Source organism: Paenibacillus sp. R14(2021), from assembly GCF_019431355.1.
Classification (GTDB): Bacteria; Bacillota; Bacilli; order Paenibacillales; family Paenibacillaceae; genus Paenibacillus_Z.
Genome location: NZ_CP080269.1, coordinates 919,156 through 1,149,841, shown reverse-complemented (window position 1 = coordinate 1,149,841; position 230,686 = coordinate 919,156). Strand labels below are relative to the sequence as shown.

Sequence of the window (230,686 nt, the reverse complement as noted above, 5' to 3'; positions counted from 1 at the left end):
CGGGATCCGGCTCCGAGGTTAGGAATTGAACGAGCGGAAGCAAGCGGTTGAACAGCTCGTTCGCCTGCTCGATCTGGCCGGCTTGATACAGCTCATAGACAGTCACAAACTGATCACTGTCCAGATTCGCGCTTGTCACAATGCCGCCTTTGGCCCCGCAGCAGAGCGAGGCGAAGAACAGCTCGTCGTCGCCGCAAAGAACCGGTTTCTTCATCGTTCGGGCAAGCTTGAAGTTCCGTTTATAATCAGCAGTTCTCTCGTTCATGCCGACCATATGAGGCCGTTCCATAATGGCCTGTATCGTTTCCAAGGTCAGTGAGGCATGTGAGCTGCGGTAACGATCATCGAGAATGACGGGCAGCCTTGCTTGCGACAGCGCATCATAATGTTCAATAATGGCTAGCTGCGAATGGAGGCCGTCAACAGGAGGAGCAGCCAGAACGGCGTCCACTCCAAGCGACTTAGCCCATACGATTTGATTCACTGCATCCTCGGCACTGCTGCTCGAACCTGTATTGACAATCAGCGGAACACTGCCTAATGCGCTGCGCGCCGACTTCACAAGTAATTCCAACTCGCCGATTTCAACGAATGGCGACTCTGCGGGCGTGCCGTTCACGACTACCCCGCGGATGCCCTTGTCCACTAATCGGGAGACCATTTCCTCGAAAGATAGCAAATCCAGATGTCCGCTGTAATCAAACGGCGTGACAATCGGAACGATCACACCGCGCAGGTTCTGCTCTGTAAACATGACATTCTCCTCCAATTTCCCAAAATTAGCTCTGTTGTACGTTGATATTGATTGATATGGCCTGAATATAGTCCGTTTCGGAGCAAATGTAACCACCCATTTGGCGATGCGTTTGAGCAAGCCGATTTGCTCGAGGCGGGCAGTTGATGCGTAATCGCTATAACGCAAGTTCAACGAAGAAATTGTGACCAAACCGTGTTCAATTTCTTTCAAAAGTTTGAATTTGGATGGTGGAACTACGTATCCAAGCGGCTGGTGACACAGCTGGCTTGCTCTTTTAAAGTGGAAGCTGACATAAGCAAGCTACAAGGAGTTGAGAAAGATGAACGTACCCAAAGCGCTGCGAACGACTGCAGTCTTGGCGATGGCAGTCATGGTGATGCTGATCGCTGCTGGATGCTCGAACGAAGTCAGCGTGCTTAACCCGAAAGGGCCGATCGCGGAGCAGCAGCGGGATTTGATGTTTCTGTCCACCTGGCTTTGCTCGATCGTCATTGTGCCGGTTCTAATTCTATCGGCCATCATTATTTGGCGCTATCGGGACAAGAAGGACAGGAAGGCGGCCTATGAGCCGAATTGGTCACACAGCACCAAGCTGGAAGTGATCTGGTGGGGAATTCCGGTTATTGTGATTCTCGCAATCGCGGTTATCACCGTACGATCCACTTACGCGTTGGAGCCATCCAGGCCGCTGCAATCCGAGGTCAAACCGTTGACGATTCAGGTCACTTCCCTGAACTGGAAGTGGCTGTTCCAATATCCCGAACAGGATATTGCTTCCGTCAACATGCTGAAGATCCCGAAGGACGTTCCGGTTCGCTTCGAGATTACGGCCGATTCTCCGATGAATTCGTTCTGGATCCCGCAGCTTGGCGGTCAAATGTATGCCATGTCCGGCATGGCTATGACGCTGTATTTGCAGGGCGACGAGCTGGGCAAAACCTGGGGCTCTGGCGCTAATTTCACAGGCACCGACTTCGCGAAAATGTACTTTGACGTGGACACCGTAACCCAGGCGCAATTCGACCAATGGGTGAGCGGGGTCAAATCGAGTTCTCCCGCGCTTACGGAGGACGGCTACAAGCAATTGGCCGAGCCATCCGCATCAAAGGTGCTGACTTACTCGTCCTTCCCGAAAGGGCTGTTCGAACGAACAGTAACCAAATATGCGTCTGCTCATCATCATGGGGTATCTGGAAATGAGACGGACGGCAAGCCGGAGCATGAGATGGACGGCAAGTCGGAGCATGAGATGGACGGCAAGTCGGAGCATGAGATGGACGGTATGTCCATGAACCACTAGAGAAGACAGGAAGGGAGAAATGAAATCATGCTGGAGCGTATACAAAACTTCGCCTCCAACTTTTTTGTAACAGGCGATCCGTTGATTTACGGTGCGGACGTGAGTATTGTGCTGACGCTGCTAGCCGTCGTCGGAACGCTGACCTATTTCAAGAAATGGGGGTGGCTGTGGCGGGAATGGCTGACAACGGTCGATCATAAGCGGATCGGCATTCTATATATTCTTGCGGCGTTTCTTATGCTGTTCCGCGGCGGGGTGGACGCCCTGCTCATGCGGGCGCAGCTGGCTATGCCGGACTTACATTTCCTGCAGCCCGATCATTACAACGGGATCTTCACGACGCACGGCGTCATCATGATTCTGTTCATGGCCATGCCGTTTATGTTCGGTTTGTTTAACGTCGTCGTGCCGCTTCAGATCGGCGCACGGGACGTGGCCTATCCGTTCCTGAATTCACTCAGCTTCTGGCTGTTCTTCGCAGGCGCGATGCTGTTTAATCTGTCCTTCGTCATCGGCGGCTCGCCGGATGCGGGCTGGCTCGCCTATCCGCCTTATTCGGAGCTGATGTACAACCCCGGCGTCGGGCAAGACTTCTATATCTGGGGCATTCAAATCTCCGGGATCGGCAGCTTGATGACCGGGATCAATTTCATCGTTACGATTCTGAAAATGCGCGCACCGGGCATGAAGCTTATGAAAATGCCGATGTTTACATGGTCGGTGTTGTCAAGCTGCATCGCGGTCATCTTTGCCTTTCCCATCTTGGCGGCAACGCTTGCGCTGTTGTTCTTGGACCGTTACGCCGGTGCGCATTTCTTCACGCTGGACGGCGGCGGGAACCCGATGATGTACATCAATCTCATCTGGATGTGGGGGCACCCCGAGGTGTATATTATCGTACTGCCAGCCTTCGGGATCTTCTCCGAGGTCGTGGCGACGTTCTCCAAGAAGAAGCTGTTCGGTTATAAATCAATGGTGTATGCCATGATGATCATCAGCATCTTGTCGTTTCTCGTATGGGCGCATCACTTCTTTACGATGGGCTCTGGCGCCGACGTCAACGCCTTCTTCGCTTTGACGACAATGCTTATCGCAATTCCGACGGGCGTCAAAATATTTAACTGGCTCTTCACCATGTTTAGAGGCAAGATCACGTTCGAGACGCCGATGCTGTGGACGATGGGATTTATTCCATGCTTCGTCATCGGCGGCATGACCGGCGTGCTTCTGTCGGTAGCCCCGGCGGATTTTCAATACCATAACAGCTTCTTCCTGATCGCGCATTTCCATCAGGTCATTATCGGCGGCGTCGTATTCGGCTATTTTGCCGGGCTGTATTACTGGTGGCCGAAGCTGTTCGGCTTTAAGCTGAACGAGCGGATCGGCAAGTGGGCATTTTGGATTTGGAATATCGGGTTCTATGTCTGTTTCATGCCGCAGTATGCACTTGGATTAATGGGCATGACGCGCCGCGTCGTCACCTATAGCTGGGATAAAGGCTGGTGGGGACTCAATTTCGTGTCTACCATCGGCGCGGTCCTGATGGGAATCGCATTCTTGTTCCAGGTGTGGCAGATCGTTCACGGCGTTAAGCATTACCGCAGAAATCTCGATACCACTGGAGATCCGTGGAACGGCCGAACGCTGGAGTGGTCGATTCCATCGCCCGCACCAGCTTACAACTTTGCCGTCATTCCGCATGCTGCGGAGCTTGATGATTGGTGGGAAGAGAAGCTGCGCAAGGAGCAAGGGAATGCGGGTTCGCAGGTCAAGATGATGCTGGAACCCATTCATATGCCTAAAAATTCTGGCATCCCGATCGTAATGGCAGGCTTCTGGTTTATGGCAGGGTTCGGATTCGTATTCCACTGGCTGTGGCTTGCGATTCCGGGACTTGCCGGCGTTGCGATCAGCATGCTTGTTCATTCCTTTAATTATGATACCGACTATTACATTCCGGTCGAAGATATCGAGCGAACGGAAGCAGAAATAAGGCAGGTGACCCACGTATGAATGCAGCGCCTATAAGGGAAGAATCGACTGCCGGGCATCATAATCATCCGGATTTGGAAGAGATGCGCACGTTCGGATTTTGGATTTACCTCATGACGGATATCATGATTTTCGGTACGTTTTTTGCCACGTATCTCGTTCTAAAAAATAATACCAACGGAGGCCCGGGGCCAGCGGATTTGTTTGAATTAAGCGGCGTGATCGCAAGCACGTTCATTCTCCTCACGAGCAGCTACACGTGCGGGCTCGCGGTGCTTGCAATGAATCGCGGGAAGCTGCGGGCACTAATCGGATGGCTCGCGATTACAGCCTTGCTTGGTCTTGCTTTTATCGGACTGGAAGTGAAGGAGTTTGCTCATTTCGTAAGCGAAGGCGCAACGATGAGCACCAGCGCATTCTTATCGGCTTTCTTTACGCTCGTCGGCACGCATGGCCTGCATGTGACGGTTGGCCTCGTATGGATGGCTGGATTGATGATACAGCTTTCCCGCAAGGGAATAACGCCCGTCACGAAGCGGAAAGTGCAAATTGTCAGTTTGTTTTGGCATTTCCTTGATGTGGTGTGGATATTCGTATTCACCGTTGTTTATTTAATGGGGGTGAACTAAGATGGCGCATGTTGGCTCGGTTCATTCCGAAGAATCGCATGGATCTATTCGCTCCTATACGATCGGTTTTCTATGCTCCCTCGTTCTGACCGTCATATCGGTGGCTATTGCGGTGGGGGGTTGGCTGGAGGGCAGTGCGAAAGCGATCGTGCTCATGGCGGCCGGCGTATTGCAATTGGCTGTTCAGCTGTTCTTCTTCATGCATCTGCGCGAGGAGAAGAAGCCGCGTTATAACTTGATTTCCCTGATACTCGGGCTCGTGATCCTCGTGATTATCGTTGGCGGGTCGCTCTGGATCATGCTCTACAATACCGTTGCAGGCTGAATGCAGCGGATGGAGAGCGTTCGCTGCTCTGCGGTTATTAGGGTTAGATCGGCTCGTCGTGGTCAAGCGAAAGCAAGAGCTCGCATAATATGAGCGGAATAGCTCAAAATAAGACGACTTCGCCTTGCCATTGGCAAGGAATGGAGTCGTCTATTTGCGTTTATTCCAATTACCTGTTTCCGGAGGTGTCGCGTGCTGCACACGACAAAGCCATCGCATTTGTCCCAAATTGGCTTATTTGCATCGCTCCCACCTGAAATATTAAACCATATTGAGCTGTGCGAGCCGATCGCCGAATTTCAAACGGTGGCTAAGAATACGATCGTTCAAACGCCAGAGGAGGACAAGCATGGCTTGTTCTTCGTTATCGAGGGCGTACTTCGCCTGTTCAAAACGAACGCAGCCGGGAAGCAGTACACAATAGGCATGTTGAGCTCGGGCAGCATTTATGGCGAAATCGATGTGTTCTCGATGGGGACGAATGGTTATTATATGGAAACGTTGGAGGATACGGTGATCGGCATGATTTCCAAGGAGCAGGCCGAGCAAATATTGCGGACGTATCCAGAGGTCTCTCTTCGATTCTTAAGTGAATTGAGCTGCCGACTGCACGAGCGGAACGAAGTGCTGGAGAAGCTGACCATGAATGATCTCCGAGGTAAAGTGATCTTCTTCCTCCACAAGCTATCCAAGCGGTTCGGCGTCAAAGAAAATAACCGGCATTACATCAATTTGCCTTTTACCCATCAGGAATTGGCGAATATGATCGGGGGAACAAGAGAATCGGTTACCCTCATCTTACAAGAGCTTGCCAAGGAGGGCGCCGTGATCACCGCGAGGAAAAACATCATGGTGCGAGTCAAGAAGCTAAACGAACTGCTTGAAAATAAATAATCGATCCGTCCGGCTGTAACCATAATTTGAGACGTAGTCATTCGCGCTTATAAGGTGAGGATCGCCGCAATTATTACTTTTAGGTGACTATATCACTAAAAAGTAAGTACTTTTATCTTTAGAACATTTGAAACATAATAGTCCTGTACAGTGCATTGAAAATGTTGATGAATACAGCTCGAGCTGCTGTATAAATTAGAATATGGAGTGTGAACCATGGGAAAGTTTGATGGAAAAGTAGCTGTAATAACAGGTGGTACGAGCGGTATTGGTCTTGCAACAGCGCAGCAGTTTGTTCATGAAGGTGCGCATGTTTTTATTACGGGACGCAGACAAAGCGAATTGGATGCGGCGGAGAAGCTGATCGGGAAGAATGTTACTGGCGTTCAAGGCGATATTTCCAAATTGGAAGATTTGGATAGACTATACGAAGTAGTCAAGCAAGAGAAGGGGAAACTAGATATTCTCTTCGCAAATGCCGGCGTTGGATCTATGCTTCCACTGGGCGAAATTACGGAGGAGCATTATTATAAAACATTCGATGTTAATGTGAAAGGCACGATATTCACGGTTCAAAAGGCATTGCCCTTGTTTCCGGACAAAGCAGGATCCATCATCCTGACGGGGTCCACGGCCGGTTCCATTGGAGACCCCGCATTCAGTGTCTATGGTGCAACGAAGGCTGCAATAAGGCAGCTGGCACGCAACTGGATCCTCGATCTAAAAGGCACTGGCATGCGTCTAAACGTCATAAGTCCTGGATTCGTTCATACGCCTGCTTATGATGATTTGTTCGGAGCTGGAATCGATCAAGTCCTTGAGCATGCCAAGACCGTAACTCCACTCGGCAGAGTGGGAACCGTTGAAGAAATCGCAAATGCCGTGTTGTTCCTTGCCTCTAACGAAAGCAGCTATGTAAATGGTATTGAATTATTCGTGGATGGTGGAACTGCGCAAATTTAATTCGGAGATATTTCACCGATAGTCATTATGATCTTCAAATGATGGAGGAAATAAATTGTCTATTACAAACCAACAAGTCGTATTGAACATTCGATTCAAAACAAAACCCGGTAAAAAAGAGGAATTCCGTGAGCAATTGTCATCGCTTATTCAAGTGATGTCGGCCGAAGAAGCATTCGTAAGCGCAATTCTGTCTGATGACTTGGATCAACCGGATGACTTGATCATCTATGAAATTTGGCAGGGAACAAGGGACAGCTGGTTGCAGGAGGAATTCCCGAGATCGTATCGCAAGGATTACGAAGGAACCTTGGGCCAATTAATTGAAGACCGCAGCGTCACCTGGTTAGAACCGAAAGGAGAATGGGGAAGCCAACTTACCCATGCACAAAGCAAGTAACCTTCAGGAAGCAATAACGAAGTAATTTCTTGATTAAAGGGAAACGTTCACGTACGTTTCCCTTTTTTACATGGAGGGAACTTCTATCTTTTATCCGATGCAGTTAATTGGCTTAGAACAACTCAGTAGAAGAGAGCGAATCACTAATACAGCATCGCTTCACTGAATTGCTCTCGCAAATATTAGATTTATATTAATAGATTTGCCTTAACGCGTAGAAGGCTATTCAAAATTGGAGTTGGTGCATCAAATATGAAAACATATTACTGCGACCTGGAAGTTTCGATGGAGGTTATCGGAGGGAAATGGAAAGGGCTGATATTGTTCTATTTGATAAAAGGCCCGAAACGGACAAGTGAGCTAAAGCGCCTTATGCCGGGTGTCACTCAAAAGATGCTCATTCAAACGCTCAGAGAATTAGAAATCGACGGACTTATTCATAGAAAAATATATAATCAAGTACCTCCGAAAGTCGAATATTCCACTACTGAACTTGGTCAATCGCTTGAACCCATTTTGAGAGGGCTATGCAAATGGGGTGAAAATTATGCGGGTATTTCATTTGATCAGGAAGAGTACCGAATTTTGCATATCGAATAAGAGGAAGATTCAAAGCGCGATCTAGAAAACATCAAGCGGTGTAAAATAGGGGCTGACCAAAGTCACTCGACTTTTTGGTCAGTCCCTATTTTGGCAGATTTCGATTTAGTTAATGGCATTAAATATGTGAGTATTTCGCGAATTGCTTCTGATATTTCTTCTCGAGTCCGACGGATATGAGATGAAATCCGAGGATGAACACGATATAAGCGGAGAGAGGGAAGAATATTACCCATGGATAGATATCCAAATTGCTTCTTGCTTGACCGATCAGACCGCTCCATTCGTTCGTACGGCTCATATATTCAATGGGATCGAAGAGCATCTTAGTGCCGCCGACGAAGATATTAAATATGGCTAATTGTCCGAACAAGCCAAGTGTAAGTACGACTTCCTGCACGAACAATATCGTGAAGTTTTCCTTCAGATGGGGGAAGATGTGCGATCGAATAATCGTCCAATGACTGGCGCCGATCGATTTAGCCGAAAGGACGAATTGCTTCTCCCTAATAAGCGTCGCTTTCTCCTTGATCGAGGCAGCTACCGACGGAATGCCTAGAATGGTCATAATAAGCGTAAGGATGAACGTCATCCATATTGCAGTCGACTTCGGATTCATTGTAAAGCCGATCATAATCATCCATACGATGATAAAGACCGGAATGCCGTTCAATACATTCCAGATCGTAAACCGTCCGCCGCGATTCGTCTGGACCTTGCCGAAGTAGCCGAGAATCAGGCCTAACATTCCACCAATCAGTACTCGCGCAAAAGCAACGCCGACAGCACCCAAAATCGTAAAACGCGCACCGTCCAATAGTTTCGCGAGCAAGTCGTAGCCGTATTTGTCTGTTCCGAACAGGTAGTCTCCGTTTGGCGGCGAAGGCGGTACGACCAACACGCCGTTGGTATAGCTGACTTCCAGATGTTCGTTCAAATCATGCCAGTAGACATATTTTCCGAAGAAAGAAGCCGCAATCATGAGAATCGTAATGAGCAGTCCTGCAAATAACGTTTTATTCATCTTGCAAACACCTTCTCCCAGCCGAATAATAGCCCTCGAAGCAGCGCATAAACGATGGCATAGAGCACCAGCAGCGTCAGTATGCCATTCACGACCAGACTGTATTGGTAGCCTTGGCTTGCAAATGCATTGGAGAACACAAGCAGCGTAACACCGCCGACATTATACAAATACTCAAAGATAAAGAGGTTGCCGAATAGAATCCCCATGAATTTATGCAGATCCGCTTTAACGAAGGGCAGCACATTCGGAAGCGCATGATGGAAGATGATGTACGTTTTGCCAAGTCCACGGGCTTTGGCGAAATTAATATAATCCTCGGTGAACGTGTGACTCATTTGAAGCGCGACATTGCGAACCATATAGTTGGCGGGGATAATGACCGCGGATAGGAGCGGAAGCGCAATTGCCGGTTCATCAACCGATAAGCTTCCAATTTGAAAGAGCACGATGCCCGTTTCGGATGCGATAAACACGATAAGAAATTGCAGCAGGAGCACAATGACGAAATCCGGCAGGACACCTGTCAATTCCAAAATGCGTTTAAGCCAATCCGCACGAGTAACTGCAACATAGATTCCAAGCAGAATACCAACGGTTACGCCGATTACAGCCCCGACCACCATATAGATGAGTGTTACCATGAAGCTGCGGCCAATCTCAGCCCAGAACGATAATTCGGTTTTACCTGCGAGGTAATGAAAAGACGCTCCTGTCCCGATGCCCGACAAGTAAGCTCGAATGCTTTCAAAGCCGCCAGCCCAGTTCACATGCAGAATACCTTCGTACACATCGGAATGAAGCACGGCGGGGAACATGGCGAAGAGGAGGACGAACAATATTATTCCTGGCAAAGCCAGTGTAATTTGGAGCACTTTCGACATGCAGGTACTTCCTTTCAATCAGAGTTTCATAGGTTTATTCTATCAAGTATAGCCGCTGAGTTTAAAAATTTAAATACTTGATGCTATGCCGATTGAAAAGAAGAGTGGGTTGTAAAGCGCCATTCATGCTCCGAATACGTTATATGGGACGCTCGCTTTAATCGAAAATGGACAACAATGACCTGTTCAAGCAGTAATCGATCATGAATAATAAGAGTAAAACTAACAACTGGAAGGACGAGCCGTTATGGATAATGAGAAACTCATCGCTCAGTTTTTAAAGCTTACGCGCAGCACGAAATGGGAGCAAAATGCGAAGATTGATCTGCAATTTAACAATTACCATTCGCAGGGCATGGTCCGAATCGGGGAGTACTTCTATATGTCATCGGTTGAACTGCTTGAAGCACCGGTTCGCTTCGATGAAGAAATGGGTGGCCTAGACCGCTCGCCCGGCCGGGGCATTGGGCATTTGTTCGTCTTCGATGAGCAGGGGAGACTCGTGAATGCCGTGACTTTGGGCGAAGGCAGCATCTATCACCCGGGCGGCATCGATTACGACGGTACTCATATTTGGCTGCCAGTCGCCGAATACCGGCCGCACGCCTCATCGATCCTATATCGTGTGGATCCGAATACATTGGCCGTAGAGGAAGTATTCCGTTTCCATGATCATATCGGCGGTCTAGTCCGCGACGCAGGCAGGGATAGGCTGATCGGGAACAGCTGGGGGTCGCGCACATTCTATGAATGGAATGCGAATGGTGAATTGACACGTTCGAAGCGAAATTCGAGCCATTATGTCGATTATCAAGACGGCCAGTACGTCGGCAATGGCAAAATGATCGTTAGCGGCATCTCTGAGCTGCCCGTACCACAGAACATCATGCCTGGGCCATACGAGCTGGGCGGCGTTGCCCTGATCGACATCGATACCTTCGAGATCATTCATGAAGCACCAATCACGCAGTTCTCATGCCAAGGACACGTGATCACCCGCAACCCGGTCTACATCGAGAGCCGGGGAGAGGAGCTGCGCTTGTATGCCGTACCCGACGACGATACCGGGTCCCTCCTTATCTATGACACATACGATTTGAATGCAGCTCGCTAACAGCGGTCGAATTGGGATTGGATAGCCAAAACGAAAAATCGTCCTGTACGCTGCCCGCGGGGCAGTCATCAGGACGATTTTTTTGGCATATCGACAGGCTAACCAATGACCGGGAACGATCATAGATGCAATCAGTTCTGGAACAGCGGATCAACGAACACATTGAACAGTCTGTGCTTGATTTGATCGGGTGTATAGTTACGATGCTGCCGCATAAACAAGTACACATCGGGACGTACCGTCGCCATGCAGGCATCCGCCGTAAAGATCGGATCAACGATGTTGGAAGGCTGTGCCTCCGCAATTTCTTCCAATAGCTTAACAATAATGGCATGCACCGATTCATAATGCTCGGAATAGAAGGGCATGCTCTGCTGCGCCTCACTCGTATTTGCCTGGATGGCCGCAAGCACGGGGGAGTGGACCTCGAGTGATTCCAAATGGTACATAAGCACCGTTTCAAGTCGTTCCCGCTTGGATTTCTCGGTATTATTGTTCAAATACTGATACATTTTCTCGTTGTTCTGTATACAGCTTTCCCCAATCAGATCCCAGCAAAGCTCGCCTTTATTGGTGTAGCTTCTATACAACGTCCCTTGGCCGACACCGGCTTCGCGTGCGATATGTCGCATGCTGACTTGGTCAACGCCATGCTCGGCGAAGAGCATGGCAGCCTTCTTCAGTATGATTTGTCTGCGCTCTTCGGCATCCTTCCTTAACGTCCGCTCCAACATACGATTCCCCTCGCAATTCGATATCATCATTGACGTATGGACCGAGGTCCCGTCATGTTTTATTTAATCGGACGGCAGTCCACTTACGGGCATGGGTCATTGCTAGTTGCATTTATGGTAACCCATTTAGACTAGGCGGGTCAACAAGATCACAGACAGGAAGCATTAATGTTTAACCATGTTAATTGATAGGCGGAAAGGCGATCCGCGATAATCTGATCGGATATTGTACCAGTCAGCGATCTAATCACGCATGACAAATTTAAGGTGATTGGAACGATGATTAATGCCATAAATGATCGTATATCTAAATCAAATACGCGGAAAGTGGCTTCTTGTGCTGTTGGATCGAAATAGGAGAGCGTATCCAGCCGGCTTAGGGTATAATAACCGAGTACAGCTTGCAGCGGCGACATTCAGAGCTGATTCGTATAGATAAGCGACTCACTCATTCGAACGAGTATATGCCTAAGGCACAAAGGAGCTCCGATGACAACGAACCCCTCTACAAACGTAACAGGATGGAACTTTGACAATAGTTATGCACGTCTGCCGCAAACGGTTTTCACGAAGCAGGACCCGACTCCCGTGCGCAAGCCGAAACTTATCAAGCTTAACACCGCTTACGCCATTTCCCTTGGACTGAACGTCCCGGCGCTGCTGAGCGAGGAAGGAACTGCCGTTCTAGCCGGCAACCGTATCCCTGAAGGCGCATTGCCGCTGGCTCAAGCATATGCCGGTCACCAATTCGGGTATTTCAACATGCTGGGCGACGGACGCGCAATTCTGCTCGGCGAACAGATTACGCCCCAAGGTGAGCGGATTGATATTCAGCTGAAGGGCGCCGGACCAACGCCATACTCCCGCCGCGGTGATGGCCGTGCCGCGCTTGGCCCCATGCTGCGTGAATATATCATCAGCGAAGCCATGCATGCGCTTGGCATTCCTACGACTCGCAGCCTTGCGGTAACGGCGACCGGAGAAACAACCTACCGTGAGACCGCGCTGCCGGGTGCAATTCTGACTCGTGCAGCGGCGAGTCACTTGCGCGTCGGAACGTTTCAATATACGGCCAACTGGGGCACACGGGAAGATCTTCAGGCAATGGCCGATTACGCATTGCAGCGGCATTATCCGCACGCTGCAGTTGATGAGAATCCGTATCTCGCCCTGCTTCGGGAAGTGGTCAAGCGCCAAGCTGCATTGATTGCGAAGTGGCAGCTCGTTGGGTTTATCCACGGCGTCATGAACACCGACAATATGACGATAAGCGGCGAGACGATTGATTACGGTCCATGCGCGTTCATGGATGCGTATGATCCGGCTACCGTATTCAGCTCCATCGATTCGCAAGGCCGCTACGCATACGGCAACCAACCCCAAATCGCTGCTTGGAATCTCGCAAGATTCGCCGAAAGCCTGCTGCCGGTACTGGCTGAAGACGAGGAACAGGCAGTCCGCCTGGCCGAGGATGTGATCGCCGATTATACGGCGTTGTATCATCAGCACTGGCTTTCGGGCATGAGAGCGAAGCTTGGCCTCTTCAACGAAGAAGAGCAGGATGAGAAATTGATTGAGCAGCTGCTCGTTATGATGCAGACGCATCGCGCGGATTATACCAACACCTTCCGTGCCTTGACGGATGGCAAGCAGGAGGATACGGTGTTAGCCGATGATCCGGAATTTACGCTGTGGCTGGAATCATGGCAGGCGAGACTTGGCAGGCAGCCTGAAGCCGCCGCTGCCTCGCGGCAATTGATGCAGAGCAGCAATCCAGCGATTATTCCACGGAACCACCTGGTCGAGGAAGCGCTGGAAGCCGCAGAGAACGAGGAAGACTTCAGCGTGATGGATCAGCTTCTTGAAGCGCTGGCACAGCCTTATTCGCATATGCCGGAGCACGATCGATATTCGGCATTGCCTGAGCAAACAACGCGTCCTTATCGAACCTACTGCGGGACGTAACTTGATCGTCAACTGATCGTTTTAGTAGACGATCGAACCAGTAATGATCCACAGTCGAATGATGGATGTATGAGATACAGAAGTACGGAGAGTGACTTGAATGGCAAAAACGAAGGTCCCGAAAAGGCCGACTCGCGATGAATTTGTATTAGAAGAGCTTGGCAATCAATTGAGTGAGGCCTTCCAAGAGGAGTCCATAATCGTATTATCCATATGGGGGCGGGAAGAAACGGTGAAGGGACAGATCGTCACCATGGATTCCCGGACGGGTAAGGTCCATGTCGAGACCGTGGAAGGATTAGAGAAGGTTCCATTCATGGACATCATGCAAGTCAACTACCCTAGAAACTAATGGCTCAAGAATCTGACATATGCACTACTATGGGGATCCATCGTCTGTGCTGCGTTAATCGCAATCGGATGGCCTGACCTGATGGGCTTGGCGATCAGCACCCGCTTGTATGCGAAACTGCATGCATGCGGGTGCTTTTTTGTCTTCTGTTCTTGAAACCGTTTTATATCGCGGCATCTCTTGCCTGAAATCGAATAGTGTAGTAAGGGGTGTATGAAGTCGGCGCGGGACAACAACTGATGGAAGGGCGGAATGCCTCTTGGATACACATGTTTATCGCCCGAAATGCCATGTGCGCTTCGTGACGGCTGCCGCTTTATTCGACGGCCATGACGCGTCTATCAACATCATGAGACGGATTCTTCAAGCTTCCGGCGTCGAGGTTATCCATCTGGGTCATAACCGTTCTGTTGAAGAAGTGACGAGCGCGGCGATCCAGGAAGACGTGCAAGGCATTGCGATCAGCTCCTATCAGGGCGGGCATGTCGAATATTTGAGCTATATGCTCGATGTGCTGAAGCAGCGCGGGGCCGGGCACATCAAGATATTTGCGGGCGGCGGCGGCGTCATCGTCCCTTCGGAGATCAACCGCTTGCAGCAGTACGGGATCACCAGAATCTTCTCACCGGACGACGGCCGGGAGATGGGGCTCCAAGGCATGATTAATTATATGATCCAAGCCTGCGACCACGAGACGCCAAGACAGATAGAGCAAGACATAGTTTCGCTCAATGGCCGGCAATGGGGACCCGTTGCCAGGCTGATTACTCTTGCGGAAGAGCATGCCGCCATAGCGAATCCGGACGAATCAGTCGCTCAGGTGCTGGAGCAGCTGCATGTCCATGCCCCTCAGGTACCTGTAATTGGCATCACCGGAACGGGCGGAGCCGGCAAGAGCTCGCTTACCGACGAGCTGGTGCGACGGTATTTGGATCACTTCCCTCAGCGCTCCATTGCCGTGATCTCCATCGACCCGACCAAGAAGAAGTCGGGCGGCGCGCTGCTCGGCGATCGCATTCGGATGAATGCAATTGACAATCCGCGCGTATTCATGCGCAGTCTGGCGACAAGGGGTTCCAAGTCTGAAATCAGCGACGCTGCCAAGGATGCGATCGCCATCGTCAAGCATGCCGGCTACGACATGATCGTGATGGAAACAAGCGGGATCGGGCAAGGAGGAGCCGCGATCGTAGACTTATGCGATGTGTCGCTCTATGTCATGACCAGCGAATTCGGCGCGGCAACGCAGCTTGAGAAGATCGACATGATCGATTATGCGGATATTATCGCCATTAACAAATTCGAACGCCGGGGATCGGAGGATGCACTTCGAGACGTGCGCAAGCAATACAAGCGCAGCCGGCAGTGGTTTGATCTACCGGATGAAGAGCTACCCGTGTTCGGGACGATCGCCAGCCAATTCAACGATTACGGCACGACAGTGCTGTTCCATCACCTAATGAAGCTGACGGAGGCGAAAACAGGCGGAAGCTGGCCGGTCCAGCTCGACGATGCATCGCTCGCGAAATCAGGCGGCCAACGCTATCATACGATCATCCCGCCCGACCGGACCGGTTATTTAAGCGATATCGTGCAGACCATACGGCGCTGCCAGGCACTAACGGAATCGCAGACAGCGATTGCCCGGCAGATCGGGCAGCTGAAAGGGACCCGTCAGATTATTGCTTCTGGCAGCGGCAATGTGCTCGCTGGAGCCGAAGCAGTCGCCTTCATTGCAAAGCTTGATGCCATTATTGCCGATTACGAGGCAAGCTTGCATCCCGACTGCCGAATACTGCTGGAACAATGGCCGGCAGTCCAGGATACTTACCGTCAAGACCGGCTGACGCTTCGGTCAGGCGCGCAAGTATCGGTCACCGAATTGACGGTCGAATCGCTGTCAGGCAGCAGAATTCCGCGAGTCAGCCTGCCCAAATTCGAAGAAGCCGGCGATGTGCTGCGCTGGCTGATGAAGGAGAATTTGCCCGGTTATTACCCGTTTACCGCCGGCGTCTTCCCATTCAAGCGGACGCATGAGGAGCCAAAGCGGCAGTTTGCGGGGGAGGGCACGCCGGAGCGAACCAATCGGCGATTTCATTATCTCTGCCGCAGCGATGAGGCCAAGCGCCTATCCACCGCATTCGACAGCGTTACGCTGTATGGGCAGGACCCGGGCGAACGGCCGGACATTTACGGGAAGATCGGCAACAGCGGCGTTAACGTCTGCTCGCTGGACGACATGAAGAAGCTTTACGCCGGATTCGATCTATGCCATCCGTCCGTCAGCGTATCGATGACGATCAACGGCCCGGCGCCGGTGCTGCTGGCGATGTTTATGAATACGGCAATCGATCAGCAGGTCGAACGCTTCGCTGCGGAGAACGGGCGAACGCCGGATAGTGATGAATATGCGGTGATTCATGCGTCGACGCTGCAATCGGTTCGCGGCACCGTGCAGGCCGATATTCTCAAGGAGGACCAAGGGCAGAACACCTGCATTTTCAGCACCGCATTCGCCATGAAAATGATGGGCGACATGCAGCAATATTTTATCGATCATCAGATTCGCCATTACTATTCGGTCAGTATAAGCGGCTATCATATTGCCGAAGCGGGAGCTAACCCCGTTACTCAGCTGGCCTTTACGCTGGCCAATGGGTTCACGTACGTCGAATACTATTTGTCGCGCGGGATGCGGATTGATGATTTCGCGCCGAATTTGTCGTTCTTCTTCAGCAATGGGCTGGATCCAGAGTACAGCGTGATGGGGCGCGTGGCACGACGGATATGGGCGAGGGTCATCAAGCATAAGTACGGGGGGAATGAACGAAGCCAGAAGCTCAAGTATCATATTCAAACCTCCGGCCGTTCGCTGCACGCGCAGGAGATGGATTTCAACGATATACGCACGACGCTGCAGGCGCTGATGGCGATCTATGACAATTGCAATTCCCTGCATACGAATGCGTATGACGAGGCTGTCACGACGCCGACCGAAAGCTCCGTTCGCCGGGCGATGGCGATTCAACTTATTATTAACCGGGAGTTCGGATTGACCAAGAACGAGAATCCGCTGCAAGGCGCGTTCATCGTAGAGGAGCTGACCGATCTCATGGAAGAAGCCGTGTTAAAGGAATTCCAGCGTATTCATGATCGCGGAGGCGTGCTTGGCGCGATGGAAACCCAATACCAGCGGGGCAAAATCCAAGAGGAATCACTCCATTACGAGCATAAGAAGCATGCAGGCGAGCTGCCGATTATCGGCGTGAATATGTTCCTTGATCCGAATCCGAGCGAGCATCGCTACGATATTGAGCTGGCTCGTTCGACGGAAGAAGAGAAGCAGGAACAAATTCGCAATCTGCGCGCATTCCAGCTGAGGCATCAGGACAACTGCGCAGCCGCGCTTCAACGGCTGAAACAGGCAGCCCGCATGAACGGCAATCTGTTCGAAGCGTTGATGGACGTCGTGAAAACAGCTACGCTCGGTCAGATTACGAGCGCGTTATATGAGGTCGGGGGACAATATCGCCGTAATATGTAGGGCCAGCAGAGGAGGGGATTACAATGAAAATCTACACGAAATCAGGAGACAAGGGGCAAACCAGCTTAGTCTATGGGAAACGGGTGTCTAAAAATAACGTACGCGTTCATGCCTACGGGACATGCGACGAAGCGAATTCCATGATTGGTCTGGCACTCGCGGCGCTTGGTAATGGCGAGGAGTGGGCATCGTTCCGGCAGCTGCTGCAGATCGTGCAAACGAAGCTGTTCCATGTAGGTGCGGAACTGTCAACTCCGCCGCTGATTAAGGTCGCGTGGCCGATTACGGACGAGGATGTCCGTTATTTGGAGGAGCAGATCGACGAGATGGACGCAAGCCTTCCTCCATTAACGCAATTTATATTGCCTGGCGGCCATCTGTGCGGCGCTGCGCTTCATGCGGCGAGAACGATCGTTCGCCGTGCGGAACGAGCGGCCGCGCTCGTATGGAAGGAAGAGGAGATCAACCCCATTGTCCTGGCCTATTTGAACCGGCTGTCCGACCTGCTGTTCGTCGCTGCTCGCTTCGTCAATCACCTGGAAGGATGCTCTGAATCGATCCTGCATCAGGCTTATAGCGGTCCGAACAAGCAGGGCGAAGCCAACTAAATCTCGATGATAATCGGAACTATCATAGGGCGCCGTTTGGTATAGGTGTAGAGGCACTTCCCGATGGCGTCTTTAAGCGTGTTCTTATAGCTGCTCCATGTATGCGTATCTGCATCCTGCAGCTGTTTAATACAGCTAACCGCGATCCGTTGCGCTTCTTCCATGAGCCCTTCGGATTCGCGAACATAGACGAAGCCGCGCGAAATAAAATCCGGCCCCGAGACGATTTTACCATCCGACTTGGCGATGGATACGACGACGATTACGATGCCGTCCTCGGACAGCACTTTGCGGTCGCGAAGCACGATATGACCGACATCCCCGATTCCAAGTCCGTCGACAAGGGTGTTCCCGTTCGGGATTTTACGTTCTTGACGCGCCACTGAATCGGTAAGATCAACAACATCGCCGTTATTGACGATTAAGATATGTTCGGCTTCGACGCCGACAGCCTCTGCAATGAGCCGATGCTGATGGAGCATGCGATATTCGCCATGAATGGGGATAAAATATTTGGGCTTCATTAGGGTCAGCATCAGCTTCAACTCTTCTTGGCTCGCATGTCCGGAGACATGCATGCCGGTAACTGTGCCCGAACCGTAGATGACGATTGCTTTGCGTTCAAACAGCTGGTCCACGATCCGGGCGACGTTCCGCTCGTTTCCCGGAATCGGGGAGGAGGCCAGAATAACCGTATCGCCGGGAGCTACGTGGATTTGCCGATGCGCGCCGCTTGCAAGCCGGGATAGTGCGGCCATCGGCTCGCCTTGACTGCCGGTACAGAGAATGACGAGCTTATCCGGTGCATACTGCTTGACGGCATCCGCTTGGATCAGCATACCGTCAGGTACGCGCAGATAACCGAGTGAGGAAGCGATGTCTACCACATTGATCATGCTTCGACCGAGCAGAATCAGCTTGCGGTTCGTCTTCTCCGCGGCGTTGATAACCTGCTGAACCCGGTGAACGTTGGAGGCGAACGTGGACAGAAATATTTTGCCTTCGGCCTTCTTGAACGCTTCTTCGATATGCTCGCCGACGACGCGTTCGGAGGGCGTGAAGCCCGGACGTTCCGCATTCGTGCTCTCGGACAATAACGCCAGGACACCATTCGAGCCGATTTGGGCCATCTTATGAATGTCTGCGTATTGTTCGTTGACAGGCGTGAAGTCGAATTTGAAATCGCCGGTATGAACGACGGTCCCTTGCGGTGTCTCGAAGGTGATGCCAAGACAATCCGGGATGCTGTGATTCGTGCTGAAGAAGCGAACCGCAATATCACCGAGCGTTAGCGCCGAGTTTGAGTCGATGCTATGCAGCTGCGCTGTGCTGAGCAGCCCGTGCTCCTTCAGTTTGGCTTGAATGAGGCCAAGCGTTAAGCGTGTCGCGTAGATGGGTATGTTCAATTGTTTCATTACATAAGGAATGCCGCCGATATGATCCTCGTGTCCATGCGTGACGACCAAGCCCCGGATGAGCTCCCGATTTTCCAGCAAATACGTAATATCCGGAATAATGACATCGATGCCCGGCAGGCTGTCATCGGGAAATTTGGATCCGCAGTCGATGACGATGATGTCATCATTGTATTGAAGGATATACATGTTTTTTCCAATTTCATTCACGCCGCCTAGCGCAGCAATGGACAATTTGTCAACCTTTGGGCTCATACACCTTACGCTCCTCACCTGAGCAATTGACTTTGCTTGAGGCTCCACGCCTTCGATATGCCTATAATGTTCCAACCTGAAGGCCTATTTATCCAAGCAGTCAGCACTCACAAGGGATAAACGGCCTTCCTTTCGAACAATTGCTTTAGCTGCTCTGCCATCGATTGCGGTGAATGCGGCATGTGGTTTACAATCCACCATTCGATCGTTCCAACGAGCGCGGAAGCCATGAACTGCGTCATTACATGCTTATCCATGCCAGGTCCTATGTCTTGTTTATCCAGCTTCTCGATGATATTAGCCGTAACGAACTCCAGCATGCGCTCTCGAAATACAGAGCTCCTCGTTTTCGACAGCATCGAAGAGAAGAAGAGGAAGTGCGCCTCGAAATAATCAAAAACAGGCTTGATCTGGCCAATCATTTCGGTCGGCTCGCTCTGTGTATCGGTATGCTTGCAGGATAGAAACATCCGGCTGAAATGCTCCTCGATACATTTATTAAGCAGATCATATTTGTCCGTGTAATGGAGGTAGACCGTTCCCCGGTTGACATTGGCCCTCTCGGAAATATCGTTGATCGTAATCTGTTCGAACGCTTTGGATACAAACAATTCAAGAAAGGCCTTGTTAATCGCTTCTTTGGTCTTTACAATGCGCCGATCGATCTTGGCTTCAGCAGCCATGGCTGATTCGCCTCCCTCAGTAAATGAACAATACAATTGTTCTTGTTGTTTAGTGAACATTAGCTCCTGTATTAACGATTGTTATCATTCAGCGCCTCTATATAATAATATTCAACAGCAGTCAGATAATCAACGTCTGTTGAATTTAATTGAATTGGAGCGATACGAATGGAAAACATAGCAGCGAAGGTCGTAATCATTACGGGTGCATCCAGCGGGATCGGGGAAGCCTCTGCTAGATTGTTGGCGCAAAACGGTGCAAAGCTGGTATTGGCGGCTAGAAGAACGGATCGTTTGCAAGCGGTCGTTAACGAGATTAATCAAGCTGGCGGCGAAGCCGTTTATAGGCAGACTGACGTAACTTCATCCGAAGACATGCAGAAGCTGGCACATTTTGCATTGGAGCACTATGGACGCATCGATGTTCTTGTAAATAATGCTGGCGTCATGCCCGCTTCCATGCTTCACGATCTGAAGGTTCAAGAGTGGGATCAAATGATCGACGTCAATATCAAAGGGGTATTGTATGGTATTGCGGCGGTGTTGCCGACTATGAGAGCACAGCAATCGGGTCATATCATCAATTTATCCTCCGTTGCGGGCCATCATGTGCATCCGTTGTCGGCTGTATACAGCGGGACGAAGTTTGCGGTAAGGGCGATCTCAGAGGGGCTTCGCATGGAGGAGTCGCCTTCCTCTCGTATTCGATCCACGATCATCTCTCCGGGACTCACTGAATCCGAGTTGACGAATACGATCAGCAGTCCTGAAGTCAGAGCTATGGTTAGTCAGATGACCAGCTTGGCCATTTCTCCTGCCAGCATTGCCAGAGCGATTGCGTTCGCAATTAATGAGCCAAGCGATGTCTCGGTCAACGAAATGATTGTCAGCCCAACATTGCTGCCTTAATCAGGAGCGGCTAAGTAGAGGAGGAATGGGTATGGGCAACGAATGGACAAGCGGCCGAATGCCGGATCAGCACGGTACACGGGTTGTGATTACAGGCGCAAGCAGCGGAATCGGCTACGAAACCGCGCGGGCTTTCGCGGCGAAGGGGGCGGAGGTGATCTTCGCCGTCCGGAATTTGCACAAAGGGGAAGAGGCCGCTAGACACCTGAGGAAGGAACATCCAGGCGCGAAGCTGAAGCTCATGAAGCTGGATCTGAGCGATCTTGCGAGCGTCCGTGAATTTGCCCAAGCGTATCGCGAAAGTTATGATTCCCTTACCTTACTTATCAATAATGCGGGCGTCATGACCCCGCCGTTCGAGAAGACCAAGGACGGGTTTGAACTTCAGTTCGGCAGCAATCATCTCGGACATTTTGCCCTTACCGGCCTTATGCTGCCTATGATGAAGAATGTTCCGTCCTCGCGCGTCGTTACGCTGAGCAGCTCCGTGATCAAAGGCGCTAAGATCGATTTCAATAATTTAGATGGAAGCAGCGGCTATAATCGGGTGAAATTCTACGGACAGAGCAAGCTTGCTAACTTGTTGTTTGCCTATGAGCTGAATGAAAGGTTGAGGGCGAGCGGCGCAGCAACCATCAGCTTGAGCAGTCATCCAGGCAGAGCGAACACGAATTTGTATTCGCTCGGTTCCGGTAAACAGCCCAGTCCGCTCATGAAACTCGTGGTGAAGCTATTGCGCACCCAATCCGCGGAAATGGGTGCATTGCCGACTTTGTTCGCAGCAACAAATCCAGCGCTCAAGGGAGGCGAATACATCGGTCCTGACGGGAAGGGCGGCAACAGAGGCTATCCTGTAATCGATACCTCCGTGCTCTCCAAGTATGACCGGCGCTCGACCAAGCGGCTGTGGGAGATCTCGGAATCGCTGACCGGAATATCGTACTTATCTTAGACACTTAGACAGCTTATCTTAAATATTAAATATCGTTCCTCCAAAAAGCGGTTCACCTTGGATTATTTATATCTATGCAGGCAATAACCCATCCTGATTAGCAATCGTCTACGTATAATGGGGGTGTTGGCAGTCTCTATCTTAACGTATCGAAAAGGGGAATACGATGGCAAAAAATTTATCAACCACTCAGGTATTGCGTCAATTAGATAATGCATTGAAGCGAAAAAGGCCCTTGTCGCTGGTTCGAATCGGCGACGGCGAAAATATCGTATTGGCTCAAAAATCGGTATGGTCGTTTCGTAAAGTGATGAGGGAACCCTGGGCGGCCATGGCGAAAAAAGGAAGGAAAGGCATCCCTTTCCCGAACCTAGAGATCCGAGACGAGATCGTCCGTTCCATCCGTAATGCCACGATCGTCGGCATACTTCCAAAAAATGACCGTATGATTCGAGCGCCGCGATACTTGAAGAGAAATTTAACCAATCAAACATTCCGTTACTTCAATTTAAAGCCGAAACGAACCTGTCATGCCTGCATCAACCGTATTGCCGTGCGGAAGCCTAAGTTCCGAAAAATGCTTAGAGGCAAACGGATACTTGTCATTAATCGAAATCCGTTCCATATTAAATCACTTTTGAAAAAGAAACCCTATCGTCTTCGTGTGACAGCGACCATCCCGTTTTCTAACTACAGCCAAATAAATTCGACCCTAAGACGAGTAAGAAAGTTGAAGCGCAAATTTGACATCGCACTTATTTCTTGCGGCGTAAATGCAGTCATCCTAGCACCGAAGATAGCTGCAGCAACCGGAAAGGTCGCTGTCGATTTTGGCAAAGCCCCTATGAAGATGTAAAAACGATAATGCGTGAATGGAAGCTCCTTCAAGATTAGATTGAAGCGCTATTGCCTAGCTTCACAAGCTTGGCTCCAGCTTTTACACTTGTTATCCTGTTACGCGTATCAAAAATAAACGTGCTGTGCTCCGAAATGAACTCCGCCGGGATGCTGGAATGGTCGACGAGAATAAGAACGCAGTCCGCATTCGCGAGCTCCTCAGCCGTTAAGGCGACACTGCTCCATATTGTTTCGTCATCCAATTGCATGGAATCCATATACGGATCGTGATAGCGGACTCCTATGCCTTGTTTTAGCAATAATCGAATTATAGGGATGGCTGGAGACTCCCTGATATCGACGGTATCCTTTTTGTAGGTTACCCCATAGATAAGGACGGAGGACGCCGAGATCGGTTTACCTGTGGGCAGATGTGCCAGTACCCGTTCAACGATATATTCCGGCATGGATTCATTGATGACATGCGATATTTCGATGAATCGACTAGAGGCACCGACTTGCTTTGCCTTCCATTGCAAATATAAAGGATCGACCGGTATGCAATGTCCGCCGACTCCCGGACCGGGATAAAAAGGACTGAATCCGTATGGTTTCGTGGCGGCAGCATGAATCACTTCCCATACATCAACCTCTAATTTATCGCATAGCTGAGCGAATTCATTGATAAATGATAGATTCACCAGCCGATACGTGTTCTCGAGCAGCTTGGTCGTTTCTGCGACTTCAGTCGAGGACACGGCTACGATTTTATCGAAAATGTGCTCGTAAAGCCTGCTGACTCTTTCCAGACAGCGCTCGGTTATCCCGCTGACCACCTTCGGTATTTCGTGCATTTGAAAGCTGCGGTTTCCGGGATCGACTCTTTCCGGTGAATAAGCCAAGTGCAGATCTTGGCCGATAACGAATCCGCTTTGCTCCAAAATGGGCTGAACAACCTCTTTCGTCGTCCCGGGAAATGTTGAACTTTCGATAACGATAAGGTGGTTCGGCTTTAACACGGGAATTAACCTGCAGCTTACATCAATCAAAAATTTCAGATCTGGGGTGTTTTCAGGAGATAACGGGGTAGGCACGCAAACAACAATGGAATCAGCTGACGACAAAATGGAATAATCCATCGTTGCAAACAATTTGCCTCCGGAAACCGCATGTTCGACTTCATGCTCTGAAACATCCTGGATATAACTCATTCCAGCTTGAATTGTTTTTATTTTCTTTTCATCCAAATCGATCCCGATAACCTCGAATCCTTTGCGTACGAACGCAATCGCAAGCGGTAATCCGACAAATCCGAGACCTATTATGGCGACTTTTCCTCTCCCATTTCCATACCCAATTAAAGTTGAATTCCTCTTTTCCATCGTGGTTGAAAAACACCCCTCTCACCTTGCTGCTTCTCTATTAAAATATTTAAAAGAATGGAAGATGTTGACGACCAATGACGGGTGCCGTTCGTCTAATTGGGGTACTTTCCTTTGAAAAGGAGAAAAATGCATGGGGAAAAACGCTAAGAGAGGCGTAACGATTGTTACATCGACCATCCGATCGAAGCATATCGATAGAATTTTCAAAAATTATACGCGTCAAAAGTGGAAGAAAAAAGAATTGATTATCGTCCTTAATAAGGACAATTTAAATATCAATCATTACAAGAAAAAAGCGCTGCGCTATCGAAACGTACGGATATTTAGACAAAACCAGAATAAATTTTTAGGTGATTGCCTTAATTACGCGACCGCCCGTGCAAGATACCGCTACATCGCGAAATTCGACGACGATGATTACTATGCGCCAAATTATATTCCGGAAGCGATGAAACAGTTTATCCTTTCGAATGCCGATGTCGTCGGCAAACGCTCTTGCTTTTTTTATTTCCCTTATAAATCCATCCTGTTGTATCGCAAGACTTCGGTCCCGCCTTACACCAAATGCAAGAAAATAGCAGGGGCTACGATTATGTATCACAAAAGGGTATTCCGGCATGTCAAATTTGTAAGAGCACGATTGGGGACGGATGTACGTTTCGTATCCGCATGCTTAAGAAACGGATTTAAGGTATATACCACGTCCCGGTTTAACTTCGCGGCCTTTCGAAGGAAGAATCGATATTCTCATACATGGAAGGTATCGGACAAGAAATTATTATCAGATCAGGATGCTCAAATTGTGCGCACGAAAAAATTCAAGAAATACGTTAAACGATCATCCAGGCCTTAAAAAGTTTTTCGCTACCGATTCGGGTCAGCGGTTCAATCGTCTATTGGTAATGGACATTACAAAGATTCATTTCCAGGACCCTCAGTTCGAGGGTTCCTTTTTTATGGTTCACATCCTGGTTGACCACAAGTAACCGAGCCATAGTCTGTTTTGCTTGGAGCATCGAATAGCGTCTTTCGAAGCGCCATACAATGGTAATAAGACGCGGCTGCGACTCTGACAGTTGCGGGCACCTCACGATACTTGTGGGATCGGAAGGAGGTTCGCATGAGAACGATTCGTATCGGCGCGGGTCAGGGCTTCTACGGCGACTCGATCCTGCCTGCCCTTGAAACGGCAGCGAGGGGAAATGTACAGTACCTATGCTTCGACAGCCTCGCCGAGCTCACGCTTGCGATTCTGCAAAAAGACAGGCAGCGCGACCCGTCACTCGGCTATGCAGCCGATATCGGCAGGCAGATGAAGGAGCTGCTGCCGATCGCGAAAGCAAACGGCATTCGCGTCATTACGAATGCCGGCGGCATGAATCCGGCAGGCGCTGCGCGAGAGGTTGCGCGAATCGCGAAAGAGCTTGGGCTCGGCGGATTGAAGCTGGCCGTCGTTGCCGGCGACGACGTGTACGCGGATATCGACGCGCTACGGGAGCAAGGTGCCTCGCTCGCTCATCTGGAGGATGGCCGCGAGATTGCGGACATCAGGGACCGCATCGTGTTTGCTAATGCATACCTGGGCGCGAAGCCGATCGTGGAAGCGCTTCGTGCGGGAGCCGACGTCGTCATTACGGGCCGGACGACCGACTCGGCGCTGTTTCTGGCGCCCTATATCTACGAATTCAGTATCAGGCCGAAAGATTGGCATCGACTTGCCCAAGGGGTGCTGATGGGGCATCTGCTGGAATGCTCCGGGCAGGCGGCGGGCGGCAATTTCAGCGGCAGCTGGCAGGCCGTCGAAGAGCTGGAGCGCATCGGCTTTCCGATCGCCGAGGTCAGCGAAGACGGGGCGTTCATATTGACGAAGACGGAAGGCACCGGCGGGCTCGTATCCGTCGATACCGTGAAGGAGCAGCTGCTCTACGAAATCCATGATCCATTTGCTTATGTCACGCCGGACGTCGTGCTGAACGTGACCGAGGTCCAGTTAGAGGCGGTCGGCGGCAACCGAGTAAGGGTGACCGGCGCGCGCGGGAAGAAACGTCCCGATACGCTCAAAATCGTCATGGGTTACACAGACGGTTGGCTCGGTCAGGCCATCTGGGGCTATTCGTGGCCGGATGCGCTCGCGAAAGCGCAGGCAGCAGGCCGAATCATTCGCAAACAAATCGAGCGGACCGGCCTGATGGCCGATGAAATCCGCACCGACTATATCGGTTATAACTCCCTGCATGGACCGCTTGCCGCGCCTCCCGCGGAGGAGCTGAATGAGGTTTACGTGCGAATCGCTGTGCGCACGAAGAGCAGTGCAGAGGCCGCCAAGCTCGGCAGGCTCGTTCCGCCGCTGATGCTGAGCGGCCCTCCTGCGATGGGCGCCTTTCTCGGCATGATGAAGCCCCGCGAGCTGCTTGGCATGTGGTCCTGCCTCGTTCCCCGCGGTCTAATCGAGGTTAAGGTGCAAGTAACAGTGGTGGAGGTGTAAGCGGTGGCTCTTATGCAGCTTCGGCATATCGTGCAAGCCCGTTCCGGCGATAAAGGTAACACCATCAATATCTCGCTGTTTGCGCCTAGCGATCACCTGTTCGAGGTGCTGGTCAGAGAAGTGACCGTCGAACGTGTGAAGGCGCATTTTACTGGACTTATTTACGGTGAAGTGGTGCGCTATTTGATCCCCCATCTTAGGGCGATGAACTTCGTCTGCAAAGAAGCATTGAGCGGGGGCGGATCCGCAACGCTGCGAATGGATAACTTGGGTAAATGCTACGCATCGAATCTGATGCGGCTCGAAATCGAAATCGGCGACGACAGAGGGTGATCGCGGGTGAATTTCGAATTAACGGCAGAGCAGGCGATGATTAAAGCACTGATTCATGAGTTTGCAGACAGCGAGGTTGCACCGGGGGCGGTCGATCGGGACCGCACTGGCCAATTCCCGAACGACGTGTTCGAGAAACTCGCTAAGCTCGGACTCATGGGTCTGCCTTTCCCGGAAGCGTACGGGGGAGGAGGCGCGGATACGATTAGCTTCGCCATCGCGGTGGAAGAGCTTAGCAGGGTATGCGCCTCGACTGGCATTACGTATTCCGCGCATGTCTCGCTGGGAGGGGCGCCGCTCGCGCTCTTCGGAACGGAGGAGCAGAAGAAGCACTATCTGGCTCCGCTCTGCAGAGGCGATTACTTGGGCGCCTTCGGGCTCACCGAACCGGATGCCGGCTCGGATGCGGGAGGAACCCGGACGGCGGCGGTGCTGGACGGCGATCATTGGATTATAAACGGTTCCAAATGCTTCATTACGAATGCAAGCTACGCCAGGAGACTCACGCTGACGGCCATCACAGACCGATCGAAGGGCACGAAGGGCATCAGCGCCTTTATCGTGCCGACAGATGCGCCCGGCTTCACGGTGCGGCGTCCTTACGAGAAGATGGGACTGCATGCTTCCGATACGACAGAGTTGATTCTGGAGCAAGTGAGCGTGCCGAAGGAGAATCTGCTTGGCGTGGAAGGAAACGGTTACAAGCAGTTTTTGGCCGTTCTTGACGGCGGCCGAATCGGAATTGCTGCGATGGCTGTCGGCATTGCCCAGGGCGCAAGCGACAAGGCGCTTCGTTACGCCAAGCAGCGCAAGCAATTCGGACGTGCGCTGGCATCGTTCCAAGCCATTCAATTCAAGCTCGCGGATATGGCGATGAACATCGAAGTGGCCCGCAACATGGTGTATAAGGCCGCGTGGCTGAAGGATCAGGGCAAACCGTTCAAGAAGGAAGCCGCGATTGCCAAGCTGTTCGCCACTGAGATGTGCATGAAGGTCTGCGACCAGTCGGTGCAAATTCACGGCGGTTACGGCTACATGAAGGAGTACGAGGTTGAGCGGTTCATGCGCGATGCGAAGCTGCTCGAAATCGGGGAAGGCACCTCGGAAATCCAGCGGATGGTCATCGCGGCTCAGATCGGCTGTCATGCCTGACAAAGAGGAGTTCTGTCCGATGGAGAATGAACATCAATCTGGGAATGACCGGCTGAAAGAGGTAATCAAGGAAATCAAAGCGGGTGGCGCCGCCAAATACCATGCGAAGAACGCCGAGCAGGGAAAGCTCTTCGTCCGCGACCGGCTTAAGCTGCTGTTCGATCCGGACTTCGAGATCGAGGACGCCTTGTTTGCCAATTGCATGGAAGACGGTCTGCCCGCGGACGGCGTCGTAACGGCAATCGGGCGGATTCACGGACGGACGGTCTGCGTCGTTGCCAACGATTCCACTGTCAAGGCCGGCTCCTGGGGAGCGCGAACCGTCGAGAAAATCATCCGCATGCAGGAAACCGCCGACAAGCTGCGGGTGCCCTTGCTCTATCTCGTCGATTCGGCAGGGGCGCGGATTACCGACCAGGCGCTCATGTATCCCGGACGGCGCGGTGCGGGGCGGATTTTCTACAATGAGGTGAAGCTGTCGGGCAAGGTACCTCAAATCTGTATCCTGTTCGGGCCGTCGGCGGCAGGAGGCGCTTATATTCCGGCCTTCTGCGATATCGTCATCATGGTGGAGGGAAATGCATCGATGTACCTCGGCTCTCCGCGCATCGTTGAGATCGTGACGGGCGAGAAGGCGACGCTGGAAGCGCTGGGCGGCGCCAGGATGCACTGCGCCGTATCCGGCTGCGGAGACGTGCTGGCGAAGAGCGAGGAGGAAGCGATTGCGCTGTCGCGGACGTATTTGTCCTACTTCCCGCCCAGCTTCGAGGAGAATCCGCCAAACCGTGAGCCGCGGTCTCCAGCGGATGCCGAGCGTCCGCTAAGCGAGATTATTCCGGATGACCAATATACGCCGTTCGATATGTACGCCTTCATTGAGGGACTCATTGACGAAGGGTCCTTCTTCGAAATCAAGCACCTGTTTGCCCGGGAGCTTATCACGGGGTTGGCGCGGCTCGCGGGCAACCCTGTGGGCATCATCGCCAACCAGCCGCGGACCAAGGGCGGCATTCTATTCCACGATTCCGCCGATAAAGCAGCTAAATTTATCAGCCTTTGCGACGCTTTTCATATTCCGCTGCTCTTCCTCACAGACGTTCCGGGCTTCATGGTCGGCACGGCGGTCGAGCAGGCGGGCATCATACGGCACGGCGCCAAGATGATCGCGGCCGCAGCCGAAGCGACGGTGCCCAAGATTTCCGTCATCGTCCGCAAAGCTTACGGTGCCGGACTCTATGCGATGGCCGGCCCCGCGTTCGAGCCGGACTGCTGCCTTGCGCTGCCATCCGCGCAAATCGCCGTAATGGGGCCGGAAGCTGCGGTCAACGCGGTATACGCGAATAAAATCGCCGAGCTGCCGGAAGCAGAACGGGCCGCATTCGTGGCCGGCAAGCGGGAGGAATACCGCCAAGCGATCGATTTGTATCAGCTCGCTTCGGATATGGTCATCGATGGGATCGTCCCGGCCTACGGCTTGCGCAAGGAATTAATCAAGCGCTTCGAAGCTTATTCGTCGAAGCGATTCGTCTTCACGGAGCGAAAGCATCCCGTGTATCCGGTATGAGGAAGGAGCGGGGCGGATGGCAGCGAAAACGGTGCAATGGGAACAGCAGGGCCGCATCGGACGAATCCAGCTGAGCCGGCCGGACAAATTGAATGCGCTGGATGTAGCGATGCTGGAGGAGCTAAATCGCATCGTCGAAGCCGTCTCACGCGACACGCGAGGCGTCCGCGCCGTCGTGATTGAAGGCGAAGGCAGGGCTTTCTGCGCCGGGGCCGACTTGAAGGAACGCCGGGCGCTGCACAATTCGGAGCAAATCCGCGCTGGCGTCGCGCAAATCAAAGCGGTATTCGACGCGCTGGCACGGCTGCCCCAGCCGACGATTGCCGCCATGAACGGACTCGCGCTCGGCGGGGGCCTTGAACTGGCGCTGTCCTGCGACTTTCGGTATGCCGTTCGCGGTGCGATGCTTGGACTGACGGAGGTAAGCCTTGGCATCATCCCCGGAGCGGGCGGCACGCAGCGGCTGCCTCGTTTAATCGGCGCTGCCCGGGCGAAGGAGCTCATCCTGACCGGCCGGCGTATTACAGCGGAACAGGCCTATGATTGGGGAATTGTGAGCGGCTTGGCAGACGACCGGGAGCAGCTGCATGCGATGTGTTTGCAGCTCGCGAACGAGACACTTGCGAATGCACCGCTGGCTGTCTATCAGGCCAAAGCGGCGATTAACCGGGGAGCAGGCACGGATCTGCGTACGGCGCTCGCCATCGAAACCGAAGAATACGAAGCGCTCCTGCCGACGAAGGACAGAGCGGAGGCGCTGGAGGCCTTCCACGAGAAGCGGCCGCCGCGCTTCAGCGGGGAGTAGGGGATGAAGAGATTGACTCCGTGATGGATGCTTACCAACTATGTCCGATTAGCGAGAATAGGCCGCCTGCAGTCATTGGATGACTTGCAGGCGGCCGTTTTGCCGTTATTTCATAATGCGATTACCAAGGAAGCTCGTTATCCTCGAAGAAGAACTTCCCGGACGGACCGTCAGCGGATAGGGTTGCAAGCTTTACGCTTGTTTTGCTGCCTTCGCTGGTATCCAAATCTGCGTGTTTGCCGCCGATTTCGGTTCTTACCCAGCCTGGATGCGCCGAATTGACTTTGATCGAAGTGTCCCGCAGCTCATGCGCGAGATGAATCGTGAATGCATTCACCGCCGTTTTGGATGCATTGTACGCCAGCAGCTTGAGGCCGTAGATCCGAGCTTCCGGATTGGCATGCAGCGTGAGCGACCCAAGGACGCTGGACAGGTTGACGATTCTGCCCGCAGTCGATTTGCGAATAAGCGGCAGCAGCTGCTGTGTTAAGGCAACGAGACTGAAGAAATTGGCATCGAACGTTTCGCGCAGCACTTCCGTCGACAAGGTGCTTGTATTGTTCATCGGCGAGAGATGCTCGACTTCTAACTGCACGCCGGCATTATTGATCAGAATATCGAGCTTGCCGTAACGCTGTGTCAAGAAATCGTATGCGGCTTGATGATCATTCGCATTCGTGACGTCGAATTGGAAGCTTTCCGCTTTAATTCCTTCGGAACGAAGCGTAGCAGCCGCTGCCTCGCCATTCTCCGCGTCGCGTGACGTGATGACGACCGTCGCACCCAGCTTGCCCAGCTCGCGAGCTGTCTCCAAGCCGATGCCCCGATTCCCGCCTGTAATGAATGCAACTTTGTCTTCTAACGTATTTGCGTGGTTAACCATTGTATCCTTCTCCTCTTTATTTGGGTTTTGGTTTTGGGAACATTCATTCTAATTAGCTCAAAAAAATTTGTCAGCTGCTTTTGCATTGCTTCGACAGAACCCATACTAACATATTGAGAACGATCAGTAAAGTAAAAAATTACATAGGGTTCATTCCACAGAAAGGCTTATTTTTCGTCGTATGGATTGCTGCCAAATTACGAAACGCGTATGATAGAAAGATCTGGAAACAAGGGAGATCAGGACTTCGGATGTACACGAATGAACGACATATGAACCGTCAAACCCATAGCGCTTCGTCGCATCCGGTCTCGCAGCCGCACAAGGCCGGCGCCGAGCTTGGCTCGCAAAACCGCTTGCTTGCGCTTCAGCGGATGGTTGGCAATCAAGCCGTCGTGCAAATGATGAAGAAAACTGCAGGCGAACCGATCCAGCGCGTTGGGTCCGGGTTGATGTCGATCGGGGCGATCAGCCTTGATCTCGCTTCAGGCGATCCCGCCAAAGCCGATATTCTGCGCAAGCTAATTGAGAGCTACGGCTTAAACAAGGTGAGAGCCGCCGTCTTAGATGTACCTGGCGCATTTACCGGCGATGAACGGGCGGAGATGACGATGCAGTTTCTCGAGCAGCCCGGCGCAAGCACAGAGATGGCCGTATGGGCCGGACGCGAAGCGGGCGATGGCAACGAGCGTTATCTTCAATTGCTGAAGCTGTATCTACGAGCGCAGGAAGCTGCCGGCTCGGCGGTCATCACGGAAGAACACATGACCGTCATTCGTTCGTGCGCGGAAGAGATTGGCGATAACAAAGGCCATTTGAAATACGTGGTATCCTCCGTACTGAAGGCCGAGAATTTGGCGCTTGCCCGGAAGAAGCTCGATGAAGTCAAGAAGTTCAACTTTAACGAGAAGCTCTTGGAACGCGTCGACGCCGAAGTCGAGAAATATGCGGATTTCGACAAGCAAAGCAAGCTATTCTCGATTGATAAAGAGGAGTCGGATCGGAAAAAACAGGCATTCGACGAACAATACAAACCGGCTTCCGAAGAGCGCAAGGTGAAGAAGGAAAAATCCGATTTCAAACGCAACAAGCTGCTTCTGGCCGAGCAGGAGCGGCTTGCCAAACCGAAGAAGGAAGAGATCGCGCTGGATGCCGTGAATAAGCGGGCGGAAGTCAACGGACCCGGTTACGAGAAGGTCACCGAGGAGCGAAAGGAACAATACGCGGCGTATTACAAGGCGGCGAAGTATCATCCGCAGGCCGACAAGGTTCTCGGGATGACGTCCAATTTGTTCGCCGATGCGCTGCAAATCATGGAAGTCGTCATGCTTGGCAAAGACGGCGAGGCCTTCGCACTGAACGCGAGCTTGTCGATCGACAAGCTGCTGTACCTGTGCGAGCTATTCGCTCCGCCCCAAATCGGGCAGCTGCTGCAGCAGTTGAAGCCGGACGGATTGGCGCCGTACTTGGACAACAAAATCTATATATCTTTCCTGCTTGCCTTGTTTAACGGAGGGGTGCCGGGAGCCGTATTGCTGGACTTGTCCAAGTGCGTCGGCAAGTTCTTCGCCTACTGCACGGATCAGGCGGTCATCGGCCATCTCATCACGCTCGTTCAGACCTACACGGTCAATGAGATCGTGAAGCTGCTGGACGCGGCGCCGCCGTACAAGTCCTCGGATGTCAACAAAATGCAGCTGCTGGTCACGCTGTCGCCCAAAGCGAATACTGCGAAGGATCTGCTCGCGGCGCTCGCTATGTGCGAGAAGGCCGAATGGGACGCGGCCAGGGTGCTTCTGGAGCAGCAGGCATGGGGGAACGGGCTGGACGCGAGCGCGCTCGAGCAGGCGATTCAGGCCAATATGATGAATAACGTCACCAAGGCGGGCAACTTCTCGAAATGGGTTCGTCTGCTGGGCGTGCTCGTCGAGAAAAATTACTATACGATCACATACAGTGACGTTAAGCGGTTGAAAATCAAAATGCCGACCAACGAAGTGGTCTGTACCGTATCGGGCAATGGCATGAACGAAACCTTCTACGTGCATGGACATCCCGGCGCCGAAAAGGCCAAAGTCGGCTCCCCGAACGCGTCGGATATCCATTTGAAGCCGGAGACCGGCCCGGGTATACTCGATCGGCTCAAGCGCGAACAGATTCCATCGGTTATCTGGAACGGGATCGGCGAGAGCAAGCGGAAAGCGCTGACGAAATAATGATTCTTGAGGGGCAGCGGCTTTGGGTTGATCTGAAGACATAATGGTGTTATGATACCCGTAATTTAAGGATTGGGGTTGAGTGCGGTAATGTAGAATTTTCTTGCTGGGAATAAAACGATGAAAACGAAGGTTTTCGCATGTTTTATTTGGCTATGCAAGAAAGTTCCGTTATCGCATCGACTCAAACCGGATATCCCGATCGAACCCCCGTGGAGGGGTTTGATTTGCTGTATATGGATTTGAGCTGCGAGAAGTAACTTTCTTGCGGCTCTTATTTTTTTATAAGCAGGAGGATATTTCATGTCATTAATTAATGTAACGAACCTGACGTTTGCCCATGAAGGCAGCTATGATACCATTTTCGAGAACGTAAGCTTCCAACTGGATACCGACTGGAAACTAGGCTTTACCGGAAGGAACGGAAGAGGCAAGACCACCTTTTTGAATCTGCTGCTTGGGAAATACGCGTACGGCGGAACGATTTCGTCGAAGGTGGGCTTCGATTATTTTCCGTTCGAGGTAGCAAACAAGGCAGATCAAACGCTGGACGTCATCGACGGTATTTTGGCGGATTACGAGCATTGGGAATTGATACGCGAGCTATCGCTGCTGAAGATGCCCGAAGACGTGATGTACCGGCCTTTCGATTCCTTATCGAACGGCGAGCAGACGAAGGTGCTGCTTGCGGCGCTATTCCTGAAGGAAGACCGGTTTCTGTTGATCGACGAGCCGACTAACCATCTCGACATGGAGGGGCGTAAGCTTGTCAGTCAGTATTTGCGGTCGAAGAACGGCTTTATCCTCGTCTCTCATGATCGAGCGTTCCTGGATCGCTGCGTCGACCATATTCTATCCATCAACAAAACTTCGATCGAGATTCGGAAGGGTAATTTCTCCGAGTGGTGGGCGAACAAAGAGCGGGAGGACCAATTCGAGCTGGCCGAGAACGAGAAGCTGCGATCGGACATCAAACGGTTGTCCGAAGCCGCCAAACGCACGAGCGGATGGTCGCACGAGGTCGAGAAAACGAAGAACGGCACGCGAAATTCCGGTTCCAAGATCGATAAAGGCTACGTGGGCCACAAGGCTGCCAAAATGATGAAACGCTCCAAATCCATCGAGCAGCGTCAGCAGTCCGCGATCGAAGACAAGTCGAAGCTGCTTCAAAATATCGAAAGCGCGGACAGCTTGAAAATCTCGCAGCTCGTTTATCATAAGCACCAGCTCACCGAGCTTGACCATGTGTCGATTTATTACGGCGACAAGCACGTATGCGGGGACGTTAATTTTGTAATCGAGCAGGGGGACCGCATCGCGCTCACGGGAAGGAACGGCAGCGGCAAATCCAGCATCATCAAGCTCATCCGCGGCGAGGATATCAGCCATACGGGGACCTTCCGAAGAGGAAGCCAGCTGAAGATTTCGTACGTCTCGCAGGACACGTCGTTTCTGCAAGGAAATCTGACGGATTACGCGAGAAACAGCGGCATTGACGAAAGTCTGTTCAAGTCGATTCTGCGCAAGCTCGATTTCTCCCGCGTCCAATTCGAGAAGGATATGGCCGCGTTCAGCGGCGGTCAGAAGAAGAAGGTGCTCCTTGCCAAAAGCCTCTCCGAGCGCGTCCATTTGCATATTTGGGATGAACCGCTCAATTTCATCGACGTCATCTCCCGCATCCAATTGGAGGAACTGCTGCTCGAATACGAACCGACGATTCTGTTCGTCGAGCACGACAGCGAATTTTGCAAACGAATCGCGACGAAGGTTATTGCGCTCTAACCGGTTTAATGGTGGCAGAACGAATAAGCATAGCTATGTACCTCATGAGCGCCTGTATCAGGCGCTCATTTTCGTATTCACGTTTTCACCTGTGCTCGCTGCTCATGGGGAGCTCCGCAAATAAACCGTACATTTTGCAAAAAGGGGCAATCGGCAGAAGGGGAATCTGCATGATTGCTCTTATTATGGCGTGCCCAGTCACGCTGGCTTGGCTTACAGCAGGCCGGCTACTTCTTTTTCCATCTGCGAAGGCTTCTCGGCAGAGCCGAACCGTTTCCGTACGTTTCCGCTGCGGTCGACGAGAAACTTGGTGAAGTTCCATTTGATTGACTTCGAGCCGAGCACACCGGGGGCGGCTTGTTTCAAGTGTTGAAACAACGGATGGGCGTTGTTCCCATTCACTTCGGTTTTCTCAAAGAGCGGGAAGGAGACACCGAAATTGATTTCGCAATAGCTATGGATGTCTTCATTCGGGCCTTTCTCTCCGCTGCCGAATTGGTTGGTCGGGAAGCCCAGAATTTCAAGGCCTTCGTCCTTGTACTTGGCATAAAGCGCCTGAAGTTCCTTGTATTGAGGCGTAAACATACAATTACTCGCCGTGTTGACGATCAGCAATACTTTGCCCTCGTATTCGTGTAGCGATTTGGATTCGCCTTTGACGGTTCTGACTTTGTAATCGTAAATGGACATGTTCAATCATCCTTTCAGTTATGCTGCCTAAAATTAAGTTGTGCACTTCCTAACTCATGATATGAGTATATCGCCAAATACTATTATGGTCAATTATATTTTGCACAATAAAAAAAGTGAAATAATGGATGTCAAAAACGCGGCGAGGCGTTATAAATTTAAAATCACCAACGCGCAGGAAGTGATTCTACCGAAGTGGGTATCATTTAGTACAGGAGGCCGGAAGCTGCATTCGTTCATGAGGACTACATACAACCCTGAGGAGGAAATCGTGTAGATGAGAACAAACATATTGCATGGCAAATTGGGTTTTTGAACGGCTCCGCTTGGAAATATGTTTCGCGACATTCCGGAAGAAGAGGCGCTGTCAACCGTAGATGCAGCTTGGGATCATGGCATTCGTTATTTTGACAGTGCACCATTCTACGATTGCGGGCTTGGCTGAAATTCGACTTGGCGAAGCGCTGTCAAAGCACAACGCGACGACTATGTGCTTAGTACAGTCGGCCAATTAATTCTGGATGAACTAGAAGACCCCGCGCTTCGATACTTGCGAGAAAAAGGAGGCCTGTTTGAATTCGGACTGGATATTGTTGTCGGAGGCCCGTACAGCTCGGGAATTCTCGCCGGAGGCACCCGCTTCGAGTATCAAGACGCCTCGCCTGAAATTATCGCCAAGGTTGAGCGAATCAAGAGCATCGCGAAGCGGCACGGGGTGAGCGTTAAGGCGGCCGCTCTGCAGTTTTCGCTTGCCAATCCAGCAGTCGCGGCAGTCATCCCAGGGGCGATCCGACCTGAACGGATCGCGGAGGACAAAGCAGCCCTGAATGCCGTTTGCACTTGTTATGAATCCAACAACAGGCTGGAACGAGATTAAGGAAGACTGTTGGACGGATGCAACTGGAGCAGTTCCTTCCCTTTCTTGACGATGTACGTAGCGAGCTCCGAGGCGTTGTCGCTGCCGACGTTCGTTGCCCGATGGACCGCACCCGCTGGGATGAAGATGTTCTGGCCGGCATTGAGCGTCACCGGCGGGCGCCCCTCGAGCTCATACCTAATCGAGCCTTCAAGCACGTAGGCGATCTCCTCTCCTGGATGCGAGTGCGTGGGGGAGATGACTCCCGGGCCGAAGTCGACGCGATCCTGGAGAACCTCCCGTCCGTCGATCGTGAGATCATGCCGCAGGAGAGCGGTGCGCTTGATTTCCTGCTGGGCGGATACTCTCTGAAGCGCATAAGTGACTCCGGCGGCCAACACAATTGCTGCTGCAAGGATTGAAATCTTGTTCAAGATCATGTGAATCTCCTTTCTTGTGGAAAATCATCGTACGAACCAATAGTATCCACTCGCCGCTATGAATTTATTACGAGTTGTCCTTGCTTGCTTATCATTCCGCGCGTTGTTAGAGCCCTGCATGTGCGGGTTTTTTTTGATCTGATTTAAGGCATAGATGACGTCTATATCCAATGTGAAATATATTAATTACTTCAATGGAGTCATTTCGTATTATAGTGTTACTACGAACTTAACAAGCGCCTTGCCGGTCTATTAGGCGAGATGCATTCAAACATATACCATGCATCCAAAATGAAAATACAATTTAGGAGAGATGAAGCATGAGACATTATTACAGTTCAGATAAAGCACATATTTTTTGGGATGAAGTCGTAGAATCGGTCGTCATTCGTTGGAATTCCTTTGCCAAAGGCGATGAGTTCCGCGATCCGTTAGACAAAATGGTTGAGCTGGCCGTCATTATGAAAGCGAAGAAAGCTTTGTTCGACAGCAGCCACATCCTAGTCGTAGCAGAAGACACGAAATGGTTGGAGGAAGAATGGCTTCCGCGCCTCGTGAATGCCGGCATTAAATATACCGCTACCGTCAACCCATCGAAATCAGTCAGCGGAAGCGATGAGGACAGGACTACGAACAGCAAAGAAACCGTGAAGCTGTTCCACCACGAATTCGAAGGGATTCACAACGCAGTCGCATGGTTGTCAGGAATTGCAGCCTAACTTGATCACATAAACAGGACTACGGTACGAAAGGTGGAGGAGACAATGGAACGTGAGTTAGCCCTTGAGCTTGTGCGCGTAACAGAGAAGGCTGCATTGGAATCAGCGCCTTGGATTGGCAGAGGAGATAAGAACAGCGCGGACGAAGCCGCTACTTCAGCGATGCGGGCGATGTTTGACTCCGTATCCATTAAAGGAACAGTCGTCATCGGCGAGGGAGAGATGGATGAGGCGCCGATGCTTTATATCGGCGAGAAGCTGGGCAACCAACAGGGTCTCGAGGTAGACGTAGCCGTTGATCCCTTGGAAGGGACTACGCTTGTATCCAGCGGCTTGAACAATGCCTTGTCCGTCATCGCGATCGCGAAGAAAGGCAATTTGCTCCATGCTCCGGATATGTACATGGAGAAGCTTGCCGTCGGTCCAGCCTTAGCAGGGAAGCTGAACGTCCTTGATCCCGTCGAGGTTACGCTGGCCAAAGCCGCCGAAGTCCTGCAGAAGCAGGTTTCGGAGTTAACCGTCATGCTGCTCGAACGAGAACGTCATCAAACATTGATCCAAACGCTGCGTAAGCTCGGCGTGCGCATCAAGCTTTTGTCGGACGGCGATGTCGCTGGCGCTATTGCACCAGCGATGTCGGAGACGGATATAGATATCTATCTGGGCTCAGGAGGTGCGCCAGAAGGCGTATTGGCCGCAGCAGCCTTGAAATGCTTAGGCGGTGAATTCCAGGGCCGTCTGCTGCCTGAGAATCCAGCCCAGTATGATCGATGCGTCGCGATGGGACTTGCTGACCCGAATAAAGTATTATCCATGGAAGATTTGGTTGGTGATGATGATGTCATCTTCGCAGCAACAGGAGTAACGAACAGCGAGTTTCTCGGCGGCGTCAAATATTTGCCGAACCAACAAGCGGAGACCCATTCCGTGGTCATGCGCGCGCAAACAAGAACAATTCGTTTCATTAAATCGATTCATTATTTGCCGATCAAGCATCAGAAAACAAGCGCATAAAGCAGCAATTGTGTAACCGGCTTTGGCGGAGTTGTGTATTCCTTGCCGTTCCTTAATAAGAGCGGCGGCGAGGGATCGGGTTCCGCCATTAGCGATGGGATTGTAAATCGAATAAAGCTAAGGCGAATAACAGATTTTTCTTGGCTTCCGCAAAGGCTGGATAGGGGGAAAGTCATCTTGACATCGATTGAACCAAATTGTATAGTTAAGTAGTTAATTATTCACTGGTGAACTTAAGGGGGAGTCCATTGAAGGAAGAAAACAACGTATATCGATGGGAAGTACGATGTTCGCAGTAAAAGTACGTATTTCAAAAAGCTATTGTCCATTTGTCATTTAGTTAATCAATTAATTATTAACATCAAAATATTAAACTGTAACGAAGGAGATGTACAGAATGTATAAAGGTAAAGTGGTTATCATCACAGGCGGGGGCGGAGGTATCGGCCTTGCAGCCGCGCGGCAATTTGCTGCGAAAGGAGCCAACGTTCTAATTACAGGACGCCGATTAGAAGCACTGGAAGAAGCCGCTGCCGGCCATCCGAATATCAAACCATTCGTAGCCGATGCCAGCGATCCAGAAGCAGCAAATCTCACTGTAGCGGCAGCGCTTGCGCATTGGGGGCGCATCGACGTCATCGTCAATAATGCTGGCGGAGGCGTTCTTCAGCCGCTTGAACAAGCGAATGCAAAGGCAATGCACGATATCTTTGCCGTGAATGTCGTTGGACCGTCGCTGCTTGCCGCTGCCGCAATTCCGCATCTTGAGAAAACCAAAGGCGCAATCGTCAATATTTCCAGTACGTATGGCAGTAAAGCAGCCGCGGGCTTGTCTCTCTATGGCTCAAGTAAAGCAGCAATCGAGCATCTGACGCGCTGTTGGGCCTTAGAATTCGCTCCCAAGGGGATTCGTGTGAACGCTATCGCGTCCGGTCCTGTGGAGTCGGCATTCCTTAAGGATCGAATGGGTCTTTCAAACGAGCAAATCGAAGCGGTTAAAGAACAAGAACGTCAAATGATCCCACTTGGCCGCCGCGGCGAACCTGACGATGTTGCGACTTGGATCTTGAACGTAGCGGATCCGGAAGTTAGCTGGATTACCGGACAAATTATCGCCGTCGACGGAGGCCTTGTTATCTCTTAAGGCCTCAAGCTGTAACCCCATATGCCGCATGTGACAAATCGTGATATGCTAGAAAGTAGCATAAACAGCTGTTAAGTGTTTCATTCATTACGATCAGCTCTTAATAACGAGTCAGGCACAATAAGAAAGGGGTACTACCGTACCATGAGAACCGAGGATCAAATTAAGGCCAAATTGATTCAACTTCAAGGACTGCTCAAGAACACGGATTCTGAGGTTCTACGCATTCAAATCGAGATGCTTGAATGGGTACTCAATCAGCCAACGGATAAATATCATACTTGAGCATGGAGGAAACCGCGGAAACCGCGGTTTTTTTTATGCATTCAAGAGGCGTGACCGAGGGATAGTGATTCCTTCTACTTCTTATTTCGTATAAATAGTTACTCAGATGGCACAATATAACTGATTCGCAACAATGAGTTCAGGTGTGTGATCCGCATAGATATGTCAGTTGGCAAAATCAGTTTTTTTCAAGTCTGCATGATTTTCATGCTTATGAACGGGCTGTTGAGCCATGTTATCCTCAATCCCATGCTCCTCGATGCAGCGGGAAGAGATGCATGGATTTCGGTTTTGTTGGCGGGACTCTTATTGCTTCCTTGGTGTGCGCTGCTTGTCCTGTTCATGAAGCGGTCCGGTCAGCAGAAGCTGCAGCCGTGGCTGGCAAGCAAGACGAATATCGTTGTCTCTTGGATCATTGTCCTGCCGATTTGTTTGCAGCTCTATCTGATTGGACTGTCGACCGTCGAGCAATCCTCCGTCTGGACCAATATTGACTACTTGCCCGGAACACCTAAGTTTGTCATCATCTTGGTTCTTTGCCTGGCCAGTCATTTCTTCGCTTCGTCCGGCTTACGGATGATCGCGATCAGCGCGGGTATTCTGCTTCCCATTGTGATCGCTCTCGGTTTTTTTGTTGCTTTGTCGAATATGCCGCAGAAAGATATGACGCTCTTAAAGCCGGTGCTGGAGCATGGTTGGCAGCCGGTCTTCCACGGCATGCTGTATGCTGGAGGCGGTTTTATCGAGCTGATGATGTTCGTGGCTGTTCAACATCGTATGAAGCCGGGAACTCGAGTCTGGAAAATCATTGTTTTTGCAGTGATTATGGTCTACATCACGATTGGACCGATATTTGGAGCAATATCCGAATTCGGTATCGCCGAAGCGGCTAAACAGTCCGATCCGCCTTATGAGCAATGGCGGTTGATCAAGCTGGGCAGCAATATCGAGCATGTCGATTTTTTATCCGTATTTCAGTGGCTGACCGGTGCAATGATTCGAATCGGCTTCGCGCAATTTCTATTGGGGGAACTTCTGCCGTTTAGTCGCGCGAGGCAGCGCAGCTGGTATAACCTAATCATTACGGTCAGTTATATAGGGATAGCCATAATTCCCATAGAGAGATATACGATTTATTTATGGATATACCGGTTTTACATCCCGACCTCCTTCACGGTAGCGTTATTCGTATCTCTCGTTTGCATCTCGATCTCGCTATTTTCCAGGAAGTTCAAGGAGGAAACAGCATGAATGGCGCTAAACTTGAGCCCATTACAGGTTGGAACAAGCAGACATTCAAGACCTTGTTCCAGCAGGCTGCGGACGTTGAGCTGCAGGAATATCGACTGGAGGAGGGAGGAAACGGCGAGGTTATTCTCGTATACAGCGGAGGTCTGTGCGATGCCTCTCTGATCGCGAAAGTCATTCTTCCAGAGCTGGTCAGCCTGCATCGGCAGCAAAAGCTGTACGACGTGCTGCAGCTGTCAACCATGTGCATTCCGCTGCCTCTATCGGCGGTCGACGTTCATGCCTCGCAGGAGCAGTTGTCCGAGTGGATCTTCCAAGGTGATATCCTGCTGCTGTTCACGCAGCCAAACCTGCTGTTTCGCATGGATATCGCACGCCGTCCGGATCGGACACCTGAGGAATCCAGCACGGAAATCTCAATAAATGGCCCCAAGGACGGCTTTGTGGAAGATATCGCCGTTAATGCGGCCTTGATTCGAAAACGGATCCGCAGCCAATCCCTCTGCTATGAAACGTTTACGCTGGGAAGAAGAACACGAACGAAGGTAGGCTTGTTTTATTTTTCGGATATCATTGCGCCAAGCGTGCTGAATGAAGTTCGGAAACGACTAAATCGAATCGATGTCGATGGTCTACAGAGCATTAATCACCTAGAGAAGATGATCGCAGATAAACCCTATGCGCTCCTGCCTTTATTCGATTATACCGGCCGGCCGGACAAGGCAGTCACCAGCTTGTTGAACGGGAGGTTTGTCATTATCGTGGACGGCAACCCGATGGTGCTCATCGGCCCGGGCACATTTATGCTCTTACTGAAATCACCGGAGGATATCTATTTCAGTTTTCAATACATTTCGTTTGCTCGTCTGATTCGCGCGTTCAGCTTTTGCTTGTCCGTCTTATTACCCGGCGTCTGGGTCGCGCTCACTTCGTTTCATCCGGATCAGATCCCGTTTCGGTTAATGTCAACCATTGCAACGGCACGCTTCGGCCTGCCGTTCTCCGGGCAAATCGAAATGTTTATTCTGCTGGTGCTGCTGGAGATTTTCAGGGAAGCCGGGCTTCGCCTTCCCAGCTCCATCGGCCAAACACTGACCGTTGTGGGCGGACTAGTGATTGGAGATGCGGCCATTCGAGCCGGATTCGTATCACCGAGCGTCGTCGTGGTTGGCGCAATCGTAGCCGTGTCGGGCGCGACGTTAGTTAGTCAGAATTTGAGCGGCTCCGTCATCGTCATCCGCTTCGTGTTCTTCTTTATCTCCGCCGCCTTCGGCATGTTCGGGTTAATCATCAGCATCGTGGTGCTGATCGGCTATATGTGCAGCTTAAGCTCTTTCGGTGTTCCTTACCTATCGCCGTTATCGCCGCCGAGCTTCAAAGACATGGTCAAAGCCGTTCTTCGGCTGCCCCTAAATCAATATAAGCGGCGCCCCAGTGACCTAAACACCTTAGATTCCGATAAGCAAGGGGAAGAGCCTCATGAGCGCAATCCTTAAATGGTGCAGCGCCGCGGTAGTACTGTTCATGCTAACCGGATGCTGGGATTCCAAAACCATTCAAAACATGGCGTACGTAACGGCACTTGGACTTGATTATCAGAATGGCCGCTATATCGCGTATATCCAAGTCCTTAATTTCACGAACGTAGCCCGAAGCGAGAAGCTCGAGATTGGCAAGAGTACGCCCGTATGGATCGGCAGAGGAGAAGGGAAGACGATGGTGGAAGCACTGACATCGATTTATCAGACTTCGCAGCTGCGCGTCTATTGGGGACATATTAAGGCGGTTATTTGTACGGGAGCGCTGCTAAATAACAAAAATGCGCTTAGACAAGCCTACGACGCGATCAACCGTTACCCTGAGGTTCGCTACAATGTTCTGCTGTATGGCACGAAGGATCGATTTCTTGAGCTTCTTTCGAATAAATCGATATTTAATCTGTCGTCGCTGGACTCGCTTATGGATTCGCCGGAAGAAACGTTTGCCCAGCGTTCCATGATTCAGCCCCAGTACGGGTACAGAAATATTGCCCAATTAAACGAAAAGGGGCGAACGATCATTCTCCCGACGCTTACGATTTCCAATAAGGAATGGCATCAGGACCAGATGAAAAAAGGCATGTATCGAATTGACGGCGCTTTCGCTATGAAAGAGCAGCATCTCTCGGGGTGGTATTCCGAGGATGATCTTAAGGGGTTAAGATGGATCAACAAGATAACCAAACAAGTCTATGTTATGATTCCCGATGCAAAAAAACCGACAGGGGCGTTATTCTTAACCAAACCGCATCATCGAATTCAAATGGTCGCTCAGCAAGGAGAAGCGCGCTTTAACCTCTATATCTCGGTGAAGGGCTCTGTTGAGGAAATGGCGGAAAACGTTTCCGTCTCTACAATGCAAGCTCAAGCTGCGCAGGTAGTCCTGGAAGAAATACGAGCGACATATATGAAGGGGTTTGCTTCGCAGACCGACTTGCTCAATTTGTTTGGCGTTATGTATCGCAATCAGCCCAAGCTGTGGCATCGCTTAAACGACCATCACCAATTGGTTTTGAAAGAAGATACCTTAAAGAAGATTGACGTTCATGTGAAGCTGACCCATACCGGCAAATATAAAGGTAGAGTGCTTCCGGACTAGCAGACCGTGCAGCCCTTAGGCCAATCAGATTGCAATTGCAAAATAATGATGGATACAACCAAAGCCTTGAACCCTTGCAAACAGCTGGGTAAAGGCTTTGGTTTTGTTCGTTATTTGGGCTCTATGGGCGGACTTCTCACTTTTCACCAGCTTTCAAATCGCTTATAATTATTTAATACTAGTAGATAGTTATCAATATATATTGCACGCGAGGTTAGGTTTATTATTGAAACAGAAACGGTGTGACGCCAAAGCAGGAGCGCCTACATCCATTCTGTAAATTTCAGGGTATAAGGATGGTAATCATGAGCAGCAGAGAAACGAAGACAGACGTCATCTTAATTGGCGCGGGAATCATGAGCGCGACACTCGGGACGATCTTGAAGCAATTAGCGCCGGAATGGAACATATCCGTGTTTGAGAAGCTCGAAAACGCAGGCGAGGAAAGCTCTAACGCATGGAATAACGCCGGAACAGGGCATGCAGCACTATGCGAGCTTAACTACACGACCGAGAAATCGGACGGTTCTATAGATATCAGTAAAGCAATTAACATCAATGAACAGTATCAGTTGTCCTTGCAGTTCTGGTCTTACCTCGTAAACAGCGGGCTGATCCGCAAGCCGCAGGACTTTATTACGGCCCTGCCTCATATGAGCTTGGTGCTTGGGGAGAAAGATGTATCGTTCCTGAAGAAACGTTTTGAAGCGATGTCTGCGAATCCGCTCTTTCAAGGCATGGAATTCTCCGAAGATCCGAAGAAGCTGATGGAATGGATACCGCTTATTCTGCAAAACCGTCCAGCGAACGAACCTATAGCGGCAACCAAAATCGACACCGGCACGGATGTCAACTTCGGCGCTTTAACGCGCATGCTATTCGACCATTTGAAGACCAAGAATGTCGATATTAAGTATAAACATAGCGTCGACAACATGGTCCGCAAGAGCGACGGCTCGTGGAAATTGAAAATTCGCAACAGCAGCGGCAGCATCGAACAGCATACGGCCAAATTCGTCTTCATTGGCGGCGGGGGCGGGAGTCTGCATCTGCTGCAAAAGTCCGGAATTCCAGAAGGAAAGCATATCGGCGGATTCCCGGTAAGCGGTATCTTCATGGTGTGCAACAACCCAGAAGTCGTGGCGCAGCATCATGCTAAGGTATATGGCAAAGCCAAGATTGGCTCTCCTCCGATGTCAGTTCCGCATCTGGACACACGGTTTATTGATAACAAAAAATCGCTGCTGTTCGGACCGTTTGCCGGCTTCTCGCCAAAGTTCCTGAAAACCGGCTCCGTGTTCGACCTGATCACGTCCGTCAAACCGAATAACCTCGTAACGATGCTTTCAGCAGGCGCCAAGAACATGGCCTTGACCAAATACTTAATCGAGCAAGTGATGCTTTCCAAAGAAAAACGCATGGAAGAGCTGCGGGAGTTCATTCCGAACGCGAAGAGCGAGGATTGGGAGCTTGTCACTGCCGGCCAGCGCGTGCAGGTTATCAAGGATACCGAAGCCGGCGGCAAAGGCACGCTGCAATTCGGCACGGAAGTCATTACCGCCGCCGATGGCTCGATTGCCGCATTGCTCGGCGCTTCGCCAGGCGCTTCGACGGCCGTTCACGTCATGCTGGATGTCATTAACAAATGCTTCCCGCAGCACATGAAAGCATGGGAGCCGAAACTCAAAGAAATGATTCCTTCTTACGGCATTTCACTTATGAAAAATCCGGAGCTTCTGCAAGAAATTCATGCTTCGACAGCGGAGTCGCTTGGTTTGGCTAAGAAAGAGCTGGCCTACAACTGACTCGCTCGTAATCGAAACGCAAATGATGAGTGACTGCATATGACAGCAAGAACCTTGGATCTTCCTTGATCGAAGGTTCTTTTTTATGTCCATGGGCGGCTGCACATCCGCGCACCGGTAAGAAATTAAGAGAATTTTAAGAGTTGGTTTACTATTCGTTTAGATGCTTTGGTTATGCTGAATAGGGTGCAGGCTTGATCCCGTCAGGTACCTCTTGTTTTTTCCGTTCGGATACCTTATGTTTGAACCCAAGAAGCCAATCAGAGGAGAATTCCAGCATGTCCATTCGGTTAAAGCTGCTGCTGTCCTATGCGGCGATGCTGGTCATCCCGCTTGTTTCGATTCTGCTTCTTTCGCTTCTAATGGTCATATTCTTCAGAGGCGGTCTGCAGAATATACAAGGCATATATAAGATGACCCAAGAGCAGTTCGATAAGGAATCACTGGAGCAAATCGCCAATGAAATCAAACGATCCATCCGACGCCAGCCAGACTTGCTGATGGACCTTAGCTACCTAGACGAGATCGCGAAGGAGCTGCAGCGCAATAATGCAGATATGGCCGTTCGCGTAAACGATTCCGTTGTCTATCATTCGCCCAACATTCCGCTGACGCTGCGGGATTCGCTTGACTTGTCTGCATTTAAGTGGAAAGAAGCCTTCACCCAATACCCCGTCAAGCGGATGGGCAATTCGGATTATTTGTACATGCAGCTTGATTTTAAATACCACAACAACGACAGGGGATCCGTCTTCATCATGACGAAGATCGATCCAATCAGCTATTTCATTCGCCAATTCTTCCCAACCTTGTTCGTCGCCTTGCTGTGTATGCTGGTCGTAACGCATATTCTGCTGACGACGTTCATGTCCAAGAGCATCATTCGCCCGCTGCAGGCGCTCCGGGATGCGGCCCGTGAAATCAAGGAAGGCAATCTGGATTTCCGGCTGCAGGTTAAAGGCCAGGATGAAATTGGCCAGCTAGGCATCGCTTTCGAGGAGATGCGCTCGCGCTTGCTTCAATCCATTCGCGTCCAATTGCAGTACGAAGAGAATCGCAAAGAATTGATTGCGAATATTTCGCATGATCTCCGGACCCCGCTGACAGCTATCAAAGGCTATATCGACGGCATTATGGACGGCATCGCGGATACGCCGGAGAAGAACGTGAAGTATTTGCGAACGATTGCCGTCAAAGCAGACGAGATGGACCATTTAATTCAGGAGCTGTTCTTATACTCGAAGTTGGATTTGAACCGGCAGCCGTTTCAGTTCGAAACGGTAAATGTCGTTCCATTCCTGCGCGATTGGACTGAAGAGCTGCAATTCGAGCTTGAGAAGCGATCGATAGCGTTCCATGCCGACATTCAGCTCGAGCCGCGCACCGCCGTATCTCTTGATCGAGATCATTTCAAGCGGGTCCTGGGCAACATTATCCAAAACAGTGTGAGGTATATGGACAAAGCCGAACCGGAGCTTCGATTAACGGCTTGCCGTGAGGGCGATAAGGCGATCATCATGATCGCGGATAACGGCATCGGGATTGAACCGGAGGCACTGCCGCATATTTTCGAACGGTTCTACCGCGCGGACGAATCGCGCAATACGCATACCGGCGGGAGTGGTCTCGGTCTAGCTATTGCGAAGCAGATCATGGATGCGCATGGCGGCGTTATTGCAGCATCCAGCGAATCAGGCGCCGGAACAAGCATCAAACTGAGTCTCCCCATTATGACAAGGGACGGATGAATCATGAAAACCATTCTTCTCATCGAAGACGATATAACGATCTCGGAGCTTCAACGGGATTACTTGGAAATTAACGGCTTTCGCGTCGACATGGCGCTCGACGGCGAAATCGGCCTGCAGATGGGCTTGGCAGGCATGTATGACTTAATCATTCTCGATCTGATGCTGCCGAAGATGAACGGTTTTGACGTCTGCAGGAAGCTCCGCGAGAAGAAGAACATTCCCATTCTGATGGTCACTTCAAGGCGTGAGGATATTGATGTGATACGGGGGCTCGGCTTAGGCGCTGACGATTACATCACGAAGCCGTTCAAGCCGGCTGAGCTTGTCGCCAGAGTAAAGGCGCATATTGCCAGATACGACCGGCTAGTCGGGGGAGTGGATGCCAAGAATGACATCCATATCCGCGGTCTGCGCATTGATCCCGATACGCGGAAGGTATTCGTGAATGAAGTCGAAGCTGTTCTAACGACCAAAGAGTTCGATCTGCTCTATTTCCTAGCGCAGCACCCGGACCGGGTATTCGGTAAGGACCATCTGTTCGAGCGAATCTGGGGAATCGATGCACTTGGCGATCTACAGACTGTCACGGTGCACATACGGAAGATCCGCGAGAAAATCGAACCGGATTCCGCCGATCCGTCCTACATCGAGACCGTGTGGGGAAGCGGCTACCGCTTCAAAGGATAATGGAAAAGGGATAGCCTGATGTCGAATCGGGCTTTCTTTTTTTTGGCCTGTTAAGCGAAGATAGCACCTTGATAGACACAGTTAAGAAAAAAATAAGGAATGGTTCATACCTGGTTTAGGAATGGGCATTAAAGTTGAATCGTCCAAGCAAAGATGTCTTTAACAAATTCAATTTGAAACGAGGAAAGAAGCTAGCCATGAACAAAATATTATCGGCCATGCAAGGGAATTCAGCTGGCATGCTCGCCAAAGTGCCAGAAATCACGCTTTACTTTTGGTTGACGAAGCTGTTGACGACGGGGATGGGGGAGGTCGCTTCGGATTATTTATTCGAGCGTCTGAACCCGCTCATATCCGCGCCGCTAAGCGTACTTATCTTTGTTGCAGCGATGATCCTGCAATTCAAAGTCCGCCGGTACGTCGCGGGCTTCTATTGGCTTGTCGTTATCATGGTCAGCATTTTCGGTACGACGGCTGCCGATGTTGTTCGCGTAGGTCTCGGCATCCCGTATCTTGCCTCGACGCTCTTCTTTGTTGCAGCGCTGGCGGCTATACTCACCGTATGGTACAGGAAAGAGAAAACACTGTCCGTGCACAGTATTTATACCCGCAGGCGCGAGACCTTCTACTGGCTCACGGTTCTTACGACATTCGCGCTTGGCACGGCGGCCGGAGATATGACCGCGACGAACATGCATCTTGGCTACCTAGCTTCCGGAATCATGTTCACCGCAATTCTAGCCATTCCGGCGATCGGCTTCTGGTTATTCAAGCTGAATGAAATCGGGGCCTTTTGGTTCGCATACATCATGACGCGTCCGGTCGGCGCTTCGTTCGCGGACTGGTTGTCCGCATCTCACAGCAGCGGCGGCATGGAGCTTGGCAAGGGTCCGGTGACATTCGTATTAACGATCTTTATTGTCCTTCTCGTCGTCTTCCGCGGCGGTTCTCCCGCCCAAAGCAAGAAGCTTGACACATCGTGGGCTAAGGAATATTGAGAGGAAGCAGCCTGTTCGGTCATTGACTGGACAGGCTTTTTTTTCATAGATGCTGGATCCGCGGTACAAATAACAGCGTACGATCGGCAGACAAGCTTCACTTTATCTGCAAGAAAGGTAAAACCATTTTGCTGTCTCATTCGTCTAACGGTATAGAAGAAAAGTGGCAGGAGAGGAAGCGCTTGGATAACGATTCACTGGTTAATGCAGCCCAACGCGGCGATGATGCTGCTTTCTATCGTTTCATTACGCTGCACCAGGATAAAATGTACCGGATCGCGTTCACCTATTTGAAGAATGAAAACGATTCGCTGGAAGCTATTCAAGAGGTGACGTGCCGGGCTTATATGCAGCTTCACAAATTGAAGGAACCGCGTTATGCGGGGACCTGGCTGATCCGTATACTCATGAACTATTGCGCGGACGAGATAAACAAGAGGTCTCGCAGGAACGGCAGACTGCAGGCAATGGCAGTCGGCTTAGAGTCGCATCTATCCAGCGGCGAATCCGAATTATTAGAGAAAGTAGTACTAGAATCGGCCATAGAGAAACTGGACGCCAACTATCGGGATGTCATACAGCTGAAGTATTATCATGATCTAACGATTACCGAGATCGCAAGAACGCTGGAGAAGCCGGAAGGCACCATAAAAACTTGGCTGCATAAAGCCCTCGGCGGGCTGCGTAAGCGGCTGGAAAAGGACGGTGAATCCCATGAATGAATATCGCGATCATAAAGAGCAGAAGTGGCCGCAGTTGGATGCGATGAAGTCGCATATTGAGCAAATTGCCGTCCCCTCCGAGATCGAGGAAAGAATTAGGAGCGGCATTCGGATCGGCAGGCAGCGCAGAAGAAGCAGATGGATGGCTAAAATGGCTTCTTACACGGCAGTTCTCCTCTTTCTCGTATCTGTAGCGTCTGTACGATTCTCCCCAGTGGTTGCCGCATATGTTGGTGATATACCCGGCTTGCGCTCGCTTGTCGAGCTTATCAACTATGACAAAGGGCTCCAGCTCGCCTTGGAAAACGACTTTATGCAGCAGGTTGGCCGCTTTGAAGAGCATGACGGCATCAAGCTGACCATAGATGGCATCCTTGCCGATGAATCGCGGGTGGTCGTCTTCTACACGCTTAAGAATATGAACGGTCAACGGGGTATCGTAAATCTCCAAGATGTGAAGCTGATAAATAAGCAGAATACCTCCATCTTATATGGGGCTTCGGATTTCAAGGAGGACTGGATAAGCAAGCAAGGCACAATCGATCTGAATTTCAAAGAGGGCACTGCAGTTCCGGATGTTCTATCGCTGCAAATGAAGGTCGGCAAGGATCACGATACAGCATCTAAGCGTAAGGCATGGTCGTTTGATATTCCCGTCGATAAGACAAAATTCGAAGGGCGGAGAGAAACCTATGCGCTTAACAAGACCGTTACCGTCGAAGGCCAGCGGATCACCTTTGGGCAAATGACCGTCTATCCGACGAGGATCGGAATCGAGGTTGTTTACGATCCAAACAATACGAAGAAATTGTTCTATTTCGACAATCTGCGAATCGAGGATGAACATGGTGAAACCTTCGGTACAATTAGTAACGGCATTTCCGGTTCTATCGTGTCTGAGAACCGTCAGCTGCTATATATCCAAAGCAATTACTTCCGTAAGCCCAGCAAACTCTACCTGCGAGCAAGCAGTATCCGCGCGCTGGACAAAGCGAAACTGGAAGTGAAGGTTGACCTTGCGAACAAGAAGCTGCTCGCCCGACCGGACGACCGGCTAACGCTCCAGGATATCGGCACCAGCGCGGAGAACGGCCAGCGCATTCTCGTCTTCGGACTTAAGAGAGAGGACCCGATGGATAATAAGAATCGACAGTTCAGCATATTCGACAGCACGTACGCGGATGCTTCGGGTCATCGCTTTGAATCCAACAGGACCGGATCGACAGGCGATGAGTACCAATACTTCATTAAGAATACGAGCTATACCAACCCGCTAACGCTCTCGATTACGGACTATCCGTCCCGGATATATGGAGACATCAATGTTAGAGTTAAATAGGGAGCGAGTGGGATCATTGCGACATCGAGTTAACGAACATAAAAGCGTGGCCGATCCTCGGCAGGATTTCATTTCGCTCGAATGGGATGTTTGGTAGTGGGGAGGGATTTCACATGAACATCCAATTGAATCCGGCGCTTGAATCCTATGAAGTGCCGGACCTGCGAGAAGCTGTCGGTTGGGAGAGACGCGATCAGGACTACAATACGTTGTTAGAGAAATGCAATTTCTGGGCGGGTTCACGAAACGAGCAGGGGCTGCTTATCGCATTTGGATACATCGCAGGAACTGGCTTGCAGCATGGGTATTTGGAAGATATCATCGTTCATCCTGCGTATCGTAGACAGGGAATAGGAGAGCGGCTTGTCACGCAGCTCGTGAACGAAGCTGAGCGGCGCGGCATCGAAATCATCACCTTAACCTTTGATGCGAAGCATCTATCGTTCTATGAGAGATGCGGGTTCACACCTTGCGCGGGGGGGCTTTGGCGAAAGCGATGATGGTGTGCGGAACCTCAATTATTCAGGGCGGCTGCGCGTCGCGGCCAGGGTGGTAACTGTTCCACAACGGCGAGCTTGCCGATCTGAACGACTTGGTTCACCTTGTCATTTACGATTGGAGCCTTGATCGTCTCGGTTACGAATTGCATCGGAATGTATACGACGGCGCCAATCGCTTTCGGCGCGGCTGTTAGTATTTACTTCTACAGATGCATTTAAACCGTCATCCCTCGTTTCCATTCAAGAACGATCGTTCAAATTTATTTTGACCGATCGTTCTTGATATGATAAAGTTGCATCTGAAAGGAGGGAACACGGCAATGGCTAGAACCAAGGAATTCGACCAAGATGCCGTTCTGCTCAAGGCAATGCGACTATTCTGGCATCAGGGCTACGAGAAAACATCCATGCAGGAGCTCGTTACACATATGGGTATACACAAGGGCAGCATGTACGATACCTTCGGAGATAAACGCTCCCTGTATATCAAAACGTTAAAACGGTACAGTGAAATGCTCGAGGAATCCCAGCAGCGACGAATGGCGAATACCAAGTCAGCTGCGGAAGCCATTCGGTCGTTATTTGATAACGCGATCCGGCATCGAGATGAGAATCCTGAGGGCTGCTTTATGGTAAATACAGCGGTTGAGCTCGCCAATCATGATGCTGAGGCCAGAGATTGGGTGCAGCATGATTGGGCACGTACAGAGCAGCTCATTCTCGATCTTATTGTGGAAGGTCAGCAATCCGGTGAGATACCGATGACACTGCATGCTGAAAGACTAGCCGCTTTTTTGAATAATGCCTTAATCGGACTGCGCGTTATGGTGAAGACTACAATGGATAAGGCAAAATTAAACCAAATCATCGACATGAATATGTCGGTCTTGAAATGAAAGTCGCATTACAGCTGTTTTATTTCATGAATGTTAAGGTGAAGGAGAGAGAATTAACAATGGGTAAACTCGATGGTAAAGTAGCTTTAATAACGGGCGGCAGCAGCGGAATCGGATTGACAAGCGCAAAAATGTTTGTCGCGGAAGGTGCAAAGGTCGTCATCACCGGACGGAATCAAGATACATTAAACTCGGCGGCTGAGGAGCTGGGCGCTGGCAATGTCATTGCCGTTCAAGCAGATTCAGCTGATCCAGACAGCATGGATCGTGCCGTATCCGAAGCCATAGCAGCATTCGGCCGGCTTGATATTGTATACGCGAATGCTGGCATTGCGGCTCCCACGCCGCTTGGAGGCACCTCAGTCTCCGCATTCCAAGAAGTTCTTAACATTAATGTTACCGGCGTCTTCATCACGGTACAATCCGCGCTGCCGCATCTCAAGGAAGGTGCCTCAGTCATCTTGACAGGGTCGACGCGCTCAACCGACGGTTATCCGGCACGGTCTGCCTATGCAGCGAGCAAAGGAGCGATCAGCAGCATGGCTCGCGTGTTCGTATCCGAATTGTCGCCGAAAGGCATCCGCGTAAACACGGTGGTTCCGGGGGCAACACGAACGCCGATTTGGAAACAGTCGACACCGGAAGCCATTGCCAAGCTGGAGGCTGGCCATGCGCGTTCGATACCGATGGAACGGATGGGTGATCCAGAAGAGGTCGCCAAAGTCGCATTGTTCCTGGCATCCGATGATTCGTCCTATGTGCAAGGAGCTGAAATCGTCGTGGATGGGGGAGCAGCAGCATCCCCGCTCGGAGCGCCAATTTACCGTCAAGGATAAGAATTTTTTTCAGCATAGAAGGGAATGTTTAACCATGTCCAACACCTACGAACCAGCAACAACTGGTCTTCTTCTCGTTGACCCTTACAATGACTTCTTGTCGCCCGAAGGCAAGCTATTTCCGCGTACGAAAGAAGTCGCGGATGCCGTAAACACACTCGAGCACTTGAAGAAAATCGTTGCTGCGGTTCGAAAAGCCGGCATTCAAGTGTTCTTCGTTCCGCATCACCGCTCCGAGCCTGGTGATTTCGACACGTGGAAGCATCCGACGCCTTACCAGCTTAAAGCTAAACAAGGACAAGTGTTTGCGAAAGATTCCTGGGGCGGTGAGTTCCATCCGGATTTTCAACCTCAGCAGGGAGACGTGATTGCCAAAGAACATTGGGCGAGCAGCGGATTCGCGAATACAGATTTGGACCACCAGCTAAAAATGCACGGCGTTCAGAAGATTATCGTTGTCGGCATGCTGGCCAATACGTGCATCGAGGCGACCTCGCGGTTCGGCATGGAGCTTGGTTACCATGTTACCCTTGTAAAAGATGCGACGGCGGCTTTCACTAAAGAAGGGATGCATGCGGCCCATGAAATTAACGGTCCGACCTATGCGCATGCGATCTTGACCACCGAAGAACTGCTTGCAGCGCTTTAATCAAGCAGTGCCATCCAAAACCTAAATCAAAGGAGAGACTTGAACATGATTAAAATCGAAAAACCATTGTACACAGCTACCGTAAACGTTGAAGGTGGAAGAGAAGGCAGGGCGGTTTCCTCGGACAACTACCTGAACGTGAGTATGAGAGTACCTAAAGAATTAGGGGGACCCGGTGGAGAAGGAACCAACCCCGAGCAGTTGTTTGCAGCTGGATTCGCCGCATGCTTCGAAGGCGCGATGGGCGTTGCGCTCCGCAACAAGAAGATCAAAGCGGATAGCATTCAAATCGCTTCCCAAGTGACGCTCGGCAAGGATACCGAAGACAAATTCGTGCTGGCGGTGAAGCTGGACGTTACGGTTAAAGGCGTTGCATCCGACATAGCGAAGCAAGTCATCGAGGAAGCTCACGGCATCTGCCCGTATTACAGAGCTACTGTCGGCAATATCGAAATCCAAACGAATCTTGTCGGTTAACGTTTAGGCTCCATCAGCTCGCGCATTTCATCTGCCTCTTTGTACGACGGCCACCCGAGGGCGATATCGAGGAGCGGTCCCAAGCGAAGAGGCGATGAGGCGCGCGCTACAAAGTACATCGCTGGCTTGCAAAAATGAACTTCTGATTACATCATCTAACTATCAAGGAATAGATAGGCGGCATCAAAATGAACGACAAAATTGTCATGCCGGTTTGGACGTTCGGACTGTTCATCGTCATCATGAATACAACGATGTTCAACGTCTCCTTACCGAGTATCATCCACGACATCGACGTATCTGCGGCACTTGGATCGTGGATTATTTCCAGTTACTCCATTGGCTACGCCTTATCTACGGTGATATACAGCAGGCTCTCCGACGTGCTGCAGATTCGAAGATTGATCGCTGTCGGGCTCATCATCCTCGGCCTCGCTTCCGTCTTCGGCATCTTCGCGTCAACCTTCGAGACGCTGCTGTTTGCTCGGATCGTCCAATCGGCGGGGGCCGGCGCCATGGCAGGCCTCGGGTTAGTACTTGCCAGCCGGTACATTCCGTACGAGAGGCGGGGCAGGGCGATAGCGATGATCTCGTCAGGTTCGGCAATGGCTTTCGGGCTCGGGCCGATCGTCGGCGGGATCATCAGCGAATACTTCGGCTGGAACGGGTTATTTGCCGTCACCTGCCTGGTTCTTCTCCTGCTTCCGATTCTGCTTCGCCTGCTTCCTAAGGAACAGCCGAAGCCGTTTCGGTTCGATGTGATTGGTGCGATCTTGACCGTCGTTAATGCGGTTGCGCTGCTGACGGCCGTGACGCAGCGCTCGGCTCTGTGGCTGGTCATCGGGCTGGTCTCGATAGCGGCGCATGCCTGGCATCTCAAACGGGCGAAAGAATCCTTTATTAACTCGGAGCTGCTCGTAAAGCCGGCTTATCGAAAACTGCTTGTCGTCGGGTTTTGCACATTGATGCTGAATCTCGGCAATTTGTTTTTGATGCCGCTCGCGCTGGCGAACCTGTACGGCCAATCGCCGCTTAAGATCGGATTTATCATTGCGCCTGGCGCTCTATTGTCTGCCTTTCTCGCGCGCTACGTCGGCCGCTGGATCGACCGCTATGGGAATGTGCGGTTTCTCGTTCTAGGGCATATCGTGCTGGCGGTCGTGCTGATTGTCTTCCGGGCGGAACTCAGCGCCTCATGGGCGGTTATTTTGATCGGTTATCTGTGCTTCTCGCCGGCGATGTCTGCAACGATCGCATCGTTAAACAACGAAACCTCGCGCATTTTGCCGACCAAGCTGATCGGCTCGGGCATGGGCTTCATGCAGCTCGTCCAGTTTTTCGGCGGTTCGTTCTCCGTTGCGGTTTGCGGTCTGCTGCTCGAGCTGCAAGCGAAGCACACGCTAGTTCTCGCCTACAAGCATGTGTACGGCGTATTAATCGGGGTATGCATCTGCTCCTTATGCGTGCTGCTGTGGTATGCCGATTCCGCCCGTCGGTTGAGCAGCGCGTCAAGCGCGGCAGAGACGGCGAAATAATCGAACAGCCAATGAGCAAATACCGCGGAAATCGCGGTATTTTTTGTTTTCTGGTAAGCTTCGCCAGTTAAGACGTTTGCTTCATTGCGAGCCGAGGCCGCTGCTTTAACATGACTTTTGGCATAGTGCTTCTCATCGAGCATGACGAAACGGTAAATTGCGTTGATTTTCACCGGCAAAGACATGACTTCTCTCAGATTATCCCACGCCCGCGACTTGTTAAAATGCTAAGTGTAAGGAAAAGGGAGGCGGTCGGCGCGAGACAAGTGATGAACGCGGAAGAAAAGGTCGCAGTCGGAGAACGTATGCGGGAGCAGCAGTTGATTAACGGGGATACATAAACCCCAATTGATTTCACGGAGGTGTAAGGGATTATGAAAAGGAAAAAGGTTAGATTCTATGCGGTATCCATAGCGCTAATAGCCATAATTGGTTATTTCGTCTACGGTACACTCAACAAATCCAGAGTTGCCGAGGCGCAGGACGTGCTGACCACAATTAATGAGAACGCAAATACGTCGACTGATACCGCCATATTCGCGGGCGGCTGCTTCTGGCATATGGAAGAGGCATTCCAAGAGCTTAACGGTGTATTGAGCGTATATACAGGCTATACGGGCGGGCAAAAGGAAAATCCGACGTATGCAGAAGTGGGCTCAGAAACGACAGGTCATCTGGAATCGGTCGAAGTTCACTATAACCCGGATGTCATCTCTTATGACGAGCTGCTGCAAGTATTCTGGCGCAACGTCGATCCTACCGATAAGGAAGGCCAATTCGGCGACCGCGGCAATGAATATCAATCAGCCGTCTTCTATACAAGCGATGAGCAGCAGAAGTCGGTGGAAGCTTCCGTGAAGGAGCTGGAGGCGTCCAAACGGTTCAACAAGCCGATCGTGACGAGGATTGATGCAGCAACGACGTTCTACAAAGCAGAGAATGAGCATCAGGACTACTATATCAATCATTCGCTCAGCTATAAGATGAGCGAAATGTTTTCCGGCCGTGACGGCTTCCTAGACAAGGTTTGGGGTAAGGATCGGGAAGTGAAGTTCAGTGCCGGTCAAAGCTACGACAAAGATTTCAACAAAGAAGAAAAGCTGAAAACACTCACGAAGCTCCAATATAACGTCACGCAGAACGGACAAGATGAAACACCGTTCAACAATGCGTATTGGGATAACAAAGAAGAGGGCATCTACGTCGATATCGTCTCGGGCGAGCCGTTGTTCAGCTCGAAGGATAAGTACGACGCGGGTACCGGCTGGCCTAGCTTTACGAAGCCGCTCGAGCCAGGCAACATCGTACTGAAAGAACATGGCAGCATTTTCTCGGGCGTACAAGTCAGAAGCCGCATCGCCGACTCTTTCCTCGGAGACGTGTTCAAAGACGGCCCTAAACCGACAGGACTGCGCTTCTGCATGAACTCCGCAGCGATGGACTTTATTCCAAAGGCTGATCTCGAGAAAAGAGGCTACGGCGCTTATGCCAAGCTGTTTGCCGAGTAAGTAAGCCTTATCCAATCTGCTTCAACATCATTCATCAAACCTAACTTACTGGAGGAATTATACGATGAGAACGGAATTCGCATGGCATGTCTTCGACAAACACATGGATCAATTGATCGAGGTATTCGAGCAGTCTGTACCTGAGAAACGCAATATCATTCCCGCAGGCTTCAAAAACCATATCCACTGGCATCTCGGCCACGTTCTTGTCGTGACGCAGTTCCATGTGCTCAGTCTGTCGGAGCAGCCGCTCGTTCTTCCTGATTCCTACCAGGCGTTATTCGCTTACGGCACGATACCGACGGCTTGGGAAGAAGAAGCTCCGGCGTGGGATACGCTGATGGCGCAGCTGAAATTGCACCGCGAATATCTCAAGGAAACGTTGAAGGACAGACTGGGCGAACCCGTTAAGGAGAACTTCCTGAAAGCCGAAACGATTGGCGAGCTGATCTATGCAACATCGCTGCATCTGTTCTATCACCAAGGCGTCGTATACGGAATGAATAATGCGTTGAAATGATGATAGTTGCAAGAACAACCAGCAGTTCTGCTTTGAACTGCTGGTTTTTTTCATAATCACTGGAGCTCCCGGTTAAACTGCCTGTAAAGGAGACGTGTCATGAAACTGAGATCGAAGCTTGTAAAACCCGCAGCGGCCGTCCTCGTCATCCTAGGGCTGCTGGCGTTTAATCACTATGTGCTGCATCTGAGTCCGGAAGGGATCCGCACCTGGATATTAACCTTCGGCTGGGCTGCGCCGGCACTGTTCATCCTTCTCTATGCCGTGCGTCCGTTGATCTTGTTTCCGGCGTCCGTTCTTTCTTTGGCTGGCGGACTTGCCTTCGGTCCGCTCTGGGGAACGGTGTATACGATCGTCGGCGCGACGCTAGGGGCAGCGCTCGCTTTCGGATTAGCGAGGTTGCTGGGAGATCGATTTGTTTCGATGAAGGCGAGGACGAAATGGGGCAAGCTTGAAGGGCAGCTGCAGCAGAAGGGTTTCATCTATATTTTGTTTCTCCGGTTCATTCCTATATTCCCGTTCGATCTGATCAGCTATGGGGCAGGTCTGGCCAAAGTACGGTTTACCGCCTTCTTGTTCGGTACGCTGCTCGGCATCCTGCCCGGCACGTTCGCTTACAACTTTCTAGGCTCGAGTTTCCTTGAAGGCAAGAAGTCGTACATCATCCTGGCCGTGATCGTGTTTGCGCTTGTCACCATTATTCCGGTTATCTTGAAAAAACGCGTGGTTCCTAAAGCATAGAGAGGAAGGGCATCTGCGATGAAAAGCTATGATCTCATTGTTATCGGCGGCGGATCCGGCGGATTAACCGTGGCGGCAGGCGCAGTGGGTTTCGGGGTGAAGGTGGCCTTGATTGAGAAAGAGCCTGAACCGGGAGGCGATTGCCTACATACCGGATGCGTGCCTTCCAAGGCGCTGATTGCCGCAGCGAAAGAGCTGCATACAGCCAAGAAAGCCGCGGAAGCCTATGGATTGACCTTGCAGGGCGAAGCCAATTACCTCGAAGCCTACGGAAGGGTGCAGGCGGCCAAAGCGGCCATTCAGCCTCACGACAGCAGAGAAAGGTTCCGCAGCTTGGGCGTGGACGTATACCAAGGCCACGGCCAATTCCGAGACAAGCATCTCATCGAGATTGGCGACGAAGTGCTGTACGGTAAACGAATCGTCATTGCGACGGGCTCTCGCACGGCTATTCCAACGATCGAAGGCTTACGCGATGTCGATTATTTAACCAACGAAAGCGTCTTCGACATGCAGGCGCTGCCCAAGACTATGGTCGTCATCGGTGCCGGTCCGGTCGGTCTGGAATTGTCGCAAGCCTTTGCCCGTCTTGGCACTCAAGTAACGGTGCTCGAACGTGCAGTGCGGCTGCTGGCTAATGAAGACGCGGATCTCGTCCCTTACGTGCAGGCTGCTCTGGACAAAGAGATGACCGTGATGTTTGGCGCAAGTGCGAATAAAGTCGAAGCTTTGCCCGATGGACAGAAACGGGTAACGATTATTCAAAACGGGGAGCAGCTCCACCTCGAGACAGAAGCCCTGTTTATTGCCACTGGCCGCAGGCCGAATATTGACCGCCTTGGCCTTGAGCGAATAGGCGTGCAAATGGATGGCGACCATGTCGCCGTAAAGAAGACGCTTCAGACCAGCATCCCGCACATCTATGCGGTCGGAGATGTAATCAAACCATTTCCGTTCACGCATGCCGCGGGTATGGAAGGAAAGCTTGTCGTCGGTAACGCGGTGTTCGGCCTGAAACGTAAGGTCAGCTACGCGAACGTGCCCTGGGTCGTTTATACGGATCCGGAAATCTTCCATCTGGGCATGACGGAGGAAGAGGCGCGTCAGCATATGGGCAATGATATCCGGGTATATAAAGTAACGCTCGATCATGTGGACCGCTTCATAACCGACCGGAATACGGAAGGCATCGTGAAGGTCATTACGGATCGTAAAGGATTGATACTAGGCGCTCATGCCGCTGGGCACGGAGCAGGGGATTGGATGCAGCAAGCCGTGTTTATGAAACGTTTCGGCCGTAAGCTGCCCGACATTTCGCATGTGGTGCATCCGTACCCGGCCCGCTCCGAAGCCTTCATGAAAACGGCCGATCAATATTGGCGGGATAAGCTGTTTCAAGGCGGAATTGCAGGACGGCTCATGAAGACATACGTGAAATGGTTTCGATAGCGTAATGAGCAGTGCTTGCCGAACAAACGAACGCATAGTTTATACCATAAAGGGCTAAAACTGTAACAAACTAAGTAGTTAGGGTTCATTCATCAACCATAAATGATAAAGACCGGGGTGGTCCTTATGACAATGAAACGATATCTTCTCGCCACTCTTGTCCTATGCATGCTGAGCGTGACCTTAGCTGCGTGTTCCTACAGCCGTACGAGCGATAAAGCCTTGGATGCGGATTCGAATGCGGCGCTGTTATCAGGCAGCTGGGATGATGTGCTGGCTGAAGCCAGAGGGAAAACCGTCAATTGGTACATGTGGGGCGGAAGCGATGCGATCAATGAATTCGTAGACCAGAAGTACGGAACTGAGTTGAAAGAGAAATATAACATTACCCTGCATCGTGTACCGATTGCTGATACCGCGGAAGCGGTGAATAAAGTGCTGAACGAGAAGCAGGCGGGCAAAGCCAAGGACGGCAGCGTAGATTTGATCTGGATAAACGGCGAGAACTTCGCCACCTTGAAGCAGGCAGACGCGTTGTTCGGTCCTTTCGCATCCAAGCTGCCAAATGCGAAATACGTCGACTATTCGAATCCAGCCGTCCAGAAGGACTTCGGCTTGGATACGGAGGGCTACGAATCGGTCTGGGGAAGTGCGCAATTCCAATTCGTGTACGATTCCAATCGAATTAAGCCAGAAGAGCTGCCGCGCAGTTACCAAGACTTGAAGGCATGGATTATCAACCATCCCGGACGGTTTACATACGATGCACCGCCAGACTTTACGGGCACGCGCTTTGTGAAGCAATTATTTTACGAGATGAGCGGCGGCTATCAGAACTGGGCGAAGCCCTTCGAACAACAAGCATTCGATGCCGAAGCCGCGAAAGCTTGGAATTATCTGAACGAAATTAAGCCATCCTTATGGCGTAAAGGGGAAACCTACCCGAAAACAGTCGCCGAGCTTACAACGCTGTTCAATAACAACGAAGTGGACTTTGCGTTCACGCAGGACATTGGCGGAATCGCGACCGACATCGGTAAAGGCAAACTGCCTAAGTCGGCACGACCGTACGTCTTCGATACCGGCACAATCGGCGACTATCATTATGTTGCGATTCCTTACGATGCCGCGCACAAGGCCGCAGCGATGGTCGTAGCCAATCTCATTCTAGAGCCGAAGCTGCAGTTCGAGAAGTCCGATCCGGCAAAGGGCTGGGGAGACGGCATTGGTATCGATCCTTCCAAGCTGGAGGGAGTCGACAAGCAGCTGTACGAAGCGCTTAAGTCCAAAAGCGGCGATGCTTCCGTACCTGCGGATGAGCTGCTGAAGCACAAGCTGCCCGATCTTCAGGCAGCCTATACGCCGGCTCTGGAAGAAGGCTGGAAAACCCATGTATTATTCGGCAAGTAAGCCGGTTAAGCGGATTCTGCTCAGCCTTATGCTCGTTCCCGCGCTGCTACTCGTGGCAGGAACGTTTCTTGCCGGATTGTTCATTACCGGGGAGCAAAGCTTAGACTACTTCCCGCTAATCGGCAAGACGACTTTATCGCTGCATGCTTATTCGGCACTGTTTCATTCCTCCGTCTTCTATCGCTCGCTCTTATTTTCACTGGGAATATCCCTCGCTTCAACGGTAATCGCGGCATTGTTCGCCCTGATTCTGGCGCAAGGGCTTCGAAGATACAGCAGCAAGCAGGGGGGCTGGCTCCATTTCATGCTTCAGTTCAATCTACCGGTTCCGCATGTCGTCGGTGCAATTTCACTCGTGCTGCTCCTCGGACAAAGCGGGTTGATCTCGCGTCTTGCGTATGCGGCCGGCTTGATCCAGCAGCCGTCGCAGTTTCCGATTCTGATTCTCGATCAAGCAGGAATAGGCATCATGCTGGAATATGTATGGAAAGAAGTTCCGTTCATTGCGGTGTCCGTGCTCAGCATTCTAAAGTCCTGGATCGTTCCTTACGAGAAGCAGCTTCAGCTGCTTGGTGCGAATGCCTGGCAGCGATGGAGGCTCGTCACGCTGCCGTTCATGCTGCCTTCTTTGACAGCCTCGTCGATCATCGTGTTCGCCTATACGTTCGGATCGTTCGAAGTTCCATATGTGCTCGGTTCCGTAAGCAAGCCAACGCTGCCGATTCTGGCCTATCAGGCTTATCTGAATCCGGACTTGACGCACAGATCGGAAGCCATGGCTATAAACGGCGTCATCACAATCATCAGTCTATTGCTTATTGTGCTTTATATGAGATGGGGAGAAGGCTATGCGACAAAACAGCATTCGTCATCGTAAAAGCTTCATCGTATGGCATGCCATCCTGATCGTGCTTTTTTTTGTCCCGTTTATTCCGCTCCTTGCGTGGTCATTAGCTAAAGGTTGGCGATTTCCCGATTTATTGCCGACCGTGTCGTGGCGCGCATGGCATTATGTGCTCTCGCCGCATTCGCAAGTGAAGGATGCGATTATACATAGCTTGGGATTGGCTGCAGCGACTAGTTTGCTCGCAGCATTAATCGCGTATCCGGCAGCGCGCGCGCTGGGTCTTTATGTGAAGCGATGGGGAAAAACGATTCGTTTGCTGCTCATCGCGCCCCTGTTGCTTCCCGGCATATCGATTGCGATCGGCGTGCATGTCTTGTTTCTCAAGCTAGGCTTGGCTGACCGGTGGCTTGGTGTGCTGCTGTCGCATTTGATCCAGGCGATCCCGTATGCCGTTTATTTGATGCATGGCTTCTATGCCGGTTACGACATCGGTTACGAGAAGCAGGTTCGCCTATTGGGAGCGAACCGGCTCCAGACGTTTTACTTTGTCGAGCTGCCGCTGCTGCGGCCGGTCTTGTCGCTTAGTCTGTTATTTAGCTTCCTGATCTCGTGGAGCCAATATTTGGTGACGGTCTTCGTCGGCGGCGGTAATTTGGTTACGGTTCCGATGCTGCTGTTCAGTTCGTTAGCGAGCGGCGACAATTCACTCGTTGGCGCATTATGCATGCTGTTCGTCATGCCGGCGCTGCTCATCGTCATATTCAGTGCCATGGCCTTGAAAAAGGATCGCTACGACGGAAGCTACAACGGAACCTGCAACGGAAGCTTCGATGGAAAGGAGGCGGGCGGAGCTGAACCAATTCACTAAGCCTTTTTTACAGATCTCCGGCCTAGCCTATCAATATGAAGCTGCGAAATCGTTTGCCCTAGCCGAGCAGTCGATTTCCCTTGAGAAAGGGGAGCTGCTCGTCATTCTTGGACCGTCTGGCAGCGGCAAATCAACGCTGCTTCAGCTGATCGCCGGCCTATTGCGGCCAAGCCGGGGAAGCATCTTCATGGACGGGAAGGCGATTCACCATCTGCCGCCCGAGAAGCGAAACCTCTCCATGCTGTTCCAGAAGCCGTACTTGCTTCCATTCCTGACGGTCGGCGCGAACGTCGAGATTGGACTTAAGCTGCGAGGGCTACCCGCCCGTGAACGAAGGGCAAGGGCAGAAGACATGCTGAAGCAGGTTGGCATGGCGGATTTCTACCGTCGTCCAATCGCTTCGCTATCCGGCGGCCAAGAGCAGCGAGCGGCTCTCGCTAGATCGCTTGTCATCGAGCCGCAGTTGATGCTGCTGGACGAGCCCTTCAGTCAATTGGATCCGCTGCTTCGCAAACAAATGGGACGCTGGCTCGTCGATATGAAGCGGAAGTGGGACATTCCGATGATCGTGGTTACGCATGACCGGGAAGAAGCCTTGACGCTTGGCGACCGGTTTCTCGTCCTTCGGGATGGTGCTGCGCAGCAGTTAGGATCGCTGAACAGCATTTACTCCGAGCCAGCCAATCGATGGACAGCGAATTTCATGGGCTTCGACAATGCGATTGACGGTAGGAAGCGGGGGGCACGAGTAACGACCGTTCTAGGGGAACTGGAGGTAAATCCGAGCTGTACGAAAGTGCCGGACGGGCCGGTTGATATTGTCATTCGATCAGAATGGCTTCAATTTGATTCATTATCTTCGATTCGAGCAACAATCGAAGACGGCTTCTTTCGCGGGGAGTATACGGAAGTGACATTGCGAGTAAGCGGCGTGAGGATTGTAATCAAGCAGCTTGGTTATTTGAATGCAATACGAGGAGCTGAAACGGGGGTACGCCTGGCTGTCCCAACCGTCTGGTGTCTTCCGAAGGAGATGACGTAACACATGTTGGATTCCTATGCGCGTCAAACCGTGCAGCCGGCCATTGAAAGAGGTGCGAAGCTGCTTCGATCAGCAGGATTATCCGCCAATACGATTACCTGGGCCGCGATGCTGGCGGGCGTCGGAAGCAGTGTCGTCTTCACAGCAGGTTATCCGATCGCAGCCGTTATCGTGCTGTGGCTGTCCGGTTATCTCGATACGGTCGACGGCACGATCGCCAGAATGACCAAGCCGTCCAAATGGGGGACGATTCTGGACATTACATTCGATCGGATCGTCGAATGCTCATCGATCCTAGCGCTGGCGATCGTCCATCCGGACGCCTATTTGCCCCTAGGACTTGATTTGGCTGCAATCTTGATTACGATTACGACGTTTCTCGTTACGGGCAACGTTATCACGAATGCAGGAGCCAAAGGCTTTCATTATAATCCAGGGATTTTGGAGCGAACGGAAGCGTTCGTGTTTTTCTCCTTGATGATGCTGTTTCCAGGCGCGATTCTAGAGCTATCGTGGCTGTTTTTCGCTCTCCTTGTGCTTACAGCCTTCAAGCATCTTCGGGATGTTCACGCATGGCTTAGCAAGAACGAAGCGGAATAGCGTTTGAGCAAGAAGGGACAGGCTGCCGAGTGGTTCGGCGGCCTGTCCCTATAGTGAAGCCAAAAGAGTCAACAACATGATCGGCAGCGGTACTAGGTCGACCCCGCGACAGCGATACCGTTAAATACAGCAGGGCCGGACACGACGAAATCGATAAATCCGTCCGTTGCAATAAAGAGGGAGTAACGGATTTGACCTGTCAAGACGTCTGCCGCAGGCGGGAAATCGGCTGCTGTAATGCTGATCGGGTACAGCGTGCTGAGCAGCCGAACGTCAAACTGTTGAAACAAGATTTGCGTGCCTGTTCCAAGCGTTCCATCGCCGCCGCGCTGCACGAAGAGCGAAACCACGGTTGGATCCAGAAGCTCCGGTTCGCTTTCATACTTCACTCTATGAAAATACGAAGCCAATGGGACTCGTCTAAGGTATAATTAGGCAGGACCAGGATCGAAATAGAGGGGGACGAATACGGATGATCATTATGATTAACGGGGCTTTCGGCGTTGGGAAAACAACCATTGCGAGCTGGCTTCAGGCATCCTTGGCCAACAGCATGATCTACGACCCAGAAGAAGTTGGCTACATGCTTCGCAACCTAATTCCGAGCGAACTCAAAGCGCCTGAAGAGCAAACAGACAATTTTCAAGATATGGAATTATGGAAGATCCTCGTCGTTCAAGTCGCGGAACAGCTGCATAAGAAATACAAGAAAACGATCCTTGTTCCTATGACCATCTGTAATAAGGACTATTTTCATTACATATTTAATGGACTTAAACAAATAGACGCCGAAACCTATCATTTTTGTTTGATCGGCAGCCAGGAAACGATATTCGAGCGGTTAAGAATGCGCGGGGAAGTAGAAGGAAATTGGTGTTTTCAGCAGACCTTGAAATGCGTGGAAGCCTATCAAGATCCATGCTTCCAAACCTACATACCGACGGATGGTCGTGAGATTGACGATATCGTGAATACCATTAAAGCACGGATAGACACGTCGAGTACGGGAGGGACGACAACCTCTCAACCCGGATAATGGCTATTGAACACGAAAACCCTTCTTCCCATGCATAAATGCCGGGAGAAGGGTTTTTCATTGGATGCTATGCATTACGAATCCTTGGTGATGCGGTTGGACACGAGCAGCATGAGGAAGGAGATGACAATCATCGTTCCAGCCCATGCCCATGCCAGCGTCATGCTTCCGCCGTCGGAAGCGACATAGATCGCTGTCGGAATCGTCTGGGTTCGGCCTGGAATGTTCCCGGCAACCATGAGCGTCGCTCCGAATTCGCCAAGACCGCGGCAGAAGCCGAGCAGGTAACCCGAGGTCAACGAGCGGGAAGAGAGCGGCACGGAAATATACCGAAACACCTGCCACTCACTCGCACCCATTGCTCTTGCGGCGTTCTCGAGATCGGGATCGACGCCCTGCAGGCCTGCCTTCATGGAGCGGTACGCAAGCGGAAACGCAACGACCGCTGCCGCAATGACCGCGGATTCCCACGTGAACAGGATCGGCCCGCCGAACAGCGATTCGTAAAATTTGCCGAACCAGCTGCGTCTCCCCAGAATAACGAGCAGCACGAAACCGACGACGGTAGGCGGAAGCACGAGCGGAAGCAGCAGCAGCGTTTCGAGGATGCTTTTGCCGTAGAAGCGCGCCCTGGCCATTCGCCATGCGATAAGCAGTGATACAGCGAATACAAGCACGCTAGCGATCACCGCTATTTGAAGCGAAAGCGCGATGGGCGCTAGAAAGGTTTTCCAGTCCACGGAATCATTCCCGTCGTGAATTAGTTAGCAGCGTAAATCCGTATTTGACAAGTACGGGATCTGCTTCTTTGGATTGCAGGTAGGTGTATAAATCGTTCGCTTTGAAAGCATGCTTCGATTATTTCAAGACGCCGACATAGACAAGCTTATCTTGGAGCGTATCCCAGACGCCGCGCGCAGTCAAGGTTTCTTTGGCATATTGTCCGGCAGGGACGGATTTCGGCTGGGCGACGGCGATTTTCTTGATGCTCTTGATTTCATGTCCGCAATCGTAACATATGAAGTTGATGTTTTGTAGTGTTTAATTATAATTTAGTACTGAAACAGAAGAGCTGAACATAAATAGAATAGAGTTCGCGGCTCTACTGAAGAAGAGTCGTAGGCAGCAGGCATCCGCTTCAGAGCAGACCGCCCGCGTATTTCCTCGCAAAGCTGGACAATCCTACCTGCACAGGCTACTATATACCTTCACAATTTCATAGATAACGGCTAAGGTGCACGCCCGGATGAATGCTCATCCGGCTGCTTAATAGGGAAGTCCGGTGCGAAGCCGGCGCGGTCCCGCCACTGTAAATGCGGAGTGAGTTCTCAGGCAAGCCACTGTTCCGATTCTGGAATGGGGGAGAATGAAGTGTTCGGTGGATTAACGACATTAATTATATATGGAGGCATTATCAACCTCGGTTCGGTCATGATGTTCACCCCAACTTTCACTTGGGGTGCGCTGTTGGCTTCGTATGCTTCAGGCTTCTGGTTTGACCTGGTGCATGCCGTTGCGACCGTGATCTTCTTATGGTACTTATCGCGGCCGATGCTGGAGAAGCTGGACCGAATTAAGCTCAAATACGGCTTGTTGGAGCCTTGATACCGCATATCAGAACAAAAAGCATCCCCGCCGGCATTAACCGGACTGAGGATGCTTTTTGCTTGTTTGGCTATAGGGCTCGATATGAATGTGCACGTGAGAGATCTGATGCGAATCATAGATCTGCTTCTCTACATGCTCAGTAATGTCATGGCTCTCGGTCACCGTAAGCAGGTGGTGGACGCCGATGGTCACATCGACCAGCTTATAGCTGCCGTGCATACGAGCCTTCATATCGATGATCTTCTCCACGCCGGGCACGTCCCGAACCGTGCTGCGGATCGCTTGCAGTTCTTGATCATCGAAGCCATCCGTCAGCGCATGCGCAGCATCCCTGAATATTCCCCATGCTGTCTTGCAGATCATCAGGCCGACCAGTAATGCAGTCAGCGGATCAAGCCACGACAGCCCCAAGCTTGAACCAATGATGCCGACGAAGGCACCGATGCTTACGAGCGCATCCGAGCGGTTGTCCTGTGCGGCAGCCATCAATGCAGCACTTTGGATTCGCTTGGCAAGACGAACATTGTAGAGATAGACCGCGAATATGGCAATCGCCGAGAACAACGCCGTCCATGCAGCGGCACTGCCATGCGAAGCCTCGCTCGGACGTTGAAAAGCAGTAACCGATGTATAAAGCACCTGCAAGCCGACGCCGAACATGATGAACGAAGCAGCAAGCGCCGCGACGGTCTCAGCCCGAAAATGGCCGTACCGGTGGTCCTTGTCAGGCGGTTTGCGGGATAAGCGAAGCCCGATCAGAACGGCCACCGAAGCGATGATATCCGTCGAATTGTTCAGCCCGTCCGCCGTCAACGCTTCGGAATTTGCCGATAATCCAACTGCAAGCTTCAGTGCCGCTAAGCACAGATAGGCCGCTATACTGATCCAGGCGCCTATCTCGCCTTGTTTAATGTCTTCGTATGCGCGTTCCATTCGCAACCTCCGTCTGTTCAACTCTCCGAAGGCAATAATAACGGAGAACCTCCGTGTGGGTCTAGAGAAACAGTGTTGTCGGAAGCCTCAAAAATAAGCAGGGGACAACAAAGTTGCGCATGTCCAAATCGCCAAACTAGCATAGGCGGGGGAACTCCGTGGCCAGATTGCAAAAATATAGCAATCAAATAATTAACATAACTATAGTTATGTAGCCTATTTAAAATGAAATCTTCTGCATCGTTTTTTACAGGGGAGCAGGCCTGCGGCAGCCTGCTTGTGATCGTTGAAGTTACAGGAAGAATGGTTCGAAAACCACATTGTTAATTCGCCATTACCTGCAGTGTCAAAATTGCTCCCTAGGACCACTTTACATAATTATCCAATTACTATAACATGCAAGCTGAGAACAGCAAACGAGATCCGCATGCACAGCAGGAAACGTTCGCTCTTCGGTTGGAATCACCAGTCATGAAAGCGTATTTATTTGCATGCATCTCGTACTTCATTATGAATTCGGGAGGAATCGAAATCATGAAAAATCAAGTTCCTCTGCCAAGAACGACGCCGGAGGCGCAGGGCATATCGTCACAAGCGGTGATCGCATTCCTGGACGCCGTCAGGGAACAAAAGCTGGAGCTTCACAGCTTCATGCTGCTCCGGCGCGGAGAGGTAGCCGCGGAGGGCTGGTGGGCGCCGTATCGGCCCGAATACCCGCATATGCTGTTTTCCCTTAGCAAAAGCTTCGCGTCGACGGCTATCGGCTTTGCCGCAGCGGAAGGGCTGCTGTCGGTGAAGGATCCCGTCATCAGTTTCTTTCCCGAAGAGGTCCCCGACACGATATCGGAGAATCTCGCTGCGATGCAGGTGCGGCATCTGCTGATGATGGGCACCGGGCATGCCGCGGACGTCACCGGAAGCGTTCAGAAGGACGATAATTGGGTGAAAGGCTTCCTGGCGGAGCCTGTCGAATTCGCACCGGGCACGCATTTCGCCTACAACAGCGCAGCCACGTACATGCTGTCCGCCATTCTTCACCGGATTACCGGCCAGTCCCTGCTCGCGTTCCTGGAGCCGCGCCTGTTCGCGCCGCTCGGCTTGTCCGAGGCTACCTGGGAGACTTGTCCGCGCGGCATCGCGACCGGGGGCTGGGGGCTGAACGTAACGACGGAGGACATCGCCAAATTCGGTCAGCTGTACTTGCAGCGCGGCGAATGGGCCGGGCAGCAGATCCTGCCGGCCGCATGGATCGATGAGGCTACCGCCTATCAGATCAATAACGACGACGGGCGCGCGAACGATTGGACGCAGGGCTACGGCTATCAATTCTGGCGCTGCCGCCATGGCGCGTATCGGGGTGACGGGGCGTTCGGCCAGTTTTGCGTCGTCATGCCGGAGCAAGAAGCCGTGCTTGCTATCACATCCAGTGTTGGCGATATGCAAGCCGTGCTGGACGTCGTGTGGGCCGAGCTGCTTCCTGCCCTGTCCGCCGCCGAAGCTGCCGAGCCGAATGAAGCGATTCAAGCGGCGCTCGCCGAGCGGCTGGCATTCCTTCGAATCGACGCGCCGCAGACGGAGCCGTCCTCGCCGAACGAAGCGCAGCTGGAGGGCCGCGTCTTCCGTATGGAGCCGAACGAGCTGCAGCTCGAAACGATTGCCCTCCGCTTCTCGGAGCAGGGCGCCGAGCTCGTGATCGGCAACGAACGCCTCGGTGATCAGACCGTGCAATTGGGCCGAGGCGCGTGGAAAGCGAGCCGGATTCGCATCGAAAGCGTCAAACAGGGCGCCGAGCAGCACGTGGAGGGCAGTTTCTCGTGGAAGGACGGCGATACGATGGACACCCGGCTACTGTTCGCGGAGACGCCGTTCACGTATACGTTGGCGCTCCGTGCGGACGGGGAAGTGCTCGAGCTGCAATTCTCGGCAAACGCCGCCTGGGAGGCGGGACGCATTTTGACGATCCGCGGCCAAGCGGCGGCGCTGGCCTGATCACCGGTAAGAGCAGACAACGGGCTCGATACAAGGGTCATCTGTAGTATTTAACGGGCATTCAAGAGGAGGCATAATTCTAGATATAAGGCCGCCATTTTGGCGGTCTTTATTATGTAAAATAAGTTAAGCTGACACAGCAGCCGATCCATATTATGCAGCTCTATTTGGGACTAGCGCTCGCAGGGGAGTTCGACTATAATATGAACCTGGTAAAGATGACAATTCGTGGGGGTATTCGTATGAAGCAAGGCGTAATTCGTGCAATGATGATCGTTATTCTTAGCTTCGCGCTAGTCTTGCCTCAAGTCCGGGCAGCAGGTCAGGAACAGGTTATCGGCGTTTATTTGGATGGCCGCCAGATCGCGATGGAGAGCACTCCCTATATCAAAGACGGGGTAACGCTGGTACCCTTTCGGCCAATTTTCGAAGCGTTGCGCCTTGCAGTGAGCTGGGACAAGGCCGCGCAATTGGTTACGGGGAAGAATGAATGGTCAATGGTGGCACTTCGCGTTGGAGCTCTTTCCGCCCAAGTGAATGGCAACTCGGCCGATCTGCAGGTGCCGGCCGAGTTGAGGAACGGCGCCGTTTTTGTCCCGCTGCGGTTTGTCGGGGAGGAGACCGGGAACACCGTCCGCTGGAATGCTTCAGCCGGCAGGATCGATATTGAAACAGGCCATTCGCTGAAAGGCCGTCTTGTCACACCTTTGGGGAAGACTCAAGCAAGGGATCTGCAACTGTACCGGATCGTACAGGACGAACTCGTGAAGGTCGCCGCTGCGCGGACCGATTCAAACGGCTGGTATCGTTTCGACGGATTAATTGAGGGCGAACATTACAGCATCCAAGGCGCATGGCCCAATGTTACCGACATCGAGAGCTGCGAATTCCAATTCAGAACCCGAGGGAATTGTTCGCAATTGATCTCGAGCGCACCAAAACAGGCGGGTTTCCGCGCCTTGTCGCCTGGCGGCAATCCGCTTGTCGCCGGCCAATACCAAGTGATGCTCCTGTGGGATAACGCAATCATGATGAACGGGTCCCCCAAGATGGGCGGTCAGTTCTTCGACAACTTAACGGATGGCCGTGCGTACACCGCGACGGTCAAGATTCTGGATGCATCGGGGAACGCCGCTTACAGCGCGCCGGAGCCGTTTACGTTCACTTATCATCGTGGAGATTACGTCACGCATGAGTTTCGGTTATTGAAGACGCAAGAAGCGCAAGCAAGCGGCATTCTCGTTGACGAGACGGGAAAACCGATTCCCAATATGACGTTGTCGCTGAGAAAGAGCGATGGGGCCGGTCAGTTTACGCAAACGAGGACGCGGGATGACGGAAGCTTTTTCTTCGGGGCGCTTGCAATGCGGGAATCCTACTCGTTTACCGTCGATTTGCCGCAGAAAGATATACCGGATATGAGCGATTATGCGGCGATTCCTCCGCAGCCGTTCACCTATACGGGCACGCCCCTTGACCTGGGCAAAATAACGATGGGTCATTTACAGCTAATCGGACAGGTGAAGGACGAGAATGGAAATCCCATTCAAGCTTTAATGTCCCTGCGGATAGGAAAGAATTTTGGGACGCTGATCCCTAGTACGTACAAGAACGGGTATTACGCCATCGGAGGCATGAAGGCGGGTCAAGAGTACTCGTTATCTGCAGGCATCCCTACCTATCGGCCGGCCAACGCGAATGACGCAGAGGGGGATCGGCTGATCTTCACAAGCTCCTCGTCGACGTCTCCCAAACCTGTCACCTTCATCTATCAGCCTGGGATGGCGCCGATTAATTTCAGCGCGTTCTTCGGCAGCCGTACAATGAAAGGCACAGTGAAGTCGGTGAACGGACAGGCAGCGAGCGGAGCTGAGGTCTACGTCGACTTCTTGGACGGCGATACCGTAGCGAGTACGGAGAAGATCACCACGGACATGTCAGGTCGATTTGAACTGAGCTTAGGGATAAAGTACAGAGGTCGCATCCATGCCGCCTCGGCAGATGGAGATCATCTCTCGCACACCTATGAGTTCAATGCGAACGACGCCCGCATTCTTGTGCCATCACTCATCCTGTACTAAAACAATCCCTCGGATTCGCGTCCGAGGGATTGTTTTATCTAGTGAGGTCAAGGTTACACCTCATTCATATCGCTTGCAGATTTCCTCGAGAGCTCACAGGGACTTAAACCGTTACATAACGGGAAAAATGATGCCGGCGGCCAGGTGGAATGCAAACTTGGTTCCTGTACCATGCAAAGGAGATCAAGTGTGTTGAAAAGGTTACTTGTACTAATCGCAGGTGTCTTCATATTGGCTGGGTGTCAGAACGACACCAATTCGTTCAAAGCGGTTAATGGAAGCAAGCCTCCTGCCGCCCATACGGCCGAATCTTCAACGGCTGCAACGAAAGGCGCGACGCAGCGTGATACGCAGGTGGAAAGCAAGGCGTTAGTTGAGGACATTCCGATTCAAACGTTCGACGTTGAACTCGAATCGTGGGGGAAGGTGCGGTTCGTATCTACTAAACGCGTGAATCCAGATGGAGGAAGTGAACTCCTGCTCACTCTCCAGGACGCGAACAAGCGTACCTTGTTTACCTTTCCACAGCCGGAACTTGCAGCTGCCCGAAACTTCGAGTCTCTTGCGGCGGTCTCGTTCAAAGACGTCGACAAAGACGGCAAGAAAGATGTCATCGTACTTGCGGAATAGCGTTCGGAAGAACAGAAGACTGCTGTTAGAGTTGCAACTGTTTTTAGACAGAAGGAACGTGGTTTTCAATCTGATTTCACTCAAGACAGAAAGCTGAATGACTCCGGTAACATATGGACGATCTTCGATGTAACGAATTATTATTATTCGCAAAACATGCAAGCAGACTCGTCGTCAACACAATTCGGTCTAGAAGCCAATCAAGAGAAGGTAAATCGGACACTTTGCGCCAAAGTGCTGTCTACTCCAACTCTGTCCGAAGATGACATTATCAAGATCTATGACGATGAATATGTCAAGCAAGGTTTTGACGGTTCGGAACACGGACAGGACCAGATGTACGTTGAGATTGGCCGGTGTTATCAGGATGAGACTAAACGCGCTACCGAAGGAAATGTCGAACTGGCCCGGCAAGCGGACGCCTTGACGAAAGTGACTGCTTCGATTGTTAGCGGTTTTTCGAACGTCGACTACTCTCGAGGCAACGGGACGTTGGCGGCTCATATCGGTAGGAGGACGCTCGGACTCTACGGGCACCGCATACATGTCTACATCATGATGAAATCGAACGAATCGAAGCCCGACGAGAAAACGTACAAGGAGCTAAGTCGAACACTCGATGAAGATCTGGTGCAAATTAAAGCCCAAGGGGTGACCTGGTTAGGGACATCGAGCATGCAGATCAGCTTCAAGAAGCGCAAAAAGAGTTCGATGCCGCATTCTCCGAGCTTGCAATCGCTGTACGTGCGTTCAAGACACTAACGGCCGATCAGGACCAAGCGGCGGTGTATTTGTTGCGGAACATAGAAAATTATGCCGGGGGTCTAGCTAATGTGGGAAGGTAGACTCTTAAGGTCGGTGGGTACAATTCAACGAAAATGGTTTCTCATAGTGGTATTGCTTTTGATTCTGGGAATCACGGGCTTTGGTAAAGATGTTCTTTATGGAAAAGACATCGTTCACATTGAACTGGAATGTGCGGATTTATGCAAGACAATGAAGACACCGCCATTTAGAGGGAACGATTATACCTTTAGCAAAACAGATGAAGTACGCATATTCCAGCAAGCGATCAGTAAAGCTGTAAAAATGAAAGATGATCTAGATTATGGCGTAATGTTCTTCATGTACCTTGCGTTCGAAGATGGAACCGAAAAGAAATTCATGTTAAACGTTGCTGACGAAGATGAACGTACCGCCTTGCTCGTTGATACAACCGATAGCGGTCAAGGCTACGAAATACCAGCAGTTCAGACAGCCATGCTTAGAAAGATTATTTATCAGACGGAACGGTAACAGCGCGGCAACAGCTGCATTGGTCGACAATAAATGATCAATATTTTCCTCAATAAGGGGTCATATCGTATATGAAGCTCTTTAAACATGTTATCTTTCAGTTGGCGAAGAAAGTCACCCCTCTAGGGATGATTGAGTCGATAAGACAAGCATTTATTAATGCGGATATTAACCCGCATGACATCAAGTTTTTTATGAGCGATTCAAGTCATGGCATATCCGGCATCGATCAACTGTTAAAACAACTTCCTACGCTCTCAGTTTATCGACACCGGGTAAAGACACAAACAGGAAACGAGCAAAGGCTGACTAACCTTCCCTCTCTCTGGGACGGAGCAAATCCGACTCTCGTTACGACCTTGCTTCGAATGGATGAAGTCATTGAAATTCTTGCAGGAATTCCGCGGCGCTATCCGATAAACCATCTGACACTTGTGTTCGATAGCCTATCGATTCTTCGTCGAAATTCCAAAGCATCCAACGAATCACCAGTTCCTTTTGTCGCAAAAGACAATTCTAGCTATTCAAAGCTCTTTACACCTCGTTTAACGGGGTGGAGCGACTATCCTTCTCCATGCATTCGGTTACAAAGTGATTGGTGGATTTCCGGGAGAAGCGAAAAAAATCATTTTTAACGCAGATTTCCTAACAGGCTGCCGAATATAAATGGTGTAGCTCCAAAATACGGTGTTGTTGATGTAACTAACTGAAACGTTTGTTCAGTAAAACAGCAGCAGTCAAGGACCCATTTTCTCGTCCATGCCTGCTGCTGTTTCGTCAATTCAATCAATTTCTTATTATTCTTTCACAGAATACAGCTGACCTTATATCAGACTGCGGAAGCAACCGATTTATTTTCCTGTTTTACGCGCTTGCCGTTTGCGAGCTTCCCTTTGTAGAAGGAAACAATGCCCGATGTTACGACGATGGATACAGCGGAGATCAGTCCGCTGCCGAGGGATAGCGTCGAGAAGCCGGTGAGGAGAACCATGCTATCGAAGGCGAAGATCGTTTTGCCTGGATCGAATTGATATCTCCGCTGCAGATAAATGGCCAGAATGGAGGACCCGCCAAGCGAAGCGCCGTTCTTGAATAGGGAGCAGATGCCAACCCCTACGATCGTACCGCCCACAACGGAGCCGAGTAGCGGAGGGAACGCGAAATCAGCCAGCGCGTTATCAATGCTCGAGAAGGCGGTTAGCAGACTGATCGCCGCAGCCGTACGGAACGTGAAGGATCGGCCGATTTTCATAAAAGAGAAGACGAAGAACGGAAGATTCACAAGGAAGAATAAAGGTTGGAATTTGAACGGCAGCCAGTACGAGAGGCATAGCGAGAGGCCTGCAGTCCCGCCTGTAACAATGTGGGAATGCTTCAATATGATCAGTCCTGCTGCTGTAATCAAGCAGCCCATAATAATTTGAAACCACCTTCTGTAAGAATTCTTAACATTATTGTTCATTTTCCGTCTCACCTGCACCCGTATGTCATGGCATTAACTTCTAATTCCATGATATACTTCAGACGAAAGACGATATATAATAAACTGAATTCATTTCATGTTAGAATAAGTAACATTGAATGAAATTTAGCGTCAAAATCTTCAAATTGAAGGATGGTCATTACTGATGGATAAACTAGACAAGACTCTCCTCGAATTGCTTCAAGAAGATGGGCGCATGACCGTAAGTGAACTGTCCAAACGATTGTCATTAAGCCGACCCAGTATATCGGAGCGAATGCTGCGTCTTCAGGAAAAAGGAGTCATTCTTGGATTTAGCGCAAGGTTATCGCCGGCCGCACTCGGCAGAAGCGTACAGGTCATTATTCAACTCAGGGAAGTGAAAATATCGGCTGCGGAGTTTGAGCAGCGCATCAAGGGCTTCGAGGAAATCATCGAGTGTCACCGTGTAACAGGCGTCATAAGTTACATTATTAAAGCAGCGGTCACCAGTATGGATGAGCTGAGCTTGCTCGTTGAGCGGTTCATGCCTTTCGGGGATGTCATCACCTCGGTTATTTTAGCTTCGCCGATCGTCGATCGGCCGCTTTTGTTTCATGAATAGAACGGGCAGCAACTACGATGAAGGGACCCTAACAGGTCTCTTTTTTTGGCTGTTATCGTTCGTATCGATCGATATTCAGGTCAGCGCAGCTGTATTATTTACGATGCCCGAACCGCTTTCACCTGCTGAACGTTCGCCAATAAAGCGATTTACAGAACAATTATCGTATGACATACTTTTACTTGCCAAACCGGAAGAACATCGAAGTACAAATCTGCGCGTATTTTCGGGCGGGGGAGGAGAAGCTGCATGATTTCCGTTTACTGGAACAGGGTTCGGCTGCTGCAAAAGTTGATTTTGATCGTCATTTTATTTCTGATTATTCCTGTTCTGATCATCGGCTATTATTTATTTTCCACGAGTCTGTCGCTTGCTCAGAAGGAAGCGCGCGAGATGCTGGAGAAGGTTGCCTATCAGCTAAACGATAACATCGAGTACCGGATTATCGGTTATCAGAACATGCTGATGCAGCTCTCACTCGATTCCGGAATTACGACAACGCTTACACAGCCCTATCAATCGCTTGAGGAAGAAGTCATGGGCCTTCAGCAGATTAATTCCACGGTCAGTCGAATCCGTTCCTACTTTCCCATGAAGACCGTTCAGTTTTATAAAAGCAATCCCTCACTGCATGAGGACGGCGGCACCGTCTTGAACCTGGAGAAGGCAGAAGCGGAGCCTTGGTATGCCGATATGAAGGACGAGAATCGTTCGTTCTACTGGTATTTCAATTGGAAGGAGGATCATTCCGAGCCTTCCCTCTATTTAAGCAAATGGCTGGTGGATTATTTGTCGAATGAGAAGTACGGCATTATCCACGTCGAGGTGACGAATAGAGCTTTGTTCGATCAGATCTCCAATCCGCTGGCGTTAAAGAAGGGCGGCTTCATGGTGCTGGATAACGAGGGGAAGGTTTTGGCCGATTATATGGATCATCGGGACGGCGGCGATATTCGGCAGCTTCCTTATTTGAAACAGGTATACGAGGCAAATCATGGCTCCTATACGGCGCAAATCAACGGCTTGCAAAGCCTAGTGGTTTACGAGACAAACCGGCTGGGATGGAAGGTCGTTACGATCGTAAGCCAGCAGGAATTATGGCAGAAGCTACGTCTAGTCAAACAAGCTGCGATATCGGTCAGCGTCCTGTTCGTCGTTCTGACTGTTACCGTTCTCACCGGCTTTGGCTTACAAACGACCAAACGTTTGAATTTCCTCATCCGCAGCATGAGACGGGTGCGCAGCGGGGATATGGGACTCACCATCAAAGTGCACAGTAAAGACGAGCTCGCCGATCTTGAAGAGGAATTCAATAACATGTCCATTCGCCTCGATGAATCGGTGCAGGAGATATCCGAAGCCAGGAGCAGGGCCGAAACAGAGAAGCTGAACCTGCTGCAGGCGCAGATCAATCCTCATTTTCTCTACAATACACTGGCGCTCGTCAAAAGCATGGCCATGGACGTCGGATCGTCCGAAATTAGCAGCACGGTGGACGCATTGGCCAAATTTTTCAGACTAGCCTTGAACCGCGGTGTGGACATCCTCCCCTTCAAAGAAGAATTGGAGCATGTGAAGGCTTATCTCGATATTCACAAATCGCGGTATCCCGGAAGACTGACAGTGGTCTTCGAGGTGGAGGAAGAGACACTGGCATGCGACATTGTCAAAATAACGCTGCAGCCGATTGTAGAAAATGCCTTGCTTCATGCGTTCGTACATACAGGAGGAAGGGGACGCCTTACGATATCCGCTTCCATGCGGCAGGGTAACCTTTGCATCACGATTGCCGATAACGGATCCGGCATGACTCAGGAGCAGCTGCAGCACTTGCTGGAGCATGCGAACGGAACCAGTGACCGCGGGGGCTTCGGCGTATATAACGTGAATGAACGATTGAAGCGCAATTATGGACAATCCTTTCAACTGCTTATCCAAAGCGCGCCAGGAGAAGGAACTTCGGTGCGGCTGTTCATTCCGCAGAAGTAGAAGCCGGCCGCAGCGGCCAATTGAGATGAGGAGGGGTTCATGATGCAGATCAACGTATTCGTAGTGGACGACGAGGAACGCCAGCGCCGCTCCATCGTCAAGCATGTTGCATGGGAGCGATACCAGATGCGTGTTTCCGGTGAATGGGAAGGTGCCGAGGAAGCGATTGAAGGTGCTCGGCATTGCGTTCCCGACCTGCTGATTACGGATATTCGTTTAATGGGAACGGATGGACTTGAGCTCTCATCCCGAATGCGGAAGATCAATCCCCGCATGCGGATCATCATGGTAACAGGGTATGAGGAATTCCATTATGCCAAAACGGCAGTCGATATCGGCGTGGATGCTTTCCTCGTTAAGCCGATTATTTTCGACGAGCTGAATGCGATTCTAGAGCGGATCTCGCAAGAGGAAGAGCAGAATCAGTTGAACAGCAGGGAAGCAATACAGCTGAAGGAGCAGATCGACGCCTTCAAGCCGATTGCGCAGAAACAGCTGATACAAGAGGTGATTCACGGTCTTGTCGTCGGCGAAGACGTTATACGGGCACGCGCGGATGCATTGAACCTGTTTACGGCTGCGGAAGCGCGTCAAGTCCTGACCCTCGTCGTCCATTCGGATCGGTATGCTTCTCTTCCGATGGAGGAGCAGATTCGCCAAGAACGGAGCAGGCTCGAGGAAGCTGCGGAAGCCGTATGCGGTTCGCGGCTGGAGGTGAAGACAACGTCGCAGCGCGGACATCTTGTTCTGATTCTGCGATGCTGTGCGGGTGAAGATATCGAGGCCGAGACCGAAGCGTGCGTTCGGCGTCTCAGCGCGGAGATCGAGAAGATGGAGGCCTGCAATACCCGGATCGGGGTCGGGCCGCCTGTTTCGCTGCTGAGTCAATTAAGCGAGAGCTTTCGGCTGGCGCAGAGAGCGGTCAATCAACGGTTTCTTGGCGGGGAGGAGCGGTCATACAGCTGGAAAATCCTCATGGAGCAAGGTGAAGAAGCCGAGAAGAATCTGGAGGGGTTGACTGCCGATTTCTTCGAGGTACTCGGAGCCGGGGACAGCCAGAACAGCTTGAGTCTGCTGGGGGAGATACTCAGCAATCTCGCGGGGAACCTGCTTATGCGTGGAGCCGAAGCACGAAGTCGATGCATGCATCTGATTAGCGGCGCTTATCGCATGGCGGCGGAGATCGGCGATGTGGCGCGTCAATTCGGCGCGGAACAGAAGCTGTGGGAGCAGCTTCTCGAATGCCGGGAGGAGCCGGAGCTGCTTCAGGAGACCGTCCATATCATTAAAGACTTGAGCGACTTCATCGCGGAACGAAAAAAGAGCCATACCCAAGTCGTGGTTCTTAAAGCGCTTGAGTACATGAATGTACACTACCCGGATAACTTGTCGCTACGCTCGGTTGCGGAGTCCGTATTCTTAAGCCCGAGTTATTTGGGAGCGCTGTTCAGAGTGGAGCTTGGCATCTCCTTTACCGATCAGCTCATACGAATTCGCATTCAGAAGGCGAAGGAAATGCTGCAGCACCCGGAGCTCAAGCTTTACGAGATTGCCGAGAGCGTCGGGTACCAGAACATCGGTTATTTTACCGGCTTATTCAAACGCGTAACTGGCTTTGGCCCGAAGGAGTATCGAGACTTTCACGGGTATGCCAAATCGGATTGAAAGAGGATCAAGAGCGATGCGCACTTCGGCATCGCTCTTTTTATTTACATGAAAGCATGAAAGTGCCAGAGCAGCAGTAATGATGCCATCGGATAATTGTAAACGCTTCAATACTCACTTATATTCAAATAAGTGCTTCAATAGCAAAAAGAAAGGAGAACGAATCATGAACCGCCTATGGATGATTAAACAGAAGGGCTACCTCCCATTGTACGGTTTCATACTGCCGGGCATCGCATTAGTTGTGCTGTTCAACTATATCCCGATGCTGGGACTGCAAATGGCTTTCCGCGATTATAATTTCAGCGACGGTATCTGGAGGAGCCCGTGGATTGGATTGCAAAACTTCAAGGAGTTTGTAGCGAGCAACGATTTTTGGAAAGCAACCGGTAATACGCTGCTGCTTACGTTTCTCCGGCTGTTATTTGTATTTCCGACCACCATTGTCTTCGCGCTGCTCATCAACGAAATTCGTGCTTTCCGCTTCAAGCGCGTCGTGCAGTCTCTGAGTTATCTGCCGCATTTTGTCTCTTGGATCGTGGTTGTCGGATTTCTCGACGCGTTCCTATCGATCGACGGAGGCGGTGCGAACTCGCTGCTTCACAGCTTGGGGATGCAGCCGATTGCTTTCATAGGGTCGGAGACGTGGTTCCGTCCCATATTTATCCTGAGCAGCATGTGGAAGGAAGTGGGCTGGGGCACCATCTTGTACTTAGCCGCCATTTCCGGCATCAATCCGGTGCTCTATGAAGCTGCGGTCATGGACGGAGCAGGGCGTTTCGCGCAGATGCGCTACATCACGCTGCCGAGTATCGTTCCTATTATATCGATCGTTCTGATCCTCACGGTTCCCGGATTGCTCAGCGTCGGGATCGATCAGATTTATGCCATGATTAACCCGGCTAATATGGGTGTGGCAGAGGTCGTCGATACCTATGTGCTGCGGCTCGGAATCGGACAAGCCCAATATTCGCAGACAACCGCCATCGGTCTTGTGATGAGCGTTATCTCCACGGTGCTGCTCGTCGTTTGCAATATGATTTCTAAGCGTATGGGCGGAGACAGCTTATGGTAGAAGGAAGGTGATTGTATGGGACGTCTTACGCTTGGAGAACGGTCATTTTCGATCGGCAACACACTGGTACTGACGATTTTTGCTTTTCTTTGCTTCTATCCCTTCTGGTATATTCTGATTCTCTCCCTTAACGAGGGAAGGGATGCGAGCCTTGGCGGTATTTTCTGGTGGCCGCGCTTACTCACACTGGACAATTACCGCGTCATGCTGTCCGATGATACGATTCTTAATGCGTTCTGGGTGACGGTGAAACGGACCCTCATCGGTACATTCGGTTCCTTGTTCTTCACCTCGCTCGTTGCTTTTGCCCTCTCGCGCAGAGAACTGCCGGGCAGGCAAGCGCTGTTGTTCGTATTTCTGTTCGTGATGCTGTTCAGCGGCGGTCTCATTCCTTATTACATTCAATTGATTCATCTCGGATTAATCAACAACTTCTGGGTGTACGTCTTTCCGTCGCTGTTCAGTGTTTGGAACATGTTTGTCATGAAAACCTCATTCCAGAACACGATTCCGGAAAGCGTCGTTGAATCGGTTAAGCTTGACGGCGGAGGCTATATACGGATATATGCCCACATTGTGCTGCCGTTCTCTATGCCGCTGTTCGCAGCACTCGGCTTGTTCACGGCGGTTGGCCAATGGAACGACTGGTTTACCGGTGCTTTCTTCGTTAACGATATCCAGCTGCAGCCGCTCCCGACGTATTTGCAGCGCATGCTCAGTACGATCGAAGCGAGCCAGATGATCAGCTCCAGCCAGATGACGACGATGAATCAGACCCGCTTGTATAATCCGGATGCCATTACGCCCAAGTCGGTTCGCATGGCAACCATTATGATTACCGTTCTGCCGATTCTGATCGTCTATCCGTTCGTGCAGCGTTTCTTCGTGAAAGGCGTGCTGATCGGTTCCGTCAAAGAGTAGCTTATCAGGCAAGTTATTCCATAAAGGGGGACATTCTTCATGAAGTATGGATGGAAGTACAGCAGTAAGTTGGTGCTAGGCACGACGCTGGTCGGCGTGCTGCTCGCGGGTTGTTCGGGCAAGAACAATGAGAACGGGAAAGCGAATGAAAACGAAAATGTCGGCGGACAAACCAGTCAGAACGAAGGTGCCGCATCTACAGGGGAACAGCTCAGTTATTCGTTATATGCGCCGGCGATGACGACGCCAATCAATCTGGATGGTCCCATTACGCAGGAGGTTATGAAGAAATCCGGTCTGCACTGGGATAAAGTCGAGATCGGCAACGGGGGCGACCTCTCGCAGCAGATCAACCTCAAGCTTGCCGCCGGCAGCTTCCCGGACGCCATAATTCTACCATCGGATAGTCTCGTGTGGTCGCGTCTCATCAACGAGAAGAAGCTGCTTCCGCTGGACGATTACTTTACCAATCCCGATGCCTATCCGAACCTGGCCAAGATCGACAAGCGGATTATCGATTATTGGCGGGCGAGTGACGGACACATCTACTTCGTGCCTTCCGCGTATGAGCCGGTCATCGATAATCCATCCGCCTGGCAGGGCAACGCCCAGGGCTTGTGGGTTCAGAATACGATTCTGAAAAAAGCCGGGATGACAACCGACGATCTGCGGACGATTGATGGATTCGAGAAGTACTTGAGCGCGATCAAAGACTTCAAAGACGACAAGGGACGCAATATCATTCCTCTGTCGCTTGGCGGCGAGAATTTCGCAGGTCTTGAAATCGTCATGTCTATGTTCGGCGTGCGAAGCACGGACAACGGCTATAACGAGCAAGCTGACGGCACAGTCGTTCCGGACTACAAGCTGCCAGGCTTCAAGAGTGCGTTTCAATGGTTGAACCATCTTGATCTGAACGGACTGCTTGATCCAGAGACCTCGTTCCAGAAGAAAGATTTGTTCAAAGAGAAAGTGAACAATTTACGCTACGGTGCGATGCTGTTCGGCGGATGGGACAATCCGAACGTAACGACGCTGAAGAACCATAACATTCCTGAGGCGATCACCTATAATGAGCTTGAGAAGAAAGGGTTCCCTGACGGCTGGTTCTATCCGACGGAGCTTCCGACGATGAAGGACGTGAAATTGGCCCAATATGCAAACTACAATCCGTTCGGGACGAATGGTGCCGGAATCAGCGCGAAAGCGAAAGACCCGGATCAGATCATGAAGGGCTTAGACTGGATGCAGACCAATGAAGCGTTCGTCCTGATGGAATATGGACCTGAGAGCTCGGGTGCCTACAAAATGGAGAATGGTGCAGCCGTCGAGAACTACGATGTATTTCGTGGTCCTAAATTCTGGGGCGGAGACAACGGCGGCATGGCGAGCGTTACGCAATACGGATTCTGGTGGTGGAAGAATTTAGCAAGCGTAGGCAGCTCGCATATTAAGACGATGGAATCGCCTTGGCCGGCTTATAACGCCATGCTCTACAAAGCGGAAGAAATTAACCATAAACAAGGAACGTTCGGTCTGACGCCTAAGGCTGCTCGTATCAAGCCGACGATTGGCGGCGCCGTAGAGAAATACGGACCGGTGCAGAACGACATTCGTATGAAATATTATGCGAAAATGCTGCTCGCGAAGAACGATGCGGACTTCCAAACGGCGTATGATCAATTTCTGAACGAGATGAAGGTTCGCGGCCATGACGAAGAAACCATCACCGAATTCAACAAGGAATATCAGGCTTACAGCGATACGCCTGCAGGCAAAATTACGGTCGATATCAAACAGACGCTTCCCCGCAACGTCTACAGCGACAAACCGGCCATTATCGGGGAATAAACAGGTGGAGTGTGACGACATGAATCAGGCAGCAGCAGCGTGTCCCAATCGGGTTAACATTATTAATTTCATTCGTGGCATCGAGCCGAGAGAGCCAATTGATCTTCTCGAGCCGGTAAAGGAGCAGCTGTCGCTTGTGCAAAAGCATGGATTGCCGGCAACCTGGCTGCTCCAGTACGATGCGCTGATCAACCCGGCGTTTGCGAATCTGCTACTTGAAGAGGCGGATGCTTCGCAGGAGATCGGCGTCTGGCTGGAGGTCGTGCAGCCCTTGGCGGAGAAGGCCGGCATCTCATGGCGAGGACGCTATGCCTGGGATTGGCACGCGCATATCGCTTTCACGGTTGGCTATACGCCGCAGGAGAGGGAGAAGCTCGCAGATGTGCTGATGGAGGATTTCCGAGAGCGATTCGGCTATTATCCCAAATCTGTCGGCTCGTGGTTCCTTGATGCGCATGTGCTCGGTTACTTATCCGATAAGTACGGGATTATCGCTTCTTGCAACTGCAAGGATCAATGGGGAACAGACGGCTATACGCTGTGGGGAGGCTATTACAACCAAGCCTATTATCCGAGCCGTCTCAACGGCTTTATGCCGGCACAGACCGAAGCCAATCAAATCCCGGTACCGGTGTTCCGCATGCTGGGAAGCGACCCGATCTATCAATACGATGCTAGGCTTGGCGGTAACGGCCAAAGCGTGATTACGCTGGAGCCGGTATATTCGGGAGAAGAAGGCGGAGGCGGCATCCCGCAGTGGGTCCGGTGGTTCTACGATGTGAACTTTCGAGCGGAGCAGGTCTCCTTCGGCTATACGCAGGTGGGGCAGGAGAATTCCTTCGGATGGGCGCTCATGAGGGACGGACTCACGGACCAGGTGGAGCTTCTTGCCGCCCGACAGGCGAAAGGAGAGCTGTACGTCGAAACGCTGGAGGCTTCCGGCCGCTGGTTCAAGGGACGGTATCCCGTTACGCCGGCCTCCTCGATATGTGCGCTGACGGATTGGAGGAAGGAAGGCCGTCAATCTGTCTGGTATTATAACCGCTATTATCGGTTAAACTTGCTGAATAATGACGGTGAGCTCTGGATACGCGATATTCATCGATTCGACGAGCTTTACGAGGAGCGGTATTTGCGGGAGACGTGCCCGGATGAGCATAGTCATTATGACACGCTGCCCGTCGTAGACAGCGCCCGTTGGAGTATCGGCGGAGACGCGCCGGCAGGACTGCGGCCAGTCGTGTATGATGCAGAAGGCCGTGCCGTACCGATCAAGGTTATTTCATTGGAAACGGATGAATCCGTACCTGGTGAGCTTCGGATTCTGATTCGTTTGGATGGCGGAGAACATATGCTCGAGATCCGTTGTTCGGAGCAGCGAATCGCGTTCACGGCAAGCCGTTCGGGCTTGGGGCTCCAATTCATTTGGGGCGACGCAGCAGCTGAATTGCCTAAGATCAATTTAGAGCCTGATGCGATCAACTATGTATTCAATGGACATTCGTATCGGGTTCGATTGGTCGGCGCGCAGCCGCCGGCGTTGATCCGGAGCGATGCGCGTGATTCGTCAGAAGCAAGCAGAATAAATGGGATTGAGTGCCGCGCCATGGAGCGCGAAGTTATTTTGCAGTTGGTTTAGGGGTTTAGAAAAAAGCCCACGGAAAAAATAGCCGTAGGCTTTTTTCTAATATACTTTTACACAAAACCCGTATTTTATACATATGTATTGCTCAAAAATCCCTTCCTTGGCCAAAAAAAACTGCAATTCTTCCCTGCAGACTCTGATTTATTATTAACTCTTCATTGGACTTGCACAGCAACTTAAACCTTTCTCTCCCTAACACGTTAAACGCCTGGACAACATCTATTACTGGATCAGATTGCTTAAAACTTACGGTACCAAATTCATTATATGAATCGCTTTTATTAAGAGTCTGTGTTGAATTGAGGCAGATCCAGTTCCATTTATTAAGTAAGACTCTATATTCGCTCTTCTTCGCCTTCCATTGACCGACCAAACTAAGGATATCAAGTTAACTTAATCCTCGCTCGAGTTCTTCCAGGTCTTCTTTCGCGACGCGGTAATAAAGATTCGGTACAAACTTTAATACCAATCTCTGTGGAGCATTTCTCGGTTCAAGGATAAGTTGCTCTTCTGAAGTTAAATCATTCCTACGCAATGAAGTCGTAACGGGTAATAAACCGCGCTCATCCAGAAATTCTTTTAAGCCAAACTCGTTATGTTCGTATTTGCTAAAATTAATAAATTTTCCAACCACAGAGTGTTCAAACCACTCTATCCTCGGTTCTCCAACCATTTCTTGATATTGACGAATTCTTATCTTTAGAATTTCCAAATGCTTTTCCAAAGTAAGTAATCTCTTGTACTTTCCACTAGTTAGAAAAAACATCAGGCTGCTCATAAGGTTCAACTCCTCCATCACAAAGGAATAGCCATATTGTCATAAAATTATTCCACTGATTTGACAATAAAGCGACTACCCGCATAAATAATGATTTCTTTAAATCATTCTTGTTATTTTTATGTGCGCTTTAGGTAATATTTTGATTAGTGATCATATTTAACAACACCCAGAGGAGAAATGGAAATGGGAATTAATCTAGGGGCGGTGCATAAATGAATTTAGTGTTTTATGAAGAATTTGAGTTGTTTCAAATTTGGCTGAAAGAAAATTCTTACTCACCGGAGACTCAAAAAGGTTACCTTCACGATGTAAGAGTCTTCTTACGTGGTGTTTCTAAGAGGCATATCGAAGATATAAAAAAATCCGATGTTATGGCACACCATACAACATTACGAAACTGCGGGGTCGGGGATCTTGCCTGGAACCGATCACTATCATCAATCCGACTCTTCTTTAAGGTAATGATCTTGCATAATCGAGTCTATTCTAATCCGACTAGTGACGTTCTTAAGGCTAAAATCGTCAAGAGGAAAGCTCCTATTTACATCGAACAGGATGATCTCGGAGACTTGCTTCAATGGGTTAATACTCGCTATCAAACTCGAGATATTACTATCGTCACGATGATGGCCTACTGCGGACTCAGCGTAGGAGAAATTCATAGATTGAACATCAGTGACTTTAATGAAAAGGCTGCTCGGCTAACTGTGCTTGGAAAGGGAGACAAATGGCGATATATTCCCCTCCCTCCTGCGGTAATTGAGCTTCTGCAAAAATGTCTTTCTGAACGAGTACAACCAAGGAAAAGCAACGAAACTGCATTGTTCATCTCACGTCTTGGACGAAGAATCTCTATAAGCGCAATTATGGATGTTACAGAAAAAGTGCTTGAGTCGTTCAAACAAGCCCATCTACAATATAAAGGGGTTCCATTATCATCTCATAAATTACGAAACTCATTTGCTGTGAATTTATTGGCTTCCGGTAAAGTCGATCTGAGAACGTTACAAGATCTACTTGGCCATATTGATATTAGTACTACTCAAAAATATACATTTGTAAACGAATGGGCCAAAAGGGAAGCCATGATGACCATTCAACCAATTCGCACCTAGGCTGAAAGAAATTGTGGATGTCGACGGTCCTCACCTCAAAGAAAAAGGCATCTCGAAAGTGAGATGCCAATTCCTGTTCTTGTTATTTGAGTTCATCCAATTGATTTCTCGATTTTACTTGTAAAGCTAGGATCTAAGTACTAAAGTACTGTACGCTTGGTTGTTGCGAAATGTATCATAGCCTAAGCTTGTAGATGTGACCTTGCCCTGAAAAAGTAGACACGTAGAAACCCTCAGTGACACCATTTAGCCTAATCCTTACATCTCTTCCCCGACCAGGAATGGCGGGACATAGTCGTTGGAGGAATGCGTTCTCCGACGGTTGTAAAATAGCTCGATGTATTCAAAAACAGCCTTCTTAGCCTCAGCTCTTGTCTTGAATGTGTAATCATTAAGCCATTCCATCTTTAACTTTCCCCAAAAGGATTCCATCGGTGAATTTTCATAACAATTCCCTTTGCGGCTCATGCTGCAGATAAATTCATGTTTTTTGAGGAGCTTCTGGTAGTCTTTACTGGCGTATTGAACACCACGATCAGAATGTACAATAAGTCCTTTTGATGCACCTGTGCGGCCAATTGCTTGCTTTAGAGCGGCACAGACAAGCTCTGTTTTCATACGACTATCCATCGCCCAGCCAACGAGTCTTCGGCCATGCAAATCTAGCACGCCGGCAAGGTAGAGCCAGCCTTCACCTGTCGTCCGCTGCACCATAGTAAATCCCTCCACGTATATTATAGAGGTTTTCTATGTGTCTATCTATTCGGGGCAGGGTCAATGTACCACCATCACACTGTCCACGAAATGCTTTATAACGTGATGCCGCTGTACCACCTAGACCGATTTTCCTGGGAGCAGAAGAAGTCGAACCCTCAAATAGGAATGAAGTTACTTATCGTTGTAGTGGTTATGATCGCGCAGGCCTGCTGATTAATGTAGCGTTGAGCTGGCGCCCCAACAAGATAAGAGGTTCAATTGCTTCTCTTGGAATGACCGGAGCACTTTGGATAATGATTGAGTAAAAACCTTTATTTCGTTAACCTGTTGATAAAGAACAAATGTTCGCATATACTACCACAGAGGTGATATGTGTGATCTCAACGCCAGAAGAACTTGTGATGATCAAAGAGTGCTGCCTGCTGCCGCTCATGCTGGATATGGTGGAAAAGCAACGAAAGGACATGGAGACTTCGACAACACCTATGAAGTCTCTATACCTGGCAACGCTCCTCAAACTCCAAGACATGATCCATGCCGATCTCGTGTACACGCGGAACCAACTACGAACGGCAGATATTAAGCTGTGGAAAGTCGACGCTTCTGAGGTCCGCGAGAAATCAGCGTTTAAGTACGAGTATGTGAACAAGGGGTACCGTGGGGTATTTGAGATGCTAAGGAGCCTTGTCAAAGCTGAATTAGCGAAGAAGTTCGGTCAGTATATCGCCAAGGTATTCGAAAAATAAAAGGCAGCCCTGGATGGAATGATGGATCATTCTTACAGAGCTGTCTTTCGTTATCCTCAAAGTGCAAATGATGTGTGATGTCAGAATTACTGAGAAACCAGCAGCGGAAAAGCTTGATTTATCAAGGGGCACTTTCAAAATTATTGAGAAACTTGACTGGACAATAGCTCAAAAAGGGCAGCGGATTTCATAATTAATGAGAATTTCCGCAAATGGCTTTCTGTATATTTATGCATAAAATGTATAGAGGAATTTAAGCTTGCACAAAACATAGCAAGATTAATCAAGTTGTGGCAGAGGCATCGGCGCCTTCACCAGCTTTGCGGCTAACGTGATTCCAGGTATTTTTCAAGCGTTTCGCAGCCGCTATCCCGGCGTAGTACTACAACTCTTTGAAGGAAGCTATGCGGAGGTTGAATCTTGGGTCAAGGGAGGAACCGTTGACCACGGGTTTCTTGCCGCTCCATGTGATGGACTTGATATGATCCCGCTCGTTAACGATCCCTATGTTGCGGTCTTGCCGGCGAATCATCAACTCAGGAAGCATGACGTGATCTCGATCGAGTTTGTGCGTATCCCGCACAAGCTCCTGCATCCCCCCGGATACCACGCGGCATCTCGCGACCGTAACACAATTAACGCCCTCGGCCATTCCTACCGGAACGACCAAGGACGTTTAAGTTACTTCTCGTTATCTTGAGATTATCTCTTACTCAATGATTGGGAAGCCAGCCACTCCATAAGAGTGGTCTCTTTCCCGTTGATGGTGTCTTTGACTTCGTTGTTATAGACATAAATCCAGGAATTATGTCCACCGTATTCGTACGGCGTACCGTCGGCTTTCTTGTACAAGCCCGATGTATCGATAACCTTATCGAATAAGGACATGTGGACGTCTTTTGCCCCCGCTAGAGCCAAGCGGTTGAAGGTTGGCACGGCGTATTGATCCGGAGGCACGACATTATCTGTTTTGGCTGCAACAAACCAGATCGGCAGCTCCTTCATGTTTCGGATGTCTTCCTCCGTAACGAGCGTATCCTTTAGAGCCTCGCATGTCGGGAAGGCAGCGGCAAAATAATCCGGATAATCGCGAATCATCAGCATCGTCATATATCCGCCGTTGGAGTCGCCGCCGATGTAGATTCGATTCGGGTCAATGTCTTTGTTATTCGCTGCATAATCTTGAATGAGTGCCATAAGCGAATCCTCGTATTTCGACGTGCCGTCCCCAAACCCGGTTACCCCATCCATCCAAAATGTCGGCGTTTGAGGCGCCAAGACATACACTCCGTCAAAGTAGGATTGGATATGTTCGGAAGCAAAGTTGACAGCCTTATTGGCGGCAATTGGCATCGTCGGGTCCGTACCGCCTTCTCCGAAACCATGCAGCCATATAATCAAGGGGTTCTTATGGTTATCTTTTTTTGGTGCAAAATCAGCATAGGTCAACGTTTGGCCGTTGTATGTCGCTTGGCCGGTCGTAAAATCATCGATCAGCTCCCTGACTCCTCCCGCAAACGTATCCGCAACCAATCCGGTAATCGAACCGGCAGGCGTTTTGATTTCTTTTTGTTGGGTAATGGTATATTGATTGTCACTCCATGCGTTGAATCCCGGCGGATAGGCGAAGTTAAGGGCGGACCCTAATGTTACATCCGGGCCGATTTCAATTTCCAGTACGGCATATTTGCCTGTCTGCACGACCCGATTTCCGTCTTTATCCGAGACGTACGCGTTGATTACCGTTCGATCGCCTTCCTCCAATTTGGGATTGGTTAACCGGCTATCACTTCGTACGACATGGACGTTGAACGTATCCGTCGTAACCGCGCCTTTCGGAACCGGCTTGCCCAAATCGACGATGACCTTGGTGATGACGGCTCCCCAATCTTCCACTTCCGTAACCGTTCGGTACGAGGAAGACGATGGTTTAACGCCTTTGGCCAATACCCCGGTGCTGGAAGAGAGGACTGTGCTGACTGCTAATGTGCACAACGCAGCTGTCTTTACGTGTTTACGGATGATATTTTTCATAACCCATTTTCCTACCTCTCGATTATAGGATCAATTCCTCGAAAATTATGGATACATCGCATGCAAATACACTGTCCAGAGTGCGGCTCTATCATCATTCATCTTTTGAATATGACTGCTTGCGGATATGTCCAAATAGTCATACTTTCCTGAGGCGGGCGTCCAGTTCGGAAGTCCGTCCCCATTCGGGTTGCCGGAACGGGCAAAATGGAGTAAATATTGAGACGTAAGATCGCCGAGGTCAAAATCTTCCTTCGCCCAGTAATTGGCGCGCAAGCCGCTGAAATTATGGAGAAAATACGGAACGTCCGACGTATGGAACGCGCATTAGGTACGTATCTTTCTCGCCGTCGTCCATTCTTACTTGCGCCAACATGTTTTGCAGAGCCATCATATGATCGTTATTCAGAGCTTCAATCGCCCATTCCTTATCACCCCCTTTAAGAACAGATTATCCACCGCTTTTTGGTAGACGGGACTCGCGTTCACGTCTGTTCATATTCTTTTGGCGCATAGAATGTTTTTTTATAGGTATAATTTCCGCCGAGGGTAAAATCCGGTATTGTTCTGATTCTTACTTTCCGGATCTCTTTGCTCCAGAATCATCGCATCATGCCTTTTCATTGAAACCGCAGCATCATTCCCGTTATAAAGGTCACTCGTATTGAGAACCACGCGAACGTCATTCCTTCGTACCTTCCCTACTGATCTTCGACTGTTTGACCGATCAACCGACGATCAAACGAACGGGACCGAGCAAACCGCTCGGTTCATGCTGCGCGATCCGCGACATGAAATCCGGATTTTCCTTCACCAGCGTGTTCGTCACTTCGATCATAAGCGCATTGCTGCCGTTTCGCAGATGTCCGGTCAGGTCAAACCGGTAAGGCGCGGCAATGCGAACACCTGCGGATACGCCGTTGATGAATACTTCCGCCGTCTCGTAGACTTCGCCCAGATCGATCGCCGCTCGGCTGCCTGATTCGTTCTACCAAAACAAATCGGTCTCATACCGGAACGTTCCGGAACTGGAATTCGGCTCGGATACAAACGGTTGCTGCCGCTGCTGTGGCATGAAGGCGGTGAATCCATGCACGGGATCCGCTATGGCTATATGAATCTCGTCAGCCAGCTGTATGCCCGGAATTTCACCGATCAGATCGGCGACTGGTGCAGTGAACGCAGGGTAGAGTTTCGGCATATCCGCGCTCCACGGCAGAGCGACGTTTTTTTTGCCCAGTTTGGAATCGAAATCGAACGTCGTTTTATCGTTGTAAAATCCGGGCTCGTCGGAGAAAAAAACCGCGAACGTCCCCCCGAAATCGTCGCGATAGCGGGCGTAAAACGATTCGTAGACGGTATCGATGAGCACGCGAACGGACTCGGCGGCGAGCGGATTGATATAGTCGTCTTTGGATGGGTCGCCGCCTTTCTCGTTCTCGATGAGGGTAAAGATCCTCCAGTAGCCTGCGGGAACGTCCCAGATCAGCCTGCCGCCCTTCGCTTCGTCCGTCAAATCGATCGCTTCGTCGGTTAACGTACCGGTAACTGGGTCGCGCTTGACGGCAACGACGGCCAAGACGGTCCCGCCGCCTCCTTCGAAAATGCCCGGCACGTGGGGCAGCGGAGCCGTAACGAACGACGAGCCGCATCTGGGCCCGAGTGCGTCGGTGTGCATGGCCGACAGGAAGAGGCGGCGAAGCTCCTTCGGCGCATCCTTCAAGCGGCCGGCCGCATGTCCCGTCGGAAAATGATCGTCGTCCAACACCCAGACCCGCATCCCGCGCGCTTTGGCCTCTTCCATGATGACGTCCATATCGCTCCACCATTTGGGGCCGAGATAGTCCGGATGCGGCCGCGCTTCCACGCAAACCGCCCGGATACCGGATTCGTGAATACGGGCCATCTCTTCCCGAAGCACTTGCTCGTCCTCGCCGTGCTGCCAGAAGAACGGCAAAATATAGTTGTCTTCTCTTCCCGCCAATACTTCATGCAATTTCGAAAGCACCGTTTGCCCACTCTCCTTTCGAATAAGGTTTCTTCAGTCTTTTACACCAGCTTGAACTTCGCTTGCTTCACATCTCTGGAATTCGGACCGATATAGACGTGAAAATCGCCGGCTTCGGCTTTATAAGTTAAATCCGCCCCATAATACATCAAGTCCTGTTCGGAGATGGTGAACCGAATTCCCCGATTCTCGCCGGGCTGCAGCGCGACTTGCTGAAAGCCTTTCAATTCCTTCACCGGCCGAACGGCGGAGCCGTGCAGATCTTGGATATACAATTGCACGATTTCTTCCCCCGCTGCATTTCCCGTATTGCGTACGGTCACTTGAAGGGTAACGGTGTCCGAGCGCTGCATGACCTCCTTATCCAACGTGGGCTCCGAGTACTCGAAAGTCGTATAGCCCAAGCCGTATCCGAACGGGTACAGCGGCTCGTTCGGACCGTCGACATATTTGGAAATGAACTTAGCGTCCTTGTTCTTATCCGTTACCGGTCTTCCTGTCTGGAATCGGTTGTAGTAAACCGGAATCTGTCCTTCCCGATACGGGAAGCTCATCGTCAGCTTGCCGGAAGGATTGTACGCTCCGAACAGAATGTCGGCGATCGCGTAACCCGCTTGGGAACCGAGAAACCAAGTCTCCACGATGGCATTGACTTTGCGGTCGAACCAATCCAATATAAGCGGTCGTCCGTTCGTCAGTACGAGCACCGTCGGTTTGCCGAGCTTGACGATCTCTTCCGCCAGTTGCCGCTGAATGTCCGGAAGCGTAATTTCCATGCGGGACGCCGCTTCGCCGCTCATATGGCTGGACTCGCCCAGTGCCAGCAAGACGACGTCTGCTTCCTGCGCCGCGCGGACTGCCTCTTCGAAGCCGCCTTCGATCGATCCTTCTACAGTGCAGCCGTCAGCGACCAACAGCCGGTCTGCGCCGATCGTTTCACGTAAGCCCTGCTCCAGAGTGACCGTCTCGTTACCGTATCTGGAGAATTGCCACGGACCGAGCAAATCTTTACTCCTCGCGAACGGTCCGACCACGGCGATCTTGCCGTCCGCCGGGGACAGCGGCAGCACCCCGTCATTCTTGAGCAGCACGATCGACTTGCGCGCCAGTTCCCGGCTTTCGCTCAAGTGTTCGGCGGAGAAATGATACTCTTTTTCCTTCTCCGGCCGGATATACCGGAATGGATCGTCCATGATCCCAATCTTGTATTTGTACGTCAGGATTCGGCGAACCGCCGCATCCAATTGTTCTTCCTTCACGACGCCTTCTTCGATTAGCTTCGGAAGGTGGATCGCATAGGTCCTCGTCACCATCTCAATGTCCATCGTCGCTTCGAGCGCCATTCGCGCCGCTTCTTTCCCGTCTTCCGCGCAGCCATGAATATGAATTTCTTCCACGGCGCCGTAGTCGGAAATCAGCATGCCGTCGAAGCCCAACTCGTCCCGAAGCAAATCGTTGAGCAGGAACTTGTTTCCCGCCACCGGCACGCCTTGATAAATGTTGAACGCGTTCATGACCGAACCCGCACCCGCCGCGATGCCCGCTTGGAAAGGAGGCAAGTAGACGTTCCGCAGCGTTCCTTCGGATATGTCCACCGTGTTATAGTCGCGCCCGCCTTCCGCCGCGCCATACGCGATAAAATGCTTCAGGCAGGCGATGATCGTTTCCGGGCTAAACAAGCTGTCGCCCTGGAACCCTTTCACCTGCGCTTCGGCAATCCTGGCTCCCAGATACGGATCTTCGCCGGAGCCTTCGACGACGCGCCCCCACCTCGGATCGCGGCTAACATCGACCATCGGGCCGTGATTGTACGTGATGCCGGAAGCGGACGCTTCCTTCGCCGCGATAGCGCACGCACGGCGGATGCCATCCAAATCCCAGCTGCACGACCACGCTAGAGGTACAGGAAAGATGGTTTGATGTCCGTGGATAATATCCGCGTTGAACAGCAAAGGGATCCCATGCGGCGATTTCTCGGCGGCGATGCGCTGCAATTCGAACACCCGCTCGATATCGAATGCGCCGAGAATCGAACCGGCTTTGCCCTCCTCGACGAGCTTCTCCGGCGGCTCGGAAGCGACGTCTTCGCCGAAGGAGAAATTCGAGGCCATGCATTGGCTCATCTGGCCGACTTTATCGGCTAAGGTCATTTTCCGCAGCAGCTTCTCGACCTCGTCCGCGATTTCCGCGTCCGTCCTTTCCGTTACGCCGAACTTGCGATATTGTGCCAGCTCCTGCAACAATCCTTCGGCCAGACTCGGCCCATCACCCGGAAACCCTTCGAATTTCATCGCGCCGAACGGCGGAAGATCGAGCGTGCCGGCGAAAGTCTTTTCCCCGAAGTTCAATACGAGGGAAACGTCTTCTTCCTGAAGCAGCGTCGCCTTTCCGAACGCTTCCATTCGCGTCCCGTCTACCGACACCCGGTCGAAAGCAATCGCGATCGGAAACGGCTCCGAGCTTACGGCTACAGAATAAAAGCCGTTTAGTTCCCCGATCGAAAATTTCAATTTCATTTTGCTGGCCGGCGTTTTGATCACGGCATACCATTTTCCCAACATCATGTTTACTCCTCTCATGAGCGCATTAAGATGGTAAAGAAAACTCCCGAGACACTCCTGGCAAGCGTCTCGGGAGCCGGACTCCAAATCTGTTATTGCTGCTGCGTTTTCACCCAGGCGTCAAGCTGCTTCTGCTTCTCGGCAATGATCTTGTCGATCCCCGCTTCCTTCAGCTTCGAGATGAACGCCGGAAGGTTCTTCTCCGGATCGAGCGACCCCGTTTCCAAGCCGCGCTTGTACTGATTCTGCACGTTCGTCACGGCCGTGATTTCCGCTTTCACCGGCACCGCGTCGAACGTGAAGCCGAGCGCCTTCGACTTGACGGCTCCTTTGTTAAACTCGTCCATCTTCTTCCAAATATCCGCATCCTCTCCTTTGAACACGTAGGAAAGAAATTGATTGCCCATCAGCCAGTTCAAGTTGAGGGAATACGGATTATTCGACGCATCGATTCCTGGAGCGAATTCGATCATATTGTCCGAGCCGGCAACCTTCACGTAATGTTTGCCTTCGATTCCCCAATCGAGCAAATTCACGATTTGAGGATCGGAGAATATCAGGTTCAGCAGCTGCATGGAGTGTTCCGGACTTTCGGCGTTTCTCGGAATCGCCCACACGATCTTCGTGACGTCGTTCGTCGTGGCTACGGAAGGTTTCAATTCAGCCGTAACGTATTCTCTGCCGGTAGTGCGGCTTTCTTGCTGGGCGAATCCGGGCTTCATATTCGCGGTGTTGGCGAAAAGCTTGCCCGCCTTCATGAGATCGCTTGTCTGGGTTTGGGTCGTAGCGGTGTCCTTCAGCACGTATCCCGCTTGATACCACTTCCGGAAAAGCTTGAGCAATTCCGCGTATTCCGGCATCTCGTACTGGTTGACCACTTTCAGGCCGTTGTCGTAATTCGGGAGAATCCCGAAACCGTCGCCAAGCGGGTCCCCGAGCGGGAATTGATCGATGAATGTCGCGCCTACCGAGCCCGGCGCAATCGGAGCCACTCCGGGCTCGTTCTCTTTGATTTGCTTCAGGATCGGTTCCAAATCGTTCAAAGACTTGATCGCATCGACATTGACGTTATACTTGTCGACCAAATCTTTGCGGAACAGCACCCCGTAATCGACCGCCAAATCGCGGACGCTGGAAACGCCGTAAATTTTTCCGTTGATTTTCCCCGCGTTGACGTAAGAATCTCCGAGCGCGGAGGTGATACCGCTTCCATCCTTCTCAAGCAATTCGGTCATTTCCAGCAGCTGTCCTTTGGCCACTGCGGTGGAATAGCCCAACACGACGGTCAGGTCCAGCTTCTCATTTCCGCTCAGGATGAGGTTCATTTGCTGCGTCCAGTTGCCGATGCTGATCGGCATGAAGGTGACGGTCGCATTGATTTTTTCTTTCGTCAGCTTATTGACCTCATCTTGAACCAGCTTCAAATCTTTCGGCTCGGCTCCGAAGATCGGGAACGCCACCTTCAGCTCGATCGGTTTCTCTTCCTGTTGACCCGTGGCAGAATCGGTCGGCGTCGCCTTTTCTTCGCTCTTCGAAGAGCAAGCCGAGAGCAGAAGCACCGCCACCATCGCCAGGATGAGGGAGAGGCGGGTTGAAGCCTTGATTTTTCGCATACCTTCTAGAACCCCCTATGGATAGAATTGTTTTGCTGTCTATCATGATACCGGGTTCCGTTCGCAGGGACTTACGGTTAGACGACTCGTCACTTGCGCTTTGCCGACTTTATCGCGAAGTGTGCTCGCCGCTTCGGGAAGCATGCGCATCCTGATTCCGATGGCGGTAGTCCATGGGGCTTAAGCCCGCATGTTTTTTGAAGATATTCGTAAAATGCGAAAAGTTGGAATATCCGACGGATTCGGCGACCTGGCTGATCGCCATTTCCGTCTTGGCAAGCAGCTCCTTGGCAATCCGGATCCGTTCCTGAAGCACGTAGTCGGAAATGGAAAACCCGGTTTCCCGCTTGAAGATTCTCGACAAATAATCCGGGTTCAAAAACGTTTGGGCTGCGATGCCGTCACGGGAAAGCTCGTCCTGATCGAGATGGTGCGAGATATACTTTTTGACCTTATCCACGACGCTTTCCGCTTCCGTTTGTTCCAACGCTTTGTACACCGTGTGCTTCATCCAGGCGATCAGATCGAATACGGAACGGGTGGCGTCCGTCGACAGTTCGGCCGAAAGCGGATCACCGAACAACCGGTATGCATGAATTCCTTGCTGATTCAGCAAGGAATAGACCATCTGCTGAAAATCCACGTACAGCTTCTGGAGGAGAGCCGCGTCGACGCAATTCGATTTCACGAGCCGCTCCAAATAATCCGAAGCTTCACGTACGATCGTATCCTTAGCGCCTTTCTTCAACATGACCGCCCATAGTTCCATGTCTGGCAATTTGATCGGCTCCGAGGTGCGGATGTCCCCCTGCAGCAGGAATACTTTGTTATCGAATGCGACGTTGTTGCGTTCGAGCGCGGTCAATCTACCGTACACGCCCGGTAGTTCATGGGCATAGGCCGCCGAGCCAATGTAACAGGAAATATCGCAATAAAAATAGCGGCGGCACGATTCGATGTACGCCTGGCAGCTTGTCCGGAGCGGCTCCGGAATACCGTCTTCCCCCGGTTGGAGCACCAAGACGAGCAGCATTCGGCTCCGTTCGAGCGGCACGATGCTGCCGCTATGCGAGTCGCCGAAAATCAATTCGTCCGCACTGTTCTTTAGCGCATATTCCAATATCTTTCGGTCGCGTACATTCAAGTCTTTTTGCCACCGATGCACGCTTACGAGCACCGGGAGAAATTTCATCCGCTCGGAGTAAGGCAAATTGCGTTCCTTAATGATTGTCCGAATGGCCGAATCTTTCGCCGGGATCGTATGCTGCAGCAAATCCAGCCAAAACCGCTCGACGATCAGCGGGTGATGCTGCGTCCAGAGCTTATGGTACTGGTTGAATTGGCTGGTCTGGCTGATCTTGCTTTTCGCCTTCTCGATCGCTTTCTCCAGTTCCGCCACCGGAACCGGCTTGAGCAGGTAATCCAAACTGCCCAACTCGAGCGCTTCTTTGGCATAATGAAAGTCGGCATGGCTCGTAATCAAGATCGTTTCGGTTGCGGGATAGTTCTCTTTGACCCATGCCAGCAATTCCAAGCCGCTCCCCTGCGGCATCTGGATATCGCAGAGCAGGATGTCGACCGGAAACTTCTCGAATACCTCTTTGGCCATTTTGACCGTGTACGCCGTGAAAACTTCGGAAATGTTCAGCTTCTCCCCATTCAGATCGAAGATCAAGCCCTCTACCACATGAATCTCGTCATCGACGATCAGCAGCCTATACAACGGCTTCACCCCCCTGCCTTCTGTCTGGCTCCATGGGCACTATGATATTCACGACGGCGCCATGCGGAGTCCGGTTGCCGAAACGGATATTCCCGTCCTTCCCGTAGAGCAGGCGAATCCGGCGCTGCACGTTCCAAATGCCGGTATGCTCGCCCTTCTCGTTCACGATCGAATTACCTTTGTTGATCTCCCGAAGCACATGAGACGGATAACCTTTCCCCGTATCTTCGATGTGGATCGCCAGCGACGGCACCGTTTCCGAATCGGCAACGTCGACGCATGCCGTGATCAGGATCGGTTCTTCCAAAGTGACGGCGTGCTTGACCGTATTCTCGATAAACGTTTGGAGAATGAGCGGAGGAACCGGCACCTCCAGCAGAAAATCGGGCACCTGAATCTCGCAAGAGATGCTCCCTGGGAAACGGAGCTCTTGGATCCTCAAATAATTGCGCGCATGCTCGAGCTCATCCTTCAGCAGCACGAAGGTTAAGTTGCTTCTGAACATAAAGCGGAAGTGCTGAATGAGGCAGAGCGTCATTTCCATCATCAAATCCGTCTTGTTGACTTTGGCCAGATGATACAAAACCGAGAGAGAATTCATGAAAAAATGAGGATTCATCTGCAGTTGAAGCCGCAGCAGCTCTTCTTTCTGCTTGCTGATCTGCTCTTCGTACACGTTGATTTTCAGCTCGCGGATTTGATCGACCATTTGATTAAACGTCTCGTTCACGAGTTGAAACTCATTCGTATTCGGAGCCGATTCGATGCGGGTTTCCAGAATTCCGCCGCGGATCCGCTTCATGGCCGCAAGCAAGCGGTTGAGCGGGAGCAAAATCGTTTTTCTCAGGAAAAACAGTCCTACCGGCAGAATCATGCAGGCGATAATCGGAAACAAGGAGACGATCCTCTGCATGACTTGCAAGTTTTGCAAAATTTTATCGTCCGGTATGACGACGACGAGGCTGAACGCGCTTGTTCGCGACGGCTGTCCGACGATCAGGAAACGGTGGTTTTTCCCCGATAAATAATAATCCGACGGTTTCGAACGAAGCTCGATTCCGCTCGTCTCCACGAGCTTGGGGTTCGTCATCGCCGTGCCGTTCGGATCGGTAAACAAAGCTCCGCCCCGATCCCCGGTTTGCAGGAGGCTGAACGGAATCATCAAATCGTTCGCCTTTATCGTGGCCGTAAGATAAAGATTGTCGTACTTCATCGTATGGATCAAAAAATAGTCGCCATCGATCGGTTTCACAACCCAACCGTAGGTGCGGTATTCGCTTTGTAACCGGTTTTGTTCCGCTTGCCCGCGAACGAAATCTTTGATTTGCTCCTGAACGGAATAGCCGCCTCTTCCTTGATTGATCTCCAAATAATCGGACCGTTTCTTATCATATAAAATAAAAGAGTAAGCGGACGGATACATGTTGATATCATTGAACATGCTGTTGTACAGCAAGAGCTTGGACATCACGTACCGATCCTCGGATGAGGTCTGGGCCATCGTGATGAACTCTAGATTCAGCGCCACGATATTGTTCATGTATTTATCGATATCGTCCAATTTGACGTCGATCTGATTCATGTACATTTGCGTCGTGTTCTTATAGGAGTCCGCAACCTGATTGCGGACGACATTGATGGCGTATAAATTGTTATAAATCAGCATGCCGATGGGCGGGAGCGTGAGCAGCAGGACGCCGATTATCAGCTTGGCCCGCATCGCGCGAAACGCGAACTGGCTTGCGATAGATGCCATGATGGATGCCACCACCTATTCCGTGAAATTGTCCGATAACTCATCTATAATAGCAAAAAGCCCATCGGATTGCCTTAAAACAACAATCCAGAATGGACTTGAGCTATTCGTATCGCCGCTTCGGTTATCCTTTGACCGCGCCGATGACGATTCCTTTGACGAAATATTTTTGAAAGAACGGATAGGCGGCCAGGATGGGCAGGACGCCGATGACCGCAATCGCCATCTTGACCGTTTCGATCGGCGCCGCCTGGGTGAGCGTGCTGGCATAGGAACTGAAGCTGCTGCTTGACAAAAACTGCGCGTCCGAAAGAATCCGATTGAGCAAGTTCTGGATTCCGTATAATCTCGCATCCGTCAAATAGATCAACCCGTTATTCCAGTCGTTCCAATAGTAGATCGTTTGGAACAAGCCGATCGTGGCCATGATCGGCATAGACAGCGGCAGGACGATCGAGCCGAATGTTCTCCATTCGCCCGCGCCGTCGATTTTCGCGGATTCGATGACCGGCATCGGAATCGACGTCATGAAGAAAGTCCGCATCAGCATAATGTTAAATCCGTTCATCAGCAATCCGGGAACGATTAGCGCCCATATCGTATTCTTGAGCTCGAACATCTCGGTATAGACCAGATAAGACGGGACGAGTCCTCCATTGAACAGCATGGTGAAAAAGACGGCGAAAGCAAGTACGTTCCGTGCCGGGTAATCGTTTCGGGAAAGCGGATAAGCGAGCAACGATGTGATCGTCAGACTGGATGCCGTGCCGAAAACCGTTACCAATACGGTGATCCCGTATGCGCGGAAAATTTCCGCCCCGCTGTACCAAAGGTACTTATACGCACTTGCGCTATATACGGAAGGGAAAAAGGAATATCCGTTCCGGACGATTTCCTGTTCATCCGTGAATGAGGAGACGATAAGCAGGACAAAAGGTATGATACATGCCGCGCTAAGAAAGGCAAATAGGATATGACCGAACCGATTCCAAGCCCGATTTTCCGTCTTCATCGAAATCCCCCTTAAAACAATGCGTTGTCTTTGTTGATTTTACGGACGAACCAATTGGCCGCAATGACAAGTACGAAGCCAACGACGGATTGATACATGCCGGCCGCAGCCGACATCCCCATATCTCCGAGTCCAAGCAACCCGCGGTAAACATAGGTGTCGATAACGTTCGTCGTATCGTACAGCGGACCGGAATTCATCGGCACTTGATAGAACAAACCGAAATCCGAATAGAAGATTCGTCCGATCGATAGAAGCGTCAGCATAATGATCACTGGCATCAGAAGCGGTACGGTGATCGAGCGGATTTGCCGCCATTTGCCGGCACCGTCCATACGCGCCGCCTCGTAATACTCTTCGTCGATGCCGATGATGGACGCGAAGTAGACGACGACGGAGAAGCCGAGACCTTTCCAAAAATGCACGATCGTCAGAATGAACGGCCAATATTTCGGTTCGAAATACCACGAAATCTCTTCCATGCCAAGCTCCGGCAGCACCGTTTTATTCATGAACCCCGTATCCAGACTCAGCACCGCGTAAACGATGTAGCTGACGATGATGATCGAGATAAGCTGCGGCAGCAGGATTACGCTTTGATAGAAACGGGAGAAAAACTTGCTTCGGATCTCGTTAAGCAGAATCGCCAGAAAAATCGACATCGCCGTGCCCATCGCGATCCATAGGACGTTGTAAACGATCGTGTTTCGCGTAATGACGTACGCGTCGGAAGTCGTGAACAAATATTCGAAATTGCGGAATCCGACCCAGTCGCTCTGGAGAATGCCTTTCGTGAAATTCACGTCTTTAAAGGCGATGACGATTCCGAACATCGGCAAATAGTTGTTGATGAGCAAATAGATCATGCCCGGCAGCACCATGACGGTGAGCGGTAAAAATTTAAAGAACGCATTCGTTTTGGTTTTCCTTACTGCATTCGTTCTTGTTACGGCGGTTATCTGCTGCATGTCCATCCCCTTACCTCTTGTTCTGTCTTGCTTCTATCATAAAGGAATCGGGAAGTCGCAGCTTACGGTTTGCCGACTTCTTGGTATCGGTTAGACGACTTCCGCCAAGACCGCGTGCACGGGTTGTTCATTAACGGGAAAGAGGCCCGCATGGCGACGAGCCTCTGAAAGCTGCGCGCACTCTTTAACCTGCTTGGTTAAGAGCCGCTAATATTCCCTCAAGCGCTTCCTCCGACATGGCGCCGCCGCTGAACGCGGCCAACCCGCGCAGAGGCATGTCTTTCATCATTGCTTCCATCAAGTCCGAAGCTTCTCCGGCATCGACCGAGCCGAACGGACTGCGCTTAGCCAACAAATCGGTTAAGATCGGCCGCGTTGCCGGATCCTGCATCAGATCGCCGATCGTCGAGTTACGGGTATATTTCTTGTTGCGGACAGCCGTAGATTGAACCTGAACGTTGCCGGTCAACACAATGTCGCTTGACGACTTTCCGATCAAAATCTCGAACTCGCCGGTCTCGACACGCCAATCCTTCATCTCCGTATCGTAAAAGGCAAATGAACGCTTATTGAGCGTAAAGGAAACCGTCTTCCGTTCGCCCGGATGAAGCTCCACTTTGGCATAGCCTTTCAGCTCCTTGACCGGACGGATGACCGTGGTTTCCTTATCACGAACATAGAGCTGAACGATCTCTTTTCCGGAGCGGTTCCCCGTGTTCACAACCTTGACGGAGACGGTTACCTTCTCGTCGTCCCGGAATTGAGCGCGATCCAGCGCTAGATCGGAATACATGAACGTCGTATAGCTTAATCCGTAACCGAACGGAAACAACGGCTCGACCTTTTTCGCGTCGTAGTAACGGTACCCGACGAAGATTCCTTCCCGGTACTCAGCCCTGTCTCCTTCGCCAAAGTAAAACAGGTAGGACGGGTTGTCCTCGATACGTTTCGGGAACGTCTCCGCCAGTTTGCCGCACGGATTCGCATCGCCGAATAAGAGGTCTGCGATCGCGCCTCCGAGTGCCTGACCGCCCAGATAGGCTTCCAGCACCGCCTTCGCGCTGCTGATCCAGGGCATTTCCACCGGCGAGCCGTTGCTGAGCACGACGACCAAGTTTGGCTGCTCCGCGGCGAGCGCCCGGATCAGCTCGATCTGGTTCTCCGGCAGGCGCAGGTGCGTCCGATCGTATCCTTCCGATTCGTAGCGGTCCGGCAAGCCGGCAAACAGAACAGCGACGTCGGCTTGCGCTGCGGCGCGGACGGCTTCCGTGGCCAGCTGGATGTCCGTAGCGTCGCTGTCCAACTTGTAGCCCTGCTCATAGGTAACCTGCGCCCTGCTGCCGGCCGACTTCACGATCTCCTCCCGGATTTCCTCCAGCTTCGTCGGCTTGATATGCGAACTGCCGCCGCCCTGATAACGCGCTTTGACCGCAAGCTCGCCGATGACCGCGATCTTGCCTTCCCTGCGAAGCGGCAGGATACCCTCCTCGTTCTTCAGCAGAACCATGCTTTCCCGCGCCACTTCGCGGGCCAGCCGGTGATGCGCTTCGGGATCGTAGCTCGCGTTCGGCTTTTTGTTGTCCACTGCTTTGAAGATGATGCTTAGCAGGCGTTCGACCGCCCGGTCCAGCTTCTCCTCCGGCAACTTGCCGTTGCGGACGGCGTCGACGATTTGCCGGTCGCCTGCCCCGCCGCTCGCAGGCATCTCGAGCTCCAGACCGGCGGCTAATCCGTCCGTGCGCTCGTTGACGGCGCCCCAGTCGGAAACGACGAAGCCTTCGAGCCCCCATTCGTCCTTCAGAATGTCCGTCAGCAAGTACTCGTTCTCCGAGACGAACGTTCCATTCACTTTGTTGTAAGAGCACATGACCGTCCAAGGCTGCGCTTGCTTGACCGCGCCCTCGAAGCTCGCGAGATAAATTTCGCGAAGCGTCCGCTCGTCCACGACGGAATCCGAAGTCATCCGGCGGTGCTCTTGGTTATTAGCTGCGAAATGCTTGAGTGAAGTGCCGACGCCCTGGCTCTGCACGCCCTGAATATGGCTGGCCGCCATTTCGGAGGACAAATACGGATCTTCGGAAAAATATTCGAAATTTCTTCCGCACAAAGGGGACCGCTTGATGTTGGCACCCGGGCCCAGCAAGACCGCCACGTCTTCCGCCTGGCACTCCTCTCCCAGAGCCTCGCCCATGCGCCGGATCAAGTCCCGGTCCCAGGAACTGGCGACACCCGCCGCGGACGGGAAGCAAGTCGCCGGGACGCTGTCGAACAAGCCGACGTGGTCGGTTCCTTCCCTCTGCTTGCGCAGGCCATGAGGCCCGTCTGTCACCATGATAGACGGAATGCCGAGTCGCTCGATCCCTTTTAAGTGCCAAAAGTCGAGTCCGGAGCAGAGCCCCGCTTTTTCCTCCAAGGTCATTTGTTCGATCAGTTGTTTGATATCCCTGTCCATCGATTGCAACCCCTCCATGAAGCGATTTTGATCATATCTTCTTCATTTTAGGAAATCTTCGCTGAGCTTACTATCGGTTTGCAGACTAATGCTTATTACTTTGCCGACTTTTCTGCCCTAGCCATCGATCAACCTTGAAGCCATGCGTAGATCGTTCCAATCATGCAGAGAAAGAGTGAACGCCCCCCAGTGAACAGGGAGTAGAACTCCTCCCTGAATATCTCGATGCGCTTGCACCGTCTCCTCCCGAAGCATATGCACGCCTCTCCATCGCTTGTCATATTGCCCACATTCCATAATGGCCAGCTCGAACGGTCCGTGCTGACGACCTATTCGTTCAAAGTGAGGTCCGTAGCCACCGTCCCCGCTGTAGAAAATACTTCTCTATTCTGTCTTAATAACCCACGAGCACCATAGGGTGGTATCCCGATCGTACAGCCCTCGTCCGGAGAAATGTCTCTCCGGCGTGCAAACGAAGCGGATGCCCTGAACGATTCGCTCTTCCCCCCAGTCCACTTCAATTACCGCATCTGGCGACGCTCCTCGTTTCCAGATTCGCTTGCCGACTCCGAGCGGAACAAGGAAAGTACCCACCTTCGGAATAAGCTTGCTTGCTTGCGAATGGAGGTGCGGCGGCACTTGAGAATATTACTTTGACACGTAGATTCAAATATTGGATGACGCAACTTACTATCCCTTGTATAACACTGAAATTTAACATTGCAAGTTATTACCGGCTCAAGATAGATCCAGTCCTTACTTTCTCCTGTGACGATTTGCTTGGCCACTGCCTTGAACGCATTCAATACGTCGGAAGGTGGTGGAAATTCAATGACTCCCATATGCTTACCATTGTCAGTTAAGCTCCATCCAAACTCTGACTTACGTATGCCAGATATTTTAAACTGACCATACCGGTAGTTCTTCGTTTTAATCCAAACATCCTTCGGTCTTGAATCTAAATAATAATGACTATCTGCATTTTTGGAAACAATACCTTCTAATCCAAGCTGTTTAACCTTTTGAAATAAGCTCTGTCCATCTTCATTCGTTGATGTAACTGATATCACCGGAGATGGTATTACAACTCTCAGGAGTAACTCTAGACGCTCCTGGAGACTTGTCTTTAGTAAGGATCCCCCATTATGGAATATCAAATCAAAAACCGCAAAATGAGCTGGATACTGTTGAGAAAGCTTCTGAACAGCATCAAGCTTCTTTGCGTGGGATCGATTCATAACATCCTCAAAGCAAGGTTTCGCTGCCTGATCCAGGACAATACATTCACCATCCAAAATGGCTTGAGAGCAGTTTAATCGGATTTGTTGAAGTTCAGGGAATCGATCAGTTACTTCGGTTCCATTGCGAGTAAAGGCTCGTATAACTCCGTTGATGTAATGGATCAATATCCGAAATCCATCCCATTTTATCTGATGAATCCATTTCTTATGCGGGACTACTATTGAAAAAGCTTGAAGCAACATTGGCTTGATAATTGTGTTAAGCATATGCAAAGTCCTCCTATAATAAGCTTATCATGGCAGGACCCAACATCTTATATGAGATGACTGGAAATTATCCAGTGCGTGAAGTACTCAAATCAGAGCAGGTTTTATCAGGGATGGTATTTATCTCGCATGAATAATGCTACACAAGGGAGCATAAAAAAACGGTTGCCGAAGCAACCGCCATTCAACTATAGTGCCCGTTAACATTCCTGTAGGTGTTAGTAGATGCGATTTGCAGAAAAATAAACGCCCCGCTAGGATGAGTATGTACTGGGTTGGAGCCCTCAGAACTCACCTTAGGAGGCGTCAGAATGAAGTCTAGACTAATCAAAGCTCAAAATCAACGAGTAGAACGTATTTCCACTTCCACTCTTGTCATTGGCATCGACATTGCCAAAGAGAAACATGCTGCTCAAGCTATTAATTTTCGAGGTATTGTCCTTTCCAATCGCCCAATTACGTTTTCGAACGATCATTTGGGCTACGAGCATTTAATTAGCAGTATTCGTAAATTACAGAATATGCACCACTTGCATGACGTCGTTGTAGGAATGGAGAGTACCGGTCACTACTGGTTCAATATCGCCAATTGGTTGGTGAAACAAGGGGTTTCTGTTGTCCTTGTCAATCCTATGACGACCAAACGCAATAAGGAAAACAGAGACAACTCCCCTTAAAAAGAATGATCCAAAGGACGCTTTGGTCATTGCCGATGCGGTGAGTCGCGGTTCTAAACGCCATTCTCTCCAAAGGAAGAAGCCTTCCGCCGCATGCGGGTTATAGTTACAAACAGAGAGCATTGGGTTGTTAAATCTGGTCGGATTAAGAACAGAATCCACCGCTGGCTGGATATTCGTTTTCCAGAGTACAGGCAAGCGTTCGAAGATATTTTTACTCCTCGTTCATTAGCTACTCTGCGTCGTTTTCCAACCCCATCTGACATCGTGCAGTTGACTCCAGAACAAATGGTACAGATCTGGGGAGCGTACATGGATAGACCTGGCGGAATGCGAGGCAAGAATAAAGCGCTTGAGCTCCAAGCACTCGCAAGACATAGCGTTGGAGACGCTACTGCCCTTGAAGAAGACAAGTGGGAGTTGCGGCACCTTATCGAAGAATTTGAACGAATCTGCCACATCATTGATGAAGCGGACGAGATGATTGAAAAGCTATTGCCCGAAATCCCCGGGTCTGATCTCGTTCGATCCGTCGGTGTTTCCGTTCCTGCTACGGCTGCCATATTCGCATTTGGCGGGGACTTACGTAAGCTGTCACATGGGAATCAGTTATTGCGGAAGGCTGGATTGAACTTAGCAGAACGTAGCTCTGGCAAGTATAAAGGGCACATTAAGCTAACCAAACGAGGAAATTCATTGCTGCGTAAGCATTTGTATTTCTCGGTGTTTCACCTCTTATCTCACAATCGTGCATTTCAAGCCTTACATGCACACAATATTGAAGTAAAACGAATGACGAAAATGCAGTCCATGATGAAGTTGATTGGGAAATTGGCTCGCATACTTGTAGCCATGGCGCGGGATGGACAAGCTTTCTCCGCGAATACAGCTCAACCGTTATTAGCAGCTTAAACAACTAAACTCGCAACCTAGACCAGTGATTTGTCTCATTTGCAGGATTTCACAAAGAAAGCACGGAGTACCGAGATTTTTACGCTTTAGGGCATAGACCCGTTCCGTTAACGTTGATCGGACTCCACACCTTGGATAGATAGGACGAAGGAATGTAAGGGCATAGACCCGTTGAGATTTGGGAGAGTGAATCCCAAGGACCTTGTGGAGAGAGGCGTGCAGCAAGTTATTAAATGGAAGATGTTGTTAATAGACAAACGCCTTCTATTCCCGCATGTTTGCATCTACGCCGATGCTACATAAATATCCAATATCAATGACCTTATTTTTCCCCCGATTAACTGCATCTGAGCGATTCACAATTATTTCGTTGTTTCTAATTGAATCAATCGTATCAACGAAAGACTTTACCTTTTGACCGAAAGAATCTTAAGTTCACGATTGACCATCTCCGCCTCCATTAGGATAAATGTTTTTTTGCTCCTTAACCGTGGCATTCGTGCCCCAAATGCTTAACATTTCGATTAGTTGAGGAAACATTTCCCTATATATGTGAGACGAAATGCTGTCAAAGAAGTTGCGCTAAAAATGCCCGTTACTTTAACAAGAAAAGCGAATCGTTTCATAACATAATATTATTAACAGTCATCTATCTTGCCCTTTTTGTACGTTAAGGGTGTCATTTTCATCGACTTTCGAAATTTATCAATAAAGTAGCTGGTACTATTGAATCCAACTTGATAAGCAACTTCTGTAACATTAGAATCTGCTTCTTGCAGTAGGACTAAGCTTTTTTGAATTCGATAATCAGTTACATAACTCAAGGGAGTTGTGTTTAGAATTCGATTAAAATATCTGCAGCATTCAGATCGACTCAACTGTCCAGCTCTTGCAATATCATCTAATATGATTTTTTCAGCATAATGTAGATGTATCCAATTTAACATTTGCTTCATTCGATGATTCTTTACCATTTCCGTTTGGTCGTATTCTAATTGAAAGCGATTAATGATTAAGTTCTTCCAAATTAGTGTTAGCTGAATGGAGATATCGATTTCAAAGTACGGTGATTTTTGTTGAATCCATTGATTAATTTTTACTATGGCATCTAAAATATTTTTCCCCCAAGGCTCATTTGCATTTACATATAAGTAAGATAAATTTGTCGCTTGAATATAGGGAGTTACATAGGTTGTATAGAGTTCTTGTGATAAAACGAAATGAGGAGAAACGTTCAAACAAATATAAACACAGCCCGATTGATTCTTTTCCTCTGCCATGTGCAAGCAGCCGCTATTTATAAATAGCCCATCGCCTTCTTGAACAGCCAGTCTTTCTTCATTTATTTGGAAGATGGCTTCCCCTTTTGCTATCAAGACAAATTGGATTTCATCATGCCAATGAAGCGGTATAAATCCATGTATATTCTTGTTTATCGTTGTTTCGTAACATGCAATCGGTAACATGACTGTACGATGCTCAGTTAGCTCTTTTAAGTTTTGATCAATCATGAAATTTTTTATTTGCAAATTACCACAACCTCAATATACTTATATTTTTTCATTAAATATGGGTATTATTAATATGATTTCCCACCTATTATAACACTATTATTATATTTAAGGTGGAGAATCATTTATGGAAAGACCTACTAGAAGAACTGGATTATTTCTTGTTATAACAGGAGCGATATTCTGGGGGATTAGTGGCACCGTTGCAAAAAAACTCTTTCAACAATACGCAATCGATGTAAATTGGCTTGTTACGACACGTTTGCTCATAGCTGGTTTTTTACTCTTGACCGTTCAATTTTGTGGAAGAGATCATTCACAAATATTAGGTGTATGGAAAAATAGAAGTACAGCCGTTCAACTGATTGTCTTCGGGTTACTTGGTATGCTTGCGGTTCAATACACGTATATGGCATCGATTAAACATGGTAATGCTGCTGTTGCAACGCTATTACAATATTTAGCCCCTGTAATGATTATCATCTATTTAGTCCTGCGGAAACAAACTTTCTTAACACGACAAGATATGTTAACTGTGTCTCTTGCTTTAGCTGGTTGTTTTTTCTTATTAACAAACGGCTCAATTTCTCAACTATCCGTGTCCACCCCTGCAATCGTTTGGGGTATTTTATCAGGATTAGCCTTAGCATTTTATACCTTATATACAGTTCCTCTTTTGAAGCAATACGATTCCCTTGTCATTGTTGGCTGGGCTATGGTTATCGGCAGCTTTGCATTAAGTTTTATCCATCCACCTTGGCAAATGGACTTTTCAAGCTTGACGATAGCGGCTTATTTATACTTAGTATTCATTATCGTATTCGGTACAATGGTTTCTTTTTGGTTTTATATAGAAAGTTTACAAAGTCTTTCACCAAAAGAAACAAGCCTTCTAAGCAGTTTAGAGCCACTAGTGGCTGTTTTAACAACAGTATTTTGGTTAAAAGAACCTTTTGGTTTTTTTCAATGGATGGGTACTGCTTGTATCATTGGGATGATTTTAATATTGGCATTGAATAAACAGTCTTCTTCAAAGGATAACCAACCCCTATAAAATGAAAAGCCCCTCAGAGTTAGTTAATTTTCTACTGGGGGGCATTACTAAGAATGCACAAATAAACCATCTCATTTTGTAATGGTTGGGTGGTGCCTCCATACCTATTAAGCATTCAAGTTGAGAATTATCCTCAACTGCGGGCAACAAAACATGTTCTTGTCTTAAATCGTCAAACGATATATGCTATTGTCGCCCGACAAGCCCCTTCCCGGATTGTTCAATGACACAAAATAACCCTCAATCAAATGGTTTGATTGGGGGTGTTTTGTTTCAAACTTGCTATAATTTTGTTTCGCAGGACCGTTTAATCAGCCGTTCTTTCGTACTAGTTTGTTCAGTAAATCTGCCCGATCGTTGAACAAGGCTGCCGATCGTCCGCGGCAGCCCTTGGTATAGAATTTATGGAGCTATCGATAGTGCCCGTTAGCGTAACAAGCCACTGAGACTATAAGTGCTCCAGAACATTTTCAAATGTTAATTTCCATTGTCCATTAGAATTCTCCACTTTATGAATGCCTGTATTTGAAGCTGGGAACGAATTATTTTTATTTGTCCATTCTAAACCCTTTAGAATATGGTAAACGACATTAATAACCCCGCCATGAGTAACAATTATTACGTTCTCAAGATGATTCTTAGTTGATTGCTCCTCACATAACCGCTTGAATGTTTCTTCAATTCGTAAATAAAACTCCAATGGACTCTCACCGCCAGGATACCTTTCATCCATTCGTAAACTGGAGAAATATAGCCCAGGGAATCGTTCATTGACGATTTCGTTAGGCATTCCAGCGATTATGCCATTATTTGTTTCTCTCCACTGGTTGCTACTTTCAACGGACAAATTCATTAAATTAGCAATCTCATTCGCTGTATCCAATGCCCGTTGTAAGTCACTGCTCACGATACGATGTATTTGATAAGTGCTCTGTTTATCCTTAAGATAACAACCCAGCTTTTCTGATTGCCTATAGCCTTCAACATTGAGTCCTCTTTGACTCCAGCCCCCACGATATCCTTCATCGTCCACACCATGTCTCACAAAATAAATAGCCATTATTCTTCCCCTAAGTTTAACAGTACCTACTGGTTCAGACATCGATTTTCATACTAATCGCACTCCAATAATATTAACATATATTGGAAGTATCCTGCCCGTTAGTCATAATGAACGAGGCGGCACCAATCGCTTAACGTAGGTTGTATGTGGTTACAATGTGTAGTGGATTCTACTTAAAACCACATGCAGAGCTACATTCGAAGGGAGCCGCTACTATGAAGGATTTCACAAAATTTGTTGGTTTAGACGTATCAAAAGATATCATCTCTGTTGCCGTCGCAGATGCAGGACGTGGTGAACCGCGTTTCCTAGGGAACTTTCCCCACACACCTGAAGCCATGCGTAAGCTCATGAAGAAAATAGGAACACCGGAGCAATTGCACGTTTGCTACGAAGCCGGACCAACTGGATATGGTCTCTTCAGGTTTTTGTTGTCGCTTGGCATTGACTGTGTCGTTGTTGCCCCAACACTCATTCCAAAGCGCGCAGGAGATCGCATCAAAACCGATCGAAGAGATGCTTTACGATTGGCACAACTTCTTCGCGCCGGAGAACTTACATCTGTTTGGACCCCCGATGAAGATCATGAAGCGTTGAGGGATTTGGTTCGCGCTCGTCATGACGCTAAGGAAGACTTGCAACGTGCTCGCCTTCATCTTGTCCAGTTTCTACTTCGCCATGACTTGCGTCCACTAAAAGGCACACGGAATTGGTCCGTCACGCATCGAGAATGGCTGCATAGCCTTCGCTTTGAAAAATCATCGCTGCGAATCGTGTTCCAAGAATATCTTCATGCCATTGATGAAGTGACCGACCGCATGAAACGCATTGAAGCTGAAATCCACGAACAAGCAACAACCAGTATTCACGCCCCTGTTATCCAGGCTCTTCAAACCATGCGTGGCGTTGCGGAGGTAACGGCAACCACGTTAGTAGCGGAAATTGGGCAGTTCTCTCGCTTTTCAAGTCCCCGGCAATTAATGTCGTATGCAGGACTTGTCCCTAAAGAATATTCAAGTGGCGCTAGCCGTTGGCAAGGATCCATCACGAAGGTCGGAAATGCTCACATTCGTCATGTCATCGTAGAATCCGCTTGGTCCTATCGCCACGCTCCTTCTTTGAAAGGACAACTTCGCTCTCGTCAGGAAGGCCAGGATCCGGAAGCTAAACGCATTGCCTGGAAAGCGCAGCACCGATTGCATCAGAAATATGATGGTATCACTTCTCGGGGGAAAGGCGGGAAGCAAGCTGCTGTTGCCGTTGCCAGAGAACTTATCGGATTCGTATGGGCTATTGGTTGTGCGATTGAAATGAAACACTCGGAAATCGAATTAATCGCTTAGTTTTAAACGGTAATAGTCTCGACGGGGATTTGAAATCTTGGCTCGGAGGCAAACACCGGTAAGGAGAACCCTCATGTTACGCTATGCACTAGGAAACTGATTAAAAGCCGAACGTGCGCCGTTAGTCCGAGGCAGCTCCGTGACGAATGGATTGAAATGCGGTAACCAACCCGCGCATATCAGACTGTTAACCACCGTCAACGCGTTGCCTTCGTGCCAAGATTTTAAAGTCAATTCCCCTTAGAAGATGATTTTTAAAAAGAGGTATTGACCGCCTCGTTCATATCAGCGTAACGAAAAAATGGAGCAGTTGCAGCCAGCAAACTGCTCCGTACATACTCCCACTTCTCTGATTCCCAAATTGCCTGGATGCGTTAACTGGACTCCATGAGAACCGGTTAGCTGCAAAAATGGTCTTGAACTTGGAAGTCGCCGAATTCTCCTGCAAGACGACATCGACATTAGGCGTTTCGATTATTTCGGCAGCTGGACGCCGTAAATTCGATTCCCTTTCCAGATTAAGGCGGAGTTGCTATCGTACATAACAGGACCGTAACTCCCATCGGATTTGAGCGATAGCGTTGCCTTTAATTGGCCGGTAATCAGGTCATAGAATTCGACCGTGCCGTTATCTTTTTCCCTGATCACAATTCTATTGGCAGCGACAAGCTTGTCGCTGCCTTGCGACTCATTTCCCCAGCTCATGACTTCACCTGTTTCAATGTTGAGAGCCTTCAAGTCGCCGCCCCGCGCATCCTTCAGAAACAGCATGCCTGCAGCGTAACTTCCCGTCATATAATAATCCGCCGTTAGCGGTATCGTACGCAGCGGCGCTTGTCCTTTCGAGTAAGCGGAGAAATTATAGACGCCAATCACTTTTCCTTGATTGATATATATTCGATCGTAGGCAAGAACCGCATCTGTTTCATATGGCGTTGTTTGCACTTCCGATTGTGGAACGGTCCAATTATAGATGAGGGAGCCCGCAACCTTCCCCGATTGAATATCGATCTTATCGATTGTAACATGGCGCTCTGAAGCATCCAGATCCAGCGGCATATTCTCCGCAAGCGAATATAGATTGGAATTGGTGTTAAGCATCGAAAACTGATGGCCGCTCTGCTCCCAAATATGCTTGCCGGTTCGAATATCATACGCCTCGAGGTTGGCGGAAATGTAAGCGCCGTCCGCTTCGAAGCCTCGAATCATCGTCGTTCCCGACGCCGAGAGCGTCACGCTCGGATCTCCAATTCCTTCTTCCACCGGATGAAAAATCTTGACCAGGCGCTTCCCGCTGTCAGCCTTGTAGATCTCTGTCAAGTGCGACTTCAGAATAAAGACGTAACTACCTGCTGCTTGCACATGTTCGTACTCTTCATAGCCACCGGTTTGCGTTGTCCATATCGTCTTCCCCGACCAGGATACGGCCATCAGTTGCCCTCCCTTGGTCACGGTAAAGATGTAATCGCCTTCTAGATCGCTCCAAGTTGCCAGTGCCGATTCCAGATAGGCTCCGAATTTCCACATTCGCTTCCCCGTTGGCGTGTCGATAGCGAGAAGCTGACCTTCCTTTATCGTGAGCAACGCCGGGCCGCCCCTGATCGATTGATCGCCCTTGTTCTGATATTCGCCAATGTTTTGCGTCCATTCAGGATGCAGTTCCGGCGCACTCGACGAAACGGCACCAACGTTCGAAGCCGTTTGAGCTGCATAAACGGGCAGTCGACCCGGTAGCATGAACTGAGCCAAAACGCAGGCGGTTAACAAGCAGGCCGATAAGCCGCACTTTGCTTTCCTATTCAATTCTTTCTCCTCCCCGTACTCTCATCTTGCCTTCGACGCTTACTTAAGTAAGACGAATGAAGAAGCGACAAGTCATTCACTGATTTGTTTCCCCATGGACCAATGTCATTAATATGATGTATAGGAACACAGCTTTTGCTTTCATAAATGCCTCGCCACTTTACATTTTCCACCAAAATTTTAGACGCTAATTCGTTTCCAAAGTTGCATTAACCTCCCTCTATGGAGAATCACTTTGCTCTTAAATGCTCTCGTTTTCTTAGATTTTGACCAAGTGGACTTCCTCACAGATAACATCTAGATGGAACGAAGTTGTAGATGAAGAAATTTATGGGGCTGGTAAAGGTGCAAAAAAGTCTCCACCTAGACCACTACCTGTAAAAAGTGGTTGCTTCGGTAAAGTATGCTTGCACCTTTGGATCTCCACATAAGCTCATGGCGGTCAACCCTCCCACATCTCGCAGAGTCTACGCTCCCACATTCCTTCAATCAACCTGTCCATGAGGTGGAGGTCAGATATGCTGCCCGACAGGATCTTCGTCCGTATGTTAGTGCCGTTCTGACTCATCCGTGCTTCTTGTTATCTGTTTTTCATTACTAGGTCATTATCAAAGGAAAACTTTCAATTAAGCTGCTTGCGGTAATTCTGCAAATCGAGGGATATCCTGGATCATTTTCTCTTCGCTGAACTCATGTCCCTTCTGCAGTATCCCGAACAGGATCCGTATGAGTTTGTTACACAATGCGATGAGAGATTGCATCTTTTTCAATGGATTTATCGGCCGTTTTGTGTAGTAATCGTGCAAAGCCCGGAAGGCTGCATTCTTAGCGACCAACGGCATCATCACTCTAAAGAGCAAGGCACGAAGACGCTTCCGGCCTCTCTTGGTTATCTTGGTCTGTCCTGTATGTGTGCCAGATGAATTTGTTTTCAAATTCAATCCAGCGAGCTTTGAAATCTGTTTGGGGTGACGGTACTGGCTGATGTCACCTACCTCAGCAAGGAATCCTGCGATGGTATCTCTTCCAATCCCTTTAATGGCCAGCAATTGCTGTACATGAGGAATCTGTATGAGTAATTCATCCAATCTTGCTTCCAACTCTATGAGCTGGTTATGAAGCCAATCGTAATGGGTAAGCAAGAGTTTTAGTTCCATTTTCGCTAACTCTGAGCCCGTTCTTATGCCTACTGAACGGCTCGCTGCTTCCTTTAGAGCAATGATCCGACCTAGACCAAGCCCTCGCTTTGCAACTTCTCTCATGTGCTGCAGCAAGATTTCTTCCGGCACTTGAACAAGCTCGTGCGGCAGTAAATAGAGGTTCAGCATTTGGATGGCAGACTTGCATTCCCAGTCCTTAAATACCGTTAAAAACTCTGGAAAGTAACGATCTAACCAGTTATGGACACGTGCTTGAACCACACAAAGGTCAGTCGTTAGGTGTTCGCGAATCTTCATCGCTTCCCTCAGTTCCGCATAAATGCCCTGAGGGAGGCTTGGTACGGCGTATCTCCCGTCTTTGACCAGCTGTGCAATAACCTTTGCGTCCTTGATGTCATTTTTAGTTGGAGAATTGTCGTCTAACTCTTTGCTCTTCTTCACGTGCAGCGGATTCACAACGCCGTACTTTACTTGCTTTTCTCTCAGAAAATGAGCTAGGTTCAGCCAGTAATGACCGGTAGGCTCCATGCCAACAATAACGTCTTGGAAACCTTGTTCCGTTAAGATTTTCTGATACCAGCTCACAAACAACTCAAATCCTGCCTGGGTATTTTCAAACGTAATTGGCTTCCCGAACTCGACTCCGCGGTTGTCTTGTGCGCGAGCCACATGTTTGAATTTTGCGATGTCTACACCGACAATTAAGGTAGAAGATGTGATTTGATTAATTCGTTCATTTTGACTAGAATTCATCTTGTAGTCTCCTTGGTTTGTTTTTTTGGAATCCGTCAGCCGGCTAGCTTCTTGGACCCATTAACATCATACCAAGGAGTCTTTTTGTTTCTCAAACCTCGTATTTCTTCATAATAGGAATGCTGCCCGTTATTTAATGGACAACGGCAGCCGATCGCGTCGTCGACTGCCGCTGCGTCTCAATTCAACTATAGTCTCCAGATAGCGTAGCGATTTGACGCCCTTTCGATTTTCTTGTCTAAGGTCGACCTTATAGATATTTCGGTTTTAGATAAAAAACCTTTTTGATAAACAGACTCTGTTGATCGATAAGAACATTTGTTCTATAATTAGATTATATCATAGTTCGGCATACTGGAGGTTTTTTACGTGGCAACGATTTCTGATGTCTCTAAAGACTTAGAAAGCATGACGGTGTTTATTTCCGATTTAATCCCTTACTCTGATGATGTCCTTAGCAAACCACTAGTTGGTACATGGTCGATTCAGGACCTTATCAGTCATATTATGGGTTGGGACAAAAACTTCATTAAGACCATTAATCAGATCATAAACAATGAAGAAGTAATACTTGAAGAACATCACGACGTGCAAGCATATAACGAAGCATCCGTTACTTTCGGTAAAAAAATGAAACCTCATGATTTATTGAAGGAAGCAATTTCGCAACGCAAACAATTGATCTTAAGACTCAATTTGGTTCCTGAATCAGCATTCACTAGACAATTCCATAATAGTGCGTATACGTTGGAAACCTTTTTACAAGAAATGTTTATTGGTCATGATAGGCATCACGTAGCACAAATAAAGAACTACCTTGAAATGGTTAGTTAGTATAGTCAAAGAACCGCCAGTGATGGCGGTTCTTTTAATCCTTAATTTACACCTTTTTCTTAAACCAAGCGCCGATAAAATGCCAATTAGCGTAATGATGGCTGCTGAATCGGTAGTTCGCAGCCCTTGTCGCGCTAAACTGCCAGTTAGTTAAATCAATTACAATTTTTCTTTCTCAAAGCTAAGAATGTTAAGTTGTTCATCTGCTTTGTAATTTTTACATTTTGATAATTGAACATCAATAAATTGACTGTCTCTATCGTGAATCCTAATTGCTTCACAGGTATATACTGTCTTTTTCATATTTGTGTTCCAAGCATCTCTAGAATTATCAACACTCCATCTTATTTCCCTTCGACCGGAGTGAACGTCATGGATGATGGGTCCGCTATCTATAGTTGGAGTAATGATCATTAAATTGTCTCCTTTCCCTTCATTAAATCTTTTTACCAGATGGTCAATTCGATCTAAATCAACCTGGTTAAAATGAAAAATAACGGACTCGTTTGCATTCGCTTTGTCTGATTTATTTACGAGTACGAAAATAACACTGATCAGTGCAATAATAATAATAGTCTGAAAAATAATTATTGTTTTTTTACGGTTAATAACCTTACCTCCTTAGCATTTATTTACATACTCCTACGCAATTAATTAGGGTTCGTTGCGTTAAACTGCCAGTTAGTAACGATATTGGCTCCAAGCCTATCATTCATGCTCCCAACTGCGGTGGTTGTGGATCCGGATGCTCAACGTTTCGCGCGCCCCCAGCGCTCCTGGTCTGTTCAATTGTCCCGCTTGCCGGACAAGGTTGAGTACCCATACATGCACGATGAGAGCAGCCTCTCCAACGAATAGCACGCCCCATACAGCATCCGATTTCACGACATTCAACAAGAAAGGCAGGGGGAACAGACTGGTGCTATCGATCACGAGCAGTGTTCTCTACGTCGAACGGGCAGAATGCACAAGTGAATCCGATCCTTTCTTTTTTGCATCGGCCTGTATGCCTGAGCAAAGCCCGAACATCGTGACCATCCTGACCGTGATCGCGACAGAAATGCAGATCAGTTCAGGAACCGTCACATCTTCATTACCGAGCACCGGAAAATCCATGCGCAGTCCCACCATCGCGGCACAGGCAAGAATAACCTGCAATGATGAACCGGCTAGCGCGATCAAATAATAACGTTGGCTGACTCCGAGGCGATAGGTTCCCCGCATCATAAGAAGATAACCGATGAGAGCAAGTTCTATATTTCCGACGTGGATATTGAGCAGATCGAGCGCCACGCCCCACGCGATGAGGGAATAAGGGGAGTTTTTCATTTGCGTTCCTCCCTCTGCGCTCGGACAAAATGCTTCATTTGCGATTCCGTATAGTAGGGCAAATAATTTGCAAAGATCGGATAGCTCGACCGGCTGCCGCCCCCCTCGTCGAACATCTGCATCAGCAGTAAGTTGAATACATCAGCCGCAAGCGGACTGCTGTCGGGAAAATTGAACCAATAGTTCGTTTTGAGGCTGTCACCTTTGGCTAACTTGATTGGGTAGGTCACTTCCGATTCGAGGAGGCCGTTGGAGCTCACGATGCTACTGATCCATTTCTCTTCGAATTGAAAATCCGTACCGAGCAGGCCGAAGTCGTTTCTGTCAATACGGCGGGCCGGTTCGCGCTCACCGTATTAAAGCCTGTATTGTCCGAAGAGCCCCCTCCGGAAGAAAACTCGACCGGCGAAGTCGTGGACGGATACACGTTCCGATAGACGATAATATCGCCGACCTCCATCACACGCGTCTTCCCGTCGTTGTATGTAACAGTAACTGCATGAAGATTCAACGGCGGCAGTGCCGTTTTTCGTTCGGGAGCGCTTCGGTAGAAGCCCGTGAATTTATAAATCGTTTGCCGGTTCAATTCCTGATGCACTTGAACGGGGTAAAAATCCAATGTTGGAAGTTCCGCTACCTTAATGGATTGAATAGTCCGTTTGTCTCCCTTGTTAGCGACGTAGAAGAGATCGAACGCCACGGAAGTCGAGTCCGTCGCTTCAATGTGATGCTGCAGAAACCGCCCCTCCGGCAGACGATAGTATCGGTTGTAGCCGGCGTTGCCGAGCCAGCTCGCTAGAATCAGCGCCGTTGCAACAATGTAGATGGCTGCTCCCTCCCACAATTCACATGTGCGAACTATAAAGGATAATACTTCCAAGTGAATGAAATGTTTCGCCATTGTTTTTCGCGACTTCAGATAATTCAATGCTGCCGGCGATAAGCATCAACGATGAACTGTACGGGAAGCGCCCTGTTTACTTGTAGAAGTATCTTAATGAAAAGATGACTCCCTCCTCTCTTCGGAGAAGAGAGCGGTAATTACATTTTTAGTCATTTTCTTTGTGTCTTGGACGCCGCGGTTGGCACATAGGAACAGATGTTTTTGAAAGTTTCTTAAATTGTCTCATTTTTATACCGTGATACTTGCATTGTTAGTTTGTTGCTAAACTCGGGATTGCTTGTGAGCGATATTGTTAACCTTAATCTTAACGACGTATCTCTTAGTAAAATCAAGTAACAATCATTCGACAGAGGGCGAAGTCAAGGAGGAGTCATATTGTGCATTTCAACAGGACTGCCCAGGCTGATCTAGAGAAATACTTAAACATGCGTGAAGAAGTCTACAAGCTTCAAAAGGAAGAACCTGCATTGTTTTTGTCTTTACCCAATGGGAAAGAATACGGGTCGAGAATGACCAAGCGAGCAATTCAAGCAATGGTAATTAAGTATGGGGTGCATTTTGGGATGCCGAACTTAACTACACGTCAGCTGGCACATCGTTGCGCCGAACGGATGCCTTCAAGCAGCGTTTTCGTATCCGCATCGGCAGCGCCGCTACCGTTCTCACTACCCTACAGCGTCAAGGTTGGCATGGAACCCACCGTCCAATATTGGTTCAGCCTAGTTTGTTGACTTATAGCTCAATCAGCCCCCCTCTAGTGTCATCGTGCACATAAATATAGCCGCGTGCCGGCACGTCGTCTTCTTTCCTTTGTTAATCAGTTGCTCGAACTCACTCTTCGCCAGCCCCTCCACAACGTCCGTGAAGTTATCTATGGTAACGATTATTTCACCAGCATACAGTCCACAGTTAATATCATAGAAGGACTCTGGGGATGGCTTAAGTCCAATGTGCTCAATAATGTGTTCTATTCCACCGTTTCTGAAATGCGTCTGCATATCAGCAAGTTTATGGATGAAATCATGAAGCACCCTCATGCAATCATTGACGCCTATGTGTTGTTTTTCAAATTCGTCATGCCAACCACTACATCGCATTAAACCCCGTTTTTGACTCTCGAGAGTTGAGTAAATAAGCCTTAGAGATTTCGTTAGTCCGTCCTAATCAAAGTATCGCTATTGACAACGATTAAGAATCGAGTTAATGATAGATAATAATAATAGTCCATTAAATAGGTTGGAGGGAGGTATAATTTTGAATGAAGCAAAAGGACCTCGTTTAATACAGTCGGTTAAAAGAGCCGTAGATATCATGAACTGTTTCGATTCTTCCCATATTGAATTATCCTTGAGCGAAATTAGCGAAAAGCTCAACCTTAACGTAAGCACGGTGCACGGAATCATCAATACTTTGTACAACTATTCATATATTGACAAAAATTCAAATAATGGAAAATATAAGTTGGGACTGGAATTTGTGTTGAAAGCGGCGCTGGTTTCAGATAATCTCGATCTCAAAGAAATCGGACATCCGTATCTAACCGCATTGACGCAGAAACATCAAGAGACTTCACATCTTTACATAATGCAGAACCAGCAGTTGTTCTGCATAGATGATGTCGAGACAGAAGGAAGCTATTTTATCTTGAGCTCCAAAGCCGGTGGTAAACTGCCCCTGCACGCCTCAGCATCCGGTAAGGTATTTCTGGCTCATATGGACGAACCCCAGCTTACAAAGTTTTTGCAGAATCATAAATTCACGAAGCTGACCGAGAAAACGATAACGAACAAAAAGCACCTTCTCGATCATCTGCAAGCAACACGGGAGCGTGGCTACGGAATTGAAGATGAAGAAATCGAGAGAGGCGCTTATAGTATAGCTGCTCCTATAAAGGAAGCGAAAGAACGTGTAATCGGTACGATCAGTATCATCGGTTCCATCGACTCTATGAAAGCCAACGAAGAGGGAATTCGGTTGTCTTTGCTGGAAGCCGCTAGCCAGATTTCATCCCGATTCGGTTATGACGGGCTTTAATGCCCGGCTAGTTCCTGAATGGCGTGATAGAACACTTCAGCACCCGCTTTGCAGTCCTCAGGGGAACTCCATTCCAGAGGATTGTGGCTGATTCCTTTATGAGAACGGATAAAGATCATTCCAATCGGGCACACATTTCCAAACTGCATCCCATCATGTCCGGCGCCGCTGACAACCTTCGTATACGGTTGCCCGGCTTTTTGGGATGCTTTTTCAATTACACCCATGATTTCCTCCGAACAGATAGCTGGCTTCACTCGCTGCAAGGTAAGAATTTCTAGCCCAATCCCGGATAGTTTACAAACCTTTTCGGCATGCGATCGTATCTTGTCTTCTAGCTCATTTCGGATATCTATAGCAATATCACGTAAATCCAGCGTGAAGACCACCCGGTTCGCAATTACATTGACGCCTCCGGGCAGAAGCTGCATTTTGCCGGTTGTAGCTACTGCATTCGGATATTTAATCGTTTCATTACGAATATACAGCAGAATCTCGGCCGCGGTCGGAACCGGGTCTTTTCGCATATTCATCGGCGTTGCTCCAGCATGCCCGGCCTCGCCAGATAATGAGAATTGTAGCCAAAGAGGTCCCGCAATGCCTGATACAACGCCTACTGATAGATTTGCACTCTCCAGAACTTTGCCCTGTTCAATATGCAGCTCCAGGTACGCCTTGATATGATCTGCATTTCTTGCTGCTTCCCTGATCTTACTTGGATTATAACCCGTTTCTTGCATAGCTTGTCCGATCGATAGACCGTTCTCGTCAGTTTTAAGCAGATGTTCGGGCAGCAGCGTGCCGGCTAAGGCCCGGCTACCGATCATCCCAAATCCGAATCTAGACCCCTCTTCATCGGTAAAAGCAACAACTTCAATAGGGTGGAGCGTAGTTATACCCTGTTCCTTCATCCGTTGCAGCGCTTCAATAGCCGTAAGTACGCCTAGAGCGCCGTCGAAGCGGCCTCCGTGCGGAACCGTATCGATGTGGGAGCCTGTAAGGACGACAGGAAGAGAGGGATCCTCCCCCTCTCTTCGCCCTATCAGATTTCCGACGGCATCCTCCCGTACGGAGAGACCGGCCTCCTTCATATAGTGCATCACCAGTTCCTTGGCGCGGCGTTCCTCCTCTGTGAAAGAAAATCGGGTAACGCCCTTTCCCTCACCTTGTGCACCGATCTCACCCAATTCCATGATTCGCAGCCACAAGCGGTCCTCGTTCACCAGATTTCCCCCTTTTACTTCTTATCCTTATCGTCCTTCTCCTGTTTGTTATATTCTTCCTGCTTCATCTGAAATCGGAAATGGCAGTTTCCTTCCTTGAGGAGATACTCATCATGAACCACCTCGAAATTAGGATTATATCCTTTAGCAATAGCCGGATCGATCATTTGGCAATATAGAATTCCGTACTCCTGCATGCCGTCTTTCTTCCATTGGTCGCCGAACGCGCATTTTGTGAAGTTTTGTTCGATTTCCAGTGGATGGTACTTGGTTTCGTATTCAAATAAATCGCTGCGGCCCATATCGTAATGAAGCAAGTAATTTTCTATGTCATTAGGCTTGCCCGATACGCCGGCGCGGCGTGCAATGTCCCGTCCCCGCTCTTCTCCGAACGTACGGACGCCCTCGCGAACCGCGTCCTTTCCCGCCTCTCCGAAACGATCTACAACGGCCTTGGATACATGAGCGAACAATTTCGCCATAATCGTATACGGCGAAACCGGTTCTAAGCTCTCATCCTCGTTTACGGTCCGATTTGTTTCCTGCGTGTTATCTTTAGTCATTATTGACACCTCTTCTTTGGTTTATGTTATGGGATTCATTTGACTCTTAATGGATTCCCAAATAGACTCTTCTGATCATATCGTTGTTTTTGAGCTCGTCGGCGGAACCTTCCACCGTAACCTCTCCAGTTTCCATCAAATATCCTCGATCAGCAACAGACAGCGCCATTTGGGTATTTTGTTCCACGAGCAGCACGGACACGCCTTCGTTGTTAATCCTCTTAGTGGCTTTAAAAATCTCTTTAACGATGATCGGCGCCAGGCCCATTGATGGCTCGTCCATCAACAGTAGCTTGGGTTTGGCCATCAGCGCGCGAGCAATGGCGAGCATCTGTTGCTCTCCCCCGCTCATTGTGCCGGCAAGCTGGTTTTTTCTCTCTTCCAGACGAGGGAACAGTTCGAAGAACCCCTTCATATCTTCTTTTATATACTTCGACTCTTTTCGAGTATAAGCACCCACACGGAGATTTTCCGTAACCGTCAAATCAGGAAAGACGCCCCGCCCTTCAGGCACGTGGGAAATACCGAGCTGAACAATTCGGTGAGGCTCCAGCCTGGAAATGTCCCGTCCTTGAAAGATCACCTCGCCATCCGCCGCCCTGACGATGCCCGATATCGTTCGAAGCGTTGTCGTTTTTCCCGAGCCGTTCGTTCCGAACAGGCTGACAATTTCACCTTTCCGAATCGTCAAGTCCAGTGTTTTTACAGCCCGAATGGCACCATAGTTTACGGATAGATTCTTTAGGTTCAAAATCACGTTATCACTGCTCATCCAGATCATCCCCCCCGCCCAAATAGGCTTTGATTACGATCGGGTTGTTTTGAATTTCCTCAGGAGTGCCCTCCGCAATTTTGTACCCGTGATCGAGCACAATAACTCTGTCGGAGATTTCCATGATGAGTCCGATATCATGCTCAATCAAAATGATATTGATGTTGACTTCGCTCGAAAGGTAACCGATCTTCTCGACGAGCTGATTTTTCTCCGACTGGTTCATGCCTGCCGCCGGCTCATCCATTAGTAGCACTTCGCACTTGGTTACTAGTGCCCGCGCGATTTCTAACAGCCGCTGCTCGCCGTAAGGCAGGCTACCAGCCAGTTCCTCCAGCTTATGCGCAAGGCCTACCAGCTTAAGGAGCTCCATACATTCCTGAACTGCGTGCTGTCGAGTTTCGCGCGCCTTTCTAGTGAAGAATATGGAGCTCAGCACTCCCTCTGTGTTGCATTGACGATGTGCAATCAGCAAATTTTCCAGAACCGTCATCGATTTAATCAACCGGGTGTTCTGAAACGTGCGCGCGATCCCAATCTTTACCCGTTCGTTGGGGGGAAGCCTATTAATGCTCTGATTCTTGTAATAAACAGTCCCGGAAGTAGGTTTGTAAATACCTGTAAGCAAGTTGAACAGAGTCGATTTGCCTGCGCCGTTAGGCCCGATCAAAGCCAGAATCTCTCCACGATTCACGCTTAGGTCAATATCGTTTAGCGCCTTCAATCCGCCAAACTTGACATTAACCTTGTCTAGCTTCAGCAGTTGTCTCATGACTTGCGTTCACCTTTCTGTACACGATAAAAATTGATCCTCCGGCGATGTTCGCCCCAGAAGCCGGAAGGTTTAAATATCATCATCAAAACGATCGCTATCCCCAATAGCATTAGCCTGTAGTCCTCTACGTAACGAAGCAGCTCGGGAGATAATACAAGAATGATGGCTCCTAGAATCGAACCCGGAATGCTTGCCGTGCCGCCGAGGATAACCATCGCCAGAATATTGACCGAATCCACATAACGGAAAGAATCCGGGCTGATGAAAGAAATATAAGACGCCCAAAACGAGCCAGCGATGCCTGCAAAAAACGCCCCTAGCGCAAAAGCCAGCAGCTTGTATTTCACCGGGTTGATGCCAATGGACTTCGCTAGCGTCTCGTCCTCCCGGATAGTCAGCAAATTCAATCCGATACCGGAATGAACAATCCTGCTAATGACAAAAACGGTAATAAGGACAAGCGCCAAAATCAAATAATAAAATTCAACCTTATTTGTAAACGTATGCCCAAACAGGCTGGGAGCCGGAATTCCCGGAATTCCCATAGGTCCGCGTGTCACGCCGATCCAATTCACAAATATCAGCCGGATGATCTCTCCAAAGCCAAGCGTGACGATGCCCAAGTAATCGCCTCTAAGACGAATGACGGGACTGCCCAGCAAAAACCCGAACGCCCCTGTGATGATGGCCGTCGCCGGAAGCGCCAGCCAGAACGAAAGATGATATTGCATCATGAGCAGCGCCGTCGAATACGCGCCAATGCCGTAAAAGGCAGCATGTCCGAGTGCAAACTGCCCGGCGTAGCCTACGATGACATTAAGGCTGAGCGAAAGGATAATATAGACACCAACGCTTATCGTAATATGCAGTAAATAATCGTTCACTTGCTGTAATAATAAAGGCAGGAGCATTAGCATAACAGCGACTGCAAGTTTGCTGTAAGTTCTTTTATTCAAACCGTCCACCTACACTTTATTTATTTCTTTTTTGCCGAAAATGCCCGTTGGCTTGATCATGAGAACCAGGATTAGGATTGAAAAAGAAATGACGCTCTGGTATTGGGTCGAAATATAGGCCCCGCCCAAGCTTTCGATCAGACCTAGTAAAATGCCGCCGAGCATAGCTCCCGGAATACTGCCGATCCCGCCCAGAACGGCCGCCGTGAAGGAACTGATTCCGGCCAAATAGCCCATAGTCGGATACACGGCGTTATAATAGATGCCCACCATAATGCCGGCAATGGCCGCCAGGGCGGAACCGATGGCAAAGGCCAGCGATATCATATGATTGGTGTTAATCCCCATCAGCGACGCATTGGTAATACTCATCGAAGTGGCCCTCATGGCCGTGCCCGCCTTGGTTTTAGTGACAAATAACTGCAGTGCCACCATTAGAACAACCGACGACACCAATATGAGAATTTGGATATCGGAAAATGTAATGCTGCCAAACGTAAATGTCCTACTTCCGAATGCGGTCGGAAATGGGTTCATTTGTGTACCCCATACTTTTTGAGCGAAGCTCGACAGAAACGTCGACACACCCAGCGCGCTGATTAAAGGGACGATTCGGTTTGCCGTGCGCAAAGGCCTGTAAGCCACCCTTTCAATAATTATACCGATCACTGCTGTAGCCGCAGCTGCCGTAATAAACGCCAAAAGCAATGACATATGGACCGTTTTGACTAGGAACAGTCCAAAAAAACTGCCAATCATATAAATATCGCCATGTGCGAAGTTTACGATTTTAAGGATTCCGTAGACCATCGTATACCCAAGGGCGATTAATGCATAAATCACACCTATTGTTAAACCGTTGGCCAATTGCTGGAGAAACATAATTACATCCTTTCAACAGCCATAGAGCAGAAATTGCAAATTTCTGCTTTACACTGTTTTCTATTTATTTAAATAGCTGGAATTTACCATCTTTTACAACCAGCCTTTGCGGCACTGTCTGCACATCGCCGTTCTTATCGAAGGTCAACGTACCGGTGGAGCCTTTAAAATCTTTTAGAGTATCCAGATAAGTCTTAATGCCTTGGCGGTCAGCTCCGCCTTTCTTGATTGCTTCCATAATTACGGATGCCGCATCATAGGCATAAGCGGCGTGGTTATCTGGTGTCGTCCCGTATGCAGCTTGATAGGCTTTGGCAAAATGATTCGCCTGCTCGTTAGTTCCTCCCGGGAAGAAGAAGCCGATCATTTTAAAGTTTTCGACCGATTGTTTCCCTAAATCAAGCAAGGCACTTGAGTATAAACTGTCTCCACCGATATAGCTGGTCTTCAGATTCAGCTTCTCAGCTTGCTGGGCGATCAGTGCCGCTTCATTGTAGAAGCCGCCGATAAAAATGGCATCGGGCTGTTGTTCCTTGATTTTCGTCAGAATCGTGCTGAAATCTTTCGTTCCCGGTACATATGCCTCGCTGGCCACCAGATCGAGGTTATTTTGGGCAGCGGCGTTCTTGTAGACATCCAGCAGCCCTAGTCCAAAGTCGGTCTGTTCATAGATCATAGCTACTTTCTTGTAGCCAAGTTCCTTGGACCATTGCGCCAAGTACGATGCTTGAAAAGCATCCGTAGTAATTACCCGATAGGTATAGTCCCCGGCATTCGTTACACCGGGCGCGCTGGAAGAAGGAGAGACTTGCACAATCTTATTCTTATTGTAAATCGGCGCCGCCGCTAGCGTTGCCGAACTGTTAAAATGCCCTATAACAGCCAAAAGGCTGTTATTAGAGGTGAATTTATTCGCCACATTCACCGCTTCGCCCGGCTCTCCCTTATCGTCCTGAATGATAAGTTCAACCTTTTTGCCGTTAATCCCGCCTGCGTCATTTATCTCTTTAACGGCAAGTCCAGCACCGTTCTTATAGGCTTCACCATACTGCGCCTCCGTACCGGATATAGGACCTGACAAACCAATCTGAATTGTATTTGCTGCCGGCTGTTCCGTAGCTTTCGAAGAGCAGCCTGCAAGCAATCCCCCCAATAAAACTACGGCTGATAACAGCAATGAAGATTTTTTCATATATATATCCCCTTCTCATTTATTATCCCCACTGGATTACTATGATTATTATATATCTTCTTTTTTACATAAATCAATAGTTTTATTTTAATATTATCAAACCAAATTTGATAATATCAAATAAACTTAAGCAATATGAATTTGACCAAATAAGCCTTGATGTAGCTGGGCAAGCCGACATCCATTGCTGCAGTTGATGCTGAATCAGAGCCGTAAGCTTTTTGCGTGCAGTCGTAGCGGTTCGTTGACGAGATCAAGCAGTTGTTGTAGGCTAATTTCCCAGTTAAGAATACTATGAAGAGTGATTTAGTACACCTTATAGACGTCGTTAGAAATGCAAACCATTCGTTATTCTTCGTGCGATGACGGACGAACACTGCCTTAACTGGGATTCCTGGAGTGTGCTCGGTACATCGACCGAAGGGCACCTCGTTTCCACCTTCAGGACATATTGCCACGTATCATTCTTGCTTTAAGAATCTAAAATATAACGGCTCAGAACCTGCTTGACGAGATAACCCAGGAATGAAAATATAAAAGCATCTACCATTCCTGCAACAGGGTCGAATGCGATCCGTTGGTCTATTTCTCATCGCTTCCTCAATCCGAATCGCTTTTCGCGAGCGTTTTCACCAACAAGATGACGGAGATGAGCAAGATGACCGGAATGACCGCAAGCGGCAGAAACCAAACATCCAACGCGAGCGTGGAGCAGAGTACAGGACTTAGTACTTTTAACGTATTGGACGTTTCGATCATACCTAGACCGCTGCTTACTTCTTCTTTGCTGTCATACATATCACCGACTAAGGGGATTACAATGGGGAAAGCACCAGCCTCTCCAATGCCCTGAATGAATCTTCCCAGCAAAATAACGATGTAGCCCCGCTTTTTTCTTTGTCTCAAAGCTGTACGTTTGAAGGTTTTGTCCCTTTTTTGCCATAACGAAAAGCACCCCCTATAGTTTTCATCGGTCTAAACACTAGGGTGTTTTTCCAATGTCCACTATAAGGGGTGCAGTTCACCATTCATCAGGGCTTTCAGGGCTTTCATATTTTCTGCATTAACTCGCAACGTGGCGTTCCTTATTAAACGGCTGAATGTCGGCCGCGTACTTCAGTTGCCCTTCAGAACATCCGGGACTGGGCTTGTCGCTCGCTCCATATCCACACTACCCCGCACAGCAGATCGCGCTTCGGGCGTCTAAAAACTACGGCCTCCAGTCTTGTTAAATCACGTCTTTTCATTTGTAAATTGCTCCAGTTTCCATTCTAACAATTTCATATACTCTATTATTTCGTTTCTTGTCTTTTCTGTAATTACTCCTGGATATTCTCTCCGTTCCATAGTCATAACGCTTTGAAAATATTTAGATTTAGAATCATATTGAACATCAGATCTGACTAGTTTATATTTATGTATCAATCTGAGGCAAGTCTCCCACGTCTCTAATGATTTAAGTTCCATACAAACAGTGAAGTAGCGACCATATTGAGATACATATGAGAGATCAAGCCCTTTTTTGTATCGTTTAACATTCTGTGTTTTTATTGAAATGATTGCTTCAACCTCGTCAAGCATTTCCTTCACTTTCGTAACCCCCTTAAGTTATTTACTTCAGACTTACGGCTTCCTGTGTCTAGCTTGTCCTTCAAAGGATATGCTCTCATAGTAATAACTCATTATTGTAACTCCACCACTACTTAACTAATGTCGCGGTGGAGTTGACATATTTATCTAAACAGACCAATGTTATATTAAATCAAATGCATCATTTCTTTGTTTTATAGAACTCATGGTATAGCTTCATCAGTGCCCGCTTCTCGATTCTCGACACATAGCTTCGCGAAATGCCCAGCTCTTTCGCTATTTCCCGCTGCGTCCGCTCTTCTCCGCCTGTGATGAGTCCAAACCTTCCTACAACGACTTCTTTTTCCCGGTCATCTAGAATGTCTAAATTCTTGTAAATCTTGCTTTTCTCGATCTTCAATTGAACCCGATCTGCTACATCGTCAGCCTCCGTGCCGAGAATGTCGATCAATGTAATTTCATTACCTTCTTTGTCCGTACCTATAGGATCGTGTAAGGATACGTCCTTTCGGGTCTTCTTGAGAGAACGGAGATGCATAAGTATTTCGTTTTCGATACAACGGGCCGCGAACGTCGCTAGTTTTGTCCCTTTGCCGGTTTGGAAGCTTTCAATTGCCTTTATTAGACCAATCGTACCGATCGAGATCAAATCTTCGAGGTCTTCTCCTGTATTGTCGAATTTTTTGACATTGTGAACACAACCCGATGCAAGAAAATGAATACGTTTGTATAGGCAAGTCACTCCGGCGAGGTCAATGTCTTGCTGCTGTGATGAGAAATCTATAAATGTAAATCAAAGCGAGGATCGCAGATACGCCCTGCCGAACAGCCATAAGTTGCATTTACTTTAAAGCCTTCACTAGTACAAATACTGAACCAGGCCTTAAAGATTGATGGATTCCTCCTAGAACCTTACGGTGGTTCTCTTCGGATTCATAGCTGCATCCCCTATAATTAATTCAGAATTCATGAAATATCGGTTAAGCACTGCTCCCCGAACTTGATCGACAGTTGCGTCTTCGCAACGTCCCTCGTCATCGAAAAGACACTCCTTCTTCATTATCGTCATCCATCTTTGGACTCCCCCGCTATCCATGATTCGATTTTAAAGTTGACCTTTGGATAACGCAAAGAGCCGCGGTTTACGCGGCATTAATAAAATATTGTTCTTGTCACCCGACACCAAACGAAGCAAAAGCTATCGGAGCAATATAAGAAGGGCGCTTTCATGTTCCATTAAAGCGCTCGTTGATTGAACTAACATAACAACTAGCTTTTATCACACTTCCCAGCCAAAGTGCCGGTCGGTCCAAAAGCCGCTGTTGAGCGACTCTTTCTATAAAATGCTTGATATATTTAATTCTTTCTGGCTTCAATCTGGCTTCAATCTCGTTCGTGAAGTAAATTTATTCTAAATATTTTCTAAAATGAAGATCACTTCTCTTGGATTGTATCTACGTCGTAGTTCTTCTCTTCTTAAAATCCCGCTTTCATAGTCATCTACACGGATTATCTCGATTTCCTCAAAATTTGAACCTTTGACTACCAATTCCGTTGGTTTAAATTTTTTTTAAATAAAAAGCTTCTACTTTTGGATCATCCGCTGAACCTACGCCAATTTTAGAATAGCCTCTTTTCTTCACCGCTGTTTCAAAGAAAAGCTGCATGTTTGTGCCCAGCCCAAGTCTAGAATAGTTCTTTGTTTCATCCAGATTAACCGCGATCCCATTCAAATTAATGTCTGAATCCTTTTTCTTGGACGGACTTCCGTAGCAAACTCCAACCACTTCATTACCATCCACCGTTACGAAGTACAAGTCAGGATCACGCTTCACCCGTCGAATAAAATCCTCAAAGGTCTCTATGTCCAAATATTCGCACTGAAATGTATGCGCTTGTTCATGATCCGTTTCCTCAATTAATCTTATCTCTTTCTCCACCAGGTAATCCTCCGTATTTATAAAACCGGGCCATTGATCGGGCAGTCGACGCAATTTAGCTATAGATGGACGCCCGTATGCTTCGCTCGAGCGGCGAGTAGCCGCCCGATCCTTCTCGCTGCAGCGACAGTCTCTCCTTCAGCGGCGACGTCCGGTTGCACATGAATCGGACCTTCCCGCTGTGGTTCGGCGACGCGGCATGCACGAGGAACGGATGGCACAGAATGACGTCCCCGGCCTCCCCCGTCGTCTCCACGACCTGCAGCCGCGTGCCGTCTTCGTCGATATATGCCTGATCCACGAAATAGCGTTCCGTTCCTCTGCGCTCAGCTGTTCACCGTCCCGTCATCTTGGCGATCATACCGGCTGCCTGCTTAAGAAGTTTTATTGAACTCCCTCGGTACGATCTAGTTTTCTCACGAATGCTCGCTTATTCGCAGGATTTCACCCTTGCTAGAAATACAGAAAGAGAGTTTTAGTGACCTCCCAGCTGACCAGGACATCATGAAGACGTGAGGAAATAAAGGGGGAGGTTGTAACCCCATATCCTTCCATATACTGCACGCTTCTCCACGCCGCCCTTGGAGGTTTTCACTCCCATGTCTCAACGGGTCTTAGCCCTCTCATTCCTTCGTTACGCCTTACCAAGGGGTGGAGGCCGGTCTTGCTATCGTTACGGGTCGGTGCCCTTTGGTTCAATACATCCGGTACCCCGTGCTTTCTTTGAAATCCCGCGAATAAGCCAAAACTCGTTCAATGAAATGGTAAGAATGGTCTATGCTGCGAGCTGGATTGGCATCGTTTTAGGAGGGTTGTAGGCCTCGCCACTGCGGGCCATTCCAACCAGTATTCGAGCCAGCTTGCCACATAGCTTCATGATGGACCTCATTTTCTTCATCTTCTTTACCTGTACATTGTACGCATGCATGGCTTTAAACTCTGGATTGTTTGCTACTAAACTCATCGTCATCATGAAGATAAAACGTCGAAGACGAGAGCGTCCGCGTTTGCTGATCTTCATTTGTCCGGTCCATTTCCCTGAACTTGCTTCTGCAAGGTTGAGGCCAGCATGACGCAGCAGGGCATTTCCGTGTACAAAGCCACTTAAATCGCCTGCCTCACCTAAAATACCAGCTAATGAAATAGCATTAATCCCCTTGACTGCAAGCATCGATTTAGCAAAAGGTATGCGGTCTAATACTGCAATAATCTCTGCCTCTACGACTTGCAGTTGTTGGCAAGCTAGGTCGTATTCAGCGAGAAGCTGCATTAAATGGAGCTTATACGCCTGTGTTGCCTGCTTAGAGCCTACAGATCGACTAGCAAGTGCAATAAGAGTTTGAGCCTTCTTGTCCCCGGGCTGACGTTGCATAATGGATTTCCACCCTCTAGCCACGTCCTGAGGCGTTAACTTTCTCAGTTCTTCAGGCGTTGGGAATAGACGTAGAGTGGCCAATGAGCCTCTGCACATCAGGTTCTTAAATACTTGTCGTAGCTCAGGGAACACTACGTCAACCCAGCGATGAATTTGGTTCTTCGCACTAACGAGTCTCGTGACGACGGAGTCCCGGTTTGAGAGAAAGACTCGAAGCTCTTCAAAGGCTTCAGACGTGTTGCGAATGAACGAATAGTAGCCGTTTTTAACCATGTCTGCGATGACGAGAGCATCCTTTTTATCGCTCTTCGATGGTGTATTGTCTCGGTTTTCTTTATTCTTTTTCACAAGATGAGGATTAACCAGAACAACTTCAAATTGCTTCTCGAACATCCATCTGGAGACGCTTAGCCAGTAATGCCCCGTCGGTTCCATGCCTATAATAACGGAATTAAGGTTATGGGCTGCCTGTAACGATTGGATCCAGCGAAGAAGGATCTGAAAACCTTCTTCGTCATTTGAGAAAGAGAGCGGATTGCCGATTACGATCCCGCGGAAGTTTACTGCACGTGCGACGTGCGTTAGTTGTGCGATGTCGATTCCGACGACGAGATGCTGAGAGGTAATTTTTTCAATGAGTTGATTTTGTTTGTCTTGCGATTTAAACTTCATAGTAGAGCGTCCTCCTGGATGATGGGATTTTAAGGGCTATGACCCGTTGCGTACTCCCATCGTACCGAGGCGCTTTTCTTTTTGCAAAGCTGATAATTAACGCTCTACAGAATGCTATCGTGTCCTGTTAGAATCAACTCCAACCGGACATTCACGCGGATGAATCATTGATAAATCATCCCCGAGTGCCGCCCTGTTATCCGTCGGGACGAGATCAAGTTCTTGTCATAATCGGAAATCGTCTTCAAAGTTATAATGATCCATCAACAGTTGAACCGTGCCATTCCACGATTCCCCATTTGCGGATAATTTCTCGGGCTATTTCGGACGGCGACTTATTTTCCGTGTCTACAACCACATGCTCCAGTTTCTTTACGGCGAGTTCCTCGGCGAGTTGGGTTGAGCGTTGCAGATGCCAATTCAGTGATTCGACTGTCTTTTCCCTGCCACGAATCCGAGCATGGTTGACGTCAAGCGATGCAACTAGACGGACCAAGAATAGATCAGCTCCGGGTACGGATCGTCGAATCTTGTTCAGATCCTCATTGCTTTCCATGACATTAGGAATAATCAGACACTTGGCTTCAAGCGAGCGATAGTTGTTCCAGACGGCAGCTAAATTTTTAAATCCAAGCTCCTTGTTGAAAGGATCGTCTTTGGGAGGAGGGAATCCACGCCTCACATGATCAAGATCGACCACCGCATGCGGAAGAGCATGGTCGTATTCCAGAACTTCTGAAATGGCATTTGCGGTACTCGACTTTCCGATGCCAACAGGTCCAATGATATTTAATACTGGAACTTTCGTGTTCATAATAGTATCCACCCCCGAAATAAACGTTTGTTATTCCCACTGTCACTTTCAATGTGCCTTGTTTGGAGGAATAAGCGCTTCCAGCAATTCCTTCCGATACTGATTAGCCACTGGATCATATACGCCGAAGCCCGAGCAGAATTCCCAATAAGCCCAGCCGAAGCCGCGCTTCTCCGCTTCCTTGCGCACAAAGGCCGTCCAACGTGCTCGCGAAAGCATATCGGCTTTGCTGTACGCGCCGAATTCGCCAAGCCAGATCGGGCGGTGGTGCTCCTTTGCCCAATTGTCCACCTTATCAAAGGCTTCCACAATCGAATTGGGACCTGCCGGATTCGTTTCCTCCGGTTTCGTATTGTAATCACGGAACCAATCGTCCACCCACTTCACCTGCCTGGCGACAGCGATCGGCTCCACCTTCTGTGCCGGAGGACCTGGCCAAACGACGCCGATGGTTCCGATCTCCGGCCCTGCCCATTCTGCCCCCTGGTGGGTGAAGGGAAAAGGATCGTAATAATGGAACGTAACGATGACGTTCTGTTCGTTATCGGGAATGTCGAGCGATACGAGATCAGCGTAATTGCTCCAGTTGACGGAACCGATTATGACCGTATGCCACTGATCCTCGCTCCGAATCGTATCAAGCGCTTTCTTCAGCATTCGATTCCATTTTGACCAGGTCAGAGAACCGTTTGGTTCATTGAGCAGCTCGAAATACACATTGCCGGGAAGCTCCTTGTACCGTGCCGAGATTTGCTTCCATAGCTCCAGAAAACGAGCCTCTTGCTCAACTGGATTCAGATAGATCTCATCGTAATTGTGCATGTCAAGCACTACGTTCAGCCCCTGCTTCAGCGCCTGGTCGACGACCCAATCAATGCGTTCGAAAAACTTGGCGTCAATCGCGTAAGGAGCCTTCGCGTCCGCATGCGCCGACCACTTGATCGGAACGCGGACCGTTTCGAAGCCTGCATCCTGGATCGTCTTGAAGTCGCTTTCTAATAAAACGACTCCCCATTGCCCTTCAATCGGCGCCTCAAGCGCGTTGCCAAGATTGATGCCTCTCCCGAGCTGTTTCGCCTGTTGAACTACGTCAAGCGGCGCCGACTGCGGGTCGCGCTTAGGCAGCTTCGGGTCCGGCGTAGTCGCGGGCAAAGCAGACGAAGTCGGGTCGGGAGACGGTGTATTCATCTCCGCTATGCTCGCCGCCGGCGTGACATTCTCCGTCTTGCTTGATACCTTCTTTTCAAGGTTTTGCGCGGCGCCCTTGCACCCCGTTACCAATACAAGCACGAGCAGCGAGACAGCGAGCGCAATCCTCCATATTTTCAAGGTCACTGACCCCCTCAGCCGACCTGACCGGTCCGCTCACCTTCTTTTCGTAGCGTTGCAGTTTGCTGCCTTCAATCTCGTTAGTTCAATTCATTCCAGATATTTTTCTAATATGAAGATCACTTCTCTTGGATTGTATCTACGTCGTAGTTCTTCTTTTTTTAAAATCCCGCTTTTATAGTCATCCACTCGGATTCTCTCAATTTCCTCCAAATTCGAGCCTATGACGACCAATTCCGTTGGTTTAAATCCATTTTTTAAATAAAAAGCTTCTACTTTCGGATCATCCGCCGAACCTACGCCAATTTTATAATATCTTCTTTTCTTCACCGCTGTTTCGAAGAAAAGCAGCATGTTTGTTCCCAGCCCAATCCTAGCATAGTTCTTTATTTCATCCAGATTAACCGCGATCCCATTCAAATTAATGACGGAATCATGTTTCTTAGACGGACTTCCATAGCAAACACCAACCACTTCACTACCATCCACCGTTACGAAGTACAAGTCAGGATCACTCTTCACCCGGCGCATAAAATCCTCAAAGGTCTCTAAGTCCAAATACTCGCACTGGAATGTATGCGCTTTTACATAATCCGTTTCCTCAATTAATCTTATCTCTTTCTCCACCGGGCAACCCTCCGTATTTATAAATACGATTTCAGACAATCTATACAAGAACCATTAGATTCGCATAAAAAAGTCAAAGGCCCGGAAACCGAGCCTTTGATCGGGCAGTCGACGCATTTCAGCTATAGACGGACGCCCGGATGCTTCGCTCGAGCGGCGAGTAGCCGCCCGATCCTTCTCGCTGCAGCGACAGTCTCTCCTTCAGCGGCGACGTCCGGTTGCACATGAATCGGACCTTCCCGCTGTGGTTCGGCGACGCGGCATGCACGAGGAACGGATGGCACAGAATGACGTCCCCCGCCTCCCCCGTCGTCTCCACGACCTGCAGTCGCGTGCCGTCTTCGTCGATATATGCCTGATCCATGAAATAAGCGTTCCGTTCCTCTGCGCTCAGCTGTTCACCGTCCCGTCCCGTCAGCTTGGCGAAATACGGGTGCTCGGCATGCAGAGCACGAATGCCTTCCCCCAGCTCGACGCCTTCCGGAGACTTGGTCAAGTGACGCGCGACCGTCTTATGCGAGCCTTCGACGACCAACGTGCCGCCTCCGTGTGGCGCGATATCCGAGAAGAGGCACAGGCAGAGCAGCCCTTGCTCCGGCGAATCGACATAATGCCGGAAATGAATGCCGTCCCAATGCCAGCCGTTCGTCGGCACGAACCAAGGCTCGCCTTTGCCGACGAAGAAGTTGACCGGCCACCAGCCCCAGCCCGGCAGCTTGTCGTCGGCCGTCTCGCCGGCGACGAAGCGGTGGATCGTGCGATCCGCGCCCGTCAAATCCTCGACGGCGTCGGCGAACAGCGCCGTATTGCAGACGTCGAAAGCGGCGTGGCGGTAATTTTCGCGGATGTTGACCATCGGCTCCTGCCACGTCGAGGGATCCTCGCGCACGACGTCGGCCTTCTCTTCCAGCTTGCCCCACAGGAACGACTGCGCCTCCAGAGCCGCTTCCCGCGAGAAGGCGCCTTTAATATGCACATAACCTTTGTCGATGAACTGTGCGATTTGTTCTGCCGTCAGCACTCGCAAACTCATGCTTCTATCAGCTCCTATGCTAGAATTGGAATCTCTCATACTAAGAACGTCGGTCTCAGAATGCTCCCTGAAACGTCTTCGGCTTCGCGTACCATTCCTTCACGATCCGTTCGGCCTTCTTACCGTAGATGTCGAAGCCGACGTTCGAGCCGGCCGCTTCCCGCTCGTAGAGCTTCACGCTCCAATCCCACCAGAAGAAGCCGGCAAACCAAGGCTCCTCCCAGAACACCTTCATGACCGAGCTGTAGAAGTTCGCCTGCTCCTCCTCGCTGAAGGGCAGCTCCGTATGCGTGAAATCCCACGGCATCGTCGCGCAGCCGAAGGCGCTGCGGCAGCCGATTTCCATGAAGATGATCGGCTTGTTGAACTTGGCGTGCAGCGCGGCCATCTTCTCCCGAACCGGCAGCCAATTCGCGATCATCGCTTCCTCGCCGTCGCCGGGCTGCTTCGCAACGGGGTAATAGGCGCTCGTGCCGATATAGTCGACGCCGTCAAACCATTTGATCCGCTCTTCCGAGCCGTGATTGGCGTTATAGACGATCGGACCGCCGTAGAGCTCGCGAACGCGATCGATCAAGGCGGTCCAATGGCCGGCCTTGGATTCGGTCTTCACCATTTCGCAGCCAATGCAGAACATGTCGCAGGCCAGCTCTTCGGCGAGCTCCGCGTAATGGGCGAGAAAATTCGTATACGAACGGAACCACGCGTCCCAATATGGCTCGGCTCCCGCTTCCTCCGGAAACCCGATATGCGCCCGCCAGATGCCGTCCGCGGAATTGACGACGGGCTTCAGGCATACTTTCAGCCCAAGCGCCTTTGCTTCCTTCACGGCATGCTCGATGTCTCTGTCCGTCATCGTGTACCCGTAATCGAAAGGGATATCCGTCGCATACACGTTCGCTTGATGCGTGTAGAAGGATAACGCAATCCATTCGCTGCCCGTCTCCTTGAGCTTGCGGAGCGAATTGGTCGCATACGGCTGCCTATAAGCGCCGCGTTTGCTGTTCCAGCCGTACGTCATGCCTTTAACGAACATCATTTTCGGATTCTCCTTTTCGCTGTCTGTTAGGGATGAGACAGGGGGTAATGGACGAGATCGGGCAGCTCGTCGCGCGTCACCGTAAAGGGATGCCGATAAACTTTCTTCAGCATCTCCACTTCGGTGTATTGATCCGAAACGACCGTCTCGCCATCCTCCTGCTTATGCAGAAAATTGCCGTACCACGTACAATTCCACAGCCAAAGCGCGCCGCCCGCGATCATGAGATCGGGATCCGGAAGCGGTCCGTTCTCGGACAGCGCGATGATCTTCGCGGCATCCGTATAGCTCAGCGCCTGCCGGAAGCGGTCGACGTTCGATTGATAATTCCGTGCGGGCGAATACACGTCTTCGCCGATGATGTCCACGTACGCATCGCCCGGATACCAGTCCTTATGCTGCCCGTTCCACACCCAGATCAGATTGTGCAGGCCGTGCAGCCGCGTCATCCGGTCGTATATCAGCTTCCAGAGCCGGATGCACGGCTCCGGTCCCTTGGCGCCCCACCAGAACCAGCCGCCGGATGCTTCGTGGAGCGGGCCGCCACAGGACGGGCACGCCGGCTTCCCGGAGCTGCGCGAGCAAGCCGGAGATAACGTCAATATCGCGAAGCAGCAAGACGTATTCCTCCGACGACGGATCCTCCATCGCTTTGGCAAGATCGAACGTCGTGGCCGTGGTGTAGAAGCCGCGGTGCCAGCCGTTGTCGGGCGGCCGATCGACCAGATCCTTCGGCGCGTTCCAATGCCAGCAGAAGGTGACGATCCCGCCTGCCTGCCACCATTGCAAGGCGAGCGCCGTATCGGTACCGACGGAACCGCGCTCCGTGCGGGACGGAGAATCGTTCATGAAATCGAAGCCGCCGACAGCCGGATAGTGCCCCGTCTCGCGGAAAATCACGTCCATCTCCGGTGTTGCGTGGACGCCGATCTGTTGTCCGGTCAGCATCCGTTTGCCGTACGTATCGCACAGATAAGCCATCAGCCGCCTCGCGCAATCGTCGGCCTGCGGGTTAATCAATTTCGGTTCGACGTTCATCCGCTGCGCCCACTCGTCGTTCATTCTGCTTCATCTCCTTGTCGCCATCGTTATTTCCGCGTAATCGTAAACGATAGATCCGGCTGCTTCGATGCAGGCGCCTCCACGACGAGCGAACCGCCCGACGCTTCCGCGGCCCCTTCGCCGATCGTCGTACCGGTCCACGGATCGTACCAGAAGACGGCGTAGGAACCGTCCGCACAGTTCGTAAGCTTCACCGACCTGCCGCCCGCCCCGCCCTTCTCGGCCAAGAGCCAGCCGAATGACGTTCGCTCGCCCTGCATGACCCAAGCTTGCGTCTTCGAGGCTTGATCAACGCTGACGTTGACGGGAAGGCGAGGTTCGCGGAAATCAATCTAGTTTTCCCGGTCGGCGGTATCGAGCGTGCGATAGGCGTAATCCCAGTAGTCCTGCCGGTTGCCGGCCATCGAGCCCATCGTCGGATGACCGTACGGATCATGCGCCTTGAAGTAATCGTGCACCTTCTTCACCCAGGCGTCCGTCGGATTTTGCACCCAACCGTCCGTGCCATTGATCTCGTCGACCAAGTCCCAGATGCCGAGCGCAAGGCTATACCCCCAGTGCGCGATGATGTACCGGTACAGCCGTTCCTGATAACGCCACATCTTGTCGCTCGCATAGAAATCCTTCGCCGGGCCAAGCGCCGAATAGCCGTACTGCGACCATGTATTGGGCCAGCCCTCCAATAGCTCGGTCAGGGAGTCGTGCGGCCAGATGACGAAGCTCATATGCAGTCCGCGCCGCTCGAACGCCGCGAGCAGATCGTCTACCCGCTGGGCTTTCAGCGGATCGATCCTGTCGACGCCGGCTTCGTACGATTGCAGTTGATTCCTCCCGCAGCCGTTGCCTTCGCCGTCGTAATTGCCGTTCCAGTAGTTGATCAGATTGCCGCCGCTTGCCGCGATTTTGTCCAAGTTCACGTCCGTGATGTTCCACGGATACGCAAGGCCGATGCCGTAGAAGGTCGAGCCGTCGCGGTATTCCATATATCGCTTGTTCGTCTGCGACAGCTGAATCCAGCCCCTGCTTTCGGATGCGACCGCTTTACAAGTCGCCTTCGACCTCGCCGCTCTTGTCGGTGCCGCCATGACCGACGGCGTGGAAATGGTAACGCCACTACCCTTCTCGTCGGGCGCGAATCGAAACTTCCATTTCGATTCCGTCGCATCATAGAAGCCGCTAATGTTCCACGTTTTTCCTGAAGGCGAGGCGAGCGCCATCGCTAAGTCGATCTGGTCGGGATCGTAAGGATTGTCATAATCGCCATCCACGTCGAAAGCAAGCTCAAACTTTTCATAGAGACCGACATCCGCTGTATTTGCTTTCACATTGCGAATGAGAGGCGCTTTTCCTGCTGTTGTTAACATCTCCCCTGCCTGAGCGTCAGGCTCAGACCGGGGAGACGCGTTACGGCCGTTGATAGCCGGGATGGACAGCAGAAGCGCCGCTGCAACTAGAAGGAGTCCGCCAATGGTGACGAAGGCAAGCGTTTGTTCATGCCGCACTCCTTTCCGCTGCCCCGCGCTTAGCCGACGACACCCGAACGCTCGACGCTCTCGACGAAGAAACGCTGCACGAAGAGATACATCGCGATCATCGGGGAAATCGCAAGCAGAATGCCGGTGTCGACGATCAGGGACACTTGGTTCGGATCCACCTTGACGTTCGTTCCAGTGCCGATGCCCATAATACCCGGCAAGTACTGGTTCACGTCGGCAGGCAGCGAGGATACCTTGATCGACATCAGGTCGCTCGAGCTGTTGAACAGCGAGGCATAGAAGATGTCGTTGTACTGCCAGACGAACGCGAACAGGATGACGGTAATGAGCGGCGGAATCGCGTTCGGCAGCATGATCGTGAAGAAGGTGCGGATGCCGCCGGCGCCGTCGATGAGCGCCGCCTCTTCGATTTCGCCTGGCATGCCGCGGAAGAACTGCCGGAAAATATAAATGAACAAGCCGGATTTCAGGCCGTTGGCGAATGCGGCCGTAATCAGCGATGGGCCGTATGTGTTGAGCATGTTGATGCCTTCTTTGCCGGTGACCAGATGGATGGCGCCAAACAGATCGAACGAGCGGAAATGAATGTACATCGGCACCATCAGTGTACTGGACGGAATCAAAATCGTCAGCACGACGAGCGTGAACAAGATGTTTTTTCCGGGGAAATTAAACCGGGCAAAGCCGTAGCCCGCCAGCGAGCATGAAGCGGCTTGGAGAAGCGTCGTAGATGCCGCGAAGATAAGCGTGTTCTTCAGGAGCGGCCAGTAATTCAGCACGGCCATCGCATACCGCACGTTCTCCATCGTGAAATGCACCGGAATCATGTAGATCGTCGGATTGTAGATATCCGTCTTATCCTTAAAGGCGACCGACAGTTGCTGCAGGATCGGATAGAGAATGATGAACGAAATCCCGATGATCAGAATGTAACGGAAAATGAGCCACAGCAGCGATGCCGTCTTGTTGCGCGCCTTTTGCATTTGTATGACGACGGCTTCGTTTTGCAAATCGAGTTTCAATGCCTTCGCCCTCCTATCCCGTCAATTGTAGTAAAACACTCTTCTGGACACGAGAATGCCGACGATGATGAGTATGATGCTGATAACCGCGGTATAAATCCAGGACATCGCGGCGCTGAGCCCGAAGTTTTGCGACTGGAACGCCGTGTTGTAGATCGTCGTCGTTACTTGGCTGTTCGTGAACGAGTCGATGATCGTATAAATGATGTTTGTCAAGATTAACGGGCTGACCATCGGGAACGTAATCTTCCAGAACGTCTCGTACGCCGTAGCGCCTTCCATCTTGGCGACCTCGTACATGGAGACGGGAACCGATTGGAGCGCGGCCAGGAAGATCAAAATCTGGACGCCGGAGCTCTTGATGATCTCGTAAATTCGCTGCACGGCACTGATGATGTAGTCGATAAACCACATCGGGAGTCCCGCATCGGACAACGTGAAGGCGAGCGTCAGCGGATCGAAGCCGTTCTGCTGCTGCCCCAGCTCCTTCGCCATCTCCGAGCTGCCGGTCAATTGAATGAGGCCCGACGTCTGGGCGGCGGCAATGGCGCCGGAAGCCAGAATGACTGGCAGGAAGAAGATCGCGCGCGCGAACGGGCGTCCGACGAACCTGGTGTTCAGCAACGTCGCCGTAAACAAGCTGAAGAACAAGATCATCGGCACGTTCCATGCCATCTCGCTCAAGGACTGCGTCAGAATGCGGTTGAAATTCGGATCGATCGACATCGCGTTCTTGAAGTTATCCCATCCGATGAAATCAAGCGTATATCCGCCTCCAGGGGCGATCTTCATGTTGCTTAAGCTGAAATGAATCGATTGAAACAGCGGCGTCGCGAACAAGAACACGAAGCCGAGCAGCCAAGGCATGATGAACAGGATGCCGAGCAGCGCGCGTTTCTGGGTCAATGTTAATCGTTTTATGTTCACTGTCTGTCACCACCCACGATAAAATTTTTCGCACCGATCTGAACATCTTGAACGGTGACGGGCTGATCCGTATAGTTCACATAAATCGATGTTCCGTTGCTGTAGCTGACCTTGACGACGCCGGGCTTCAACTGCGCATGCTCCGTAATCGTCTCGCTCTGCAGCTTGGCGAGCACTTTGTTCAGCTTGCCGTACAAATCCACTGCATCCCCCAGCCAATCTGAGTAAGACGTCGAGAATAACGATTCGTAAGTCGTCAGCTTCAGCTTGGAAGAAGACTCGTACGACCAGAAGAAATGCGGCGCCGCGCCGTATTCCAGCGAATGGAGCAGATGGTACGATAAGTCCTGCTCGTCGTCCAGATTGATCGGAGCGCCGGCATATTCCTTGTAGCCGTGGACGACCATTTCATAGAACGGAACGACCTCGTCCTCGATGCTGAATGAGCTGGAGGCCATCGGTACGTTCACCAGCTGGTCGGCATATTTCAACGCGTATCGGTTGCCCCCGGTCATCATCACGTTCGGATAGCTCTTCTCGATTTTACCGAGCTGATCGGTCACGATGTTCTTGGCGACGTCCCTGAACACGACGCGGTTGACGCGATAATCGGCCGTCAGCGTATCGCCCATGTCGCGCAGCGCGACCGAATCCATCTTGTACTTCTTGTAGCTGTCGACAAACTGGCTCACGAAGTATGGCAGCTTCGCCGGTGACAATAAGTAGAAGGAGCCCCATTGATTGTTCATCGCGTTCAGCGCGCGGTCGTATGGCTGCAGCAGAGCTTGCTCCCTTGTGACGAAGCGAGTCGCGTCCGAAGCCGGTTTGAAGTCGTGGTTCTCGCGCAGCACATGCTGGAACGCGACGTCCGGATATAAGTTGCCGCCCATGTCCTTCAGCTGAGCCGCCAACTTAGACAAGTCCGTTTTGCTTCCAAGCTGTCTGTCGAGCTTGACGGTTTCCGGAACCTTGTGGTCGATCCCTTCATTGAACCAGCCGACGTAGCGCATTTGCACGTTGGACACGCCTGCAGCCTTGATTTCCTTGGCGATTTGGCTCGCTTGGTTGATCGTCGTCATCGTCATCAGACCTTTATAAGGCACGCCGAGAAACGATTTGCGTTTGTCCACCGCGCCGAGCAGGTCGACGTAGAACGGCAGCTGCGCTTGAGTTTTCAGCGGCTGCAGCAAGCCTTCCTTAACCAGATTGTTCCGGTACAGCGCCGCCATGCCCGAGTACGACGCCTGATCGCCGGAGAGGAAGTTATACCGAAGCTGGATGTCGCCCGCGAAGCGATCGTCTGTTAGCAGCTGGAATTCGTCCACCTTGTTGCCTTTGTACAGCTCCAGCTCGTCTTCGCCGCGAATGGCGAAGCTGGCGTAGGCGCTGTTGTAGGAATTTTTGCGGCCGCTAATGTCCGCGTTAATGCTGGCGATGCCCTCGCCCTTCTCGATCGTGGCGAACCACGCCTCGTCGCCCGCTTTCATCCCGAACACCGGCAGCCGCGCGACTTCGGCTATCTGCCCGCGCCGCTTCGAATTGTCGTTCTGGTCGTCGCCGTACACCCGCTGCACGTAGACCTCTTCGCCCACTTTGCCATTATTCAGGTTGATCAAACTGCCGGAGCCGTCGGGAACGAGCATGTAGCCTTTCTCATCCTGGCTTGCCGCCCCGAAGAAGTCGAGCAGCTCGACGGAACGGATCTGGTAGCCTTCGCTCTCCTGGATGTCCTTCACCGGAACATGCACGATCAGCGAATCGCCGGAGAGCTGGTATTCAATCGGAATCGTGAAGTTCGGCTTCGTCGAAGCGCTGCCGCCTGACATGCCGTTCTCGTCGTTGTCCGCCTTTAAATCCTCAGCTGTGTATCCGGCTTTGGCGAAGGCATCGAGCACCCTTTTCAATACGAGCGCTCTCGACACTTCCGTATCAAGCCGTTCCAGCACGTCCGGATTGCCGTCCAGCGGATAATAGCGGTTCGATACGTAAGCACCCGTCTTCTCGTCCAGCTTGCTCAGCACCTTCTCCTCGAACCTCTTCTTGCTGATCCGCTTCGGCAGCGCATCGATCCCGAGCGACGTATCCCCGATCGTATACGTAATCCGGACGCCGTTCTCGATCCCCTCCGCCTTGAACTGCTTACGCTGAATGCTGTCCGTAAAATTGGTGATCGTGCCAAGCGTCCCGATCGAATCGCGATAATTCAACGCCACCTGCGCAGCCAAGCGGTCCTTCTCGAATGGCGATGCTTTGGCATCCGAGTCGATATCCCCTGGATTGCTGCGCCACACCTTGCCGCTTACCTGGTTAAGGACGGCGACTTCGGTCGTATCCGGATTCATGTAAAGCGCGAGCGCATTCGTCTGCGCCACGAGCTTCATGCCCGGGACTGCGTTGCTGTTGTCCGTCATATATTTCAGTTCGGTCGTACCTGCAGGCTTCATGTCCGATCGTGCGAAAGCAGCTATGTCGGTGGAAGGAGCGCCTTTCATATACAAGCTATAGACGAATGCCCCGACGCCGACAATCCCGATACAGGCAAGCGCCGCAACCCATTTTGTACGTTTTTTCAAGAATGCGGCCTCCTTTAGGTCCGGAATATGATTTCACGGTAAACGTCGAAGATGAACCAGTAGATCTGCGAACCGAGACTGAACGCCAAGGTGGCGATAAAGACGACGAACCCTATGGCGATGACGGTCAGCACCATCGTCAGCACCGTCTTGACCGGCGTATATTGGTGGACAGTCATTATCCCCACGAATAACAGCACGACGAACCATATGCTGGAGATGCTGTTCAGGAGATAATAGAACGCCGTCTCCTCCTGCGTCATGAACCGGCTGATGAACGTCATCGGCAGATTGATGAGCACGATAGGCAGCAGCGCGTACCCGGTCGCCATTACGATCTCTTTGAACTTCCCTTCCCCTTCCATGAGCGTCGTGATCGACCAGTTTGCGATGCAGAACAACAAGAAAGGTAGAATCGTGAACTCCAGATCGTCCAGGCTGTTTAACGAGCGCGGATCGACCCTGTTGACGAGAAAGCCGGCAAATTGCTTCTGCAGAATCGTCGTCAGAATAAGCGCGAGCAAGATCAGCAGCGCAACTTTCAATTTGCCCTTGCCCTCGTACTTCATGTCCCAGAATCCGTCAAAAGGACGCACGATCAGATGGAGCGGAAATTTAAGAAAGTCCTGCTTCATGTTTCACAGCCCTCCTTCTGATGACGAGTCTTGCAACGCGATAAGCGGTAAACGCGATGATGAGGGTAAGGACGACGGTCATGAACGTGCCGAACTGCTCCTTCAGCAGTTCCCGGCGATACCGCTTGTAAGCGACCGAAAAGTTTTTGCGGCTCATGCCCAGCTTGAAATATTCCATCGCCTTCTCGTTGTTCTTCTGCATCAGGAGCGATTTGCCGATGCCGAGGTACGCGATTTCGTAGTTCGTATTCAAGCGAAGCACGTCGCTCCATATCTTGACGGCGACGTCGTCGTTGCCGTTATAGTGCTCCGTTGTCGCCTGCCGGACGAGGGTTCCGAACTTCGTCGGACGGAAGATGACGATGTTCTTCTTGCCGCTGTCCAGCACCGCGAGCTTATCGCCAATCTTCTCGACGGCGACGGGCGTATTGAAGACTCCGAGCTGGTTGCCCCGGCCGCCGAAGGCGTACAGCAAATCGCCTTCATCGTTGTACGTGAACAGCCGCGCGCGGTTGGAGTCGAGCGCGACATACATGCCGCCGCCTAGCACCTTGATGTCGGAGAACTTGGATGGACCCGAATTGTTGCCGAACATCCGGAAGCGGATATCGCCTTTGACATCCCAGTAGCCGAGCCGCTTGAGAACGTCGTCGCCGGACGGATTCAGCCGCCTGATTGGAGTGTTGGACGTGATATCGATCGCGGTCGCATACACGAAGCCTTTGGGGTCGATATCGACATTCGAGAACTCGGTTGGGATGAACAGCTGCATCTGCGCCTTCTGTGCCTTGGTGGACAACGACTTCCAGAGCCGATCCCAGACGGTAGGCGACACGTTGATCGTGCCGACATAACCCATGAAATTGTTCTTGTCGTCGAATTGCATGATGCCTTCGAATATGCCGCGCGCGATGACGAATACGCGATCCGCCGCATCGACGGTGACTTTGAGCGGCACGAACTTGAATCCCGCGGGCAAAATATCCGATTTCGGATTGTCGATAATCCGGATCAGCTCGCCTTTCTCCGACAGCACGACGACGCGCCCGTGATCGGTGTCCGCCACGTATAATTCATTTCTGTCGGAAACGAACAGCCCCTGCGGAGCCGCAAATCCGTCCTCCTTGCCGTTGTTCGTGAACGTCTCGATGATGCGGTTGACGTGCATATCTGGATCCAGCACGATGATCCGCGCGTTGCCGCTATCCAGGATATACGTGGTATTGTCCTTTGCAACGAACATGTCGCTCGGCTCTTTGAAGTCGCCGACCCCCAAGCTCTCGCCCGTAATCGCGGCATCCGGCACGAACGGAGCTGGCAGCGGCGATGAATCGCCGTAGTAATCGTACGTGTAGGCTTCGTATGGGGCAGCTGCCGATGCAGCCGGAATGCCGATCGAAGCGACCAGCGATATAATGGCGACCAGCAGCAAAACTCTCTTCAATTGCACGCTTCCACCTCCCCCTAATCCTTCATGCCGGATGTAGTCATCGTTTCGATAATGCGACTTTGCGAAAAGACGAACAGGGCGATCGGCACGCTCATCAGAATGAGCGCGACGGCCGAACCGACGCCTGCGCGCGCAATGCCGCCGAATATTATCTGATTCGAAGCATAGTGAAGCGTCTTCAGTTGCTCGCTATAGATGAAACCGTTGCCGTCCGTGCCCCAAAGCATCTGGAACAGCAGAATGACCAAGGTCAGCCAAGCCGGCTTCACGTTCGGCATGACGATTTGCCAGAAGATCCGGTATTCGTTGGCACCGTCGATCTTGGCCGATTCTAGCAGCGCATCGGGAATTTGCTCCATGAACTGTTTCATGAGGTACAGTCCCAGCGAGAACGCGAATGCCGGCACGATGACAGCCCAGTATGTATCAATGAGGCCGATCCAGGACATGACCATGTAGTTCGGAATCGCTGTTACTTGAGGCGTGAACATCAGAGAAAGCACGACGACGGTGAAGATGATCTTCGATCCGGGAAACTTGTGTTTCGCGAGCGGATATGCCGCTGCCGAAGCCAGCAGAACGTGACCGACGACGCCCATCCCGGTAATGAAGAAGGTGTTAAAAATGTAACGGGAGAACGGAACCCACGATTGTCCGAGCAACGTCATCAGATCGATGAAGTTGCTCGTCGTCGGATGCCGAACGAAGAGCGTCGGCGGGAACAGGAAGATTTCGTCGAGCGGCTTGAACGCCGCGTTGATTGCATATACGAGCGGCAGCGCCATGAAAGCGGCGACGGCAGCCAGTAACACGAACATCCAGAACGTTCCGGAAAAAGAACGGTTCACTCGTCTTTTGCGAATAGGAAGCGCTAACCTCATCCTCTATTCCCCCACCCTCCTGAGAAGTCGCTGTACGACCAGGTTCGTTCCGACCATTAAGGTGAACAACACGGTCGCGATCGCGGATGCGTAGCCCATCTCGAATCGGATCGTACCGAAGTCGATCAAGTGCGTAACGATGGTTTCAGCCGCGTAGTTGACGCTCGGGAAGCCGGCCAGGTAGATGGAAACGTCCGCGATCGCCAAGGATGAGGTGATCTGGATGACGGCTCCGAACATCAGCTGAGGCTTCATCGAAGGAAGCGTAATGTACCAGAGCTCCTGCCAGCGGTTCTTGATGCCGTCGACCGCACCTGCTTCATACAGCGTTTTGTCAACGGTTTGGAGACCCGCGATGAAAGCGAGGAAACCAGTTCCGAGACTGAGCCAGAGCTGCACGAGGATAATGATCGGCATAATGTACTGCTCCGTCTTCAGCCACTGAATCGGGTCGAGCAGTACGCCCATCTTAATTAGGAATCCGTTCGCAATGCCGTAACGGTCTCCCGAGAAGATCATTTGCCAGAGGAAGTAGACGTTCCCCGAGATGGAAGGCGCATAGAAGATCAGCGTCATGAATGCTCGCAGCTTCGGGCGAAGATCGTTGATGATCCAGGCGAAGACGAAGCACGCCATATAGCTGAGCGGTCCGGTAATGACCGCGAAGAGGATGGTGTTCTTGATTGCAACTAAGAACACATCGTCTTCCAGGAACAGGCGGGAGTAGTTCTGCCACCCGATGAAGCGCGGGAATTCAAGCATGTTGAAGTACGTAAAACTGATGATGACGGACATGATTACAGGCAGCACGGTAAAGACGGCAAACAGCAGCATATAGGGCGACATCAGGATATAGGAATGCTTCCTCGCCTTGATTTCTTTCCATTTGATCGCCCACCAGCTTGTCGTTTCTACGGCTGGCTTCCCGGCGGCTACAGTCACTGAAGGTTGACTCGGTGTACCGATCGTTGACACGTGGATCCCTCCTTATTCCGGCAGGCCAAATTCTTTGCGCTTTGCTTTGATTTCGTCTTGAATGTAATGGGTGTAATCCATAATCGATTCCCGCGCTTCCGTATTCTTCTCGACGACTACTTTCAAGAACGCGTTCTGCAGATGACGTCCGGTGAAGTAGCCGCCCGGCACCTCTGGCACGCCTCTGACATATTCGAACTGCGCTTTGAGGTTATCGTAATCGGCAACCGGCCAAGGCAAGCTGTCGAGCGCTTTGATGTTCGCCGTCGGATAACGCGCGGAAGCTCCCATCAGCGCTTCCATCTCCCGGCCGAAATTCGTTTGGGTCTTCTCGCTGGTCCACCATTTCATGAATTCCCAGGAGGAGTCTTTGTCCTTCGCGCTGCCCATCATCAGCGTTCCATTACCCGCGCTCGGTGTATCTCTGCGGATAGTTCCATCCGACAGCTTCGTGCCCGGAATCGGCGCAAAGCCCCACATGCCGCGGATTTCCGGGGCAAACACGGTGAGCTGATTGTACGTGGTGTAATCCACGATACCGATTGGCATTTCACCTGTGCGGAACCGGTTCGCGAAGTCGAATTCGCGTTCCAGCTTGTAGTCGCTGTACAGGTCTGTCCATGTCTTGAACGTTTCGACGCCGATCTTCGAATCCAGATCGGACTCTTTGCCGCCGCCCCGGTAGAATTGACCGCCGTTCTGCATCAGCAGCGAGCCGTAAATCGAGTTCGGCGGGATATTCTGTCCAGGCACCGGCACCGATGTCTGCGGAACCGTGATCGGCATGCCGAATTGCATTCTGTTCTTGCTTAGGACGGCGAGCAGCTTATACACATCGTCCCAAGTTTGCGGCACCTCTAGCCCCAGCTCTGTTAGCACGTCCTTACGGTAGAAAAGCATGTTGAAGGTTTGCGTCTCCGGCAGCGCGTATACGCCTTTCTCGTACGTGTACGGGACAAGTGCGCTATCGCGGAACCGCTTCGACACTTCCTGATAATCGGTAAATTGCGTCAAGTCGGCAGCCGCATCGCGCATCGCGTAGTTAACTGGAATGTCGTTGCTGATCTGCATCGCGACGTCCGGGCCGCGACCGGCCAAGGTTGCCGGCAGCAAGGTGTTCATTTGCACGAGCTTCAAATTCACGTTAATGCCCGTCTGCGGCGTGAACGTTTCGTCGATCATCGCCTTCAGCGTGTTCGCCTGGTCGCGGCCGCTGCCGATCCAGACGGTTATCGACTTCTGGTTCTTCTTGTCCGAATCGTTGCCGATTTGGTTGTAATCGATCACGAACGAATATGCAAACGTCGCCAGCTCATGCTTCAGCTTGGAGAAAAAGCCCTCTCCGGACGAAGGGAATTTCTTGTCCGGCGAAGCGATGTAAATCGCATCGAGCTGGAGCGGCATCTCGATCGCCTTCTGCAGCCACGTGCCGAGTCCGCCAGCATTGCTCTTGAATGCAGCAAGGCGGCGCGGAATGGTATCGGGATTCTTGATCAATTCCTTCAGCTGCAGCGCCATCGTCTTCAGAAGCGCTTCGGAATCGCTGCTTCCGCCAGACAGCCGTTTCAGTTCGACGCTGATGGCGGTAAGCCGGTCGCTCTCGGATTGGAACGTTTCCAGCATCTTCGGTACTTGCTTATCCAAGCGATAATCTCGGTATTTATCCGGCGATGCGCCGGTAATCATGATGATTTTGCGATACATGGCATTGAGATTGTATAGGCTATCTTTCACTTCACGGATGAGCGGAGCAAATTCGCCGAGCGTATCTTCCATGCGAATGATGTTCTTGCCTTTCTCGAGCTTGAACAGATATGGCTCGTCGCCTCCCATGACGTCGATGCGGTAACCGTTCTTGTAACGGAACGGAATTTGCTCGGCCTCCTTGAACGGAACTTCGCCGTTAATTAGCAGTCGGCGCGTCGAGTACAAACCGCGAACGAATTCCTGCTTGGATTTCATGGCGATTTTATAGAGTCCCGTTTCCGGTACATCGACTTCCCACTCGATCCACTGCCCCGGCAGTCGCCAGTTATAGCCGCCGATCGTATTGACCCGAATGAGCTTCGGACTGTAAGGCGCAACCGAAGAGGTGGAACGTTCTGTTTGCGGATACAACGTCGGAGATGACTTCGCGAGAGCAGCTTCACCTTGAACGGTAATCAGCTGACTGTCCGCCTTCTTCAGTCCGTCTTTCTCGTATTGCTTGAGTGCTGCTTCATAATTGGCGGGCTGTTGCTTCTGATACAGCTTCAGCTGATGAATGACCATCGGCTCACGCTGCGAGACGAACGTAAGCGTATGATGGCCAGCGCTCAAATAAAACTTGAACGGATCGGCGTAATAGCCGTCCGAATCCTCGAGCAGAGCTTCGCGCCAAGACGGCTTCTCGATTTGCTCCGGACGCAGGTCGTTGCCTAAATTATCCTGCTTCACATGCTCCAGCTCGTTGTCCCACACGCGATCGAATTGCAAGTAGGACGCTTCCGTGAACGGAACGACGCCGTCAATTTGCAGTGAACGCTCAATGCTCGAGCTTTTGCCCGCGATCGGGTAATAGGAAAGCGCAATGTTATAGAAACCTTCTTGCGTCACATTAATATCCCAGGATACGTTGCCTTGCTCGCCGGTCTTAAGGGATGTGCCGGATCGTCCTTCATAATCGATCAGCTTCTCGAAGCCGTCGCCTTCCGTCTCGGCGTAGCTTGCGGCATCAAGGACAATCTCTTGATCGGAAAAGCCGGAATTCTCATGCTTCGACAGATATTCCGCGTAATCGCCGCGGCCATCCTGCAGCGTCGACCAGCTGCCTTCGGCAAACGCCGATTGGCTTCCCGCCGCTGCCGTGCCGTCATTGCCCGAACGGGTCCATACGACGAGCAGTGCAAGTGCGATGACAACGCATGCCCCCGTCATTCCCCATTTCTTAAGCCGTTTTGTACCTTTCAATGTCAGCCCTCCTAAGCGACGACTTGATCTGCGGATCACGCATCCCGCTGACGAAAGCGCACTCGCGTACCATCGTCCTACTGGAACATAACAAACCTATATTTATACCAAACACATGATCCTAGTGTTTAATATTTGTTATCCTATTAATTTGCTGATTGTTATGCTTGATTCGCATAGAAAAGGAGGGTCGTACCGGCACATCCGGCCTCCCCTCCCTTCAATACCTGTTCAGTAATTATTTCAATTTGGCTAGAGCAGCTTCAGCAGGCGCGGTGTACTTCTGAACCGTAGCGCTTACGGATTGGTTCTTCTTGATGATGTCGTCCATGATCGAGAACCAAGGATAGTCGGCAACGCCTTCTTCAAGGGAGATACGGCCGGTATTGTTGATGTGCTCCAGCGCCATATCGATGTCCGCTTGGCTTTTGAAGAGCGCTTCCAGACCGTTTTGGCCGAGGTACTCTTCCGTTGAAGGCAGGTCTTGCAGTTCTTCATAGATTTGATAAACCATTTGCGGTTCTTTTACGCCCTTCGGAATGACCCAGCCGTTCTGGGCAGTGTTCGCGTAGGTGTAATTGCCGTCGCCGCTCGGACCTTGCGGGTTCGGTACGACGCCGATTTCGAACGGCAGACCGCCGACGTTCCAGTCGAAGTTCGAGGACATCGCGACGTCGCCGTCTTTGAATGTGGACGTTTCATCCCAGCTGTTTTTATCGCCTTTTTTAACCTTCACGACGTTTTCTTTGTTGTACAGCCGGTTGATGAATTCCAAGGTTTCGATCATCTTCGGATCCGTGAAGCCGACGGTCAGATCGTCGTTGACGAATAGCGCGCCGTTCGTTGCGCCGAAGTCGCGAGCCGCGCCTGGCGCCCAGTCCGAGAAGCCCCATGTATCCGGCTTGCCGTCGTTATTCGTATCTGTCGTCGCTTGCTTCGCGACTTCGAGGAATTTATCCCATGTCCATTGATTGTTGGCGTATAGCTCTTGCGGATCCGGCAAGCCCAGCTTCTTGAAAAGATTGCGGTTGTAGAACATGCCTACGGTCGATACGCCTTTACCGCCGAAGAAGTATTCGTCTCCGATGAGCTGCGGAAGCTTGATTGTGTGTTCTTGTTCGTTGTTGATATCGCTAGTTGCTTGCGTGTATTCGCTAAGAGGAAGGATTAAGCCTTGTTTGATCGGGGCAAGCGCGCGCTTGAATTCAAGAATGGAGATGTCGGCCATAGGTGTTCCGGAGAGCGCGGCCGTCGTGAATTTATCCATGTATTTGTCGAACGGGATGTTGTCGTATTTGATCTTGACGTTGTATTTCTTCTCGACCTCATGCAGCTTATCGAGCGCTTTCTTGGAATCGGCCGTATCGCCCTTCGGCGTTCCGTCCCACCATGCGGAGATATGGATTTCGCGCCCGCCGAGGTCGATTGGAGCGGGGGCGGCATCGTTTGTCGCTGCCGCGTTATTGCCGGAGGCGTCGTTGCCGGACGAAGCATTGTTCGCTGCTGAGTCATTGCCCGTTGCCGTGCCCGTTGGCGCGTCGTTGGCAGGCTGATTGTTGGCGACGTTGCCGCCTGAGTTATTGCTGCCGCCTCCGCACGCCGTTAACGTAAGCATCGTTGCCGCAAGCAAAAATGTAAGTGCTTTCACTTTTTTCATTTGCAAAAAAACCTCCCGCTTTTTAATGAGCAATACCAGTTTGCTCCGGCAAGGTCTACCGGTTTCCGAGATGGTTTATTAGTTCCCTCTTCTTCGTAACCGTTTTCATTCTATTGTTTTAGCGTACCCCCATCACCACCGGTTTGCGAAGTGTTTGATGACTTGCATGTCAATAATAGCACCGTGATCCAAAATTAGTCAATCAATTTTTTTGCAATATTCACAACATTTTGGCAACATTATCGTAAATTTGTTTTCGTTTTGTTATTTTGTTAGGGATATTCGATAGTCCGTATCCGCGCATGAAAAGAGCCCCTACCTCGCATCGCATTCGTTTGTAGCACCTACAAACTAAACTGAGAGGCGGAGACTCCAGAAACAATCCGTGTTGGATCCGATCTCTATCATCGATCAATCTTAGAGCGAGGCTGTCGCGTATTCCTCTAGTTGTGGAGGGCAATGCGTAATGATACGGAGAGACAACGTAGCGTGGATAACGAGCGGCTTATGCAGCAGTATGATGGCCCAATATTGGCCGGGAGAGGGAAAATCAACGTGTTAGACGTATTATTCGGTCATTCGATGCAGCCAAACGAAAACAAATCGGAAGCGACCGCAACAAAATTTAGCAAAAATTTAGGTTGGCGACCGCAAACTATTGCGCTTCCGCGTCCGCTTCTTCTTGCTCGACTTCCCCATTCAACAGGTGGGCGTAGTTCTCCCGCAGAATAACGTCCGCATAAATCAGTTTTTTCTCATGCGCGGTTCCCGGGTTTTGAATGCGCCATAACATCTGATCCACGGCGCGCATGCCGAGCAGCTCCTTGTTCACGTTCACCGTCGCGAGAATCGGATGGGAATCGCAGGTGTTGTCGAAGCCGGTAACCGCGCAGCGCGCAGGCACTTCGATCCCCAGATAGCCCAGCTGCTCGATGAGGAACTTCGCGTTGACATCATGCGCGCATACGTAAACTTCCGGCAGGTCGACCGGCCGATATTGTTTGAACAGGAGAAAGATATCCTGCGCTTCGGGACCGTTCAGCATCGGGTCCTGCTGCAGTGCGATCTGGCAGCTCTCCAGCGTGGAACGGAACGCCAGCCAACGGTCGAAATAGCTTTGCGCATCCTTGATGTTCCCGACAAACTGGAACTTGCGGTAGCCTTTGCTGATCAGCTTCATCATCATCTGCTGCATGCTGTTGAAATTATCCGTGAAGATCGTATCGCAAGCAAAGACGGGATCGCTGTGGTCGACCATGACGACCGGAATGTCCATTTGCTTGATTTTGAGCAAAATTTGCGTCGAGACGGTCCCGATCGTAATAATGCCCTGAATCGCCTCCGGATTCAGCAGCTTGAATACGTTATCGTCTGAAGGCTCCGTTATGGTAATAATGTCAAGCCCGCGCTGGCGAAGGCGCGAGGACACTCCTTCGAATACAGGCCCCCAATAAATGTGTTCCCGGTTCTGATACCGCAAGTTCGGAAACATGACCACGATCGTGCCGTCCCACTTGACCTCTTCGATTTCTTGCAGCTCGCCCGTGAAGCGCTGCTGCTGTTCGTTGTTCTTGAAGTAACCCAACTGGCCGGCGACGCGCAAAATTTTCTCCCGCGTTTGGGCGCTCACGCCACTCTTCCCAGACAATGCGCGAGAAACAGCGAACTTGGATACACCTGCTAAATCAGCGATTTCTTGAATTCTCACTTTTCCTCTCATGATGACCCGCCCGTTTCTCGTTTTATTTTTCTTTTAGTCGTCGTTTCGTTCGATCGCTCAGCCCCCCGTTTTGCCCGCCGGCGCAATTGGCCGCAAAACGATATGATCCTCTTCCAGCCGCAGCAACACCTTGTCCGCGTCTTTGGCGCCTACGGCTTCCAAGTAACGCTCAGGCACTTGAATCCGGCCGGAACGATCCATGACGGCATATTCAATATGGGTATCGAGCTCCGTCTCTTCGCCTGACGCGTCCTCCGCCTCGCGCTCGTCCGTTCGTCGGATCATCTCCGACGACGTCCGGCCGTCCCGGATGAGCACGACCCGCTGCACCTGTTTGGCCAGATCCAAATCATGCGTCACGATGACGATGGTCAAACCCATCTCGGAATTCAGTTTGCGCAGTAAAGCCATGATTTGGTCCGACGTCCGCGTATCCAGCGCGCCCGTCGGCTCATCGGCGAGCAGCAGCTTCGGCCGGTTGGCCAGTGCGATGGCGATGGCCACGCGCTGCTGTTCGCCGCCCGAGAGCTGCTGAAGCTTGTGGCCGGTTCGCGAACCGAGTCCGACCGCTTCGAGCAGCTCGATGGCCCGGAGCCGCTTCTTCTTCCGGTCATGCAGCAGCATCGGAATTTCGACATTCTCTCGCGCCGTCAAGTAGGGTACGAGATTTCGCGCTTTATTTTGCCAAATAAACCCGACGGTTTCGCGTTTGTAGACGTTCTGCTCCTTGTCGGTCAGCTTCAGCATATCCTTGCCGGCGATCGTCAATCGGCCTGCCGAAGGGCGGTCCAGGCCGCCCAGCATATTCAGCAGGGTCGATTTGCCGCTGCCTGAATTGCCGATGACCGCGACCATTTCGCCTTGGTTCACCTGCAAATTCAATCCTTGCAGCGCAACGACTTCGACTTCGGCAGTTTTATAGATTTTAACTAGATTTTCGCATGTAATCAATAGCTAATCCTCCCCGAGCTTGACCACTTGGTGAATTTTCATCCGCTTCAGGAGCCAAGTCAGAATGACAAGCGCGGCGGCAAGCATGAAACAGGTCGAGATGCCGAGCCTGAAGACGTCCGCGTGATCGGAAATGACTTGGAACGGCGGCACGATCCGGCCGGGATCGAAGGAAAGTTGGAACAACGGCACGTAAATTTGCCCAGCGGCGAATCCGGTCGCGATGCCGATGAAGAAGCCGGCCCCCGTCGTCAGCAGCTGCTCCAGCGTCATCATGCCGAGAAGCTGCTTGAAGGAAATCCCCATTGCGCGGTAAATGCCGAACTGCAGCATGCGTCCCTGGAGCGAGAGCAGCCAGAAGAACATGAAGCCGAGGAAGCTGATCGCAAGCGAAATGATGAAGCCCAGCGTCATGACTCCGTTGATCGCCATCCGGAACGGGTCCATGCGGCTCTCGGATATTTTGCCGATCGTATCCTCGAACTTCTCGAGCTTGATCTGCCTCTTGTCCATCTCGTCAAGCAGCGCCTGCCTGTTCGCGCCGGGCTTCAGCTTCAGCCAGACGTCGTACGGCTCCATGCCGAGCTCGTTCTGGATCGTATCCAAGTGGCCGACGATCAGCATCGGATTCTGAGGCTTCCCGTCGCCTTCCTTAGGCCCAGCGACCGGATTCGGGTTGAATGCCGGAAAATACGGTACGATGCCGTATACGACGAGGCGCGTCGGACGAATCCCTTCCCAGCCGACATCCAGCGTATCGCCGACTTTGGCGCCGTAATAATCGGCTGCGGTTTTCGACAGCAGCACCGCATGCGTATCCGAGGCGATCAAATTCAGATATTCATAGAACCGGTACGGCGTAAGGCTGTCCTTCATCCACGCGGCATTGCCGAAGGCGTCCGTATCGATGCCCACCAGCTTGACCTTGCCGCTCTTCGTGCCCAGCCAGGCTTCCCCTTCTTCTCTCGTAAACACCTTCGCGACCGTATCGACGCCCGGCAGCGATTCGATCAATTCGAACGGCGGCTCCAAGTAATGGATGATGTCCGACGGCGGCGCCGACTGCACCGGCTGCGTCGCCTGCGGAACCGGCGAGGCGGCCGGCGGCGCATCGTTTTCCCAGTGCTGGCGAAGCACGATGTCGCTGCCGGCGGCGTACCAGATTTGGTCCTCCATGTTCACGTTCAGCGTGCGTGCCGTATTGGCATTATAGATGCCCGTGCCGACGGTCAGAATCAGAAACAGCATGAGCCCGTGGTAGATGCGGTTCCGGCGAATGACCAGCAGCAGCGTCGTGTAATATTGCGGTGCCCACAGCCTGCGGCCCATCCGGTAGAAGAGCGCCACGAACAGCGGATACAGCCGAATCATCAGAAGGCCGAAGCCGAGAATGAACAGCGTCGGGATCGTATAAAGCAATGGATCTGCGGACAGCGATTTACCGTCAAGCCCCAGCTTGACGAGGTCCGACATCCGTTGGCGGAACACGTAATGGCCGTAAAACGCCACGGAAATCAGCACGATATCGACGCCGAAGAGCTGCCAGATGGGGCGTTTGCCTTCACGCGCCTTCGCCCGCTTCTGGTCGACGATCGAACTTTTCGTTGCGACGAAGACCGGGATCAGGTTGAGCACCCAGGCGGCGAGCACCGCGCCCGCCGCGTATTTCCAGCTCTCGGCATCCATTTCCGCCTTCATCGATCCGCGGTCGACGAAGTTCAGGAACGTGCTCGTCGATCCGAGTACGCGCGTAAAGGCGACGCCGAGCCATGGGCCGATGGCGAAGGCCGCAATGGCGAGCAGCCCGAATTCGGCCGCATACATCAAAACGAGATGGAATCGCGACGCGCCGCGGCTTCGAAGCACGGATATTTCCGACTGCTGGCGCTCGACGAGCATGCTCGTCACCATGTAGAAGTAGAACGTGATGAGAATAAACAGCGGCACGTTAAGCGACCAGAGCAGCGTGCGCAGCGTCTTCTCCCGTCCGCTGTATGCCGTCATCGCCTCGCTGCCCGGCACCGAGACGGAGGAGCTGACCGAATAGTTGTACGCCCCCATCATGTCCGGCGCCAGGTTCGTCTTCAGTTGCAGGACGTAGGCGGCCGTATCGAGGTCGAATTGCGAATAATCCCCGATCGTCGTCCCGCCGAACTTGCCGATGATGATCGGACGCTTCGCGATGAAATCCTGTTCGAACAGCCGATCCGGCAGGAAGAGCGTGTTCTGGTCGTTCTTCAAATCCTGCATGCCCCAGAACGGATCGTTCAGATCCTTCTCCACGATGACGGCGACCGGCTTGATGCGGATCGCTTGATCCTTCACCTTCGAATCCTTGATGTCGTATTCCTGCCCGAGCAGCATGCCGAGCTGTCCGAGCGCGCTGTCCGTGATCATGACCTCGTACACGCCGTTCGCCTTCGCAGCCGAGGGCAGTTTGCCGTCGATCAGCCGGACATGATCTTCGATGCCGGAGCGCATGGCCAGCTTGGCGCTGCGTTTCACGTTCGGATCGACGCGCGTAGGGTCGGCCGGCGTCAGCCCGAACCGAACCGACTCGACCAGCTTCTGATCCTGCGTTACATGGAGCAGCTGGCTGCCGGCGATATGCGAGGACCAATAAGCGTTGAACCGCTTCAGCACGTTCGCCTGCACCTTCGCGTTGTCGGTCTGCATGGTGAACTGAGCGGCGATCATCCCGGGATGATCCCCGGTCTGTTCGTAGCTGCGCTCCAAGTCCTGCACGAGCATATGATGCAGCACGGCGTTTTTATAAATCGGCATGCTTGACGTCAGCGCGATGCATAAGAGCATGCCGCTGAACAAGCAGATGACGAGCCAATAGTTTCTGGCCATCTTTCGCAGAAGCATGATGAGAACGGACATAATTCCCTCGATTCCCCCCGGTGGCTCACGGAAGAATAATCTTCATTCCTTCCTGAACGCCTTTCACGATCTCGTATTCCGTTGCGGTTGTGAGACCGGTCTCGATATCGATCTCCTTGCGCCGCTCTCCTTCCAGCACCTGAACGAACGTACGGCCGAAATACGCGCGGATCGCGCTCTTCGGAAGCACGATGACGTTATCGCGGCGGGCCGCGACGATCGTCGCCTCCGCATGAGCGCCGAATGAGGCGCCTTCGGGAAGTTTGTCCAGCTCGATGTAGACGGTCTTGCCGTACTCGTCGCGCAGCCATTCGTCCGCCGTTACCGGAGCGGAGGCCGGCGTCTGCGTCACCTTGCCTTTGTACGTTTTGTCCTTATAAGTGACGTCAGCTTCCATCCCGAGCTTAATATCGGCAAGCGCCAGATTGGCGACTACCTCGAGGGCCAACCGCATCCCGTTCGGCTTCGCGACCGCCGCCAGCACCCGCTCCGCGTCGAAATGATCGCCGGGCTGCAAATCGGTCGAATAGGAGACGACGCCGTCCGTTTTGGCGCGTATGACGCTGCTGTCGGCCTTCGACTTCGCCTTATTGTACAGCAGCTCGGCAAGCTCGAAATCCAGCTTGGCGATATGCGTGCTCTCCGCGTCTCCGGCTCTGACCGCGTCATTGAGTGCTTGCTTCTTGCGTTCGAATTCGATTTGGCGCTCCAGCAGCTCGATGTCGGACCCGTTGTTCTCGAGGGTAACGAGCACGTCGCCTTTCTTAACGGTGCTGCCGGCCCTGACGTCCACCAAATGAATGACGCCCGCGCCTTGCTGTTGGTAGTATTCGATCTTCGTCGGCACGAAGGTCGCGGAGCCCGCAACCTGCTTCACGATGCTTCCGCTCTTGGCGTCGATCGTTCGAACCTCGGCCTGCGCCGGCTTGACGAGCGGAGGCTTTAACGGCGCTTGCTCATTCGGCAGCAGGCTGCAGCCTGCCGACGCGGAGCTCGCGATGAGTAGTACGCCGAGCGCAAGCGCCCGGGCATTATACACGCTTGATGCTTTCCGAACCAATTCGTCCATCCTCCAGTGCATGAACCTGATCGACAAGATCCATGATGTGCGGGTCGTGGGTTGTGAGCACGACGCTTACGCCTACGGTGCCTACCAGTTCACGGAATACTTCAATGATTTGTTTGCCCATGCGGGAATCCAATTCGGCCGTCGGCTCATCCGCCAAGATCAGCTTCGGCTTGTGGGCGATTGCCCTTGCGATCGCGGTCCGCTGCTGCTCGCCGCCGGACAGCTCCTGCGGGCGGTGGTGCATACGCTGCGCCAGCCCGACGAAGGTAAGCGCTTCCTCCGCCAGCCGTTTGCGGTCGGAAGCCGGCACGCCGGCAATCCGAAGTCCCAGTTCGACGTTCTCGAATGCGCTCAAGTACGGCACCAAAGCAAACGATTGAAAAATCAGCCCGATTTCTTTTTTTCTCATCTCGTTTTTCTGCTGTTCGCTCATTAGGCTTCCGTCTCTGTCGCCGTAGAAGATCGAACCTTCGCTAGGAGCGTCCAGCGCGCCCATAATATTAAGCAAGGTCGTCTTGCCCGAGCCGGACCGCCCCTTTAATGCAATCAAGGAACCCGTGCCGACGCTGAGCGAGGCGCCTCTTAAAGCAAAAACTTTGTTATCCCCTCTTCCGAAAACGCGCGTTACGTTGCGGACATCCAATATCGGATCCCGTGAAGCCTCTAATCCACGCAAAACCAATCTCCCTTCGTCAAGCGGCATCATTTTCGGTAAGCGCTTTCATTTCCACGCTTCTACTATAGCAAACTGTTAGTAATTAGTAAATTATCTGTTTTGCAATTTTTAGTTTTTTGTTATGAATATTTTTAGGGTGATCCTAATATTCCATTAAGCCCTTATACATAAAGCAAAGCCGGCCTTCTGCGCACATGCAAAAAGCCCAGGAACTTCATCCCGGGCTTGCGCTTGACGGATTGGATCTCTTTATGCGGGTTCCTAAACGACTGCCAGCCCGTTCCGAATTACGTTTGCGACCGCTTCCTTCCGGCTCAGCGCGAGCAAAATTCCGCTAAGATTTGCTTTGATGTTATCGACCCTGTTGCGAACAACTAAGACTCTACCGTCTTCTTTCGAAACTACATATCCCTCACTATAATTCCATCTATTGTTGTTATTGGAGCAACCGGTCGTCAGCATCAGCGCAAATACGAGTAAAACAAATACGCTCTTTATGCCAACCGAGGAAAACCCATCGTCGTACAGTTGCAAATTAGATAAATACCAATAAGCCGCTTCCGCTTAAGGAGGCAGCTTTTCGGTATTTAATACTCATCAGTTAGGCTCCCTATATCCAGAGTCTTCCCAACCAAAATAGTGACTCTCATATAGTTTTTTGGGTCTACACTTCGTCTTTCTAAACCAGCTGCGCAGTTTCCAAAATTTATGGTGAAAATCTTCTGTAAGGCAACCACATTGGTGTTCACTTCTTCGCCTTATAAAACTCATGATATAGCTTCATCAAAGCCCTCTTCTCGATGCGCGACACATACGACCGCGAAATACCCAGTTCCTTGGCGATCTCTCGCTGCGTACGCTCTTCTCCGCCCGTAATGAGACCGAACCGTCCAACGACGACTTCTTTCTCCCGGTCATCGAGAATGTCTAAGTTCTTGTAAATCTTGCTTTCCTCGATTTTCAATTGAACCCGATCTGCCACATCGTCAGCTTCCGTACCGAGAATGTCGATCAGCGTAATTTCGTTGCCTTCTTTGTCCGTGCCGATCGGATCGTGCAAGGATACGTCCTTGCGGGTTTTCTTCAGCGACCTGAGATGCATAAGTATTTCATTCTCGATGCAGCGGGCTGCAAACGTTGCCACATATACTGAATTTCATTGTTCGGGTAACTTCTATTATCACAATTGACAATTTCCAGCTGCGTCCGATCATCCCAACATGTTCCGGTCCAAACCGGCCCACTTCAATTTCGCCCTTCTTCGTTTTCTCTTAGCTGCGGAAAATTATTGCAATTAACATTCAATCAGTCTAGCCTATTACGGGATCCGCATAATCCGATGCTTTTCATCATGCTGGATGAATACAATCTATACCTCGTGCTATGAGTAGACTGCCCACTAGAGGCAGTCTCGACAAACTTCACTTCATCGTCTTACGGCTTCATAAACATCCATTTCTCGATCCGACTCACGTAGCTCCTCTAATCCCCAGCTCCTCCGCTGTCAACTGGGTACATTCGTTCGCCACCTATGCTTGCAGCCGAAACGGCTGACAACTATATTATTGTGATAGTAGTGAAGCGTAATGTTTATTGATTAGAGTAATTGTATTTTTGTTATTATAGTATTTTTTCAAATAACTAATTAGAGTTTCTTTTTTATCATAATCCCTTATTGACTCAAATATACCTAAACAAATTGCAGTATAAATAGAAGCTATTATTGTCTTCTCGATATCTACCATAAACTCATTTCTAGATATTTTTGGAGTGACCCCTTCCATATTTATATTGACTTTAAATTTATCAGGTTTAAAATTTCGAATAAAATTGTCCATATTAAAGGCTAATGACTTAACATAAACACCTCTTACATATACGTCCATATCATCAGTTATATCAAATCTACTTTGCATTTTTCTCCCTAACAACAGAAATATTTTCGTTCCAATGCTATTAAAAATTCTATACTTATCTATATCAACTTTCGTAAGTGCGTTAATATCTTGATCAAAATCACATAAATCATCAAATGTAAGGCCGTCCATTATGTCGTCTTTTCTTGAAATAATCTTTTCTTTAGCCGTGTTTATATATTCGCTCTCAGCTAAAATACTAACGTATTTAGGATCTTGCTTATCGATATACATTTCAATGGCCTCATCATCATCGCCTAACACCTCAATCATCTTGTCGAGTATATCAGAATCTTCTATGATGGGAACCTCTATAACCTTTAATTCCTCATTTTCAACTAAACTCAAGATATTTATGTTTGCTTTTTCAAAATCAAGCAATTCTTCACCATTAAAAAAGTATGTGTCTCCTTGGCATGGGATATCAGCTATCGCATTACTAAAAATTACATTGCTTGGATTCTTAATATAAACATGACCTTCGACTTCATTTAAATATTTTGAAAGATCTATTTTAAGAAGGCTAGAATTTCCTGCATCACTTACCTCTCTATCTAGGGGATTTGTTATATTAATTCGTGATCTATGGTACTTATCTATTAATTCAATACTTACAATATCAGAAATAAAGTAACGCTCAAGAAATGATTTTACCTTTGTAATATCATTATCCCAAACACCCATAAATTCATCATATTGCATAATAATTTCTGTCCCTGGATTTGTAACATCTTCATTTTCTTTTATTGAAACATATTCGTCTTCTTTTAATAGTTCAACTTCGTACTTATTAGCTGTCTGGAAGTGTCTAGTTTTTACAATGACTTTGTTAGAGAGCATGAAACATGCCAAGAATCCTATACCATAATTACCAATAGGTTTATGTTTTAAATTCCTAAGTACAAATTCATCAGAAGTATAAAAAGAAGCACCCATATTCAATAAATACTTTTTTAATATCTCGAGAGTCATGCCGGTTCCATTATCGCTAATGATCACTTGATTAGAATTAGCATCAAATATTATTTTTATTACAGGTGTATATTCTTCATCGCCGAATTCCTTTACTTCATCCTCTATTTCTTTTCTGGTTTTACAAGCATCAATTGCATTTTGGACGAGTTCTCGTAACCCCAGTCTTTTGGATCCGTATATTTGTTCGCCCATTAACAACCTGTTTACTTGTTTAAAATTAACGTTAAATCTCAAATCCGCAAAAGTATATCCTTGAGATTTAATCTGATTATTTACTTTTGGACTGATAACGATTTTATACTGATTGCTCATGTTTCGTGTCACACTTGTAATATTATCAATTTCCACATTTATCCAATCAATATATTTCAATACTTTCCTGTGTATCCTTGAATTATCACACATTCCAAATAACTCAATTTCTTTTTGACCACCCTCCTTTAATACTATTTTATTCGAATTATCTACATTAAAATGTTGTTCCCATTCATCTTTGCTAATTCCTTGAGGATCCAGCACATTGTATAAAATAGGAGGTGTTCGTTCACTATCGAAATCCAAAACATCTGCCATTCTCAAGATCATGGCACAAAAAACTGAGTTATACACATAGATTCCTTTTTGTGCATACTCACTTAAGTTCTTATTTATCCAACTTATATCTTCTGTCACTAGCGTTGCATTAAATTTTCGCGAGACATTAGTCAGAAAATTAAGAATACAATTTTATGTGTGAAATGAAAAAAGTCGAGCAGCCACTAGAGGTAGCTCAGTCCATTTGGAATTTTTATGTATTTATGCTCACGAGTGTAAAAAACAGCTGACCGTTCGTGCTTATGAGGATGCTTGTGGTCTTCGTCCTGTAGAAGTTCTGCTTGGTTTTCGTTTCATCCGTGCGAGCCACTGCGCATACGGTTGCCAGAGCAACTTGTGCAGCCAACGTGAAATCTCAAGTATGCTATGTTCGACCTTTGTGTCCAGCTTGACGAGCACATGCAAGCAAAAGGCAATGAGTGCAATCCAGATTTGGTTATGTACAGCTCGCTCACTTGTGCCGTAGAACCGCTTTAACCGAAGATGCTGTTTCATCCATTTGAAGAAGGTCTCAATTGCCCAGCGGTTTCGGTACATTTCACCGATTTCGTCGCCTGTCAGATCAAAGCGATTGGTCACCAAAAAGAGTAGGTTGCCTTCCGAATCCTGTGTTTGAATCATGCGAAGTTCATGTTTAACGCGCTTCTGCGGTGATCCAACTCGCACCTGCTCATCAGCCGAAATCTTGCTGCCTGGCGGAATCGCATTCGACGTTAGCGGTTCGATGACCGCGTTGCTTTTCAGCCGTGTCACAAAGAAAATCCCGTCTTTGCAATACCGATCAAAAGCATCGTAATCCACATAACCGCGGTCAAATATGTACGTTGCACCAGGCTCATCAATGAGCGCATCCATTTGTATCCGATCGTTCTTCTTTGCTTCTGTAATCGTCGCGCTCTCGGGCAGGACCTCGTTTTCACCTACGAAAGCCAGTCGCAAATGCAACTTGATACCAGCCTTCGACTTGCGAACGTAGCTCTGGAATTTGGAACAGATGATTTAGAGGTAAAGACTGAAATTGAAGCGATGTTTAAGGAATCTGAGAATTTATTGGAGGAAGTTATTGTTCGTGGTCAGATACAAAATGAGATTAGTAAGGATTTCCCAGCAAGTATAATAGCGAAGAGTTTAGCAAATACACAACACGGTCTCCGAATATTAGTGAAAGCTGGAGAAGAAAATCAAAAAATCAAAGATCTTCTAGACTATGCTATAAACTCTATTCTCATTGTCTCCCCTAATTGACGTATGAAATGCATAATCAGACTGCTTGAGTATTAATTTAAGGTAAGCGGCCGATCTCGTTAAGATCAGCCGCTTACCTTTTTTATTGCCTCTCGCCTGGCTCCGTTGTCATCAGGCTATACAGTTTGCCCACCTTCATCAGTCCATTCCCAGCGTCAACATTGGTGATATAGGAGAGTTGCAGGTCGTCCGAAATATTGAGCAGCTCGGCAAGCTCCATCCGGTTACCCGGTATTTCTATAAAATCGAGGGTGTTCAACCAAAAACCGATTTCATTCATGAGGCTAATGAGGATTATTATATAAACTTCAATTTATAGAAATGTCTTGGAAACAGTCTATGGAGTGAGCGAAGAAAACATATTGCATATCCATGATTCAACGCTGGAACACGATATTGATCCAGTACTGGGACATGGCAATGCAGAGATTATTAGCAGTATGAAAGAACGTCATCAGGTAGCAGAAAATCGATTCGAAGAAAAAGAAATGAGCATCTGCTACGTCGTGCATGATTATTATGTGCGCACCTTTAAAGAAATCAATGAATATATGCCTAACTTGAGAGTTCTGAAAAATAAAGAAATCGATGGAATTATTGTCATCGGACATTCTCTCGCGGGCGTAGATCTCCCTTATTTCAAAGAAATCGATTCCCAATCGCTACATAAGGCCAAATGGCAAGTGTATTACTTCTACGCAAGTAGCGAAAGCGAACAGAAAAGGAGGTTGGACGCTTTATTTGACTGTGGAATTGAAATCGAACGCATTACGCTGATTCCGTCAAATGGATTCTTTAATCGATAAATATCTGAATCGAAGAGGCTTAATGCGAGGAGATAAAAAAGGAGACCAACGGAATGGTCTCCTAGAAAGACCTCAGTTTGCATGGTTTACGTTTCGGAAGCCACTTTTATTTGTATGCATCGACGCTATGAACGACCACGATCAGCTATTGAAGTGACGGATAACAGCACGGATCTGGCTGGCTGCCTTCAATAGTCAATTTCCTGTCTTTCGTCGGGAATGAGATAAAATTCTTGTCAATTTCGGTAATGGGATCAAGTTCTTGTCATTTGGTTTTGACAAGAACTTGATCCCATAAATGCAAAAAACCGCGATTTTCGCGGTCTTTAATGAGACAATGTTTTAGTCACCTGACACTATCGGACGTCTGGACCGGCAGATGGTGGTTGTCGGACTGTCGTTGCTGCTTATTGTTTCTAATGTACTTTCGATGCTTACAAACCATTTCTTTGTGCTAATCATTGCACGAATCATCCTTGGATTAAGTATTGAATGATTCTGGGCTGTGGCTATGACTGATCAATACAAAAAAATCACCTATCGACCTTTCGGCCGACAGGTGGTTTTGTAACGGCTTGAAACGGCCCGTCGGCCACACTACGGCGTTTGGTAGTCCCAAACATCGGGTGGCAGCTTATCTTTAAGCGATGCATACATGGCGTCGCGGAACAGTTTCACCGCCGGATACGGCCGAAGGGCAATAGTACGCTCCACCATCAGCCCCTGCTCGTTGTCCACGATTACCTCAAAGCTTTCGATCTTATGGCCCTCCATAGTCCCCTCCCAGCGCAAGAAGGTGGTGCGCTCATCGAGCTTAAACTCGGCTGTATAGGTACCGGAACCACGCGTTGAGCTCGACTGAGCGAAAATCGCCGCGATGACTTCACGTCCCTCGATCGGCCGTACAAGGATCGGGCTGTTGAATACGATGTTTTCGGCAAGCAGCGCGCTCACCTGGGCAGGTGTAGCGTGACCGGATTCCCGTAGTTCTCGTAAAGGATGCATTGTTAATACTCCTATGCTTTGTTATTTGCTGTTGAAATTTAAAAAAGGCTTACCCTCGCGTTCCATTGACTCTGCATTTTTAGGAACCAGTCCTCGACCGCAATTCTTTATGAATAACCGGTAGCAGGTAGTGGCATTTCGAAGGCGAATTAGCGGCCGCCGCTTTAAGTATATGAAGGTTTATAGCCCATTATACCGTGCCCCAACATGGTGGCTGACCGCACCTTGAGAACCTTCATGTACATTCAATTCATAATGAGTAAATACGAAAAAAGTGGTTTTCATGGCTTTCGCCCGAATTCGACAAACAAGTTCTTGTTCTCCGACATCACTAGCAAAATAGTCGATCGAAATATTTACTATTTGGGCATTCGTGCCTGCCCACTAGTTGAGCAAAGGCTGCCGTTTGTCTCGGCAGCCTCGTTCTGGTCTATTAATTCCTTAACAATCATCAGAAATCCTACTCCTCATAAAGTACAGCGCACTCAGTCGGGCTATCGCTGCAGACCGCAGGTTCGCGATCAGTTGGTTGCTTCGCCGGCTTGTTCCTGTTCAGGCGCCAGTATCCTCAGCCCGTGCGATGTACACGGGATTGGTCATGCAGGTCACGACGGACTGCTCCAGTCCTTCCAAGGTGCGGCGCGCCTCCAACCGATAGAACAGCCGGTCCCCCGAGCCTTGAAAGCGCAGGCGTACGTGACCGTTCTCCGCCTCCACCATCCGGGGCGCGATAACATCGAATTCGGCGGCAGCCCCGGCCGGAATCACGGGCACGCAGCCCTTATCTTCCGCCGCATCGAAGGCCATGATCGCGGCGATCTCCCGCTGAATGGTCCAGCCGCCGACTTCGGCGGCTTCCGCTTCCCACTCGCCCGCCTCGGCGGCTGACGCCGGAACGGCAATGTCCCAAAGGGCTTCAATGCCGCGGTCGGACCATAGTGCGACGCGGTCACCTTTGGCGCCGCAGATGTCAATGGTCAGCGGAACGCCGCCCCGCTCCTCGACGGCATGCCGAGGAATCGTATCGCCGATGCCATATTCGCCCGAGGCGAGGGCCATACAGGTTTCGTCGGGATCGAACTGCAGCACGACGCGTCCCTGGCGAATGCCCGCCAGCACGCCCTGCGCCGTATCTGCTTCCGTCCAGACGGAAGCCGTCGGACGGCCGTGCTTCACGAACCGGTCATCGCGGTGCGTGTCGCTGCCGCCCAAGGCGATCACCCGGCGGCCCTGCGCGAGCTGTTCCTGCCACCAAGCCAGTGCGCGCTCGTTCAAGGCGCGCCAAGGGCCGTTCCATACTTCGATCGCATCATAAGGCACGTCAAAGCCAAGCTCCCAGGGGCAGGACGGACAGAACGGATGATTCAGCGATACGAAGCCGCCCCGCTCACGCACTTCCTCTAGTACTTCGTCCGCTTGCCCCGAAGTCGTCACTCGGAAATCCCGCAGCGCATCCGGAGCGCCGAGCACGTTGGCATGGCCGAAGTAACTCGTCAGCTCCACGCCGGGAATCAGCAGCAGCTGCTCGTCGGGAGAAAGTGCCGTGAAATTTTGCGAGGACGTGTTGTGATCCGTCAGCGCCATGAATTCCAGCCCGCGGGCCTTGCACGAATCCTTCGCCTGCTCGATCGTATAGCCTCCGTCGCTGTGCACGCTGTGCATATGAAGGTCGCCTTTCATCCAGCGTCCGTGCGGCCGGGCGAGCTCCACCTCGACGATCACCTCCGCGCCGCCTTCGGGGATCTTGTAAGCCCCGAGGAGTACGGCCCATTCGCCCTCGACGATCGGTCCTGCCAGATAGCCCGGGGTCGCCTTCTCCGTTCCGACGAAAAACGCTTCGCGGGCGCCTCCGCTCCAGCCGACGACCCGCTCCGGCGAGCGGAGTCCGATATCAACGACCGTCCCCGCCGCTCCTCCGCGTTCGTAACGGTACGCGATATCGATGCGCTCCACCGGTCCCTCAACCGTAAACGGAACCTCCAAATAAGAACGTTCCTCTTCTTTGCCGATCCATCTGAGCAGCGCGAGCCGCTGTTTGTTCATCTCCATCATGCGTCCTCCTATTCTTTGCTGGCGCCGAGCAGGATGCCTTTCATGAAATACTTCTGCACGAACGGATACACCGCGATCAGCGGGAGGATGCTGATAACGATCCCCGCCATCCGCACGTTCGTGGTCACCATATAGGTGCCGGAATTGCTGCTCGTATCAATAATCATCGCTTTCAACGCCACCTGAAGCGTGTATTTCATGGAATCGTTAATGAACATGACCGGCGCCGTGAACATGTTCCACCGTCCGACGAACTCGAACAGCGTCACAGTCGCGAGGCCCGCGGCCGCGAGCCGCAGGTACATCGTCAGGAAGATGCGGAATTCGCCGGCGCCGTCAATCTTGGCTGATTCCGACATCTCGTACGGCACATTCAGGAAAAAGCTGCGCATGAGCAGGATCGAGAAACCGGACACGAGACCCGACAGCACGAGCGCGCTCAGCGTATTGATGAGATGCAGGTCTTTGTTGACCACGTAGAGCGGAATCATGATCGCTTCCTGCGGTACCATCATCGTGATCAGTACAAACGTCAGCATCACCCTCTTGCCCGGCAGACGGGGATAGATGAACACGTAGCCCGCCAGGCTGGACAGCAGCACGTGCAGCACCGTGCCGACCACGGTCACGATGACGCTGTTGAGCAGCGGACGCCAAATATCGAGGCTTTTCCACACGATCTCGTAGCCTTCCATGCTGAACTGCTTCGGCCACAGCACGATTTCCGGCCGCATGGACGCGATGCCCGAAGAGAAAGAGAGCGCGAGCACGTTAATAAACGGAATAATCATGGTCAGCATCAGCGCGAGCAGAAAAAGGCCGTTTAGCGTATCGAATGCTTTATTCTTCCAGCCGAGCCGTTCGAATCGATCGGACATTGTCGTTACACCTCATCAAATCTTGTCATTCGCCGCACGACGAGCGTCAGCGCGAGCGTCAAAACCAGGACGAAGAAGCTGGCCGCCGCCGCGGGTCCGAGCTTGATTTCGAGAATCCCTTTTTGGAACGTATACATCATAAGCACGTCCACCTTCGAGGCAATCGTGGGATTGCGGAGGATGAACACTTGGTCGAATATCCTTAGAATCCCGAGCGTATTCAGCAGGAAGACGACCTTCATCGTGTTGCTAAGCTGCGGCAGCGTCACGTACGTCAGCTGCTGCCAGCGCGTCGCGCCGTCCATGCGCGCCGCCTCGTAGAGCGACGGATTGATCGACACGATCCCCGCCAGGAACAAAATGCACGTGTAGCCCATCTCCTTCCACGTCGAGAGGAGAATCATGATCCAGCGCGCATAGCCGGAATCCGCCAGAAAATTGATCGGCGCCCGGTGAAACACATGGACTAGGATCATGTTCACGATTCCGCTGTCGGGCGACAGCATGAAAATCCAGATCCCGCCGACCACGACCCAGGAGAGCAGATGCGGCACGTAGAGGATCATTTGCGCCATCTTCTTGAACCAGGTCCGCAGCACTTCGTTCAGCGACAGCGCGATGACGAGCGGCGCGATGAAGCTGAAGAGGAGAATGCCTCCCCCGATGACGAGCGTGTTGACCATCGCTTCCCAGAACAACGAATCGTGCAGCACCGCGTCGTAGTTCGCGAACCCGACGTACGGCCGATCGCCCATCAGCTTGTAATCCTGAAAGCTGGTCTGCAGCCCTTTCACGAGCGGGTAATAGGCGAATACGATAAAATAAGCGATCACTGGCACCATCATGAGGTAAAGCGCGCCGTACTTCTTCAACAATCCCATGCTTGTATCCACGTCCTTATCTAGTAAACGGTACCATTATCGGGCTGAAAAGAAGGCAAGCAGGAGATCCGTGCTCCCCTGCCCGCTTGTTGTTCGACTGCACTCGAAAAACTTCTTACTCGTCGATCAGTTTTTTGCCAAGCAGCTCTTCGTGCATCTTCTTCACGGCTTCCGCGGGGTCCATTTGGCCGGACATCGCTTTGAGCGCGTAATTCTTGACGATCTTCTCCGCGTCGGGCCAGCCCGGCAGCGATAATTCGAGCGTCGCGTTCTTCGTCACGAGATCCTGCGCTTCCTGAACGCCAGGCAGCTTGCCGAACGGATATTTCACGTTCTGGTTGTACCAGAACGGCACCCCGTGATCCATGTTGTGCTCCGTGCCGGTCGGCGTCAGCTTGTACGCGTCGCCTTCTTTGGTATAATCCTCGTTCTCGATGCCGAGGCTTCCGAGCGTAATGCCCGGTTCCGTATGCCAGAACTCCAGGAATTTCTTCGCGGCGTCCGGGTGCTCGGCGTTGGCCGGAATGATCCAGAAATCCGGGTCTCCGCGGCGCATCAGGATCGTGCCGTCCGCGCCCGGAATGCCTTCGAGCGCTTCCGCTTGGAATTTCGTGTTCGGATCCGCTTGTTTACGCGTGTTGTTGAACATGCCGACCCAAGCATCCCAGTACGTGACCATGCCGACGCGGTCGGAGAGGAACAGGTTGCGCATTTTGCCCGTGTCGTTCGTTACGAAGTTCGGATCCATGATGCCTTCCTTCACGAGCTTCGCAAACCATGCGTACATCGGAACGGCCGCTTCCGTCGCATACGGAATCGTGCGTTTGCCGTCCTTCATCACATAATGTGCCTTCACGCCGGCCGCGCTCATGAAGCCCTGAATATCGTAGAGATCGGACGTGCTGAGGCCGTACGTATCGTTCTTGCCGTTGCCGTCGGGATCCTTCTCCTTGAACGCCTTGAGAACGTTGTAGTACTCGTCCAGCGTCTTCGGCTCCTGCAGACCGAGCTTGTCGAGCCAGTCCTTGCGCACGATCGGCATCGTTCCGCCTTGGAATTTGCTGAACACGGCGACGAATTTGCCGTCCTTGTCCTTTAGTTGACCCCATTCGGCCGTCGGGACGACCTTCGGATCGGACAACACCTTGGAGCCGGTGACGAAATCGGTCAGATCCGTGACGACGCCCTGGTCCACGAAGGTGGCCAGCTTGCCCAGGTCGCTGAGCTCGATGAGGTCGTATTTCTCGCCGGAGCCGAGCGCGGTCAGCACCTTCTGGTCGTAGTCGCTCGCCGGCTTCTCGATGGAAGCGTCGATGCCGGTCAGGCGTTTGATTTCCGCTTGGAACTTCGTGTTCTCTTCCGGCGTCTTGCCGCCGACGTTGGCATCGAGGATGCGCAGCTTCATGTCCGCCGCCGGCGTCTCGGCCGGGACGTTGGCACCGGCGGTCGCGTTATTGCCTGCCGGCGCGTTCGTATTGGCCGCGTCATTCGTTCCGTTCTCCGTACCGCAGCCGGACAGCAGCATCGTACTTGCGACGGCGACCGTCGACATCGTCATCCATACTTTTCTCATTCGTTGATAACCTCCTGAATGTTGGTGCGAATTGGGATCCTGATCGGAGCGACTAAGCGATTGTCAACCTATGTGTACGTATTAAAGAGATATGAAAAGGACCGACTGCCTTACGAGCCGCACGGACCCGGGGCCGCACAGGAGCCGCGAATGACGAGCTCCGTCGGAACGAGAACCCGCTTTGCGCTTTTCTGAGGCGCATTCAACTGCTCGAGCAGCAGCTTCAGCGCTTCGACGCCCAGCCGGTCGGCATGAAGCCGAACGCCGGTAAGAGGCGGCGAGAATTCCGGCGAGAGCACGGTGTCGTCGCTGAACGCGAAGACCGACAGCTGTTCCGGAATGCGCCGTCCCAGCTGCTCCGCCGCCTTGTAGACGCCGAGCGCCATCATGTCCGTATCGGCGATAACTGCCGTGATGTCCGGCGATACCGCCAACTTGGCGAGAGCCGAATCGTAGCCGAAAGCAAACGCCGTCTCGCCTTTCAGCGGCTTGTGCATCATCAGATCGGGCTTCGGCTGCAGACCCGCTTGCTTGAACGCTCTTCTGTATCCTTCGCCGCGGTCTGCCGACACGGTTCTCGATGCCGGCGCGTTCAGGAACAGGATTTCCGTATGCCCAAGTCCGATCAAGTAGCAGGTGACTTGATCGGCCATGCCGACATTGTCGTTATCGACGTAGCTGACCTGTGCCTCGTAAGGCTCCGGCGGGCGGCCGATAATGACGATGGGCATGTCGCTTTGAAGCCGGTCCTCGATCCTTGCGTCCGACGCGATGGGATCCAATAGGATTTCGCCATCCACCGGGTCCGAGGAAATGTTCTCGACTTGGCTGAGATAAGCCGGCGACAGCGCATTGACCAGAAGTCGGTAGCCGTTCTCGTAACAGACGCGCAGGACTCCGTTAAGCAAGGAATGATGAAACTGACCGAATTCAAGCGATTCGCCTCGGATATTCAATCCGAGTATGCGGGTGGAGCGGCTCACGAGGCTTCTTGCCCAATAATTCGGTTTGTAGTGCAGCGACTTGGCCGCAGCGAGCACGCGCTCGGTAACTTCTTTGCTAATGGGCCTTTTCTTGCTGAATACGCTCGAAACCGTGCCCTTGGATACGCCGGATGCCTTCGCGACGTCGTCGATTGTAGCCAAGAATCGTTGAACCTCGCTTTCTCCCATGGTGATCCGTTGTGGGAACGTTACCGGACCTGTTTACAAGCTTAAACCGGTTTTGTAAATTCCGTTTAAACCTCATGATTAGTTATTGTAAAAGTCGTTATTTTCTTCGTTATTTTCATTTCTTAGTGGTTTTTTAGTAATAAATTCCCACTATTTAGGAATAAAAGTTCATTAAACCGCTTTAACAAAACTTTATCTTTAACATGAAGCAGGATGTTACAATGGATGCCATCATTGATTCGGAAAGGATGCGCAAAATGATGAGAGGAAGGATTTTCAGCTGCGTGGACGGCATTCCTGCCATGAAATGTTTAACTTGGTCAACTGGTTATGATTTCATGAACTCTAAGGTTCATGCCTATGAAAACCTCCAGGAATTAATTTTTAACTGCTGGGCAAATTAACATTTAGATGGATTTTGGAGAGGAGCATACTAGACATGAAAAAATCGGAACGGTACGCCAATATAATACCAATGGCAGAATTGAACACGAAGGAAAAACGACTTCAACCATTTTCAGTGTTTAACCAACTTCGCCAAACGACGCCTATTCGTTATGATAATAGTAGAAGTTGTTGGGATATATTTCGCTATGAGGACATCCATCGTATTCTGAAAGATCCCGCAACCTTCTCTTCAAGACGCGGATTGGCTATAAAAGACAGAGAGACCATTCTTACAATGAATCCTCCCCGTCATACACAGCTGAGGGGTTTAGTAAACAAGGCGTTTACACCCAAGGTAATCTCAGATTTGGCAACACGAATCTCCGCAATCACCGACGAATTGCTGAATGTTGTGGAAGGAACTATGGACATAGTTTCCTCACTGGCCGTCCCGCTTCCGGTCATCATAATAGCGGAGCTGCTTGGCGTGCCCCCTGAGGATCGCAACTTATTCAAGGAATGGTCGGACATTCTTGTGAAGGGACCTGACCAAAATACTGACGAGGAGTTCAATCAAGTCATCGCGGAGAAAGTACGGGCCAACGACGAGCTGAATGATTATTTCGCTCGGATTGTCGAGCAGCGGCGTATTGAGCCCAAAGAGGATCTGATTTCACTTCTGCTGCAAGCCGAAGTCGAAGGAGAGAGGCTCAGCGACAAAGAGATTCTTGGCTTTTCAATCCTGCTTCTCGCTGCTGGTAATGAAACAACGACCAATTTGATTACAAACGCTGTCCGCCGCGTGACTGAAGACCGAACGCTCCAACAGCAGCTTCGCGGTAACCCAGAGCTTATTCCTGGTTTCATTGAAGAAGTCCTGCGTTTCTATCCCCCCATTCAAGCCGTAGGACGAATAGCGGCGCAGGACGTGGAGATCGGAGACATCATGATAAAAAAAGGTCAGCAAGTCGTCTCTTGGGTGGCATCTGCTAATCGCGATGAGGCTAAATTTGCAAAACCGGATACGTTTATTGTGGACCGCAAACCAAATGCCCACCTTTCGTTTGGATTCGGTATACATTTCTGCCTAGGAGCACCTTTAGCACGGCTTGAAGGGAAAATCGTGATTGAGAGGCTCATGAAACGGTATAGGGATATTCAGTTTGTCACAGATTCGGAGATGACGTATATTCAAAGCCCCTTTGTTTATGGTGTTAAACAGTTTACTGTCAGCATAACGTAAGTTCTGCCTTAAAGTTCAATTAACACGTGTCAGAAATCCCCAAAGCTTACTTTGAGTGCCCACCCACGAATCTTAATCGAAAAAAGCACAGGGCTATCCGTTTAGTCTTTACGACTATTTTGGACAGCCCTTTATACTTTCACCTATATTCTAACCGATAAATGCTTCTTTATTTGCTTGAGCAAAAGTCTCAAAAGAAGTTGCTTTTTGTCCGGTTATTTCTTCTACCGTACTGGAAACTCCTGCTGTGTGTCCTAACTTCATCATTTGATAATGTTCTAATAAGGCTTCGACGATTTCAGCAGGCATGCCTGCTTTTTGCATACCAGCGCTAGCAGCTTCAACCGGTGCATCTATGAATTTAATTGATTTTCCAGTTACTGAAGAAAGAATATCTGCAATTTCGGCGCCGGAAAGAGCTTCTGGCCCCGATAAGTAATAAGCTTTGTTGGCATGGCCTTCTTCCGTTAAGACCCGATAGGCAACCTGGGCTATATCGCTTGCATCAATGTAAGCCGATTTCCCTTCGCCGTACGGCTCATAGAAGGCTCCTTGAGCACGAATGGTACGCGAGTTGAATTTAATAAAGTTTTGCATAAAAGTATTTGACTGCAAGAACGTATAAGCCATTCCGGATTGCTCGATTTCTTTTTCGACTGCCCTATGCCACTTTGCCATTGTATCCATATCAGCCCCGCCGCCCGATAACTTCACAAGATGCTTCACAGCGGCTTTGTTAGCTGCACGAATAATCGAAGAAGATAGTTCCACCATATTCGGAACAAGAGGTGTTGCAAAATATACTTTTTGGATGCCGTTCATGGCTTGTACCAGTGTATCGACATCGTTTAGATCGGCTTGTACCAATTCGACTCCCAATGCTTGCAGTTCGCTTGTGTTGCTTGTCGGACGAACGGTAACACGCGTTTTATGGCCGTTCTTCGCCAGAAGTTTCACCAATTCTTTGCCTGTTGTTCCTGTAGCTCCAATCACTAATATAGCTGCGCTCATATTAATTAAACTCCTCACATTGGATAATTTCATTTTAAATATGATTAAAATTTAGTATCATAATCACTCTTTCCTTATGCTGCCGCCAATTCTTCTTCTTATTTGATGCGAGGCTTACGAAGAATTAAACTTAAAATCGCACCACCCGTAGCAATGCAGGCTATAATTAAGAACGTGTCACCAAAAGCTAAGGCAGAAATCTTTGGAATTTCGGCGTGATTACCAGCTTCCGCCATACGGTCTCTTATTCGTGAAGATAGGTGTCCCGTTAAAGCAGCTATGGCAAATGAATTCACAACCTGTAAAGAAGCTGATGTTAAAGGTGTTACTCGGCTTACCAGTTCACGCGGGGCAGACTTTAAAATATGGGCATTTAAGGGCATCATTGATAAGGCCATCCCACATCCCACCATAAAAAGTGGAATCATTAACGTAATTACTCCGGTATTGAGGTTTACCCCCGAAAGCAAGAATAGAGCAATGGACATCATGCTCAAACCGCTAAACACAAGAGGTCGGGCGCCTATTTTATCGGATAATCTCCCCGAGAATGGCGTAAATAGCAGACCTCCCAAAGAAATGGGGAGGGAGATTGCCGCACTTAAGAGAGGTGTACGACCTAATACTCCTTGCTGAAATAATGGATTCAAAAGAATAGTTCCGATCATGGAGGCTTGCAAAGCCCAGTTTATAATAATACCGAGAGTGAATTCTGATGATTTAAATGCACGCAACTCCAACAATGGTTGCTTATGACGCAGCTCCACAAATATGAATAGGAGAAGTGCGACACCCCCAACAATCAATCCCGTTAATGCGCCAGTGGAATTCCAGCCCCTTCCCCCCTCACTCACACCATAAGTGAGCATGGAAAAGGCGATCGGGGCAATAATTATTCCTAGAATATCGAGGGCAGGTGCCTTACCACGCTGCTGATTGGGCAGAAATTTAAGACCTACAATCACGGCAGCGATTCCAATAGGTAAATTGATTAGGAAAATCCAATGCCAAGATGCTATTCCAATTAACCATCCAGATAATAAAGGACCTGTAGCGGGGGCAATTAGCATAGGCAAACCAAGCATCCCCATAACAGCACCTCTTTTTTCTGGGGGGGCCATCTTAAAAGACATTGCCATACCGATGGGAGCTACCATTCCACCACCAAGGCCTTGTATGATGCGGAATAAAACGAGCTGTTCAGGAGTCTGGGCCAAGGCACAAAGAACTGAACCAATAGTAAACAAGGTAATCGTAATGAGGAATATTCGTTTGGCTCCAAATTTATCTGTCATCCAGCCAGCTAAAGGGATAATCGTAGCTAGCGCAAGAGTATAACCGGTAATGGTCCATTGAATTGTTTTTAATGAACTGTTAAAGTATTTTTGTAAACTTGGGATAGCTACATTCATAATCGTAGTATCTAGAAGAACCATAATCATCCCAATCATAACGGCAAGAAGTGGAGCGATAATGGTTTTAAGCGAAAACTCTGGTGTAGCTGTTAATTTCTCAGCTGATTGTGCAGACATTTGAACGCTCCTCTCTTCTCTGGCTTGATGTTTAAGCATATAACATATACATTTGACCAATAGTTTTCCGGAAAAACTTATCGGTCATGTGCTTTATTTTATCTAACTCTTGAAGAATGTCAATTTTTTTTTGAAAAGAGGAATTAAATTGAGTATAGTCAAACAAAACATCATGGATTCCGCAGAACGTTTATTTTCGGAAAAAGGCTATCTTGCTACATCCATTCAGGATATCGCTGATGATTGCAAAATCGCAAAAGGATCGTTATACAAATTTTTCCCTTCTAAAGAGGATTTATTCGTAGAGGTGCATCACTCAAAGCAGGATAGCCTTTTCGAAAAAATGGAAGAGATAAGATTGGACCCGGCACTTACCTTAAGAGAGATTTTCATTCGTGAAATCGAATGTCAATTTTATTTTTTTATTGAGAATAATTTTATAGTGAAGAATTCTTTTGAAATGCAAGCTAGTGAAGGGAAAATCGCCTCTATTCTGCTTAGTCAACGAGTAAATATTTTCAATATGAACAGAGATGCCTTGACTCGTAGGTTTGGTAAAGAAATAGAACTTAATATATGGGACCTTGTATTGATTTATAATGGGATCGTTAAAGAGTATCTTTTCTTAATCATATTTGATAACAGGCCGTTTAATATAAGAGATGTTTCTGTATTTATTGCAGATCTCTTGGAAGAGGTCGTTGTCGGCGTCCTGAATAAGAAACCAAAAGCAATTTTAGAAAATGCGATGATGGATAATTATGTGGAATCAGCTCGTAAGGGCAACTCTGTTACAGTAGTTGAACAAAGACGTAGGCTGTTCGAACTTCTTTTCTCTACCCTAAAAGAATTGGCTATAACGAATTATCACAAAACAGAACTGCATGAAGCGCTTGTTATACTTCAGGAGGAAGTAGAACGAGACCAGCCTAGATCTGTACTAATCCTTGCCATGCTTCAGTTTTTGAAGAAAGAGCATGAACTTACAAGCATCATTGAACAATTAAGAAAACTCTGCTTCAATATGGGTGAGTAATTTTTCCTTAAGTTGCTAATCATTCGACAGGACAGATGGAACCGATTTATTGGCCATTGCAGAACTATTAGGTTTTGCTTATGTCCCATACTTCCAAAAATAAACGGCATGCTTCTGGAGCAGCCGTTTTTTTGATATCTGGTAGCAAGCCTTAATCCTAAGTAATAGATTTGGCATTTAAACATTTTTAATCGATTTTATGGTTCTTATGAAGCTTGATGGGAATTTTTCTGTCCAGAATGGAGCGGATTGAGTAAATTCATTCACACAGATTAGTTTTTCCTGAATGATTTCCTTCGATTGAATGATACTAAGGAAATGTTGGTTCGAGGTCTTAATCGGTCGAATTTCAGGGAGGCGAATGTATTGAACTGGTTATGGACGGAATGGCGCGCGTTTTTTGGATCGCGGAGAATACTCGTTCCATTAATTGCGTTCTGTTTAATACCCTCGCTCTACAGCGCAACTTATTTATGGACATATTGGGATCCGTACGCGCACTTGGAAAGGCTGCCGGTCGCTGTCGTGAACGAGGACCAGCCGGTTAATTACCAAGGTAAAACGTTTGCGATTGGTAATGATGTTGTAAACGAGCTTAAGAATGACCATTCTCTAGAATGGCGGTTTATCGACGCAGAGGAAGCGGATGCGGGACTTCGGAACCGAACGTATTATTTCGAAATATTCATTCCTTCCGACTTTTCCCTTCGGGCGACGTCCTTGGGGGCGGCAGAGCCAACGCCGCTGGAGTTGACCGTGAAGCTGAACGAAGGCCTAAATTATATCGTGAGCAAAATTGGGAAATCCGCAGTCGAAACGATTAGGCAGCGGCTATCGGAACAGCTTTCGGCAAGCTACTCCAAAGCTATTTACGAACAACTGACCCCGTTGAGCGGGGGCTTCCAGAAGGCGAGCGATGCAGCGTCTCGGCTCGATACCGGCCTTATGCAGTCGGCGGAGGGAACGAAAGCGCTTCTCGACGGTTTGAACCATGGGCATACTTCTGTATCGAAGCTGGACCAAGGTACTTCCGAGCTGAAGTCCGCTTCTGATCGACTCTCCGAAGGCGCCGGTCAGCTAGAGCAAGGCGCCGCTAATCTATTCAGCGGCATAGGGAGTCTTCGAAGCGGGCTTGATCGGCTGAAGGAGGGGAGCACAGACACTGCTCAAGGAACGGACAAGGCGGCGGCGGCAGCTAAGCAACTGAACGATGCATTTTCGAAATGGCTTGCAGCGCACCCCGATGAGGCCAAAAATGCGGATCTGACGCTCATCGAGAAGCAAAGCAAGCAGTTATCTGTCGCGCTCGATCAATTAAACGGCGGTACGAATTCGCTGTCCAAGGGCATTGTGAGCGCCGGCGGCAGCGCGGCACAGCTCGCGAACGGAGCCGGGCTCATCGCGAGCCGGTTGGCAGCGCTTGGTGCCGGCGCTTCGAAGCTTCATGACGGCGTTGCCACCGCCGCGGATGGTATTCATAAAGTGTCCAGCGGCTGGAGCAGTCTTACTTCCAACGTCGTTAAACTGTCTGACGGCCAGCAAGCGCTCGTACAAGGGGCTGCTGAGCTGAGCAAGGGCCTAGCGGAAGGCGCTGAGAAAGCGGCAAGTATTCACGCGTCGAATAATTTATTCGCGATGCTCGCCAATCCCGTCCGTTTGAAGGAGCAAGCTGTTCATCCGCTTCCGAACTACGGAACGGCGATGGCGCCGTTTTTCGTTTCGCTCAGTTTCTACATTGGTGCTCTCTTGTTTGGCAACATATTTTCATTCCGAGCGACGAAGGCGCCGCCTCCGTCCGGATTTCTGTGGTTCGTCTCGAAATTTGGCGTGCTCGCCTTCATATCGCTCGCTCAAACCGCCATCTCCAGCGTAATTCTGATCCCCGGGGTCGGCTTAAGTCCGACTTTTCCATTCGAATTTTTCGCTTTCGCCTTGTTATCCAGTCTTGTATTCATGTCCGTTGTTCAATTTCTGCTTACGGCATTTTCGCATATCGGAAAGCTGCTGGGCATTGTCGTTCTCGTACTGCAACTGACCGCTACGGGAGGGGTATTCCCGGCTGAGTTGACACCGGACCTTATGCAGACTCTTCACGGAGCGATGCCCATGACTTATGCGGTAGAAGGAATCCGCGCGCTGCTATCGACGGGGGATTACGCGCTTGTAAGGCATGATGTGCGAATATTGGTCATTTTTTGGGTGGTTCTATCCGTGTTTACCTGGATCATTCTGTCGTATTTGCGTTTGAAACAGGCAAAGAAAAGTCGACTTGCGAGGGCATAGCATGTCTTGTGGCGGCTGCACCGATTTTAACGCCGACATCTGCTCTTGTAGCGGGCATCAGTACTCAACGGGCGCTTGGTGAGCAGGCAGTTTGGCTGGAAAAATTGGATTGTTGGAATTTTGTTATAGGAGAACATCTCGCAGCCCTTGCTAAGACATTGAATCGGTATAATATTCCACACCCAAGCTCATAATAAGGTGAAGTATTACGGGGAGGTGTGTATCTCAATGCCAGAAAATATATACACGGTATTGAAAAATACCATCAAATCGAATGATTTTATGCAATCCGAGCATACGATTCATGATAAGCGGATCCACTTTTCCTATTGCAAAAACATCGTAGACCAAGAACTTATTCATCACGAATTATTGCACCGGATTCAAATCTCAGAAGAAGAATTCGATCATCTTCTTGCGTTAAAAAGTTTGATTCCGTTTGAAAATATCAAAGTATCTTCAAATGTGGACGAGATCGTACAAAGCTTGATTAAAGGCTTTATTTACGTTCAGCTGGAACATGATTTCAATGAAGGGCTTTTAATCGATGTTGCGGATCTGCAACGCGGTTATCGGAGTAATAATGAGGCGGATAACGAATACAGCGTCATTGGCCCGAAAGCCGGTTTCGTCGAGGATCTCGATACCAACTTGAATTTACTTCGCAAAGAGCTTGTTTCCGAACATTTACGGTTCGAGGAGTACATCAAGGGTTCGCTTTCGCAAACAAGAGTCACGATTGTTTATGTAGAAGGTATTTGCAACCCCCAGCATGTAGATACAATCAGACAACGAATCGTAGACGCCGAGTTTGACGAGGTATCCGATAGTTCCATTATTGACCAAGTTATTACGGATAACGCAAATTCACCGTTCCCTTTACTTATGTCTACGGAACGTGTAGACAGGGCAAAATTCAGTCTTCTTAGCGGCCAAGTGGCCATCTTAAGCAGTGGGTCACCTTATGTCATATCCGGACCTATCACCGTATTTGAATTTTTCGCCTCGCCCGAAGATTTTTATCTGCCATGGGTTTTGGCTTCTTTCTTTCGGTGCATCAGGTATTTGGGCGTTGCCTTCTCGATTCTTGCCTCTCCCTTCTATGTTGCCGTGTTAACCTTTCATTATTCCGTCATCCCGCAACCTCTTCTGGGCCCGATCATCGAATCCAGAGCGAACGTTCCTTTTCCGCCGATTATTGAAGTCTTGCTTATGGAATTTACGGTCGATTTGCTGCGCGAAGCCGGGGCCAGATTGCCTACCAAAGTCGGACAAACGCTCGGGATTGTGGGCGGCGTCGTACTCGGGACGGCAGCCGTGCAAGCCGGTCTCACCAGCAACATCTTAATCATCATTGTTTCTCTATCTGCCGTGTCTTCATTTGCCACCCCCATTTTCAAAATGGCGAACACGATCCGTTTTTTGAGGTTTCCGTTAATTGGCTTGGCGGCAGCCTGGGGCGGGTTCGGCATTACGATCGGGTTAGTGATTCTGATCGGCCATTTGCTGCGGTTAAAATCGTTGGGTTCTCCTTACATCGTTCCTCTGTTCCCGTTCCGTTTCCGTGAATTTGCGAACAGTTTTATTCGATTTCCATTCAGCCTTTCGTATAATCGTCCTCGTTATCTGCGTCCTCTCAAGCTCCAAAGATATAAGGTATCTAGGTCGAAAGATCGCAGCGACTACAATAACGAGTAAATTTCGAGTAAGGGAATGCGCCAATGAAAAAATATGTCCCGCTTCTCTTCTGCTGCTTCTTATTATCCGGATGCGCAAAAGAACAGATCGTCGATCGGATTAAGCTCATACAAAGCGTCGGTAACGACTTGCAAGGAGATACAATTAAGGTTAGCGCTACTTATCTTGCTTTTGAAAAGAAAGCGAGATTATTATTGCTTGAAGGAAAATCGAAATCGTTCAATGAGGCCTTTACGCCTTTCGCTTCGCAAACGGATCACCCTATTGCAATCGGTCAATTGCAGACATTAGTCATAAATGAAAAATTGGCAAGAAGGGGGATTTCAGATCTAGCCAGCAGTATTGTTCGAGATCCCCTTATTAGTAATCGCTCTACACTTGTGTTAACAACCGGTCAGGCGAGTGATATCTTAGCCGAAACGTTAAAATATCCACCTGCTTATTTATCCAATCTGATCAAACAAAATATGGAGAACGAGAATACGCCGATAACAAATGGCCATGTATTTCTTGACCAATACTTTGGAGCAGGACAAGATGTTTTTTTGCCTATTTTGATCAAAGACTCCAAAGGTATTTTGCAAATGGATGGCGTAGGCGTTTTTCATGGCGATCAATTAAAGCTTTTGCTGACAAACAAAAGAGGTCTATTCATTAAGCTTCTTAAAGAAGATAAAGTCGAAATTCACGCAAGCAGATATACCTTCAAAAATGATCAAAACGAGCTGATTTCATTTAAAATTATTTACTCGAAACCTAAAATAACCATACAAAATGAAAAAGCCTTCATTTCAATGAAGCTCGATATTGACCTTGGAGATTATCCGGCAACCTTAAACGTTTTTGAAAACAACAACGATATGCTTGAAGTAAAGAAACAAATCGAAAATCACTTTACGACTGAAATTAAAGCCATGCTGGAATATTTCCAAACGAATCATGTCGATCCAATCGGGATAGGCAGTCTTGATAGAACTCGCCACAGGGATTGGAACGAGCAAAAATTTTATGCTCGCATTTACCCAAAGCTAAAATTTGATGTGCGGACACAAGTTAAGATACTATCGTTGGGAGTGGGGCATTAGTGCAGAATATGGTAAAGGAAAACTACTTGGTTTCTGGTTTCTTAGTGTTTTTCCTCGTCCATGCTTCTTTGGTCGGGGTGGGGGCCTTAAGTTTTCAACATTTCATTTTTGCTTTTGCCGGCAACGATGCTTGGATCTCGGTACTTCTAACGGGGCTAAGCCTTCATGTCATCATTTGGATGATCTTTAAGATGCTTGGCAATCCGGCCAAAGATGTCATCGACTTGCATCGCATCCTTTTTGGTAAATTCCTAGGCAGCGCCGTTTCCTTGGTATTGGTCGGTTACTTTTTTATACTCGCTTTAACTGTCTTTCGCGGGTATATCGAAATCATTCAAATTTGGATATTTCCCAACTTTAGAACGTGGGAGCTGGCTTTTTTACTCGTCTGTCTCCTATATTACACCGTTTCCGGAGGATTTCGAGTCTTAGTCGGCTATAGTTTTTTTGGGGTCATTTTCTCCTTTTTGCTGCCATTGTTATTGTACTTCAATATCAAATATGGACATTTTATTAATGTATTGCCTATGTTTAATCATTCGATCCAAGATCTGCTCGCGTCTTCGAAATACTCAGGCATCCTGTTTATGGGATTCGAAAGTTTACTTCTTTATTTTCCATTTATCAAAGCCCCTGAGAAAAATGTAAAATGGGCCCATCTCGGTTTATTTATTATCACGCTCAAGTACTCCGTCCTCATATTCGTAACCTTCATGTATTTTAGTCCGGGGCTGTTAATGCATACCTACTGGCCAACCTTGGTCATGCTGAAAGTGATTGAGTTTTCATTTATAGAAAGGATTGAATTTATTTTTATCTGTATTTGGCTGATGATTATTATCCCCATGCTTTGTCTCTCGATTTGGAGCTGCACAAGAATAATAAAAAGAATGACGAATCTTAAACCCACATGGTCGCTATTCCTTATCCTGATCGCTATCTTCCTGGCCTCTCTTCCAATCAACGATCACGATAAAATCAATTGGTTAGGAAAAAATGTAGCCGAGATTGGATTTTATTTTGTTTATGCGTACATCCCGCTGCTATTTATCCTTTATTTGGTTCGCAGCAAAATCCCAAAGGAAAAATCAAAGACCATACAACCCGATTAAGAATGCAAAACACTAATAACAGCCATACTGCAGATCTGTATCGCTTTCATGATTACCTTTCTCCGTCCCAGCCGAACTGGCCGATGGACGTATAGTCGCCGCGGTAGGTACGCACCGTCATCCCCCACGCCCCAGCCGCCGTGCTACCCTTGAACGAATGACATATGGACGTTTTTGGTGGCAGTTTATATAATTTAAGCAGTCTCTGAACGTCCAGTTCCTTAGCCGCATCTGCCATGGTTGATTCCCCAGCGCGATATATGACCGTGTACTTTTGTATCAGTTTTAAACATTTTTCCTGATCGCTTTGTTTAATCAAGTGAATTTACAAATTATTTACGATTCGTTTGCGAAACTTTTCATAATGGGTCACGTTTAACTTCGCTGGAGGTGAAAATCATGAAAAATAAACTCGTCAAAAACCTGACCTGCACTGCTTTCGTTCTCTCATTAGTTATTCTTGGAACAGCGTGTGGTAACAGCAACAACAATGCCGGTGGTAATACTGCGGTGAATGCATCGACAAACGCCGCTGGTGACAACACAGTTGACAACTCGGCTGCTGCGAACAACGGTTCGTCTGCAAACGAAACTGTTTCAGAAGAAGATGCTCCTACCGAGATATCCGGCGTATTCAACGGAATCAATGCTGACAAGTCCGTAGAAATCGAAACCGACATGGGTCCTCTTTCCTATCAGGTCAGCGCTGAGATTGCCGACAAGGTTTCTAAATGGGAAAAAGGCACGAAAATAAAGTATCGGTACAAAGAAGACTCAATCACATCAATCGATAAAGAGTAAGACTGTGGATAATCATGCATCGCATATCCCTAAGGACGACTTGATCAGAGTCATCCTTAGGGATTTTTTGTCCCGATGGGAGAATCAAGAATGCCGATCCTCCCGCAAATGGACTCGTGACTTTGAAGTGCACCCTAACCAAGGCACCAAACGCGCACCTCCAAAATGCTTCATTCATTGCGTCCGCCGTGCTGTTCGTTGCTGCGTCGGCAGCATCATAAACCGGCGCTGTCGGGAATGTCATAATGTTCTTGTCAATTTTGGGAATGAGATAAAGTTCATGTCATATGACTTTGACAAGGAACTTTATCCCATAAAACAAAAAAACCGCGATTAACGCGGCATTCTGTTTCGCCATATCTTTGATATTCTCTTTCTTTTAACCTTAGTAGTCTTATTTCTTTAGGTACATAAAGAAATATAATCAAATCAAATTTATCACGGTTAAACACGCACAGGATTATAGCGCTTCGACTACATGAGCGGTAAGTTGTCGCTTGGTGAAGTCGAAGACGAATTCAACGACTTCGTTTTCCCGTTCTACGATCAACGTCGACTTTGTCGAAGACCCGCTTCGAGGGTAGCTGTCGATCGAATACGTCTGAGACAAGGTTCCATAAGGAGCTACCGCATAATCGAACGCGCCTCGGAACGGAAATACGAACGTGCGCCGATAAAGGCCATTCCCCTTATAGTACATGCGGGTTGTCTCGCTGTTGGAATCAAAATTGATCGCACCGACTTGATGTTGGAAGCTGCCGTATAGGATGACGCGGGCCGGAAGCTTGACGCCGGTCTCCGGATCGAAATCGTTCGTAGCGCCATAGGATGCATTTGGTATCGGGTTGCTTCCTCGGCCTCGGAGATTTTGTTCCGATTGCCAAAGCCGCTTGATCGTCTCTTCCTGACCGAATCCGAGCGGACAGCCGGCGCTAGCCTGATTGGCTTGATAACAGCAGGATATCGCTTCGCTTTCGCCGCTTGTCGGCATCGAGATGTGGCAGCTGCCCAATGTTCTGCGGACCGGCATTTGCAAATACGCATGGATGTTGTTCACGGCCGTCCATTGGAACGCATAGACCAAGAATTGATTGCGGCTCTCTGGATCCTGCGAGGCAAACCATGCAATCTGATCGTAGCCCCACCACTCCATCCAGGCTCGGCGTTCATACGGAATACCGTCGCTTTCGCTGAAGAACTTCCCTCCCCAATTATCGAGCTCCATCAACATCGGCAAGGTATCGCAAATCCAGCCGCTTGGCGTTACGCCGCCTTCGCTGAACCCTTCTTGCACCAGCGCGATCTTGTCTCCTGTCTGATCCAAGATCGGCATTCGCGAATAAGGCATGGAATGAAAGTCGAACAATAGCGTGCCGTTAATATTCACCCCGTGCGTATGCGCATCAAGCAGCACGATGCCTCGTCTTGCATGGTCTCTGGCGTAGTCCCTTATCTTCTGGAACAATGCAGTCGTTTTCTTAAACCCGTTGTCTTCGGCGGTATATAAATGGACTTGCCCCATATGGATCGCTTCGTACCCCGCATCAATATAACGCGCCGCCCTGTAGTAGAACCATAGCTGCGTCTCCAGCTTATTCATGTTCGGAATGCCGCCGTCCCCATCCCACACGAAGCCATGCGGCTTCGAAGCGAACAACATGTCCGCGTAACGGAACGTACGCTGTTCGACCGGCAATTGAAATGCCTCGAAAACCCAAACCGGTATTTCAATATTCTCCACGCCGGTGAAAATGGCTTCAAAAATGCACGTCTGCAGCATAATGTCCGGGTCGAGCTCGTGCACGCGTTCCGCAAGCGCCCGTGAGTTCTGGAAATGCGCGTCATCATCCGGTTCCAGCAACCACACACCCGCGGCGCGGCCGAGAAACTTGGCGCCGATGTTACCTATCATTCTCAAATCGTCGTCCAACGTCGTGCTGTTGACCAGATCCGCTGCCGTGACCGCTCGCGAAAGGTAGCTCTCCAACGTGTCGCGACTAATCGTTCCGTTAAACATAGACTGGGTCATACGCAGCCTCCAATATGGTATTTGTCTTGAAGTGAAGTTGTCCACTATCTATCTGGTATCGATTCCAGACAGACATATATTTCTACTATACCATCTTCTATATCAAATGAGAGATAATTCCCGGCTAATATACAAAAGTCCCGAATGAATCCAGGATTTCTTGAGAACTGTAAAGTTCTTTAAGCGCCTCATTTTTGCTTGCGACTGTTGAATGACCTACTCCAAAATTTTTGATCGCTCGAGCAGTTTATGAAAACGCCCATTATATGAAGTTATAGTAATGAACTCTCCTAGCAAAATCAAATCCGCCTGAGTTTGTTTGTTAATCTTAACCTCCTTGACCTTTGTCTCCATAATAAGTTCATCCTCTAAGAGCTCTTCAAGCAGAATACCGTTAAGCCAGTGGGCATGTTCAAAAATCTTTTGCTCTGTGTTTACAGCTACCCACTCGCAGCTGCTCTCGAAAAACCAAAACGATAATTAAAAGGATTATCGGCCACAAGATTGCCGAAACTACCGCGGCAACTTCAAAGTTAATCGTCATGACATTCCTACTCTCGTTTCCATATTTGGCATTGGATAGTTACTACATCTGTACTCTGAGCCTGGCGATCGCCGTAATGAATACGGATTGTACAGCTTCTGGCCAGGTAACGTCTCCTTCATGTCTAGCAACTGCTCGAATTTTAAACAAAAGCAGCCGAACGTTCATTCGGCTGCTTTATTGTAGCAATTTGTGGGGAGCTGTATTGATTCATATGTCGCTTACTCCTGAGGGATTCCTGCAGCCTTCACTTAACTCGTTAGCGAGTGAATATAATCCTTTTGTTTTTGATCCTTCGCCGAAAAGCATGCCGGAGAAAGCCATGTTTTTATAATCGGCTTTGCGACCTCCGTATCTAACATGATCTCGCCCTCCTCGATTTTTGCGGCTGCTGCCGCGATCTGATCAGCTGTTGGCTGAGAGCCGGCGCGGAACTGTGCTGTCGAAATGCCGAACGTCATCTCCAGATGTGGTGGATCGACGAATTGCACCCAATCGCCCCCCCAACTGAAACCGATCTCTTTCGCAAATTCATCCCAATCTTTTCGACTGTTACGATTACCGTCGATTTTCAGGTAATAAATATATATGCTTAGGGTTTTTACTTATTGTAACTATAAGTACCGTTAACAAAATAACTAATGACGAGCTAGCCAACAATATAATTCGTTTTTTCATTCTTATGCCTCCTTATATAATTGATAAAGTAATGACCACTGTACGTTGTGTAACTAGACTGCATAATTTCGAAACCAAAGCTAACCATTCCCTCTAACCTAAATGTACTCCAGAAAATGAAGCAGCTTTTAATGTGTCGCCTTCTATTTGTGTGTTAATATCCCACAACCTTTATCCCTTACTTTGACGCTCCCATTACTTGGGAAGTTGCGTTAAGTTCAACGAAGTTCAGTTGGTCATTTTCCGGCTTGCTGCCTTCATTAATACGCTTTCCAAGCTTTTCGCGGGAATGAGACCATGTTCTTGTCAATTTCGGTAATGGGATAAAGTTCTTGTCATTTGGTTTTGACAAGAACTTTATCCCATAAATACAAAAAGCCGCGATATACGCGGCCATTAATGAGATTATGTACTTGTCACCCGACATTGGGGGTCGTGCAGCCCTTTGGCTTCTAGTTATTCATAAGATGCCTCCGTTACTTCAGCTTTGTATTTATAAAAATATTTTTAGGGCTTTATCAATTGGCATATATGCATCTAAAGCTAGCTATACAGCTCCCCCATATCTTTTTTTGGACTTGGTGTTCGAACATGCAGTCGCTAACATTATGCTGCTGTTTGCTTAGATTCCTTTGGCAAACCCTCCAATTAATTCAACATTAATCTCTAAAATCCGTAATAAAATAAACAGATAAGCATCGGTAGAAATACACGTGTCAAACAGTTAAACCCGCGATCCATCGGGTGACTGCTCTTTTCGTATTGTTTCAATGATCCGCTTATCCCCTTCATCGTGTCCATCATTCCAGCACTCCTTCTCCCGTTACATCTCTTTAGATATACATATTCGTCTATACATTAGAGAATTCAAATGGGAGGGGAGCATCTATCTTATTTACAAGAAACCGTCAAAAAACACCGCTTGAAACGATCCGCGAGGAATTAAAGAAAAGAAAAAAACACTCCCCAGACATCTCGAATGAGTTAACTCTTTCAGAGAAAAAGCTCCTAGACAAAATTAGTTGGATTACCCAAGACCTTAACCTTAATAATGTGACTAGAACAAAAGCATATCTTGCATTTTATCTCCGTCACCCTGAAATCCATTGGGCCTTCTTAGGTCATATGGTATCTCGAAATGGCGGCTGGAATATGACCGATCTAAAGGGAGAGTTTCTTACTAAACTGCTCTCAGAAAAGGAGCGGAACTTATTTTTCCGTTTTTTAGAACGCGGCAATTGGCTGATTTTCCAAGATGTATACCCGCAATTTCTGCTATATGAAGAGAGTTTAAAGAAAAATAGACCCCTGTTTTATTTACTGCCTCAACTGAAGGTTTCTATTTTCATGGAAGCGATTTGGAACTATTTTTGGAGAGCCCGAGATACGCATATTCATTGTGTAGGACTAGTAATTAATGAACAAAGTTACTTGGAAAAAAGGGTCATTCAAAACCCCTATTATCAAAAAGAAGTTTTAAATAAAATTGAATTTCACCTTCAAGATTTGCTGTCATTGAATCAAATTCTTTTTCCTGCTGAAGGTAATCATTTTAAGGGGCAGACTCTATACCAATTCCAGTCTCTCCATGAGCGAATTTTATTTGGAAAAAAGCTCTATGCCGTTTTATTTAAGAATCAGGAATTTAATATACAGGCCTTGGAATGGGCAAAACGTAATCCGCATACGGGGTCAAGGAAGGATTACTGGCCACATCTATTTAACAGTGTAAATGAAGGTGTGGCGGGAATTACCTACCCATTAAGGTTAAAATCGTGCCAAATCCACAACGATGCAAAAAGATTTTACAGCCCCAAAATGGAGGTTGCTTGGAAAAATGTAAGCCAGCCAGCAGCAGAACCGGGGGATTGGTTTCAAGGAGATATACGTGTAGTGGATTATTTAGAAGATGACATAGAAATGATGGACGGAGAGATTAAGAAAGAATATTGTAAAACATTGGAGCGACTCGAAATTGCCGCATTTGCCAAAAAAGCGATTCACGTTTTGGAAGAATGATGTATGGGGCCCTTTCCAACATGAAAGTGAATAATTATTGTACCTTCACTATTTCGTCGGGTTCTATCTATCGGGATGGTATTATTTCCATCGTAATGAGCTCGCCGACTTTTCGGTCACCGCTTCGGAACGGCACTTTTATGGTCTTGGCCTTCCACCATGTGACCTTGTAGGTGCCGAGCATGGCCAGACGAACCCAGGAATGATCGACGGAGACCTGCAGCAACGCTTCTCGCGCATAACCCGTAATGGATAAGGGGGCAGCAACCCAACCCGGGAGTCATGAAATCAAAAATAAGGGGAAAACTGAACATGACAGATGAAGTGCTAAGGAGCGATAGCGTGTTAGCTAATAATGAGACTGCGGTTATTGTTTACTTTAACTCCCCGGACCAAGCGGAGCAAGCTTTGGCTAAAATGAAGAGCGAATTCAACGTAATTGAAGCTAAAGTAGATCGCTTCGACGGTTATCCGGGCGACGGCGTCGATCCGGGTAATCCGATCACAGGCGATATCCCAAGCCTCGGCGCGCTGACATTAGGCGGCGACTTTAGTCGCGATGCCGGGATATTAGCCGCAGCCAGCACAAGCGCGAGCGGACTAAGCGCAGGTGGGCCAGGCAATATGGTGACCGGCACCGATATCATATTGACTGCCATCGTCCCTCAAGAGAACAACCAGAGAGCAAAAGATATCGCAAATGAATTCGGCGCACTCCGTTAGGAACCAGCTCGTTTCCGGCAGTAGCCAGCTCAGGCAAATTGAAGGGCCAGATGTCCATCAGCAAACGTGGCCGACCAAGGCTTCGGCATGCCCTGTTCATGGCAACCATGGCCCCACGAAAATTGGCTTATTCGCAGGATCTCAAGACTGCACGGAGTATCGGATTGCGTTAAGCAAAAGGGCACAGACCCGTGCCGTTAGGATGACCGGACTCCACCACCGGATAGGCGTAACGAAGGAATGAAAGGGCATCGATCCGTCGAGAAATGGGAGTGAAGTCCTCCGGAGGTAAGGAGCGAAAACTCGCCCCTTCTGTTCCCGCATGCGCTTCGGTTGCCGAATTGTGATGTAAAAGAAAGAAGAATCCGCTGTTTCAGCGGATTCTTCTTTCTATATAATCGATTACATCGGTTGAATGGGATTGCCCTTCAAGATGTCTTCCACTTCTTGGTAGCCATCAAGGTAGGCAAAGTTATATCGCGCTGGAAGTGCGAACACGTATTTATCATTGCGAGTTAGTTCGCTTGGTCCCATAGGCGCTGCGCCAATGAAAAATTTCTCCTGCTGAAGGGCGTTCCATTGATCGATCGTAAAGACATAAATAGGGACGTCCTGTCTAGGCTTGTCAGCTGTCCATTTGGGGTGGCGGATGCCGATGGACGCGCCGCTTTCTACGACCTTACCGTCTGTCGCATCCTGACCTTTCCATTTGTCCGTTACGATCGTGTACCCTTTCCAACTGTCCGGGAGCGTGAAACGGAAGCCATATTGGGTATTCTCATAGACGGTTTGGTCAACTTGATTCACTTGTGCAACGACTGGTACTACCTGTTCAGCATGATTCGCTCTGTTTGCGGACACTACAGCCGGTACGGATACGGCGACAACAGCCACCAGCAGCATCAGCGCTGCGGCTCCCTTGTTTTTCTTTTTCATGTTCATTTCCTCCTCAAAAGCTTCTCGTTTTTATTTTGACTTAATTCACTACCGTGAGCGGCCTGTGAGACGAAATCCTTCACGACTTTCGTAATTCTTATAAGGTCTCGATGTCGTCATAGGTTTAAACCTTGATACGTAATATTATATTTTTGGATACTTGTACGAGCTTTGAGAAACTCAGGAGTAGGGGCCCGGGGCTTCACCATAAAGGTATGTGGAATGCCGCGAGAGGCGAAGATATATTCTCCATTTTGCACCAAAAACGTCTCATTCCCCAGTGTCATCTCTAACTCTCCATCCAACACGTAACAAGGGACGTCCCAAAATTACGCGAATCATAGATGACGCCGAAGCCATTCGCGTGGACATTCGAATGGGAGATTGCCGTCATGGAACTTACCGTGATCAATCCGGTTAAGGCCAACTTTGCGGCTAATTTATACGAGTGTTTCGATTTGTTCAACACATAGAAATTCACCTCTTATTTTTTTCGGAAACATGCGACGGTTGGCTTACAACCTCATATTACCCAGACCAAACTCGAAAGGAATGACAGAGCGGTAACGAAACAGTTACAAGAAGGTAACGAAAGTAGTAATATCAAAAAATAATGTTTTGGAAAGTTTGGCCTTATGCAAAGGCGTCACGGGGCAATATTGAATACATTGTGAACTTTGTGTTAAGGCTTATCTAATGGTATACCCGCGTGTTGATCTGCCATACAACGAGGATTACTTAGAGGAGCGACTCTCTACGGTTTATCCGCTGTATTTCGGGAATCTCGACTCCGGAGGTCCTTTCGTTTGGTTACAACTACGGAAGCCACTTTTATTTGTATGCATCGATGAATGAACGACCACGATCAGCTATTGAAGTGACGGATAGCAGCGGATCTGGCTGGCAGCCTTCAGTAGTCAATTTCCGAGAATGAGATAAAATTCTTGGCAATTTCGGTAATGGGATCAAGTTCTTGTCATTTGTTTTGACAAGAACTTGATCCCATAAATGCAAAAAACCGCGATTTTCGCGGTCTTTAATGAGACAATGTTTTAGTCACCCGACAATACTGAATTGTCATACTGTAGATTGTGCGCCTATTTTTGTCTTCCGGGTTAACAGTTTTTGCCGCTGTCTTGCTGCATCGGCTTCGTTCCGCTGTCTTCGGCCAGCTTGCTGCCATACTGATCGAGTCGGCCTGGATGTGATTCGGGGCCTCTCTTCTTCGGCTTATTATTTCTTCCTGTCAACGTTCCTCACCTCCATCACCGTTAAGATGAGCGGGACCGGATGATTTCATGCAAAGGCAAGCCGTATTTTTCTTAACACTCAGGTACATTGAGGACCACTCATCTCATAATATCCCTGTCTGATTACCGAAATTATTTTTCATGCATTTTCTGAAAGTTCTTGCCTTATAAAAAGCCGCGATTTTCGCGGCCTTTAATGAAATAATGTTCTTGTCACCCGACACGACCGATTCTGCCATTCTTTAATGAGCGGCACGATCTTGTTGGTGAAATTGGACTGATGCTTCTTCACGACCAGCGGCTTGAACTCGCTCCGCCGATCGCGCGGCACCTCGATCTCTTGTTCGCTTTTCCCATGCCTCCGGCATTTGAAACTGCTGCAACTGAGTTATGACTAGCCCCAAGTCTAACGTCAAGACATAGCTGTATCTGCGACATTTAAGTCATTTACTCATCCCATTTGGAATGATGGACAAGATGGCAAAAGTTAGGTCGCTTATATCCCGGAAGAAGCATTTCGCATATATCGGCGTTAATTGTTCCGAAGGTTGTTTCCGGTTTGTGTTTGAAGCCTTCCAAGAATGCATTCAAGATGTTGTGTTTTAACCCGCTGCGCGGAAAAGCCTCGACGACTTGCTGCCGCACTTCCGCTGAGATGAGATCGAAGTTCTTCCCGACCACATCATAAGCGACGCCAAAATTCATCAGCGCCACTTCGGTTTCCTTATATTCGACGATTCCGATGGAGGTATGCAGGGCAACTGCATCCCATACAAGCCGAACGGATTCTTCCGGGACGCCTCGACTTTTAAGAAAATCGCGGGCAGCATTAGCTCCATCGACCTCAAAGCGTTTGTCCGGGCTTCGGAATGCGGGAGTGATGCCAAGATCGTGGAAAAGCGAACTGATATAAAGCAATTCAGAATCGTATTTCATTTGATTCATGTTACCCCTCATAGCCGCAAACAGAAATGTCCGGTTCGAGTGGTTCCACAGAAGGTCGTCGGCATGATCACGCACTAATTCAGCAGCTTCAACGGCTAGTTTACTATCGGGAATCTTGATATCAGCGATTAAATTTGTCATCGACAACTTCCCCCTTATTCGGTTCGTATTAAAGGATTTGATCGTTGCGAGCACAATGCGTCAGTTTCTACTACAAGGAAACCTCAACTGAATGAAAGCTTGGCATGCCGCTCAATCACGGAATGCTCTCTTTACTTCGCGGGAACGGTAATTGTGCGGCCATCTTACAGAGACAGCAATTGGGATTAGGCGGTACCACTGTCATGTTTTGAGCATTATGCAATAGAAATGTAGTTAAATATGAGCGATTTATTTTCCCTTTTCGATCCCCCTTGTATTTAGTTTTATAGTTCAATAAATATTGAACTATTGAATAAAAAAGAATTTTTTACAATGTATCCAGAAATCCAGGTAAGTAAGTTCCCAAATGATACGAAGTGTTCGATTTTGAAGTACCTTGAATGTCTCCCACTTCTCCGCAATTCATCGCTTTCTTATTGGCGTATAGATTCATCCAATATTTATTGAGTAGTCTTAAAACTATTGTACTAAGAAATCGAAATAAATCAAGTCCCCCGCTGAAACTTGCCCTATTTGTGATACCGTTCTCCCCAAATAATCAATCTTAAAAGCCTGGTACACCTGCTCTTGCATAATAACCCTCATAAGCTGGTGCAGATAAATCTAAGTCATCCCCGAAGCTCAGCTTTTTGTCGGCACACTCCAACAACACAACCACTACACTGCACTACACTGCACTGCCCTGACCCCGCGCTCGCTGAGGCTTCAACGCCGATAGCAACAACAATACCGCCCCGATACCGACCATCAACCACAGCACCACCGTGTTACTGCTCGTCACACTCACCTCGTCATAATACATCGCGTTCCGAAGAGACGCTGCCGCGAACCTAAATGGTGTCCACGAGTACAACCAGTCTTGCGTTGTTTGCGGCAGAAACTCCGGCGCTATATTCATAACAGGCAACGAGAAGAACATGAGCAGAATGAGTATCGGTACCGCTGGCAACCCCAGCCAATTCAGCAGCATCGACTGAATCGCAAAAAACGCAATACCCGACAAAAGCGCCACCCACGTGGTCGCCTGATCGACGATAGCCATACCGTACCAATCGTGCGCCATCCACACAAGATACCCCGACACCAGCACCACAAAAATCGCACCCATAACCAGCTGCATCGCATATACGCCCATACGGCGTACACCGGACGATTTAACCTTTTGCGCGGAAAGCGCAAGAATGACACTTATAACAAGGCTCCCAATCCACATAATCTGCGTCAGCATCCCCGGCGCACTGCCGCTCGCATTGTTCAGCCCCACCGGATGCACCGTCTCCTCTACCACCATAAAAGGACTCATAATCGCCTTAGCCGCGCTAATCGGAATAACCGGAGACTCCGCCTCTACCTGACTAAGCAACTGACCCGTCAGCTCCGCACTCAGCATGCGTGATACCTGTCCGAGTACCTGCTTCACCGCAGTTGCCGCCTGCGTGTTCATCCCTTCGTTGCCGATCACCTTCACTGTTGCCGGTTTCGGCACCTCCGTCATAAACGACGCAATACCCTTGCTCAAATCCGCCGGAATAATGAACGCCCCGTAATAATCCTGCTGATCCAGTCCCGCGCGCGCATCCGCTTCAGTCGCCACCTCGTGCCAGACAAACGGCAACGCTGTATTTGCGAGCAACTTCTCCTTTACCATCGCCCCAATATTCAGCATACTGCCATCGGGAAGCGTGACTGCCTTGTCCTCAACTACGAGCGCCACCGGCAAATCCTTCGGCTTCGCGCCGAGTACCGACCCCATCATCGCCAGCCCCAACACCATCATGACAACAACAATACGAACCAAACCGATCCACAACATTTTTTGTCTGAATAACGCCATTTGACTCTCTCCTTATCCCTCACATTAGTGTACATAATGTTGATTATCATACATATCGTTAATTATAATGAGCTTATAAGGTAATTCAATCGTCAATATAGCATGAGAATGTCAACTAATGGTCAGATAAGACTAGCTTTGTTGAGTATCTATAACATATTTCGATACGGAGGGGTCTGTATGGCTGACAAAATCGACCGAAGGCAAGTGCGCACCAAACAACTGCTTCGCAAAGCGCTGCTTGAGTCTATCGAAGAGAAAGGCGTGGGCGGGATTACCGTCACCGATATTACAAACCGAGCGGACGTAAACCGAGGCACCTTCTACTTGCATTATCAGGATGTGCCTGACATGCTGGAACAGATAAAAGATGAAGTATACGAGCAAATTAAAGGTCATGTTACTCATTTCAACTTTAAGGAACTGAGTGAATGTGCTGTGAAAGATATACCGTATCCATTATCTGTACAAATCTTTGAGCAGCTTAGCATTCATGCTGATTTTCTCAAAGTCATGTTTGGAACAAACGGAGACTTCTCCTATGCGTATCGTTACAAAAAGTTGCTGGCTGACCAATTCTTCAATAAGTTCAATTTCTTGCAGCCGCAGGATGAAAAAATGCTTATTCCACGAGATTACTTGATTGCGTATATGTCCTCAGCTAATTTCGGCATACTCATGCATTGGCTCGAATCAGGAATGAAGCAAACACCTGAACAAATGGGAAAAATTATGGCTCAAATGATCTATTATGGACCAATTATATCTTCCGGACTCATAGGAAAGTAATGGTGAAGGCCCGGTTATCCTTAAGCGCAAAACAAAAAAGCTCATTTATTTTACGAATGAGCTTTTCCGGGTTACATTAGGTTGTGTGACTTTGCTTTCTTCCAGTTTCAGTTCTTGCTTTTCAATGTTCTAAGAATGAAGGATGAAAAATCATTCGGCTTTCGACCTAATATCCACGTTAAAACATTAGAATTACCCATAGATCCATGATCATTGTAATGTTGAAACATCTTTAATATTGTATTGACTTGATAATCTCCTGATCCACGCTTTTTTAATGATGCTGCGAACATTTCGTCTTGAGGCGTTTCCACTTTGATCTCATGGCCAAAATGCTTTTCCATTGCTGCTATCATATCAGATAATGATAAATTTTCAGGTCCAGAAAGTTCATATGATGCCCATATATGTCCCGGACGAGTAAGAATGATTGCAGCTGCCTCGGCTAAGTCTTCTAAGTCAATCATACCTATGCGAGTTTCTTGAGTCGTAAAATACTTTTGTTGAAAGATACCTTTTTCACTAAGCAGCTTCCAAGACTCGAGTATATTCTGCATAAATACGCCTGGCTGAATAATCGTATATGGGATACCTGAATTCACCAGGAGCTCCTCGACCATGAGTTTTTTCTGATGATGCGGCATTTCTTGAATGACGGGATGTATGACGGAATGGAACACAAAATGTTCAACTTTCGCCAAGCGAGCTGCTTGTATGATGACTTGTCCGATTTGAACTTCATCTGGATTCATAGCTGAACAAATGTGGTATACAGCCCTAATTCCGACTAATGCCTCATTTACAGCCTTTTGATCCAGCATATCTCCTGTAACGACTTCCATCTCACCTAATGATTTAATGTCCTCGATTTGTTCGGTTCTACGAACAAAAGCTCTTATCCGCTCTCCTTTGGAAAGCAAAGCTTTAATTACTGCGCGACCCGTTTTCCCGTTTGCTCCAGTTATAAGAATCATGTTTATTTCTCCTTTTATAATAAAGTGCTTTTATAAAACAGTTCGTCAAATTCACCATCTGCTTGTTCCGGTATGACCAAGCTCGCCCTATCTTTTGGGCATGTTGCATATGACTGAGGGAAGACATATCGTTTGTGACATTCACTACCTCGTTTTCCTTAATTAAGGGTAACAAACTCCGATTTAACCGGTAGGTCCCAAAGAAATTCACTTCAAAAGCGTTACGCAAATCTAATTCTTTTGTATCTGTGAACGAACGGGAAAGGCTACAAAGGCTGTCTTTTCAAAAGAATCACTCTTTCGTTATTCGATTATATAGATTGCACGATAAATGGAATGAATTTCATGGGACTTGAAGAAACAGCTAACCGAAACGGTCACATACAGCACGATGCCTAAATTTCGATTTATGTGCACATTCCCCATTTCTGTCTTCCCGAAATTTAATAATGCCATCATACTGGATCTCATTTATTTATTCCAACGCATTTCATGTTATATTCTTATTGATTTGAAGGAATGAATGCGCTTCGAATTCGATACAAGAATTCGTTTCGATTATCCAGTGCCCGTAGTTCAACGAAGTTCAGTTGGTCATTTTCTGGCTTGCTGCCCTCATTAATGCGCTTTCCAAGCTTTTCGCGGGAATGAGATAATGTTCTTGTCACCCGACACCAAACAAAGAGATAGCGTGTAGGGCTTTTCATTAATTGGTCTTTTAAAAATAGCAGGTTTTTCACGCACCACCAAAACTCTCCCGTCCTCTTTAGCAACAACCAATACTGCTTCATAATCCCAAGGTTCTTTCTCTTTACAGCCTGCGATTAGTGTTAAACAAATACTATTAAAACAATAACATACATTCGGTATCACATTACTTGTTATTCTTTATCTGTGTACGCTTAAAGAACCCCACCTGCCGCCGCCACGTTACGTTGTGTCCATGCAGGCATCCCCCTTATACTCTTGCTATAGGTTAACGAATACGAATTAGAGGTCACGGCATTGGAGGAGATCGTCTTGGAATTGATCGTCGATGATTTAACGGGTCCTGAAATTATGGACCTGATCCGGGAGCATCTGAAAAGCATGTTCGAGAGTTCCCCGCCAGAGAGCGTGCATGCCCTCGATCTGACGGGATTGAAGCAGCCGGAGATTACGTTCTGGAGTGCTTGGGAACACGGACAGCTGATGGGCTGCGGCGCACTTAAAGAGCTGGACGGCTCGCATGGCGAGATCAAGTCGATGCGTACGGCCGCCATCCATCTCCGGAAGGGCGTCGCTCGCAGCCTCTTGGCGCACATTATTGAAGAAGCCAAGCGCCGCGGCTATTCGCGGCTGAGCCTGGAGACGGGGTCCATGGCGGCCTTCGATCCGGCCAAGCGGCTGTACGCTAGCTTTGGCTTCAAGGAGTGCGCCCCGTTCTCGAACTATGAATTGGATCCCAACAGTCTGTTCATGACGTTGGAGCTGTAAGCGGGGGCCAGTAGCCGCAATTGATAGCAGAAGTGAAAGGATCCGCCAAGGCGGATCCTTTTCATTATGATCGCAGACCAAGTACAAAACATATTCAAGATGAACATACCCATAGGTGTATATGAACTCATTTGACGAGATTCTTTTCGCTTTTTTTTGGAACTGGTTATGCAGCTCATACTCTTTTCAAAATATCGCCGTGTGCCGGATCACGCCCGCTCTTTCGATGCTCGCGATCTCTTTGACCTCCCCCGCCCCTTTGTTAAGACTGGATCTGTCGTAGCTGGAGATTCGATTGGTTCTTCTTCCTTACGAATATAGTAAATGGAGTCTAGCGATTTCATCATGGATGCCCTCCGATGCGTGCGTTAACCACATAATAACGTGCCGGCGGAGCTCATTACACCGCAGGAAACATCATCTTTTGTCATTCCTACAGGTCGAATCTCTTTGTTACCTTCTTGTAACTGTTTCGTTACCGCTCTGTTATTCCTTTTGAGGCTGGTCTGGGTAATATGAGGTTGTAAGCCAACCGTCCCTTGTCTCCAATAATAATAAGAGGTGAAATTCTATATGTTGAACAAATCGAAACACTCGTATAAATTAGCCGCCAAGCTGGCCTTGACCGGATTGATCGCGGTAAGCTCCATGACGATCTCTCATTCGAATGTCCACGCGGCAGCCAGCACTAGCGCTAGCACGAACGCGCAGAAGGACTATATTAAGAGCATCTTCAAGCTTGCGAGCGTAGGAAAAATCCCGGGCTTAAACGCCATCGCCGGCAAAACGCCGATCTCCGCCGTTCATTACAAATGGGGCGAACCGGATGTAGGCGGTGACCTAAAAGGCAACCATTTCGAAATGTACAATTTCGGCATGGGAAAAGGCGCATACGGCTTCGGCATCAATAAATCCGGCGTCATCTACGATTTGCGCAATTTTGGGACGTCCATCGATCGGACGGGGGGCATCAAATCGCTGACCTTCGCGTCCGTCATCAAAACGCTTGGCATGCCTAAGGAAGTCCGCTTCACCGGCACGGACAAAATCTATGTTTACCATCCATCCAAAGCATACGAACTGAAATTCGTCGGCCCAAGCAAAGTCGCCAAAGGCAAAATCGCGCATATTGACCACATCAACGTCTATGCGGGCAAAGCGAATACGTAACGCGCGGCAGCATGGAAAAAAACGAAAATGGAAGCATTTTGTTGGCTAAACTGCCTGTTAGTTTAACGAAGAGCAATCGTTCATTTCTGGCCGGCTGCATTCAATATGGGATTCCCTGTCTTTCGTCGGGAATGAAATCAAGTTCTTGTCAATTTCGGAAATGGGATCAAGTTTTTGTCATTCGGTTTTGACAAGAACTTGATCCCATAAATAAAACTTTGGATAACTGTGCAACTTCTTGTCTTTTGAAATGGACAAGAAGTTGTATCCATAAAAATAAAAAACCGCGAAAAACGCGGCTTCTTATGCATATATGTTCTTGTCCTCTTACATTCTTCTTCTAAACTTGTTGTCGAGGTTTAAAGAAGATATAGATTGACATAAAAATTAATACAAACCCGCCCAACTGATTTCGATCCATTCAGGCTGGATTTGAAAATGTACCGATTTATTTTTTTCATCCTGCTGCCCGTTTTTCTTTACCCCCAAGCGGCCAGCTCCATTTCGAAGTCATTAGCGAAATCTGGGCTAATTGGTGTGACCCGCACGTTCACGTTAGCCTTCCAGAAATCGATCGAGACATCGGGATAAGCCCCTTCGTAGACGTACAATCCCATTACCTGCTGCTGTACCGGATCCAGTTTCACCTTCCAGATACCTTGATGGCCGTCGGAACCTACAGCCTCAACGCGGACGTCCTTGTGTCTTATAGCGCCAAGTTGAATTTCGACGCGAAAAGCTGTCTTATTCAGCCCGATTCTGCTGCAAGGGCCGGCTAGAATGTCCACTTTCCCGACACGGACACCGGACCAGTTGTTGCGGATGAATTGCTTGTAAGCTGCAACCCTTGACGCGACCTCGAAGTTGTCCGCGGCGAACCGCTCTCCTCTTGCGCTCATGGGGACATACATCTTATGCAAATAATCGTTAATCATTCTATGGGTGTTGAAGACAGGCGCGAGTGAGTAGATTGATTCTTTCATGAAATTGATCCAATCCATCGGGATCGATAGATCGCCTCGCTTGTAGAACAATGGAATAATCTCCTCCTCAAGCACCCGGTATAGCGCTTCACTTTCCTGTTTCGCCTGCATCTCGAGGTCACCACCCGCCGCGCTCTCGATTGCCCAGCCGTTCCGTCCGTTGTATCCTTCCACCCACCATCCGTCCAATACACTACATGTAAGCACTCCGTTTATAGCAGCCTTTTGCCCACTTGTACCGCTCGCTTCCATCGGCTTCAAGGGCGTGTTAAGCCAAACGTCTACGCCCTGGACAAGCCTTTTCGCCTTACCCATTGCATAATTCTCTATGATAAATACGCGGCCCTTGAACCTTTCTTCCCGAGACAGCTCCACGATTTTCCGGATCAAGTCTTGCCCCGGTCCGTCCGCGGGATGTGCCTTGCCGGCGAAAACGAGGCAAACTGGCCGCTCCGAATCGCCCAAAATGCGTGCAAGCCGATCCGGATCGCTGAAGATAAGGAGCGCCCGCTTATACGTTGCAAACCGCCTGGCAAAGCCGATGATGAGCGGCCCTCCGCCAGACAAATCAAGCGGCAAGCCAAACTCTAGAAGCATCTTGGATTTTGCCCGTTGATGCGCTTTCCACAGCTCGTTCTGTGGGATATTCCAAACGGCAGCCCATATATCCGGTTCCGATGTACGAGCGGTCCAATTGGACGGGAGATACCGATCGAACAGCTCCCTCATGCCTCCAGCTAGCCATGTCCCAATATGGATTCCGTTTGTGACCGAATCAACGGGAATATCCTGTCTAGGAATATGCGGCATCCAGTTGTGGAACAAATCGCGGGTCACCTCACCGTGCAATTTGCTTACACCGTTTACCTTCGACGATGTGCTGACGGCAAGTCGCGTCATGTTAAACGCACCATCCAGGCGGCCGAGCGCGAGTACCCGCTCCCTATCCGCCCCGAGCTGCCAGTAATAGTCGCTGAAATAACGGTCCATCATGTCGATGGAAAAAACGTCGTGTCCGGCCGGAACCGGTGTATGCGTCGTAAAGACGGTGCTTGCTTTGACCGCTTCTAATGCCGTCTCAAAAGTCACGCCTTCAGCCGACAGCATACGAATTCGCTCGAGCGTTAAAAACGCGCAATGCCCTTCATTCATATGCCAGACGTCCGGACGGATGCCCAGCGCTGCAAGCAGTCTCGCACCGCCGATGCCGAGGAGCATCTCTTGGCTTAACCGAACGTCATGATCACTAGGATAGAGCATGTCAGTCAATTGGCGGTCCGCATGGCTATTCATTTCAACGTCCGTATTGAGCAGGTACAGCGTGACTGAGTCCACCTGTACGGACCATACTTTCGCATATACCTGCCTGCCGGCCAACGGAACCTCGATGACCAGAAGCTGACCATCGTCTTTCCGCATGAGCCGAACCGGGTAAACGCTCGCCTCATGATCAATCTCTATATACAGATGTTGTTGCGAACCGCACTCGTCAATTCGCTGCTGGAAATAACCTTTTCCGTAAAATATGCCTACGCCTGTAAGCTGAACATTCAAGTCTGCTGCCGCCTTAACATGGTCGCCAGCTAATATACCAAGGCCACCAGAGTAAATCGGTAAGGATTCATCAAGTCCGAACTCTGCCGAGAAATACGCTATACCGCTTTTTTGCATCATCGCACCTCTATTTTTGAAAAGATTGCACTTCGCCACGTAAGCGCCTACCTTCATGCCTTAATACTATATGACGGTTTATGGTACACGTGCCTATGACGATCGGGAACAACCGTACCTCACAACTTGATACGATTAATAAAAAAGCCCGCGTTTTTCGCGAACTTAGTTGAACAAAGGCAGCTGATCGTACCTGATCGGCCGCGCAAATTCAGGGTGCCCGGGAGATTCTGCATCACCTGCTATCTCTAATCGATTCAAATAACTTACGCCCTACGCCTCTTATTCTCATACTCTCATCGACAATTAAATCGTGAAAGTGAGCAGTCTTAAATCCTGTCCTCATGTGAGGACCATCGACAGCTCGCCTCATTTTTCCGCAAGTTTCAGGATCTCCCCGGCTACCAGCTCGGGCGCGTAATGGTGCAAATAGTGGGAGGAGTTCGGCACGATGATCTGTTTGCCATCGGCCGACCAGGAGGTAAGTGTGGCCTGGCTGCTTTCCCAATCCTTGTCGTTGCCGAGCTTGCCGAAGGCGTCAGCCGTCAGCACCGTAATCGGGACGCCGAGCGGTTTCTTTCCTTGCAGCACGGTCTCCGCGTTTTCCCTGCTTAGCCGGATTTCATCGGTCATGTTCCGATTGCCTGCCAGCAATAGCGTTGAAACTCGGTCCAATTCCCTCAGTTTCGGCGGAAGCATCTTAAAGCCGTTTCTCTCGCCAGCCATCGATTCCGCGAATCCGTCGAAATGATATAACGTACGCGCAATTCCGGCCTTCGTCAGAAAACGATAGACGAGCGGAACGATAGTCAGCGGCCTACTGGACGCATAGTACTCCGGACTCCCGCCTTCAATGAACAGGATTCCTTTCACTTCGTCCGGATATTTCTGGGCAAACCGGATCGCTTCGAGGGAACCCAAGGAATGGGCGGCGAATACGTAGGGCGGATGCTGTCCGGACCGCTCGAGCACCTGATGGATTTCCTCGGCGATCACGGAGGTGTCCCGTTTCTTTTCGGTCAATTCGCTGTATCCGTAACCGAACCGGTCGTAGACGGCGATTTTGACTTTGGATTCCAGCTTACTATACAGAGGATAGAAATCCACATATGGATTCGCCGTCCCCCATCCTACCGAGAAGACGACGGTGACCGGGCCTTGCCCGGCTGTGTACAGATGCATCCGGCCGCCGCTCACCTCGTACAACTGCCCAACCGGTTTATACGTTTTTAGATCGTGGCTACTCGCCAATCGTTGATAAATCCAACCCGCCAACAGCAGCAAGGCTACCGTCAGAATCAAATATGTGAAGACCTTCAACATTTTTCGTTTCCGTTTCATGGGATTCTCCTCTTCCGGCGCGGTTCCGCTGAATTTCACCCAGGTATTCTCTCATGGAATGATTTTCTCAGCATTAAAGGAGAAAGGAAACGGACCTCGGTCGGGGAAGTGCCCGACTTTGGTTAGGGTTTCCCGATATACTGCCAGTAGTTAGCGTAACGAAGGGCTGCAGCTTCTAACTAGTAATAACATTATATAAGATTATATCACTTCGCTACCGACTTGCTAAAAAAGGTAACCGATCATCTCTGATCAGCTACCTTCTTGGTTTTATTGAACAACAGTTACCCGTTAGCGGAACACCTTGTACGGCTATTTCTCCAATTCATAGCGGGCAGCAATAATGCCCGACTTGAGCGCTCGGCTGGATAACAGCTTGAGCCTGATTTTCTCGCCACCGCCGTCGAATACCGATTTTCCGTCGCCCAGGACAACCGGACAAATTGTAAGCAGGAATTCGTCGATCAGGCCGAGCTCAAGCAGCGTCCTCGCCGCTCCCGGGCTGCCGAAGATGACGAGATTTTTGCCAGGCTGCTCCTTGAGAACCTTGATTTCCTCTGCGATATTGGCCTTGATCAGCATCGTATTGTTCCATTCCACCTTGTCCATCGTCCCAGAAATGACGATCTTCTTAACATCCTGCAGCCATTTGGCATGCTCCATATCGTGCCTTGAAACATTCGGATTGTCTAGCACAGTGGGCCAGTAGCTCTCCATCATCTGATACGTCGTGCGTCCATAAACGGGAGCTCCGACTTCGGCTACGATCTCCTCGGCGTATTTCTCTAATTCCTCGTTGTACGGAATCCAATCGAGTCCTCCGTTCGAATCCGACGCATACCCATCCAGCGACACATGCATGAATAATACGAGTTTTCTCATGTCTGTTTCTCCCCTGATTTCGAATTTATTTTATTAGATTTTTTGGCCGTTGGCCCTCGTTTCATCCTGCTGTTACGTTCATTATAAATCATTACGTTTCGAAAGTTTAAGTAGAATTTTTTTTCAAAGGTAACAATGTTCCCAGTTATGATCTGGCTATGGAGCAGCTGCAGGTAATCGAGGATGAAGTCGCCGTTGCACTGCTTTGCGGCAAGCTGGCTCGCCTATTGGTTGCCATGGCACAAAGCGGTGAAGCTTACGAACCGGATCGAGCTCATCCTATGAAACAAGCTGCTTAGGCGCTTCTCTGTTAGCACGAAAATTGGTTTATTCGCAGGATCTCAAGACTGCACGGAGTACCGGATTGCGTTGAACATAAGGGCACAGACCCGTACCATTAGGATAACCGGCCTCCACCCACCGGATAGGCGTAACGAAGGAATGAAAGGGCATCGACCCATCGAGAAATGGGTGTGAAAGCTTCCGGAGGTTCGTGGAGCAGCGTGCAGAAGAGCAGTAAAAAAGGAGCGAAAACTCGCCCCTTCGGTTCCCGCATGCGCTTCTGTTGCTAAATTTGACGGTACATCCGATCATCGTCGAATCGATAAGCCGGATACCTTCAAGGTATATCCCCTGTACCTTATCGAACGGTTGGTTATTGAAATTTTTCCTATTATGATGAGGGCGCCGTTTCAGGTTTATTTATAAAGATATATAAAAACTGAATGTACTTTCCATCCGTAATAAAGAAATCATAGCCAGTTACCACATTTGGGTTTCCTTCCGGACCATAGCTCCAACTAAGCTTTATAATGTTATGATGCTCGTCCAACTGGTTCTTAGTAAAAACAAAACCGGGAAATTTCGCTTGAACCCCATCAATTAAATTCATGAGTGCATCTCGTCCCCGAAATATGTCTGGATAGAAGGGATCAAGAATTTCACAAGTATCGGAATACACTTCATCGATGGATTGTTTCCTCTTCTGTCGATCAGTTTCACTCCAGATTGCCAAGTGCATGTTTATTAATGCTTCTGTAGATTCCATGCGTACTCACTCCCCCAAAAATAATAATTTTCATTCAAATGTCATTTCATTCCAACTTGTTACTTCCTCTACGGACATCCGGATGGATGGATGGCCTTCTTTCAAAGCTTTACCAATTGCGATAAGAATGACGGAGACATACCGTTCGCTGATACTAAAGGCTTCTTTGAATGCATTTAAGTCATAACCAGCCATCGCGACCGTATCATATCCTCTTGCTTTTGCTGCAAGCATTAGCTGCATGGAAACCAGTCCTCCATCGATATATGCATATTTGCTTAGCAACTCATAAGGGAAAGATTCATACATTTTTAGTGTATTCTCAACTTTCCTTTGTTTATCGCTTTCCGTCATGTAACCTGCTTGAACTGTGCGCTCATATATGGTTTCTGTTTTTTTGTAGCTCTCCAAATCTCCAAGTACGGCGATTATAGCAGACGCATCTTTGACTTGTTTTTGATTGAATGCGATTGGAAGCAGTTTCTCCTTCAGCGTTTGGGAATCGATTACTAGAAAACGCCAAGATTGAAGGTTGACTCCGGACGGTGCTTGGACCGCATCGGTAAGGATTGCTTTGATTTCTTCGCGGGATAATTTGAATGTCGGATCATACGTACGAACAGACCTTCTCTCGTGCATAATTGCGGATAGATCATTGTGAGAGATCGGGGCTTCCACTGTCATGATAAAATCCTCCTTGGATTGAAATATACTGCTTGCAGTTGAATTGAAATTTCAGTGGCGTCAGGCGAAAAATGAAAACCAGCATAGGTAGCTTTTTGTTTTGAAGCTTCAATGGCTTCTATTTTTGTAGTGTTCACTAAATATATAGTGACAAGAATAAATTGTCAAACGATGTTTTTCTTCCATCAACCTCCCCTGATGCAGTGCACCTATATCCAATCGCCCACTCGATAGGTTGAAAATGGAGTATTTATTGGATTGTTAACAGCAAAAAGATCAGCCCGTAAATGGGCTGATCTTTTTGCTGTTCCATGTTAGGAAGGCCAAAGACGCAAAGAATTTGCAACAATAGCTTGCAATTTTTCGCGGCTCGTTCCTGCTCCCGCTTGAACAGCCATACCTTGGAATATGGTCGCATAGAAGCACGCTAATTGTTCCGTATCGACATCTGCAGCAAGCTCCCCGCTCTGTTTCGCTTGTTCGAACCTGTCACGGAGTGCAGCTTCTCCCCCAGCGCGGCGAGCATTCAATTCTTGTCTTATGGCATCTCCGGCTTCTCCGGAGGATAGTGCCCCCTGCACGGTTAAGCACCCAAGTGGCGTCTCAGGATTGGTCGTAGCCTCGGCAGCTCCGTAAAGCAGGTATTCAACGACTTCGCGGGCGCTTGGTTGCTGAAAGGCTTCCCTCATATAAGCAGCTGGTCCTTCCGCATATCGATCTAGAATTTTGCGAAATAATTCTTCCTTGTTCCCAAAGGCCGCGTATAAGCTCGGCGTATTAATACCCATAGCCTCTGTCAAATCTGCCACGGATGTTCCTTCATACCCTTTTCGCCAAAATAAATGAAGCGCAGAATCTAGAGCGCTTTCGATATTAAATACACGGGGACGTCCCCTTACCATTGAGGTATCCCCTCCATTCTTTTTTAACTATACGACTATATTGAATCTTATTATGCAACTAAATGTCAAGTAAGGCTAATTCAGACCTTCATGTAACTCCTGTTTGACAACATCGAGCCACTCGGTATATATTTAGCAGTCACTACATAAACGGATTCAAAGGATATGTAGTCATGGTAACTCTTGATCTGTAGATCGTTTCTAGAATTGGAAGTTCGCCACAACTGGATAATGGTCCGACGGATACCCTCCGTTTATTTGGCAGCGATCGATCTGCACCTTCAAGATTTCGAATTCGGCGGTAGCAAATATATAGTCGATCGGTTCTCCCGAATCGCCGCCCTTAAAGCCATGGAATGTTAGACCCGGATTTCCTTTGATCAGGGAATAAGCGTCCTTCAAATCGCTTTTCTTGCCGTCAACCTCGATCTCGCCTCGCAGAAAACGAATCGGGAATTCACTAGGAAACGAGTTGAAATCCCCTGAAAGCAACGCCGGAAGCCCATCTAAAGCGCGCTGTCTAGCCATATATTCCCCTATTATTTGGATCCCAAGGTCTTTCGCTTCCTGGCTATGATGGTCCAGATGGGTGTTGTAAAAATAGAAGGATTTACCTGACTTTCGATGAAGGAAACGCGCCCACGTACAGATTCTCGGCAACGAGCTATTCCAACTAATCGAAGCTTCCGACTCAGGTGTTTCAGACAGCCAAAACTGTCCTTTTTCTTCAATTGTCAGCTCGTCGCGGTTATAAAAAATGGCATTGTGCTCATTCTCATGCTCCCCGAATCGACCTTGCCCGAACCAATCATATTCTTTCAATTGAGCCTCCAAATCTCTGAGCATCGAGTGATAGCCTTCCTGCGTGCCGATAAGCATAGGATGATGTTCTTTGATAACGGCGGTCGCTCGGTCGATTCGTTCCGGCCAATAATCGGAGCCATCATTGATTTCTGGATAGCGCAAATTGAAAGTCATAACAGAGATTTCTAACATAACGATGCAGTCCTCTTTTCTATTATTTTCAATAATACACTGAACCTAATATAATGCCATGGATAAACGGAAACGGTTACATCCACCTATATTTTACATCGTTTATACCAACATATGAAAGTGCATAATTCCTCACCTGAGTTGGTCTCTGACGCTTCAATTAACGATGACTTTGTGATTACTTATGAAACGATTCACCTTAAATTACTCTTCAACTATCTGCCCATTAACGTAAAGCTGCCGATCGTGTGCCGGCACTTTACCTACTACGGGGAGGGTATCTTCATTATGTCCGCGTAAAACGCGGATCTAATGCTTATACCTTCATGTCTACATACACTTGGACAGTTATCACTTCCTTTCGCCGGAACTTTCCCAAAATCGCAAAAAACCAGCTGCTACAGCAGCTAGTTCTTTGTACGACATGGCTTGTTAATCCCTGCCATAACTTGAGAAAAGCTGTCGAGTGGCAGCCTTTCTATCATTTCCTCTCCCAGGATTATCCCTTTAATCCCGTCGTGGCGATCCCCTCTACGAAATGCTTCTGCGCCAGGAAGAAGACAACGATTTGCGGCATGATCGAAACAAGTGACATCGCCAGTACTTGTCCCCACGAAACGGCGGATTGCGTATCGATAAACATTTTCACGGCGAGCGGTACCGTATACTTGTCCACTGAGTTCAAATAGATAAGCGGTCCCAAATAATCTTCCCAGTGCCAGAGAAAGGAGAAAATCATCACCGTAATGAGCGCGGGCTTGGTCAGCGGCATAATAATTCTCCAATAAATCCCGAACCAGGTGCAGCCGTCGATCTTAGCCGATTCGTCCAGCTCCACGGGAATTCCCCGAATGAATTGCACCAGAAGGAAGATAAAGAACGCTCCGCCCATCATACTCGGCACGATAAACGGCAAATAGGTGTTGATCCAGTTGAACTTGTGGAACATGACGTATTGCGGGATCAGGGTAACTTGACCCGGCAGCATGATGGTGACAAGCAACAGGGAGAATAGCCATTTTTTCAGAGGGAAAGGAATCCGGCCGAAACCGAATGCCACGAGGCTGCTCGATACTACGGTCAAGACGGTAGTGGTGATATTAAGCTTGAAACTATTGATATAAAAATAGGTAAACGTATATTTGGGCAGCGCCACCCAGCCGTCGTGAAAATTGCTCCACATCCATTTTGCCGGAAAGATCGCGGGGGAGCCAAGCTCCATATTCGATTTTAGCGATGCCCCGATCCACCATAACACGGGATAAAACATGACCGCGCTAAACAAGAGCAGCGTAAGGTGAACTGGCCACTTCTTTTTTGACATGTTAGCCCCTCCCCCCTGCTTCATTCTCGTAATAAACCCAGTACTTGGACGCTGTAAAATTAAGCGCCGTTGCAACGGCCACAATAACGAGCAGAATCCATGCCAAAGCGGATGCGTATCCCATATGCAAGGCGGAAAACCCTTTCTGGTACAAATAGAGCGCATACATTTCGGTTGAATTCAGAGGCCCGCCTTTCGTTACGACGAAGGCTGAAGTAAAGCTTTGAAACGACCCGATCACGCCCATAATCAGGTTGAAAAAAATCACCGGAGACAGCATGGGCAGCGTGACGGCAATGAATTGCCTGAACTTGCTGGCGCCGTCTACCGACGCTGCCTCGTAAAGATCCTTGGGCACCTGCTTTAATCCTGCCAGGAAAATGATCATGGCGGAGCCGAACTGCCAAACGCTAAGGGTGATCAAGGTTCCCAGCGCCGTTTCGGGCGAGCCGATCCAGTTTTTGGCATGCATGCCGAAGAAAGATGCCAGGTGATTAATAAACCCGTTGATGCCGAATATATTTCTCCATAACACGGCAACCGCGACGCTTCCGCCGATTAATGAAGGAAGGTAGATGATCGTTCGGTAAAAGGAGATCCCGCGAATATCCCGATTCAGCAGCATCGCGACCATCAAAGCGAACAAAAGCCGCAATGGAACCGATATTAAAACGAATACAAAGGTGACGCGCAAGGAATTGTAGAAATAGCGATCTTCCGCTATTGACATGAAATTTTGAAACCCGATCCATTTGGGCGGGGACAAAAGGGAAAAATCAGTTAACGAATAGTAGAACGACATTAACATGGGCCATAAGTTTAGAAAGAGAAACCCGATAAGCCATGGGGAAATGAATAGGAAGCCGGCCAAAGCATTGGAACGAAGTTTCCGGTTCATAGAATCCCCCATTTTATTTCTCGTATTTTTTTGCGGCTTTGGCCAGTTCGTCGTAAGCTTGTTCCGGCGTGATTTTTCCGAACATGAGCTGCTGTTTAATATCGCTTTCTTCTTTGCCGAAGTCTGCCCATCCTGGCGCTCCTGGATTGAAGGCTTGTGAACTCTTGGCTGTCATGTCGATCATTTCCACCGTCAGTTGATCGCCTTGATTGAACTTTGGCTTCATCACAGATACGATATTGTTTGAAATGGGAATGCCCCTGGTAGTTCCGTCGATTTCCGTGGCTTCGGGATCGTTAATGAACCAGTCAATAAATTTCTTGGCTTCCTCTTTATATTTCGAATCCTGATTGACGGAGAAATAGAAGGTTGCCTTCAGCCATCCTCCGGGCTGCTCAGCTTTTGGAATCGCCGCAACCCCGATGCTGTTTGGCTTCAGGCTCTCGTAAGCTGAGACTTGCGCCGCATGCATGCCCTTGAAAATCAGCTGTCCTTTGATAAGCATGTCCTGGGTCGGGTCCAGATCGATATCGGCTAGCTGTACGTCCGGGGGCGGCACGATTCCTTTCTTACGGAGGTCGGCGAATGTATTCGCGTATTCCAGCCAAGTCGCTTTATCATAGTTGAATTTCCCTTCTTGCGTAATCGGCCAGCCTTTGCCCTTGCTCAGTTGATAATTCGCATACAGCGTACTGTCCGCCGTGCCGTCTTTAAAAGGATATTGGTCTTTGCCGAGCATGGATTTGATCTTCTCGCCCATGCTGAAATAATCTTCCCAAGTCCACCCGTCTTTCGGCGGAGCAATGCCAAGTTTCTCGAGCGCCGATTTATCGTAAATCATGCCCCATGCATTGCCCCCGAGCGGAACCGCTGTCAATTTTCCGTTATATTCTCCGGTTTCCAATAGCTTCGGATCGACATCATTGATATTGATGCCCGTGGATAAATCCGACAATTGACCGCGTGCATTCCAATCGGCGAGCCAAGCGGCGTCCATTTGAATGATATCGGGAGCGTTTTTGGATGCGGCTTCGGTCGATAATTTATCGAGGTAGCCATCGAATCCGGAGTACTCGGGTTCGAACGTGACATTCGGATGCTTTTTTGTATACAAATCCAACATTTTCAGCGTCGCATCATGTCTTGCCTGGGACCCCCACCACATAATGCGAAGCTTGACTGACTCGTTCCCGTTTGAAGCGGAAGTGTCTGCCGTATTGGTTTTCGGCTTCGCCTCGTCCTTTACGCCTAGGGAGCTGCAGGCGGTAGAAAACGAGGTTAATAGTAACAGCGTAATTCCGAGCCGCAGAAATTTCTTCTTCATGATTTCACCTCTTATTGGGATTGGTAAAGCGCTTTCTTAACTAGAATGTTACCAACCGCCTTTTCGAGCGTCTACATAAGAAATGTCCGATTATCGTTTAAAAAGTTCAGAATGTTAGTGTTTATGGATATCCGTCGGACTGACCCCGCTGAAATATTTTTTGAACACGGTGCTAAAATACGATACGTTTTTATACCCTACCTTCTGGGCAATTTCGTAAATATGAAGCTTTCCTACTAGAATCAGATGCTTCGCATTTTCCATTCGCACGCGCGTCAGGTAACCGTGAAACGTTTCGCCGGTTGTTTTTTTGAAAATATCGCATAGGTAGTTTCGCGATATGAATACTTTTTCGGCCAGCTCAGTCAGCGTGACCTCCTCAAAGTAGTGCTGTTGTATGTATTGGATGATAAAGTCCACGGTTTCTTTGTGTTTGTCACCGAAGCTTCGGCTTCTGCAAATCGAAGAGATCTTATCGGCGATCCAGCAGCGGAAATCGTCAGGCTTCATGATAGCGTTTATTTCTTCGTGAATAAGCGCGGGCGGGAACATCTCATCGAGCGGGAGGCCAGCTTCATTCAACGCATACGTGACCATCGTCCAGCACTCTATGCCGAACCGCCGAAGAGTGGACGGGGCCAAGACACCCTGTTCGTCAATCTGGCGCAGGAAGTCGTCTATAATTTGTTGCGCCCGTTTCTCCTGCGAGGTTAAAATCGCCTCTCTCAAATGCCGGTGCCATTTCACCAGGCCAATGGAAGGACTCGGAAGGCGCGTAAGCTGCAGGTCATGGATTGCTCTTGTGAGAACGGTATGCAGCGTTTGCAGCGAGATCGGCTTGGATAGATAATCCTCCACATTTAAACGGAGCGCCTGACGAGCATACTCGAAGTCGTTATAGCCGCTGTGAATAATAATCTTTCCTTCATACCCTTCTCTCCGGAGGGAATGAATCATCTCGATTCCGTCCATGTCCGGCATATATATATCGGTTACGATAATGTCGGGCCGACTCGTGCGGACAATTTCCAACCCATCCCGACCATCCATTCCTTCGCCCGCTAACTCGGCACCTAGCTCATCCCACGGGATCATAGATTTCAACCCTCTGAGTACCGACCTGTCGTCATCGACAATCGCAATTTTCCACATGGTTTGTTCTCCTCTCGCATTCATTTCCTTGAAAAATCATGATGAAGTCGTCGGCTGGCTCAGTAAAGGAATCGAAACCGAAATAACAGTTCCACTATTGAATGCGCTTTCAATAGTTACGCCAAACGAACGGCCAAATAAAGCATCAATACGCTCGCGTACGTTTCGAATCCCGTACCCTCCTTTTACCTTTTTGCGGTTTTCCGGCCCGTTGACCTGAAAACCTCTTCCGTCATCCATTATCCGGATCGTAATTCCGCTATCGGACGAAAAGGCTTCGATAAGGATGAACCCACTGCTGCGGCCGTGGAAGCCGTGAAGGATGGCATTCTCTACGAATGGCTGCAAGGTGATTTTCGGGATCAAAGAAGTCATTAACGATTCCGGAACCCGGACTTCATAATCAAGCCCTTCCTCCCAGCGAAGCTGTTGAATGCGGAGATAGCACTCCACATGCCGAAGCTCGTCGGCGATCGGAATAAGACTCTCTCCGTTGGAAAGCCCGATTCGAAACATTTGCCCTGTCAGCTCAAGAATGTTACTGATCTTATGTTGTCCTTCCTGCATGGCCATCCAATTGATTTGATCAAGGGTGTTATACAGAAAATGTGGATTAATATTGGCTTGAAGCGCCTTCACTTCAGCCTCGCGCTGACGGCTGTGCTGCACTTCAAGCGCTTTGTATAGTTCGTCGATGCGTTCCATTTGCCTGCGGTAGCTGTTAAACAAATAACCGAATTCATTTCGGTAATCATCGGGCAGGAACACTTTAGTGCTGTCGAATGCGTATATCCCCATCGCCTGAACTAGGATCCGGAGCGGCTTAAGAAGCTGCCTCGAAATCGATAAGCTAATGGCGATTGTAATGAGAATCGTGGAGAGGCCGATCAACAATAATAGTTTCGCCAGTTTGAAGCTCCCGCTGGTCACTTTCCTCCATGGCGTAATTTCAGTTAACGTCCAATCCGAATTGAACATTTTGGACCAGGCGAGCAAATATCGTTGGTGATTCTTTGCATCGATTCGTAGGCTTCCGGCTCCGCTTATCGGATCTTTTATATAAGTCGAGATGTTTTCCGCGATAGGCTGGCCCACCCCGACGAGGAGATTCCCCCCGGAATTAAACAGCATGCGGTTAGCGGAATCCGATCCGGCCTGAATCAGACTCCGGATCGCGGATGCCTTCACGTTTATTACGATCAGCCCTTTATATTCATCTTTGCTGGAGTAGATTTTTCTTGCGAAACTCAAGACGGAGACTTGCCCTTGGAACGTGTCGATGGTATGTTCTCCGATCCAGGTAAAATCGGTCGTTTTTACCGCCGGGTACCAGCTCTCCTTTTGCAAACGCGAAAAATTGTAAAATTGCACGGGTCTTTGCCAGTCGGAAAGAACCGGGTGCTCGATGTAGAGATGAATGGAGAAGATGCTTGAAACGCTATTTGCAATATTGGTCAAATATTGCAGCGTATCGTTAATTTTTTTGTGGCGGGTATAATCGTCTCCGTTATACGAGAGATAATCGAGAAAATCCATGTTGAGCGTTGTGGAGAGCGAGATTTGTTCGATCGCGTTCAGTTGGATCACCAATTTTTTGCTTAATTCGGTCAGCAGCGCTTGTTGATAGTATGATGTGGTTTTCGATAATTCCTGGGATGAAACCGTATAAGAAATCCAAGTAATAATAAGCGTCAGAATGAAAATAGATCCGGCAAAGCAGGCAAAAAATATGCGATTCCAGCGAAAAACTTTTAAAGGGTTGTACATGTTCTCCGTCCTCCGGCATTATAAAGTGCTTTTCAGAGCGATTCGATATGTAAAAAGGAACAGGTTGCCGCGGCAGCCTGCTCCTCTTTTCATTTAACTATCGTGTCCTATAAGCGGAGCATTTGCCTATTCATCTCTTGCACTTTTTCGTCTCTTAGGGCATCAGCAGTCGGTCGAGTCCGATAGCACTGATCAGCATACGTTCCTTTTTATTTTCGAGCAGCTGCTGGGTCCAATCCACGAAGCCGCCATCGCCAATGTTGTACTCGCGTCCACCAATAGTTGTTTTGATCGTAAACTGCATTCCTCTGTAGTAGGTATTGGCAGAAAATGCTTTATTGGCTTTAACCGTCATATCAGGTGCTTGCTCCCCGATGTGCCGAACGATCCGTTCAACCAGCCCCTCGCTGTCGTTGTACCCACCTCGTGCATTAATAATTATTTCGATTTCTGACTGATACTTCGACCGAAAGATCTGCCTGTACGCCGCAATATGTTCCCAGATTGCCTGCTTTTCGAATCCGTATGAGCCGATGTCCTTCCCGGAAGTAACCATCGCATACAGGCTGAAATGTGCCAGCATGCCAGGCAGATTTGGAAACTTCTGCGCTCTTACATGCCGGTGCGTTGAGGAGAAACGAACCAGGTCAGAATGATTCTGCAGGTCGCCCGACTTGACGCCGTCCGCAATATGAAGGGCGATTAAATTGGTCACGTCCGCGAGAACCTCTGTTCCCCGGAGCGCGGAAATGACTTTGTTCTGATCGGCCGGCGCAACGACCGAGCACGAGCCAAGCGGAGCTACAGGCGACAGCTGGATTGGCGTATATTTATGGCTCTGCGCGATTCTAAGCAGTTCAAGCTCCAATTGCTTCAGTGCGATTGGATCGACAGTTGCTGGCTTCACGAACCGATTTTCTTTGTAACTACGCAAGAGCTCACCCGGCGATCTATTAGCATTCCGTCGCCGAAACACTTCCAACAAAAGCGTGTTCAGCTCCGAACCTGACTTGCCTGTGGATAGCAGCTCGACGAGCTCATCCTGTTCAAACTTGTGGAGGACGCCTCTGATTTCATCCTCTCCGCGCTCCGCTTCTTTCTTTTCCATCGAAATCTCATCGCCCCCGGATATTAAAAAAAATTCAGCAGACACACTATAAAGACAACAGCGAAATCATTGGAATTGGTGAGTAAAACGAATCTATACGTTGAAGAGTTAGTGCAAAGAATCACAAACAGATTAGGAGAAGATGTAAAGGCATGGAAAAACTCCAACACGCCTGTGAAGGTCGGTACTCATAGGAGCTGGTAATTCAACTGACTTAATCAGACAAGCGAAAGAAGCGGAATGCGATGTTTATATCACGGGTGAAAAAAAGGAATATAAGTGAGTAAGGCCCCTTGAAGAAAGAAGGGGCTGTTAACTGACTTCAGGAAAAACCCTCTTGCGGAGATTTATTCCCAGGCCATATCGGCCTGTTCCAGCAGCTGCTTCAGCGCGCGGATCGCGGTCACGACGCGCTTCGGATTGCTGGCATACGGCATATAGTGATGCAGATGCGGCTCCACGGACAGAAATCCGTCGTATCCGCGTGCCTGCAGCGCCCGCAGCAGCTCCTCGATTTGGCCTTCGCCCGCTCCGGCAGGAACGAATTGTTTCGGCTCGGACGCCGCGTCTTTGACGTGGATATAGGCGGTATACGGCACCAATTTCGGATACGCCTCCGTCATTGGCTGCACGTCGTTCATCACGAAATTGCCGGGATCGAAAGCAAGGCGCAGCGCGTCCGATGAGCAGTGCCGCAGGATTTCCAAGCAACGGTCGTCTTTGGAGCCGTATAAGTCGCTGTCATTCTCCAAAATAAGGATGACGTTATTTCTTTCGGCGATGGTCGTCAGCTGCTCCATTCGGCTCAGTACCTCGTCCCTGCAAGCATCCAGCTCTCCATTCGCCGGAGGGTGGTACGAGAAGATGCGGATATACGGCGTTCCCATTGCATGGGCAGCCGCTATGGCTCTGTTCAAGCTCTCGAGCTGCGGCGCAAAATGATCGGCGATCCCGTATTTGCCGATGGGAGACGCAATCGAAGAGATCCCGAAGCCGCGTTCGTCCGCGGCCTTGCGAATCCGAGTGAGCTCCTCACCGGACAAATCGAGCACGTTCTTGCCCCATACGCCGCGAAGCTCGATATAGGAGATCCCCTCCTGCCCTAGGACGTCCAGCTGTTCTTCCAAATCATGCGAGATTTCATCGGCGAAGCAGGTCAGTTTCACTTTTGGCATAGGGGTTCCCCCTCTTATTTGGTCGTCCCGAAGGAAGCGGACATATCCTCGGCTGCAGCTGGCGCTTGAACGGCTTTCTTTACGTAATTGGAGGTTCGGATCCGTTCTTCCAGCTCCGCTTGGAAGGCATCGCCGTCAATTGGAACCGTGACGGGACGCTTCTGGAAGGAAGACAGCATGATGCCGTTGGCAAGTGTCAGGGAACCGAGTCCCTCCGGTCCTTCCGCGATCAAGTCGACGCTCTTGCCAAGCAGGCGCTCGATTAGACGTTCCGTTACGACCCGGTGGCCACTCGGCGCATTCGCATTGACGGCAATTTCCTCCGGTGCAATTTCCCATTCGGCAAAACGCTGGTCCGTCTCTCTCGTGAAGGCGAGCATCGGCTGCGGATATTTATAGTGAAGCAGTTTGCCGTTCTCCAGAATCAGTTTGCCGAGATCGCCTACGATTTCCATCCGGTTCGTGCCTGGCAGCTCCGCCGTCGTCACGATCAAATGGCCGATCATGCCGCCCGGATGCTCGAAATACGCAGTCACCTCGTCCTCGACCTCAATGTCATGATATTTGCCGATATGCGCATGCCCCGAAATCAAATCCGGCATCCCGAACAGCCATTGATACATATCAAGCGTGTGCGGACATTGGTTCGTCAGGATGCCTCCGCCCTCCCCGGCCCATGTGGCACGCCAGCCCCCGCTGTCATAATACGCTTGGGAGCGGAACCACCGGGTATGAATCCATGTCGCGCGAGTCAGCTTGCCCAGCATGCCGCTGTCCATGATCGCTTTGAGCTTTGCGTAGTAAGGGAGTGTCCGCTCTTGAAACATGATGGCAAACTGCAGGTCCGGCCGCTGCCGCTTGGCGGCTTCATAGGCTTCAATCATTGCCTTTGCCGCATTGACATGAACGGCAATCGGCTTCTCGCACATGACATGAATGCCCCGTTTAAACGCTTCCATCGCGATAAAGGGATGATCGTAATGCGGAACCGCGATGATCACGACATCGAGTCCCGATTGCTCCAGCAGATCGACAGCGTCGTAATAGGCCGTCGTGCCTTGCGCCTTGGCCGTGGCATCCGCCTTCTCCTTATCGATATCGCAAACGCCGACAAGCACTGCGTTCTCGATCTTGCTTAGGTCGTTCACATGGTGCTGTCCGATGCTGCCTATGCCGACAAGTCCGAATTTAATGACGCGTTCGCTCATTTGGGCACCCTCCCGATTTTCATTTGAATAGCACCCTTTCATCCTATATCATTACAAATACAACTTCCTTGAAGATATTGCCTCAAAAGTGGACAATCTTGCTCATGTTAGGAGGTCAACGGAATGCTTTCCGACTACGTTAACCAGTTCGACGACCATGTGAAATTTCTTCATGCCACGCGGCAGCCACCCTTCAATATTCATTTCCATCTGCATCAAGGCTGCGAAATCTTCTTCCTTATCCGGGGCGACGTCAACTACTTCGTAGACAAAACCGTATATCCCCTTCAAATCGGCGATCTCATCATCACGAACGAGCATGAAATCCATAAGCCCGCCCTCACGACGGATGCGCTTTACGAGCGGGTCACAATCGAATTCAACCCGGCGCTCATCGGCTTGTTTCAAACGGAGCAGCTGCGGCTGATGCAATGCTTCTACGACCGGCCTGCCGGTGAATATAACAAAATAACGCTGAACGAGCAGGAGAAATCCGCCTTGGCTGGGCTGTTCGCCAAATATAACGACACGCTGAAGCATCCTTTCCCCGAAGCGCCGTTCATCAAGCTGGGTTGCCTGATCGAAATTTTGGTTCTGGTGCAGCGCTGCTTCAACGCGAATAAGGACAAGGACCGGGGCAAGGAGATGCCCGCACGATTAATCCCCGTTCTGGATTTTCTCGATCTGCACCTTGCCGAGGATTTGTCCCTAGAGCGGCTCGAAGGCTTGTTTTATTTCAGCAAATATCATCTGAGCAGGCTGTTCAAGAAGCATACCGGCAGCACGATTCACGAATATATCGTCTATAAGCGCATCGCCCTTGCCAAGAAGCTGCTTAAGGAAGGCAGCAGCGTCACCGAAGCCTGCATCGACGCAGGCTTCAACGATTATTCGGGCTTCCTGCGCATGTTTAAGAAAAAAGTCGGCGTGCTGCCCAAGCATTATGCGAAGCGGAGCCACGTTCAGCTTCCTGATTAGCCTCATCCGCCCAACACGCAAGCCGCACCGAGCGCTGAAGCCAATAACGCCAGTTTTATCAGAATACTTATTTCATAATTGCTAACTCGATGGATGATAGTTGTTCTTATTCCACTCGTATCTCATCCAGTTATATGTAAAGTAGACACTCAAGCTGTATCCTTTAGCAACTCCGGGAAAGGTATCCCTAAAAGCTGCCGGCATTCATTTGCCCGCAGCTTTTCTCGCTTTTCTCCCTGTAGCCGTTGAATCTCCATTCAACTATTGTACCCGTTTGCTTAATGAGATCATTGTAACAATTCTGATGAGTTTAAAACTAAAATTCCATTTGTAGTAAGTTTTCTTATTGACGCTTCTCTCTTTTTATCAGTTGCACTAGCCACAGCATCACGAATGACGGTAACTTTAAATTTTTTACGCAAAGCACCTTTCGCTGTTGCAGTAACACAGCCCTCCGAAAAAAGACCTACAATTATTAAATGTTTGATACTCTTGTTTTTTAAATAATTTACTAATTGTGAATTACTTAAAGCATCACCTTGTTTTTTGGGGAAGTAGATGTTATTAACAATTTGAAGGCGTTCATCCAGCTCAGCACCCACACTACCTTTTAATGCGGCACGATTACGAAACCAGTTTGAAAAAAATTGTTTCTTTTCAAATTCGTTCCCTACATAGATTATAGGTATTTCAGCAATATTAGCTTTCTTAATAATAGCATTTATACTGTCGATCATAGGACTAACTTGATTCTTTGCTATAGGCATACGAGCTTCATTTCCCACAAAATCTTTTTGAACATCCAAAATAACTAATGCTGAGTCCGTTACATCTTCTTTTTGACCTCTCACCACATATCTCCCCCAATTGGAGTTGTTTATGTGTTTACTATACCATTGCTACAAAAATAATTAATCAAGCTTAGGTATGGACTCCGATTCAGTCTTGGGACTGACATTACTTCATTAAATTGTCCGTTAGCATTCCTGTAGATGAATTAATTTCGTCTTTGAAAATAGAAAAGCGCCTCGGTACGATGAAACCATGTGCGTTGAACGCCATTTGATTGGATTAGAAGATGCCTTACATGCCCTCTCAGCCCGTAAGTTACTGTCATTGGCGTTCATTTGTTTCGATTTGATGGAGGATTTCGTCAACGACGTGCGCGATCGGTGCGGTGGCGTCGATTATAATCCCGTTTTTGGGAACGCCTTCTTTCGTTTGATGCAAGCGCCGAATGATTTCCCGTTCCTCTGGTCTGCCACCCCAGTCAGTTGGGTCCAGTGCCACTCGCTCATCAATCCGCCGGAGACAGGTTTCCAGTTCGACCTCAAGGACAAACACGCTGTCGAAGAGATTAATGAATTTGGGAAAATTCCGCGAACCACCGCAGAAAAATGTTACCGCCTCATCTTGATTGGCGACCAAAGCTTTTACTTTATCTACATGCCAAATGTGGTGTTCGGGTTTAAAACCATCCGTCGGGGTACCAGTTTCCGGGTCGCCTTGATAAGCCAATTCACGGTCACCATGAATGGCATGGTAGCCGCGCCGTTGCAATTCGTTGCAGACCGTAGTTTTGCCGGCGCCGGAAACGCCTTCAATCAGATAATTCCTAATGCCCATGGCAGACCCTCCATTCAACTGGATAAGCACAATAAATTAGATGTTTCTATATTGTCGCTAAACTGACCGTTAGCGAAAAGAAGGCAACCAACCGATGCTTCTGGTCGGCTGCCTTCGTGCTATTATTGAGCTCTCGTACCCGTTAGTTCAGTCCATAATGCAGAATTTGATATCTGACGGACTCATTACCAAATGTAAACCACAAGAAACAACCAAACCATAACTCCCGCAACTAAGCTAAACCATGCAAAGAATCTATTTTCTTTCTTTATTATAGGGAATAGTGCTATTCATCAACTCCTCCTTTACGAATTAGCCTAATACTATCATAGATACCATTTGTTGTTAAAGTAATCTGCCAGTTAGCTTAATGCCCTCCCGCAGTCTACAACGTAGTGTAGTTCTTAAGGCAAAAGTAAAGACTGTTAGCAAGCCGTTTAAAGCTATATGATTTCCAATTTTTCAAATAAACGATCTAATTTAAGCATACATAAGAACATGTAGAGTCACTCTGGAATTGTCGAATTTAAAATAAATGCTGCCACTAATTGTGTAGCAGCATTTAGCATTTTTCATTGTTTTTCAACAAATAATCATTCAACGGTGACCTGAACCTTTTAGTTTTGATTAATTATCTTCATACAAATTTCAACTTCATTTAGGTGATCATGGTCATATACTTCTATAATGAATGCTTTCGGCCAATCTTTTTGAAGCTGATTATTTCGAATCCATCCATCCAAAAATCCATATAGTTCACCCATAAGGGACTCATCACCAGTTACAGATGCATAATGGCCCGTTAGATGAAAATATTCCATTCCTTCCGGGATGTCTGCAGCCGATTCAGTCACTATATACCCTGTATAAAAATACCCCTCGATATGGTCGTCGCCGCGCTTAGGCTCATAAAGGATAACCTCGATGTCGGTTCGCCCGGATATTTCATTCTCACGATCACGATGTGATTGCATAGCTTGAGGAATGAGCTTTCCGTACTCGGAAAACAATTCACAATTCCTTATCCCGATAACCTTATACTCCCTGTATCCGACCTTTGCCTCTAAAACCTTCTCCTCCTTAGGTTCATTTATTTGTTGTATGTTTGTGTCCGAAGTGCTTGCGTATCCGTTTTCCGTATAAAGAGCTAATATTTCTTGTTCAGAAAGGACCTTATTGTAAAGACGAATATCATCAATATCTCCATGAAATAAAAATCGTTTTTCATTTGTATTCTTTTTACCAATGAAAATCGGTTCCTCCGGGTGAGGTCTGAGTGTTCCGGCTTGGGTATCGTGAAGTTCTCCATTGATATACAATTTATGAAATGCACCATCGAATACTACAGTAATATGGTACCAAACACCGCGTTGCAGATGACTTTTTGACACCGCGTCGGTAGTTTCTTTCATTCGATGCCAAGTAATGATTGGGCCTAAAGCACTTAATTGAAATACACGGCGAAAATTGTCCTTATTCTTGTTCTTTCCGCCATCATCTTGAGAAACAATGGCGTTATTCCACCATGCCAAAGATGCCTTCTCATCATATCGAGCCCAAACAGAGATAGAAAACGCCTCACTGTCTAATAACGGCGGGGGGGAAATCTCAATAAAGGCTTGCTCACCATCAAATTCATATGCAGAATTCGGTTGCCCAAACCGATCTGAAGTTAGTACCGCACCTTCAACGCGTCCGTGAAATCCGTTTTCACTGGAATCGTTCGCATTGCCATGAAATAATACTCAGCTACTAATCCGTTACATAAGCTCATTTAAACTACTCCCTTTCATCATTTTTTCAATTAATAATGCCACACATTCCAACGGTTACCATCAGGATCATAGAAGTGAAATAGTCGGAATCCTTGCGATGGAGGGTTTCCAGTAAGTCCCGAAACTCTTACTCCAAGGGCATGCAACCTCTCATATTCGAGATCTAAATTTCGAACGTGAAGGTATTGCCGAACGGGACCGTCAGATATGCCATTAACGGCATCATGGGGCAATGCCTCAAGCCACCACTCGGAGTAGCTGTCCGAATAATAGGATTGTCTGGATTTAAGGAGTATCCACCCCTGATCATCGTATTCCTCAACTAACTCAAGGCCAAACACTTCTTGATACCATTCCTTGGCTTTCCTTAGGTCACGCACACCGATGCGGTAATATTCGGCTGGTGCGACTCGCGTGCCTTTAATCGCTTTCTCGGGATATTCGCACGCTGTCATCCTAATGTTTTCACTCGTTGCCCAAAAATCAAAATATTCCCGAAAACCAGGACCAAGATAAATATCTGAAGTCCGTATGCCGTTTTCTTTCATGTAGTTATGTACGGAATGTAATTCGTTAGTACAAAAGTATAATCTGAGATTGGGATCACCAGCCTCACGTTCAACATAAAAATGCTCTGATTTCTTTTGTGCAATTACTGACTTCACCCACAGAACACCAACACGCGGGATTCCAAGCGGTGTCATTTTCTCAGCATCGGAATTCTCATCATGCTTCCAATTTTCGGATTGTCCCGTACGCTGCCAACCTAGATGTTGCTCAAACCATTCAATTGCCGAATCATGATTTTCCCAGAGTACGTTGATCATCCCGCCATCAATTTCATATCTCGGGGGCTCTTTGATTTCATAACCTTCAGTACTTTGTTGTCCTTCTACAGAAAATGACTGAACCGTTACTCTCGATCCATGAGCGGCCCCAATACCAATTTGACCGGATAAATGACCGTAGCTTCCGTTCGTGCGATAACGTTCGATCCCATTCACCGACACGCTGGAATAGTTTCTTTCGATCACCCACTCAATCCGTACGAACTCATTCACCGGAATACGTCCTTGTTCCGGTATTCGTGTTAATCGCCCGGTAGCTGGGTCAACCCATTGAAACTCATCTGGACGATAATCCCAATTAAAAATGATTTCGCTTCGGGCAAACCGGATTCGAAGGTTTGTGGAATCCGTTTTGGCGTCGAGTACGATGCGAAAAGGCACTTTGTATTTGTCCGGGGTGATGGCATACCCCCCATTGCTGTTCAGCTTGATATGAAGACAGTCTCTATGCATCTCCGGTTTACAACCAGATGATAATAGCCGTTGGACGAGGTTAACAAAGCTATAGCTTCGAGACGGCCGAATCTCGTATAGCCCCTCTTTGATAAGACCAAGCATCTTTTCTTCCAATCGTTTACGAGCGGTAAATAACCTTTTTTTTATCGTGGAAATGGGGATTTCCAGCAAACTTGCAATATCTTGATACGAATAATCACTTATGTAAAATAGCATAATTATTTGCCGCTCATGTTCGGGCAACGCCATCAATACCCCGCGTACTTGTTCCGTTAGCGCATGACTTTCAGCAACCCTCGCCGGGTCTCCTTTCTCATCTTCAACAACTAATGCGTCATCGAGTATGACAGTATCTAGCCTTTTACCCCGTGTCAACCGATTGCACTGAGATAGAACGATTCGTTTGAACCATCCTGAGAATGCAGCAGGCTCTTTTAACTGTGCGATCTCCTTCCAGGCTAAAACGAATGATTCTTGGGCAGCGTCTTGTGCTAAATGACGATCGTCCAGAACGGAGAAAGCTAGACCGTATGCCATATCCTGGAACCTCGCAACAAGCTCCGAGAAGGCAGTTTGTTCCTCTTGTTCACTCTTTCGTGCTCTGATGATTGCTTCAACAAGACTGTGAATATCTCTCATGAAATCCCTCCTCGTTATGAAGGAGCCATCTAATAAATAAAAAGTTACCTAGAACTACTGGAATGACATTTTTTTTACTTAAGTACCGTAAAATAGGATGTGAATAAAGAAATCTGCATGTAGTTGAGAAAACGGCATCCGAGTAGTATCCGGTATGCCGCCTTCTTGTTGTAAAGTTTATACAATTTCTTCAGAAAATTCAGCTGCTTCAGATTCTAATTCATCAATGTTTTTGGGCATTCTTATGTCAATGCATTTTTCATCCCATGGGACACCCAGATGTTTGGCATGTAAGACTGGATCATACATCCGATTATTTTTCAAACAAGAATACATCACCTGTGCGATTTTACCACATACATGACCAATAGCTTTTCGTTTACTCATTCCCCGGCCATTAACCAAACGATCATAATAATGTTTAAATAGGTTTGACTTTGTATTAGGTGATATAAGCACCAATACCATTAAAAATAGAATTCGACGAGTATCTCTTACACCTTCATATGTTTGTCTAGATTTTGAGACTGAAATTCCTGATGTTTTATTTTCAGCAGCGACGCCTAAGTACTTTTTAAATTCAAGATAATTGGAAAACCGTTCAACATCACCAATAGCACCAATTAATGTACAAGCCATTACATCACTCATAATTGGAAACGACTTAAGTAAAGCAGTGTAGGGATGAGGAGGAATCTGCTTATCCTTGTCTCCATGTAATAAAACAGAAATTTGTTTATCGATGCTTTTGATTGCTTCTTCAAAACGAAGAACTTCTTCGATAAGCTATGTTTGTCTCTCGATTAGATGTGGTACTTGGATGGCTAAGGAGTGCGGTAAATATTCACTTAATGTTACAGAAGCCTTTGTCGCTATTGTTTTAGCTCCAACAGAAATAAGAGCTTTCCGTAGCTCTTCTTGTGTTGCTTGAGACATTTCTTTTACTGTTGGATACTGTAGAACTAATTTCATAACAGTACTTGAGCCGGGCTTTTTAAATGCTCGCTTAAGCTCCGGATTCGTAACTAAAAAAAGCTGTTGTATCTGGTTCTTCCTTCTTGTTAATTGAGTAGAAAGAAGCCATCTGTCCCTCGTTAAAGTTCGGAAAAGAATTTGTGTAGGGGTCACAGGTTTTACTAATCGTATACCCTTCATATCTGGGTGTAGTGTCTTATGCCAACCCATGTAAGCCATGATTCTAGCATCGATTTCATCAGATTTCTCATTAAGGCCTAATTGACGTTCTCGAAAATCCTTTACCGATTTATTTTTAACCTGGAACAAATGATACCCTTCGTCCAAAAGAACTTTCATCACTAAATAGGAGTAATGACCACCAGTAGGCTCTAATAAAATAAAAAAATCTGACGGTTCTAATCCAAAACCTTTTCGTATATTCCCTAATTGTGATAGGAAGTCAATAATTCCTTTACCATCGGAGTAAAACTTCATAGTCTTTTGCCGTTTCCATTCTTTTTCACTACGGAATTTTTCAAATGGAATACAAGCAGCAACATGAAAATCTGCACCGATGTCTAAACCTACATAAAATTGATACCACTTATTAATTTCTGGTTTGTGCTTTTCAACTTCAATGGAAAATTGATTGTTCATAACTCCTCCAGAGATTGTTGCAGTTAAGCACTATCTATCCAAGTTTTCTTTAGCGCTCCATAGGGCCCAATGTAGCATGTCAGGATTTAACGATAGTGCAGTAAAACCCACATTATACAAAGAGGTCATCATATGCCCCAATTATTTCAAGGGTTACTGCATTTCTTCTATAAGGTTCTTTGATTCGACAAAATGGTTTATTTTTCCTTCTATAAGGTTCTTAAAAAAATAAAAAAACTTACCTTATCTGGCAAGTTTCGTTTGAATATTGAGGTAAGGGTGCAGTGCCATTAAATGGAGTGCCCCAAATCTATAATAGAAGTCCAGGAATATTAATTAGCCGGCTCCATGCCTATTACGGTGGCTTCCCTAGAGGTCACTGCACAAGTTATATTTCAACAAAAGTTATATGTTCTCCTGCAATATAAATGAAATTGAACCAGTTTTCCACAAACTTTATTCAGAAGTCCTTGGAGGCTTCACGTTGTAGACAGGGGTAAAACTGGTTCATTAATATTAAACCATAAATAATTAGAAAATTAAATTTCCATTTTTTAATCTAAGCTCCTACGATAGTAGCATGTAGTTTTTAGATTGAGCTATAAAGCACTAAGAAAACTTTATTTTCACGGTCTAATACTTTATTTTCACT

At 49.4% G+C, this 230,686-nt stretch carries 207 protein-coding genes, 4 pseudogenes and 1 riboswitch (1 of these 212 cut by a window edge); of the genes and pseudogenes, 95 read left to right on the top strand and 116 right to left on the bottom strand.

Annotated features, from left to right (window positions below):
* A protein-coding gene (locus tag KXU80_RS05535) for a dihydrodipicolinate synthase family protein (protein ID WP_219837262.1) crosses the window boundary here: on the bottom strand, positions 1–754 show its 5' portion. Its footprint begins 74 nt before the window's first position; 754 of the gene's 828 nt are visible here — the first part of the coding sequence; the start codon lies at positions 752–754; the stop codon falls past the left edge of the window.
* Between the two features lie 322 nt (positions 755–1,076).
* Between KXU80_RS05535 and qoxA the strand changes: the two genes are divergently transcribed.
* The 8 genes from qoxA (at position 1,077) to KXU80_RS05495 (ending at position 7,860) form a co-directional block, all read left to right on the top strand.
* Complete coding sequence (gene qoxA, locus KXU80_RS05530; RefSeq protein WP_219837261.1) at positions 1,077–2,057, top strand: cytochrome aa3 quinol oxidase subunit II; 981 nt, start codon at positions 1,077–1,079, stop codon at positions 2,055–2,057.
* Between the two features lie 27 nt (positions 2,058–2,084).
* Complete coding sequence (locus KXU80_RS05525) at positions 2,085–4,070, top strand: cbb3-type cytochrome c oxidase subunit I (protein WP_219837260.1); 1,986 nt, start codon at positions 2,085–2,087, stop codon at positions 4,068–4,070.
* Entirely contained in the window at positions 4,067–4,678 is a 612-nt protein-coding gene (cyoC, locus tag KXU80_RS05520) for a cytochrome o ubiquinol oxidase subunit III (protein WP_219837259.1), read from the top strand. The genes KXU80_RS05525 and cyoC overlap by 4 nt, the downstream gene beginning before the upstream one ends.
* Before the next feature lies 1 nt (position 4,679).
* The gene (cyoD, locus tag KXU80_RS05515) at positions 4,680–5,003 is read left to right on the top strand and encodes a cytochrome o ubiquinol oxidase subunit IV (protein ID WP_219837258.1); all 324 of its coding nucleotides are present in this window, start codon (positions 4,680–4,682) and stop codon (positions 5,001–5,003) included.
* A gap of 192 nt (positions 5,004–5,195) precedes the next feature.
* Positions 5,196–5,897 carry a Crp/Fnr family transcriptional regulator gene (locus tag KXU80_RS05510; protein WP_219837257.1) on the top strand — a complete coding sequence of 234 codons (702 nt, stop codon included), beginning with the start codon at positions 5,196–5,198 and terminating at the stop codon, positions 5,895–5,897.
* Between the two features lie 216 nt (positions 5,898–6,113).
* Positions 6,114–6,860: an SDR family NAD(P)-dependent oxidoreductase gene (locus tag KXU80_RS05505; protein ID WP_219837256.1), complete on the top strand. Its 747-nt coding sequence runs from the start codon at positions 6,114–6,116 to the stop codon at positions 6,858–6,860.
* Between the two features lie 55 nt (positions 6,861–6,915).
* Positions 6,916–7,260: an antibiotic biosynthesis monooxygenase family protein gene (locus tag KXU80_RS05500; protein ID WP_258171267.1), complete on the top strand. Its 345-nt coding sequence runs from the start codon at positions 6,916–6,918 to the stop codon at positions 7,258–7,260.
* 252 nt (positions 7,261–7,512) lie between these two features.
* Complete coding sequence (locus KXU80_RS05495) at positions 7,513–7,860, top strand: winged helix-turn-helix transcriptional regulator (RefSeq protein ID WP_219837255.1); 348 nt, start codon at positions 7,513–7,515, stop codon at positions 7,858–7,860.
* Positions 7,861–7,978: 118 nt separating this feature from the next.
* On the opposite strand, the gene KXU80_RS05490 is transcribed toward KXU80_RS05495, so the two are convergent.
* Both KXU80_RS05490 and KXU80_RS05485 read right to left on the bottom strand, forming a co-directional pair.
* Positions 7,979–8,884, bottom strand: coding sequence for an ABC transporter permease (locus KXU80_RS05490; protein ID WP_219837254.1), 906 nt, complete (start codon positions 8,882–8,884; stop codon positions 7,979–7,981).
* Positions 8,881–9,768, bottom strand: a complete 888-nt coding sequence (locus KXU80_RS05485) for an ABC transporter permease subunit (RefSeq protein WP_219837253.1) — start codon at positions 9,766–9,768, stop codon at positions 8,881–8,883. Before KXU80_RS05485 ends, KXU80_RS05490 begins: the two co-directional genes overlap by 4 nt.
* 247 nt (positions 9,769–10,015) lie before the next feature.
* Between KXU80_RS05485 and KXU80_RS05480 the strand changes: the two genes are divergently transcribed.
* Complete coding sequence (locus tag KXU80_RS05480) at positions 10,016–10,882, top strand: DUF6454 family protein (RefSeq protein WP_219837252.1); 867 nt, start codon at positions 10,016–10,018, stop codon at positions 10,880–10,882.
* A gap of 131 nt (positions 10,883–11,013) precedes the next feature.
* On the opposite strand, the gene KXU80_RS05475 is transcribed toward KXU80_RS05480, so the two are convergent.
* Positions 11,014–11,616 carry a TetR/AcrR family transcriptional regulator gene (locus KXU80_RS05475; RefSeq protein WP_219837251.1) on the bottom strand — a complete coding sequence of 201 codons (603 nt, stop codon included), beginning with the start codon at positions 11,614–11,616 and terminating at the stop codon, positions 11,014–11,016.
* Between the two features lie 489 nt (positions 11,617–12,105).
* Between KXU80_RS05475 and KXU80_RS05470 the strand changes: the two genes are divergently transcribed.
* The 4 genes from KXU80_RS05470 to KXU80_RS05455 all read left to right on the top strand — a co-directional run bounded on the left by KXU80_RS05470 (position 12,106) and on the right by KXU80_RS05455 (position 18,085).
* Positions 12,106–13,581: a protein adenylyltransferase SelO gene (locus KXU80_RS05470; RefSeq protein WP_219837250.1), complete on the top strand. Its 1,476-nt coding sequence runs from the start codon at positions 12,106–12,108 to the stop codon at positions 13,579–13,581.
* Between the two features lie 100 nt (positions 13,582–13,681).
* Complete coding sequence (locus KXU80_RS05465) at positions 13,682–13,933, top strand: YolD-like family protein (protein WP_219837249.1); 252 nt, start codon at positions 13,682–13,684, stop codon at positions 13,931–13,933.
* Positions 13,934–14,192: 259 nt separating this feature from the next.
* The gene (gene icmF / locus KXU80_RS05460; protein WP_219837248.1) at positions 14,193–17,477 is read left to right on the top strand and encodes a fused isobutyryl-CoA mutase/GTPase IcmF; all 3,285 of its coding nucleotides are present in this window, start codon (positions 14,193–14,195) and stop codon (positions 17,475–17,477) included.
* A gap of 23 nt (positions 17,478–17,500) precedes the next feature.
* Positions 17,501–18,085, top strand: coding sequence for a cob(I)yrinic acid a,c-diamide adenosyltransferase (locus KXU80_RS05455; RefSeq protein WP_219837247.1), 585 nt, complete (start codon positions 17,501–17,503; stop codon positions 18,083–18,085).
* On the opposite strand, the gene KXU80_RS05450 is transcribed toward KXU80_RS05455, so the two are convergent.
* Positions 18,082–19,755: a ribonuclease J gene (locus KXU80_RS05450; RefSeq protein ID WP_219837246.1), complete on the bottom strand. Its 1,674-nt coding sequence runs from the start codon at positions 19,753–19,755 to the stop codon at positions 18,082–18,084. The two genes, KXU80_RS05455 and KXU80_RS05450, sit on opposite strands and share 4 nt — an antisense overlap.
* A gap of 107 nt (positions 19,756–19,862) precedes the next feature.
* Positions 19,863–20,438 carry a TetR/AcrR family transcriptional regulator gene (locus KXU80_RS05445; protein WP_219837245.1) on the bottom strand — a complete coding sequence of 192 codons (576 nt, stop codon included), beginning with the start codon at positions 20,436–20,438 and terminating at the stop codon, positions 19,863–19,865.
* Between the two features lie 168 nt (positions 20,439–20,606).
* Here KXU80_RS05445 and KXU80_RS05440 point away from each other — a divergent pair, with 168 nt between their 5' ends.
* The 3 genes from KXU80_RS05440 (at position 20,607) to KXU80_RS05430 (ending at position 23,155) form a co-directional block, all read left to right on the top strand.
* Positions 20,607–21,347, top strand: coding sequence for an SDR family oxidoreductase (locus tag KXU80_RS05440; protein WP_219837244.1), 741 nt, complete (start codon positions 20,607–20,609; stop codon positions 21,345–21,347).
* 31 nt (positions 21,348–21,378) lie between these two features.
* Positions 21,379–22,299 carry an oxidoreductase gene (locus KXU80_RS05435; RefSeq protein WP_219837243.1) on the top strand — a complete coding sequence of 307 codons (921 nt, stop codon included), beginning with the start codon at positions 21,379–21,381 and terminating at the stop codon, positions 22,297–22,299.
* 166 nt (positions 22,300–22,465) lie between these two features.
* The gene (locus KXU80_RS05430; RefSeq protein WP_219837242.1) at positions 22,466–23,155 is read left to right on the top strand and encodes a GT-D fold domain-containing glycosyltransferase; all 690 of its coding nucleotides are present in this window, start codon (positions 22,466–22,468) and stop codon (positions 23,153–23,155) included.
* 34 nt (positions 23,156–23,189) lie between these two features.
* Here KXU80_RS05430 and KXU80_RS05425 read toward each other — a convergent pair whose 3' ends face one another.
* The gene (locus tag KXU80_RS05425) at positions 23,190–24,518 is read right to left on the bottom strand and encodes a nucleotide sugar dehydrogenase (RefSeq protein WP_219837241.1); all 1,329 of its coding nucleotides are present in this window, start codon (positions 24,516–24,518) and stop codon (positions 23,190–23,192) included.
* A gap of 133 nt (positions 24,519–24,651) precedes the next feature.
* Between KXU80_RS05425 and KXU80_RS05420 the strand changes: the two genes are divergently transcribed.
* The 6 genes from KXU80_RS05420 to KXU80_RS05395 all read left to right on the top strand — a co-directional run bounded on the left by KXU80_RS05420 (position 24,652) and on the right by KXU80_RS05395 (position 30,860).
* Entirely contained in the window at positions 24,652–25,374 is a 723-nt protein-coding gene (locus KXU80_RS05420; RefSeq protein WP_219837240.1) for a glycosyltransferase family 2 protein, read from the top strand.
* Between the two features lie 267 nt (positions 25,375–25,641).
* Entirely contained in the window at positions 25,642–27,006 is a 1,365-nt protein-coding gene (locus tag KXU80_RS05415; protein WP_219837239.1) for an acyclic terpene utilization AtuA family protein, read from the top strand.
* Between the two features lie 12 nt (positions 27,007–27,018).
* On the top strand, positions 27,019–27,339 hold the full coding sequence (locus KXU80_RS05410) for an AtuA-related protein (RefSeq protein WP_258171416.1): 321 nt from the start codon (positions 27,019–27,021) through the stop codon (positions 27,337–27,339).
* 6 nt (positions 27,340–27,345) lie between these two features.
* The gene (locus KXU80_RS05405; protein WP_219837237.1) at positions 27,346–28,491 is read left to right on the top strand and encodes an acyl-CoA dehydrogenase; all 1,146 of its coding nucleotides are present in this window, start codon (positions 27,346–27,348) and stop codon (positions 28,489–28,491) included.
* A 19-nt stretch (positions 28,492–28,510) separates the two neighbouring features.
* Positions 28,511–30,055, top strand: a complete 1,545-nt coding sequence (locus tag KXU80_RS05400) for an acyl-CoA carboxylase subunit beta (protein ID WP_219837236.1) — start codon at positions 28,511–28,513, stop codon at positions 30,053–30,055.
* Positions 30,056–30,071: 16 nt separating this feature from the next.
* Positions 30,072–30,860, top strand: coding sequence for an enoyl-CoA hydratase-related protein (locus KXU80_RS05395; protein WP_219837235.1), 789 nt, complete (start codon positions 30,072–30,074; stop codon positions 30,858–30,860).
* A gap of 121 nt (positions 30,861–30,981) precedes the next feature.
* Here the strand turns inward: KXU80_RS05395 and KXU80_RS05390 are convergent, their stop codons facing one another.
* Positions 30,982–31,743: an SDR family oxidoreductase gene (locus KXU80_RS05390; RefSeq protein WP_219837234.1), complete on the bottom strand. Its 762-nt coding sequence runs from the start codon at positions 31,741–31,743 to the stop codon at positions 30,982–30,984.
* Between the two features lie 251 nt (positions 31,744–31,994).
* On the opposite strand from KXU80_RS05390, the gene KXU80_RS05385 reads away from it, so the two are divergent.
* A complete protein-coding gene (locus KXU80_RS05385; RefSeq protein ID WP_219837233.1) occupies positions 31,995–33,959 on the top strand; it encodes a hypothetical protein in 1,965 nt (654 codons plus the stop codon).
* 303 nt (positions 33,960–34,262) lie between these two features.
* Positions 34,263–35,741, top strand: a complete 1,479-nt coding sequence (gene abc-f, locus KXU80_RS05380) for a ribosomal protection-like ABC-F family protein (protein ID WP_219837232.1) — start codon at positions 34,263–34,265, stop codon at positions 35,739–35,741.
* Between the two features lie 213 nt (positions 35,742–35,954).
* On the opposite strand, the gene KXU80_RS05375 is transcribed toward abc-f, so the two are convergent.
* Entirely contained in the window at positions 35,955–36,431 is a 477-nt protein-coding gene (locus tag KXU80_RS05375) for a glutathione peroxidase (RefSeq protein WP_219837231.1), read from the bottom strand.
* A 334-nt stretch (positions 36,432–36,765) separates the two neighbouring features.
* Between KXU80_RS05375 and KXU80_RS05370 the strand changes: the two are divergent.
* Positions 36,766–37,266: pseudogene (locus KXU80_RS05370) on the top strand (aldo/keto reductase); the annotation flags it as partial.
* A gap of 38 nt (positions 37,267–37,304) precedes the next feature.
* Here the strand turns inward: KXU80_RS05370 and KXU80_RS05365 are convergent.
* A complete protein-coding gene (locus KXU80_RS05365) occupies positions 37,305–37,721 on the bottom strand; it encodes a cupin domain-containing protein (protein WP_219837230.1) in 417 nt (138 codons plus the stop codon).
* A gap of 326 nt (positions 37,722–38,047) precedes the next feature.
* Here KXU80_RS05365 and KXU80_RS05360 point away from each other — a divergent pair, with 326 nt between their 5' ends.
* From KXU80_RS05360 to KXU80_RS05230, 27 genes are all read left to right on the top strand, one after another.
* Positions 38,048–38,446: a hypothetical protein gene (locus KXU80_RS05360; protein ID WP_219837229.1), complete on the top strand. Its 399-nt coding sequence runs from the start codon at positions 38,048–38,050 to the stop codon at positions 38,444–38,446.
* Between the two features lie 45 nt (positions 38,447–38,491).
* Entirely contained in the window at positions 38,492–39,460 is a 969-nt protein-coding gene (gene glpX / locus KXU80_RS05355) for a class II fructose-bisphosphatase (protein WP_219837228.1), read from the top strand.
* A 397-nt stretch (positions 39,461–39,857) separates the two neighbouring features.
* A complete protein-coding gene (locus KXU80_RS05350; RefSeq protein ID WP_219837227.1) occupies positions 39,858–40,604 on the top strand; it encodes an SDR family NAD(P)-dependent oxidoreductase in 747 nt (248 codons plus the stop codon).
* Positions 40,605–41,036: 432 nt separating this feature from the next.
* Entirely contained in the window at positions 41,037–42,140 is a 1,104-nt protein-coding gene (locus KXU80_RS05345; RefSeq protein ID WP_258171266.1) for an endospore germination permease, read from the top strand.
* A complete protein-coding gene (locus KXU80_RS05340) occupies positions 42,137–43,633 on the top strand; it encodes a spore germination protein (RefSeq protein WP_219837226.1) in 1,497 nt (498 codons plus the stop codon). The genes KXU80_RS05345 and KXU80_RS05340 overlap by 4 nt, the downstream gene beginning before the upstream one ends.
* Positions 43,617–44,774 (top strand): Ger(x)C family spore germination protein, encoded by a 1,158-nt coding sequence (locus tag KXU80_RS05335; RefSeq protein ID WP_219837225.1) that lies wholly within the window; start codon positions 43,617–43,619, stop codon positions 44,772–44,774. Before KXU80_RS05340 ends, KXU80_RS05335 begins: the two co-directional genes overlap by 17 nt.
* 305 nt (positions 44,775–45,079) lie before the next feature.
* Positions 45,080–46,579, top strand: coding sequence for a malate:quinone oxidoreductase (locus KXU80_RS05330; protein WP_219837224.1), 1,500 nt, complete (start codon positions 45,080–45,082; stop codon positions 46,577–46,579).
* Positions 46,580–46,857: 278 nt separating this feature from the next.
* The gene (locus KXU80_RS05325) at positions 46,858–48,327 is read left to right on the top strand and encodes a sensor histidine kinase (RefSeq protein WP_219837223.1); all 1,470 of its coding nucleotides are present in this window, start codon (positions 46,858–46,860) and stop codon (positions 48,325–48,327) included.
* Positions 48,328–48,330: 3 nt separating this feature from the next.
* Positions 48,331–49,017, top strand: a complete 687-nt coding sequence (locus KXU80_RS05320; RefSeq protein WP_219837222.1) for a response regulator transcription factor — start codon at positions 48,331–48,333, stop codon at positions 49,015–49,017.
* A gap of 197 nt (positions 49,018–49,214) precedes the next feature.
* A complete protein-coding gene (locus tag KXU80_RS05315) occupies positions 49,215–50,015 on the top strand; it encodes a COG4705 family protein (RefSeq protein ID WP_258171265.1) in 801 nt (266 codons plus the stop codon).
* Between the two features lie 182 nt (positions 50,016–50,197).
* A complete protein-coding gene (locus KXU80_RS05310; RefSeq protein ID WP_219837221.1) occupies positions 50,198–50,737 on the top strand; it encodes a sigma-70 family RNA polymerase sigma factor in 540 nt (179 codons plus the stop codon).
* Positions 50,730–52,076 carry a DUF4179 domain-containing protein gene (locus KXU80_RS05305; protein ID WP_219837220.1) on the top strand — a complete coding sequence of 449 codons (1,347 nt, stop codon included), beginning with the start codon at positions 50,730–50,732 and terminating at the stop codon, positions 52,074–52,076. The genes KXU80_RS05310 and KXU80_RS05305 overlap by 8 nt, the downstream gene beginning before the upstream one ends.
* Before the next feature lie 113 nt (positions 52,077–52,189).
* Positions 52,190–52,576 carry a GNAT family N-acetyltransferase gene (locus KXU80_RS05300; RefSeq protein ID WP_219837219.1) on the top strand — a complete coding sequence of 129 codons (387 nt, stop codon included), beginning with the start codon at positions 52,190–52,192 and terminating at the stop codon, positions 52,574–52,576.
* Between the two features lie 320 nt (positions 52,577–52,896).
* A complete protein-coding gene (locus KXU80_RS05295) occupies positions 52,897–53,472 on the top strand; it encodes a TetR/AcrR family transcriptional regulator (RefSeq protein WP_219837218.1) in 576 nt (191 codons plus the stop codon).
* Between the two features lie 59 nt (positions 53,473–53,531).
* Positions 53,532–54,308, top strand: a complete 777-nt coding sequence (locus tag KXU80_RS05290) for an SDR family NAD(P)-dependent oxidoreductase (RefSeq protein WP_219837217.1) — start codon at positions 53,532–53,534, stop codon at positions 54,306–54,308.
* A 34-nt stretch (positions 54,309–54,342) separates the two neighbouring features.
* Positions 54,343–54,957 (top strand): cysteine hydrolase family protein, encoded by a 615-nt coding sequence (locus KXU80_RS05285; RefSeq protein WP_219837216.1) that lies wholly within the window; start codon positions 54,343–54,345, stop codon positions 54,955–54,957.
* A 45-nt stretch (positions 54,958–55,002) separates the two neighbouring features.
* Complete coding sequence (locus tag KXU80_RS05280) at positions 55,003–55,434, top strand: Ohr family peroxiredoxin (protein WP_374987754.1); 432 nt, start codon at positions 55,003–55,005, stop codon at positions 55,432–55,434.
* Positions 55,435–55,622: 188 nt separating this feature from the next.
* Entirely contained in the window at positions 55,623–56,969 is a 1,347-nt protein-coding gene (locus KXU80_RS05275) for an MFS transporter (RefSeq protein ID WP_219837215.1), read from the top strand.
* 374 nt (positions 56,970–57,343) lie between these two features.
* Positions 57,344–58,477 carry a peptide-methionine (S)-S-oxide reductase MsrA gene (gene msrA / locus KXU80_RS05270; RefSeq protein WP_219837214.1) on the top strand — a complete coding sequence of 378 codons (1,134 nt, stop codon included), beginning with the start codon at positions 57,344–57,346 and terminating at the stop codon, positions 58,475–58,477.
* Positions 58,478–58,541: 64 nt separating this feature from the next.
* Positions 58,542–58,997, top strand: a complete 456-nt coding sequence (locus tag KXU80_RS05265; protein WP_219837213.1) for a DinB family protein — start codon at positions 58,542–58,544, stop codon at positions 58,995–58,997.
* A 99-nt stretch (positions 58,998–59,096) separates the two neighbouring features.
* Positions 59,097–59,738, top strand: coding sequence for a TVP38/TMEM64 family protein (locus tag KXU80_RS05260; protein ID WP_219837212.1), 642 nt, complete (start codon positions 59,097–59,099; stop codon positions 59,736–59,738).
* Between the two features lie 18 nt (positions 59,739–59,756).
* Positions 59,757–61,187, top strand: coding sequence for a dihydrolipoyl dehydrogenase family protein (locus KXU80_RS05255; RefSeq protein ID WP_219837211.1), 1,431 nt, complete (start codon positions 59,757–59,759; stop codon positions 61,185–61,187).
* Between the two features lie 132 nt (positions 61,188–61,319).
* On the top strand, positions 61,320–62,597 hold the full coding sequence (locus tag KXU80_RS05250; protein WP_219837210.1) for an ABC transporter substrate-binding protein: 1,278 nt from the start codon (positions 61,320–61,322) through the stop codon (positions 62,595–62,597).
* Positions 62,578–63,474 (top strand): ABC transporter permease, encoded by an 897-nt coding sequence (locus KXU80_RS05245; protein WP_219837209.1) that lies wholly within the window; start codon positions 62,578–62,580, stop codon positions 63,472–63,474. Before KXU80_RS05250 ends, KXU80_RS05245 begins: the two co-directional genes overlap by 20 nt.
* Positions 63,446–64,312 carry an ABC transporter permease gene (locus KXU80_RS05240; protein ID WP_219837208.1) on the top strand — a complete coding sequence of 289 codons (867 nt, stop codon included), beginning with the start codon at positions 63,446–63,448 and terminating at the stop codon, positions 64,310–64,312. Before KXU80_RS05245 ends, KXU80_RS05240 begins: the two co-directional genes overlap by 29 nt.
* Positions 64,275–65,354 carry an ABC transporter ATP-binding protein gene (locus KXU80_RS05235; protein ID WP_219837207.1) on the top strand — a complete coding sequence of 360 codons (1,080 nt, stop codon included), beginning with the start codon at positions 64,275–64,277 and terminating at the stop codon, positions 65,352–65,354. The genes KXU80_RS05240 and KXU80_RS05235 overlap by 38 nt, the downstream gene beginning before the upstream one ends.
* Before the next feature lie 3 nt (positions 65,355–65,357).
* A complete protein-coding gene (locus tag KXU80_RS05230) occupies positions 65,358–65,954 on the top strand; it encodes a CDP-alcohol phosphatidyltransferase family protein (protein ID WP_219837206.1) in 597 nt (198 codons plus the stop codon).
* A gap of 92 nt (positions 65,955–66,046) precedes the next feature.
* Here the strand turns inward: KXU80_RS05230 and KXU80_RS05225 are convergent, their stop codons facing one another.
* Positions 66,047–66,364 (bottom strand): hypothetical protein, encoded by a 318-nt coding sequence (locus KXU80_RS05225; RefSeq protein WP_219837205.1) that lies wholly within the window; start codon positions 66,362–66,364, stop codon positions 66,047–66,049.
* A gap of 62 nt (positions 66,365–66,426) precedes the next feature.
* Between KXU80_RS05225 and KXU80_RS05220 the strand changes: the two genes are divergently transcribed.
* Positions 66,427–66,990 carry an AAA family ATPase gene (locus KXU80_RS05220; RefSeq protein WP_219837204.1) on the top strand — a complete coding sequence of 188 codons (564 nt, stop codon included), beginning with the start codon at positions 66,427–66,429 and terminating at the stop codon, positions 66,988–66,990.
* Between the two features lie 74 nt (positions 66,991–67,064).
* Here the strand turns inward: KXU80_RS05220 and modB are convergent, their stop codons facing one another.
* Together modB and KXU80_RS28385 are read right to left on the bottom strand one after the other, a co-directional pair.
* Complete coding sequence (modB, locus tag KXU80_RS05215) at positions 67,065–67,730, bottom strand: molybdate ABC transporter permease subunit (RefSeq protein WP_219837203.1); 666 nt, start codon at positions 67,728–67,730, stop codon at positions 67,065–67,067.
* A gap of 118 nt (positions 67,731–67,848) precedes the next feature.
* On the bottom strand, positions 67,849–67,968 hold the full coding sequence (locus KXU80_RS28385; RefSeq protein ID WP_374987776.1) for a substrate-binding domain-containing protein: 120 nt from the start codon (positions 67,966–67,968) through the stop codon (positions 67,849–67,851).
* Between the two features lie 237 nt (positions 67,969–68,205).
* Positions 68,206–68,350: riboswitch (cobalamin riboswitch) on the top strand.
* Between the two features lie 11 nt (positions 68,351–68,361).
* Here KXU80_RS28385 and KXU80_RS05210 point away from each other — a divergent pair.
* Complete coding sequence (locus KXU80_RS05210; protein WP_219837202.1) at positions 68,362–68,595, top strand: hypothetical protein; 234 nt, start codon at positions 68,362–68,364, stop codon at positions 68,593–68,595.
* Positions 68,596–68,631: 36 nt separating this feature from the next.
* Here KXU80_RS05210 and KXU80_RS05205 read toward each other — a convergent pair whose 3' ends face one another.
* Positions 68,632–69,531 carry a cation diffusion facilitator family transporter gene (locus tag KXU80_RS05205; RefSeq protein WP_219837201.1) on the bottom strand — a complete coding sequence of 300 codons (900 nt, stop codon included), beginning with the start codon at positions 69,529–69,531 and terminating at the stop codon, positions 68,632–68,634.
* A 534-nt stretch (positions 69,532–70,065) separates the two neighbouring features.
* Here KXU80_RS05205 and KXU80_RS05200 point away from each other — a divergent pair.
* From KXU80_RS05200 to KXU80_RS05175, 6 genes are all read left to right on the top strand, one after another.
* Positions 70,066–71,520: a serine hydrolase domain-containing protein gene (locus tag KXU80_RS05200; RefSeq protein WP_219837200.1), complete on the top strand. Its 1,455-nt coding sequence runs from the start codon at positions 70,066–70,068 to the stop codon at positions 71,518–71,520.
* Between the two features lie 242 nt (positions 71,521–71,762).
* Positions 71,763–73,601: a stalk domain-containing protein gene (locus KXU80_RS05195; RefSeq protein WP_219837199.1), complete on the top strand. Its 1,839-nt coding sequence runs from the start codon at positions 71,763–71,765 to the stop codon at positions 73,599–73,601.
* A 192-nt stretch (positions 73,602–73,793) separates the two neighbouring features.
* Positions 73,794–74,231 (top strand): hypothetical protein, encoded by a 438-nt coding sequence (locus KXU80_RS05190; RefSeq protein WP_219837198.1) that lies wholly within the window; start codon positions 73,794–73,796, stop codon positions 74,229–74,231.
* A gap of 336 nt (positions 74,232–74,567) precedes the next feature.
* Positions 74,568–74,993, top strand: coding sequence for a hypothetical protein (locus KXU80_RS05185; RefSeq protein ID WP_219837197.1), 426 nt, complete (start codon positions 74,568–74,570; stop codon positions 74,991–74,993).
* A 69-nt stretch (positions 74,994–75,062) separates the two neighbouring features.
* Positions 75,063–75,527: a hypothetical protein gene (locus tag KXU80_RS05180; protein WP_219837196.1), complete on the top strand. Its 465-nt coding sequence runs from the start codon at positions 75,063–75,065 to the stop codon at positions 75,525–75,527.
* Between the two features lie 71 nt (positions 75,528–75,598).
* Positions 75,599–76,162: a hypothetical protein gene (locus KXU80_RS05175; protein WP_219837195.1), complete on the top strand. Its 564-nt coding sequence runs from the start codon at positions 75,599–75,601 to the stop codon at positions 76,160–76,162.
* A 194-nt stretch (positions 76,163–76,356) separates the two neighbouring features.
* On the opposite strand, the gene KXU80_RS05170 is transcribed toward KXU80_RS05175, so the two are convergent.
* Positions 76,357–76,989 (bottom strand): YitT family protein, encoded by a 633-nt coding sequence (locus KXU80_RS05170; RefSeq protein ID WP_219837194.1) that lies wholly within the window; start codon positions 76,987–76,989, stop codon positions 76,357–76,359.
* Positions 76,990–77,155: 166 nt separating this feature from the next.
* Between KXU80_RS05170 and KXU80_RS05165 the strand changes: the two genes are divergently transcribed.
* The 7 genes from KXU80_RS05165 to KXU80_RS05135 all read left to right on the top strand — a co-directional run bounded on the left by KXU80_RS05165 (position 77,156) and on the right by KXU80_RS05135 (position 86,733).
* Positions 77,156–77,593 (top strand): Lrp/AsnC family transcriptional regulator, encoded by a 438-nt coding sequence (locus KXU80_RS05165; protein WP_219837193.1) that lies wholly within the window; start codon positions 77,156–77,158, stop codon positions 77,591–77,593.
* 249 nt (positions 77,594–77,842) lie between these two features.
* Positions 77,843–79,582 (top strand): sensor histidine kinase, encoded by a 1,740-nt coding sequence (locus KXU80_RS05160; RefSeq protein WP_219837192.1) that lies wholly within the window; start codon positions 77,843–77,845, stop codon positions 79,580–79,582.
* Positions 79,583–79,621: 39 nt separating this feature from the next.
* Positions 79,622–81,247: a response regulator gene (locus tag KXU80_RS05155; RefSeq protein WP_219837191.1), complete on the top strand. Its 1,626-nt coding sequence runs from the start codon at positions 79,622–79,624 to the stop codon at positions 81,245–81,247.
* A gap of 166 nt (positions 81,248–81,413) precedes the next feature.
* The gene (locus tag KXU80_RS05150) at positions 81,414–82,322 is read left to right on the top strand and encodes an ABC transporter permease (RefSeq protein WP_219837190.1); all 909 of its coding nucleotides are present in this window, start codon (positions 81,414–81,416) and stop codon (positions 82,320–82,322) included.
* A 15-nt stretch (positions 82,323–82,337) separates the two neighbouring features.
* Positions 82,338–83,243 carry a carbohydrate ABC transporter permease gene (locus KXU80_RS05145; protein ID WP_219837189.1) on the top strand — a complete coding sequence of 302 codons (906 nt, stop codon included), beginning with the start codon at positions 82,338–82,340 and terminating at the stop codon, positions 83,241–83,243.
* Positions 83,244–83,282: 39 nt separating this feature from the next.
* Positions 83,283–85,094, top strand: a complete 1,812-nt coding sequence (locus tag KXU80_RS05140) for a type 2 periplasmic-binding domain-containing protein (RefSeq protein WP_219837188.1) — start codon at positions 83,283–83,285, stop codon at positions 85,092–85,094.
* Between the two features lie 19 nt (positions 85,095–85,113).
* Entirely contained in the window at positions 85,114–86,733 is a 1,620-nt protein-coding gene (locus KXU80_RS05135; RefSeq protein ID WP_258171264.1) for a hypothetical protein, read from the top strand.
* Between the two features lie 394 nt (positions 86,734–87,127).
* Here KXU80_RS05135 and KXU80_RS05130 read toward each other — a convergent pair whose 3' ends face one another.
* Positions 87,128–87,517 (bottom strand): hypothetical protein, encoded by a 390-nt coding sequence (locus tag KXU80_RS05130; protein WP_219837186.1) that lies wholly within the window; start codon positions 87,515–87,517, stop codon positions 87,128–87,130.
* Between the two features lie 215 nt (positions 87,518–87,732).
* Between KXU80_RS05130 and KXU80_RS05125 the strand changes: the two genes are divergently transcribed.
* Positions 87,733–88,635 (top strand): tyrosine-type recombinase/integrase, encoded by a 903-nt coding sequence (locus KXU80_RS05125; protein WP_219837185.1) that lies wholly within the window; start codon positions 87,733–87,735, stop codon positions 88,633–88,635.
* A gap of 258 nt (positions 88,636–88,893) precedes the next feature.
* Here the strand turns inward: KXU80_RS05125 and KXU80_RS05120 are convergent, their stop codons facing one another.
* Positions 88,894–89,349 (bottom strand): IS3 family transposase, encoded by a 456-nt coding sequence (locus KXU80_RS05120; protein WP_219837184.1) that lies wholly within the window; start codon positions 89,347–89,349, stop codon positions 88,894–88,896.
* Positions 89,350–89,753: 404 nt separating this feature from the next.
* Between KXU80_RS05120 and KXU80_RS05115 the strand changes: the two genes are divergently transcribed.
* On the top strand, positions 89,754–90,098 hold the full coding sequence (locus KXU80_RS05115) for a YhjD family protein (RefSeq protein WP_219837183.1): 345 nt from the start codon (positions 89,754–89,756) through the stop codon (positions 90,096–90,098).
* A 331-nt stretch (positions 90,099–90,429) separates the two neighbouring features.
* Positions 90,430–90,798: a LysR family transcriptional regulator substrate-binding protein gene (locus KXU80_RS05110; RefSeq protein ID WP_258171263.1), complete on the top strand. Its 369-nt coding sequence runs from the start codon at positions 90,430–90,432 to the stop codon at positions 90,796–90,798.
* Between the two features lie 2 nt (positions 90,799–90,800).
* Here the strand turns inward: KXU80_RS05110 and KXU80_RS05105 are convergent, their stop codons facing one another.
* From KXU80_RS05105 to KXU80_RS05050, 13 genes and pseudogenes are all read right to left on the bottom strand, one after another.
* On the bottom strand, positions 90,801–92,132 hold the full coding sequence (locus tag KXU80_RS05105; RefSeq protein ID WP_219837182.1) for a prolyl oligopeptidase family serine peptidase: 1,332 nt from the start codon (positions 92,130–92,132) through the stop codon (positions 90,801–90,803).
* Positions 92,133–92,177: 45 nt separating this feature from the next.
* Complete coding sequence (locus tag KXU80_RS28380) at positions 92,178–92,408, bottom strand: hypothetical protein (RefSeq protein ID WP_374987753.1); 231 nt, start codon at positions 92,406–92,408, stop codon at positions 92,178–92,180.
* 595 nt (positions 92,409–93,003) lie between these two features.
* Positions 93,004–93,057 (bottom strand): annotated as a pseudogene (locus KXU80_RS28375) (hypothetical protein); the annotation flags it as partial.
* 63 nt (positions 93,058–93,120) lie between these two features.
* Entirely contained in the window at positions 93,121–94,140 is a 1,020-nt protein-coding gene (locus tag KXU80_RS05095) for a hypothetical protein (protein ID WP_219837181.1), read from the bottom strand.
* Between the two features lie 41 nt (positions 94,141–94,181).
* Positions 94,182–96,704 carry a glycoside hydrolase family 3 N-terminal domain-containing protein gene (locus KXU80_RS05090; protein ID WP_308858189.1) on the bottom strand — a complete coding sequence of 841 codons (2,523 nt, stop codon included), beginning with the start codon at positions 96,702–96,704 and terminating at the stop codon, positions 94,182–94,184.
* Between the two features lie 89 nt (positions 96,705–96,793).
* Positions 96,794–98,314: an ABC transporter substrate-binding protein gene (locus KXU80_RS05085; RefSeq protein ID WP_219837180.1), complete on the bottom strand. Its 1,521-nt coding sequence runs from the start codon at positions 98,312–98,314 to the stop codon at positions 96,794–96,796.
* Between the two features lie 109 nt (positions 98,315–98,423).
* Positions 98,424–100,046 (bottom strand): response regulator transcription factor, encoded by a 1,623-nt coding sequence (locus KXU80_RS05080; protein WP_258171262.1) that lies wholly within the window; start codon positions 100,044–100,046, stop codon positions 98,424–98,426.
* Complete coding sequence (locus tag KXU80_RS05075) at positions 100,030–101,793, bottom strand: sensor histidine kinase (RefSeq protein WP_219837179.1); 1,764 nt, start codon at positions 101,791–101,793, stop codon at positions 100,030–100,032. Before KXU80_RS05075 ends, KXU80_RS05080 begins: the two co-directional genes overlap by 17 nt.
* A gap of 124 nt (positions 101,794–101,917) precedes the next feature.
* Positions 101,918–102,805, bottom strand: a complete 888-nt coding sequence (locus KXU80_RS05070) for a carbohydrate ABC transporter permease (RefSeq protein ID WP_219837178.1) — start codon at positions 102,803–102,805, stop codon at positions 101,918–101,920.
* An 11-nt stretch (positions 102,806–102,816) separates the two neighbouring features.
* Positions 102,817–103,779, bottom strand: a complete 963-nt coding sequence (locus KXU80_RS05065; protein WP_374987752.1) for an ABC transporter permease — start codon at positions 103,777–103,779, stop codon at positions 102,817–102,819.
* Positions 103,780–103,957: 178 nt separating this feature from the next.
* On the bottom strand, positions 103,958–106,225 hold the full coding sequence (locus KXU80_RS05060) for a beta-glucosidase family protein (protein ID WP_219837177.1): 2,268 nt from the start codon (positions 106,223–106,225) through the stop codon (positions 103,958–103,960).
* A 117-nt stretch (positions 106,226–106,342) separates the two neighbouring features.
* The gene (locus tag KXU80_RS28370; RefSeq protein ID WP_374987775.1) at positions 106,343–106,558 is read right to left on the bottom strand and encodes an MBL fold metallo-hydrolase; all 216 of its coding nucleotides are present in this window, start codon (positions 106,556–106,558) and stop codon (positions 106,343–106,345) included.
* 188 nt (positions 106,559–106,746) lie between these two features.
* Positions 106,747–107,733, bottom strand: a complete 987-nt coding sequence (locus tag KXU80_RS05050) for an ATP-dependent DNA ligase (protein ID WP_219837176.1) — start codon at positions 107,731–107,733, stop codon at positions 106,747–106,749.
* 311 nt (positions 107,734–108,044) lie between these two features.
* On the opposite strand from KXU80_RS05050, the gene KXU80_RS27870 reads away from it, so the two are divergent.
* Together KXU80_RS27870 and KXU80_RS27865 are read left to right on the top strand one after the other, a co-directional pair.
* Entirely contained in the window at positions 108,045–108,410 is a 366-nt protein-coding gene (locus KXU80_RS27870) for an IS110 family transposase (RefSeq protein ID WP_258171261.1), read from the top strand.
* 93 nt (positions 108,411–108,503) lie between these two features.
* Positions 108,504–109,322 carry a transposase gene (locus tag KXU80_RS27865; protein WP_258171260.1) on the top strand — a complete coding sequence of 273 codons (819 nt, stop codon included), beginning with the start codon at positions 108,504–108,506 and terminating at the stop codon, positions 109,320–109,322.
* A 638-nt stretch (positions 109,323–109,960) separates the two neighbouring features.
* On the opposite strand, the gene KXU80_RS05040 is transcribed toward KXU80_RS27865, so the two are convergent.
* Positions 109,961–110,851: an AraC family transcriptional regulator gene (locus tag KXU80_RS05040; protein ID WP_219837175.1), complete on the bottom strand. Its 891-nt coding sequence runs from the start codon at positions 110,849–110,851 to the stop codon at positions 109,961–109,963.
* Between the two features lie 109 nt (positions 110,852–110,960).
* Between KXU80_RS05040 and KXU80_RS05035 the strand changes: the two genes are divergently transcribed.
* Positions 110,961–111,887, top strand: coding sequence for a DMT family transporter (locus KXU80_RS05035; protein ID WP_219837174.1), 927 nt, complete (start codon positions 110,961–110,963; stop codon positions 111,885–111,887).
* Between the two features lie 448 nt (positions 111,888–112,335).
* Here the strand turns inward: KXU80_RS05035 and KXU80_RS05030 are convergent, their stop codons facing one another.
* The gene (locus KXU80_RS05030) at positions 112,336–112,947 is read right to left on the bottom strand and encodes a histidine phosphatase family protein (protein ID WP_219837173.1); all 612 of its coding nucleotides are present in this window, start codon (positions 112,945–112,947) and stop codon (positions 112,336–112,338) included.
* A 218-nt stretch (positions 112,948–113,165) separates the two neighbouring features.
* Here KXU80_RS05030 and KXU80_RS05025 point away from each other — a divergent pair, with 218 nt between their 5' ends.
* Complete coding sequence (locus tag KXU80_RS05025) at positions 113,166–114,293, top strand: IS110 family RNA-guided transposase (RefSeq protein ID WP_219837172.1); 1,128 nt, start codon at positions 113,166–113,168, stop codon at positions 114,291–114,293.
* Between the two features lie 474 nt (positions 114,294–114,767).
* Here the strand turns inward: KXU80_RS05025 and KXU80_RS05020 are convergent, their stop codons facing one another.
* The gene (locus KXU80_RS05020) at positions 114,768–116,096 is read right to left on the bottom strand and encodes an outer membrane protein assembly factor BamB family protein (protein ID WP_219837171.1); all 1,329 of its coding nucleotides are present in this window, start codon (positions 116,094–116,096) and stop codon (positions 114,768–114,770) included.
* A gap of 626 nt (positions 116,097–116,722) precedes the next feature.
* Entirely contained in the window at positions 116,723–118,009 is a 1,287-nt protein-coding gene (locus tag KXU80_RS05015; protein ID WP_219837170.1) for an IS110 family RNA-guided transposase, read from the bottom strand.
* Between the two features lie 369 nt (positions 118,010–118,378).
* Between KXU80_RS05015 and KXU80_RS05010 the strand changes: the two genes are divergently transcribed.
* Entirely contained in the window at positions 118,379–118,843 is a 465-nt protein-coding gene (locus KXU80_RS05010) for a DinB family protein (protein WP_219837169.1), read from the top strand.
* Between the two features lie 159 nt (positions 118,844–119,002).
* On the opposite strand, the gene KXU80_RS05005 is transcribed toward KXU80_RS05010, so the two are convergent.
* The 5 genes from KXU80_RS05005 to KXU80_RS04985 form a co-directional block, all read right to left on the bottom strand.
* Positions 119,003–119,296: a DUF4362 domain-containing protein gene (locus KXU80_RS05005; RefSeq protein WP_258171415.1), complete on the bottom strand. Its 294-nt coding sequence runs from the start codon at positions 119,294–119,296 to the stop codon at positions 119,003–119,005.
* 255 nt (positions 119,297–119,551) lie between these two features.
* Entirely contained in the window at positions 119,552–119,776 is a 225-nt protein-coding gene (locus KXU80_RS05000) for a hypothetical protein (RefSeq protein ID WP_219837168.1), read from the bottom strand.
* A gap of 12 nt (positions 119,777–119,788) precedes the next feature.
* A complete protein-coding gene (locus KXU80_RS04995; protein ID WP_219837167.1) occupies positions 119,789–120,172 on the bottom strand; it encodes a hypothetical protein in 384 nt (127 codons plus the stop codon).
* A complete protein-coding gene (locus KXU80_RS04990) occupies positions 120,169–120,432 on the bottom strand; it encodes a hypothetical protein (RefSeq protein WP_219837166.1) in 264 nt (87 codons plus the stop codon). The genes KXU80_RS04995 and KXU80_RS04990 overlap by 4 nt, the downstream gene beginning before the upstream one ends.
* The gene (locus KXU80_RS04985; RefSeq protein WP_219837165.1) at positions 120,429–121,073 is read right to left on the bottom strand and encodes a hypothetical protein; all 645 of its coding nucleotides are present in this window, start codon (positions 121,071–121,073) and stop codon (positions 120,429–120,431) included. Before KXU80_RS04985 ends, KXU80_RS04990 begins: the two co-directional genes overlap by 4 nt.
* A gap of 380 nt (positions 121,074–121,453) precedes the next feature.
* On the opposite strand from KXU80_RS04985, the gene KXU80_RS04980 reads away from it, so the two are divergent.
* Together KXU80_RS04980 and KXU80_RS04975 are read left to right on the top strand one after the other, a co-directional pair.
* The gene (locus KXU80_RS04980; RefSeq protein ID WP_219837164.1) at positions 121,454–121,807 is read left to right on the top strand and encodes a hypothetical protein; all 354 of its coding nucleotides are present in this window, start codon (positions 121,454–121,456) and stop codon (positions 121,805–121,807) included.
* A 523-nt stretch (positions 121,808–122,330) separates the two neighbouring features.
* Positions 122,331–123,110 (top strand): IclR family transcriptional regulator, encoded by a 780-nt coding sequence (locus tag KXU80_RS04975; protein ID WP_258171258.1) that lies wholly within the window; start codon positions 122,331–122,333, stop codon positions 123,108–123,110.
* Here KXU80_RS04975 and KXU80_RS04970 read toward each other — a convergent pair.
* The 39 genes and pseudogenes from KXU80_RS04970 to KXU80_RS04785 form a co-directional block, all read right to left on the bottom strand.
* Complete coding sequence (locus KXU80_RS04970; protein WP_219838877.1) at positions 123,107–124,336, bottom strand: Zn-dependent hydrolase; 1,230 nt, start codon at positions 124,334–124,336, stop codon at positions 123,107–123,109. The genes KXU80_RS04975 and KXU80_RS04970 overlap by 4 nt on opposite strands.
* 11 nt (positions 124,337–124,347) lie before the next feature.
* Positions 124,348–124,896 carry an L-2-amino-thiazoline-4-carboxylic acid hydrolase gene (locus tag KXU80_RS04965; RefSeq protein ID WP_219837162.1) on the bottom strand — a complete coding sequence of 183 codons (549 nt, stop codon included), beginning with the start codon at positions 124,894–124,896 and terminating at the stop codon, positions 124,348–124,350.
* Positions 124,897–124,942: 46 nt separating this feature from the next.
* On the bottom strand, positions 124,943–125,668 hold the full coding sequence (locus KXU80_RS04960; RefSeq protein ID WP_219837161.1) for an ABC transporter ATP-binding protein: 726 nt from the start codon (positions 125,666–125,668) through the stop codon (positions 124,943–124,945).
* On the bottom strand, positions 125,658–126,440 hold the full coding sequence (locus tag KXU80_RS04955; RefSeq protein ID WP_219837160.1) for an ABC transporter ATP-binding protein: 783 nt from the start codon (positions 126,438–126,440) through the stop codon (positions 125,658–125,660). The genes KXU80_RS04960 and KXU80_RS04955 overlap by 11 nt, the downstream gene beginning before the upstream one ends.
* Positions 126,437–127,408 (bottom strand): branched-chain amino acid ABC transporter permease, encoded by a 972-nt coding sequence (locus KXU80_RS04950; RefSeq protein ID WP_258171257.1) that lies wholly within the window; start codon positions 127,406–127,408, stop codon positions 126,437–126,439. The genes KXU80_RS04955 and KXU80_RS04950 overlap by 4 nt, the downstream gene beginning before the upstream one ends.
* Complete coding sequence (locus KXU80_RS04945; RefSeq protein ID WP_219837159.1) at positions 127,409–128,281, bottom strand: branched-chain amino acid ABC transporter permease; 873 nt, start codon at positions 128,279–128,281, stop codon at positions 127,409–127,411.
* A 64-nt stretch (positions 128,282–128,345) separates the two neighbouring features.
* Positions 128,346–129,473 carry an ABC transporter substrate-binding protein gene (locus KXU80_RS04940; RefSeq protein ID WP_219837158.1) on the bottom strand — a complete coding sequence of 376 codons (1,128 nt, stop codon included), beginning with the start codon at positions 129,471–129,473 and terminating at the stop codon, positions 128,346–128,348.
* Between the two features lie 630 nt (positions 129,474–130,103).
* A pseudogene (locus KXU80_RS04935) lies at positions 130,104–130,355 on the bottom strand (MFS transporter); the annotation flags it as partial.
* Positions 130,356–130,706: 351 nt separating this feature from the next.
* Positions 130,707–131,063 carry a hypothetical protein gene (locus KXU80_RS04930; RefSeq protein ID WP_219837156.1) on the bottom strand — a complete coding sequence of 119 codons (357 nt, stop codon included), beginning with the start codon at positions 131,061–131,063 and terminating at the stop codon, positions 130,707–130,709.
* 181 nt (positions 131,064–131,244) lie between these two features.
* Positions 131,245–131,805, bottom strand: a complete 561-nt coding sequence (gene sigK, locus KXU80_RS04925; protein ID WP_258171256.1) for an RNA polymerase sporulation sigma factor SigK — start codon at positions 131,803–131,805, stop codon at positions 131,245–131,247.
* Between the two features lie 817 nt (positions 131,806–132,622).
* Positions 132,623–133,003 (bottom strand): GNAT family N-acetyltransferase, encoded by a 381-nt coding sequence (locus KXU80_RS04920; protein ID WP_219837155.1) that lies wholly within the window; start codon positions 133,001–133,003, stop codon positions 132,623–132,625.
* Positions 133,004–133,058: 55 nt separating this feature from the next.
* Positions 133,059–133,304, bottom strand: coding sequence for a phytanoyl-CoA dioxygenase family protein (locus KXU80_RS04915; protein WP_219837154.1), 246 nt, complete (start codon positions 133,302–133,304; stop codon positions 133,059–133,061).
* 474 nt (positions 133,305–133,778) lie between these two features.
* Positions 133,779–135,050, bottom strand: a complete 1,272-nt coding sequence (locus tag KXU80_RS04910) for an IS110 family RNA-guided transposase (RefSeq protein ID WP_219837153.1) — start codon at positions 135,048–135,050, stop codon at positions 133,779–133,781.
* Between the two features lie 250 nt (positions 135,051–135,300).
* Positions 135,301–135,864 carry a nucleoside/nucleotide kinase family protein gene (locus KXU80_RS04905; RefSeq protein WP_219837152.1) on the bottom strand — a complete coding sequence of 188 codons (564 nt, stop codon included), beginning with the start codon at positions 135,862–135,864 and terminating at the stop codon, positions 135,301–135,303.
* A gap of 48 nt (positions 135,865–135,912) precedes the next feature.
* A complete protein-coding gene (locus tag KXU80_RS04900; RefSeq protein ID WP_219837151.1) occupies positions 135,913–137,193 on the bottom strand; it encodes a glycoside hydrolase family 5 protein in 1,281 nt (426 codons plus the stop codon).
* A gap of 90 nt (positions 137,194–137,283) precedes the next feature.
* Complete coding sequence (locus KXU80_RS04895) at positions 137,284–137,820, bottom strand: GNAT family N-acetyltransferase (protein ID WP_219837150.1); 537 nt, start codon at positions 137,818–137,820, stop codon at positions 137,284–137,286.
* A gap of 118 nt (positions 137,821–137,938) precedes the next feature.
* A complete protein-coding gene (locus KXU80_RS04890; protein ID WP_219837149.1) occupies positions 137,939–138,853 on the bottom strand; it encodes a phytanoyl-CoA dioxygenase family protein in 915 nt (304 codons plus the stop codon).
* Between the two features lie 55 nt (positions 138,854–138,908).
* A complete protein-coding gene (locus KXU80_RS04885; RefSeq protein ID WP_258171414.1) occupies positions 138,909–139,889 on the bottom strand; it encodes a glycoside hydrolase family 113 in 981 nt (326 codons plus the stop codon).
* A 29-nt stretch (positions 139,890–139,918) separates the two neighbouring features.
* Positions 139,919–140,371 carry a glycosyl hydrolase gene (locus KXU80_RS27860; protein ID WP_258171413.1) on the bottom strand — a complete coding sequence of 151 codons (453 nt, stop codon included), beginning with the start codon at positions 140,369–140,371 and terminating at the stop codon, positions 139,919–139,921.
* Complete coding sequence (locus KXU80_RS27855) at positions 140,286–140,954, bottom strand: glycosyl hydrolase (protein WP_258171255.1); 669 nt, start codon at positions 140,952–140,954, stop codon at positions 140,286–140,288. Before KXU80_RS27855 ends, KXU80_RS27860 begins: the two co-directional genes overlap by 86 nt.
* 26 nt (positions 140,955–140,980) lie before the next feature.
* On the bottom strand, positions 140,981–141,214 hold the full coding sequence (locus KXU80_RS04875; RefSeq protein ID WP_219837148.1) for a hypothetical protein: 234 nt from the start codon (positions 141,212–141,214) through the stop codon (positions 140,981–140,983).
* A 72-nt stretch (positions 141,215–141,286) separates the two neighbouring features.
* Positions 141,287–142,456, bottom strand: coding sequence for a DUF5060 domain-containing protein (locus KXU80_RS04870; RefSeq protein WP_219837147.1), 1,170 nt, complete (start codon positions 142,454–142,456; stop codon positions 141,287–141,289).
* Positions 142,457–142,476: 20 nt separating this feature from the next.
* A complete protein-coding gene (locus KXU80_RS04865) occupies positions 142,477–143,433 on the bottom strand; it encodes a carbohydrate ABC transporter permease (RefSeq protein WP_219838873.1) in 957 nt (318 codons plus the stop codon).
* Between the two features lie 60 nt (positions 143,434–143,493).
* Positions 143,494–144,399 (bottom strand): carbohydrate ABC transporter permease, encoded by a 906-nt coding sequence (locus KXU80_RS04860; RefSeq protein WP_374987751.1) that lies wholly within the window; start codon positions 144,397–144,399, stop codon positions 143,494–143,496.
* The gene (locus tag KXU80_RS04855) at positions 144,396–146,972 is read right to left on the bottom strand and encodes a DUF5696 domain-containing protein (RefSeq protein WP_219837146.1); all 2,577 of its coding nucleotides are present in this window, start codon (positions 146,970–146,972) and stop codon (positions 144,396–144,398) included. The genes KXU80_RS04860 and KXU80_RS04855 overlap by 4 nt, the downstream gene beginning before the upstream one ends.
* Before the next feature lie 14 nt (positions 146,973–146,986).
* Entirely contained in the window at positions 146,987–147,607 is a 621-nt protein-coding gene (locus KXU80_RS04850; protein WP_219837145.1) for a Yip1 family protein, read from the bottom strand.
* On the bottom strand, positions 147,588–149,057 hold the full coding sequence (locus tag KXU80_RS04845; protein ID WP_219837144.1) for an NHL repeat-containing protein: 1,470 nt from the start codon (positions 149,055–149,057) through the stop codon (positions 147,588–147,590). Before KXU80_RS04845 ends, KXU80_RS04850 begins: the two co-directional genes overlap by 20 nt.
* A 14-nt stretch (positions 149,058–149,071) precedes the next feature.
* On the bottom strand, positions 149,072–149,938 hold the full coding sequence (locus tag KXU80_RS04840) for a carbohydrate ABC transporter permease (RefSeq protein WP_219837143.1): 867 nt from the start codon (positions 149,936–149,938) through the stop codon (positions 149,072–149,074).
* 3 nt (positions 149,939–149,941) lie between these two features.
* Entirely contained in the window at positions 149,942–150,913 is a 972-nt protein-coding gene (locus KXU80_RS04835; RefSeq protein ID WP_374987750.1) for a carbohydrate ABC transporter permease, read from the bottom strand.
* A 12-nt stretch (positions 150,914–150,925) separates the two neighbouring features.
* Positions 150,926–153,829, bottom strand: a complete 2,904-nt coding sequence (locus tag KXU80_RS04830; protein ID WP_219838870.1) for an extracellular solute-binding protein — start codon at positions 153,827–153,829, stop codon at positions 150,926–150,928.
* Between the two features lie 271 nt (positions 153,830–154,100).
* Positions 154,101–155,519 carry an ABC transporter substrate-binding protein gene (locus KXU80_RS04825; protein WP_219837142.1) on the bottom strand — a complete coding sequence of 473 codons (1,419 nt, stop codon included), beginning with the start codon at positions 155,517–155,519 and terminating at the stop codon, positions 154,101–154,103.
* Between the two features lie 655 nt (positions 155,520–156,174).
* Positions 156,175–157,239: a LacI family DNA-binding transcriptional regulator gene (locus KXU80_RS04820; RefSeq protein ID WP_219837141.1), complete on the bottom strand. Its 1,065-nt coding sequence runs from the start codon at positions 157,237–157,239 to the stop codon at positions 156,175–156,177.
* 57 nt (positions 157,240–157,296) lie between these two features.
* The gene (locus KXU80_RS04815) at positions 157,297–158,190 is read right to left on the bottom strand and encodes an ATP-binding cassette domain-containing protein (protein WP_219837140.1); all 894 of its coding nucleotides are present in this window, start codon (positions 158,188–158,190) and stop codon (positions 157,297–157,299) included.
* A gap of 3 nt (positions 158,191–158,193) precedes the next feature.
* Positions 158,194–161,076, bottom strand: coding sequence for an ABC transporter permease (locus tag KXU80_RS04810; protein ID WP_219837139.1), 2,883 nt, complete (start codon positions 161,074–161,076; stop codon positions 158,194–158,196).
* Positions 161,077–161,101: 25 nt separating this feature from the next.
* Positions 161,102–162,136 (bottom strand): efflux RND transporter periplasmic adaptor subunit, encoded by a 1,035-nt coding sequence (locus KXU80_RS04805; protein ID WP_219837138.1) that lies wholly within the window; start codon positions 162,134–162,136, stop codon positions 161,102–161,104.
* Positions 162,108–162,821 carry an ABC transporter ATP-binding protein gene (locus KXU80_RS04800; RefSeq protein ID WP_258171254.1) on the bottom strand — a complete coding sequence of 238 codons (714 nt, stop codon included), beginning with the start codon at positions 162,819–162,821 and terminating at the stop codon, positions 162,108–162,110. The genes KXU80_RS04805 and KXU80_RS04800 overlap by 29 nt, the downstream gene beginning before the upstream one ends.
* Positions 162,822–163,566: 745 nt before the next feature.
* A pseudogene (locus KXU80_RS04795) lies at positions 163,567–163,965 on the bottom strand (sigma-70 family RNA polymerase sigma factor); the annotation flags it as partial.
* Between the two features lie 418 nt (positions 163,966–164,383).
* On the bottom strand, positions 164,384–166,285 hold the full coding sequence (locus KXU80_RS04790; protein ID WP_219837137.1) for an ATP-binding protein: 1,902 nt from the start codon (positions 166,283–166,285) through the stop codon (positions 164,384–164,386).
* Positions 166,286–166,546: 261 nt separating this feature from the next.
* Positions 166,547–167,245, bottom strand: a complete 699-nt coding sequence (locus tag KXU80_RS04785) for an IS4 family transposase (protein WP_258171410.1) — start codon at positions 167,243–167,245, stop codon at positions 166,547–166,549.
* Between KXU80_RS04785 and KXU80_RS04780 the strand changes: the two genes are divergently transcribed.
* Positions 167,246–167,551, top strand: coding sequence for a hypothetical protein (locus KXU80_RS04780; RefSeq protein ID WP_219837135.1), 306 nt, complete (start codon positions 167,246–167,248; stop codon positions 167,549–167,551).
* A gap of 344 nt (positions 167,552–167,895) precedes the next feature.
* Positions 167,896–168,357, top strand: coding sequence for an AbiH family protein (locus KXU80_RS04775; RefSeq protein ID WP_219837134.1), 462 nt, complete (start codon positions 167,896–167,898; stop codon positions 168,355–168,357).
* A 597-nt stretch (positions 168,358–168,954) separates the two neighbouring features.
* Here the strand turns inward: KXU80_RS04775 and KXU80_RS04770 are convergent.
* From KXU80_RS04770 to KXU80_RS04745, 6 genes are all read right to left on the bottom strand, one after another.
* Entirely contained in the window at positions 168,955–169,362 is a 408-nt protein-coding gene (locus tag KXU80_RS04770) for a nuclear transport factor 2 family protein (protein WP_219837133.1), read from the bottom strand.
* A gap of 552 nt (positions 169,363–169,914) precedes the next feature.
* A complete protein-coding gene (locus KXU80_RS04765; RefSeq protein WP_219837132.1) occupies positions 169,915–171,414 on the bottom strand; it encodes a CehA/McbA family metallohydrolase in 1,500 nt (499 codons plus the stop codon).
* Between the two features lie 8 nt (positions 171,415–171,422).
* Positions 171,423–172,292: a carbohydrate ABC transporter permease gene (locus tag KXU80_RS04760; protein WP_219837131.1), complete on the bottom strand. Its 870-nt coding sequence runs from the start codon at positions 172,290–172,292 to the stop codon at positions 171,423–171,425.
* A 5-nt stretch (positions 172,293–172,297) separates the two neighbouring features.
* Complete coding sequence (locus tag KXU80_RS04755; RefSeq protein WP_219837130.1) at positions 172,298–173,173, bottom strand: ABC transporter permease subunit; 876 nt, start codon at positions 173,171–173,173, stop codon at positions 172,298–172,300.
* A 115-nt stretch (positions 173,174–173,288) separates the two neighbouring features.
* Entirely contained in the window at positions 173,289–174,746 is a 1,458-nt protein-coding gene (locus tag KXU80_RS04750; RefSeq protein WP_219837129.1) for an extracellular solute-binding protein, read from the bottom strand.
* Positions 174,747–174,856: 110 nt separating this feature from the next.
* Positions 174,857–175,891 (bottom strand): LacI family DNA-binding transcriptional regulator, encoded by a 1,035-nt coding sequence (locus tag KXU80_RS04745; RefSeq protein ID WP_219837128.1) that lies wholly within the window; start codon positions 175,889–175,891, stop codon positions 174,857–174,859.
* A 248-nt stretch (positions 175,892–176,139) separates the two neighbouring features.
* Between KXU80_RS04745 and KXU80_RS04740 the strand changes: the two genes are divergently transcribed.
* Together KXU80_RS04740 and KXU80_RS04735 are read left to right on the top strand one after the other, a co-directional pair.
* Entirely contained in the window at positions 176,140–176,322 is a 183-nt protein-coding gene (locus KXU80_RS04740; protein WP_219837127.1) for a hypothetical protein, read from the top strand.
* A 35-nt stretch (positions 176,323–176,357) separates the two neighbouring features.
* Complete coding sequence (locus KXU80_RS04735) at positions 176,358–177,548, top strand: cytochrome P450 (protein ID WP_219837126.1); 1,191 nt, start codon at positions 176,358–176,360, stop codon at positions 177,546–177,548.
* 150 nt (positions 177,549–177,698) lie between these two features.
* Here KXU80_RS04735 and KXU80_RS04730 read toward each other — a convergent pair whose 3' ends face one another.
* A complete protein-coding gene (locus KXU80_RS04730; protein WP_219837125.1) occupies positions 177,699–178,559 on the bottom strand; it encodes an SDR family oxidoreductase in 861 nt (286 codons plus the stop codon).
* Between the two features lie 98 nt (positions 178,560–178,657).
* Positions 178,658–180,091, bottom strand: a complete 1,434-nt coding sequence (locus KXU80_RS04725) for a DHA2 family efflux MFS transporter permease subunit (protein ID WP_258171253.1) — start codon at positions 180,089–180,091, stop codon at positions 178,658–178,660.
* Positions 180,092–180,239: 148 nt separating this feature from the next.
* On the opposite strand from KXU80_RS04725, the gene KXU80_RS04720 reads away from it, so the two are divergent.
* The 5 genes from KXU80_RS04720 (at position 180,240) to KXU80_RS04700 (ending at position 187,305) form a co-directional block, all read left to right on the top strand.
* Positions 180,240–181,127: a TetR/AcrR family transcriptional regulator gene (locus KXU80_RS04720; protein WP_219837123.1), complete on the top strand. Its 888-nt coding sequence runs from the start codon at positions 180,240–180,242 to the stop codon at positions 181,125–181,127.
* Positions 181,128–181,493: 366 nt separating this feature from the next.
* Entirely contained in the window at positions 181,494–183,410 is a 1,917-nt protein-coding gene (locus tag KXU80_RS04715) for a YhgE/Pip domain-containing protein (RefSeq protein WP_219837122.1), read from the top strand.
* Positions 183,411–183,638: 228 nt separating this feature from the next.
* Complete coding sequence (locus tag KXU80_RS04710; protein ID WP_219837121.1) at positions 183,639–185,108, top strand: spore germination protein; 1,470 nt, start codon at positions 183,639–183,641, stop codon at positions 185,106–185,108.
* A 23-nt stretch (positions 185,109–185,131) separates the two neighbouring features.
* The gene (locus tag KXU80_RS04705; RefSeq protein WP_219837120.1) at positions 185,132–186,193 is read left to right on the top strand and encodes a Ger(x)C family spore germination protein; all 1,062 of its coding nucleotides are present in this window, start codon (positions 185,132–185,134) and stop codon (positions 186,191–186,193) included.
* Between the two features lie 8 nt (positions 186,194–186,201).
* Complete coding sequence (locus tag KXU80_RS04700; protein ID WP_258171409.1) at positions 186,202–187,305, top strand: GerAB/ArcD/ProY family transporter; 1,104 nt, start codon at positions 186,202–186,204, stop codon at positions 187,303–187,305.
* A 52-nt stretch (positions 187,306–187,357) separates the two neighbouring features.
* Here KXU80_RS04700 and KXU80_RS04695 read toward each other — a convergent pair whose 3' ends face one another.
* Complete coding sequence (locus KXU80_RS04695; protein WP_219839287.1) at positions 187,358–187,543, bottom strand: hypothetical protein; 186 nt, start codon at positions 187,541–187,543, stop codon at positions 187,358–187,360.
* 161 nt (positions 187,544–187,704) lie between these two features.
* Here KXU80_RS04695 and KXU80_RS04690 point away from each other — a divergent pair, with 161 nt between their 5' ends.
* Positions 187,705–188,106, top strand: a complete 402-nt coding sequence (locus KXU80_RS04690; protein ID WP_219837118.1) for a hypothetical protein — start codon at positions 187,705–187,707, stop codon at positions 188,104–188,106.
* A 460-nt stretch (positions 188,107–188,566) separates the two neighbouring features.
* Here KXU80_RS04690 and KXU80_RS04685 read toward each other — a convergent pair whose 3' ends face one another.
* Both KXU80_RS04685 and KXU80_RS04680 read right to left on the bottom strand, forming a co-directional pair.
* Entirely contained in the window at positions 188,567–190,135 is a 1,569-nt protein-coding gene (locus KXU80_RS04685; protein WP_219837117.1) for a hypothetical protein, read from the bottom strand.
* Positions 190,136–190,930: 795 nt separating this feature from the next.
* A complete protein-coding gene (locus tag KXU80_RS04680; protein ID WP_258171252.1) occupies positions 190,931–191,170 on the bottom strand; it encodes a hypothetical protein in 240 nt (79 codons plus the stop codon).
* 1,240 nt (positions 191,171–192,410) lie between these two features.
* Between KXU80_RS04680 and KXU80_RS04675 the strand changes: the two genes are divergently transcribed.
* The 3 genes from KXU80_RS04675 (at position 192,411) to KXU80_RS28365 (ending at position 194,272) form a co-directional block, all read left to right on the top strand.
* Positions 192,411–193,376: a DUF2515 family protein gene (locus KXU80_RS04675; RefSeq protein WP_308858187.1), complete on the top strand. Its 966-nt coding sequence runs from the start codon at positions 192,411–192,413 to the stop codon at positions 193,374–193,376.
* A 342-nt stretch (positions 193,377–193,718) separates the two neighbouring features.
* Positions 193,719–194,099: a hypothetical protein gene (locus KXU80_RS04670; protein ID WP_258171251.1), complete on the top strand. Its 381-nt coding sequence runs from the start codon at positions 193,719–193,721 to the stop codon at positions 194,097–194,099.
* A 50-nt stretch (positions 194,100–194,149) separates the two neighbouring features.
* Entirely contained in the window at positions 194,150–194,272 is a 123-nt protein-coding gene (locus KXU80_RS28365) for a hypothetical protein (RefSeq protein ID WP_219837115.1), read from the top strand.
* A gap of 229 nt (positions 194,273–194,501) precedes the next feature.
* On the opposite strand, the gene KXU80_RS04660 is transcribed toward KXU80_RS28365, so the two are convergent.
* The 5 genes from KXU80_RS04660 to KXU80_RS04645 form a co-directional block, all read right to left on the bottom strand.
* Positions 194,502–195,035: a hypothetical protein gene (locus tag KXU80_RS04660; protein WP_219837114.1), complete on the bottom strand. Its 534-nt coding sequence runs from the start codon at positions 195,033–195,035 to the stop codon at positions 194,502–194,504.
* A gap of 116 nt (positions 195,036–195,151) precedes the next feature.
* A complete protein-coding gene (locus tag KXU80_RS28360; protein ID WP_219837113.1) occupies positions 195,152–195,322 on the bottom strand; it encodes a hypothetical protein in 171 nt (56 codons plus the stop codon).
* 828 nt (positions 195,323–196,150) lie between these two features.
* On the bottom strand, positions 196,151–196,285 hold the full coding sequence (locus tag KXU80_RS27850; RefSeq protein WP_258171250.1) for a hypothetical protein: 135 nt from the start codon (positions 196,283–196,285) through the stop codon (positions 196,151–196,153).
* A gap of 447 nt (positions 196,286–196,732) precedes the next feature.
* Entirely contained in the window at positions 196,733–197,371 is a 639-nt protein-coding gene (locus KXU80_RS04650; protein WP_219837112.1) for an HD domain-containing protein, read from the bottom strand.
* A 688-nt stretch (positions 197,372–198,059) separates the two neighbouring features.
* On the bottom strand, positions 198,060–199,226 hold the full coding sequence (locus KXU80_RS04645) for a YhgE/Pip domain-containing protein (protein WP_219837111.1): 1,167 nt from the start codon (positions 199,224–199,226) through the stop codon (positions 198,060–198,062).
* Positions 199,227–199,406: 180 nt separating this feature from the next.
* On the opposite strand from KXU80_RS04645, the gene KXU80_RS04640 reads away from it, so the two are divergent.
* Positions 199,407–200,015, top strand: a complete 609-nt coding sequence (locus tag KXU80_RS04640; protein WP_219837110.1) for a TetR/AcrR family transcriptional regulator — start codon at positions 199,407–199,409, stop codon at positions 200,013–200,015.
* 107 nt (positions 200,016–200,122) lie between these two features.
* Here the strand turns inward: KXU80_RS04640 and KXU80_RS04635 are convergent, their stop codons facing one another.
* Entirely contained in the window at positions 200,123–200,989 is an 867-nt protein-coding gene (locus tag KXU80_RS04635) for an SDR family oxidoreductase (protein WP_219837109.1), read from the bottom strand.
* Positions 200,990–202,009: 1,020 nt separating this feature from the next.
* Here KXU80_RS04635 and KXU80_RS04630 point away from each other — a divergent pair.
* Positions 202,010–202,465 (top strand): GNAT family N-acetyltransferase, encoded by a 456-nt coding sequence (locus KXU80_RS04630; RefSeq protein ID WP_219837108.1) that lies wholly within the window; start codon positions 202,010–202,012, stop codon positions 202,463–202,465.
* A 573-nt stretch (positions 202,466–203,038) separates the two neighbouring features.
* On the top strand, positions 203,039–203,635 hold the full coding sequence (locus KXU80_RS04625; RefSeq protein ID WP_219837107.1) for a YjgB family protein: 597 nt from the start codon (positions 203,039–203,041) through the stop codon (positions 203,633–203,635).
* A 479-nt stretch (positions 203,636–204,114) separates the two neighbouring features.
* On the opposite strand, the gene glgP is transcribed toward KXU80_RS04625, so the two are convergent.
* From glgP to KXU80_RS04560, 13 genes are all read right to left on the bottom strand, one after another.
* Positions 204,115–206,289 carry an alpha-glucan family phosphorylase gene (gene glgP, locus KXU80_RS04620; protein ID WP_219838866.1) on the bottom strand — a complete coding sequence of 725 codons (2,175 nt, stop codon included), beginning with the start codon at positions 206,287–206,289 and terminating at the stop codon, positions 204,115–204,117.
* A 369-nt stretch (positions 206,290–206,658) separates the two neighbouring features.
* Complete coding sequence (locus KXU80_RS04615) at positions 206,659–207,630, bottom strand: alpha/beta fold hydrolase (RefSeq protein ID WP_219837106.1); 972 nt, start codon at positions 207,628–207,630, stop codon at positions 206,659–206,661.
* A gap of 312 nt (positions 207,631–207,942) precedes the next feature.
* Positions 207,943–208,512, bottom strand: coding sequence for a dihydrofolate reductase family protein (locus KXU80_RS04610; protein WP_219837105.1), 570 nt, complete (start codon positions 208,510–208,512; stop codon positions 207,943–207,945).
* Between the two features lie 673 nt (positions 208,513–209,185).
* The gene (locus tag KXU80_RS04605; protein ID WP_219837104.1) at positions 209,186–209,560 is read right to left on the bottom strand and encodes a nuclear transport factor 2 family protein; all 375 of its coding nucleotides are present in this window, start codon (positions 209,558–209,560) and stop codon (positions 209,186–209,188) included.
* A gap of 30 nt (positions 209,561–209,590) precedes the next feature.
* On the bottom strand, positions 209,591–210,244 hold the full coding sequence (locus tag KXU80_RS04600; RefSeq protein WP_219837103.1) for a nitroreductase family protein: 654 nt from the start codon (positions 210,242–210,244) through the stop codon (positions 209,591–209,593).
* 314 nt (positions 210,245–210,558) lie between these two features.
* Positions 210,559–211,146 (bottom strand): TetR/AcrR family transcriptional regulator, encoded by a 588-nt coding sequence (locus tag KXU80_RS04595; RefSeq protein WP_219837102.1) that lies wholly within the window; start codon positions 211,144–211,146, stop codon positions 210,559–210,561.
* A 201-nt stretch (positions 211,147–211,347) separates the two neighbouring features.
* On the bottom strand, positions 211,348–212,142 hold the full coding sequence (locus KXU80_RS04590; RefSeq protein ID WP_219837101.1) for an endonuclease/exonuclease/phosphatase family protein: 795 nt from the start codon (positions 212,140–212,142) through the stop codon (positions 211,348–211,350).
* Positions 212,143–212,641: 499 nt separating this feature from the next.
* Positions 212,642–213,466, bottom strand: coding sequence for a carbohydrate ABC transporter permease (locus tag KXU80_RS04585; RefSeq protein ID WP_219837100.1), 825 nt, complete (start codon positions 213,464–213,466; stop codon positions 212,642–212,644).
* Between the two features lies 1 nt (position 213,467).
* Positions 213,468–214,376: a carbohydrate ABC transporter permease gene (locus tag KXU80_RS04580; protein WP_374987749.1), complete on the bottom strand. Its 909-nt coding sequence runs from the start codon at positions 214,374–214,376 to the stop codon at positions 213,468–213,470.
* Position 214,377: 1 nt separating this feature from the next.
* A complete protein-coding gene (locus tag KXU80_RS04575) occupies positions 214,378–215,688 on the bottom strand; it encodes an ABC transporter substrate-binding protein (protein WP_219837098.1) in 1,311 nt (436 codons plus the stop codon).
* Positions 215,689–215,802: 114 nt separating this feature from the next.
* Positions 215,803–216,840, bottom strand: a complete 1,038-nt coding sequence (locus tag KXU80_RS04570) for a response regulator (protein ID WP_219837097.1) — start codon at positions 216,838–216,840, stop codon at positions 215,803–215,805.
* Positions 216,841–216,876: 36 nt separating this feature from the next.
* The gene (locus KXU80_RS04565) at positions 216,877–218,607 is read right to left on the bottom strand and encodes a cache domain-containing sensor histidine kinase (RefSeq protein WP_219837096.1); all 1,731 of its coding nucleotides are present in this window, start codon (positions 218,605–218,607) and stop codon (positions 216,877–216,879) included.
* A 154-nt stretch (positions 218,608–218,761) separates the two neighbouring features.
* Positions 218,762–219,715: a hypothetical protein gene (locus KXU80_RS04560; RefSeq protein ID WP_219837095.1), complete on the bottom strand. Its 954-nt coding sequence runs from the start codon at positions 219,713–219,715 to the stop codon at positions 218,762–218,764.
* Between the two features lie 190 nt (positions 219,716–219,905).
* On the opposite strand from KXU80_RS04560, the gene KXU80_RS28355 reads away from it, so the two are divergent.
* Positions 219,906–219,998, top strand: a complete 93-nt coding sequence (locus KXU80_RS28355) for a Nif3-like dinuclear metal center hexameric protein (RefSeq protein ID WP_219838865.1) — start codon at positions 219,906–219,908, stop codon at positions 219,996–219,998.
* Between the two features lie 64 nt (positions 219,999–220,062).
* Here KXU80_RS28355 and KXU80_RS04550 read toward each other — a convergent pair whose 3' ends face one another.
* The gene (locus KXU80_RS04550) at positions 220,063–220,890 is read right to left on the bottom strand and encodes a sugar phosphate isomerase/epimerase family protein (RefSeq protein WP_219837094.1); all 828 of its coding nucleotides are present in this window, start codon (positions 220,888–220,890) and stop codon (positions 220,063–220,065) included.
* Between the two features lie 14 nt (positions 220,891–220,904).
* On the bottom strand, positions 220,905–222,098 hold the full coding sequence (locus KXU80_RS04545) for a Gfo/Idh/MocA family protein (RefSeq protein WP_219837093.1): 1,194 nt from the start codon (positions 222,096–222,098) through the stop codon (positions 220,905–220,907).
* A gap of 123 nt (positions 222,099–222,221) precedes the next feature.
* On the opposite strand from KXU80_RS04545, the gene KXU80_RS04540 reads away from it, so the two are divergent.
* Positions 222,222–223,076 (top strand): helix-turn-helix domain-containing protein, encoded by an 855-nt coding sequence (locus KXU80_RS04540; RefSeq protein ID WP_219837092.1) that lies wholly within the window; start codon positions 222,222–222,224, stop codon positions 223,074–223,076.
* 287 nt (positions 223,077–223,363) lie between these two features.
* Here KXU80_RS04540 and KXU80_RS04535 read toward each other — a convergent pair whose 3' ends face one another.
* From KXU80_RS04535 to KXU80_RS04510, 6 genes are all read right to left on the bottom strand, one after another.
* Positions 223,364–223,927, bottom strand: coding sequence for a cysteine hydrolase family protein (locus KXU80_RS04535; protein WP_219837091.1), 564 nt, complete (start codon positions 223,925–223,927; stop codon positions 223,364–223,366).
* Positions 223,928–224,189: 262 nt separating this feature from the next.
* Positions 224,190–224,702, bottom strand: a complete 513-nt coding sequence (locus KXU80_RS04530; protein WP_219837090.1) for an AAA family ATPase — start codon at positions 224,700–224,702, stop codon at positions 224,190–224,192.
* A 617-nt stretch (positions 224,703–225,319) separates the two neighbouring features.
* The gene (locus KXU80_RS04525) at positions 225,320–226,309 is read right to left on the bottom strand and encodes a LamG-like jellyroll fold domain-containing protein (protein ID WP_258171408.1); all 990 of its coding nucleotides are present in this window, start codon (positions 226,307–226,309) and stop codon (positions 225,320–225,322) included.
* A 197-nt stretch (positions 226,310–226,506) separates the two neighbouring features.
* Complete coding sequence (locus KXU80_RS04520; RefSeq protein WP_219837089.1) at positions 226,507–228,420, bottom strand: sigma-70 family RNA polymerase sigma factor; 1,914 nt, start codon at positions 228,418–228,420, stop codon at positions 226,507–226,509.
* 177 nt (positions 228,421–228,597) lie between these two features.
* Positions 228,598–229,059, bottom strand: a complete 462-nt coding sequence (locus KXU80_RS27845) for a transposase (RefSeq protein ID WP_258171249.1) — start codon at positions 229,057–229,059, stop codon at positions 228,598–228,600.
* 147 nt (positions 229,060–229,206) lie between these two features.
* A complete protein-coding gene (locus tag KXU80_RS04510) occupies positions 229,207–230,034 on the bottom strand; it encodes an IS110 family transposase (protein ID WP_258171248.1) in 828 nt (275 codons plus the stop codon).
* Positions 230,035–230,686: the final 652 nt, after the last annotated feature.

What these genes read in the sequence shown, in the direction of transcription:
- KXU80_RS04725 (WP_258171253.1), bottom strand. Translation starts at nt 180,091, where the DNA reads ATGTCTGCACAATCAGCTGAGAAATTAACAGCTACACCAGAGTTTTCG.
- KXU80_RS05340 (WP_219837226.1), top strand. Translation starts at nt 42,137, where the DNA reads ATGAATGGCGCTAAACTTGAGCCCATTACAGGTTGGAACAAGCAGACA.
- KXU80_RS05440 (WP_219837244.1), top strand. Translation starts at nt 20,607, where the DNA reads ATGGAAAACATAGCAGCGAAGGTCGTAATCATTACGGGTGCATCCAGC.
- KXU80_RS04695 (WP_219839287.1), bottom strand. Translation starts at nt 187,543, where the DNA reads ATGGCAGATGCGGCTAAGGAACTGGACGTTCAGAGACTGCTTAAATTA.
- KXU80_RS04755 (WP_219837130.1), bottom strand. Translation starts at nt 173,173, where the DNA reads ATGGGATTGTTGAAGAAGTACGGCGCGCTTTACCTCATGATGGTGCCA.
- KXU80_RS05220 (WP_219837204.1), top strand. Translation starts at nt 66,427, where the DNA reads ATGATCATTATGATTAACGGGGCTTTCGGCGTTGGGAAAACAACCATT.
- KXU80_RS05495 (WP_219837255.1), top strand. Translation starts at nt 7,513, where the DNA reads ATGAAAACATATTACTGCGACCTGGAAGTTTCGATGGAGGTTATCGGA.
- KXU80_RS05130 (WP_219837186.1), bottom strand. Translation starts at nt 87,517, where the DNA reads ATGAGCAGCCTGATGTTTTTTCTAACTAGTGGAAAGTACAAGAGATTA.
- KXU80_RS05290 (WP_219837217.1), top strand. Translation starts at nt 53,532, where the DNA reads ATGGGTAAACTCGATGGTAAAGTAGCTTTAATAACGGGCGGCAGCAGC.
- KXU80_RS05325 (WP_219837223.1), top strand. Translation starts at nt 46,858, where the DNA reads ATGTCCATTCGGTTAAAGCTGCTGCTGTCCTATGCGGCGATGCTGGTC.
- KXU80_RS04780 (WP_219837135.1), top strand. Translation starts at nt 167,246, where the DNA reads ATGCAACTTGATACCAGCCTTCGACTTGCGAACGTAGCTCTGGAATTT.
- KXU80_RS27845 (WP_258171249.1), bottom strand. Translation starts at nt 229,059, where the DNA reads ATGGCTTGTACATTAATTGGTGCTATTGGTGATGTTGAACGGTTTTCC.
- KXU80_RS05485 (WP_219837253.1), bottom strand. Translation starts at nt 9,768, where the DNA reads ATGTCGAAAGTGCTCCAAATTACACTGGCTTTGCCAGGAATAATATTG.
- KXU80_RS05135 (WP_258171264.1), top strand. Translation starts at nt 85,114, where the DNA reads ATGAATCAGGCAGCAGCAGCGTGTCCCAATCGGGTTAACATTATTAAT.
- KXU80_RS05435 (WP_219837243.1), top strand. Translation starts at nt 21,379, where the DNA reads ATGGGCAACGAATGGACAAGCGGCCGAATGCCGGATCAGCACGGTACA.
- KXU80_RS04645 (WP_219837111.1), bottom strand. Translation starts at nt 199,226, where the DNA reads ATGGCGTTATTCAGACAAAAAATGTTGTGGATCGGTTTGGTTCGTATT.
- KXU80_RS04830 (WP_219838870.1), bottom strand. Translation starts at nt 153,829, where the DNA reads ATGACGGGGGCATGCGTTGTCATCGCACTTGCACTGCTCGTCGTATGG.
- KXU80_RS05255 (WP_219837211.1), top strand. Translation starts at nt 59,757, where the DNA reads ATGAAAAGCTATGATCTCATTGTTATCGGCGGCGGATCCGGCGGATTA.
- KXU80_RS05065 (WP_374987752.1), bottom strand. Translation starts at nt 103,779, where the DNA reads ATGGACATGCAGCAGATAACCGCCGTAACAAGAACGAATGCAGTAAGG.
- KXU80_RS04570 (WP_219837097.1), bottom strand. Translation starts at nt 216,840, where the DNA reads ATGTGGAAAATTGCGATTGTCGATGACGACAGGTCGGTACTCAGAGGG.
- KXU80_RS04600 (WP_219837103.1), bottom strand. Translation starts at nt 210,244, where the DNA reads ATGACAGTGGAAGCCCCGATCTCTCACAATGATCTATCCGCAATTATG.
- KXU80_RS04770 (WP_219837133.1), bottom strand. Translation starts at nt 169,362, where the DNA reads ATGCATCCTTTACGAGAACTACGGGAATCCGGTCACGCTACACCTGCC.
- glgP (WP_219838866.1), bottom strand. Translation starts at nt 206,289, where the DNA reads ATGCAAAAAAGCGGTATAGCGTATTTCTCGGCAGAGTTCGGACTTGAT.
- KXU80_RS05285 (WP_219837216.1), top strand. Translation starts at nt 54,343, where the DNA reads ATGTCCAACACCTACGAACCAGCAACAACTGGTCTTCTTCTCGTTGAC.
- KXU80_RS05400 (WP_219837236.1), top strand. Translation starts at nt 28,511, where the DNA reads ATGGAGAATGAACATCAATCTGGGAATGACCGGCTGAAAGAGGTAATC.
- KXU80_RS05300 (WP_219837219.1), top strand. Translation starts at nt 52,190, where the DNA reads ATGAACATCCAATTGAATCCGGCGCTTGAATCCTATGAAGTGCCGGAC.
- KXU80_RS05145 (WP_219837189.1), top strand. Translation starts at nt 82,338, where the DNA reads ATGGGACGTCTTACGCTTGGAGAACGGTCATTTTCGATCGGCAACACA.
- KXU80_RS05195 (WP_219837199.1), top strand. Translation starts at nt 71,763, where the DNA reads ATGAAGCAAGGCGTAATTCGTGCAATGATGATCGTTATTCTTAGCTTC.
- KXU80_RS04560 (WP_219837095.1), bottom strand. Translation starts at nt 219,715, where the DNA reads ATGGAAAAGAAAGAAGCGGAGCGCGGAGAGGATGAAATCAGAGGCGTC.
- KXU80_RS04890 (WP_219837149.1), bottom strand. Translation starts at nt 138,853, where the DNA reads ATGAGTTTGCGAGTGCTGACGGCAGAACAAATCGCACAGTTCATCGAC.
- KXU80_RS05085 (WP_219837180.1), bottom strand. Translation starts at nt 98,314, where the DNA reads ATGCGAAAAATCAAGGCTTCAACCCGCCTCTCCCTCATCCTGGCGATG.
- KXU80_RS05260 (WP_219837212.1), top strand. Translation starts at nt 59,097, where the DNA reads ATGAAACTGAGATCGAAGCTTGTAAAACCCGCAGCGGCCGTCCTCGTC.
- KXU80_RS04885 (WP_258171414.1), bottom strand. Translation starts at nt 139,889, where the DNA reads ATGTTCGTTAAAGGCATGACGTACGGCTGGAACAGCAAACGCGGCGCT.
- KXU80_RS04605 (WP_219837104.1), bottom strand. Translation starts at nt 209,560, where the DNA reads ATGGAATCTACAGAAGCATTAATAAACATGCACTTGGCAATCTGGAGT.
- KXU80_RS04740 (WP_219837127.1), top strand. Translation starts at nt 176,140, where the DNA reads ATGGATGCCATCATTGATTCGGAAAGGATGCGCAAAATGATGAGAGGA.
- KXU80_RS04610 (WP_219837105.1), bottom strand. Translation starts at nt 208,512, where the DNA reads ATGAGAAAACTCGTATTATTCATGCATGTGTCGCTGGATGGGTATGCG.
- KXU80_RS04940 (WP_219837158.1), bottom strand. Translation starts at nt 129,473, where the DNA reads ATGAAAAAATCTTCATTGCTGTTATCAGCCGTAGTTTTATTGGGGGGA.
- KXU80_RS04945 (WP_219837159.1), bottom strand. Translation starts at nt 128,281, where the DNA reads ATGTTTCTCCAGCAATTGGCCAACGGTTTAACAATAGGTGTGATTTAT.
- cyoC (WP_219837259.1), top strand. Translation starts at nt 4,067, where the DNA reads ATGAATGCAGCGCCTATAAGGGAAGAATCGACTGCCGGGCATCATAAT.
- KXU80_RS05275 (WP_219837215.1), top strand. Translation starts at nt 55,623, where the DNA reads ATGAACGACAAAATTGTCATGCCGGTTTGGACGTTCGGACTGTTCATC.
- cyoD (WP_219837258.1), top strand. Translation starts at nt 4,680, where the DNA reads ATGGCGCATGTTGGCTCGGTTCATTCCGAAGAATCGCATGGATCTATT.
- KXU80_RS05525 (WP_219837260.1), top strand. Translation starts at nt 2,085, where the DNA reads ATGCTGGAGCGTATACAAAACTTCGCCTCCAACTTTTTTGTAACAGGC.
- KXU80_RS04810 (WP_219837139.1), bottom strand. Translation starts at nt 161,076, where the DNA reads ATGTCCGTTCTCATCATGCTTCTGCGAAAGATGGCCAGAAACTATTGG.
- KXU80_RS05450 (WP_219837246.1), bottom strand. Translation starts at nt 19,755, where the DNA reads ATGAGCCCAAAGGTTGACAAATTGTCCATTGCTGCGCTAGGCGGCGTG.
- KXU80_RS05240 (WP_219837208.1), top strand. Translation starts at nt 63,446, where the DNA reads ATGCGACAAAACAGCATTCGTCATCGTAAAAGCTTCATCGTATGGCAT.
- KXU80_RS04730 (WP_219837125.1), bottom strand. Translation starts at nt 178,559, where the DNA reads ATGAGCGCAGCTATATTAGTGATTGGAGCTACAGGAACAACAGGCAAA.
- KXU80_RS04580 (WP_374987749.1), bottom strand. Translation starts at nt 214,376, where the DNA reads ATGGGGGATTCTATGAACCGGAAACTTCGTTCCAATGCTTTGGCCGGC.
- KXU80_RS05505 (WP_219837256.1), top strand. Translation starts at nt 6,114, where the DNA reads ATGGGAAAGTTTGATGGAAAAGTAGCTGTAATAACAGGTGGTACGAGC.
- KXU80_RS05455 (WP_219837247.1), top strand. Translation starts at nt 17,501, where the DNA reads ATGAAAATCTACACGAAATCAGGAGACAAGGGGCAAACCAGCTTAGTC.
- KXU80_RS05035 (WP_219837174.1), top strand. Translation starts at nt 110,961, where the DNA reads ATGGAAAGACCTACTAGAAGAACTGGATTATTTCTTGTTATAACAGGA.
- KXU80_RS04625 (WP_219837107.1), top strand. Translation starts at nt 203,039, where the DNA reads ATGTTGAACAAATCGAAACACTCGTATAAATTAGCCGCCAAGCTGGCC.
- KXU80_RS28365 (WP_219837115.1), top strand. Translation starts at nt 194,150, where the DNA reads ATGTCCATCAGCAAACGTGGCCGACCAAGGCTTCGGCATGCCCTGTTC.
- KXU80_RS05375 (WP_219837231.1), bottom strand. Translation starts at nt 36,431, where the DNA reads ATGTCCATTTACGATTACAAAGTCAGAACCGTCAAAGGCGAATCCAAA.
- KXU80_RS04510 (WP_258171248.1), bottom strand. Translation starts at nt 230,034, where the DNA reads ATGAACAATCAATTTTCCATTGAAGTTGAAAAGCACAAACCAGAAATT.
- KXU80_RS05025 (WP_219837172.1), top strand. Translation starts at nt 113,166, where the DNA reads ATGAAGGATTTCACAAAATTTGTTGGTTTAGACGTATCAAAAGATATC.
- KXU80_RS04850 (WP_219837145.1), bottom strand. Translation starts at nt 147,607, where the DNA reads ATGAAGCAGGACTTTCTTAAATTTCCGCTCCATCTGATCGTGCGTCCT.
- KXU80_RS04955 (WP_219837160.1), bottom strand. Translation starts at nt 126,440, where the DNA reads ATGAGACAACTGCTGAAGCTAGACAAGGTTAATGTCAAGTTTGGCGGA.
- KXU80_RS05070 (WP_219837178.1), bottom strand. Translation starts at nt 102,805, where the DNA reads ATGAAGACGGAAAATCGGGCTTGGAATCGGTTCGGTCATATCCTATTT.
- KXU80_RS04765 (WP_219837132.1), bottom strand. Translation starts at nt 171,414, where the DNA reads ATGATGGAGATGAACAAACAGCGGCTCGCGCTGCTCAGATGGATCGGC.
- KXU80_RS05160 (WP_219837192.1), top strand. Translation starts at nt 77,843, where the DNA reads ATGATTTCCGTTTACTGGAACAGGGTTCGGCTGCTGCAAAAGTTGATT.
- KXU80_RS05115 (WP_219837183.1), top strand. Translation starts at nt 89,754, where the DNA reads ATGATCAAAGAGTGCTGCCTGCTGCCGCTCATGCTGGATATGGTGGAA.
- KXU80_RS05150 (WP_219837190.1), top strand. Translation starts at nt 81,414, where the DNA reads ATGAACCGCCTATGGATGATTAAACAGAAGGGCTACCTCCCATTGTAC.
- KXU80_RS04540 (WP_219837092.1), top strand. Translation starts at nt 222,222, where the DNA reads ATGCTTTCCGACTACGTTAACCAGTTCGACGACCATGTGAAATTTCTT.
- KXU80_RS05295 (WP_219837218.1), top strand. Translation starts at nt 52,897, where the DNA reads ATGGCTAGAACCAAGGAATTCGACCAAGATGCCGTTCTGCTCAAGGCA.
- KXU80_RS05185 (WP_219837197.1), top strand. Translation starts at nt 74,568, where the DNA reads ATGTACGTTGAGATTGGCCGGTGTTATCAGGATGAGACTAAACGCGCT.
- KXU80_RS04910 (WP_219837153.1), bottom strand. Translation starts at nt 135,050, where the DNA reads ATGAAGTTTAAATCGCAAGACAAACAAAATCAACTCATTGAAAAAATT.
- KXU80_RS04820 (WP_219837141.1), bottom strand. Translation starts at nt 157,239, where the DNA reads ATGAGAGGAAAAGTGAGAATTCAAGAAATCGCTGATTTAGCAGGTGTA.
- KXU80_RS04615 (WP_219837106.1), bottom strand. Translation starts at nt 207,630, where the DNA reads ATGAAACGGAAACGAAAAATGTTGAAGGTCTTCACATATTTGATTCTG.
- KXU80_RS04965 (WP_219837162.1), bottom strand. Translation starts at nt 124,896, where the DNA reads ATGACTAAAGATAACACGCAGGAAACAAATCGGACCGTAAACGAGGAT.
- KXU80_RS27870 (WP_258171261.1), top strand. Translation starts at nt 108,045, where the DNA reads ATGAAGTCTAGACTAATCAAAGCTCAAAATCAACGAGTAGAACGTATT.
- KXU80_RS05090 (WP_308858189.1), bottom strand. Translation starts at nt 96,704, where the DNA reads ATGATGTTGGGAAAATGGTATGCCGTGATCAAAACGCCGGCCAGCAAA.
- KXU80_RS05475 (WP_219837251.1), bottom strand. Translation starts at nt 11,616, where the DNA reads ATGTTGGAGCGGACGTTAAGGAAGGATGCCGAAGAGCGCAGACAAATC.
- KXU80_RS04985 (WP_219837165.1), bottom strand. Translation starts at nt 121,073, where the DNA reads ATGGCGAAACATTTCATTCACTTGGAAGTATTATCCTTTATAGTTCGC.
- KXU80_RS04545 (WP_219837093.1), bottom strand. Translation starts at nt 222,098, where the DNA reads ATGAGCGAACGCGTCATTAAATTCGGACTTGTCGGCATAGGCAGCATC.
- KXU80_RS04750 (WP_219837129.1), bottom strand. Translation starts at nt 174,746, where the DNA reads ATGAGAAAAGTATGGATGACGATGTCGACGGTCGCCGTCGCAAGTACG.
- KXU80_RS05060 (WP_219837177.1), bottom strand. Translation starts at nt 106,225, where the DNA reads ATGGACAGGGATATCAAACAACTGATCGAACAAATGACCTTGGAGGAA.
- KXU80_RS04865 (WP_219838873.1), bottom strand. Translation starts at nt 143,433, where the DNA reads ATGCAAAAGGCGCGCAACAAGACGGCATCGCTGCTGTGGCTCATTTTC.
- KXU80_RS04530 (WP_219837090.1), bottom strand. Translation starts at nt 224,702, where the DNA reads ATGGGCATTAGGAATTATCTGATTGAAGGCGTTTCCGGCGCCGGCAAA.
- KXU80_RS05350 (WP_219837227.1), top strand. Translation starts at nt 39,858, where the DNA reads ATGTATAAAGGTAAAGTGGTTATCATCACAGGCGGGGGCGGAGGTATC.
- KXU80_RS05315 (WP_258171265.1), top strand. Translation starts at nt 49,215, where the DNA reads ATGAACAAAATATTATCGGCCATGCAAGGGAATTCAGCTGGCATGCTC.
- KXU80_RS04595 (WP_219837102.1), bottom strand. Translation starts at nt 211,146, where the DNA reads ATGGTAAGGGGACGTCCCCGTGTATTTAATATCGAAAGCGCTCTAGAT.
- KXU80_RS04905 (WP_219837152.1), bottom strand. Translation starts at nt 135,864, where the DNA reads ATGAACACGAAAGTTCCAGTATTAAATATCATTGGACCTGTTGGCATC.
- KXU80_RS05030 (WP_219837173.1), bottom strand. Translation starts at nt 112,947, where the DNA reads ATGGCTATTTATTTTGTGAGACATGGTGTGGACGATGAAGGATATCGT.
- KXU80_RS04735 (WP_219837126.1), top strand. Translation starts at nt 176,358, where the DNA reads ATGAAAAAATCGGAACGGTACGCCAATATAATACCAATGGCAGAATTG.
- KXU80_RS05170 (WP_219837194.1), bottom strand. Translation starts at nt 76,989, where the DNA reads ATGAACAATAATGTTAAGAATTCTTACAGAAGGTGGTTTCAAATTATT.
- KXU80_RS05230 (WP_219837206.1), top strand. Translation starts at nt 65,358, where the DNA reads ATGTTGGATTCCTATGCGCGTCAAACCGTGCAGCCGGCCATTGAAAGA.
- KXU80_RS04790 (WP_219837137.1), bottom strand. Translation starts at nt 166,285, where the DNA reads ATGGCAGATGTTTTGGATTTCGATAGTGAACGAACACCTCCTATTTTA.
- KXU80_RS05125 (WP_219837185.1), top strand. Translation starts at nt 87,733, where the DNA reads ATGAATTTAGTGTTTTATGAAGAATTTGAGTTGTTTCAAATTTGGCTG.
- KXU80_RS05105 (WP_219837182.1), bottom strand. Translation starts at nt 92,132, where the DNA reads ATGAAAAATATCATCCGTAAACACGTAAAGACAGCTGCGTTGTGCACA.
- KXU80_RS05335 (WP_219837225.1), top strand. Translation starts at nt 43,617, where the DNA reads ATGAGCGCAATCCTTAAATGGTGCAGCGCCGCGGTAGTACTGTTCATG.
- qoxA (WP_219837261.1), top strand. Translation starts at nt 1,077, where the DNA reads ATGAACGTACCCAAAGCGCTGCGAACGACTGCAGTCTTGGCGATGGCA.
- KXU80_RS05395 (WP_219837235.1), top strand. Translation starts at nt 30,072, where the DNA reads ATGGCAGCGAAAACGGTGCAATGGGAACAGCAGGGCCGCATCGGACGA.
- KXU80_RS05140 (WP_219837188.1), top strand. Translation starts at nt 83,283, where the DNA reads ATGAAGTATGGATGGAAGTACAGCAGTAAGTTGGTGCTAGGCACGACG.
- KXU80_RS04840 (WP_219837143.1), bottom strand. Translation starts at nt 149,938, where the DNA reads ATGAGGTTAGCGCTTCCTATTCGCAAAAGACGAGTGAACCGTTCTTTT.
- KXU80_RS05330 (WP_219837224.1), top strand. Translation starts at nt 45,080, where the DNA reads ATGAGCAGCAGAGAAACGAAGACAGACGTCATCTTAATTGGCGCGGGA.
- KXU80_RS05410 (WP_258171416.1), top strand. Translation starts at nt 27,019, where the DNA reads ATGCAGCTTCGGCATATCGTGCAAGCCCGTTCCGGCGATAAAGGTAAC.
- KXU80_RS04875 (WP_219837148.1), bottom strand. Translation starts at nt 141,214, where the DNA reads ATGCAGGGCGAGCGAACGTCATTCGGCTGGCTCTTGGCCGAGAAGGGC.
- KXU80_RS04550 (WP_219837094.1), bottom strand. Translation starts at nt 220,890, where the DNA reads ATGCCAAAAGTGAAACTGACCTGCTTCGCCGATGAAATCTCGCATGAT.
- KXU80_RS04705 (WP_219837120.1), top strand. Translation starts at nt 185,132, where the DNA reads ATGAAAAAATATGTCCCGCTTCTCTTCTGCTGCTTCTTATTATCCGGA.
- KXU80_RS05425 (WP_219837241.1), bottom strand. Translation starts at nt 24,518, where the DNA reads ATGGAAAAGAGGAATTCAACTTTAATTGGGTATGGAAATGGGAGAGGA.
- KXU80_RS05420 (WP_219837240.1), top strand. Translation starts at nt 24,652, where the DNA reads ATGGGGAAAAACGCTAAGAGAGGCGTAACGATTGTTACATCGACCATC.
- KXU80_RS05250 (WP_219837210.1), top strand. Translation starts at nt 61,320, where the DNA reads ATGAAACGATATCTTCTCGCCACTCTTGTCCTATGCATGCTGAGCGTG.
- KXU80_RS04995 (WP_219837167.1), bottom strand. Translation starts at nt 120,172, where the DNA reads ATGAAAAACTCCCCTTATTCCCTCATCGCGTGGGGCGTGGCGCTCGAT.
- KXU80_RS05385 (WP_219837233.1), top strand. Translation starts at nt 31,995, where the DNA reads ATGTACACGAATGAACGACATATGAACCGTCAAACCCATAGCGCTTCG.
- KXU80_RS04685 (WP_219837117.1), bottom strand. Translation starts at nt 190,135, where the DNA reads ATGACCCAGTCTATGTTTAACGGAACGATTAGTCGCGACACGTTGGAG.
- KXU80_RS05445 (WP_219837245.1), bottom strand. Translation starts at nt 20,438, where the DNA reads ATGGCTGCTGAAGCCAAGATCGATCGGCGCATTGTAAAGACCAAAGAA.
- KXU80_RS28360 (WP_219837113.1), bottom strand. Translation starts at nt 195,322, where the DNA reads ATGACACTGGGGAATGAGACGTTTTTGGTGCAAAATGGAGAATATATC.
- KXU80_RS05280 (WP_374987754.1), top strand. Translation starts at nt 55,003, where the DNA reads ATGATTAAAATCGAAAAACCATTGTACACAGCTACCGTAAACGTTGAA.
- KXU80_RS05180 (WP_219837196.1), top strand. Translation starts at nt 75,063, where the DNA reads ATGTGGGAAGGTAGACTCTTAAGGTCGGTGGGTACAATTCAACGAAAA.
- KXU80_RS05075 (WP_219837179.1), bottom strand. Translation starts at nt 101,793, where the DNA reads ATGGCATCTATCGCAAGCCAGTTCGCGTTTCGCGCGATGCGGGCCAAG.
- KXU80_RS05470 (WP_219837250.1), top strand. Translation starts at nt 12,106, where the DNA reads ATGACAACGAACCCCTCTACAAACGTAACAGGATGGAACTTTGACAAT.
- KXU80_RS04690 (WP_219837118.1), top strand. Translation starts at nt 187,705, where the DNA reads ATGAAAAATAAACTCGTCAAAAACCTGACCTGCACTGCTTTCGTTCTC.
- msrA (WP_219837214.1), top strand. Translation starts at nt 57,344, where the DNA reads ATGAAAAGGAAAAAGGTTAGATTCTATGCGGTATCCATAGCGCTAATA.
- KXU80_RS04710 (WP_219837121.1), top strand. Translation starts at nt 183,639, where the DNA reads ATGCCAGAAAATATATACACGGTATTGAAAAATACCATCAAATCGAAT.
- KXU80_RS04635 (WP_219837109.1), bottom strand. Translation starts at nt 200,989, where the DNA reads ATGATTCTTATAACTGGAGCAAACGGGAAAACGGGTCGCGCAGTAATT.
- KXU80_RS27865 (WP_258171260.1), top strand. Translation starts at nt 108,504, where the DNA reads ATGCGGGTTATAGTTACAAACAGAGAGCATTGGGTTGTTAAATCTGGT.
- abc-f (WP_219837232.1), top strand. Translation starts at nt 34,263, where the DNA reads ATGTCATTAATTAATGTAACGAACCTGACGTTTGCCCATGAAGGCAGC.
- KXU80_RS05465 (WP_219837249.1), top strand. Translation starts at nt 13,682, where the DNA reads ATGGCAAAAACGAAGGTCCCGAAAAGGCCGACTCGCGATGAATTTGTA.
- KXU80_RS05320 (WP_219837222.1), top strand. Translation starts at nt 48,331, where the DNA reads ATGAAAACCATTCTTCTCATCGAAGACGATATAACGATCTCGGAGCTT.
- KXU80_RS05430 (WP_219837242.1), top strand. Translation starts at nt 22,466, where the DNA reads ATGGCAAAAAATTTATCAACCACTCAGGTATTGCGTCAATTAGATAAT.
- KXU80_RS05415 (WP_219837239.1), top strand. Translation starts at nt 25,642, where the DNA reads ATGAGAACGATTCGTATCGGCGCGGGTCAGGGCTTCTACGGCGACTCG.
- KXU80_RS05200 (WP_219837200.1), top strand. Translation starts at nt 70,066, where the DNA reads ATGAAAAATCAAGTTCCTCTGCCAAGAACGACGCCGGAGGCGCAGGGC.
- KXU80_RS05120 (WP_219837184.1), bottom strand. Translation starts at nt 89,349, where the DNA reads ATGGTGCAGCGGACGACAGGTGAAGGCTGGCTCTACCTTGCCGGCGTG.
- KXU80_RS05490 (WP_219837254.1), bottom strand. Translation starts at nt 8,884, where the DNA reads ATGAATAAAACGTTATTTGCAGGACTGCTCATTACGATTCTCATGATT.
- KXU80_RS05050 (WP_219837176.1), bottom strand. Translation starts at nt 107,733, where the DNA reads ATGCTTAACACAATTATCAAGCCAATGTTGCTTCAAGCTTTTTCAATA.
- KXU80_RS04825 (WP_219837142.1), bottom strand. Translation starts at nt 155,519, where the DNA reads ATGAAAAAAGTGAAAGCACTTACATTTTTGCTTGCGGCAACGATGCTT.
- KXU80_RS04700 (WP_258171409.1), top strand. Translation starts at nt 186,202, where the DNA reads ATGGTAAAGGAAAACTACTTGGTTTCTGGTTTCTTAGTGTTTTTCCTC.
- KXU80_RS05175 (WP_219837195.1), top strand. Translation starts at nt 75,599, where the DNA reads ATGAAGCTCTTTAAACATGTTATCTTTCAGTTGGCGAAGAAAGTCACC.
- KXU80_RS04660 (WP_219837114.1), bottom strand. Translation starts at nt 195,035, where the DNA reads ATGAAAAAGAAAAACAAGGGAGCCGCAGCGCTGATGCTGCTGGTGGCT.
- KXU80_RS05205 (WP_219837201.1), bottom strand. Translation starts at nt 69,531, where the DNA reads ATGGAACGCGCATACGAAGACATTAAACAAGGCGAGATAGGCGCCTGG.
- KXU80_RS05390 (WP_219837234.1), bottom strand. Translation starts at nt 31,743, where the DNA reads ATGGTTAACCACGCAAATACGTTAGAAGACAAAGTTGCATTCATTACA.
- KXU80_RS04650 (WP_219837112.1), bottom strand. Translation starts at nt 197,371, where the DNA reads ATGACAAATTTAATCGCTGATATCAAGATTCCCGATAGTAAACTAGCC.
- KXU80_RS04575 (WP_219837098.1), bottom strand. Translation starts at nt 215,688, where the DNA reads ATGAAGAAGAAATTTCTGCGGCTCGGAATTACGCTGTTACTATTAACC.
- KXU80_RS04565 (WP_219837096.1), bottom strand. Translation starts at nt 218,607, where the DNA reads ATGTACAACCCTTTAAAAGTTTTTCGCTGGAATCGCATATTTTTTGCC.
- KXU80_RS05015 (WP_219837170.1), bottom strand. Translation starts at nt 118,009, where the DNA reads ATGAATTCTAGTCAAAATGAACGAATTAATCAAATCACATCTTCTACC.
- KXU80_RS05245 (WP_219837209.1), top strand. Translation starts at nt 62,578, where the DNA reads ATGTATTATTCGGCAAGTAAGCCGGTTAAGCGGATTCTGCTCAGCCTT.
- KXU80_RS05480 (WP_219837252.1), top strand. Translation starts at nt 10,016, where the DNA reads ATGGATAATGAGAAACTCATCGCTCAGTTTTTAAAGCTTACGCGCAGC.
- KXU80_RS04760 (WP_219837131.1), bottom strand. Translation starts at nt 172,292, where the DNA reads ATGTCCGATCGATTCGAACGGCTCGGCTGGAAGAATAAAGCATTCGAT.
- KXU80_RS04585 (WP_219837100.1), bottom strand. Translation starts at nt 213,466, where the DNA reads ATGTCAAAAAAGAAGTGGCCAGTTCACCTTACGCTGCTCTTGTTTAGC.
- KXU80_RS05155 (WP_219837191.1), top strand. Translation starts at nt 79,622, where the DNA reads ATGATGCAGATCAACGTATTCGTAGTGGACGACGAGGAACGCCAGCGC.
- KXU80_RS05165 (WP_219837193.1), top strand. Translation starts at nt 77,156, where the DNA reads ATGGATAAACTAGACAAGACTCTCCTCGAATTGCTTCAAGAAGATGGG.
- KXU80_RS04520 (WP_219837089.1), bottom strand. Translation starts at nt 228,420, where the DNA reads ATGAGAGATATTCACAGTCTTGTTGAAGCAATCATCAGAGCACGAAAG.
- KXU80_RS04590 (WP_219837101.1), bottom strand. Translation starts at nt 212,142, where the DNA reads ATGTTAGAAATCTCTGTTATGACTTTCAATTTGCGCTATCCAGAAATC.
- KXU80_RS27855 (WP_258171255.1), bottom strand. Translation starts at nt 140,954, where the DNA reads ATGAACGACGAGTGGGCGCAGCGGATGAACGTCGAACCGAAATTGATT.
- glpX (WP_219837228.1), top strand. Translation starts at nt 38,492, where the DNA reads ATGGAACGTGAGTTAGCCCTTGAGCTTGTGCGCGTAACAGAGAAGGCT.
- KXU80_RS04640 (WP_219837110.1), top strand. Translation starts at nt 199,407, where the DNA reads ATGGCTGACAAAATCGACCGAAGGCAAGTGCGCACCAAACAACTGCTT.
- KXU80_RS04960 (WP_219837161.1), bottom strand. Translation starts at nt 125,668, where the DNA reads ATGAGCAGTGATAACGTGATTTTGAACCTAAAGAATCTATCCGTAAAC.
- KXU80_RS05305 (WP_219837220.1), top strand. Translation starts at nt 50,730, where the DNA reads ATGAATGAATATCGCGATCATAAAGAGCAGAAGTGGCCGCAGTTGGAT.
- KXU80_RS05235 (WP_219837207.1), top strand. Translation starts at nt 64,275, where the DNA reads ATGGAAAGGAGGCGGGCGGAGCTGAACCAATTCACTAAGCCTTTTTTA.
- KXU80_RS05265 (WP_219837213.1), top strand. Translation starts at nt 58,542, where the DNA reads ATGAGAACGGAATTCGCATGGCATGTCTTCGACAAACACATGGATCAA.
- KXU80_RS05360 (WP_219837229.1), top strand. Translation starts at nt 38,048, where the DNA reads ATGAGACATTATTACAGTTCAGATAAAGCACATATTTTTTGGGATGAA.